The organism is Streptomyces sp. NPDC052023, from assembly GCF_044548465.1.
In the GTDB taxonomy this organism is placed as follows: Bacteria; Actinomycetota; Actinomycetes; order Streptomycetales; family Streptomycetaceae; genus Streptomyces.
Window position 1 is genome coordinate 55783 of the sequence record NZ_JBIUBW010000006.1, and the last position, 227478, is coordinate 283260.

Sequence of the window (227478 nt, forward strand, 5' to 3'; positions counted from 1 at the left end):
GTGCTGCGCCCCGGCGCGCCCGCCCTGCTGGGCTTCCAGGCCCCGGACGGGGAGGACCGCCTGCACCTCACGGAGCGCTTCGGGCACGAGATCGCCCTGGACTATTTCTGGCGTACGCCCGAAAAGGTGGCGCGGCTGCTCGGCAAGGCCGGTCTGGAACCGTACGCCCGGGTCCTGCGTGAGCCGCAGGACGCCGAGAAGTACCCGAAGGCCTTCGTCCTGGTCCGCAGGCCCGTGTCGTAGCCGGTCAGACCGCCTGCACCGCCGACAGCCGGTGCACGTCCCGTGCCGTGCCCGTCACCCCGTCCAGGAAGCCCTGGGCCCGGGGTGAGGCCGTCTGGGTGAGCCAGTCGGGGCTGATGTCGCAGACGGCCACGCGGACGTCGGTGCCTGCCAGCGCGAGCGGCAGGGTGTGGACCACCGTCGAGGGGAAGCTGAGGATGGTGCGGCCCACCGGGCCACGGCGGGCGATGAGCTCCAGCGGGAGGTCGGGACGGACCACCTCCAGGCCCGTCTCCACCGCCAGGCGGTGCAGCTTCTCGACGCTCTCGCGGCGGTGCGCGAAGTAGCGGCGGGCCCCGTGCGCCTTGGCCAGGGACCGTACGGCCTCCAGATAGCGGTCGGCGTCCACGACGCCGGTCTCCACCAGCGACGTACCGACCATGTCGGCGCCCTTGCTGATGCGGGGCGGGCCGAAGCGGGCACGGGTCCAGGCGAAGTCGTTCGCGGTGACCGTGACACCGTCCGGCGTCTCGTCGATCGGCATGGACGAGAACACCTCGACCCGGCGGTCCCCGCCCGGCGTCAGACGACGCCGGGCGGAGGACGACACCGGGGCGAAGAGCAGATCACGCGGGCCGGGGCGGGCGCCCCGGCGGTGCCAGCGGACCAGGCGTTCGCCGCGGGCGAGCTGGGTGACGAACTCCATCGTCGCCGTCCCGTCGTCCACGACCACCAGCTCGCTCGCCCGCGTGATGGTGAGCAGCAGCTGCACGTAGCGAGAGAACGGATCGCCCATCACGATCCGGTCCGCGCGGCGCAGCACCCCCATGAGCCCGCCGATCGTCTGGAAGGGTGCCGACGCGCCGCCGCGCGCCTCCTCCCAGCGGACCTCGTAGCCCTCCTCACGCGCCAGTTCCGCCATCCGCCGCAGCTGGCCGCGGGTCATCGGATCGACGGGCGAGAGGACGACGAGGGTGAGCCCCGCGCCGGGCGTGTGGGCATGCGCCCACTCCAGCACGTTCAGGAGCTGTACCGGACTCTCGACGAAAGCGAGAGTGTGAGGGCCGGCATTCCCGGCGCGGGGGCTCATCGGCGTACGACCGTCCCGTGATAAGGCGTTGTGGGGGTTGTAGCGGCTGACGTGGGTGTCAGACCTGGAGGGGTTCGCCGGCCGCGGCGGCGATCTCCGCCTCGGCGACGACGCCCTGGACGCGGCGCAGCTTCTTCATCGGGCCGAGCTCGGACTCGTAGACCTTCTTGACGCCGTCACCGAGGGAGGCCTCGATGGTGCGGATGTCGCGGACGAGGCGCTGCAGGCCCTGCGGCTCCACGGAGGCGGCCTGGTCCGAGCCCCACATGGCGCGGTCGAGGGTGATGTGACGCTCGACGAAGGTGGCGCCGAGGGCGACGGCGGCGAGCGTGGTCTGCAGACCGGTCTCGTGGCCGGAGTAGCCGATCGGGACGTTCGGGTACTCCTTCTCCAGCGTGTTGATCACGCGGAGGTTGAGCTCCTCGGCCTTCGCCGGGTAGGTCGAGGTGGCGTGGCAGAGCAGGATGTTGTCGCTGCCCAGGACCTCGACGGCGTGGCGGATCTGCTTCGGCGTCGACATGCCGGTGGAGAGGATGATCGAACGGCCGGTGGCGCGCAGCGCCTTCAGCAGGTCGTCGTCGGTGAGGGACGCGGAGGCGACCTTGTGGGCGGGGACGCCGAACTTCTCCAGGAAGGCGACGGCCTCGGTGTCCCACGGGGAGGCGAACCAGTCGATGTTCTTCGACTTGCAGTACTCGTCGATCTGGCGGTACTCGTCCTCGCCGAACTCCACGCGGTGGCGGTAGTCGATGTACGTCATCCGGCCCCAGGGGGTGTCGCGCTCGATGTCCCACTGGTCGCGCGGGGTGCAGATCTCCGGGGTGCGCTTCTGGAACTTGACCGCGTCGCAGCCCGCCTCGGCGGCCACGTCGATGAGCTTGAAGGCGTTCTCCAGCTCACCGTTGTGGTTGATACCGATCTCGCCGCAGATGTAGACGGGCTTGCCGGGGCCGACCTCGCGGGAACCGAAGGTGCGGAGGCGGGAGTTGGTGCTCATGGCAGGAACTTTCCTTACTTGGGGGAGGGGTCGAGAGAGTCGAGAGAGGGTCCGAGGATCCAGCCGGCGATCTCTCGGATCGCGCCGGCACCACCCGGGACGGTGGTGACCGCGCGTGCGGCGCCGCGTACGACGTCGTGGGCGCTCGCGACCGCGACGGGCCAGCCCACGAGGGCGAAGCACGGCAGGTCGTTGACGTCGTTGCCGACGTAGAGCACGCGCTCCGGCGCGATGCCCTGCTCCTCGCACCACTGCTTCAGCGCGAGGTCTTTGCGGTCGACGCCGTGCAGCACCGGAATCTTCAGCTTCCGGGCCCGGGCGGCGACGACCGGGTTCTGCTCCGTGGACAGGATCAGCATCGTCAGGCCGCTGCGCCGCAGGGCCGCGATGCCGAGGCCGTCTCCGCGGTGCACGGAGACGAACTCCCGTCCATCGGCATCGATCAGCACCCTGTCGTCGGTCTGGGTGCCGTCGAAGTCGAGTACGACCGCGTCGATGTCGGCGGCGGTCGGAAGGGCGCCGGGGCGGTCCGCGTCGAAGAGCGGGGCCAGCGCGCGGGCGCGGGCGAGGTCGTGCGGGTCGTCGATCTCCAGCACGCGCGCGGGGTCGGTGCGTACCAGTTCGGTGCGGCCGAAGAAGCGGTGCTTGTGCTCACGGAAGCCGGCCGCGTCCATCGCGTAGGCGGCGCCGGTCTCCAGCAGGTCCTGGGGGCGGTCCTGGCGGCGCGGGCGGAACGACTTGTCGTGGTTGACGCCGTAGCCGCCGCCGTCGCTGCGGGAGTCGGCCGCGGTGACCACGTCGTCGGTGGCCGCCTCGGCGTCGGCGTCGCGCCAGATGAAACCGTGGAAGGGCGCGACGGTGACGGCGGTGTCGGCGCCGTTGTCGACGACCGCGCCGGCCACCCCGTCGATGTCCTCACGGATCACGAAGGGGCTGGTGCACTGCACGAGCAGCACGGCGTCGACCGGGGAGCCGTGCAGCGCCTCGTGGGCGTCCATGGCGTGCAGCACGGCGGCCTCGGAGGTGGCGGTGTCCCCGGCGATGGCGGCGGGGCGCAGCACGACCTCGGCGCCGGCCGAGCGGGCGGCGGCGGCGATGGCCTGGTCGTCGGTGGAGACGACGACGTCGGTCACCAGCCGGGAGGCCAGGCATTCGCGGACCGCGCGGGCCACCAGCGGTACGCCGCCGACCGGGGCGAGGTTCTTCGCGGGCACGCCCTTGGAGCCGCCGCGCGCGGGGATCACCGCGAGCACGCGGCGCACCGTCGCGCCGTGGCCCGCTTCCGGGTGGGACATGGGAAGTACTCCTTGACCAGGGTTGGTGCGGCTCACAGCTCCCCCATCCGACGGATGACGGGCGCGACCCGCTGGACGCCGTGCCGGTAGGCGCCGCGGGCGGCACGGCGCACGATCTGCCGCACGGGTCCGGGCTCCTTGTCGTGCGCGGGGGCGCCGGGCAGCGGGGTGCCGTCGGGGCCGAGGTGGTGCCGGGCGAGGATGCCGGGCAGATAGCCGGGGGCGGTCACCGGCGTGTAGTACGGCGCCAGGGGCGGCAGCCCGCCGGGCTGCCGGAGCAGCTTGGCGATGCGCTCCCGGGCCGCGTCGAAGGCGGTCTCGTACGAGCCGTCGGCGGCGACGCCCTGCCGGGCCACCCAGTCGGCGTCCGGCGTGGGCCGGTGCCCGGCGTCGAGCTGGTCCCAGGAGGCCAGGCAGCCGGAGCCGACGAAGTGGTGGTTGCCGAGGACCTCACGCACGCCGAGGTCGGAGAGGACGACGGTGGGGATCCGGCGGTGGAGCGACTCCAGCGCGGCCGTCGAGCTGACCGTGACGAGCAGGTCCGTGCGGTCCAGGACCTCGCCCATGTTGCCGTAGACGAGCTGGAAGTTGGGGGGCAGTTCGCCGAGCCTCTGCGCCAGCTTCTGGTACGGCAGTTCCTCGATGTGGGTGGTGTGCTCACCGGGCCTGGAGCGCAGCTTCAGCAGCACCTGGCGCTCCGGGTGCAGCCGCGCGTGCTGGACGAGGCGGCTGAGCAGGTAGGTACGGTCCTTGCGGTTCTCGGGGACGGACGGCTGCGCCGCGAACACGACCGTGTACGGATCGTGTTCACCCGTGTACTTGGCGCCACCCAGGAACGGGAGTGCGACCTCGGTGACCGCCGCGGAGTCGGCGCCGACCCCGTCGTACACCGCGCGGAAGCGCTCGGCGTCCTGGCGGGAGTTGGCGAGGACGAGGTCCGCGCCGTGCCGCAGCAGCAGGCCGTCGGCGAGCTTCTCGTAGACGACGCCCACGTAGCCGGTGACGACGACGGGCCGCTTCTCACGGTCGCGCCACACCTGCCGAAGCCCGTGCAGCATCGCCTGCACACCGCCGCCGACCAGGGAGAGGACCACCACGTCGTACGGCTCCCGCGCCATGGTGCGCAGAAACTCGACGGCCGTCACCTCCGTGAGCGAGTCGGCGCGCACGCCCACTTCCGCGAGCTGGCGGGGCGTGGGGGTGGCCCGGCCGCGCAGCAGAAATCCGTCCAGGGCGGGGGCAACTTGCGCCTCGCCTCGCGGTCCGGCTTCCATGGACGGGCCCGGAGCGATACGGCTCGCCGTCAGCGCACCCCATTTCCAGCGGGTGTCCGAGTCGGCGAGTACTGCGATCCGCGTGGGCTTCGTTGTACTTGGTGGCACGTCCCAGACGCTAGGAAGCAATTTCTAGTTGCTGGCCAACCTCGCCTCAACGAAAAGTTAACAGCAACCCACCGAGAGCCGAACTGGCTCGCCGAAGCCCAGGAAGTACACGGGATGCACCGTTCCGACACATTGAGTTCACCCCCCGTACCCTCACCGGAAAGTTCCCCAGCCGGGCCGCCTCCTAGGCTTTTGCCCGTGCCAAAGCTCTCCGTGATCGTGCCGTTCTACAACGTGCAGCAATACGCCCCGGACAACCTGAGAAGCCTTCGCGCGAACGCCCGGCAGGACTTCGAGTTCATCCTGGTCGATGACAAATCGAAGGACGAAACGCCGGCCATTCTCGAACGCGCGGCCGAAGAACTCTCCGCGGTCGCTCAGGTGCGCTATATCCGCAGAGAGGAAAACGGGGGGCTGGCCACCGCTCGGAACTCCGGCCTCGACGTCGCGACCGGTGAGTACATCACCTTCCTGGACGGTGACGACTGGCTCGCTCCCGGCTACTACAGCCAGCTGGTCGCGTCCATCGAGGAACTGGGCTGCGACTTCGTCCGCACCGACCACGTCCAGGCCACCCACCGGGCCCGCACCGTGCACCGCGCCCCCGTCGGGCGCCGTGACGAGGTGATGAACCCCCGCGACGCCATCCTGCCCGCCGACCGCACGACCTCCGTGGACTACGCCTACGCCTGGGCCGGCGCCTTCCACCGCCGGCTGCTGGACAAGGGCGTCCTGCACTTCACCGACGGGCTGCGCACGGCCGAGGACCGGCCGTGGATCTGGAAGCTGCACCGCGAGGCGGAGTCCTTCGCCGTGGTGAGCCTGCTCGGCGTGTTCTACCGGCGCGGTGTCGCCGGCTCCCTCACCCAGATCGGCGACGTCCGCCAGCTCGACTTCATCCGCGCCTTCGACCAGGTGGTCGAGGAGACGGCGGCGGACCCCGACGCCGACCGGCTGCTGCCCAAGGCCGTGCGCACCTACTGCGCGATCATCGCCCACCACCTGTCGGAGATCGACAAGTTCGAACCGTCCGTGGCCAAGCAGCTGCGGATCATGAGCGCGGCGGCCATAAAGCGCATGCCGCAGGACGCCCTCGGCGACGTACTCGACACCATGGACCTGCGGCGCGCCTCCAAGCTGCGGCGGCTGCGGCGCCGGATCACCACAGCGAAGGCGGCTGCCTGATGTCCCGTACCACCCAGATCTTCTGCGTCTCCACGCTGTACGGCGCGGCGACGCTGGCCGCCGCGATCGAGTCCGACTGCTTCGAGGAAGCCGACCGGCGGGTGCTGCTGGTCTTCAACAACTCGGCGACCCCGGAGACCACTCCGGCCGTCGACGAGATGCCGGGCTTCGGCACGCTGCGGGACCACTTCGACGACGTGGTGTCCTTCAACGAGGCGATCCGGCCCTTCCACCCCGGCGCCTGGCAGCCGCGCCCCGACGACATGCCGCTGTTCGAGCGCTATCTGCGGCTGCTGTGGGGCCTGGGTGACGACCGGGTCGAGCTGGTCATGGAGTCCATCCAGGTCAACCCGGCGCTCGCGCTGGCGCAGATCTTCACCGGCGCCCCGGTCCACGTCTACGCCGACGGCCTGATGAGCTACGGCCCGACCCGCAACAAGCTCGACCCGCTGGTCGGCACCCGCGTCCGGCGCCTGTTGCACCTGGACCTCGTACCCGGCCTCACCCCGCTGCTGCTGACCGAGTTCGACGTGCCGGCGCAGCTGGTGCCGACGGACGCCTTCCTCAAGGTCATGAGCGGCCTCACCGGCGTCGCCGGGGACCTGCCCGACCTGCCGGACAACGCCGCCCTGCTGCTCGGCCAGTACCTGTCCGCGCTGAACATCCTCTCCCCCGCCGAGGAGGAGGAGCTCCACGTGCGGATGGTGCGCGGGGCGGTGCAGCGCGGGCACCGGGCGATCGTCTTCAAGCCGCACCCCACCGCGCCGGCCCGCTACAGCCGTGCCCTGGAGACGGAGGCCGGGAAGCTGGGCGTGGACCTCACGGTGCTGGACTCCCCCGTCCTCGCCGAGGTGCTGTTCGCCAAGGCGCGGCCCGCGCTGGTCGTGGGCTGCTTCTCGACCGCGCTGTTCACCGCGTCCGCGTTCTACGACCTGCCGGTCGCCCGCATCGGCACCGAGCCGCTGCTGGACCGGCTGACGCCGTACCAGAACAGCAACCGGCTGCCGGTCACCCTGGCGGACGCGCTGCTGCCCGACCTGGAGAACCGCGGGAGCGAGGAGCCGATCGCGGACGAGCTGCTCACCGGGCTGGTCACCGCGGTCGGCTTCACCATGCAGCCGCAGATCCAGTCGGGCCTGCGGCCCGCCGCGGAGCGGTTCCTCTCCCAGCACCTCGGCCCGCGCACCCAGCGCTACTTCAAGAAGCGCCGGCTCACCTCGCTGGGCCTGCCCGGTGGCATCCCCGAGCGGCTGTCCTTCCTGCCCCGCAACTCCACGGCACGCCGGGTGGTGCGCCGGGCGCGGGCGTTGAAGAAGGCAGTGAAGCGCTAGATGAAGAGAGCGTGAACGGGGCGCGAAAAGCCAGAGGCCAGAAAAGAGAATCTCCGGCGCGGCGGCTTTCCGGATTCCTGATCCGGAACGCCGCCGCAGCCGCTGACCAGCGGTTACGTGGAATTACGCAAGGAATACTTCCCAAACCTTCAACTGGCAATGATCTCAGGCCTACGATCGCGGCCATGCGTATCTCCCAGGTCGAAGCCGCCAACGCCCGGATGCTGGCCCACGCCCCCTCCGTCCGGCCGGTCGCCACGAGCGACATCATCCGCACGCACCGCAAGAAGCACCCGTACCGGGGCCTTGCCGAGATCGACTCGCCGTACTGCCCGCCGTTCGTCATGTTCTGCGTCAACGACGACGCGGTCGCCCTGGACACCTTGTGGAACGGCAGATTCCAGTACGAGCCCGGCAGCCTTTCCACCTGGTCACGGCTGGCCGCGAAGAGCGCGACCATAGCCGACGTCGGCGCGCACGTCGGCTATTTCTCGATGATCGCCGCACTCGCCAACCCCAAGGCCAAGGTGCACGCCTTCGAGCCGGTGGACCAGGTGCACGCCCGTCTGGCGGTGAACATCCGACTGAACAACGTCCAGAACGTACGCCGCTACCAGGCGGGCGTCTCCAACGAGCCGGGCTGGGCCGACATCAGCGTCCGCTTCGCCGGGAACCTGCTGTCGACGGGCTCCACGCTGGAGCACGCGGCCGGCGACGCCGAACTCAAGCGGATCCAGTTGCTCACGCTGGACGAGGTGTTCGCCGACACCAAGCTCGACCTGATCAAGATCGACGTCGAGGGCCATGAGATGCCGGTCCTGGAGGGCGCCCGTCAGGTACTGAAGCGGGACCGGCCGACCGTGATGCTGGAGGCCCTGGTGGGCGCCCCGCTGGACCCGGTGCTCGCCGAGTTCGAACCGCTGGGCTACGAGGCCCACTGGGTGGCCGAGGAGGCCGAGGGACAGGACACGCTCGTCCCCGCGGACCGTCCCCGTCCGGGCGGCACGCGCAACCTGCTGTTCGCACCGCGCCGTTAGACGGTTCGCCGCCGGCGCGGCCGGCGCACCGCACACCCGGACGTCGTCCAAGCACAACGGGGGAGACGACTTCCGGACGCGACCCGTTCGTCGTATGTTCACGCACTTTCCATAGCTTCCCCCAATGGCTCAACCTTTCTCTGGCTTGTCAGCGCCGGCGCACGCGGACGGACCACGATGACCCAGCAGGACATACGTCCGCCCGCCCAGGCCATGGCTCCGGCACCACTCGCACCGGTCGAGCCGCAGCGGCCTGGGGGGCGTCAGCTCATCTCGTACGTGCTGCCGGTCTACAACGAGCAGGACGGCATCGCCGCCTTCCACCGGGCACTCACCGCGGCCCTCGCCGCGCGCCCCGAGCTCGACTTCGAGCTGGTGTACGTCAACGACGGCTCCAAGGACGGCTCGCTCGGCATCCTCAGGGACCTGGCGAAGAACGACGGGCGGGTCCGGGTGATCGATTTCGCCCGCAACTTCGGCCATCAGATCGCCATCACCGCCGGTCTCGACCTCGCCGAGGGCGACGCCGTGATCGTCATGGACACCGACCTCCAGGACCCGCCCGAGGTCAGCCTGCAGCTCGTCGACGCCTGGCGGGAGGGCGCGGAGATCGTGCACGCCAGGCGCCGTACGCGGCAGGACACCGCCTTCAAACGGGCCACCGCGTCGCTGTACTACCGCATGCTGCGCGCCTGCGCCGACGTGGACATCCCGCTCGACACCGGCGACTTCCGCCTGATCGACCGCCGGGTCGCCGAGGAACTGCGCAAGTACCGCGAGCGCAGCCGGTTCGTGCGCGGCATCGTCGCCTCGATGGGATACCGCCAGGCGGAGGTGGCGTTCGACCGCGACGAGCGGTTCGCCGGGGAGACCAAGTACCCGCTGAAGAAGATGGCCAAGCTCGCCATCGACGGCGTGACCAGCTTCTCCACGGTGCCCCTGCGGATGATCACCCGGCTCGGCTTCGTCGTGCTGGTGCTGTCGCTGATCGGCATCCTGTACGCGCTGGGCATGAAGATCTTCCGGCCCGACATCACGGTCTCCGGCTGGACGATGCTGATGGTCGTGGTGCTGTTCCTCGGCGGCACCCAGATGCTGTCCCTGGGTGTGCTCGGCACCTACATAGGGCGTATCTACAGCGAGGCACAGGGGCGCCCCCTGTATCTGGTGCGCGAGGTGATCGGTGGTTCCGCGGCCGATGACTGAGACCACGGCCGCGATCCAGGCGCCCGAGCAGTCCCGGACCGTACGCCAGCTGGTCCGCTACACGCTCATCGGAGGCAGCGGCGTCGCCCTGGACCTGCTCGTCTTCCTGCTGCTGCACAACATGGCCGGGGTGCACGAGCAGGTCGCCAACATCGTCAGCACCACCCTCGGCATCACCAGCAACTTCTTCCTGAACGCCCGGTTCACCTTCGAGCGGCGTGACCGGATGGTGGTGCGCTTTGTGCGCTTCTACGCCGTGGGGCTGACCGGCATCGCCCTGACGTACCTGCTGTTCCTCGCCTTCACCGACGCGCTGGGCGTCGACCCCAACCTCGTCAAGGCCGGCTCACTGCCGCCGGTCCTGGCGCTGCAGTTCGTGCTCAACAGAAAGTGGAGCTTCGCATGAACCTCGGCATCATCGGCGCGGGCGCCACCGGGCTGACGGCCGCGTGGGACGCCGTACGGGCCGGTCACCAGGTGACCGTCCTGGAGGCGGCCGCCGAACTCGGCGGGCTGGCCGCCTCGCTGGAGGTCGGCGGAGTTCCCCTGGAGCGCTACTACCACCACATCTTCCGCAGCGACAAGGCGATGATCGCCCTGATCGAGGAGCTCGGGCTCGGTGACGCGCTGCGCTTCCACAGGCCGACGACCGGCATCTACCGGGGCGGCAGGCTGATCGACTTCACCTCGCCCGTGGACATGCTGCGCTTCCCGGAGTTCTCACCCGCCGACGCCGTGCGGTTCGCCGGATCGTCGGCGCTGCTGAAGGCCGTGCGCGGCGGTGAGCGCTACAACGACCTGACGGCGCTGTCCTGGCTGCGCCGGTGGGCCGGGCGGAAGGCGACCGCCGCGATCTGGGAGCCGCTGCTGCGCGGCAAGTTCGGCGACCGCGCCGAGCAGGTGTCGATGGCGTGGCTGTGGGCCCGTATCCACTGCCGTACGTTCGAACTCGGCTATGTCGATGGCGGGTTCGAGCGGGTGTACGCGGCGCTGCGCGACGGGATCGAGGAGCGCGGCGGCAAGGTGGAGTTCGGCAAGGCGGTGCACACGATCCGGCAGGACGGGGACGCGGCACCCGCCGTGGTGGAGTGCGCGGACGGGTCGCGCCACGAGTTCGACCAACTGATCGTCACCACCCCGCAGCCCGCCTTCGCCAAGGCGGCCGGACTGCCGGCGAACGACTCGGTGTGGAGGAACCAGTACCTGGGTGCCACCTGCTTCGTCCTCGAGCTGGACCGCAGCGTCATACCGTACTACTGGCTCAACATCAACGAGCCGGACTTCCCGTTCCTCGCCGTGGTCGAGCACACCCGGATGATCGATCCGGCCGTCTACGGCGGCCGGCACGTCCTCTACGTCGGCAACTACGTCGAGCGTGAGGACTGGCGCTTCACCACCGAACCGGCCGAGCTGCTGGCGGCGTTCGTGCCGTACCTGAAGCGGATCAACCCGGCCTTCGAGGAGTCCTGGATCCAGGACTGGCACTTCTCCAGGGCCGGGTTCGCCCAGCCGGTGGTGACCCCCGAGTACCGGTCGCTGATCCCCGGCCACGACACGCCGATGAGCCGGGTCAAGCTGGTCACCATGGCGCAGATCTACCCGCAGGACCGGGGCCAGAGCTACTCGGTGGAGCTGGCCCGCAAGGTCACCGCCTCGCTCGGCCTGCGCTGAGTCCGGGGCTGCCCGGACCCGCCAGTGGCGCGGATCGGACGGGCCGATCCGCGCCACCTGTGCGTGAGCCGGTCAGTTCGCCTGGCCGGCGCCGTTCTTGCGGGTGCACAGCACCGTCTTGTCGCCCTGCGCCGGGGCCGGCGGGCAGTCGTACACCGCGGAGATCCGTCGCTGAAGCGCCGGGTCGACGCTGCCGGGCCGGAACCAGCTCCAGTCCAGTACCGCGTAGGGAGCCGGGTCGTGGTCGACGCAGTCGGCGTTCTCCCGGTACGACGGCAGCTCGGCTACGTCCGCGATGAACCGGGTGCGCTGGAGGAACGTGGCGATCGGGTAGCGGCACTGGACGGGGTGGTCCAGGTAGTACGCCGTGTCGCCGAACGCCAGGTAGAGCACCGGCGCGTCCTGGGGCATCGCCGCCCCCAGCCGCGCGGCCACCGCCTGGTTGTCCCGCATCTCGTGCAGGTAGTCGGTGCTGGTCGCCATCACCTTGCCGTCCAGCACCCGGTGCGGCGACCCGGGCCAGATGGCGCCCGTCAGGCACACCACCCCGGCGAGGGAGATCACCGCGGCGGCCCCCACTCCGCGCGGCCCCGTGCGGCGGCCGGAGCGATTCCGCCGTGCCGCCACGAGCGTGTCCGCACCCGCGGCCACCAGGGCGGCGAAGCACAACGCCCAGGCGGTCGCGGGGCGTTGCAGACCCTCCGGCGCGCCGGTGTACAGCACGGGCAGCACGCCGTACGCGAGGGACACGGCGCCGAAGAACCACGGTGGCGAACGGCGTGCGCCGCCCACGGCGAGGCCCCACAGCGCGGCGGCGAGAACGGGCAGCTGCGCTCCGTGGTACGAGAACCAGTTGCCCTGCACGACCACGGATCCGAGTGCGCCCAGGCCGATCACCACCGCGACCAGGAGCAGTTCGGCGAGCCTGCGCCTGCCCCGGACCCGGGACAGCACCAGCAGCAGCGCTCCCGGCAGGAGCAGCAGCACCGGGGTGAGGATCGCCCGGTCGGCCAGCCAGGCCACCGACTGGTGGAAGGTGGCGCCGAGGTCGAGGCCGGTGCGGCCGAAGGAATCCTGGTTGATGCGCGGCATGTCCTCGGTCCACCGCCACTCGCGGGACCCGGCGAGCAGGCTCAGACCGAACAGCCCGATCGAGCCGGCCGCCGTGAGCAGACCCAGCCGCACGGCCCGGCCGCGGTCCACGACGTAGACCAGCAGCAGCCCGACGGCGGCCGTGGCGGCGGTGGAGTACTTCATCATCACCGCGAGGCCCATCGGCAGGGTGCCGAGCAGTGCCGCGGGCCAGGGGCGGTCGAGACCGAGCACGGCGGCGATGCCGAACACCGTCAGCACGACGGCCGCCCACTCGGGCTGGAGGAAGTCGGTGCGCGGAGCCAGGGCCAGCGCGAGGCCGGTGGCGCCCGCGGTGAGGGCCGCCTCCCGGCCGGTGACCCGGCGCAGCAGCGCGGTGTGCAGGGCGTAGGCGGCAGCGGCGGCCAGCAGGACGCCCACGGCCGCCATGATCGCCTCGCGGGTGGTCACCCCGCCGAACGTGAGCACGTCCAGGCCGGCCACGAACCACCGGTAGAAGAACGGACGATGGGTGAAGACCTCGGACGGTGACCAGCCGGCGGCGTCCCCGGTGCGCAGGGCGCCGAGGACGTAGTGCAGGTCGCCGGTGAGACGGCGGGTGAGGACGGTGTAGGCCACGGCCGCGGCGGCGGGCAGCGCGACCACCGCCCACCACAGGGGAGAGCGACGCCCACGCTCCCGGGGCCGCGCGGCCCCGGGAGCGTCGTCGACCGTGAGGGTCGCCATGGATCAGCCGCCGAGGACGGTCCGCAGTTCTGCGGCGTTCGCCTGGGTGACCTTCCACAGCTCCTGCTGCCGGCCGTGCACGTCGGCCACCGTCTTGGCGTGGTCGGCGAGCAGGTCGCGGGAGCGTTCGACGAGCACCTCGGCGAGGTTGCGGTCGTGCACGGAGACACCCCACTCGGGGCGCTCGATGTCGCGCAGGAAGTACGCCATCTTCGGGTGCGAGATCAGGCTGATGATGGGCGTGCCGCAGCCGAACGGGATCATGCCCGCGTGGCCTCGCATGCCGATGACCAGCTTGGTGCGCGCGTACAGGTCGCGGATCTCGTCGTTCTCGAAGTCGTACATCGGGATGACGGGCATCGACACGCCGTGCTCGCGGCGCAGGTCGAAGGCGATCCGCTCGTCGTCGAGCGAGTGCGCCACGCACTGCACCTCGGCGAGGTCGCCGAGTTCCCGCACGGCCTTGGCCATCTGGGCCAGGAAGTAGCCGTAGTCGTGGCCGAAGCGCAGCGCGGCACGGTCGTAGGCGGCGTTGATGAGGATGGTGTCGTCGCGCTGCGCCGGGTCCTGCCAGTCGGCGACGAGCTGGCGGGTGACCGTGGTCGGGCACGGCTGGAAGCGCACCTTGTCGTGCAGGTGTGCCGGGATCATGGCCCGGACCTTCTCGATCGAGCCGTGGTTGCGCAGCCCGAAGAAGGCGGACTTCTCCACCAGCAGCCGCAGCGACTCGCGGAACCGCTGGGCCCGGTAGCTCTGCCCGTCGAAGGCGTTGAAGCCGACGGCGTACACCGCGATGGGGACGTCGATGCGCTTCAGCAGCTCGTCGGGGACGTTCCACTGCCAGGCGCTGTTGCCGTTCGGCATGGTGTCCGGGATGAACAGGCCGCCGCCGCCGATGACCATGCCACGGCGGGCGTTGACGCGCTCCAGCGCCGCCTCGTCGAACAGGCGGTGGGCGTGCACGGAGTGGAAGCGGCGGCTCGTGGTGTCGGCGTCGAAGGCCAGGCGGACGCTCTCCGGGAGCAGCTTGTCACCCGCGTTGCCCTGCCGGTCCATGTAGAACGCGACGTGCGCGAGCTGCTCGGCGGCGCTGCCGGACTGCTGGGCCGGGACGCTGATGGTGCGCTGGTGCCAGATGCGGCTGGCCCGGTGCGTCGGGTCGACGGTCAGGCCCTGCTGGGCGTACTTGTGCGAGGCGGCGTCGTCGCCGTGCACCCAGGAGATCAGCGCGAGGCGGGCGAAGGCGGTGGCGGCGCGGTTGGGCGCGGCCGTCGCCAGCAGCAGCTGCGCCTTGGCCTCCTCGTAGCGGGAGACGGCCAGCAGCGCGTGCCCGTAGACCTCGTGCGGCCAGGCCTCGTCCACGGGGATGTGGACGCGCTCCATGATGTCGACGGCGGCCTGGTAGTCACCTGCGCCGATGTGTGCGAGGGCGACGCGGCGGGCGGTGTCGACATCACCTGTGCGCTCGACGTACGGGGTGCCGAAGTGCACCAGCAGGTCGCGGTGCGTGGTGCCGCCCGCGGCCACGTACGCCGCGTGCAGCTCGGCGTCCGTCATGTCGAACTCGCGCCAGCGTTCCTGCGCCTTGTCGTAACCCGCCTCGCCGCCCTGCCAGGGCTTGTGGCGGCCGGTGAAGTGCAGGATCGCGGTGTCGTCGGGGACCGCGAGGTCGCCGGAGAGCCGCCGCTTGACGAAGTTGTACTTCGGGTCGAGGCGGACGAAGTCGCCGTCCAGGACCGCGTTGAGGATGCCCTGGTCGTGCTTGTCGAGCTCGTAGGCGCCGGTGCGGCCGACGTGGTCGATCTTCGCGTAGAACTCGTCGCTCAGGTACTCCTTCTGAATGACGAGCAGACCGCTGTTGAGCTTGTGCTGGCCGTAGAAGAACTGCGGTACGGCGGCAAGGCCCTCGCGCAGCGAGAGCAGCTCGGAGATCGAACCCAGGACCACCATGTCGGTGTCCAGGGTGATCACGGTGTCGTAGTCGCGGATCTTGAAGACGTCGAGGATGAAGTACGCCTTGCGCACCAGGTAGTTGTCCTGGTCGCCCTTGGCGTAGGAGTCGTAGTGGCCGGCGTCCACGCGGCGGAAGCTGACGCGCGGGTGCAGGGCGCGGATGCGGGCTACGGAGGACGGCTTGAGGTCGTCGTGCAGGACGATGAAGTCCTCGCACACGCCCGGGTTCGACAGCGCGAGCGACCGCAGCAGGGCCAGGAAGCCGGGCAGGTAGTTCTCGTCGACGAAGCTGGCGAAGGCGATGCGGCGCTTGCCGGTGAGCGCGCGGGCATCGGTGGCCGGGGCCGCGGTGTGAGCTTCGGCGGGGGATATGTGGGTCGCGGTCATCGCAGGGAGATCCTCATGCCGGAGACGCTCTGGGCCCGTTCCATGACCCACGCCTTCTCGCTGGTGTATTCGTGAACGGACGTGATGGGCATCTTCATCGCCGCGTCGATGCGGTACGCACCGCTCTCGTAGAAGTCGAAGCCGATCAGGTCGATGGCCGGGCTGACGTCGAGGAAGTCGAGCAGCCAGAGCATGTTGAAGCCGGAGGTGGGGATCGACGGCCACCTGTCCGTTCCCCACTTGCCGATGTTGCGCACGGGCCAGCGCAGCGACTCGTCGCCGAGGTACTTCTGCGCGCCCGGCACCAGGCGGTTGCGCAGCGAGTACTTCCAGTCACCCGAGATCCCGCCGAAGACCAGCCGCGTGTCGACCTGCTGGTCCCAGTTGAAGCCGTGCTTGTGGATGGTGACGTGGATGTCGGTCCGCTTGCCGGTGTTCGCCGCGTCGATCTTGTACGAGTTGAAGCGCACGACCAGGTCGTAGGCGTCGATCTCGGTGCCCTTGCCGCTCTCGCCGACCTTGCCGGAGTTGGCGATCAGGGCGATGGACTTGCCGGCGATCCGGTTGCGGAACTCGCCGAGGCTGATCCACTGCAGGCCGCCGAAGGTCGGGTCCTCCAGCGGGCCGCGCATGCGGTTGCGCCGCTGCTCCGCGAAGAGGCCGATGGCCTCGGTCAGCTCGGGGCTGGGCCGGTGATGGACGCCGGTGCTCAGGTCCAGGTAGTGGCTGAGCGCCTCCTGGAACTCCTGCTCGGGCGCCTCCGTGCGGTCGAGAGCGACCAGCGCGCCCACCAGCTGCGCCTGGGCCCGCTCCCAGTCCCCCGCGGCGTGCGCCGCGAGGCCCTCGGCCCACACGTCGGTCGCGGGGCCGGCGGCGTACGCGGCGGCGTCCGGGACGGTGCGCTTGAGCAGGGCGAGCAGTTCCCCACGCTTCTCCTGCGCGGTGCGCAGGCCGGCCACCTTGGCCCGGACGCCGAAGCCGTCCTCCTGGGTGAGCCCCAGGTAGCGTTCGAAGGCGTCGACGGCGGCGGCGGGGCGGCCCATGGCCTCCAGCAGCCGGCCGCGCAGCCGCCAGCCGGCGCGCGAGTTCTTGCGCTGCGACAGCACCGTGTCGGTGATGAGCAGGGCGAGGTTCAGCTCGTCGTCGTAACCGCAGTCGAGTGCCTTGTTGCCGACGGCGAGGAGCGCGTCCAGCAGTTCGTTGCCCAGGCTGCCGCCGCCGACGGACTTCGCGCCGCGCCGGATGAGGTTGCCCGCGCCCGCTGCCGCCGACTGGGGCTGCTCCTGGGCGGCCCAGAGGGCGAGCAGCTCGCGCAGCTTCTCGGCCAGCGTGATCCGCCGGGGGTCGAGGCTGCCCACGAGCTTGCCGCTGTGCACCGCGCAGGCGCGCAGGCAGTCCTCCAGCTCGACCGGAGTGATCTGAGCGGTCGGCGGACCGGCGTCAGTGGCCGCCGATGCCGTGTCCCCTGTTCGGGAACGTGACCATCTGCTGCGAACCGTCATGGTGCTCCTGCTCTGGATGTGACGAAGCAGGCAAGGATCTGCCTCGGTAAACCTGGTGGGTTGGAGAACACTAAGAAACCAATACGACGAAAAGGTGAACCGATTGGGGCCGGTGGGCAAATCGTCTTTCCGTCGAACGGAATTCCGTCAACCGACGTCCTAGGGTGGCGAGGGCGTCGCAGGGCGTTGACACACACCTCCGGGGTTATGACGGTTGCGGGCGCTTTGGGCAGGATGGCGCCCATGCAGACCCACGGACAGACGAGGTAGCCGAGGTATTCCAGCGTGACCGAGACGGTCGTCAGTACAGCCAAGCCCCACACCGCCACCGCCGCGCCCTCGCAGCCGCGCGAGGTCACCGGCGTCCGGCCGCGGCCCAGAACGACGGGGGGCCGGCTGCGGGCCCTGGACGGGCTGCGACTGCTGGCCGCGCTGATGGTGGCGCTGTACCACTACGGCGGCCGGGGCGGTGAGGTCACCCACGCCTGGGGGTCCTCACCGAAGGTCCAGTTCCCCTCGCTGCACTCATGGTTCGCCTACGGCTGTCTCGGCGTCCAGATCTTCTTCGTGATCAGCGGCTTCGTCATCTGCATGAGCGGCTGGGGCCGGCCCCTGCGCTCCTTCTTCGCCTCCCGCGTCGCCCGCCTGATGCCCTCCTACTGGTTGGCCGTCGTCCTGGTGACGGCCGTGTTCGCACTGCCGGGCGTGGCCTACGAGGCGGTGTCACCAAGTGACGCGCTGGTGAACCTGACCCTGCTCCAGCAGCCGCTCGGCGCCGACCGGGTGCTCGGCGTGTGCTGGACGCTGTGGGTGGAGATCCGCTTCTACGCGCTGTTCGCCGTGTGCATCGTGCTGCCGGGGGCCAACCGGCAGCGGGTGGTCATGCTGTGCGCCGTGTGGACCCTGCTCGCGGCCATCACCCAGGCCGCCGGCCAGCCGTTCCTGGACCTGGTCGTGATGCCGGAGTACGCGCCCTTCTTCATCGGCGGCATGGGCATCTACCTGCTGCACCGCAACCGGCGGGACGTCACCGCCTGGGGCATCGTCGCGGTGAGCTGGCTGACCGGGCAGCACCAGGCGGTGTCCAGCCTCTGGCACAGCCCGCAGCCGGACCAGTTCTCGTACCGCTCCGCCTCGGTGATCATCCTGATCGTCACCTTCGGCTTCGTCGCGGTGCTCGCGGTGGCGCTCGGCTGGCTGAACTGGGCCGACTGGCGCTGGCTGACGGTCGCGGGCGCGCTGACGTACCCCTTCTACCTGGTCCACGAGCACCTGGGGTGGCCGGTCATCGAGGTGCTGCACCAGGACTTCGGGCTCGCCTCATGGCTGACGATCACCGCGACGCTGACGACGATGCTGGTGCTGGCGTGGCTTTTCAACCGGTATGTGGAGAAGTGGGCCACGCCGTTGCTGCGGCGCTCACTGACGCAGATTCAGGCGCCGAAGGTCTGATCCCGGCTCAACGGACGAGACGGCGGCCGTGCGCAGGGTCGCCGCGACCCCCTCGATCACCGCCCGCAGGCCCGTCTCGAAGCCGCGGTCGCGGTCCCGGAACATCTCGTCCCCGGCTGCCGCGGCCAGCGGGAAGCCGGCCAGGCGCTCGGCGCGCGCGTCGAGGTCGTAGCCCCCCTCCCCGGCGGCCGGGCCGGGGCCCATCCCCTGCTCCTCGATGACGTGCCCGATGGTGTAGCTGTACGCCGTGAACCAGGCCCGCGCGGCGGCCGCCGGCGTGAACCCGGCGCCCGTGAGCAGGGCCAGGTGCGCCTCCATGGGCTCGGCGTACGACAGGTCCGTGAAGCGCGTCCCGGCGTAGACCTTGGCGCCGTCGCGGTAGCGCAGCAGTTCCGCGCGCAGACCGCTCATCCGGCCGAAGAACAGCTCCCGCCAGTCCTCGCCGGCGGCCGGCTCCGCCATGGGCTCGGCGTACATACGCCGCATCATCTCCGTGGCCACCTCGTCGAGCAGCGCCTGTTTGTCCTTGAAGTGCCAGTAGAGGGCGGGCGCCTTGACGCCCAGCTCCTTGGCGATCGCGCGCAGGGTCAGACCCTCCAGGCCCACCTCGTTCAGCAGCCGCAGGGCGGTGTCCGCCACGCGCCGCCGGTCCAGCGGTGCTCGTCGTTCCGTGTTGCTCACGTCCGTCAACCTATCCCGCGCTTGACAGCTTAACGATGTTAAGGGTGCGGTTCCGGACAGTGCGGCTTAACGGCGTTAAGGAGAGCTCCACGTGGACACGCAGGACGTATTGATCGTGGGCGCGGGCCCCGCCGGCCTCACCCTCGCCATCGACCTCGCCCGGCGCGGAGTCGGCGCGCTCGTGGTGGAGCGCGCGCGGAGGCTGTTCCCCGGCTCACGCGGCAAGGGCATCCAGCCGCGCACGATGGAGGTCTTCGACGACCTGGGCGTGGTGGACGCGATCCGTGCGGCCGGGGGCAGTTATCCCGTCGGGATGATCTGGCAGGACGGCCAGAGGACGGGCGAGCACCACATGGTCGACCCGGCCGAAGTGACCGAGGACTCGCCGTACGGCGAGCCCTGGATGGTGCCGCGGTGGCGCACGCGGGAGATCCTCTTGACCCGCCTGAGGGAACTGGGCGGACGCGTCGGCTTCGGCCGGGAGGTCGTGGGCCAGGAGCAGGACGGCCGGCGGGTGACCGTGCGTCTCGCCGACGGCGGCACCCTGAGCGCCCGCTAGGCCGTGGCGGCCGACGGCGGCCGCTCCGCTCTGCGCCGCGCTCTCGGCATCGCCATGACCGGCGGGACCGTCGACCCCAGCCCCATGCTGGTGGCCGATGTCCGGATCACCGGGCTCGACCGGGACAACTGGCACCTCTTCCCGCCCGCCGAGGGCGGCGACTTCCTCGCGGTCTGCCCCCTCGCCGGCACCGAGGACTTCCAGATCTCCGCCCGCTTCCCGGAGCGCACCTCACCCGACCTGTCCGCCGACGGGATCCGGCGGCTCGTCGCCGCCCGCTCGCACCTCGCGCCCGACGACGTCACCGAGGTGCGCTGGGCCTCGGACTTCCGGCCGCGGGCGGCGCTGGCGGACCGGTTCCGCAAGGGGCGGGTCTTCCTCACCGGGGACGCGGCGCACATACCTTCACCGGCCGGCGGGCAGGGCCTCAACACCAGCGTGCAGGACGCCTACAACCTGGGCTGGAAACTCGCCGCGGTGCTGCGCGGCCACGCCCCGGACGCACTGCTCGACACCTATGAGGAGGAGCGGCGGCCCAATGCCGCCCGGATGCTCGGCCTGTCCACCGGCGTCCACCGCGGCGAGGTCCGGCGCGGCGCGGCGACCCGCCAGCTCGGGATCGGTTACCGCGACTCCTCACTGAGCGAGGAAACCCGCACCGGCCTCGGCACCGGGCTGCGCGCGGGCGACCGCGCACCGGACGGAGCCCCGGACGGGGTACGGCCGTTCGACGCCTTCCGGGGGCCGCACTGGACGCTGCCGGCCGTGGGCACCGGGGCGGATCTCCCCGCGCTTCCCGTTCCCACGCTGCGGATTCCGGCGTACGGTCCCTACGGCACCGGCGTGTTCCTGATCCGGCCCGACGGTCATGTCGGCTGGGCGGGCGCCTCGGGCGCGGGACTCGCCGAATACGCGGCCCGCACGGGGGTAGCCGAAGCATCCCGGTAATCGTTCACCGGGCGTGGCGCCGTTCGCGTCACGGGCACGGCCAAGAACGCGTACGGTACGTAGGGAATTGACCCGGTATTCACCTTCTCCGTGGTTTGGACTGGTTGTCCACCCGGGAAGGCGCCGGGCAGCTCCTGACCGCACACCGCAACGAGGAAGTGCTCGCCTTTCATGACCACTGCACATGAGGCGCCCCCGCGGCCCCGTCGGCTCGACGACGTCCCAGGCTGGTTCCCCGTACTCGACCAGGTGCTCTTCGACTGGCTTCTGAGCCGGCAGGAGGCCGCGGGTGTCCGCGGTGACCTGCTGGAGGTCGGGGTCTACATGGGCAAGAGCGCGATCTTCCTGGGCCGCCATCTGCGGGAGGGCGAGCGCTACACCGTGTGCGACCTCTTCGAGGGCGACGCCCCGGACGACGCGAACCGGGCCGAGTCGACGAAGTCGTACAGCGCGCTCACCCGCCAGGTCTTCGAGACCAACTACCTCTCCTTCCACGACGAACTGCCGCGCGTCGTGCAGGGCCCCAGCTCGCTCGTGCCCGGCGAGGTCGAGCGGGACTCCTGCCGGTTCGTCCACGTCGACGGCTCGCATCTCTACGAGCACGTGTACGACGACATCGGTGCCGCACGCGATGTCCTGCTGCCGGACGGGATCGTCGTCCTGGACGACTTCCGCTCCGAGCACACTCCCGGTGTCTCGGTCGCCGTCTGGGAGGCCGTGCTCAGCCGGGGGCTGCGCCCGATCTGCCTGACCACACAGAAGCTGTACGGCACCTGGGGCGACCCGGAGCCGGTGCAGGACGAGCTGCTGGCGATGGTCCGCGGGCGGGACGACTGCGGACTCAGCGTGCAGCAGGCCGCCGGGCACCGGCTCGTCAGGCTGAAGTCCAAGGGCATGAAGGCGCCCGACTTCCCGCCCTCCCGTCACGCGCAGGAGGACGCCGCGCCGACCGTGCCCAAGCCCGCCGCCTCCGTCTCGGCGGCGACCCGCCCGGCCCCGCCCCGCAAGCCCCGCAGCCGCGCCCGCCGCCTGGCGGCCGACCTGCTGCCCCCGCTGCTGACCCGCGCGATCCGCAACGCCCGCGCGGCCAAGCGGTCACCGGCCTCGCGCTGACGCCCCGCCACGACGGGCACGTCGTGGCCGCACGCTGACCCGCTTCCCGGGAGCGGGTCAGCGCAAGGCGGCCGGCGACACCAGGAGCTGGGTCAGCGGCAGCTACGAGCTGGTCAGCGACAGCTTCACCGCGAAGCCGAGGAACAGCGCCCCCGCCGCCGAGGTGGCCCCCGCCGTGAGGCGCCTGCGGCGGCGGAAGGCGGCCGCGAGTCTCGTACCGCCGAATATCAGCCCGCTGAGGTACAGGAAGCTCGCCAGCTGCGCGAACGCCCCGAGCACCACGAAGGACAGCGCCGGATAGGCGTACCCCGGGTCGACGAACTGCACGAAGAAGGCGACGAAGAACAGGATCGCCTTGGGGTTGAACAGGCTGATGACCAGGGCCCGCCGGAACGGCCGCTCGTCACCCGCTTCCGGCGCGGCAGGCGCCGCCAGGCTCTCCCGCCGGGTCCGCCACATCCCCCACGCCGCGCGCAGCATGCCTATCGCCAGCCAGGTCAGATAACCGGCACCGGCGTACTTCACCACGCCGAACAGCAGCGCGTTCGCCTGCAGCAGCGAGGCCACCCCGGCCGCCGACAGGGTCATCAGCACGGTGTCGCCGCACCACACGCCCGCCGCCGCCGTATACCCGGGGCGCACCCCGCGCCGGGCGGCTACCGACAGCACGTAGAGCGAGTTGGGACCGGGCAGCAGGACGATCAGGGCGAGCCCTGCGAGATAGGTCGGAAGATCGATGACGCCGAACATGCCCAGGAGTGTCGCACGCGGGTCCGACAACGGACCCGGTCAGAAGGCGTCACTGGGTACATAGCTGCCCCAGACCTCCCGCAACGCGTTGCACACCTCACCCACGGTGGCCCGCGCCCGCAGCGCCTGCTTCATCGGCCACAGCACGTTGTCCTGGCCCTCGGCCGCCTTGCGCAGCGCCGACAGGGCCGCGTCCACCGCCCGCGGGTCACGTCCGGCGCGCAGATCGGCCAGGCGTTCCGCCTGCCGTGCCTCGATGGCGGGGTCGACGCGCAGCGGCTCGTACGGCTCCTCCTCGTCGACGGTGAAGCGGTTCACCCCGACCACGACCCGCTCGCCGGCGTCGGTCTCCCGGGCGATCCGGTAGGCGTTGCGCTCGATCTCGCTCTTCTGGAACCCGCGCTCGATCGCGGCGACGGAGCCGCCCAGCTCCTCGACCTTCGCCATCAGCTCGACCGCGGCCGACTCGACGTCGTCCGTCATCCGCTCGACGGCGTAGGAACCGGCGAAGGGGTCGACGGTCGCGGTGACGTCGGTCTCGTAGGCGAGCACCTGCTGGGTACGCAGGGCCAGCCGGGCGCTCCTGCCGGTCGGGAGGGCGAGCGCCTCGTCGAAGGAGTTGGTGTGCAGGGACTGGGTGCCGCCGAGCACCGCGGCCAGGCCCTGGACGGCGACCCGGACGAGGTTCACCTCGGGCTGCTGGGCGGTCAGCTGCACCCCGGCCGTCTGGGTGTGGAAGCGCAGCATCGTCGACTTGGGGTTCCTCGCGCCGAACTCGTCCCGCATCACCCGTGCCCAGATGCGGCGGGCGGCGCGGAATTTCGCGACCTCCTCCAGGATCGTGGTACGGGCGACGAAGAAGAAGGACAGGCGCGGGGCGAAGTCGTCGACGTCCATGCCCGCGGCGACGGCCGTGCGGACGTACTCGATGCCGTTGGCCAGGGTGAACGCGATCTCCTGGACGGGGGAAGCGCCGGCCTCCGCCATGTGGTAGCCGGAGATGGAGATGGTGTTCCACCTCGGGATCTCGGTCCGGCAGTACCGGAAGATGTCGGCGATCAGCCGCAGGGACGGCTTGGGCGGGAAGATGTACGTCCCGCGCGCGATGTACTCCTTCAGGACGTCGTTCTGGATCGTGCCCGTCAGCTGGTCCGCCCGGATCCCCTGTTCCTCCGCGACCAGCTGGTACAGCAGCAGGAGCAGCGCGGCCGGGGCGTTGATCGTCATCGACGTCGACACCTTGTCCAGGGGGATTCCGCCGAACAGCACCCGCATGTCGTCGATCGAGTCGATCGCGACGCCGACCTTGCCGACCTCGCCGTGCGCGAGGGGCGCGTCGGAGTCGTGGCCCATCTGGGTGGGCAGGTCGAAGGCGACCGACAGGCCGGTGGTGCCGTGCGCGATGAGCTGCCGGTAGCGGGCGTTGGACTCCGTCGCCGTGCCGAAGCCCGCGTACTGGCGCATGGTCCAGGGGCGGCCCGTGTACATCGTGGGGTACACGCCGCGCGTGAAGGGGTAGGCGCCGGGCTCCCCGAGCCGGACGGCCGGGTCCCAGCCGTCCAGGGCCTCCGGCCCGTACACCGGTTCGATGGGCAGTCCGGACTCCGACTCGTGCGCCATGGTCGTGCCTTCCGCCGAGCAGTGACTCACTCCTTGCCACCACGATGCCGCGCCGTTCGCGGCCCGTCATGCGCGGGAAAGCATCTCAGGTGACACGGCTGCACTTCGGTGAGAAGGCGGGGACTGGTATGCGCAGTGCTGGTTCGAGGAGAGCGGCCGCCGCGCTGGCGGCGCTGGTGACGATGTGCGGCTGCACCGCACAGGCCGTGGACGCGAACGGAAACCCGCGTGGGCCGATCCACATCGACATCACCCGCACGGCGCCCGCGCCGCCGCCCGAGGCCCCCTCCAGGACCCCCGGGCGTCCGGCCTCTCCGGCTCCGGCTCCGCCCCGGGTGCTCTGGGCACCCGGCGACCGGGGCCGGGACGTGCGTGAACTCCAGGCCCGGCTGCGCCAGATCGCCTGGCTGTTCGACGGTCCGACGGGGACGTACGACGACCTGACCCAGCAGGCCGTCCGGGGGTTCCAGGGCAAACGAGGGCTGCCGAAGACCGGCACCACGGACACCGTCACCTGGCAGCGGCTGCTGCGGATGACCCGCGAACCCGGCCGCTGGGACCTGTACCTGATGGGCGGTCAGCCCGCCGACGCACCCGACCCGCGGTGCCTGACCGGACGGGTGCTGTGCATCAGCAAGTCGAGCCGCACGCTGCGCTGGATGGTCGGCGGCCGGACGGTGACGACCCTGCCGGTGCGCTTCGGCTCGCAGTACACCCCCACCCGGGAGGGTGAGTTCAAGGTGTTCTGGAAGTCCCGCCGCCACCACTCCACGCTGTACGACGCGCCGATGCCGTACGCCATGTTCTTCAGCGGCGGTCAGGCCGTGCACTACTCGCCGGACTTCGCCGCCCGCGGCTACGCCGGGTCCTCGCATGGCTGCGTCAACGTCCGGGACGAGGCCGCGATCGCGCAGCTGTTCGGCGAGGTGAGGAAGGGCGACAAGGTCGTCGTCCACTGGTGAGGTTCGGGGCGCGGGCGGGACCGGGGGAACGTGTCCCGCCCGCGCTCAGGTGCACGAGCCGTAGGTACGGGGGGGACCCCGGCTCAGTGCGACAGCCGATGACCAGTCGGCTCACTCAGTACTGCGCCGGCACGGCCGAAAATGTCACACCCCTGGAGCAGAAATATCTATGACAATTTCGACGGCCTGCGAAACCGCAGGTCAGAGAGGTGGCTACGAGGGGTTCGCTGTCGGCAGCAGCGACTGCGCCGTGCTGCGCCGCTCGGGGAGCAGGGCCGGCGACCCCGCCGAGTCGCCGGGGGCGAGGGCACCGTCGCGGCCGGGTGCCGTGGCGCCGTCCCCGGCGCTCCGGTCGTCCCCGTCCTCGCCACCGTCGTCGTCGCCGCGACCGCCGTGGCCGTCGCCCTTGCCGTCGTCCTTGCCGTCGCCCGCGTCCTCGTCGCCGCCCTTGCCGCCCCGGTCCCAGCCCTTGTCCCGCCTGCCGTCGAAGTCGCCCAGCACGGCGTCGCAGTACTTGCGCACGCTCGAGTGACCGCCCGCCGCCTCCTTCAGGGCACGCTTGCGGTCGCGGTCCAGGCTCCGGCCCTCGCGCAGATCACGGCAGGCCGAGGTGAGCGCGCTCCACCAGCCGCCGGCGTCGCGCGACTGCTCCTCGCTGTCCCCGCCCGTGGACGGGGTGCTGTCGCCGGACGGGCCGGGGCTGCCGGTGGCGGGGCCACCCGTGGTGCCGTCCGGTGTGGCCGTGCCCGGCTCCTCGGGCTGCGCCGGCGGGGACGAGACCACCGGCTGCCCAGGCGGCTCGGCGGCCGAGACGGATGCGGCGGGGCGCGGCTCGTCGTGGTGGAAGGGCGTGTCCAGCACTCCGGTTCCGGCCGCGACGGCCACACCGCCGACCATGGCGACGGCCAGCGCCGCGGCCAGCCCGAGCCGTACGGGACGGCCCAGACGCAGGCGGTGGACAGCGGGCGTACGGCAGGCCGCGCGGCGCCCGATGCGCACCAGCCCGGCGTCGCGCGCTTCCCCGTCACCGGGCGTGCCGAGGGCCCCGAGCTCGCTGTCGCGGTCCGCCCGCACCTTGCGGAAGGCGGCCAGCGCGGCGGCCTCGCCGGGGAGTTCATCGCTGGTCAGCGGGGGTTTTGCGGAGAGTGCGCCAAGGGTGCGGGCCAGCTGGGCGGCCTGTTCGCGGGTGGCGTCGCCGGCAGCGTCCAGTGGCTCTCCGCTCAGCAAACGCTCCGCCGTATCGCGGTCCAGCCACCTGTGCTGCTCGTCGGCCATCACATGTCCTTCTGCGTCCGCGTGCGCGTAGGCGTCACACTCGCGGACGTCACCGCGCGGTCGCGCGGTTCTCGCTGGGGCGGCAGGGCGTCCAGCACACCGGCCGATTCCGGATCCTCGCCGAGGTCACCGAGCAGCTCGGCGAGCCGTTTCAGCCCCCGGTGCGCCGCGGTGCGCACGGCGCCCGCCCGTTTGCCGAGCGTCTCGGCCGCGGTGTTCGCGTCCAGGCCCACCACCACCCGCAGCACCACGGCCTCCGCCTGGTCCTGCGGCAGCCGGGCGATCAGCGAGAGGGCGTGGTCGGTGGCCAGGGCCTCGATGGCCTCCCCCGCGGTGTCGGACTCCGCGGCCCGCCCGGTCAGCTCGGTCTCGTCACCGCCGATCGCGGGCCGCCGCCCGCGCATCCGTATGTGGTCCAGGGCGCGGTTGCGGGCTATCCGGGCGGCCCACCCCCGGAACCGGTCCGCGTCGCCGCTGAACCGCTCCAGGTCCCGGGCTATCTGCAGCCAGGCCTCGGACGCCACGTCCTCGGCGTCGGGGTCGCCGACCAGTGTCCGTACATATCCGAGCAGCCGCGGATGCACCGCGCGATACACCGTACGGAACGCGGTCTCGTCCCCGCTCTGTGCCGCGAGCACCGCGGCCGTCAGCTCCGCGTCGTCCCCCACCGCGCGCGCCCTTCTTTGCGCCCAAGCCGGTACCGCTCTCACGGACCGGGTTCGCACCTCTTTGCGCCCAAGCCGGCGCCGCTCCTGCGGACCGGGTTCTCGCCGTCGTGTTCCCTCAAACCGATGGTCGCGGTTCGAGGACCGCTGCTGCTGCGGCGGTCGTCCTGCCCCCGCACTGCGGCGCGAAAGGCACGTTACGTCTTGAAACCGCCTCCCGTCCATGCAGGTAGTCGACGATGCAACTAACTCGTGACGCAGTGGGGTGTGACAGAAAACGCGGTCATGACGCTGAAGGAAGTACGGGCCGCCGCGCGGCCCGTGCCGCGCGACGGCCGGGGCCTCTCCTGTGGGGGGTGGCGGCCCCGGCCGTTGCCTTGGCCCCTTCGCGCACCGCGCCCCGCCTCGTCCCGCGCCTCATCGGTCCGCGCCCCGCGACCGCCAGTCGTCCCGGCGGCGGGTACGGGCCCGGAGGGCGCCCGCGTCCCGGACCGCGCGGAAAGCCGCCAGAGCCTGCCGCTCGGCCTCCGGGTCCACCGCACCGTCACCCGTCATCGCCCCCAGCAGCGCCGCGAGGTGGCCGCCGCCCTGTCCGTCCGCGAACCGTCGTTCACCCGAGATCATGACTCCCCCAGCCTGCGGGGACCGTCCTGCGTCACGCCCTCGGCGCCCAGCCGGCGGGCGAGTTGCCGAAGCCCACGGTACGCCGCCGTCCGCACCGCACCGGGCCGCTTGCCCAGCACCCGGGCGGCAGCCGGGCCGTCCAGACCGACGACCACCCGCAGCAGCACGGCCTCGGCCTGGTCCCGCGGCAGTTCGCGGACCAGGGCCAGGGCGCGCTCGGTGGTGATGGACTCCAGGGCCTGGTCGTGCGTGCTCTGCGGGCCGGGCAGGTCCAGCACGTCCGGTTCGAGCGCCGCCGGCCGGGGCCGTACCCGGGTGCGGCGCAGATGGTCCAGTGCCCGGTGCCGCGCGATGGTCGCCGTCCAGCCGCGGAAGCCCGCACCGTCGCCCTTGAACCGGCCCAGGTCCCGGGCTATTTCCAGCCAGGCGTCGGACGCCACGTCCTCGGCGTCGTCGCCGACCAGCCCGCGCAGATAGCCGAGCAGTCCCGGCTGCACCAGCCGGTAGGCGACCGCGAACGCGTCCTCGTCCCCGTCCTGCGCCCGCGCGACCGCGGCACCCAATTCCCCGTCGTACGCCTGGACGCGACGGGGTTCCCCTCCCTGGCCCACAACCGTCCTCGTTCGCACCGCGTTCGTAGGAAGTCTGCGCCGTGCGACACGAACCGGCCGTGCCGACGCCCCCACGGTCATCAGCGTCGGGCCTCACAGAAGTGTCACAGCTCGTCAGACGCCCCCGAGGTCCCCCGAGTAACGAGGCCCCCAGTGCCGGTGCCTTTCAGCTCCCGGCGGTCGCGTCCCGGCACAGCAGCCGCAGCGAGCCGTCGCCCGCGAAACAGCGGCGGGCCTCGTCGATGGGGTCCCACAGGCGGCCGTCCGGCGTGCGCAGCCAGTGGTCGCCGCCGGTCGCCCACCATTCGGCGCCGGCCTGACGGGCGATCACCTCACCCGCGTAGGCCCCGAGCCCGCGCAGGATGTGCTCCACGGCGGCGTACGGCGTGCCCTCCCGGCGCAGTTCGTCGATCATCCGGTCGGCACGCCACAGGGACTGCGCGGAGTAGTCGAGCCGCAGCCGCGCCCCCTCACGCAGGGTCGCCACCGCGTCCGTGGCCCACCGCACCGGCTTCGTCGCGGCCGAGGGCCTGTTCTCGGGGGTCGCCCCCGCCTGGCTCGTCGTCACAGTCTGGGTCGTCACACTCGGAAAAGCGCCCTGCAGCAACGATTCGTCACGCCTATTCGGCCACTGCCCGCAACCGGCGCAGGACCGCCCCACCGCGCTCCAGAGACGGTCACAGGATCCTTGCGGGAGCGCGGGTTTACGATCCCGAATCCGGGGCCCCGTCCTCATGCCCGGCCAAGGTCACGGCACGCACTCACCCTCCCCGGCCAGAACCACCCACCGGCGCCCGGGGGACCCCACCACGACACCTCGCCGAGCCCACCCCACCGCGCCACCGACGCCTCGCCGAACCCACGACTCCCGGGCGACACCCCACCCAGGCAGCCATGCCCGGACTCCCATGCCCGACCCTGACCACGGACGCAAGCCGAAGCCGGCTGAGGCCGCCCGGACCGGGACCCCCGGTCCAGGCCACCACGCGGGCAAGCCGAAGCCGGCCGAGGTCAGGGCGCCGGGGCGGCAATGCCCGGCCCGGGCCCCCGCCGACACCGCGCCGCCGCTCAGGCGTTCCTCGCCCGGCGGGAGACCACCGCGCGCAGGACCCTGCGGCCCTCTGTCGACACCTCCAGGGCGCGGCGCAGGCCGGCCGAGCCGTGTTCGGTGAGGAGTTCCAGGACGGTGATCTGGCGGCGCAGTTCGGCGGAGACGAGCGGGGACATGGCGTCCGGACGGCCCGCGACGGGGGTCGTGCCCGCCCGCGCGGCGTCCAGCGCCTGCGGGAACGTTTCGGCGGAGGCCCCGCCGTCCTCCGCCGGGTCGAGCAGGCGGTGGATCTGGAGCGACGCCACCGAGCAGCCGTCGGCCCACACCCGGGCCTCGGCGGCCGACCGCATGACAGGGGCGGCAGCCAGCATCCGCCGGACCAGCAACGCGGCCTCGTCCTCGACGTCCTCCGCGTCCACGACCTCGGCGACGCCCAGCTGCGCGCGCGCCTTGTCCAGCAGCGCGCCCCACTCGCCGGTGTCCCCGTTGTCCGCCAGGTTCGCCCAGAGCGGCCGCAGCACCTCGTCGTCGCCCCCCAGGAGGGGAACGCACCGATCCAAACAAGCCAGGGCACTCACGGCCAGCCCGCGTTCGTCGGCCTGCGCGATCAGTTCCACCAGGCTCATCCACGCCTCCCGTTCCGGGGCGCCATTGCTTACGGAGCCCGCACTTCCCCTTACTGCGCGCCATACTGCCGTACTGTCACACCGGCACAACAGCGAGTCGGTGAAGGAACGGGAAGAAGAGCTTTTCGGCCAACGGGCAGGATCGGCGGCCGGAACGCCGAGCGGGCTCAGCCGAGCCGGTCGGCCAGTGCGCTGAACTCCGCCCAGGAGAGCTCCGGTTCGCCCGCGTCCCACAACTTCTGGACGGTGGCCCGCAGCGGCATCCGTATCCCCGCCGCCACCTGCGCCTGCGTCTGGGAGTTCGCGAGATCGCACCACACGGCGAACGAACCGCCGAGAATCTGCCCGTCGTAGCCCGCCGCGACCGGCTGCGTCCCGCGCAGCACCCGCGGCGTCCACTGCTCGTATATCCGCTGTCCCGTCGGATAGACGAAGGTCTGCGGCTCGCCGAGGACGTAGTAGAGGAACTCGTCGTTGTAGTTGATGACCTTGCGCCCCGCGCTCAGGTACTCCACCGGCTGCCGCGCACCGATCTCCTTGCCCGTCCAGTACGCGACCTCGATGTCCTCGTCCGGCTGGACGGACGTACCGGTGTAGAAACCGTCGTTCCACGCGCGCGGCGTGCGGTCGAGGGCCCGGACCGCGGCGGCGCGGTCGTTGAGCCAGCCGGTGGCGAGGTCGGCGACGGTCCCGCCGGGGCCGTACGCCTCGCGCGCGGCGGCCGCGAGCTGCGGGTAGGAGGCCTGCGGGTCGGACACCGTGAGCGCCCGGTACTCGTCGCCGCCGAGGTGCCACCGGGTGCCGGGGAAGAGACCGGCGTACTCCCTGAACAACTCGTCGACGAGCTTCCCGGCCTCGGGGTTCGAGATGTCCACGGCCCCGGTCGCCGCCACGCCCTGCGCGTTGCGCAGCTGCAGCTCCGGGTGGGCGGCGATCACCGCGCCCAGGTGCCCCGGAGAGTCGATCTCCGGGACGATGCTGATGTGCCGGCTCTCGGCCAGCTGGACGATCCGCCGGACCTCTGCCTTCGTCAGGTGCTGCTGCGACACGACCTCGGGATGCGAGTCGGACTCGATACGGAATCCCTGGTCGTCGGAGAAGTGCAGCCCCAGTTCGTTGAACTTGAGGTCGCCCAGCTCGCGTATCCGGTCCTCGATCCAGTCGGCCGTGAAGTGCTTGCGGGCGATGTCCACCATCAGCCCGCGCCGCTCCTTGGCCGGCTCGTCCCGCACGACGCCCTCCGGCGCCGTGCCGCCGTCGCTCACGGTCTGCTTCAGCGTGCGGGTCCCGTAGAAGACCCCCGCCTCGCCGGGACCGCTGATACCGACCCGCCCGTCACGGACGGTCATGGTGTACGACTCCGGGTTCGCCCCATCGGCCCCGCTCAGCGCGAGCCGGACGTCCCCGGCCCGGCTGTCGCCCTTCTCGCCCGCGTAGGTCAGCCCCAGCTCTCCGGCCAGGAGCCGCCCCTCGTCCGCCAGCCCGGCGTCGCTCACCACGACCCGCGAGCCCTGCGCGGGACGCCAGCCGGGACCGCGCGCCGGGGAGTGGTCACCGACTGCCGGAATGGTGCGCGGGGCCGTGGACAGGGGGTACGAGCGGGTGGGCGTCGGGGTGGGGGTCGGCGCCGCCGCGGCGGGGGCCGACGGGTTCGCGGACGCGCCGCCCGGCGCCCCTCTGCCGGTCCACAGCCCCCGCCCGAGGCCGACGAGCACCACCGCGGCGGCGACCACCACGATCAGCCACCGCGTCCGTATGTCGCTCCGCGCCGACGCCCGGCGCCTGTGCTGGCTCACCCTGCCAACGTACGGCTTCGAGCGTCCACCGCGCGTCTTCAAACTCTCCCGTCCGGGTGAAAATCAGGTATCGCTCGGACACGCCGTGAACACTCTCGATAACGTGACGGCACATCTCCCATCACATCCCCTGCTGACACACGCGACGCCCACGAGGACCCACGCTGCCCGCGCACCGCCTCCCAGACCTCCCCGGCCGAGTCGCCATACCGGTGGGGCACTTCAACGCCGCCCCCGCCGAGGACATACGGCGCATGCTGCTGAGCTGCCTGCACAGCCTCCGCTGGGCCCGGCGGGTCGCCGACCACCGCCCGTACCCGGACGCGGACGCCCTGCTCGCGGCGGCGGACGAGGCGGCGTACGACCTGACCGCGGCGGACCTCGCGGAGGCCCTGGCAGCGGAGTCCCTGCCCGAGCTGCCCGACGGCGCGTACTCGGCGGCCCACACGGCGCTCAGCGCGGCCCACGCGGCATACGAGGCCCGCTTCGGACATGTATTCGTCATCTGCCTGGACAGCTTCACCCCGGACGAGGTCCTCGACCAGCTCCTGGCGGCGATCCGGTCACGATTGACGAACGATCCGGAAGAAGAACGGGGGGTCACGGCGGAAGAACTCCGCCGCCTGGCAAGAGGCCGGCTGGTGACGTCCCTCAGGGGCGCGGGGAGCCGCGCGACCAGCTCGAACGGCGCCACGCCCGGCGCATGAACCGGACACCCCACCCTGAAAGCCGCAATCCTCACCCATCCGCGTGCCACTTTGATCACACCGCCAGACCCCGGCTCAGCCCAGCGGCAGCGCGTCGCTACGATGCTGGGGGCCGGTGGACCGTACCCGGCCGGGCCCGTCCGACGCCGAAGCCGGCAGGCCCCAGTCCCCGCTCCCGGAGGGTTCTTCCGTGCCGGCTGGAACGCTGTACCGCGGCCGGGAAGGAATGTGGTCCTGGGTGGCTCACCGAGTCACCGGCGTCCTCATCTTCTTCTTCCTGTTCGTACATGTGCTGGACACCGCACTCGTCCGCGTCTCCCCCGAGGCGTACGACGAGGTCGTGGCCACCTACAAGACGCCGCTCGTCGCCGTGCTGGAGTACGGCCTCGTGGCCGCCATCCTCTTCCACGCGCTCAACGGCCTGCGCGTCATCGCCGTCGACTTCTGGTCGAAGGGCCCGCGCTACCAGAAGCAGATGCTCTGGTCCGTCGTGGCCGTTTGGGTCGTGCTGATGCTCGGGGCGATCTACCCCGTCCTCGGCCACGCCGCTCGTGAAGTCTTCGGGAGCTGACGCGCATGTCCACCACTGAGAAGACCGCTTCCGGCATCGGCCCCGTCGAGGGCACCTCCCTCCACACGGTCGACAACCCGGCGCCGCTCATCGAGCCGCCGCGCCAGCGCACGAAGAAGACCCCGCGTACCACGCGCGGCAACTTCGAGATGGCCGCCTGGCTCTTCATGCGGCTGTCCGGCATCGTGCTGGTCGTCCTGGTCATCGGCCACCTGCTGATCCAGCTCGTGCTGGACGGCGGCGTCTCCAAGATCGGCTTCGCCTTCGTGGCGGGCCGCTGGGCGTCCCCGTTCTGGCAGGTCTGGGACCTGCTGATGCTGTGGCTGGCGATGCTGCACGGCGCCAACGGCCTGCGCACGATCATCAACGACTACGCGGAGCGCGCGGGCACGCGCCTGTGGCTGAAGGGCCTGCTGTACACCGCCACGGTGTTCACCATCCTGCTGGGCACGCTGGTGATCTTCACCTTCGACCCGAACATCCGCTAGGCACGGGGCTGAGGTACTACTGATGAAGATCCACAAGTACGACACCGTCATCGTCGGCGCCGGTGGCGCGGGTATGCGCGCCGCCATCGAGGCGACCAAGCGCAGCCGCACCGCCGTGCTGACCAAGCTCTACCCGACCCGCTCCCACACGGGCGCCGCGCAGGGCGGCATGGCCGCCGCGCTGGCCAACGTGGAGGAGGACAACTGGGAGTGGCACACCTTCGACACGGTCAAGGGCGGTGACTACCTGGTCGACCAGGACGCCGCCGAGATCCTGGCGAAGGAGGCCATCGACTCGGTCCTCGACCTGGAGAAGATGGGCCTGCCGTTCAACCGGACCCCGAACGGCACGATCGACCAGCGCCGCTTCGGCGGTCACAGCCGTAACCACGGCGAGGCCCCGGTCCGCCGCTCCTGCTACGCGGCCGACCGCACCGGCCACATGATCCTCCAGACGCTGTACCAGAACTGCGTCAAGGAGGGTGTGGAGTTCTTCAACGAGTTCTACGTCCTCGACCAGCTGATCACCGAGGTCGACGGCATCAAGCACTCGGCCGGTGTCGTGGCGTACGAGCTGGCGACCGGCGAGATCCACATCTTCCAGGCGAAGGCCGTGATCTACGCCTCCGGCGGCACCGGCAAGTTCTTCAAGGTGACGTCGAACGCGCACACGCTGACCGGCGACGGCCAGGCCGCCGTCTACCGCCGCGGCCTGCCGCTGGAGGACATGGAGTTCTTCCAGTTCCACCCGACCGGCATCTGGCGCATGGGCATCCTGCTGACGGAGGGCGCCCGCGGTGAGGGCGGCATCCTGCGCAACAAGGACGGCGAGCGCTTCATGGAGAAGTACGCGCCGGTCATGAAGGACCTCGCGTCCCGTGACGTCGTCTCCCGCTCCATCTACACGGAGATCCGTGAGGGCCGCGGCTGCGGTCCCGAGGGCGACCACGTCTACCTCGACCTGACCCACCTGCCGCCGGAGCAGCTGGACGCGAAGCTCCCGGACATCACCGAGTTCGCGCGCACCTACCTGGGCATCGAGCCGTACACGGACCCGATCCCGATCCAGCCGACCGCGCACTACGCGATGGGCGGCATCCCGACCAACGTCGAGGGTGAGGTCCTGGCGGACAACACCACGGTCGTCCCGGGCCTGTTCGCCGCCGGCGAGGTCGCCTGCGTGTCCGTGCACGGCGCCAACCGCCTCGGCACCAACTCGCTGCTGGACATCAACGTGTTCGGCAAGCGGGCCGGCCTCGCCGCGGCCGCGTACGCGCAGAAGGCCGACTTCATCGAGCTGCCGGAGAGCCCGGAGTCCCTCGTTCTGGAGCAGATCGAGCGGCTGCGGACCTCCACGGGCAACGAGCGGGTGGCGACCCTGCGGCGTGAGCTGCAGGAGACCATGGACGCGAATGTCATGGTGTTCCGCACCGAGCAGACGATCAAGACGGCCGTCGAGAAGATCGCCGAGCTGCGCGAGCGCTACAGGAACGTGGCGATCCAGGACAAGGGCAGGCGGTTCAACACGGACCTGCTGGAGGCCATCGAACTGGGCAACCTGCTCGACCTGGCCGAGGTCATGGCGGTCTCCGCGCTGGCCCGCAAGGAGTCCCGCGGCGGTCACTACCGCGAGGACTACCCCAACCGCGACGACGTCAACTTCATGCGCCACACCATGGCGTACCGCGAGGTCGGCGCCGACGGGTCCGAAACCGTCCGTCTCGACTACAAGCCGGTCGTCCAGACCCGCTACCAGCCGATGGAGCGTAAGTACTGATGGCTACACCCGTTCTGGACAAGGCCGAGACCCCTGGCTCGGAGTCCGCGGCCTCCCCGTACATCACCGTCACCTTCCGGATCCGCCGCTTCAACCCGGAGGTCTCGGCGGACGCGACCTGGGAAGACTTCCAGCTGGAGATCGACCCCAAGGAGCGCGTCCTCGACGGTCTGCACAAGATCAAGTGGGACGTGGACGGCACCCTGACGTTCCGCCGCTCCTGCGCGCACGGCATCTGCGGCTCGGACGCCATGCGGATCAACGGCAAGAACCGCCTTGCCTGCAAGACGCTGATCAAGGACATCAACCCCGAGAAGCCGATCACGGTCGAGCCCATCAAGGGCCTGACGGTCCTGAAGGACCTGGTCGTCGACATGGAGCCGTTCTTCCAGGCGTACCGGGACGTGATGCCCTTCCTGATCACGAAGGACACCAACGAGCCGACGCGTGAGCGGCTGCAGTCCGCCGAGGACCGGGAGCGCTTCGACGACACGACGAAGTGCATCCTGTGCGCGGCCTGCACCTCGTCCTGCCCGGTGTTCTGGAACGACGGCCAGTACTTCGGCCCCGCGGCGATCGTCAACGCCCACCGGTTCATCTTCGACTCGCGTGACGAGGCCGGTGAGCAGCGCCTGGAGATCCTCAACGACCGTGACGGCGTGTGGCGCTGCCGCACGACCTTCAACTGCACGGACGCCTGCCCGCGCGGTATCGAGGTCACCAAGGCGATCCAGGAGGTGAAGCGGGCGCTCATCACGCGCCGCTTCTGATCTCCGCCTCTTTCGCGAGGGCCCCGTTTCCGGTGAGGCACCGGCGGCGGGGCCCTCGCGCGTCTACAGCTGGCTCAGGATGGTCGGATCGGTGATCTTGGAGTCGTCGGCCAGCATCATGGCCTTGCTGAGGATGACCGCCAGCATGCGGTCGCCCTCGTACGGCAGATAACCGGACTGCGGTGTGCCCGCGGCGGACTTGGGGACGATGCACAGGTACTGGTCGTTCGGGCTCCTGAGGATGTTGCCCGAGCCGAGATGGATCCGGTACGTGTGGAGTTCGCCCTTCACCTGGAGGAAGCGGCCCTCCAGTGTGCAGCGGTCGGCTATCGCGAGCCTCGGTATCAGGCGTGCGAGCAGCGCGCGGCGCGTCTCGGCGCTCTGGCCCAGCTCTCCGAAGCCGTACGAGGTCCAGTACTCGCGGAACCGGCCGCCGGGGCCGCCGTCCTGCCAGGCCGGGTCGTTGCCGACGCTGGCGACACCGACGAACAGGTCGACGTCGCGCAGGACTTCGGACAGGACGAGGGGCGGGATGTCGGCGAGGGGTATCGGGCCCACCGGATCGGCGCCGTCGCGCAGCCACATGCGGTACTCGCCGCCGCAGCAGTGCGCCGAGTTCTCCGGGGCGTCGACCGGGTAGAAGCGGACCTGGTCGGTGCGCAGCCGGAGGTAGCTGCCGGACTCGGTGGTGTCGACGCCGAATTCGTCGCCCTCGCCCTCGATCCAGTACTCGGCGCGCAGGCCCCACTGCGGCAGTTCACGGGTGGCGGGCGGCGCCTCGTCGTCGACGCACAGGCGGAGCTTGTTGCGCCAGCCGCGGATCGCGGCCAGGGAGTGGAACTGGTGCTGGCGCAGGATGTGTGCCGCGAACCGGTTCGAGTACGTGCCTGTCGCGCGCTCGGCGTCCGTGAGCAGGTACACCTCGCGGTGTGCCTGCTTGAACGGCTGGGTGACGCCGTGCCGTTCCAGCCAGTCCCGCCAGGCGACGATGTGCGCCGGCTCGTGGTCGACGGGATGCCAGAGTGCGACCTCGGTGCCGTGGGTGACGGGGTCGTCGGTGAGGGTGCGCAGAGCGCCGTCCGCGTACCCGGCGGTGCGTCCGTCGACCGTCCACAGCAGGCGGCGGGCAAGCGTGCCGACGAGGGGGTGGTCGAGGTAGCGCTCGCGCCAGGTGGCGTAGGACCAGGTGCGCCGGGCGAGGAACTGGCGGTCGAGCCGCTCGCTCTGGGCCGTGAGCATCTTGTCGATGTCCTTGACCGCGGCCTTGAGTTCCTTCAGCTCGTCGGCGTGGTCGCGCCGGACGGCGGCCGGGACGGACTTGACCGGCTTACCCACCGCGTTCTTCCAGGTCAGCACCGCGCGGGAGCCCTCGACGCGTAGTTCGGCGGTGGCGTCCGCGAAGGCGTACCGGGCATGGCCGACGTCGGTGAGGCCGTACGCGGGCACGGCCAGCTCCTCGATCTCGTCCCGGCCGAGACCGAGCGCCCGCGCCCGGGTGTCGAGCGCGGCGTCGAGCAGCTTGAGCGTGCCCTTGTAGGTGACACGGGTGGTGAGGCGGGCCAGTTCGGCGAGGGCGGCTTCGCCGTCCATGCGGGCGAGGGCGTTGACGGCGGCGTTGGCGACCTTGGGGTTGCGCGGGCCGAGCCCCTGGACCTTCTTCAGGCAGGTGTCCACCAGAGTGCCGAGGGTGCGCGCGGTCTCGGCGTGGGCGGGCAGGAGGGCGAGCAGCCAGGTCAGGCCGCGCAGCGCGTTGGCGTTGCAGGGGTCGAGGGTGTGGTTGGGGTCCGCACCGTAATAGGTGGGCACCAGCGGGTGGGTGCGCGGCCGGCCGACCAGGGTCAGCCAGGGCAGCACCCGCTGCCGCAGGGTTTCGGGTCCGACGGCGTCGATCAGCGACCGGGCCGTCCGGTCCCACTTCGCGGAGGGGCGGGCGGCCGTGGCGGTGGCCGTGTGGGCGAGCAGCCGCTGCCAGACGTCGCCGAGCTCGCCGGCGTCGGCAAGTGCCTGGTCGGACCAGGCCTCGCCGGGGTTCAGGACCGGGTGGGGCAAGCGCTTCACCAGGGATCCGAGTTCACCCGAGCCGTTCCAGAGCATGAGGTGGGAGCGGCGGACCAGGGCGACGAACTCGCCGGGGAGGTCACGGCCCTCGGCCAGCTCCAGCTCCGCGAGGCGCACCAGCTGCCGGGTGTCGTACTGGACCTCCCGCTCGGCGGCCAGCCGGATCAGCGCGGCGCGGGTGTCGCGCGGCTGGCCCTCGACGAGGTCCGGGCCCTGGAGGCTGTCGAGCAGGTGCACGATGCGGCGGCGTACGGCGGCACTCTGCTCGAACTCGTGGTACCGGGACGCCAGGTGGTGCAGCAGGGCGGTCCGGAAGGGCCGGTCGGCGTCCCGCACGGCGTTGACGACCTTGCGGCCCTCCCCGCTCCAGTGGTCGTCGATCGTCTCGGCGAGGGCGAGGAGCCCAGGCACGGCCCCTTCCGCGTCCCCGGCGGAGACCAGGGCCAGGACGCCGCCGACCTGCTGCGCGTACTCGGAAGTCGATGTGATCATCAGCCACCCACCAGGGGGACGAGCTTGAGGAACGTGACCTCGGTGCCTAGCACCAGGTCGATCTCCTCGTCCACGTCGGTGACCTGACGGTCCCCCACGAGGACCAGGAACCCGTTGCCCGCGAAGGCCTTCAGCGCCAGCTCGGTCTGCGCCTCGGGGTCTATCCGCCGGGGCGTGCGCAGCGCGTATCCGTTCAGCACCCGCTCGGTGTCCGAGGGCTGCACCAGCCCCTGGAACACGCCCGGTGTGCGCGCGTTGTACTCGGCGACCTCCTGGAACACCCGGCGCCTGATCAACTCACCCACGGTGAGCCGCTCCTCGGCGACCTCCAGCTCCAGGCCCGCGCCCCTGTCCCCCGTCGTCGTCTCGTCGACGAACGTCACGATTGCCATGCCGACGACAGTACGGGCCACCACTGACAATGCCGGGGTTCGGCCGTTCGCCCGCCTACGCTGACGGCATGTCAGATGACGAGTCGTACGAGCTGCTCGGTTTCGACAACGTGCTGCTGCCCGTCGGGGACCTGGGCGAGGCCGTGGCCTTCTACGAGCGGGCCGGGTTCACGACGGGATTCCGGATCGACGAGGCCGGGATCGCGCTGCTGAGGGTCGGGGGTGAGACGCCCGGCCTCCTGCTGCGCCAGGAGGAGGAGTTCGGGCACCGGCCGCCACCCTGGCCGTCCCCGCGGGTGTGGCTGGAGGTGCCGGACGCGCGGATGGCGGCCGAGGCGCTGACCGCCGCGGGCATCCCGCTGCTCGACGCCCCCGCCCCCGGGGTCACCGGCTGGACGGTCGAGATCGCCGACCCCTGGGGGAACGTCGTCGGGTTCACGGACTACAGCAAACGGCCGGAGCTGGGCCGGATCTCCTGACCCGGGCACCCGTCGGCGGACGGGCACCCACCCCATCTTGAACGCGTTCAAAAACAGGGTTACAGTCATCCCTGTCAGCGTTTTGAACGCGTTCAAGAAAGGGTGGGGGACATGGACCGCACGGTCGTCGCCTACGTCATCTATCTGGTCGTCAGCATCTCCCTGACCATCTGGGTGGCCCGTACGCTCAGCCGCAACGGGCGGGTCTTCCTGGCCGACGTGCTGCACGGCAACGAGAAGCTCGCCGACGCCGTGAACCACCTCCTGGTGGTCGGCTTCTACCTGGTCAACCTCGGGTTCGTCGCGCTCTACCTCAGTGACGACGAGACCATCACCGACACGCGTGGCGTCTTCGAGGCGTTGTCGACCAAGCTCGGTGTGGTGCTGCTGGTGCTCGGCGTGATGCACCTGGGCAACGTGTACGTCCTCAACCGGATCCGGCGGCGGGGCGCGATGGAGCGGGAGCAGCAGCCGCCGGTCCCGCCGCAGGGCTGGGTGGCTCCGGCGCCGGGGGCCTGAGCACCCATGGCGGCCACGCAGAGGGGCTGGAACGGGAACGGCGCTCCGGCCCGGGCCGGCGCCCGCGGACCGCGGGAAGGTCGCGTCGGGGGGGCTTCCGCCTCGGACGGGGGTCGGGACGAAGGCGGCATGGCAACGGCCGCCTCGGTGGGCCGGGGCGCGGCACGCGTCCCGGTTCGCCGGCTGACCGTGCTCTACGACGCCGAGTGCGCCCTGTGCGCGTTCCTGCGCGACTGGCTCGCACGGCAACGGCAGCTGGTGCCGCTGGACCTGGTACCGGCCGGTTCCGCCGAGGCCCTCCGGCGCTTTCCCGGCCTCGACCACCGGACCACCCTGGACGACATCACCGTCATCGGTGACGGCGGGCAGATCTATCAGGGCGCCGCCGCCTGGATCGTCACCCTGTGGGCGCTGCGCGAGCACCGGTCGCTCGCCCACCGCCTGAGCAGCCCGGCGGGGATGCGGATCGCCAAGGGAGCCGCTCTGGCCGCCGCGAAATGGCGTGGCGGGCCGTGGGGCGGACAGGCGTACCCGCGCGCGGAAGGGTGGACGTACGACCCCTCCCTGGGCTGGACGTACCTCCCCAAGGGGTGCGCCGACGGCGCCTGTCCCACTGACTAGGCTCTCTTCGTGCCCGCGAACAACGACAGCCCGAACGAACGCCCCGGTGAGGGCGGCGGTACGCCGGCGAAGGCCGAGCAGACCAAGTCGGAGCAGACCCGTGCGCTCATCCTGGAGACCGCGATGCGGCTGTTCCGGGAACGCGGGTACGACAAGACCACCATGCGGGCCATCGCGCAGGAGGCCGGGGTCTCCGTCGGCAACGCGTACTACTACTTCGCCGGCAAGGAACACCTCATCCAGGGCTTCTACGACCGGATCGCCGCCGAGCACCAGGCGGCGGTCCGGGGCGTACTGGGCCGGGAGACCGACCTGGAGGCCCGGCTCGCGGGCGTCCTGAAGGCCTGGCTCGACGTGGCGATGCCGTACCACGAGTTCGCGGTGCAGTTCTTCAAGAACGCCGCCGACCCCGACAGCCCGCTCAGCCCGTTCTCCCCGGAGTCGGAGCACGCGCGCGTGGAGGCGATCAGCGTCCATAGGGAGGTGCTCGCGGGCGCCACGAAGACCAAGGTCCCGGAGGAACTGCGGGACGTGCTGCCAGAGCTGATGTGGCTGTCCCAGATGGGCCTCGTGCTGTACTGGATCTTCGACCGGACGGAGGGGCGCGAGCGCAGCTACCGGCTGGCGGAGCGGGGGGCTCGCCTCACCGCTCGGGGCGTGTACCTGTCCCGCTTCCGGGTGCTGCGACCGCTGGTGCACGAGGTGCATGAGCTGTTCACGGACTTCTTGCCGGGGATGACGCGGGTGCTGCCGGATCCGGGGGGCGCGGGTCGGGCCGACTGATCGCTTTCGGGTGAACGACCGGAACGGGACACCTCGGCTCCGGCCTGCCTACGACGATGCTCTCTACACCAGCCCATGGGAGGCACGTGATGTCCGCAGCAGGTCTGGAAAACGGATCTGCAGGCCAAGGTCGCCGCCTACGCAAAGGCCCGGATTCCCGTCTACGTCATCGTCGACCGCAAGCACCAGCGAGTCCGTGTGCTGACTGGGGTGGGTGGCCGTTACGCAACACACGGCATCCACATCCCCGGGGAGCTCGTCACGCTCCCCGAGTCCGTGGGCGGAAAGGTTGTGCTGGACGTCGAGCGCATCCTCAAGGCCGGAATGGCCTGACTCAGTTCACCGCGTCAACCTCCCCCTCGGCCACCTCCGCCACCTCCACGTCGTACACCAGCGGCCCCTCCTCCACGACCACATGCCGTGCCCGCGAGCCAAGACCGCTTGCCGTAGCCGCCAGCAGATACGCCCCCGGCCCCGGCACCGCCACGATGTAGGAGCCGTCGGCGAGGGACATCACCCGGTCGAGCTGTCGGCCGCCACGCGACAGCAGCGTCACCGCCGCCCCCTCCAGCGGCTCGCCGTCCGCCGTGCGGATGAAGCCGTGGATCACCGACGAAGGCCCCTCGGGCACCGTCTCCACCGGCTCCTCCCCCGGCTCCACCGCCAGATGCGGCAGCCGCTTCTCCAGCCCCGCCGGCAGCCACCAGTTCGCCTTGCCCAGCAGGTGCATCGCCGCCGGAACCAGCGCCGTACGCAGGATGAACGCGTCCAGCGCGACCGCCGCCGCCAGCCCGATGCCCGCCATCGCGCCCTCCATGTCGCCGCTCAGGACGAACGCGGAGAAAACGCAGATCATGATCAGCGCCGCGCAGTTGATGACCCGGCTGGTCTCCGCGAGCCCGACCCGGACCGCCCGCGCGTTGTCCTTGGTGTGCACCCACTCCTCGTGCATCCGGCTCACCAGGAACACCTGGTAGTCCATCGACAGGCCGAACAGCAGCGACAACATGATGACCGGCAGGAACGCCGTGATCGGGCCCTCCTTGCCGATGCCGAGCAGTTCCGTGCCCCAGCCCCACTGGAAGATCGCCACCAGGACGCCGAAGGACGCGGCAGCGGCGATCAGGTTCATCAGCGCCGCCGTCAACGGCACCACCAGCGAGCGGAAGGCCACCAGCAGCAGAAGGAAGCCGAGCGCGATGATCGTCGCCACGAAGTACGGCAGCCGATCGCCCGTCACCGACGCGAAGTCCTTGAAGACCGCCGTCACACCGCCCACATGTGCCTCGGCGCCGGACGCCGGGATCACCTCGTCGCGCAGCACGTCGATCAGCCGGTCCGTCTCCTCGGACTGCGGTGCGGTCGCCGGCACCACCTGGATCACCGTGACGTCGTTCGCGGGCGGCAGCGCGGCCACCTGGGCGACGCCCCCGGTCGACTCGATGCGCGACACCAGCGCGTCGGGTGCCGTGCCGTCCACCACGACCTGGAGCGGGCCGTTGAAACCGGGGCCGAAGCCCTCGGCGAGCAGGTCGTAGGCCTGCCGGGTGGTCTGCGTCTCCTGGTGGTTGCCCTGGTCGGTGGCGCCCAGCCGGATGGACAGCACGGGCAGGGACAGCACCGCCATGACCACGAGCGCGAGCGCCGCGATCGCCCGCGGGCGCCGCTGGACGTACGCCGACCAGCGCGCCGCCGGGCCGCTCGCCTCCTCCGGCTCCGGCCCCGCGTGGGCCAGCCGGTGCCGCTGCCGGCGGCTGAGCACCCGCATGCCGAGCAGACCGAGCAGGGCGGGCAGCAGCGTGACGGCCGCGAGGACGCTGAAGACGACGGTGAGGGAGGTCGCGATGACCACACCGTCCAGGAAGCGCAGGTTCATCACCAGCATGCCGGCCAGCGCGATGCAGACCGTGCCGCCGGCGAACAGCACCGCGCGCCCGGAGGTGTTGAGGGCGGTGACGGCGGCCTCCTCCGGCTTCGTACCGCGCAGGATGCCGCGCCGGTGCCGGGTGACGATGAACAGCGCGTAGTCGATCCCGACGCCGAGGCCGATCAGCGAGCCCAGCAGCGGCGCCACGTCGGGCACGTTCGTGGCGTGGCTGAGCAGCATCGTCGAGAGCATGCCGGTACCCACGCCGAAGATCGCCACGACGATCGGCAGCAGCATCGCGAACAGCGAGCCGAAGGCCAGGAACAGCACGATCGCCGCCGCCGCGATCCCGACCAGTTCGGCCGTGCCGGTGGGCGGCTCCTGGGTACGTGCGATCGCCTGCCCGCCCAGCTCGACCTGCAGTCCGTCCCGTTCGGCCCTCTGCGCACTCTGCACGACGTCCTCGATGAGCTCCATCGGGACGGCGTTCGCCTGCTCGGTGAAGGTGATCTGCGCGTACGCGATCCGCCCGTCCCGGCTGATCTGCGCCGCGCCCCGCTCACCGGCGTAAGGGCCGGCGACCTGGCCGACGCCGTCCATGCGGCCGATCCCGGCCAGCGCGGGCTCGATCCGGGACCGTACCTCCGCGTCCCGGACCGTGCCCTCCTCGACCTTCCACACCACCGTGTCGGTGTCACCGGCGCTCTCCGGGAAGGCCTTCTCCATCAGGTCGTACGCGCGCTTCGAGTCGGTGTTCGGCAGGGAGAAGACGTTCGCGTAGTCCGTGCCCGCCGTCGTCGCCGTGAAGCCCAGCCCGAACAGTGCCCCCACCCACAGCACCAGGACCACCAGCCGGTGCCTATAGCACCAGCGTGCCAATGTCGCCACGCCCAACGCTCCTTCGTCGCAGATCGATTGGTCCCCCAGGTCCTGGGCAACAGGATTGGCCGTGCGGCGTGGGTGTGGACACGACCCGCCCATGACTCTCAAGGAACTCCAAAGCGCATCGGGGCCCCGATGTCAGTGGCCGCGCCGATACTGGGGGCATGACGACGGCTCCCGGCACCGTGCTGGTCGTGGAGGACGAGGTGAGCATCGCCGACGTCCTCGCGATCGCCCTGCGCTACCACCGTTTCGAGGTCATGACCGCGGGCACCGTCCGCGAGGCGCTCTCCCTGGCCGAGCGCACCCGGCCCGACGCGGCGCTGCTCGACGTCATGCTCCCGGACGGCGACGGCCGGGCACTGGGCCGTGAACTGCGCGAGCGGCGGCCCGGCCTGGCGCTGGTCTTCCTCACCGCCCGCGACTCACCCGCGGAGATCGTCGGCGCCCTCGGCTTCGGCGACGACTACATCACCAAGCCGTTCAACATCGACGAGGTGGTCGCCCGGGTCACGGCGGTGCTCCGCCGCACCCGCCCCGCCGACGTCCTGCCGCAGCGCCCGCCCCTGCGGTACGGCGATTTGGAACTGGACGAGACGACGTACTGCGTGCACCGCGCGGGCAGGTCGGTCGAGCTGACCCCGACGGAGTACGCGCTGCTGCGCTTCCTCGTGCGCAACGGCGGCCGGATCGTTCCCAAGGAGCAACTCCTGCGGCACGTCTGGCAGTACGAGCACGTGCCGTCCGAGTCGACCGTCGTGGAGACCTACATCAGCTATCTGCGCCGCAAGCTGGACACCCTGGGACCGCCGGTGATCACCACCCGGCGGGGCGTCGGATACGGCCTGGCATGACGTGGCCCAGGTGGCGCCGCGCGCGCGGTCCGCGCTCGCTGCGGGGCAAGCTGACGATGGCGAACGTGCTGCTGCTGGCCCTCGGCGTGGTCGTGGCGACGTGTGTCAGCGTGGTGGGCATGCGGCTCTATCTGCTCGACGCCGTCGACCGGGAGCTGATGGTGTCCCGGGACTCGATCGGTGAGACTCCGCTGACGTTCGAGCAGGTCGACTCGCTCACCACGCTGTTCGCCCTGAGCGAAAAGATGGGACCCGGCGCCTCCGGCGGCCCGGCCGACTCCACCGTGCAGGGCTCGCTCTTCGTGGCCGTGGACCGTGACGGACAGGCCCGGACCATAGGCGGCCTCACCCCGAGCGGCGCCCAGCGCGCCCTGGCCGCCGCCGTGGACGACCCGGCGGCCCTCGCCGCCGACACCGAGCCGCACGACCTGCAGGTGCGCGGCGACCACTACCGCGTCACCGCCGGACAGCTCGCCGACGGCACGACCGTGCTGCTCGCCGCCTCGACCGAGCCCCTGCGGGAGGTCGTCGCCCGTGCCCTCAAGCTGGACATCGCCGCCGGCCTCCTGCTGCTGGCCATGCTGGCCTGGCTGACGATGTTCAGCGTGCGCCGCCGGACGCAGCCGCTGGAGGACATGGTCGAGACGTCGACGGCCATCGCCGAGGGCGACCTGACCCGGCGGGTGCCGTCCAGCCGCGAGCCCACCCTGGAGGTCGAGCAGTTGCGACTCGCCCTCAACTCCATGCTCCACCAGGTGGAGTCGGCGTACCGCACCCGCGAGCACAGCGCGGCCCAGCTGCGCCGCTTCGTCGCCGACGCCTCGCACGAACTGCGCACACCGCTGTCCGCGATACGCGGCTATCTCCAGCTGTACGACAAAGGCATGCTGCGCGACCCGGCCGACCGCAAGCGCGCCTGGGAGCGGGTGCTCGGGGAGGCCGACCGCATGGGCCGGCTCGTCGACGAGCTGCTCACCCTCGCCCGCCTCGATCAGCAGCCGCAACTGCGGTTCCGCAACGTCGACGTGAGCCGCCTGGTGCGTGACGCGGCCCAGGACCTGCGGGTGCAGCAGCCGGGGCGGCCGATATCCGTCCACGCCGACGGCTCGGTGCTGGTGCACGCCGACGAGTCCGGGCTGCGCCAGATACTCGGGAACCTGCTGGCCAACGTACGCATCCATACGCCCGCCGACGTGCCGGTACGGCTCGGGGTGGAGCGGGCGGGCGACGGAGCGGTGCGGCTGTGCGTCGCCGACGAGGGACCCGGGCTGGATGCCGAGGACGCGGCGCGGATCTTCGACCGCTTCTTCCGCGCGGGAGGTGGCGCGGGCAGCGGGCTGGGGATGGCGATCGTGCAGGGCGTGGTCCACGCCCACGGGGGCGAGGTGGGAGTGCGCACGGCGCCGGGTGAGGGGCTCGCGGTGACGGTGACACTGCCGGTGCGGGCGCCGGTTCCGGCGTAGGGGTGGGCGGGGCGCTGGGCTCGGCTCGACTGCGGTGAGGCGCTGTGCCGGCGTGCAGGGCCGAGGAGGCGTGTGTGCTGAGGCGCTGCGTCGGCGTGCAGGGCCGGGGTGACGTGTGTGCTGAGGCCGCTGTGTCGGCGTCCAGGGCCGGGGTGACGTGTGTGCTGAGGCCGCTGTGTCGGCGTCCAGGGCCGGGGTGACGTGTCGTTGCGCGGCCTACCCGTCGGAGTGCACCAGTGCCCACACCGTCTTGCCGTGGCTGCCGCGGCTCCACACGCCCCATGCGGTGGCGAGGTGCTCCACCAGGTGCAGGCCACGGCCCGCCTCCTGCGCGTCGTCGACCGAGCGGAGGCGGGGTACGCGGCTGCCCTCGTCGGAGACCTCTATGAGGCAGGAACCGTCGGCGAGCGCGGTCACCGCGATCTCGAACTCCGCCTCCGTGCGTGGCCCGTGACGTACCACGTTGGTGGCGAGCTCGGACACCAGCAGTACGGCGTCGGCCAACGCCGGGGTGCCGGATCCGTGCCCCCAGTCGATCAGATGGTCCCGTACCCGGCGCCGGGCGAGACCGACGGAGGCCGGATGCCGGGGCAGCCGGAAGGCGTAGCGTCTCACCACGTTTGCTCCTCACCACGCGCACACCTCCGTCACATGGTGCTGTGTCCGAGGGCTGTCCGGCGTCACTTGGGCGGAACCGGCGGTTGTCAAGGCCGTGGGATCACGTCAGTTCGCGTCAGTTCGCGGGCGACGCCCTGCTGGTGCAGTCGGTGTTCATGGTGGAGCCGGTGCCCGCGCGCAGGGCACCGAGGGTGGTACGGGCCGGGGTGGCCGGCGACCCGTCCGACGGCGTGAACGGCACCTCGGGTCCTGGGCACGCCCGGCCGTCGCCGGAGAAGGACGTGGCAATCCGCAAGCGAACCGATCGCATCGGCGCCCTCCCGAAGGCCCCACATGCCAGCTCCCCATGGCGCGGCTCACTCAATCACGGCGCCTCTCGGCGGGGAAGGCGACTTCGTCGAGAGGAGGACGAACTTGCCGGTCGCTTGCTTCCTGGGGGTTTCACACGCTGTTCACGAGGAGACGGCTGCGCGGGAGTTCACGGACACCTACGCCTGGGCCGACGCCAGCTCGATCACCGTGATGTCCGAGGGGGCACCCACGCGCGTGGGCGGCCCCCACGCCCCGGCGCCACGGCTGACGTACAGCTGGGTGTCGCCGTAGCGCTCCAGGCCCGCGAGGGTCGGGTTCGCGGCCGCCGCGACCAGGTTGCCGGGCCAGAGCTGGCCGCCATGGGTGTGACCGGAGAGCTGGAGGTCCACGTGGTGTTTGACGGCCTCGTGGATCTGGACCGGCTGGTGGGCGAGGAGCACGCACGCGCGCGTGGTGTCACGGTCGCCGAGCGCACCGGTGAAGTCGGGGCCCTGACCCTCGCTCTCGCCCGCGACGTCGTTGACGCCCGCCAGGTCGAACCAGGGCAGCTCCGTGCGCGCGTTCTCCAGCGGGCGCATGCCCAGCCGCCGCACCTGCTCGACCCACTGCCCGGCGCCGGAGAAGTACTCGTGGTTGCCGGTGACGAAGTAGGTGCCGTGCCGGGCCCGCAGCTGGGCCAGGGGCGCGGCGGCAGGACCCAGGTCCCGCACGCTGCCGTCGACCAGGTCGCCGACGACCGCGATCAGGTCGGGCTGCGTGCCGTTGATCGTGTCGACCACCTTCTGGGCGAAGCCCCGGCCGAGGACCGGACCCAGGTGGACGTCGCTGACCACCGCGATCCGGAATCCGTGTGCCGCGCGCGGAAGCTTGGCGAGCGGGACGGTCACGCGCTTCACGCCGGGGCCGTTGAGAACGCCGTAGGTGCCGGTGCCGACCGTGCCGACGGCCACCGCGGCGGCGGCACCCGCGACGACCCGGGAGACGAACAGACGGCGGGAAGGTGCGGGGGGTCGCGGTGCGTCGGCCAAGGGCTGCGGTTCGTCGGCGAGGGTGGGCGCCCCCGTCTCCGTGGCGGCGGGCTCCTGGGGCGGCTCGTCGGAGGCGGGCCCTGAGGACGGCTGTTCGGAGACGGCCCCTGTGGACGGCTCGTCGCGGACGCCCCCCTTGAGCGGTGCTCCCGCCGGTATCGGCTCGGGCCAGGGCCTCGGCCGCGTCATGTCGGCGTCGGCCGGCCCCCGCTGCCGCGCGTCCCGGCGCTCCAGGAAACGCAGCAGCAGCGGTCGTACGACCTCACCGGCGACCACGGCGAGCAGCAGGTAGATCGACAGCGCGAGCCACAGGAAGCCCGGCCAGGCGAGGGTGCGCTGGAGCCAGAAGGGAGCGCCGGCGCGTTCGGCCACCGAGGCGCCGATCGCCAGCACCCAGCCTCCCGCGATCAGCACCGCGCCGACACGGCGCAGCGCGCCCGGGCTCCGGGTCGTGTCGCGGAACAGGCGGCGCCACAGATACCAGTTCGCCACGACGAGGACGCTCACCACGACGAGCAGGAAGACGATCACCATGCCGTTGTTCTCTCCTTGGCCGGGGTGCGGATCGCTATGACTTGTGGCGCAGAGCGCGCACTCCGCGCAACCCGATGACCCCGATGACCGTCCCCAATACGAGGGAGACGACGGCGAGCGTGAGATGCACCCAGAAGTACGCCGTCGGTCGGCCGTCCTCGAACGCCAGCCCGCTGCTGTCCTTGATCAGGTTGTTGACGAAAGTGACCCAGATGACCCAGCTCCACACCCCGAAGGCGAGCAGGAACCAGGAGATCGGGCGGCTGAGTTTCATGCGTTCAGTATCACCGCCGACTGTCCGGTTCGTGCGCCGGGGTGGGGAGGGCGACGGGACTTCCGGGGACCGTACATGTACGTTCTCGCTCGTGCCCGCACCGAAGAAGACCGCCCGCGCACCGCAGATGACCGTTCGAGCATCACAGATGACCGCCTGCGCATCACAGAGGACCGCCCGGCGTTCCCTGCTGCTCGCTTCCGCGACCCTGTTGTCCGTTTCGCTGACCGCGCCCGCCGCTTTCGCCGCGCCACGCCCGTCACCGAGTTCCTCGCCAAGCCCGTCGGCCACTCCCCCGGCGAACATGTCGACCGTGGGCGGCACGCGGCTCGGCCGTCCGGGTACGCAGGTGAACTTGGCCGACGGGGTTCCGGTGCTGCCCAAGGACGTCACCGCACGGTCCTGGATCATCGCCGACGCCGAGTCCGGCGAGGTGCTCGCCGCGCACAACTCGCACTGGCGGCTGGCCCCCGCGAGCACCCTGAAGATGCTGTTCGCGGACACGCTGCTGCCGAAGTTCCCCAAGACCATGACCCGCAAGGTGGTCCCCGCCGACCTGGCGGGCATCGGCTCCGGTTCCAGCATGGTCGGGATAAAGGAGAACGAGACGTACACCGTCCACGACCTGTGGCTCGGTGTCTTCCTGCGCTCCGGCAACGACGCCGTGCACGTGCTGTCCGCGATGAACCAGGGCGTCGGCAACACCGTCAAGGAGATGAACCAGCACGCCGAGGAGCTCCAGGCCCTCGACACGCACGTCGTCAGCCCTGACGGCTACGACGCCCCAGGCCAGGTCTCGTCCGCCTACGACCTGACGCTGATCGCCCGCTCCGGGCTGCAGAAGAAGGACTTCCGCGAGTACTGCTCGACGGTGACCGCGAAGTTCCCGGGTCAGACGACGAAGAACAAGAAGGGCAGGCCGGTCCGCGAGACCTTCGAGATCCAGAACACCAACCGCCTGCTGACCGGCGACTCCGACCTCTCGCAGTACAAGGGCATCGCAGGCGTCAAGAACGGCAACACCACCAACGCGGGCGCCACCTTCACCGGCGTCGCCGAACGGGGCGGCAAGGTGCTGCTCGTGACCGTGATGAACCCTGAGAAGGGCGAGCACAACGAGGTCTACAAGGAGACCGCGCGGCTGTTCGACTGGGGCTTCAAGGCTGCCGGGAAGGTGGAGCCGGTGGGTGAGCTGGTGCCGCCCAAGGGCGCTGCGGGAGCCCCGTCCGGCGCCACCGCCTCGGGCGAGGCGAACGTCGGTGAGGCGGGCGGGGGCTCGGGAACCGACGGCGAGTCGGACAAGCCCGTGGCGAGCGCGACGGCAGGCGACGGCTCCAGCGGGGTCGGGATCGCCTTCGCCGTCACGGCCGGACTGCTGGCGCTGCTCGCGGGCGGCGCGTTCCTGGTGAACCGGCGGTGGCCGCTGCGTCGGCGGTGATCCGAGGGGGGCGGGGCTACGGTCCGGACGGTGACCCGAGGCGGACCGGGGCTGCGGTCCGGCCGGTCACCCGGGGTGGTGGCCGCTGCCCAGGCGGTGACCTCGAGCACAGCGAGGACCGCTACCCGGACGATGACCCCGAGCGCGGTGGGATCAGCCGCCCCCGCGATCAGGCGTGCCTGAGTTGTTGCCCCGTCCCATTCCGCTGAGCCCCGGCCCTTACCCTCCCCGGCGGCCCTCTCACCCCCCGCTCGCCGCAGCCGCGCCCGTCATGCCGTTTCCGCCGATCTCGTCGGCCCGTTCGGCCCCCGCCCGTTCGGCCTCCTTGCTCGGCGTCGCGGTCCAGGCAGCGCAGAAGAGGACGAGCTTCGAGGTGAAGTTGATCCACAGCAGCAGGGCGACGGGGACGCCGAACGCGCCGTACATGCTCTTCGCGGCCACGCCCTGGATATAGCTGCTCAGCAGCAGCTTCAGCAGCTCGAAGCCGATCGCGCCGACCAGCGCGCCCACGATCAGCCGCCGCCGGGACGGCTCGACGCCGGGCAGCAGCGTGAGGACGTAGAGCAGGAGCAGGAACGCGGCGAGCACGGCCACGGCGAACGCGGCGGTGCGCAGCAGCAGGCTCCCCCAGCCCTGTTCTTCGAGGCCCAGCCGGCGGGCGCCCCAGCCGACGGTGGCCGAGGCGACGGTGGACGCGGCGAGGGTGACGAGCAGCGCGCCGCCGAGCCCCAGCAGGACGCCCGCGTCCTTGACCTTGCGCAGGACGGGGTTGTCCTCCTCGTCCGGCAGCTCCCACACCGCACGCAGACAGTCGCGCATGGAGCCGACCCACCCGATACCGGTGAACAGCAGCAGCGCTCCGGCGATGATCCCGACGGTGCCGGCGTTGTCCACCAGGGCGCCGATGTTCAGCTGGTCGGAGATGCCGGGGATCTGCTCGGCGATCTTGTCCTGGATCTCCTTCTGCTGTTCCGTGCTGAGCGTGGCGGCGGCGATCGCGGCACCCACGGTGAGCAGCGGGAACAGTGCGACGAAGCTGGTGAACGTCATCGCGGCGGCCAGGCGCGTCCACTTCACACGGTCCAGCCGCTCGTACGACCGCCACGCGTGCGTGGCCATCAGCCGGGTGGCCGCAGGGCCGATGAGGGGGAGCTTTTTCAGCCAGTCCATGATCCGAGCCTGCCCTCCGCCTCACCGCCGATACGGCCGACGCGGCCGCCGGTCTCCCGGTCCATGCCGAACACCACTGTCCTAGTGCCCCGGAACCACGGGAAGGTGACCGACACCGACCCCCTGTTCGCATCAACGTCCCGGAAATACGGCATGACATGACGACATCCCACTAATCACCCATTTCGGGTAGCTGACGGATGTTTCAGAATCAATGCGACACATAGGGCGTTACGGTCACCACCATGCCTGCCGACGCCGCCCCCGACACCCTGCCCCACCCCTCCGTCGCCTCCGTCACGGGGTGGGGCCGTACCGCCCCCACCACCGCCCGCGTGATCCGGCCCCGGACGTATCAGGAGGCCGTGGACGCCGTTCGGGGCTGCGGAGCTCGCGGCGGCATCCCGCGGGGCCTGGGGCGGGCGTACGGGGACGCGGCGCAGAATGCCGGCGGGACGGTGCTCGGCATGACGGGCCTGGCCCGTATCCACGCCATCGACGCCGCCGGCGGGACCGTCCTGTGCGACGCGGGCGTCTCGCTGCACCACCTGGCGCAAGTGCTGCTGCCACTCGGCTGGTTCGTCCCGGTGACGCCCGGCACGGGCCACGTCACCGTCGGCGGGGCGATCGGCGCGGACGTCCACGGCAGGAACCATCCGACGGCGGGCTCCTTCACCCGCCATGTGCCGTCGCTCGAACTCCTCACCGCCGACGGCGAGATCTGCTCCGTCGGCCAGGGCACACCCCTCTTCGACGCGACGGCGGGCGGCATGGGCCTCACCGGCGTCGTCCTGACAGCGACCCTCCGGCTCCAGCCGGTCCAGACGGCCTGGATGACGGTCGACACCGAACGCGCCGGCGATCTCGACGATCTGCTAGCACGCATGACCGCCACGGGCCGGCGCCGTCCTTACTCGGTCGCCTGGATCGACCTCCTGGCCCGCGGCGCGGCCACGGGACGCGGGGTGCTGACCCGAGCCGAGCACGCTCCCCCGGAGGCGCTGCGCGTGGGCACACGCGCGCGTAGGACCCCTCTCGCCCCGCGTCCCACCCTGCCGCCCGCCGCTCCCAGTCTCGCCGCCCTCGATCTCGTCGCCCCCGATCTGGTCCCGGAGGGGCTTATGAGCCACCGCACGGTCGGATTGTTCAACGAACTCTGGTTCCGGGCAGCGCCACGCGCGCGTACCGGCCGGCTCCGGAGGGCCTCCGCCTTCTTCCATCCCCTGGACGGCGTTCCGCAGTGGAACCGGATCTACGGCCGAGGAGGTTTCGTGCACTACCAGTTCGTCGTCGGAGACGGCCAGGAGGACGCCTTGTGCCGGATCGTGCGGCGCACCGCCGCGCGTCGGTTCCCGTCCCTCGTGGCCGTCCTGAAGCGCTTCGGGGACGCCTCTGCGGGCTGGCTCTCCTTCCCCGTGCCCGGCTGGACGCTGGCCCTGGACATCCCGGCCGGGCTGCCGGGCCTCGCCGCCTTTCTCGACGGACTGGACGAGGAGGTGGCGGCCGCGGGCGGCCGTGTCTGCCTCGCCGAGGACTCCCGCCTCCGCCCCGACCTGCTCACCGCGATGTACCCGAAACTCGCCGACTTCCGCGCCCTGCGCGCGGAGCTGGACCCACGAGGCGTCTTCGCTTCGGACCTCTCCCGCCGACTGGGCCTGTAGCCCGCCCGCACCCTCGTGACTCACCTCTATGTGGGTCGGCTTCGCCCCACCCACCCCAAGCCCGTCCCTCCCCAGGAGCTGTCATGAAGGACGCCTTCGGTCTCCCCCAGTCCCTCCTCGTCCTCGGCGGTACGTCCGAGATCGCGCTGGCCACCGCCCGCCGTCTGGTCATGCGGCGTACGCGCACGGTGTGGCTGGCCGGACGCCCCTCGCCCGCCCTCGAGAAGGCCGCCGACGGTCTGCGCGCCCAAGGTGCGCAGGTGCACACCGTCGACTTCGACGCGCTCGACCCCGAGTCCCACGAGACGGTGCTCGGCAAGGTCTTCGCCGAGGGCGACGTCGACATGGTGCTGCTCGCGTTCGGAATCCTCGGCAACCAGGCGCACGACGAGCGCGAGCCGGTGAGCGCGGTGCGCGTCGCGCAGACCAACTACACGGGCGCCGTCTCGGCGGGTCTGGTCAGCGCACGGGCGTTGCAGTCGCAGGGCCATGGCTCCCTGGTCGTCCTCTCCTCGGTCGCCGCCGAGCGCCCCCGCCGCTCCAACTTCATCTACGGCTCCAGCAAGGCGGGCCTCGACGCGTTCGCCCAGGGCCTCGGTGACGCGCTGCACGGGACGGGCGTGCACGTCATGGTCGTACGCCCCGGATTCGTCCGCTCCAAGAAGACCAGCGGCCTGGCGGAAACCCCTCTCGCCACCACCCCGGAAGCGGTCGCGACGGCCGTCGAACTGGGCCTGCGCCGCCGCTCGGAGACGGTGTGGGTACCGGGAGCCCTCCGCCTGGTGACGGCGGCCCTGCGCCACCTCCCGCGTCGGGTGTTCCGGCGTATCCCCCTCTAGCTACCGCACCGACACGCCCCCATTGGAGGCCTCCCGCCGTCGCCACCCGCCGTCGCCGTCGCCGTCTGTCCGCTGTCGTCTGCCGACCATCCGCTGTCGTCCACTGGCCGCCGACTGTCGGCTGCCGCCCGGGAGATCTACCGGCTGGAGATGGTGCCCCGCTCCACATGCCCCATCTGCGGAGGCACCACCGCACCGCCGAACGCGAAGTCCCGCAGCCTGCGCCAGACGCCGTCGGCGCCCTGCTCGTAGAGGGCGAAGCCGGTGCAGGCCCATTCGGCCCGGTAGTCGGCGAGTTCCTCGAAGGCGCGGTCCATGGCCGCCTCGTCGATGCCGTGGGCGACGGTGACGTGCGGGTGGTAGGGGAACTGCAGTTCGCGCGCCACGGGACCTGAGGCGTCCCGGACCTGCTTCTGCAGCCACGTGCAGGCCTCGGCGCCCTCGACGACCCGGACGTATACGACGGGCGACACGGGCCGGAAGGTCCCGGTCCCGGACAGCCGCATCACGAAGGGACGCCCGGCGGTGGCGACCTCGGCGAGGTGCGCCTCGACGGCGGGCAGCTGCGAGTCGTCGACCTCCGTCGGCGGCAGCAGGGTGACGTGCGTGGGGATGCCGTGAGCCGCGGCGTCGCCGAAGCCCGCGCGCCGCTGCTGGAGCAGGCTGCCGTGCGGCTCCGGGACCGCGATCGACACACCGATCGTTACGGTCCCCACGTCGTCTCCTGTCGTCGTGTCGGTACGGATCTCGGGCGGGCACGGGTGGCCGCGATCGCGGCCTTCCGGCTATCGACTGTACGGCTCCGGCCGCGCCCTGGGCAGGCGCAGCCGCAGTGATGTGCAGCGCTGTGCGGGGGTACGGGTGTACGGCCCGGGGTTGGGGGTGTACGACCGGGTTGTACGGGCGTACGGCCCGGCTCAGTGCTTGGCCGGCAGGAAGCCCACCCGGTCGTAGGCCTGTGCCAGGGTCTCCGCGGCGACGGCGCGCGCCTTCTCCGCGCCCTTGGCCAGGATCGAGTCCAGCGTCTCCGGGTCGTCGAGGTACTGGTTGGTCCGCTCCCGGAAGGGCGTCACGAACTCGACCATGACCTCGGCGAGATCCGTCTTGAGCGCACCGTAGCCCTTGCCCGCGTACTTCTCCTCCAGTTCCGCGATTCCCGCCCCGGTGAGGGTCGAGTAGATCGAGAGGAGGTTGCTGACGCCCGGCTTGGCCTCGGGGTCGAAGCGGATCACGGTGTCCGTGTCGGTGACCGCGCTCTTGACCTTCTTCGCCGTGGACTTGGGCTCGTCGAGCAGGTTGATCAGGCCCTTCGGCGTGGACGCCGACTTGCTCATCTTGATCGCCGGGTCCTGGAGGTCGTAGATCTTGGCCGTCTCCCTGAGGATGTACGGCTTCGGGACCGTGAACGTCTGGCCGAAGCGGCCGTTGAAGCGCTCGGCGAGGTCACGTGTGAGCTCGATGTGCTGGCGCTGGTCCTCGCCGACCGGGACCTCGTTGGCCTGGTAGAGGAGGATGTCCGCGACCTGCAGGACCGGGTACGTGAACAGGCCGACGGAGGCCCGGTCCGCGCCCTGCTTGGCGGACTTGTCCTTGAACTGGGTCATGCGGGAGGCCTCACCGAATCCGGTGAGGCAGTTCATGACCCAGGCGAGCTGGGCGTGCTCGGGGACGTGGCTCTGGACGAACAGCGTGCAGCGCTCGGGGTCGAGTCCGGCCGCGAGCAGCTGGGCGGCGGCGAGCCGGGTGTTGGCGCGCAGGTCCGCCGGGTCCTGCGGCACCGTGATCGCGTGCAGGTCGACGACCATGTAGAACGCGTCGTGGGTCTCCTGCAGAGCCACCCACTGGCGGACGGCGCCGAGGTAGTTGCCGAGGTGGAACGAGCCTGCGGTGGGCTGGATTCCGGAGAGCACACGGGGTCGATCAGAGGCCATACTCACCATTCTCTCAGAGCTCGGGGACCGCTCGGGGACCGCTCCGGAACTGATCGGGAACTGATCCCGCACGGGTGGGAACCGAATCGCCCTCCGCGGTGTAACAAGAGCGTGAGGACGCGGGAGGGGGGCCGCATCGTCGATGAGGCCGCGGTGATCGCTCGCGTACGCGCCGGAGAGCCGGAGGCGTACGCGGAGCTGGTGCGGGCCCATACGGGCATCGCCTTGCGAGCGGCCGCGGCACTCGGGGCCGGTGCGGACGCGGAGGACGTGGTGCAGCAGGCCTTCGTGAAGGCGTACTGCGCGCTGGGCCGGTTCAGGGCCGACTCGGCGTTCCGACCGTGGCTGCTGTCGATCGTCGCCAATGAGACGAGGAACACAGTGCGCACGGCGGCCCGCCAGCGCACGCTCGCCGGCCGCGAGGCGGCGTTCGCCGAGGCCGAGCCGCTGATACCGGACGCGGCCGATCCCGCGGTCGCGACGCTCGCGACGGAGCGCCGCGTGGCTCTCATGGCCGCCCTGGAGAAGCTGAGCGAGGAGCACCGCCTGGTCGTCACCTACCGCTATCTGCTGGAGATGGACGAGTCCGAGACCGCCCAGGCCCTGGGCTGGCCCCGGGGCACGGTGAAGTCCCGGCTCAATCGAGCGCTGCGGAAGATGGGCCGGCTGCTGCCGGACCTCCAGCCCCGGGAAGGAGGTGACGAGCGTGAGTGAGAGGTACGACGGTGATCGCGACGCCGGAAGCAGCAGCGGCGGGCGCGACGGCGCCGACCGGCTGCCCGAGGAGCTGCGGGCGCTCGGACGGTCCCTCGGCCCCGTCGGCGGCGGCTCCGAGACGATGGCCGAGCGGGTGCTGGGGCAGATACTGGCCGAGCGGGTGCCGGTCCCGGTCGCGGAGCCGCGCGGCTTCGCAGGACGGCTTCGGGCGGCCAGGCGCTGGCTGCGGGCGCGCCGGCGCTCCCTGACAGCGGCGCTGTGCGGGCTGCTCACGGTGCTCGTCCTCACGCCCCCGGTGCGCGCCGCGGTCTTCGACTGGTTCGGCTTCGGCGGGGTCGAGGTGCGGTACGACCCGTCGGCCGAGCCCTCACCCGGGGCCGAGGTGCCCGGCTGTGGCCGGTCGCTCTCCCTCGGGCAGGCTGCCCGGCGGGCGGGCTTCGAGCCGCTGGTGCCGGACGCCCTGGGCAGGCCCGACGCGGTGACGGTGTCCGGCATGCCGCAGGGCCGTTCCCTGGTGAGCCTGTGCTGGAGCGAGCGGGGGCGCACGATACGGCTCGACCAGTACGCGGCGAGCCTGGACACGGCCTTCGTGAAGACGGTGCGCGAGCAGCCTCAGTGGCTGTCGCTGGGCGCCGATGCCCCGGCCGGATCCCCACCCGGCCCGGCCCTGTGGTTCCCACGCCCCCACCTGCTGACCTTCTGGCTGGTGGACGCGGACGGGACCCGCTACACCCAGGAGGAGCGCACGGCCGGGCCGACCCTGCTGTGGGCTCGGCAGACCCTGGACGGTGCTGTGACCCTCCGGCTGGAAGGGGTGGCGGCGAGGGAGCGGGCGCTGGCAGTGGCGCAGTCCCTGGAGGAGGGCGGGGAGAGCGGGGAGAGCCGTGCGCACGGAGGGCGGGGAGGCACGACGCCCGGAACTCCGTAGGCGCGTTCCCCCTCTGCACGAGCGGCCTCCGAAGAATCTTCTGAATCGGCCGGGCGGGGTGGGAACCGGTCCGGGTCGGGCGGTGTACCAGAAGTGACATGCGGCTCGCGGGCGGGCCGCACAGGGAGCCCGGTTGGGGGTTGGGATGCGCAGGCACATGAGGGAGCCGAAGGCCAGGGGTCGTGATCTGGCGGTGGTGGCGGGGGCGTTGACGGCGACGCTCGCCCTGCTGACGGGGGTCGCCCCGCCGGCGGCGGCGGGCGGGCCGACGAGTGTGCTCGTGGCCTCACCACAGACTGCGGAGGTGGAGGGGCTGTACTACTCGGAGAAGCAGTACGCGGAGCTCCAGCAGCTCCTGGAGGAGCCCGGCACCGGCTCGGCGGTCAAGCCTCCGGAGGCCGACCTGACCAATGCCCGGCTGATCAACGTCACCTGGATGCTGCACGACGTCACACCCTGGCGACACGACCAGCTCCATGCCTCCTCGCGGGAGCAGGACATCTGGATACACACGGCGACCGACGTGCCCGAGTCGATGAAGGGCCACTGGCACCGCGCCGCGCATCCCACCCGGCTGCGTGCCCTGCTCAAGGAGCTGGGCGTCATGGGCCCGGCTTCGGACCCGGGCTACGCCGGCGTCGCTCCGGAGGAGGAGCTGGCGGAGGGACCGGGCGCGGGCCCGGGCAGCAGCACCGGCAAGGGCCTGAGGGACAAGGTGGACGTCGGGTCCAAGGCCACCGCCGTGGAGGCGGGGCGCGGCGGGGTCACCGGCTGGTGGTGGGCGATACCCGGCGCGGCGGCCGGAGCGGTGCTGGCGCTCGTCCTGCGCCCGCTCGCCGCCCGGATCCCGTCGGCCCGGCTGCACCGGGAGCCGGGACCGAGGCAGGAACTGCGCGACCTGTGAGAAGGCGACACGAGCGAGGGGAGGGAGAGCGACCGATGGTTCTTCACGGGGGACGCGCCACGACGGGGCGCCTGCTCGCACCGGCCGCCGCGCTGGCGGTGGCGCTCTGCGGACTGACGGTGCCGGACGCGGCGGCGCGGACACCGGGGTCCCGGGACGTGCCCGACCTGGCGCTGGTCACTGCGGGCGACTCGGGCCGGACGACGGCGCTGCGCTCGGGTGAGCCGCACTTCGCCCGCTTATGGCAGTTGCTGCAACCGCTGTATCCGGGGACGGAGTGGGTCTCGGCGGCATGGGCAGCGGGCCACCATCCGCCGGTGCGGATCACCGTGGTGTGGGGCCTGACGGGCATCGGTGGCCATCCGCAGACGAGCCGCCCGCCGGGCGGCGACGTGGCCATCGAGCGCCAGGACCAGCTGTTCCTCGCCGAGGACGGCACACCGTGGGTGCGCACGGACCCGGCACCCGATGTGAACGACGACGACATCCGCTGGCACCGGGCACCGCGGCCGGTGTTCGAGCGGCTGGACGAGACGGGGCTGCTGGGCGCGGCGGCCATGGACGGAGCCGGGGACGCGCCGGTCGCGAGGGCGGGCACGACGCCGGACGCCTGGTGGGCGATCTCGGGCCTCGCGGCGGGTCTGGCCCTCGGTGCGGGCGGCACGCGCCTGATACGCCGCGCGGCGGCCCGGCCAGGAGCCGGACCGCCGCGAGCGGAACCATGTCAGGAGCTGATCGACCTCTGAGCAGCGGCCGAAATCCGCGGCGCCGGGGCGGGATCGGCCTATGAGACGGCCTGCGGGCCCTGCCGGACGCGCGCTCCCACAGGGACCCGCCCGTGACAGCACCGCTGCTACGGGGATCCCACCACGGGACCGCCCCTGCGACGGCGGTCCCACGACCAGACCGCCCCTCGGACAGTGGCCCCGCCACAAGACCACCCCCGCACGGTGCCACCCCCGCACGGGGCCTCACCGACCAGCGGTGCCCGTCGCCGAGGAGCGCCGTAGGCGTCAGCCGAGGTCGACCTCCGGGTAGAGCGGGAAGCCGGCCACGAGGTCGGTGGCGCGGTGGGAGATCTCGTCCGCCACCTTCGGGTCCAGGACGTGCTGGGCCTTGGAGGGCGCGCCCTTGCTGGTGGTGCCGGGCTCGGTGCTGGTCAGCACCCGGTCGATGAGGCCGGCGACCTCGTCCATCTCGGCGGTGCCCAGGCCCCGGGTGGTCAGGGCGGGGGTGCCGATGCGGATGCCGGAGGTGTACCAGGCGCCGTTCGGGTCGGCCGGGATGGCGTTGCGGTTGGTGACGATGCCGGACTCGAGGAGGGCGGCCTCGGCCTGGCGGCCGGTGAGGCCGTAGGAGGAGGCGACGTCGATCAGGTTGAGGTGGTTGTCGGTGCCGCCGGTGACCAGGATGGCGCCGCGCCGCGTCAGGCCCTCGGCGAGGGCGCGGGAGTTGTCGACGATGCGCTGGGCGTAGTCGCGGAAGGAGGGCTGACGGGCCTCGGCGAGAGCCACGGCCTTGGCGGCCATGACGTGCGGGAGGGGGCCGCCGAGGACCATCGGACAGCCGCGGTCGACCTGGTCCTTGAGGGAGTCGTCGCACAGGACCATGCCGCCGCGCGGGCCGCGCAGCGACTTGTGGGTGGTGGTGGTGACGATCTGGGCGTGCGGGACCGGGTCGAAGTCGCCGGTGAGGACCTTGCCGGCGACGAGACCGGCGAAGTGGGCCATGTCCACCATGAGCGTGGCGCCGACCTCGTCGGCGATCTCGCGCATGATCCGGAAGTTCACGAGCCGGGGGTAGGCGGAGTAGCCGGCGACGATGATCAGCGGCTTGAACTCGCGGGCCTGGGCGCGCAGGGCCTCGTAGTCGATCAGGCCCGTGGCCGGGTCCGTGCCGTAGGAGCGCTGGTCGAACATCTTGCCGGAGATGTTCGGGCGGAAGCCGTGGGTGAGGTGGCCGCCGGCGTCCAGGGACATGCCGAGCATGCGCTGATTGCCGAAAGCCCGGCGCAGTTCGGCCCAGTCGGCCTCGGAGAGGTCGTTGACCTGGCGGACGCCGGTCTTCTCCAGGAAGGGGGCCTCGACACGGTCGGCGAGGACGGCCCAGAAGGCGACGAGGTTGGCGTCGATGCCGGAGTGCGGCTGGACGTAGGCGTGGCGGGCGCCGAAGAGCTCGCGCGCGTGCTCCGCGGCCAGCGATTCGACGGTGTCGACGTTGCGGCAGCCGGCGTAGAAGCGGCGGCCGACGGTGCCCTCGGCGTACTTGTCGCTGAACCAGTTGCCCATCGTCAGCAGGGTGGCCGGGGAGGCGTAGTTCTCCGAGGCGATCAGCTTGAGCATCTCGCGCTGGTCGGCGACCTCCTGGCCGATCGCGTCGGCGATGCGCGGCTCGACGGCGCGGATCACATCGAGAGCGGAACGAAAGGCGGTGGACTCGGTGGAGAGGGGCTGCTCTGACATCTCGGCCTCCGGGCGGCGTGGCTTACGACGGTCACGGTTCACGGTTCGGCCCAGGCGCACGGCACTCGCTCACTGCTCAAGGCCGCTCCCCGATGGTCGGTCCCATCCCAGCGCGCCAGTCACGGCCCGCGATCAGCCTACCGGGCGCGCCGGAGGGTCCGGTTCCCCAGTCCACCATGCGAGCGACGATAAGAAGGGGGTCCAGCCTCATGTTCGGGAGTTGCCGTGACCGCTACGGAAAGCCACATCGCCGGAGCCGAAGCGCACAGCGCGCACACCTATCACCCGCTGCCCGTGGTCGTGGCCACGGCCGACGGGGCGTGGATGACGGATGTGGAGGGGCGGCGCTATCTGGATCTGCTGGCCGGTTACTCGGCCCTCAACTTCGGGCACGGCAACCGGCGGTTGATCGAGGCGGCCAAGGCGCAGCTGGAGCGGGTGACGCTGACGTCGCGCGCCTTCCACCACGACCGGTTCGCGGCGTTCTGCACCGAGCTTGCGTCCCTGTGCGGGATGGAGATGGTGCTGCCGATGAACACCGGCGCGGAGGCGGTGGAGACGGCGGTGAAGACCGCCCGCAAGTGGGGGTACCGGGTCAAGGGCGTGCCCGCGGAGATGGCGAAGATCGTGGTGGCGTCGGGCAACTTCCACGGCCGTACGACGACGATCATCAGCTTCTCCACCGACCCGGAGGCGCGGGCCGACTTCGGGCCGTACACGCCGGGCTTCGAGATCGTGCCGTACGGGGATCTGACCGCGATGCGGGCGGCGATGACGGAGAACACGGTCGCCGTGCTGCTGGAGCCCATCCAGGGCGAGTCGGGGGTGATCGTGCCGCCGGCCGGTTATCTCCCGGCGGTGCGGGAGCTGACCCGGGAGCGGAACGTGCTGTTCGTCGCCGACGAGATCCAGTCGGGGCTGGGCCGGACGGGACGGACGTTCGCGTGCGAGCACGAGGACGTGGTGCCGGACGTCTACGTGCTGGGGAAGGCGCTGGGCGGAGGGATCGTGCCGGTGTCGGCGGTGGTGTCGTCGGCGGAGGTGCTCGGCGTGTTCCGGCCCGGGGAACACGGATCGACGTTCGGCGGGAGCCCGCTGGCCTGCGCGGTCGCGCTGGAGGTGATCGCGATGCTCCGCTCGGGCGAGTATCAGGCACGGGCCGCGGAGCTGGGCGAGCATCTGCACCGGGAGCTGGCGGCGCTGGCCGGCACCGGACGGGTGTCGCACGTGCGGGGACGTGGGTTGTGGGCGGGTGTGGACATCCATCCGAGGTTCGGCACCGGCCGGGAGGTGTCCGAGAAGCTGATGGACCGGGGTGTGCTGGTGAAGGACACGCACGGTGCGACGATCCGGCTCGCGCCGCCGCTGGTGATCAGCAAGGAGGACCTGGACTGGGGGCTGGCCCAACTGCGCGGTGTGCTCGGCGTGGAGGGTTCCGGCGCGGCGGGCTCCGGGCGCGACTCCGGCTAGGGATCCGCAGTCGGGTGATGCGCAAAATGCGCGATCGCCTCTGGTACGAGGGCTCAGGGCAGCGCCTTGCACAGTGCTTCCAGGGTGCCCTTCCAGGCGTGGTCGGGCGGGGCGCCGTAGCCGACGACCAGGGCGTCGGGGTGGTGGCCCTCGGCTGCGGGATGACGGTAGCGGGAGAGGCCGTGGACGGCGACGCCCTGCCAGTGACCCGCGCGGACGACGGATTGCTCGGTGCCGGGTGGCAGCCGGAGGACGGCGTGCAGGCCGGCCGCGATGCCGGTGGCCCGGACGTCGGGAGCGTGCTCGGCGAGGGCGGCGATCAGGTCGTCGCGGCGGCGCCGGTAGCGCAGGCGGGCGGAGCGGACATGGCGGTCGTAGGCGCCGGAGGTCAAGAACTCGGCGAGGGTCAGTTGTTCGAGGGCGCTGGTGGCGGGGCCGCCGGCGTGCCGCACGACCTCCGGTGCCAGCGACGGGGGCAGAACCATCCAGGCCAGCCGCAGGCCGGGGGCGAGGGACTTGCTGGCGGTGCCGAGATGGACGACGTGGTCGGGGTCGAGGTCCTGGAGGGCGCCGACGGGCTGGCGGTCGTAGCGGAACTCGCCGTCGTAGTCGTCCTCCAGGATGAATCCGCCCGTGCGCCGGGCCCACTCCACGACGGCGGCCCGGTGCGAGGGACGCAAGGCGTCGCCCAGGGGGAACTGGTGAGCGGGCGTCAGCAGCACGGCGCGCGTGGCGGCGAGGTCGTCGCCGAGGGTGCGCCCGGTTGCTCGTTCCCGGTGGGAGCCGAGCGCCTCCGGCCGGGTGCCGTGTTCGTCGAAGGGGAGGGGCAGGGTGCGCAGGCCGGCGCGTTCCACGAGGTTCCAGTGCTCGGCGAGGCCGTAGGACTCCACCGCGAGGGTGCGCAGGCCGCGGGCGTGGAGGACCTCGCACAGGAGCCGCAGCGCCTGGGCGAAGCCGGCACAGACGACGACGCGTTCGGGGTCGGCGCGTACGCCGCGGGCGCGGGAGAGGTAACCGACGAGGACGGTGCGCAGTTCGATGCGGCCGCGCGGGTCGCCGTAGCCGAGGGCCTCGTTCGGCGCGGTGGTGAGGGCGCGGCGGGCGGCCTTGAGCCACTCGGCGCGCGGGAAGGAGGCGAGGTCGGGGTGGCCGGGCACCAGGCTGTAGGCGGGGCGGCGGGGTTCGCGGTACGGGGCCGGGCGCTCCGGTGGGGGCAGCACGGCGCGATCGGCGACCCGGGTGCCGGAACCCTGGCGGGCGGTGAGCCAGCCCTCGGCGACGAGGTCGGCGTAGGACTCGGCGACGGTGTTGCGGGCCATGCCGAGGTCGGCGGCGAGCGAGCGGGAGGAGGGCAGACGGACGCCGGGGGCGAGGCGCCCGGTGCGGACGGCCTCGCGCAGGGCGTCGGTGAGGCCGCGGCGCAGGCCGGGCCCGAAGGGTTCCAGATGCAGGTCGATGCCCAGAGTGGCCCGCGGTTTCGCCATGGAAATGGACCATACTCCTGGGCTGCCTCACTTCTAGGGTCGAGGAATGACGACGAACGATCACGGCACCACGGCCGTCGGCCACGCGCCCGAACCCACCTCGCGGCTGGACTGGGCGGCGCTCGCCCCGGACGTCTTCAAGGCGATGGTCCGGCTCGACGCGGCCGCGCAGCAGGGCGTCGACCCCGGGTTGCGCGAGCTGGTGCGGATCCGTGCCTCCCAGCTCAACCACTGCGCCTTCTGCCTGGACATGCACACCAAGGACGCGCTGGCTGCGGGCGAGAGCGTGGAGCGGATCGTCCAGCTCAGCGCGTGGCGGGAGTCGGCGCACTTCTACACGGAGCGCGAGCTGGCGGCGCTGGAGCTGACCGAGGCGGTGACCGTCCTCACGGACGGGTTCGTGCCGGACGAGGTGTACGAGCGGGCCGCGAAGCACTTCGAGGAGGCCGAGCTGGCGCAGCTGATCGCCGTGATCACGGTGATCAACGCGTGGAACAGGTTCGGTGTGACGTGCCGCCGGGTGCCGGGCCACCACCGGCCGGGGCGGCACAAGTGACCGTACGCACCAAGCACCTGGACGCAGGGGTGCGCACCGCGATGCAGGGCGTGAGCGCCGCCGCCAAGCGGGGCCTGGGCGATCCGGCGCTCGCCGAGCTGGTCCAGATCCGCGCCTCCCAGCTCAACCACTGCGCCTTCTGCCTCGACATGCACCTCACGCTCGCCCGCGAGTACGGGGTGAGCGAACAGCGGCTCGGCCTGCTGGCGGCCTGGGCGGAGGCGGAGGAGCTGTTCGACGAACGGGAGCGGGCCGCGCTGGCGCTGACGGAGGCGATGACCGTGCTCACGGACGGGTTCGTGCCGGAGGAGGTGCACGAGCGCGCGGCGAAGCACTTCGGCACCCGCCGGCTCGCCCACCTCGTCGCGCTGATCACCGCGATCAACAGCTGGAACCGGCTGATGGTCAGCCGGCGCATCCCGGCGGGAAGTGCGCAGTGGTGAGCAAGGCGGAGACGTTGCGCGCGCTGCACCGCCGGCCCGTGCCTGCCGACCCCCTGATCCTCCCAGGACCGTGGGACGCGGCCAGTGCGCGGGTCTTCGTGGACGCCGGTTTCCCGGCGCTCGCGACGCCCAGCGCGGGCGTGGCCGCCGCGCTGGGGTACGAGGACGGCAGGACGCCGGCGGGCGAGATGTTCGCGGCGGTCGCCCGGATCGTGCGGGCGGTGGACGTGCCGGTGTCGGCCGACGTCGAGGGCGGGTACGGGCTCGCGCCGAAGGAGCTGGTGGAGCGGCTGCTGGAGACCGGGGCCGTCGGCTGCAATCTGGAGGACTCCGCCGACGGCGCCCTGAAGGACCCGCGGGCGCACGCCGAGTGGCTGGCCGAGGTGCGGTCGGCGGCGGGCGACCGCTTGTTCCTCAACGCGCGTGTCGACACCTTCCTGCGGGGGATCGAGGACCCCGAACGGGTCATCGAGCGGGCCGCGTTGTACGTCGCGGCGGGCGCCGACTGCGTGTATCCGATCGGCGCTCCGCCCCGCGTGCTGCCGCTGCTGCGGGCCGGGATCGAGGGACCGGTCAACGTGTTCGCCCCGCTGGACGGCAGCGGCCCCTCGCCCGCCGAGCTCGGCAGGCAAGGGGCCACGCGGATCACCTTCGGCCCGGGACTCCAGCGCCGCGCCACGGAGGCACTGCGAGGAATCGCGGCCGAGCTCACCGAACGGCGGTGACCGTCACGACAGCCACTGCTTCCAGGTGGACTCGTGGCTGTCCGCCCACTTCTTCGCCGCCTCCTCCGGCGTCAGCTTCTGCTCGGCGATCATCAGGGAGACCTCGTTCTGGTCCTCCGTCGTCCACCGGAACTTCTTCAGGAACGAGGCCGCCGCCCCGCCGTCCTTCGCGAAGTCCGCGTTCAGGTACTTCTGCAGGGGAGTGTGCGGATAGGCGCAGGCGACCTTCGCCGGGTCCGCGTCGCAGCCCTCCTTGTACGCGGGCAGCTTCACCTCGGTCATGGGGACCTTCTTGAAGAGCCACTGCGGCGAGTACCAGTAGGTCAGGAAGGGCTTCTTCTCCTTCGCGAACTGCTTGATCTGCGTGATCTGGGCGGCCTCGGAACCGGCGAACACCACCTGGTAGTCCAGGTCCAGGTTCTTCACCAGGGCCTTGTCGTTGGTCACGTAGGACGGCGAGCCGTCCATCAGCTGGCCCTTGCCGCCGCTCTCCGGGGTGCGGAACTGGCCGGCGTACTTGTTGAGGTTCTTCCAGTCGGTGACGTCCGGGTGCTGCTTCGCGAAGTACGTCGGGACGTACCAGCCGATGTGCCCGGTGACCCCGAGGTCGCCGGCGTTCACGATCGTCTTCTTGTCCTTGACGTACCGCTGCTCCTCCTCCGGGTGACCCCAGTCCTCCAGGAGCGCGTCGACGCGGCCCTGGCTGAGGGCGTCCCAGGCGGGGACCTCGTCGATCTGGACGGTGTCGACGCGATAGCCGAGCTCACGTTCGAGCAGATATTTGGCGACGGCGACGTTCGACTGTGCGCCCACCCAGGACTGCACGGACAGGGTCAGGCTCTTCGTACCTTGCGCGTTGGCGAAGGGGGAGGCCTGCTGGGTCATGTCGGCGGCACCGCAGCCGGTGGTCAGGGCGAGCAGCCCCGCCGCCGCGACGACGCTCGTGCGCGTACGCATCTCAGGCTCCCCTCTTGGCACGGCGTTCCGTGGGCTGTGTCACCCGGTCGAGCATCAGGCCGAGGCACACGATCGCGCCGCCGGCCACGAGTCCGGTCGCCAGATCGCCCTGCGCGAGGCCGAAGACGACGTCGTAGCCGAGGGCGCCGCCGCCGACCAGGCCGCCGATGATGACGACGGCGAGGACCAGCACGACCCCCTGGTTGACCGCCAGCAGCAGCGCCGGGCGGGCGAGCGGGAGCTGGACCTGGCGGAGCTGCTGCCCGCTGGTCGCGCCGAGCGAGCGGGCCGATTCCAGCGCGGCCGGATCGACCTGCCGCAGGCCCTGGGCGGTGATGCGGACGACGGCGGGCAGCGCGTAGACGACGGCCGCGGCCACCGCCGGTGCCCGGCCCACGCCGAACAGGGCGACGACCGGGATCAGGTACACGAACTGCGGCATCGTCTGGAAGACGTCCAGGACGGGCCGCAGGGCACGCTCGAAGCGCGCGCTGCGGGCTGCCGCGATACCGGTCGCGAAGCCCAGCACCAGGGTGACGGCGACCGCGGCGAGGACCTGGGAGAGGGTGTCGAGGGACGGCTCCCAGACGCCGAGTACGCCGATCGCGGCCATGGCGAGGACGGCGGTCAGCGCGGTGCGCCAGGTGCCGATCAGCCAGGCCAGGGCGGCGACGAGGAGCAGCACCGACCACCAGGGCAGCCACTGCAGCCCGTCGCGCAGCGGGTCCAGCACCCAGGTGGTGAAGTGGCCGGCCCAGTCGGCGGTGCCGCCGATCACCGGCACTCCCGAGTACAGGTGGTCGGTCATCCAGTCCACGGCGCGGTTGACCGGCTCGGCGATGTTCAGGGCCCAGGTCCCGGGCCATTCGGTACGGCCGAGCAGGCCCGCGGCGACCGCCGCCGCGACGGCGCCCGCCAGGATGTAGGGCCCTGCGGCGCGCGGACCTTCCCCGGTGCCGCCGCCCGCGGCCGCGGTGACGCGGTCCAGCACGACGGCCAGGAGCACGATCGGGATGCCCGCGGCGAGGGCGGCGCCGACGTCGACCGAGGCCAGCGCCTGGTAGACGCGGTCGCCGAGGCCGCCGGCGCCGATCACGGAGGCGATGACCGCCATGGACAGCGCCATCATGATCGTCTGGTTGAGGCCGAGCAGGAGTTCCTTGCGGGCCAGCGGGATGCGGGCGGTCAGCAGGCGCTGGCGGGCGGTGGCGCCGAGCGACGCGACCGCCTCCAGGACGCCCTTGTCGGCGCCGCGCAGACCGAGGGCGGTGAGGCGGGCCATGGGCGGGGCGGCGTAGACGACGGTGGCGAGGACGGCGGCGGGGACACCGATGCCGAAGACCAGGACGACGGGGAGCAGGTACGCGAACGCCGGGAGCACCTGCATGGTGTCCAGCAGCGGCCGCAGCGCGCGGTCCATACGGTCGGACAGGCCGGCGGCGAGGCCGAGCAGGGCGCCCACGACGACGGACGCCAGCACCGCGACGACCATCAGAGCCAGGGTCTGCATGGTCGGCACCCACATGCCGAGCACGCCGCACGTCAGGAACGCGGCGGCCGTACCGAGCGCGAGCCGCGCTCCCGCGACGCGCCACGCCAGGACGGCGCCGAGCGCGGTGACGCCCACCCAGCCGATGGTGAGCAGGGCGAGGTAGACGGCGCGTACGGACAGGACGACCGCGTTGCTGATGTGGCCGAAGAAGTAGAGGAACAGGGGGTGGCTGTCCCGGTTGTCGATGATCCAGTCGCTGGCGCCGGTCAGCGGCTGGGTCAGGTCGACGGTGAGCGCGTCGGGCCAGCTCCCGCTCGCCCAGCGGGCGTCGGCCAGCGGTACGAGGACCGCGGCGGCCAGCGCCAGCAGGGCGAGCTTGACGACGACCCGGTTCTTCAGCAGGGCGGGCACGGCACGGGGAGCCGCGGCTGTGACGGTGGCCATCACGCCACCTCCTTACGGGGCTCCGGGACCTTACGGGGCTCCGTGCCGGCCACCACCCCCAGCAGCCGCTCGTGGTCGACGACGCCCAGGCACCTGCCCTGCTCCACGACGCGCACCGGGCGGCCGCTGCGCGCGACCGCCTCGATGGCCTCGGAGACCGTCGCCGCCGGGGCCACCGCCGGGCCGGCCCCCGCCTCCTCCGCGGACGCGGGCCGCATGGCGGTGCGGACGGTCATGACCTGTTCGCGGGGCACGTCGCGGACGAACTCGCGGACGTAGTCGTCGGCCGGCGAGCCGACGATCTCCTCGGGGGTGCCGAGCTGGACGATCCGGCCGTCGCGCATCAGGGCGATCCGGTCACCGAGCTTGAGCGCCTCGCTCAGGTCGTGGGTGATGAAGACCATCGTGCGGCCCTCGTCGCGATGCAGCCGGACGACCTCCTCCTGCATCTCCCGCCGGATCAGCGGGTCGAGGGCGCTGAACGGCTCGTCGAAGAGCAGCACCTCCGGGTCGACGGCCAGCGCGCGCGCCAGGCCGACCCGCTGCTGCTGGCCGCCCGACAGCTGGCCGGGCCTGCGCTGCTCCATGCCCGCGAGGCCCACCTTGGCGACTACCTCCGCCGCCTTCTCGCGCCGTTCCGCCTTGCCCACGCCCTGGATCTCCAGGCCGTAGGCCACGTTGTCCAGGACGGTGCGGTGCGGGAGCAGACCGAAGTGCTGGAAGACCATCGCGGCGCGGTGCCGGCGCAGTTCGCGCAGCCGGGCCTTGTCCATGGCGCGGACGTCCTCGCCGTCGATGGCGATGTTCCCGGCCGTCGGCTCGATCAGCCGGGTCAGACAGCGCACCAGGGTGGACTTGCCCGAGCCGGACAGGCCCATGACGACGAAGACCTCGCCCTTGCGCACGTCGAAGGAGACGTCCCGGACGGCGGCGGTGCAGCCGGTGCGGGCGCGCAGTTCGGCGGCGGGCAGGGCGGTCAGCTCCGGATCACCGGGCACGCGGTCGGCCTTCGCGCCGAAGACCTTCCACAGCCCGTCCACCGAGAACACCGGGTCACTGCCGGCGGCATTGCTCACAGTGGCGTTACTCATCACGCACCACCTCCGATCAGTTCAACGGCCCGTTCCCCGACCATCAGCACCCCGATCATCGGATTCACGGCGGTCATCGTCGGGAACACGGACGCGTCCGCGACCCGGATGCCTTCCAGCCCGCGGATCCGCAACTCGGGGTCCACCACCGCCAGTTCGTCGTCGGCGGCGCCCATCCGGCAGGTGCCCGCGGGGTGGTACACGGTGTGCGCGACCTTGCGGGCGTACTCGCTGAGCTCCTCGTCGCTCTCGACCTGCGGGCCGGGGCACACCTCGCGCTTCAGCCAGCCGGCCAGCGGTTCGGTCTTCGCGATCTCACGGGCGACGCGGATGCCGTCGACGAGGGTGCGGCCGTCGTAGTCGTCCTCGTCGGTGAAGTAGCGGAAGTCGAGCGCGGGCTTCTCGGCCGGGTCGGCGCTCTTCAGGTACAGCCGCCCCCGGCTCTTCGGCTTGGGGATGTTGGGGGTCATCGAGACGCCGTGTGCGGGGCGTTCGTAGCCCAGGCGCTCCGGGTTGTCCGTGAAGGGGATCTGGTAGAAGTGGAACATCAGGTCGGGGCCCGCGTGTTCGGGGTCCCGGCGGACGAACAGGCCGGCGTCGGAGTCCATCGCCGAGTTCTCCGGGATGGGTCCGTCGGTCTCCCAGACGATCACCGACTCGGGGTGGTCGAGGAGGTTCTCGCCGACGCCCGGCAGATCGTGCGCCACGGGAATGCCGAGGGCCTCCAGGTCGGCCTTCGGGCCGATGCCGGAGTGGAGCAGCAGCCGGGGCGAGTCGACCGCGCCCGCGCACAGCACCACCTCGTTGCGGGCGCGTACGAGGATCTCCTCCCCGCCCTTGGTGCGCACATGGACGCCTTCGGCACGGGTGCCGTCCAGCTCCAGCTTGTACGCCCAGGTCTCCAGCATGATCGTCAGGTTGGGCCGCTCGTCCATCACCGGGTGGAGGTACGCCACCGAGGCCGAGGAACGCTTGTTGTTCTCCGGGTGGTAGGCGAGGTCGAAGAACCCGGCGCCCTCGGTGAACGGCTTCTTGTTGAAGCCCTCCACGCGGGGTACGCCCAGCGCGGTCCGGGCGGCGTCGACGAAGTCGCGGGCGATGGCGTTCCGGTCCTTCTCGTCGACCGGGACGATGTTGTTCAGGAGCCGGGCGTAGTACGCCTCCATCTGCACCGCGCCCCAGCCCTGGGCGCCGGCCGCCTCCCACTCGTCCCAGTCGGACGGCAACGGCTTGAAGGCGATGAGGGTGTTGTGGGACGAGCAGCCGCCGAGGACGCGGGCGCGGCTGTGCCGGATGTGGGAGTTGCCGCGCGGCTGTTCGGTGGTGGGGTAGTCGTAGTCGAGTTCGCCGCCGAGCAGGCCCATCCAGCGGCGCAGGGTGAGGACGTCGTCGCGGTCCACGTCACTCGGGCCGCCCTCGATGACGGCGACGGTGACGTCGGGGTTCTCGGTCAGACGGGAGGCGATGACGGAGCCGGCGGTCCCGCCGCCTATGACGACGTAGTCGTAGATATGGGTGTTCTCGGGCATGGGGTGGTACTCCGGTGTTCCGGTGGGGGGTGGGGACGGGGGCGGGCTCAGCCCGCGAACCAGCGCACCGGCTTCGGCGCCAGGTTCTGGTAGACGTGCTTGGTCTCGCGGTACTCGGCGAGCCCGGCGGGTCCGAGTTCGCGGCCGACGCCGCTCTTGCCGAAGCCGCCCCACTCCGCCTGCGGGAGGTAGGGGTGGAAGTCGTTGATCCAGACGGTGCCGTGCCGCAGCCGGCCCGCGACCCGGCGGGCCCGCCCCGCGTCGGCGGTCCACACGGCGCCGGCCAGCCCGTACTCGGTGTCGTTGGCGAGCGCGACGGCCTCGTCCTCGGTGCGGAAGGTCTCGACGGTCAGGACGGGTCCGAAGACCTCCTCGCGGACGACCTTCATCTCGCGGTGACACTGGTCGAGCACCGTCGGCTCGTAGAAATAGCCGGTGGCGGGCCGGGACCCGGTGGGTTCCGGACGCTTGCCGCCGCAGCGCAGCACCGCGCCTTCCGTCAGCGCGGAGGCGACGTACGACTCCACCTTGGCGCGCTGCTGCTCGGAGACGAGAGGTCCGCACTCGACGCCGGAGCCGGTGCCACGGCCGAGGCGGATCTTCGTGGCGCGGTGGGCGAGTTCGGCGACGAACCGTTCCCTGACCGACTCCTCGATGATGAGGCGCGCGCCCGCGGAGCAGACCTGGCCGCTGTGGATGAAGGCCGCGTTGAGGGCCTGGTCGACGGCGGTGTCGAAGCCCTCCTCGGTGGCGCAGGCGTCGGCGAAGACGACGTTGGGGTTCTTGCCGCCGAGTTCGAGGGCGACCTTCTTGACGGTGGGCGCGGCGGCCGCGGCGACCTTGGTGCCGCTCACCAGGCCGCCGGTGAAGGAGACCAGGTCGACGTCGGGGTGCTCGGCGAGGCGGGCGCCGACCGTGTGGCCGGGGCCGGTGACGATGTTCGCGACCCCGGCGGGCAGCCCGGCCTCGGCGAGCAGGCCGATCAGCGCGACGGTGGTCATCGGCGTGATCTCGCTCGGCTTGACCACGAAGGTGTTGCCGGCCGCGAGCGCGGGCGCGATCTTCCAGCTGGCCTGGAGCAGCGGGTAGTTCCAGGGCGTGATCAGCGCGCAGACGCCGACCGGCTCGTGCACGACGACGCTGTGGATGTCGGGCGAACCCGCGTCGACGACCCGGCCGGCGCCTTCGGCGGCCACCAGGTCGGCGAAGTAGCGGAAGGCGTCGGCCACGCAGTCGATGTCGACCCGGCCCTCCTCGGCGGTCTTGCCGGCGTCCCGGCTCTCCAGCAGGCCGAGTTCCTCCCGGTCGCGGACCAGCAGATCGGCGACGCGGCGCAGCACCGCGGCGCGCTCGGCGACGGGGGTGCGGGGCCACTCGCCCTGCCCACCGTCGAAGGCGCGCCGCGCGGCCGCGACGGCCAGGTCCGTGTCCTTCTCGTCCCCCTCGGCGACCACGGCGAACGGCAATGCGTCCACGGGGTCGAGGATCTCGCGCGTGGCACCGGAGACGGCGGCCCGCCACTCCCCCGCCACGTGGATCGTGTCGCGCGCCTGAGGCACCTGGTTTTCCGCTCTGTCCGACATGCTCGGTCTTGCCTTCCATTCCTGTTCAGGAGTGTGAGCGCCTGCCCGTACCCCTTTCAGGCATGCGCAATCGAGGGCCGAAAGTGTGCTGCCTCACTGACAATCCGGACAAAGGACGGGAAATCCCTACGTCGACTCCATGGACCTGCCCCGGTTCCTTTGACTAAAGTCAAAGAAATGGAGGCAGTGTCAGAGAACGTCGCGGCCTTCCGCCGCTTCAACCGCTACTTCACCCGCCGTATCGGCGCTCTGGACGACCACTACCTGGGCCAGAACCGCCCCCTCGGCGAGGCCCGCCTGCTCTTCGAGATCGGCGACGGCGCCCCGCTGCGCGAGCTGCGCGCCCGGCTCGGCCTCGACGCCGGTTATCTCAGCCGGATGGCGAAGGCGCTGCACGCACAGGGCATGGTCCGGCTGAGCGTGCATCCCGGCGACAGCCGGCTGCGCATGATCGAACTCACCCCGGCCGGACGTGCGGAGGTCGAGGAGCAGAACCGCCGGGCCGACGCCCTGGTCTGCGGCCTGCTCGACGGACTCACCCCGGCCCAGCGCGCCCGCCTCACCGAGGCCATGGCCACCACGCAGCGTCTGCTGCGCCTGGCCGGCATCACCGTCGAACGCGTCGACGGCGCCTCCCCGGACGCCCGCGCCATGCTCGACGCCTACGCCGCCGAACTGGACGAACGGTTCCCCGAGGGTTTCGACGCCGATGACCTCGTACGCCCGGAAGAGGTGTCCGGCGACCGGGGCGCCTTCTTCGTGGCGTACGAGGACGCCCGCCCCGTCGGCTGCGGCGGGCTGCGCCGGCTCGCGCCCGGCGTGGGCGAGATCAAGCACGTGTGGGTGCACAGGGACGCCCGGCGTCTGGGGCTCGCCCGCAGAATCCTGGCGGAGCTGGAACGCGAGGCGGCCGCGCGCGGCTTCGGCGCGGTACGGCTGGACACCCACTCCGCGCTCACCGAGGCGCGGACGATGTACCGGGCGTCCGGCTACACCGAGATCCCGGCGTACGCCGAGCACGTCTACGCCGGTCACTGGTTCGAGAAGCGGCTCCGGCAGACCGGCTGACCGCAGATGAGGCCTACGCGTCCTTCGCCACCGCCGACCGCGACCGACTCGGCGTACGCGGCGGGAAAGCGACGACCCCCGGTCCGTCGCGGCGGACCGGGGGTCGTACGGCTGGTGGCGCCGTAGGTCATACGGCAGGTGGCGCCGCAGGTCAGATGAGGCCGAGGCCGCGGACCGCCTCGCGCTCCTCCTCCAGCTCCTTGACGGAGGCGTCGATGCGGGCGCGGGAGAAGTCGTTGATCTCCAGGCCCTGCACGATCTCGTACTTGCCGTCCTTGCAGGTGACCGGGAACGAGGAGATCAGGCCCTCGGGGACGCCGTAGGAACCGTCCGACGGGATGCCCATGGAGACCCAGTCGCCCTCGGCCGTGCCGTTGACCCACGTGTGGACGTGGTCGATGGCGGCGTTGGCGGCGGACGCGGCCGAGGAGGCGCCGCGGGCCTCGATGATGGCGGCACCGCGCTTGGCGACGGTCGGGATGAAGTCCTCGGCCAGCCACTTCTCGTCGTTCACGACCTCAGCGGCGTTCTTGCCGGCGACCGTGGCGTGGAAGATGTCGGGGTACTGGGTGGCGGAGTGGTTGCCCCAGATCGTCAGCTTCTTGATCTCGGAGACCGGGGTGCCCGTCTTCTTCGCCAGCTGCGTCAGCGCGCGGTTGTGGTCCAGGCGGGTCATGGCGGTGAAGCGCTCAGCCGGTACGTCCGGGGCTGCCGCCTGCGCGATCAGGGCGTTGGTGTTGGCCGGGTTGCCGACGACCAGGACCCTGATGTCGTCCGCGGCGTGCGCGTTGATGGCCTGGCCCTGCGGCTTGAAGATGCCGCCGTTGGCCTCCAGGAGGTCACCGCGCTCCATGCCCTTGGTGCGCGGACGGGCGCCCACGAGGAGGGCGACGTTGGCGCCGTCGAAGGCCACGTTCGGGTCGTCGCTGATGTCGATGCCCTGAAGGAGCGGGAACGCGCAGTCGTCCAGTTCCATCGCGGTGCCCTCGGCGGCCTTCAGGGCCGGGGTGATCTCCAGGAGGCGGAGCTTGACCGGCACGTCCGCGCCGAGCAGCTGGCCGGAGGCGATGCGGAAGAGCAGGGCGTAACCGATCTGGCCGGCCGCGCCGGTGACGGTGACGTTCACGGGAGTGCGGGTCATGGCGTTCTCCGTATGACAGCTGGCGGTGGGGCGTCCCTGCCCCGGCTTTTTTGATCGATCTCTTGGCGTCAAGAGAGATCCAGCGGTCAGGCTATCGCGCCTCCGGTATCCCCGGCGTCCGGGTCGGTGTGGCCCGGCCCACAGAACAGAACGAACGGCGGCGGCCGCCCGTCCGGGAGAGGAGAGACGGGGCGACCGCCGGGTGGGGGTACCGTTGCCGGACTCCCGTGGGGGTACTGTGCGCGTGCCCGGGAACGCGGACCGCATGCGTGCGGACGGCGACTTTTTTACGGCGCCTTCCACGGCACCCTGGCGGCGCCTTTCACCGCACCCTGGCGGCGCCTTCCACGGCACGTTCTTCGGCGCCGTCGCGGCGCGTCAGCGGGCGTCCTTGCGGCCCCCTCGCGGCGCGTTCGCCTCGTACCTCTTGCGCCTCCCCGCAAGGAGACCACCCGAGGGGCACCGCGGCCCGCACGGCACCGCGGTGGCCCTTACTGCTACTGCGTGCAGCCCCGCTCCCCCGACGCGAGTGTCGCGCACGCCGTGGCCTCGCCCGCGTCCCGCACGGCGATCATCGGGGTGTACGCGATGGTGTCACCCACGGTGGTGACTGAGCCCTTCTCCTTGGCGGTGCCCACGGTCACCTGGACCTCGTCGCCCGGCCCGGCCTGGGTGACACGGCCCCATGCCGCGCCACAGGTCCTGCTGTAGCGGACCTCGACGACGGTGGTGCCGACGGTCGCCGACCGGGCGGTGGTGACCAGGTCGTCGCTGCACCCCGTGGCCTCCGCGTCCTTGCCCGTGCAGCTGTCGTCTTCGCACTTCACGCCGGGTGGCAGAGCGGCGTCGGCGCTGACGGACGGCGACGGCGAGGCGCCTGCGGTGCCGGTGACGTCACCGCGGTCGCCGGTGACGTAGTACGCGGCGCCTGCGGCGGCGACCACGACGGCGGCTCCGGCGAGGAACATCACGAGCCGCCGCCCGGCCGGCGCACCGCCGGAGGGGGCACCCGGCGGGACCGGTGCGGGGGTGCCAGGGCCCGTTGCCCGGCCGGCCGGCGGCGGGGTCACCCCGGTGCCGGCCCGGCCGCCCGCCCGGGACGGTCCGGTGTAGCCCGCGAGCCCCCACGAGTTGACCGCCGGCCGGGCCTGGGCGTCCCGGGCGTCGGCGTCGGGCGCCGTCGGCTGGGGCGGCACCGTCGGGGCCACGCCTGCCGGGCCCGCGATGCCCGGTGCCGCCGTGGCACCGGCGCCCCGGCGTGCCGTTCTGCCCTTCGCGGCACCCGGGGGCGCGCCGAACTCGCCGAGCGCCGCGCGCGCCTGTGAGATCCGGATGGCCTCCATGGTCATGTCGTGGCGCATCTCCGAGCGGCTCCAGGCCCGTTCGGCGAGTTCCCACATCGTGGTCAGATGGATCGGGTTGGTCCCGGTGACCTCTGCCAGCGCGACGATCGCGCCCTTGGGCGCGAGCAGCCGACCGTTGAGATAGCGCTCCCAGGACGTCCTGCTGTATCCGGTGCGGTCGGACAGCGCGGAGACGTTCAGGCCGCTGCGGTCCACGAGCCGCCGCAACTGTCCGACGAACTCCCCGATCTGCGGATCGAGTTCCTCCGGCAAGGCCTTCCAACGAGGCATCGCTTCCCCCTGGTTCCCCCTGTGTGTGCCGCTGCGCGCGGGACGTCCCGGACCATCCCGATTGGGCAGATTAGCCCCGCTGTGCAGTGCCTTGAACCGGCTTCCCCGAAGCTGTCAACACATCGACACAACGGGCACACACCGGTGACCTCCGGCGTCCCAGCTGTACGCGACGCACCCAGACGCAACCGGCCCCCAGCTGTGGCAAGGCGCGGACACCGTAGCGGAACGGTCACTTCCGTGCCACAGCGCACGGACAGCCGTTGAACAGGCCGTTCGTCGTGCGGGAGTTTGGGTGCGACGGCGGCCCGTCCTGGCTCGGGGGAGGGGACGGGCCGCCGTTCCGTGCGGGTGACCGGCTGCCGGTCGTGGCACTCCTAGTTGCTGACGGTGAAGTGCAGGGTGTCCTTCAGGAAGGGGATCTCCAGCCAGGGGTCCGGCTGAGCCATCAGCGCCAGCAGGACGATCGCCAGACCGAGGACGCCGTAGGTGGCGATGTCCGTGAAGCGGGAGCGCACGGCGAGCATGCCGACGCCGGGCAGCATCCAGCGCATCACGGCACCGCCGACCAGCGCCACGCCCACCAGCATGGTGCCGATCCTGAACCCGTCGAACGCCGTCAGCAGCAGGCCGAGACCGACCAGCCCCAGCACGGCGAGCATCGGCCACTGCCGCGCGGGCGCGGGCGCGTCCCCGGGCGCCGCCCGGCCACCGCCCTCGGGTCGCGCGGTGTCCTTGGTGAACAGGGGGAAGCGGCGGGTGGCCCGCCGGGGCGTCCCGTCCTCGTCCACGACACTGATCGCGTCCCGCACCACGAGCCCGGCGTCCTCCACGGCACCGTCGTCGGCCGCACGCTCCGGGCCCGGCGGCGGCACGGACCCGTTCTGCGACACGCCGCGCGCGGCGACACCGTTCTGCGACACGCCGGTCTGCGCCGAAGCGGCGGCCCGCGTGGCGGCGGCGCTCTCCTGCGCCGCGGCGCCGTTGCCCGCCGCGGTTCCGTGGCTCCCGGTGGTCCCGTTCTCCTCGGGCGACTCAGCCGGCACTGCGCTCCGCCGCCTCGACCACGTTGACGAGCAGCTGGGCCCGGGTCATGGGGCCGACGCCGCCGGGGTTCGGGGAGATCCAGCCCGCGACCTCCGCGACGTCCGGGTGGACGTCACCGACGATCTTGCCCTCGGCGCTGCGCGAGACGCCTACGTCGAGGACGGCCGCGCCCGGTTTGACGTCCTCGGGCCGGACCAGGTGGGCGGACCCGGCGGCGGCGACGATGATGTCGGCGCGCTTGAGGTGGGCGGACAGGTCACGCGTACCGGTGTGGCACTGCGTCACCGTCGCGTTCTCGCTGCGCCGGGTGAGCAGCAGCGGCATCGGGCGGCCGATGGTCACGCCGCGGCCGACGACCACGACCTCGGCACCCTTGATCTCCACGCCGTAGCGGCGCAGCAGCGTCAGCACGCCGTTCGGGGTGCAGGGCAGCGGCGCGGGCTCGTTCAGGACCAGGCGGCCCAGGTTCATCGGGTGCAGCCCGTCCGCGTCCTTGTCCGGGTCCATGAGTTCCAGGATGCGGTTCTCGTCGATGCCCTTGGGGAGCGGCAGTTGCACGATGTAACCGGTGCACGCCGGGTCCTCGTTGAGCTCCCGTACGACCGCCTCGATCTCGTCCTGCGTCGCCGTGGCGGGCAGTTCGCGCTGGATGGAGGCGATGCCGACCTGCGCGCAGTCACGGTGCTTGCCGGCGACGTACTTCTGGCTGCCGGGGTCCTCCCCGACCAGGATCGTGCCGAGGCCGGGCGTGACGCCCTTCTCCTTCAGCGCCGCCACGCGGGCGGACAGATCGGACTTGATCGCGGCTGCGGTGGCCTTGCCATCGAGAATCTGGGCGGTCATGACCCCATCCTCCCGGATGACCGCCTCCTGGTTCCAATCCGGGTCCGCCGGGGTCCGGCCCGGCGTATCCCCCATGATCGGCGATGTTGCACTTGCACAACACATAGGGAATGCGGCTGGACAAGCGGACCATGGCTGAAGAACGATTGACGTCACAGTGCCGCGGGCTGTACCGGGGGGACGAACCGCATCTGTAGCAACCTTCCTCCGCATCCGCCGCGCGTCGTCCCCGCACACCAGGCAACGGAGGAAAGACCGCCATGAGTTTCGGCGACCCGAACAACCCCTACGGCGCGCCGCAGGGCCAGCAGCAGGGCTACGGCTACCCCCAGCAGCAGCCGGCCCCCGGTTACGGCTACCCGCAGGCCCCGCCGGCCGGGTACCCCGGCTCCCCGGCGCCGACGTCCATGCCCGGCACCGTGAGCACGGCTCGCGTCCTGCTGTGGATCATCGTGGGCCTGCAGGTCCTCGGTGTGGCGCTGTTCGCCTTCAGCGCCGTCGGCGTCGAGGCCGCGAAGAACGACGAGACGCTGCAGGAGGACGCCTCGTTCCAGCAGCTGGCCGACTACTCCTCCGGCATGCTGTGGGCCATGATGCTGTTCGCCGTCGCCTGGGGCGTGTTCGCGCTCGTTCTGGCGCTGAAGTTCCGCACCGGCGGCAACGGCATACGCATCACGACCCTGGTGTTCGGCATCATCACCGCGGTGCTCGGCGTCTACCCCTTCATCCTGGTCGGCCTGATCCACACCGTGCTCGCCATCCTCGTCGCCGTGTTCGTGGGCAACGCCAACGGCAAGGCCTGGTTCAACCGCCCGCGCTACTGAGCGCCCGCGCGGCCGCCACACGTACGGTTCGCGCCATTCACACCCGAGGGCCGTGTCCCACCCGTACAAGGGGGGACACGGCCCTGGTGCGTCGCCCTGCTCTGAAGCGGTAGCCGCCGGGCACGGGGAGACGGGCCTTGTACAGCGTCATCGTGGCGTGATCGCTGCGGTACGGCGTGCGGGTGACCCTGAGACTTCCGAGGTACCGCTCGGGGACGCGCGCCCGCATCGTGGTGACGGGACGGCCAGGACCGCGGCCCGCACGACCGCGGCCTCCGGCCTCCTCGGGGGAGGGCCGGAGGCCGCGGGCCACCGTCACAAGTAACTCGGCGGATGTCAGTGGAAGAAGTGGCGGGTGCCCGTGAAGTACATGGTCACGCCCGCCTTCCGCGCGGCCTCGACGACCTGCTCGTCGCGGACCGAACCGCCCGGCTGCACCACGGCCTTGACGCCCGCCTCGGTGAGGATCTCCAGCCCGTCGGGGAAGGGGAAGAAGGCGTCGGAGGCCGCGTAGGCGCCCTGCGCCCGCTCGGCGCCGGCCCGCTCGACCGCCAGCTTCGCGGAGTCGACCCGGTTGACCTGTCCCATGCCCACGCCGACCGAGGCGCCGTCCTTCGCGAGCAGGATGGCGTTGGACTTCACCGCCCGGCACGCCCGCCACGCGAACGCCAGCTCCCGCAGCTCCTCCGCGCCCAGTGCCTCGCCGGTCGCCAGCGTCCAGCCGGCGGGGTCGTCGCCCTCGGCCTGGAGGCGGTCGGTGACCTGGAGCAGGGCGCCACCGTCGACGGCCTTGACCTCGACCGGGTTCGCCGGGCCCTCGGGGCAGCGCAGCACGCGGATGTTCTTCTTCTTGGTGAGGGCGTCGAGCGCGCCCTCCTCGTAGCCGGGCGCGACGATGACCTCGGTGAAGATCTCGGCGACCTGCTCGGCCATCTCCCTGCTCACGGGGCGGTTCACGGCGATCACGCCGCCGAACGCCGACAGCGGGTCGCAGGCGTGCGCCTTGCGGTGCGCCTCGGCGACGTCCGCGCCGATCGCGATGCCGCACGGGTTGGCGTGCTTGATGATCGCGACGCAGGGCTCGTCGTGGTCGTACGCGGCACGGCGGGCGGCGTCCGTGTCCGTGTAGTTGTTGTACGACATCTCCTTGCCGTGCAGCTGCTCCGCCTCGGCCAGCCCGCCACCCGTGCCGTCCACGTAGAGGGCGGCGGGCTGGTGCGGGTTCTCGCCGTAGCGGAGAGTGTTCTTGCGCTCCCAGGTGGCGCCGAGGAAGTCCGGGAACCGCGAGTCGTCGACCGGCGCGTACTCGCTCGCGAACCAGGACGCCACCGCCACGTCGTACGCGGCCGTGTGCTGGAAGGCCTCCGCGGCGAGCCGCTTGCGGGTGGCGAGGTCGAAGCCGCCCTCCTCGACCGCGGCCAGCACGTCGCCGTAGCGGGCCGGGCTGGTGACGACGGCGACGGACGGGTGGTTCTTGGCGGCGGCGCGCACCATGGAGGGGCCGCCGATGTCGATCTGCTCGACGCACTCGTCGGGGCTCGCGCCGGAGGCGACGGTCTCGCGGAACGGGTAGAGGTTGACCACGACCAGGTCGAACGGCTCGACGCCGAGTTCCTGGAGCTGCTGCCGGTGGTCCTCCAGGCGCAGGTCGGCGAGGATGCCCGCGTGCACCTTCGGGTGCAGCGTCTTGACCCGGCCGTCCAGGCACTCGGGGAAGCCGGTGAGCTCCTCGACCTTGGTGACGGGGACGCCGGCGGCGGCGATACGGGCGGCGGTGGACCCGGTGGAGACGAGGGCGACACCCGCCTCGTGCAGGCCGCGTGCGAGGTCTTCGAGGCCCGTCTTGTCGTAGACGCTGACGAGCGCCCGGCGAAGGGGCCGCTTGTTGCTCTCGGCGGTCACTGGATAACTACCTTTCGTCCCTCAATGCGATGGCCGTTGCGGGCGAGCCGCCCTACGACCTCGACGAGCAGCCTTCGCTCGACTTCCTTGATGCGCTCGTGGAGCGCGCTCTCGTCGTCCTCGTCCCGGACCTCCACCACGCCCTGAGCGATGATCGGCCCGGTGTCGACACCGTCGTCGACGAAGTGGACGGTGCAGCCGGTGACCTTGGCCCCGTACGCGAGCGCGTCACGGACGCCGTGGGTGCCGGGAAAACTGGGGAGCAGGGCCGGGTGAGTGTTGACGCACCGGCCGCCGTACCGGGTCAGGAAGGCCTTGCCCAGGATCTTCATGAACCCGGCCGAGACGACGAGATCGGGCTCGTACGCGGCGACGGCGTCGGCGAGAGCGGCGTCCCACTCCTCGCGGGTCGCGAAGTCCTTGACCCGGCAGACGAACGTGGGCAGCCCGGCCCGCTCCGCGCGCGCGAGCCCCTCGATGCCGTCACGGTCGGCTCCGACAGCCACGATCTCGGCGCCGTAGGCCTCGGCGCCCTCCGCCGCGATGGCGTCCAGCAACGCCTGGAGATTGGTGCCGGATCCGGAGACCAGCACGACGAGGCGCCTGGTGCTCCTGGCCACGGGCTTGGCGGCCACGGTGGAGCCCTTTCTCGGGGAAGCGTTTGTATGGTCGTACGAATGCTTCGCGCCCCCGGATACGGGGAAGCCTACGAAGCGGTCGACCGTCAGCAACGATACCGGCACACCGGGCGGCCCCCCACGGGACGGGGGCGTGGCCGGGAGGTAGCGTCTGGCGCAGCGGTCTCGGGAACGCGGGAGGTGTGCGACGCGTTCATGAGTCGACGGGCTCCGTCGCGATCCGGTCGGATCCACCGCCGGATCCAGCCGCTCCGGTTCCGCAGATCCGCTCGTTCCAGTTGTTTCCAGTTGTTTTTCACAAGGGGAAGACGCTCACTTGATGTCGGTCCGCAGCCTGCGATTCCTCACGCTCCCCCAGCAGCCGGCGCAGCGAGGGGTGCGCGCCGGCGTGCTGCTGCGGCAGCGCCCCACCTCGTCGCCCGACGCGCTCTCGGGCGACGCCAGCGGCGGCCGGCAGGGCGGTTCGGGCCAGGACGACAACCCGTTCGCACCGCCGCCCGAGGGCACGCCCGACCGGCCGTGGCAGCCGCGGCGGCCGTCGGGTGACAGCGGCGACTCCCCCGGCTCGGACGGCTCACAGGGCAACGGCGGGCGTCCCGCGTGGGGCAGCCAGTGGAGCGACCGGCAGCCCGGCCGCTCCGGCGGAGGCTTCGGCGACCGGCCCGGGGGCAGCCCCGAAGGCTCCGGCGGCCCGGCCCCGGGCATGCGCTGGGACCCCACGGACCCCGCACAGCGCCGGGCTCGCTACGCACTGCTGGCAGGCATGTGGGCCTTCTTCTTCGCGCTGTTCAGCTGGACGTACGTGGCACTGCTGCTGGGTGCGCTGGCGCTGTACTGGGGCGTCAGCGCCCTGCGCACCAAGCCGCGCACGCCGTCGCCGGACACCCCGGACGCCGCGGCACCTGCCCGCCCGCAGACCGCGGCGGCCGTGAGCGGCCTGGTCACGGCGTCGCTGGCGATCGCGCTCGTCGGCGCGTCGTTCGCGGCGCAGCTCGTGTACCGCGACTACTACACGTGCACCAACGACGCCCTCACGAACGAGGCGCGACAGGCATGCAGCACGCTGCTGCCGGAGCAGCTGCGCGATGTTCTGGGGGCCAACGCCTGAGCGGCGGGGACCAACACCTGGGCAGGTTCGGGCCTTCAGGGGCCGTCTTCGGGCTTTGCGTCCGGCTTGGGGGGGTCGGGGGTCCGGGTGGTGTCGGGGGTCTGGGACGGGTCGAGGACGCCTGAGGGGTGGTTGACCCCTGCGGGGTCGAGGGCTTGCTCGCCCGGCGCGGAGGGCTCGGGCCGGGCGGAAGTCTTGGTCAGGTCGGGACGTTCGGGGAGGCCGGGGAGGCCGGGCGACTCCGTCGGCTCCGTCGGCTCCAGTGCCTCCGTCCTCGCGGAGACCTCGCGCAACGCCGCCCAGCGGGCCTCGCGGGCCGCGTCGTCGTGGGGCCAGGGGGACGGGGGATCGAAGAGGAAGGGTTCGTAGAGCTCGTGGGCGTTGTCCGCGTCGCCCGTCCCGTCCGCGAGAGCGCGGGCGTCGGGGTCGCGAGCCTCGGAGTCGCGAGCCTCGGAGTCGCGGGCCTCGGAGTCGCGGGCTTCGGAGTCGCGGGCCTCGGAGTCGCGGGCCTCGGAGTCGCGGGCCTCGGATCCTGGGGCTTCCGGGTCGGGGGCCTCCGCGTCGGATGCTTCCGGGTCGAGGGTCGGCGCCGTGCGGGACACGGGGACCCGCAGCAGGTCGTACTCCTTGTCGTCCGGCCCGTTGCCGGCGTCCGCCCGCGCCTCCGGTTGCGGACCCGGCCGCAGACCCGGCCGCGTTCCCGCCCTGGCCGCCGTCTCTCCCTCCTCGGCCCTCCCCCGGCATTCCCACCACCGCACCAGCAGCGCCACCGGCACCCCCACGACCGCCACCCACACCAGCGCCGCGAGTCCCACGTGCCACCACACCGGCCCGAACCGGGCCAGCGAGTCCACCCCGAGCGGCCCGCCCGCCGGCCCCGCGAGCAACGTGAGCCAGGCCCCGCACAGCACCGCCGCCAACCCGGCGCACCCCGCGGTACGCCCTGGCGTCCATGCCCCGGCGCCCTGCCCGCCCCGCACCGCCCCCTTGGCCGTGAACCACCCCACCGTCACCCCGGCCGCCACCGGCACTGCGGCGACCGCCCAGTCCGGCGGCGTCACGGCACCCCCTCCCGGCACCGCCGCCAGCAGCGGGAACGTCGGCAGGACGGGCGCCGGGCCGGAGGACAGCGGTCCGGCCAGGTGGCCGGCGCCCAGCGCGAAGCCTGGCCCGAGGGCGTACGCCGCGCCCCACACCGCCGCGTTCGGCACCAGCGCCAGGCACAGCAGGAGCACCGCGAACCTCCCCGACCAGCCCTCCGTCAGCTCCGCGAACGCCATCCGTGCGGCCGTGCCGTGCCAGACCAGCGAGACAGCCACCAGCAAGGCTCCGCCCCCGACGAGCACAGCGGCACCGGCCGTCGCCGCCCGTGCCGCGAGGCCGAACCGCTCCCGGGCCCGCGCACCGAGGAAGGCGCTGCGCAGCGGCCCCAGCAGATTCAGTACGGCGTGCACCGGCCGGCGCGGATGCCCGTACGCCGTCCACGCCCCGGCCCCCGCCGCACCCACGGCGACGAGCGGCACGCACACGGCCGTCGTTTCCCAGTCGGGCCGCAGCACGCCCCTCGCCGCGTACGCCGCGACCGCTCCCCCGACGGCGAGGTAGCCGAGCACCACCCCGGCCCAGGCCGTTCGCCCGGCCACCAAGGGGGCCGGCCCGTCCCCCGCGTAGGCCCCGTCCACTGCGTCCCGGGCCGCCCGGAACACCAGCCACATGGGCAGGGCGAGCAGCAGCATGGGGGTGACTCCGACGGGAGCGGGGACGCCGGAGAGGGTCTCGACGCGGACGAGTTCCGCGCCGTGCGCCAGCAGCCACAGCGCCGCGGCCACGCGCAGTGCGCCGCCCGGCCCGCTGTCGGGGTAGGGCGAACTGATCCACAGCACCATCACCAGCACGGCGAACGAACCCAGTCCCAGTCCGGCCGCCACCACGCCACCGAGGACGCTGGCGGCAAGTCCGGGCGACCGGCGGCGCATCCGGCCGTACCGGGGGGAGAGCGGCGTTCTTCGGTCGGTCATCAGGGTCACGACGGCCATGCTCCCAACGACACGCGCTTTCCCGGCGTAACAGGCGAACCACCGATGTGTCGCTCAATATGTGCTTATGTGTTTTTTCGTACGAAGGGGGGATCTGTGACACAGAGCCCTGCAACCCCGCTTCCCCCTCCCGAGGAGCGCCGACGCCTACGGGAGGCAGGTTCCCTGACGCAGGCTCAGGTGGCGGCCCGGGTCGGCGTCTCCAAGGCGACGGTGCGGGCGTGGGAGTCCGGTCGTACGACGCCCGACGGCCAAAAGGCGGAGGCGTACGCGAAACTGCTCGCCTCCCTCGCGGACGAGCCGGTGGAGCAGGTACGCCAGGACGGCACGCCGGCCGTCGCGGCCGGGACCGCCGCCGTACGAACCGCAGACCCCATGGCCGACACCGAGCGCGTACCCCTCCCCGACACCGGCCCCGACCCCCATCCGTCACCCCGACCCGAACCGGCATCCGAACCCCTGACACCCGATCAGGCTTTCGACGCGCTCTACGCGTTCTGCGCGCCCGGCCTCGTCCGGCAGGCGTATGTGCTCACCGGACGGCGCGAACTGGCACGCGAGGCGGTCGAGCGGGCCTTCCAACTCGCCTGGCAGCGCTGGCCCGAGGTGGCCGTCGACCGGGACCCGGCGGGCTGGGTGCGGGCAGCGGCGTACGAGTACGCGCTCTCCCCCTGGCACCGCTTCCGCCCCCGGTACCGCCACCCGGAGCCCCCACCGGCCGAGCTTCGCGACCGCACACTGCTGAACGTCATCCTGAAACTCCCCCCACCACACCGCCGCACCCTCCTCCTCTACGACGGGGTGGGCCTGGGTCTGCCGGAGACCGCGGCGGAGACGGAGGCGACCACCCCGGCGACGGCCAGCCGCCTGCTCTACGCACGCCAGGCCGTCGCGTCCCGGCTGCCCGACCTCGCCGACCCGGAGAAGTTGCAGCGGCGGCTCGGCGAACTGGCCTCCACGGAGCGGTTGCGCGCGGCCAGACCCCTGGCGGTCCGCACCGGCGGCGAACGCCGGGCACAGTTCTGGACCCGGGCCGCCATCGCCTTCACGGTCACCCTGATCGGCGCGACGGCACTGACCCTGCGGACCGCTCCGACACAGTACGAGCCACCGGTGGCGCCTGGTGAGACGGTACGGGGCGTGCCCCCGCGGGCGGCGCCGGGACCGCTGTCGTACGAGCAGCTGGAGCTGCGGGAGAAGCTGCGGCAGGCGGCGGAGAGCGGGCCGGAGCGCCTGGTGCCGGAGCCGGGATGAGGTGATGTGAGGTGAAGCGGGGGGCGCATGCGGAAGGGCCCGCTCCCGTGGCTGGACGGCCATGGGTGCGGGCCCTGCTGCCGCGCCCCGCTGTGCGGCGAGCTGCTGTGGTGCGGTCTCAGCCGGCGAGGATCTCGCGGGCGAGCTTCGCCGTCTCGGTCGGGGTCTTGCCGACCTTGACGCCCGCGGCCTCCAGGGCCTCCTTCTTCGCCTGGGCGGTGCCCGACGAACCGGAGACGATGGCGCCCGCGTGGCCCATGGTCTTGCCCTCGGGGGCGGTGAAGCCCGCGACGTAGCCGACGACCGGCTTGGTCACGTTCTCCTTGATGAAGGCCGCGGCCCGCTCCTCGGCGTCGCCACCGATCTCGCCGATCATCACGATCAGGTCGGTGTCGGGGTCGTCCTGGAAGGCGGCCAGCGCGTCGATGTGCGTGGTGCCGATGATCGGGTCGCCACCGATGCCGACGGCGGTGGAGAAGCCGATGTCACGCAGCTCGTACATCATCTGGTACGTCAGCGTGCCGGACTTCGAGACCAGGCCGATACGGCCCGGCTTGGTGATGTCGCCCGGGATGATGCCGACGTTGGACTGGCCCGGGGTGATGATGCCGGGGCAGTTCGGGCCGATGATGCGGGTCTTGTTGCCCTTCTTGCCGGCGTACGCCCAGAACGACGCCGAGTCGTGCACGGCGATGCCCTCGGTGATCACGACGGCCAGCGGGATCTCGGCGTCGATCGCCTCGACGACCGCGTCCTTCGTGAACTTCTCCGGCACGAAGATCACGGAGACGTTCGCGCCGGTCTTCTCGATGGCCTCCTTGACGGTCCCGAAGACGGGTACCTCGGTGCCGTCGAAGTCCACGGACTGACCCGCCTTGCGCGGGTTCACGCCGCCCACGACGTGCGTGCCGTCGCCGAGCATGAGCTTGGTGTGCTTCATGCCGGTGGCGCCCGTCATGCCCTGGACGATGACCTTGCTGTCCTTGTTGAGCCAGATAGCCATGGTGTGTTGTGTCCTCGTCCTGAGTGCTTACTTGGCGGCGTGGGCCAGTTCGGCGGCCTTGTCGGCCGCGCCGTCCATGGTGTCGACGCGCTGGACCAGCGGGTGGTTGGCGTCGGTGAGGATCTGCCGGCCGAGCTCGGCGTTGTTGCCGTCGAGGCGGACGACGAGCGGCTTGGTGACCTCCTCGCCACGGTCTTCCAGAAGCTTCAGGGCCTGGACGATGCCGTTGGCGACCTCGTCACAGGCGGTGATGCCACCGAAGACGTTGACGAAGACGGACTTGACGTCCGGGTCGCCGAGGATGATCTCCAGACCGTTGGCCATGACCTGGGCGGAGGCGCCACCGCCGATGTCCAGGAAGTTGGCCGGCTTGACGTTGCCGTGCTTCTCACCGGCGTACGCGACGACGTCCAGGGTGCTCATCACGAGACCCGCGCCGTTGCCGATGATGCCGACCTCGCCGTCGAGCTTGACGTAGTTGAGGTTCTTCTCCTTGGCGGCGGCCTCGAGCGGGTTGGCCGCGGCCTTGTCGTGCAGCTCGTCCCAGTCGTGCCGGAACTCGGCGTTGTCGTCCAGCGACACCTTGCCGTCCAGGGCGATGACGTCACCGGAGGCGACCTTCGCGAGCGGGTTGACCTCAACGAGGAGGGCGTCCGACTTGATGAAGGTGTCCCACAGCGTGACGAGGACGTTCACGACCTTGTCGGCGACCTCGGCCGGGAACTTGGCGGCCTCGACGATCTCGCGGGCCTTGGCCTCGTCCACACCGTCGATGGCGTCGATCGCGATCTTGGCGACGGCCTCCGGACGGGTGGCCGCCACCTCCTCGATCTCCACGCCGCCCTCGACGGAGGCGATGGAGAGGAAGGTGCGGTTGGCGCGGTCGAGGAGGAAGGAGACGTAGTACTCCTCGAGGATCTCCGGAGCGGTCTCGGCGATCATGACCTTGTGGACCGTGTGGCCCTTGATGTCCATGCCGAGAATGTCCGTCGCGCGGGCGACGGCCTCGTCCGGGGTGGCGGCCAGCTTCACGCCACCGGCCTTGCCGCGGCCACCGACCTTCACCTGCGCCTTGACGACGGACTTGCCGCCGAGCCGCTCGGTGATCTCGCGCGCCGCCTCAGGCGTGTCGATGACTTCACCGGCCAGCACCGGTACATCGTGCTTGGCGAAGAGGTCCCTCGCCTGGTACTCGAACAGGTCCACGCGCTTCCGTCCCTATCAGTGATCTCGCGGTTCGTTGGATGCGTGGGCGTGCCGCGAAGGGCAACGTGACGACCGCATGTGTCACAAGGGAAGCGCACACGGTGTCCGAGCGCGCGGCATGTCCGTCTCGCAGGTTATCTCTGCTTGCGGGGGGCCTCTAAATCGCGAGTCACATGTGAGCGGTGATACCTGTCACATGATGTCGGGGTTACTGGCACGGAGTGCCGGTGGCGAGCGGCGGGAGGGGGTGGGGCGGGGAACGGGTGGGGCGGGGAACGGGTGGGGCGGGGAACGGGTGGGGCGGCGGTAGCGGAGTTGAGGCGGGTGGGGTGGGAGAACGGATCGGACGGGGTGGGGAACGGATGGGAGATCGGGTGGGGGCCGGGTGGAGAACGGATCGGCTGGGGGCGGGGGACGGACGGGGTGCCGAGGGGAAGGGCTGGAAGCGGGGAACTCCGGCGCCTTCCTCGAGTGCCGGGGGCTGCGGGAAGGGTGTCAGCGGGGCGCAGGGGGCCGGGACGGCGGAAGCGGGGGCCTGCCCGGCCGGAGGCAGGCGAAGGGCCTCACCGGGCTGGGGTTGACCCGGTGAGGCCCCTTGAGCTGCCCCGAGGGGAGACCATCGGGTCCCTGCCGGGGGCGTCGATCCGGCGATCCCCACCCCAATGGGGACCGCCGGACCCTCTCCGCAGGGGTTCCGTCCGGGCGGCCGACGGTTTTCGACCGCCCGTGCCGGGTGCCTGCGGGGTCGATCGGCACGCCGGACGGCGTACCGCGTTCTGGGTGCGCGCCTGCCGCGCCTTGCGAGGGCCGGCCGCGGTGAGGCGCCGCCGGGCGCGCGGCGGGGACGTGCTGCCGGTGCCGGACCTGACCCTGCGCGCCACAAGCGCGCGACGCCCGCACGACGGAGACGGCCTCACCAGCCACGCTGCCCACGAGAGGGTGCCCTAGCCGGGGAACAGGGGGATGTCCCGATACCGGTCCAGCGTCCCGCACTGCTCGACACGCAGAGCCGTCCCCGGCACGAGCCACACCCTCATGCGCTGGCCCAGGGGCACCGCGTAGGCGTCACCGTGGCGCGACGAACCGCCGTCCGCCGAGGACCGACCGCGCAGCGCCGCATCGCCGCCCCCACCGCCCGGCGCCGGAGCCACGGGCACGTACCCCGCACCGGCTCCCGCACCACCGGGGGACGCGCCAAGCCCCGGAGCGTGATCCCCCACCGCCCCCGCCGCACCGCCCCGTCCCTCCGAACCACCGTCAGGGGAAGCCGAACCCCCGCCCACACCGGAAGGCTGCGCCCCCACGCCTGGAAGCGGCAGTTCCCGCCCGGAACCACGAAGACCCCGGGCAGACCGTGCCCGCCGGGGTTTACGGACAGCCCAGGGCCCCCGGACACCACGGGCAGCCCAGGGCCCCCGGGGATTACAGGCGAAAGCCCAAGACCTCCGGGGACTACCGGCTGAAGCCCAGGAACCAGCGGCGCCCCATGTAGTGCCGGGATCGCAGGAAGCGGGAGAACGCCGGGAAGCCCGGGAGCGCCGGGAAGCCCTGCAGCGCCGGGAATCTCCAGCGCGCCAAGGAGCCCACGAACGCCGGAATGCCCGGCAATACCTGAGGGGCCCGCAAGATCGGGCAGTACGGGAGCACCGGCGACCACGGGCCCGTCGGACAGCCCACCAGCCGACCCGGGCCCCTCGGGCAGCCCTCCGGCCCGTGCCGAAAGTCCCGGCAGGCGCGGCAGGGCGGTCCCGGGAAGCAAGTCGTGCAGGCGAGGCACCTCCAGCACGACGGGCCGCCGAGGCCCCTCAGATCGCTCAGAGGTCAGGTCAGGCACGTAAGGCACCTCCAGCACGCGAGGCACCACCGGCGCGACAGGCAGCCGAGGCCCCTCAGATCGCTCAGAGGTCAGGTCAGGCACGTAAGGCACCTCCAGCACGCGAGGCACCACCGGCGCGACAGGCAGCCGAGGCCCGTCGGACCGCTCACGCACCTGAGATACCTCAGGCAGGCCCCCAGCCCCCTCGGAGCCCCGAGGCAACTCAGGCAGGCCTCCCGCCCCGGGCCGCACCAACGCGTCCGGCGGCTCCGGCCGCAAAGGCACCCCGTGCGACGCCGACGCACCACCCGCGCCCCCGGCCGACCGGCCTCTCACCGCGTCCACGGCATCCCCGACCGGCCGCACAAGCCGCTCTCCCACGGACCGCCCGGCACCCTCGACGACGGGAAGGGCAACAGCCCGGCCCGCCGGCCCAACCGCCTCGCCCCGCGTGCCATGGAGCCGGCCCTCGCCTCTCTCCCGCTCCCGCCCCGGCCTCAACTCCCGCACGTGCTCACCCGGGGCCGTGCTCACCGGCGCGACCATCCGCGCCAAAGCCCCAGGACCCGCCGCTCCTTCAGCCGCGTCCGCCCGCTCCCCGCACATCACCTCGAGCACGAACAGCCCACCCACCAGCAGAGCCAGGTGCAGAACACGCCGCCCCGCCGCCACACGCGTCACACGCGTGGCGGCGCCGGACACTGCGGCTGACCAGATCACGAGGGGGAGGATCCTCCGTGCGGTGGAACACGTCACGCGTCGACGACTACGCATCGCCGAGTGCGCATCAACGACCAGGCGGTACCGGCAAGCGGAGCCACCGCACCGCTGGTGAGGCGTCGATCCTTGCACGTGACTCCCGAGGTTGCGCAAGCCCCGCGTTACCGATGGGTAGTCACCTCCCCTTCCCGGAAAGCGTCTGCCGAACCCGCTCACCTCGGGCGCATCACGCGGTGTCCGGTATCGGCAGCGGCCGCTTCTCGATCGCCGCCGCCATCACCTCCGGGAACAGATCCGGCGTGCAGGCGAACGCCGGCGCGCCGAGCGCCCCCAGCGCTGCCGCGTGCTCCCGGTCGTAGGCGGGCGCGCCCTCGTCGGACAGCGCGAGCAGCGTCACGAACTGCACCCCCGCCCCCTTCATCGCCGCCACGCGCTTCAGCATCTCGTTCCGGATCCCTCCTTCGTAGAGATCGCTGATCAGTACGACCACCGTCTCCGCGGGCCGGGTGATCTGCGACTGGCAGTACGCCAGCGCCCGGTTGATGTCGGTGCCGCCGCCGAGTTGCGTGCCGAAGAGCACGTCCACCGGGTCGTCAAGCTGGTCGGTCAGGTCGACGACCGCGGTGTCGAACACCACGAGTCGCGTGTTGATCGTCCGCATGGAGGCGAGCACCGCCCCGAACACCGACGCGTACACCACCGATGCCGCCATGGATCCCGACTGGTCGATACAGAGGATGACCTCCTTCTTCACTGACTGGGACGCCCGCCCGTAACCGATCAGCCGCTCCGGTACGACCGTTCGGTACTCCGGCAGGTAGTGCTTGAGGTTGGCCGCGATGGTGCGGTTCCAGTCGATGTCGTGGTGCCGCGGCCGGTTGACGCGCGCGCTGCGGTCGAGGGCCCCGCTCAGGGTGGCCCGGGTACGAGTGGCGAGCCGCTTCTCCAGGTCCTCGACGACCTTGCGCACGACGGCCCGCGCCGTCTCCTTGGTCGTCTCCGGCATCGCCTTGTTCAGCGACAGCAGCGTGCCGACGAGATGCACGTCCGCCTCCACGGCCTCCAGCATCTCCGGCTCCAGCAACAGCGCGGACAGCCCGAGCCGGTCGATGGCGTCCCGCTGCATGACCTGCACGACGGACGACGGGAAGTACGTCCGGATGTCCCCGAGCCAGCGCGCCACGGACGGCGCCGACGCCCCCAGCCCCGCCGAACGCTCCCTTCCCGTCCGCGGTTTGTCCCCCTTTCCGTAGAGCGCGGTCAGTGCCCCGTCCATCGCGGCGTCCCGCCCACCGAGCGCACACCCGGTGCCGTCCGCCGTGTCACCCCCCAGCACCAGCCGCCAGCGCCGCAGCCGCTCCCGGCCGGCATCGTCCAGCTCAGCCCCCACCAGGGCCTCCGTGGTCACAGGGCCTCCTCCCCACACACCTCTTGGATCCTCCTCATGACGCCACCCCCGCCAACGCGACGGCGTTCTGTTCTGCCGCCCCTGCGTCCAGCCCCAGGAGCAACCGCACCACCGGCAGCACGGCATCGGCCCGCTCGATGTCGAGGCCCACGCCGAAGCCCGCTGTCCCCGCCCCGGCCCTCTCCGTGCTGCCGCGCTGTCCCGGCCCCCGGCGCACCAGCTCACCCAGCGTTCTGCGGACCCCCGGCTCGTACGCGGAGAAGGTGCGCCGCAGGAGCGGCAGTACGTCCGTGAAGGCCTCCGCCGGGACCCCCGTCAGCCAGCCGTCGACCAGCCCCAGCAGCCGCTCGTCGTGCACCAGCAGCATCCCGCCGCCGCCCCCGCCGACGAACCCCTCGATCCACGCGGCCGCGTCCCCCGGCGCCGTCCCCGGCGAGAGCACCAGCCCCATCAGCCGTGCCGCCTCGTCCCGCGCCAGCTCACCGTCGTCCAGCAGCAGCCGCACCGCTCGCCCACGAAGCAGGCCGGGCACGGTGTCCCGCCCGGAGAGAATCCCCAGCACCGCGTGCCACCGGCGCCGCAGATCGTCATGTCCCGCCGCCGGCGCCTCACCGAGCAGCCCCACCGCCGTGTGCACCGCGTCCACATGACGCCGCATCTCCTCGGCCGCGTCCGTGTCGAGGGCGGCACAGGCCGGTGGCAGCCCGACGAAGATCCGCTCGGCGAGACCGGCGGCGACCCCCGCGAGAGCACCCGTGTCCGTGCCGCGTACGTCGCCGTAGCGCAACGAGCGGACCAGAGCCGGCAGCGCCTGGGCGAGATGACCGACGTCCGTGTCGAGCGCCGCACGGTCGGCGAGGATCCGCATCACCACCGGGAGCGCGTCCGGCAGTTCGGCCAGCAGACAGCGCTCGGCGAGGCCCGTGACCTCGGCGAGGCCGTGCGCCACCGTGGCGTCCGTCTCCGCCTTGGCGGTCGCGGCGGCGAGGACGGTCGTCCCCCACACCCCGGCCTCGGCCACCCGCACCGACAGCTCCGGCTCCCAGCGCAGCCGCCAGGTCTCCCGGAACGTCCCCGTACTGCCCCGCGAGGTCACCGGCTCACCCCACGCCACCCCCAGCAACCTCAGCCGATGCAGCAACCTGCTGCGCCCGGCATCGGTCTCCTTGCGCAGATCGAGCTCCAGCTCCCGCTCCAGCGCCTCCGGCTTCAGCCTCAGCCGCCGTTGCAGCCGGGCGAGGTCCCGCTGCAGCGGGACGGCCGGCGCCGCCTCCGGCACCTCCCCGAGGCCGTCCCCCACAACCAGCCGGTCGTGCACCAACGCCAGCGGCACGTCCGATCCCTCGCACATCACCGCCCGCACGGCGTCGGTCGTCTCGCCGAGCCCCGCCAGCGGACGCCCGCGCATCGCGGCGAGCGTCTCGGCGAGTCGCACCGCCTCGATGACATGCGCCGAGGAGACGGCCCGGTCCTCGGCCCGCAGCAACCCCGCCACCTTGGTCATCCACCGCTCGACGGGCCGGTCCGGCGCCGAGAACAGATGCCCGTACCAGCCGGGCGAGTCGATGCCCGCGCCGTAACCGCTCACCCGAGCCAGCCGCTGGTTCGTCCACGGCACCCAGGTCATGTCGACCTTGACCTTGGGCAGCCCCTTCACCAGCGCGCGATCGGCCGCGACGGTCACCTTCTGCCGCAGCGCCGGGACGTGCCACGCCCCGCAGACCACGGCGACACCGCTGACGAACTCCCGCTGTGCGGCCCTCATCTGCAAGCGCATGTACGCCTCCCGCACGAGGTCCCGGTCATGTCCCCCGTCGCCGTACACCTCACGCAGCGCCCCCATCGCCTCCTCGACCACGGCGAACGGAGCGAAGGCGTCGCCCGCGCCGAGTCCCCGATGCTCGACGACGTCTTCCCACCAGCGCTCGGCGTCCTCATAACCGGCGGCCTCCGCAAGCACACCGAGCGGGTCGATCCGCACATCGGCCTGGTCATCGGCGCCACCATCGGTGTCGGCGTCCGCACCGGCGGCGGTGTCTTCGGCCGTGTCGGTGGAGACGCCGGCCTCGGCACCGGCGTCGCCGCCCGCCGCGGTGGGGGTGCCCTCGGCCACAGGCCCGGGGTCCCCCTCCCCGGCCCGCTCCGTCTCCGGCCCCCTCCCCCACACCAGCGTGTGCGTGGCCGGCAGGTCGATGAAGCGCGCCGGTACGTCGTGCTCCAGAGCCCACCGGATCGCCACCCACTCCGGCGAGAACTCGGCCAGCGGCCAGAACGCCGAACGTCCGGGCTCGTCCACGGCGTGAGCGAGCAGCGCGACCGGCGGCCGCATGTCCTCCTCCCCGGCCAGCGGAATCAACGCGTCGGCCTCGGGCGGGCCCTCGATCAGCACCACCCGCGGCCGGGCCGCGTCCAACGCCGCCCGCACGGCCCGGGCCGACCCCGGTCCGTGATGCCGTACGCCGAGCAGCAGCGGCTCAGTGCCGGTCGCTCCGCTGCTCCGGGCGCCCTCAACCCCCGTCACGCCGTCCCCCTCGCCTCCGAGGCCACCCCAAGTCGTCGTCGCCCACGGCGCCGACGTGCTTCCCGAACGGTGCGTCCCACGCCGTGACACTCATGCGCTCACCTCCCGGCAGGCCCGGTAGAAGTCCTTCCAGCCGTCCCGCTCCCGCACGACCGCCTCCAGGTACTCCTGCCAGACGACCCGGTCCGCCGCCGGGTCCCGGACGACCGCGCCGAGAATGCCGGCGGCGACATCACTCGGCCGCAGGACGCCGTCGCCGAAATGGGCGGCCAGTGCGAGCCCGCTGGTGACGACGGAGATCGCTTCGGCGGTGGACAAGGTGCCGCTGGGCGACTTCACCTTCGTACGGCCGTCGGCCGTGATTCCGTCCCGCAACTCGCGGAACACCGTCACCACGCGCCGGATCTCGTCGACGCCGTCCGGCACGGCCGGCAGGTCGAGGGACCGCCCGAGCTGTCCGACACGCCGCGAGACGATGTCGACCTCGGCCTCGACGCTGTCCGGCAGCGGCAGCACCACGGTGTTGAAGCGGCGGCGCAGCGCGCTGGACAGCTCGTTGACCCCGCGGTCACGGTCGTTGGCCGTGGCGATCAGGTTGAAGCCGCGGACGGCCTGCACCTCCTGCCCCAGCTCCGGTATCGGCAGCGTCTTCTCCGACAGGATCGTGATGAGCGTGTCCTGGACGTCGGCCGGGATCCGGGTCAGCTCCTCGACCCGGGCGGTCATCCCTTCGGCCATGGCGCGCATGACGGGGCTGGGCACCAGGGCGTCCCGGCTGGGGCCGTGGGCGAGCAACTGCGCGTAGTTCCAGCCGTACCGGATCGCCTCCTCCGGGGTACCGGCGGTGCCCTGCACCAGCAGGGTCGAGTCGCCGCTGACCGCCGCGGCCAGGTGCTCGGAGACCCAGGTCTTGGCGGTGCCGGGCACGCCGAGCAGGAGCAGGGCACGGTCGGTGGCGAGCGTGGTGACGGCGACCTCGATGATGCGGCGCGGTCCCACGTACTTCGGCGAGATCACCGTGCCGTCGCTCAGGGTGCCGCCCAGCAGGTAGGTGGCGACGGCCCACGGTGACAGCTTCCAGCGGGCCGGACGCGGCCGGTCGTCCTGCGCGGCCAGCGCCGCGAGTTCCCCCGCGAAGGCATCCTCGGCATGCGGCCGCAGCGCCTCCGGTTCTTGATCGGACGTGGTCTCGGTCAGCTCGACGGATGTCGGTTCCACGGACACAGGCATGGCTGAGTCCCCCTCCAGCTCGGCCGGTTCGGATCTGGCATCCACGTTGCACCACACCACTGACAATGCGTTCTGACCTGCACAAACGCGCTCGCCGGACCGATTGTCAGTGGGGGGATCTACCTTCGATGGCATGACTCAGCAGGGGGTGCGCTGGACGGCGGATCAGGTGCTGGCACTGGCGCCTGACGCCGCGTCACGCAAAGCGGGAAGCAAACTCGGAGCGGCCGGGCCGTGGTCCGAGACGGGGAGTTCGGACGAGGGGACGGTATGGGGACTGTGCAAGGGCAGTGGCAGCAAGCCGTACCAGACGGTCATCGACATCGCGGACGCGTCCGGCCCCGCGTACAAGTGCAGTTGTCCGAGCCGCAAGTTCCCGTGCAAGCACGCGCTCGGTCTGCTGCTGCTCTGGTCGGGCGACGACGGCGCGGTGCCGCCGGGCCAGGCACCGGACTGGGCGGAGCAGTGGACGGCGGGCAGACGGCAGCGGGCCGAGGGGAAGCGAACGCCGGGCACGGCGGGTTCGCCGGCTTCCGCCGACCCGGAGGCGGCCCGGCGCAGGGCCGAGCGCCGCGCCGAGCGGATCACGGCGGGCGCGACGGAGCTGGAGCAACGCCTGGCTGACCTGTTGCGCGGCGGCCTGGCCGCGGCCGAACAGACGGGGTACGGACTCTGGGAGGAGACGGCGGCCCGCATGGTCGACGCCCAGGCACCCGGACTGGCCGCGCGGGTACGGGAGTTGGGGGCGATTCCGGCTTCGGGTCCGGGCTGGCCGGTGCGGCTGCTGGAGGAGTGCGCGCTGCTCCACCTCCTCGACCAGGGCTGGCTGCACCGCGACCGGCTGCCGGAGAGCCTGGCGGCGACGGTGCGTTCCCGTATCGGCCTGCCCGCCTCGGCCGACGGACCGCCGCTGCGCGACCGCTGGCTTGTCCTCGCCCAGTACGACACGGCGGACTCGCGGCTCACGACGCGCCGGATCTGGTTGTACGGCGCGGACTCGGGCCGCACCACCCTTCTCCTCTCTTACGGCGCGGCCGGCCGCGCCCCCGAGCTCGCGCTGCCGGTCGGCCTGGCCCTGGAGGCGGAGGTGTCCGCCTACCCGGGCGCGGGCCAGGTGCGCGCGGCCCTGGGAGAGCAGTTCGCCCCACCGGCACCGGCGTCGATGCGGCCGCCGGGCGTCACGACGACCCAGGCCGCCTCCCGCTACGGCGAGGCGCTCCGCTCCGACCCGTGGCTCGACTCGGTCCCGGTGACCCTGGAGCGCGTCATACCCACCCCGGACGGCGACTCCTGGCAACTGGCCGACGCCGACGAGGACACCGCGCTGCCCCTCACCCCGGCCGCCCGCTCCCGTCCCGGCCTCTGGCGTCTCGTCGCCCTCTCGGGCGGCACCCCCGTCAAGGTCTTCGGCGAGTGCGGGCACCAGGGCTTCACGCCACTGACGGCGTGGCCGCAGGAGGCGGGACCGGCGGTGCCACTGTGCTGACCCTTCCCCTCTCCGCCGCAGGCCGGCGCGCCGGCGGCAACACCACGCGTCGGCAGGCACTGCCGTCCTCCGAGAGAACACGCGCGAACTCCAAGGGCATGAAACGGAAAGGACTCTCGTGAACACGATCGCGACAGTGGACCCGCCCGCCCCGGACACCTCCGCCGGGCACGCCCACGAGGCCGCCACTACCCCGCAGACCGCCACCACCCCGCACACCGCCACCACCTCGCAGACCGCCACCACCTCGCACACCGCCACCACCTCGCACACCGCCACCACCTCGCACACCGCCACCCCCTCGCACACCGCCACCACCTCGCAGAAAGCGACCCCTTCGCAGACCGCCACCCCCTCGCAGAGCGGCACCACTTCGGAGGCCGCCGGCAACTCGCAGGCCGGCAGCCCCTCGCAGAACACCACCGTCTGGGAGGACCTGGTCACCACCGCCCTGCTGGGCACCGACCGGCGCACACCGCCCCCATCGGCCCGCGTACCCGGCCGGGAGGCACCGGTGGCCCTGCTGGACGCCGCCGCCGCGGAGACCGTGCGGCGCCGGGCAGGCGTGCGCCCCGCCCGTGCGGCAGCCCGTCCGGAGCCCGCTCCTGCGGACCCGCGCCCACCTCTCCCCGCCGCCGCTGCCCGCAGGCTCGCCCTGCTGCTGGCCGACCGCCCAGGGGCAGCCGGTGGGGGCCGCAGAGGCACGGCACCAGACCTCATGGAGCTGTTGCCCCAATGGCTCGCGCTGGCCAACGCCCGCCAGTACGCGGCGCCCCCGGAGGCGCTGCCCGCTCTGCTGGACGCCGCCCGCGGCCGTACGGACATCCGCCCCGCCGTGCTGGCCTTCGCCGGTCCGCGTGCCCTGTGGCTGGCCCGCCTCAACCAGGACTGGCGCTTCGCCCTGCGCGCCACCCCGGGCGGTGGCACGGCGCTGCCGCACCTGGAGGACATGGAGAAGGTGCGGCAGCTCTGGCAGGAAGGCCTGTTCGCCGAACGGGTCTCCCTCCTGGCCGCCCTCCGCGCCCGGACGCCCGCCACCGCACGAGAACTCCTCGCATCGACCTGGGCGACGGAACGTGCCGAGGACCGCCTGATGTTCCTTGACTCCCTTCGTACGAATCTCACGGCCGAGGACGAGCCGTTCCTCGAGCAGGCCCTGGCCGACCGGAGCCGCAACGTACGGGCCACCGCGGCAGAACTGCTCTCCGCACTGCCGGGCTCGGCGCTGGCCGCGCGGATGGCTGTCCGGGCGGGCGCGTGCGTGGCCGTGGACCGCACAGGGGCGACGCCGACGCTCACCGTCGAGGCACCGCACGAATGCGACGCGAGCATGGAGCGGGACGGTGTGGTCGCCAAGGCCCCGGCCGGACGCGGTGAACGTTCCTGGTGGTTCGGTCAGCTGGTGGAGGCGGCGCCACTCACCACCTGGCAGGCCCGGCTGGGCGGTCGTACACCACAGGAGATCGTCGGGCTCCCGGTGGCCGACGACTGGCAGGCCGAGTTGCACGCCGCTTGGTGCCGGGCCGCGTGCCGGCAGGGCGACGCCGAGTGGTCCCGCGCCCTGCTCGGTACACCCTCGGCACCGGAGGCCGGCGGCCCGGGCGCGGTGTCGCTGGCCGAGCGGGCCAAGCTGCTGGACACCCTGAGAGCCGGGGAGCGAGCCGACTGGGTCGCGGGATTCATCGGTACGCACGGCCTGTCCGAGGCGTTCCAGCTGCTGGGGGCCTGCTCGGTGCCGTGGTCCGCGTCTCTCGGGCGGGCGGTCGTCGACGCCCTGAACATCGCGCGGGACGCGGGAAGTTACCCGTGGAGTTTCAGCGGAGTGATGGGCCTGGCCGAGCGCTGCCTCGACCCGGCCGAGGCGAACCACCTCGACGGCCTCCTGGCGATACCCGAGGAACCGGAGAACGCGTCACCAGGAGCGGGCGGCTACTGGGCCGAGGCCTTCCAGCGCCTCGTCACGACCCTGCGCCTTCGCGCGGCGATGGCGCAGGAGCTGGTGCCCTGACGGGCGCGGACCGGGATGGCGGGGTGACCTGCCCCATCACGCGAACGGAGTACGCGCCACGCCCCGGCAGCGACGCACTCCACGCCCCCCACCACTCGCACCACTGAAAAGGAGCACGCATCGAGGCCCCGGGTCACGTCGAAGAGCACGGACCACGAAGACGGGCCACGAAGCTGCCGAGGAGACAGCCGCCTCACAAGACCCGGCCACGCCTCCAAGCACTCGGGGAGCCCACCGAGCACTCACCGCCCTCAAACCCACCCCATCACCCGAACGGAGCAACCTCCCGGGACGAACCTCACCGCCCCGGTACGCACCCGCCCGGCCGCAGGCGGCGGAAGCACGCCGCCGGATCACCCGCACCCTGCCTCACCAGCGCAGACGTCACGCCCCCGCGGGCTGCCGTACGTTCGCCCGTACCCACTCCACGATCGACGTGGTGGTCGCCCCGGGCGTGAAGATCTCGGCGACACCCTTCTCCTTCAGCGGAGCGATGTCCCCCTCGGGGATGATGCCGCCGCCGAAGACCAGGATGTCCGCCGCGTCACGCTCCTTGAGGAGGTCGATCACGGCAGCGAAGAGCGTGTTGTGCGCCCCGGAGAGGATCGACAGGCCGATGGCGTCGGCGTCCTCCTGGATCGCCGTGCCGACGATCTGCTCGGGGGTCTGGTGAAGCCCGGTGTAGATGACCTCCATACCGGCGTCCCGCAGCGCGCGGGCGATCACCTTCGCCCCGCGATCGTGGCCGTCGAGCCCCGGCTTTGCCACCACCACGCGGATCGGACCGGCTGCCACACCCATCACTGCCTCCATGAAGCGAATACATCCATCCGTACCGACAAGTACCGCACAGTTCCCTCATGCCCGTACGCGTGGCGCGCCACCCGCGCCCACGGCCCCGGCACGTTCGCCGGACCGCACCTCCACCGAGGAAGTGAACGAACGTTATCGCTAGCAGCCCATCACCGGCAGTTTTACGATGTGGACCGAGGGGGAAATCACATAGTGGGACACATTCGTACGCGCGGAGTTCCACGGAACCCGCGCCACGGGAGCCGCAACGAGGCGCCCCACCCCCGCGCCGCGAGCCGCGCGCCACGGGCGGTGAGGCACATCGACGCAGGTACGAAGGGCATCAAGGGCACGTAGCGCAGGCCACAGAATCCATCACCGAAACCGCACCAGCCTCACAGCGCACACGAGGCCTCACTGAACGGCACGACCCCGCACAACAGCAGACAACCGGCCCGGAGCGCACACCCCGCGACCCGCCGTCGGCCCACCAGGACATCCGAACCTGCACACCCCGTACCACCCGTACCCAGCGCACATCCCGAACCACCCAGCGCTTCGCCCCACCCTTCGCGCCCCGTCGATCCCCCACCGCGATTCCCACGGACGCACACGAGGGACAAGGCCGTCCACCGTGTGCCGACGGGAGGTCGGCCATGAAGGTCACGCAGGTCACCAGGGCTCTGCAGCCCTTTGAACCGCTCTACCGGCAGCTGCTCCCGATCCCAAGCAGCCTGGCGGGACTCTCAATGGCCCTCCTGAAAGCAACCGCCCTGGAGATCGCGATTCTGGCCGGGCACCTGATCCTGTACCCCTCCGGCATCATCCAGGAGCGCCGTGCGCCGGTTCCCCGGCTCTCCGTCCCCGAGGGTGCCGCCCAACTCCCGACGGAGGGCAAACCTCCGGTCGTACTGCTGCACGGCTTCATCGACAACCGCTCGGTCTTCCTGCTCCTGCGCCGCTCCTTGGCCCAGCACGGCAGGCAGCAGGTCGTATCGCTGAACTACTCGCCGCTGACCTGCGACATCCGCACGGCCGCCAAGCTGCTGGGCCGGCACATAGAGGAGATCTGCGAGCGCACCGACAGCAGGCAGGTCGACATCGTGGGCCACAGCCTCGGCGGACTGATCGCGCGCTACTACGTGCAGCGACTCGCCGGTGACGCCCGCGTCCGCACCCTCGTCACACTCGGTACGCCGCACTCCGGCACCCGGGTCGCGCCCCTGGCGAACGCGCACCCCATAGTGCGCCAGATGCGCCCCGGCTCCGCCGTCATCGAGGATCTGGCGCTGCCCACGCCGGGCTGCCGTACCCGGTTCGTGAGCTTCTGGAGCGACCTCGACCATCTGATGGACCCGCTGGAGACGGCCTGCCTGGAGCATCCGGACCTGCAGGCGCAGAACATCCGGGTGACCGGTATCGGCCACCTCGCGCTTCCGGTGCACCCCGCCGTCGCGTCCGGGATACGCCAGGCGCTCGACGGCGTCTACCACGGCACCGCGGAAGACGCCCGGCCCACCGCGCACGACGGCGGCCTCACCGTGGCCTGAGCCGCCCGGCCGTTCCCACCCGATCGCCGCTCGCCTGCCGCCGCCCGGTTACCCGTCGGCCACCCGCCGGCCCCGTCCGGTCACTCCCTGGTCATGCGACGGCAACGGGGTCAGTCGGCCAACTCATCGCCCCGACAGGGCCATCCGGGTCGAACAATCTTCGAACACAAAGCCAAAGCCGTGCCCGCAGTCCCCCGAAACACGGCCGAATGCCCGTTTCCTGCGTGCGCGAAACCTGCAGAAGATTGTCGTGCCCGCGTACCGCCGGGTACAGTCGCCGCACTGCTCTGCCAGCCCCTGTTGTCGAGGCGAAAGAGAAGTTGGTGAACGACCGTCACCCGTCGGGGGCCATGACCTCCCCGGCTCCGGCTTCCGAAGCCGCCGCGACGCCTTACGCGTCGTACGGCACCCAGGAAGCCCAGTACGGCGACTTCACCACATATTCCACCTACCCCGCCAACGGATTTGACGTCGGCGGGCACGCGGCCCCGGCCGCCCCGACCGCCACCACGACCTTCGAGGCCGACCCCCTCTTCGGCGATCTCGCGGGAACCGGGCACGGCACCGGCACGTACGACGCCACCCAGTGGTCCACCGGCGCCCATCACACGGTCGCCTACGACCCCTACGCGGCCCAGCACCAGGCCACCTACGGCACCGGTACCTACGACACGTCCTCCTGGACCGGCGACCACCAGCAGCTCCCCCTCATCCCGCCGCAGGCCGGCTCGGTCGACGCCAGCGGTCAGTGGGACGCGAGCGCATGGCTCCAGCCCGAGCAGGGCGGCCCGGCCGACCGGACCCAGCAGTGGGAATGGGGCACCCAGGTCTTCGACACCGGCGCCTACGACGCCACACAGTGGAACTCCGACGGCGGCCAGGGCCCGGCCCACGCCACCGACGAGTACGACCGGCACACCGAGGCCTTCCACCACCAGGCCGAGTCGTTCCCCCAGCAGGCCGGATCCTTCGACCAGCACACCGGCGAATTCGACCCGCACACCGGCGAGTTCGACCCGCACACCGGCGAATTCACCCAGCAGAACAACGACTTCACGCAGCACTCCGTGCCCTTCGACCAGCAGGCGACAGCGACGTTCGAGCAGGTCGGCCCCGGCGAAACCGGCCACGACGACGAGCCGGACAGCACCGGTGAGACATCGGCCGCGCCCGTCCTCCTCGACGACCAGGAGGAGGTCACCCCCGCCCCGGTCGGCCGGGCGGCCGGCCGGAGCGGCACCCGGTCCCGTCGCCGTACGCCCGCCAAGCGCTCGGCGCTGCTCACCGTCGCCGTGCCCTCGGCCTGTGTGATGGGCGTGGCGGGGATCGCCGCCGCCTCCGTCGGCACCTTCACCGGCGACGAGCAGGACGCGACCACGACGACGGCCGCGGACGCGCAGCCGGTGAAACCATCCGCCGCCAACAACCAGCTGGACACCCAGCTCGCCAGCCTCACCGCGGAGGCGGACGACTTCGGCGACCGCGTCAGCCGTACGCAGGAGCGCATCGACCTCAAGGCGCAGCAGGAGGCCGAGAGGAAGCGTGCGGCGGAGGAGGCGGCCCGCAAGGAGCGGCTCCGCCCGAAGTTCGCGCTGCCGGTCGCCCAGCACGGGCTCAGCGCCTACTACGGACAGTCCGGTATCAACTGGATGTCCGTGCACACCGGCATCGACTTCCCCGTGGCGTACGGCACGACGGTGATGGCCGCGACGGACGGCACGGTCCGCACGGAGTACAACAGCGCGTACGGCAACATGATGATCGTGACGGCGATGGACGGCACGGAGACGTGGTACTGCCACCTCTCCAGCTACCAGGTCGCCTCCGGTACGACCGTCAAGGCCGGCGACGCGATCGCGTACTCCGGCAACTCCGGCAACTCGACCGGCCCGCACCTGCACTTCGAGGTGCGCCCGGGCGGCGGCGCGGCGATCGACCCGCTGTCCTGGCTGCGCAGCCACGGGATCGACCCCTCGTAACCCGCGACGCGCGGGCGGGCGGGGGCTCCATGACGGAACCCCCGGACCCGGCCCGTACCGCTACAGCTTCTCCACCGGCGCGTACCGCAGCAGCAGCCGCTTCGGCTTCGTGTCCCCGAAGTCGATCGTCGCTTCCGCGTTCGCCCCCGTACCCTTCACTGCCACGACGGTGCCGAGCCCGAACTGATCGTGCGTCACCCGGTCTCCCACCGACAGCGCGACCACCGGCTGTTCGGCCGTCCGCCGGGTGGCGAAGCCGGAGGCGCCCGACGCCGAGGAGCGCGAGCGGGACGAGGACAGCGAGGCCGCCACGCCCGAGACCGGGCCCGCGGGTGCCGCGGGGGCACCCGTCCGCTTCCAGTCCACGTGCGCCGCGGGGATCTCCTCCAGGAAGCGGGACGGCGGGTTGTACTGCGGCTGGCCCCAGGCGCTGCGCATCACCGACCGCGTCAGATACAGCCGCTCCCGCGCGCGGGTGATACCGACGTACGCGAGCCGCCGCTCCTCCTCCAGTTCCTTGGTCTGGCCAAGGGCGCGCATGTGCGGGAAGACGCCGTCCTCCATGCCGGTGAGGAAGACGACCGGGAACTCCAGGCCCTTGGCGGTGTGCAGGGTCATCAGCGTGATGACGCCGTCGCCGTCCTCCTCGTCCGGGATCTGGTCGGAGTCGGCGACCAGCGCGACCTGCTCCAGGAAGTCCGCCAGCGTCCCCGCCTCGCCCTCCGCGCGCTCCTGCTCGAACTCCAGGGCGACGGCGGCGAGTTCCTGGAGGTTCTCGATCCGGGTCTCGTCCTGGGGGTCGGTGGATGCCTGCAACTCGGCGAGGTAGCCCGTGCGTTCGAGCACCGCCTCCAGGATCGTGGCGGGTCCGGCGCCGGACTCGACGATCGTACGGAGGTCCTCCATCAGCGTGTTGAACCGCTTGACGGCGTTCGTGGAGCGGGCGGCCATGCCGTACGCCTCGTCGACCCGCTTGAGCGCCTGCGGGAAGCTGATCTTCTCGCGCTGGGAGAGCGCGTCGATCATGGCCTCCGCACGGTCGCCGATGCCCCGCTTGGGGACGTTGAGGATGCGGCGCAGCGGGACCGAGTCCTCCGGGTTGGCCAGCACCCGCAGGTAGGCCAGGACGTCCCGGACCTCCTTGCGCTCGTAGAAGCGGACGCCGCCGACGACCTTGTAGGGCAGTCCGACGCGGATGAAGATCTCTTCGAAGACACGGGACTGGGCGTTCGTACGGTAGAAGACGGCGACGTCGCCCGCCTTCGCGTCGCCCGCGTCGGTGAGTCGGTCTATCTCGTCGGCGACGAACTGCGCCTCGTCGTGCTCGGTGTCGGCGACGTAGCCGGTGATGCGCGCGCCCGTCCCCGCGTTGGTCCACAGGTTCTTGGGGCGGCGGGACTCGTTGCGCTCGATGACGGCGTTGGCCGCGGAGAGGATCGTCTGGGTGGAGCGGTAGTTCTGCTCCAGCAGGATCGTGGTCGCGTCCGGGTAGTCCTCCTCGAACTGGAGGATGTTGCGGATGGTCGCGCCGCGGAAGGCGTAGATCGACTGGTCGGCGTCACCCACCACGCACAGCTCGGCGGGCTCGAGGTCGCCCTCGGCGGGCGGCACGTCGACGTTCTCGGCGGCGCGCTCGCCGGTGCCGACGAGTTCGCGCACGAGGGCGTACTGGGCGTGATTGGTGTCCTGGTACTCGTCGACCAGGACGTGCCGGAAGCGGCGGCGGTAGTGCTCGGCGACGTCCGGGAACGCGCGGAGCAGGTTGACCGTCGTCATGATCAGGTCGTCGAAGTCGAGGGCGTTCGCCTCGCGCAGACGGGACTGGTACAGCGCGTAGGCCTGGGCGAGGGTCTTCTCGAAGCCGTCGGTGGCCTGGGCGGCGAAGTCCTCCTCGTCGATCAGCTCGTTCTTGAGGTTGCTGATCTTGGCGCTGAAGGACTTGGGCGGGAAGCGCTTGGGGTCGAGGTCCAGGTCGCGGCAGACCAGCGACATCAGACGCTTGCTGTCGGCGGCGTCGTAGATCGAGAAGGACGAGGTGAAGCCGAGCTTCTTGGACTCCCGGCGCAGGATGCGCACGCATGCGCTGTGGAAGGTCATCACCCACATCGCGTTCGCCCGGGGGCCGACGAGCTGCTCGACGCGCTCCTTCATCTCGCCCGCGGCCTTGTTGGTGAAGGTGATCGCGAGGATCTGGCCCGGATGCACCCCACGCTCGGCGAGGAGGTGGGCGATGCGGTGGGTGAGGACGCGGGTCTTTCCGGAGCCGGCGCCGGCCACGATGAGCAGGGGGGAGCCGGAGTGGACCACGGCGGCACGCTGGTTGTCGTTCAGCCCCTCCAGAAGCGCGGCGGAGTCCAGGGCGGGGCGCGGGGCGCCGTCGCGGTAGTAGGCGTCCCGGTCCGGGGGTGCGTCGAACTTCCCGCCGAACAGATCGTCCGGAAGCGGCTCCGGAGCGTGATCGTCCTCGGGCGGCGGCGGAGGCTCCTCGCGGGCCCGTGGGGCCTGGAGGTCCGCCAGGAAGCTGTCGTCAAAGAGGCTGCTCATCGCTCTCCGAGTCTAGGGCGCCCCACCGACAACCCGTGGCCACCCCGAAAAGATGCCGGGCCCTGAAGCCGGATGATCTCTCCGAGGGGGCCGGATCCGGACACGAGAGAGGCGGGCGCCCCACGGGGACGATCTCGCGCACCCGCACCCGCACCCATCCGCACCCGCACCCACCACACCCTCACCGTCCGAACACGCTCTCACGCGGGCCGTGACGGCTGACTGAAGGTCACGAAAATGTATCGGGCATATCACCCACCAACCTTCACACGGGCCACACAAGTTGGCTACCGTGCCGGGCAGGCCGCCCGACTCTCACCGGCGAACGTCGCCGGGCCGTGCGGCCTCCGCCGAGTCCGGTGCGCCCAAGGCAGCCGGAGCCGGGGACCCAACCGAACTTGGGGTGAATCGGCCCATATCCCTCCTGGGAGCGGGCCGTAGGGCAACCCTTCCGAACCACCCGCCCGAACCCGACAGCTAACCCGGTAGGCGGCAGATGGAAGGAGTCGCCTCCTTTGGCGTCGCACCGCAAGTCGCGCTCCACCGGCGCGCGGGTAGCAGGCATACGCACCCCGGCCCTCGCCACCGCTGCCCTGACCTCCGTGGCCCTGCTCTCCCAGACCGCCAACGCCGAGCCCTCGGCCGACGACAAGCCGAGCCTCGAGGAGGTCGAGAAGAAGGTCGACGATCTCTACCGCCAGGCGGAGTCGGCGACCGAGAAGTACAACGCGGCCAAGGAGAAGACCGCGAAACAGCGCAAGCGCGTCGACACCCTCCTGGACGACGTGGCCCAGCGCACACAGAAACTGAACGAGGCGCGTGAGGAACTGGGGACGTACGCCGCCGCCCAGTACCGCACCGGGGCCTCGGTCCCCGACACCGCCACCTTCCTGCTCGCCGACTCCCCGCAGGACTACTTCGACCAGAGCCAGCTGATGGGCCGCCTGACCAGCCATCAGAAGGACGCGGTCGACGAGTACTTCACCGAGCAGTCCGCGACGATGAAGAAGCGGCAGGAGGCCACCCGGAGCCTGGACACCCTCACCGAGTCGCAGAGCGATCTGCGCACGGCCAAGGCCACCGTCCAGAAGAAGCTGGCCGACGCGCGGACCCTGCTGTCGGAGCTGACCGCCGAGGAGAAGGCCCGCCTCGCGGCCATCGAGAAGAAGAAGCAGGAGGAGGCCGAGCGCAAGGCCGCCGAGCTCGCCCGGCAGCAGGCGGAGGAGCAGCGGCGCCAGGAGGCGGCTCAGCAGGAGCAGGAGTCGGCGGGCGGCGGTGGCTCAGCGGGCGCGGGCACCGAGGCCGGCTCCGGCACCTCCACGCCGGACTCCGCGTACGGCACCAAGGCGGAGAAGGCGCTCGCCTTCGCCCGCGCACAGATCGGCAAGCCGTACGTCTGGGGCGCCACCGGCCCCGAGTCCTACGACTGCTCCGGCCTGACCCAGGCCGCGTGGAAGGCCGCCGGCGTCTCGCTCCCCCGCACCACCTACGACCAGGTCAACGCCGGAACGACGGTGTCCGTCGCCGCCGCCCGGCCGGGCGACCTGGTGTTCTTCTACGACGACGTCACCCACGTCGGCCTCTACATCGGCAACGGCATGATGATCCACGCCCCGAAGCCGGGCACGTACGTCCGCGAGGAGTCGGTCTTCTACGACGGCGAGTCCTCCATCCACAGCGTCGTCCGCCCGGCCTGACACCGGCGCCGAAAGGCGCTCCGGCGTGCGCTCCGGGACGCTCTCCGGGGAGGCCGTCGAAGGGCACGCGCGCGTGCGGCGGATTTCCGCGGCACGCGCGCGTGGGGCGGATCGTCAGGTCCAGAGCACGGCGATGAAGACGTTCGCCGTGGTCAGGAGTCCCACCAGGCCGAACATGCCCTTGTCCACCTTCTCGTCGTCCCGCTTCACATAGACGAGGCCGAGGATCACGATCAGCAGCGCCAGCTTCACGCCGATCTTGATGTTGTCGACGGGCTGGTCGTCGGCCTGGTTGAGGCCCACCAGGATCACGCCGGTGACCAGCATGGTCAGCGCGCCGTGCAGCATCGCGGGGACGAATCGTGCGGTGCCCTGTCCCATCGCCTTCATCTGGGTGAGGAAGCCACCGAGCAGGGAGGCGATGCCGATGATGTGCAGGCCGACGAAGAGGTGGATGAGTACGTCCATGGGGCCGGAGCCTAATGAGGGGGCATCGGGCCCCCGACACCGGGTCACCCACGGCACGCCCACCCGGCGGCTGCATATATGCGCCCCATAGCATCCTCGGGCTTCCACCCGCCCCGGAATCGCCGCATCGGTCATCGCACTGCGTGAAGACGATGGCCCCGAATCGCGATCTCGGTCACATACGGTCACCCGCCGCTCCTCTGCCGTCACTTCCGCACAAGACGTCACCACGCCGACACGCCCGGGTTTAGCGTCCTCCACCAGGTGACCGGCACCCCACCACCGCCCCTGGCCAGAGGCGGCAGCCGGGCACCACCGCCGAGAAGGTCCGGCGGCGCCCCGCATCCCCTGTGCGGGGCGCCGCCGGACGCGTCAGCCGCCCCGGAGCGGTCGTACCTCCAACCGGTGGCCGCACGGAACCGGCGGTCGCCCGAGTCGTACGAAAGGACGTGCAGTCCACGTGGCAGCGCACCGCAAGCCCCGACCACGCTCGGCCCCCGGCACCAGGGCCCGCACGGCGGCGACGATCGCCCTTGCGGGCGCGGCGACCGCGACGGGTCTCGAGGGGACCGGTCACGCCGAGCCTCAGCTGACGCCGGGCCAGGTCAAAGCCAAGGTGGACCAGCTGTACCAGGAGGCGGAGGTCGCCACCGAGAAGTACAACGGCGTGAAGGAGCAGACCCGGGCGGCACAGCAGCGGCTCGGCAGCCTGCAGGACGAGGCGGCCCGCAAGGAGGACCGGCTCAACTCCGCCCGGGACGCGCTCGGTTCGTACGCCGCCGCCCAGTACCGGGACGGCGGCCTCGACCCCGCGCTGCGACTCGTGCTGTCCGACGACCCCGACCGGTATCTCGACGGCGCCGCCTTCGCCGAACGCGCGGGCGACCGGCAGGCGGCAGCCGTCACACGCGTCCGCCGGGAGCTGCGGGAGATCGAGCAACTGCGCGGCGCCGCACGCGTCGAACTGAACTCGCTCCAGTCGCGGCGCGCCGAGCTGAAGCGGCACAAGAAGACCATCACCGGAAAGCTGGACGAGGCACGGCGGCTGCTGTCCCGGCTGACGGCCGAGGAGCGGGCGCGGCTCACCCAGGACGACGGCACGGACCGCGCCTCGCGCGCCTCGGCGGCCGGCCGCGACACGCTCCAGGCTCCCGGCTCCGCCGTAGCATCGGCGCCCAGCTCACGCGCCGCGGCTGCCGTCTCGTACGCCTACCAGAAGCTCGGCAGCCCCTACGTCTGGGGCGCCACCGGCCCCAACGCCTTCGACTGCTCGGGCCTGACCCAGGCCGCGTACCGCTCCGCCGGGGTCGCCCTGCCGCGCACCACCTACGCCCAGATCGACGCCGGCCGCCGCGTCTCGCGCGCCGAACTGGCCCCCGGCGATCTGGTGTTCTTCTACTCCGGCATCAGCCACGTCGGCCTCTACGTCGGCAACGGCCAGATGATCCACGCCCCCAACCCCTCGGCCCCGGTCCGGCTGGCCCCGATCGACCAGATGCCGTTCGCGGGGGCGACGCGGGTGGTGTAGCGCGCCCCCGCCACGGACCTCGCCTCGAAGCTCAGGCGCCGGTTCGGGCGTACGCGACGAAGGCGGCCCAGGCGGCCCCCGCGACGGCCAGTTGGGGACTCCGTGCGCCGAGCTTCGAGTCCCGGAGGTGGATGGTGCGGGGCTCGGTGTCGAGGGCGGCTTCCAGGCAGTTGCTGCCCTCGCTGTCGCTGTAGCTGGACTTGAACCATGTCAGGCGGTCACTCACTGCTTTTCCGCCACCCCTCTGATGAATTCGGCAGACTCCTCAACACTGAGCGCGTGCATGCGGATCATGTCATGTTTGCGACACAGCTCACTGACCTTGCCAGGGTTGACGTACAGAGCACTCGTCCCCTGGCCCTCGGCAAAGGCATAGAGCTCGTGCTCCTCCGTCTCCAGCATGACGATCGGCCCGTTGAGCGCAACACCCCCGCAGCGACCGAACGGCAGGACCTGGATGGCCACGTTGCGAAGCCGGCCGACGTCCAACAGATGCCGCAGTTGCTCGCGCATGACCTCCGCTCCGCCCACACCCGTGTGTAGCGCGGCTTCGTAGACCAGGAAGCCGTACATCACGCCGATCTTCCGCCTCAGCGCATCGGCCCTGCGCAGCCTGGCGGCAACACGTTCGCTCACGGTCTCGTCGTCCAGCGGCGGGCAACTCCCCCCGATCAGCGCCTGCGCGTAAGCCTCCGTCTGCAACAGCCCCGGAATCAGAAGAGGCTCGTAACAGGAGAAACTGATCGCCTCCGCCTCGATGGCCATGAACTCCTGCGACCTGGCGGGAAACGGCTCCGGCTTCAGATACTCCTGTGCCGCGACCAGCTTTCCACCCGCCCCGCACACCTGGTCCGCGACCTGCAACAGCCGCAGCGTGGGCCGACGGCGGCCGTTCTCCATCGACTTGACGTACTCGTAGTCGTAACCGGCCTCTTTGGCCAACGCCTCCCTTCCGACGCCGGCCTCCGTGCGCCACATCTTGATCTGGCTGCCGCAGTACCGCCACGCGATCGGCGGCTGGGAGTTCACCTCGGTCGTCACGCACACCTCCGCCGGGACCATCCCGGGTACGGACACACGCTGTACCCGCTTCGTCACTCGTGAGGCTAACGCGCGAGCCGGGACCGTGATCTCGCCCACCGCGAAACAGTGACGCAAGGGATGAACAGCGCATGCAAACTCCGTGGCCGCTGCCCACGACCGCTCCGAAGGACATCGAGTGGCGGCTGCCCCGTCACGCCCGCAGCGTCGGGCGGGCACGCCGTCTGTTCCGCGAACAGGCGGCTTCCTGGGCGCTGCCGCCGGATCTGACGGACACGGCGGAACTCGTTCTCAGCGAGCTGATGACGAACGCTTACCGCCACGCGAAGGTCCCGGCCGGCCGCGAGATCCGGGCCCGCTGCCTCCTCACGGCGGACCGCCTTCGCATCACCGTGACGGATGCCGACCGCACGCTGCCGACCGTGGCGGAGGCCTCCCCGGAGGACGAGTCGGGCCGGGGCCTGGCGCTGGTGACGGTGCTGGCGCAGGACTGGGACGCTCAGGAACGGGAGTGCGGCATCGGCAAAGAGGTGTGGTGCGAACTCGCTTACGACGCCCCCTACTCGTAGCCACCGGGGACCGCTATCCGACGATCACACCAGGCGCCGCGCCGTCGCCCACCGCGTCAGCTCGTGCCGGTTGGAGAGCTGGAGCTTGCGCAGCACCGCCGAGACATGGGACTCGACCGTCTTCACCGAGATGTACAGCTGCTTGGCGATCTCCTTGTAGGCGTAGCCGCGGGCGATGAGCCGCAGGACCTCCCGCTCGCGCTGGGTGAGCCGGTCCAGGTCCTCGTCGACCGGCGGGGCGTCGGTGGAGGCGAAGGCGTCGAGCACGAAGCCGGCGAGACGCGGTGAGAAGACCGCGTCGCCCTCCTGGACCCGGAAGATCGAGTCGACCAGGTCCGTGCCGGTGATCGTCTTCGTCACGTATCCCCGCGCGCCGCCGCGGATCACGCCGATCACGTCCTCCGCCGCGTCCGAGACGGACAGGGCGAGGAACCGGACCGGCTGTTCGGCGTCCGCCATCAAGGGGGCGCAGCGGCGCAGCACTTCGACTCCGCCGCCGCCCGGCAGATGCACGTCGAGGAGGACGACCTCGGGACGGGTCGCGGTGATGACCGTGACCGCTTGGTCGACGTCCGCGGCCTCGCCGACGACCTCGACGCCGGTCTCGTGGGTCCGGCCGATCTCGGCCTGCACGCCCGTGCGGAACATGCGGTGGTCGTCGACGAGCACCACACGCACGTGCCGTCCTCCCACGCCGCCGCCCGGTGTCTGTGCGGGCTCGGCCGACTCCTCCGCTCCCGCCGTCCCGTTCGCCTCGGTCGGGTCGCTCATGACGTCTTCTCCGCCCTCTCCATCTCCAGCTCGACCTCCGTACCGCCGCCCGGCACCGCCCTGAGCCGGGCCGTACCGCCGTTGCGCTCCATGCGGCCGATGATCGATTCTCTGACGCCCATGCGGTCGGCGGGTATCGAGTCGAGGTCGAAGCCGGGACCGCGGTCCCGGACGGACACGAAGACCGTCTTTCCCTCGACCTCGGCGTAGACCTGCACGGCGCCGCCGTCGCCACCGTACTTGGCGGCGTTCACCATTGCCTCGCGCGCGGCCTGCATCTGTGCGCCGATCCTCTCGTCGAGCGGGCAGTCCCCGACCACGACGACCTCTATGGGGACGCCGTGCTTGTCCTCGATCTCCGCGGCGTTGCGCCGTACCGCTTCGGCGAGGGTGGCCGGCTCGTCCGCCTCGTCCTTACCGGTGCCCTCCGGTTTGTACAGCCAGGTGCGCAGATCGCGCTCCTGGGCGCGGGCGAGGCGCCGCACCTCGCCGGGGTTGTCCGCGTTGCGCTGTATCAGCGTGAGGGTGTGCAGCACCGAGTCGTGCACGTGGGCGGCGACCTCCGCGCGCTCCTGGGCGCGGATACGCATCAGGCGCTCCTCGGAGAGGTCCTGGGTCATGCGGACCAGGTAGGGACCGGCGAGGAGCGTTATACCGACGAGCACCGCGAGGGCCGCCTGGAGCACGGAGCCGAGGTGGGCGGCGGAGCCCTGGAGCACGAAGACACCGGTGACACCGGCCGTGACCAGCAGCACACCGGCGACCGCGCGCAGGAGATTGAGGGTGCGCTTGCGGCGGCCGACCTCGACCCAGCGGGCCCGGCGGGCGTTGTCCGCCTGGCGCCAGACCAGGGCGACGCCGGCGCCGGCCAGCACGGCCGGCAGGAGGTAGGCCTGGGCACCGCCGCCCAGGTTCACATTGCCCACGAAGACCATGGCCACGACGACCATGAGGAGCAGGGCGACGATCTGGCCCTTGTCCGGTCTGCGGGCGACGAGCTTCTTACGCCCGTCGGGAGAGGTCTCGGTGGCGACCAGGGAGGGCGGCTTCTGCGCCTCGACGCCGCCGACGCCCAGCGGCACGAAGAACCAGAAGGCGGCGTACAGCAGCGCGCCGAGACCGTCGGCCGTGAACAGGCCGACGAACACCAGGCGCACCCAGATCACGGGCAGGCCGAGATGACCGGCGAGCCCCCGCGCCACGCCACCGAGCCAGCGTCCGTCACTGCTGCGGTAGAGCTTGCGCGGCGGCCGCGGCTCGTCGAGCGGCGCTGCTGCGGTTGCGGCTTCCGGCATGCCACTGATGGTCACACGGCCGGCGGACCGGAGCATCAGGGTCGACCCCCGAGAGTCCCCTGATCTTCGAACTGCGGGCCGGTCGAACGCCTCCCCCGCATCGACTCAGGGGTGATATCAGGGTCCGGCCAGGGTCGTACCGACTCCCGCGGCGGCGGCTCGCCCGTCACCATGGACCCATGACTGATCACCAGCACGCCGCGGATGCCGTGCCCGACGCGGGCGCCGCGTCAGACGCCGCGGCCGCGAGCGCAGCGGGTGAGGAACCGCGCGCGCACGGGGGCGCGGGCGCGCGCAGGAACAACGACGCGCCCACTGCCAGCGGGACCGGCGTTCCCGGAGGTACCGGCGTTCCCGGAGCACCCGAGGAGCCCGTGCCGCCGGCGCCTCCGCACCGGTTCCGGCGGGACCGGCGGCACAAGACGTTCGCCGGGGTGTGCGCCGGGCTGGGGCGTCAGTGCGACATGGATCCGGTGATCTTCCGCATCACCCTCGCGGTGCTCTCCGCGACCGGCGGTATCGGTCTCATCTTCTACGGCTTCGCCTGGCTCTTCGTCCCGTATGACGACGAGGACGAGAACGAGGTCCGCAAGCTTCTGACCGGCCGCGTGGACGGACAGGCCCTCACCGCCGTGCTGTTCGCGCTGGTCGGCTGCGGAGTCTTCCTGGCGATGCTGAAGAACGGCGGTGTGCTGACCTTCGCCGTCATACTCTCCCTCCTCCTCGCGGGCGCCGGTTACTGGTCGCAGCGCCGGGGAGCCCCCGATCCGGACCCGCTGGCCGCGCAGGCCGTGGCGGACGCCCCGCCGGAGGCGCAGGCACCGCCGGTCGCCGCCGCCTACCCCTCCTGGTGGCGGGACCCGATCGTCAAGGACGGCACCCACGTCGGTGGCACCGGGTATCTGTGGGGCCCGAGCGACTCCGCCGACCGCGACATCGCCGCTGCCGTCAACATCAGCTTCGGCCCGGACACCGGCCCCCCGGCCCCGCTCCCCCCGCGCACCGCGCAGCCCAAGCAGCGCGGCCCGCGCTGGATAGGCGGCTGGGTCTTCCTGTTCGCCCTGCTGGCGGGCGCCATCGGCACGCGCCTGACATGGCAGGAGCAGCCGCTGGGGACCAGCCTGCAGACCGGCCTGGCCTGCGCGCTCGCCGTCATCGGGCTGGGCATCGCCGTCAGTTCGTTCCTGGGCCGTACCGGGGCGGGGTCGATCTTCCTCGCAGTCCTCACGGCGGGGCTGCTCGCCGCGGCGGCGGCATTGCCCAAGAACATCGGCACGGAGTGGATGAGGACGACATGGCGACCGGCCGCGGTGGCCGAGGTGGAGCCGAGATACGACCTCGGCACCGGCGTCGGCACGCTGGACCTGACCCGGCTGAACCCGGCCAAGGGCACCACGGTGTCCACGGACGCCGAGGTGGGTGTGGGCCGGTTGCTGGTGATAGTGCCGCCGGACGTCACGGTGCGGGCGCACATCGGCGTGGGGGTGGGCGACATCCAGTTGCCGGGCGAGCGGAAGCAGGACGTGGACGTGGAGCCCGGTAAGTACCGGGAGGTGACACTGGCTCCGGCGCCCGGCGGGAAGGGCACCGGCACGGTGGATCTCGATCTCAAGGTGGGCGTCGGTCAGGTGGAGGTGAGTCGTGCCGCGTCATGAGTTCCAGCCGGGCCGGCTGGTGGCGGGGGTGGTCTTCACCACGGCAGGTGTCCTGTACGCCGGTGACGCGAGGGGCGCCTGGGAGACGCCGTGGTTCGTGTTGCTCCCCCTCATGGTGGGTGGCCTGTGCCTGGCCGCCGTGGCGGGCATGCTGGGCCGTGGCATACGCCGCCGCGCGGCCGGCCGCGCGAACCGCGCAGAGAGTTGGGCGAACGCGCCACGCTGAGACGCTCCGCCCGGGGCCCGGAGGGCGCGCGAGCGGCCCGCACCCGGCACGCCTCGCTGACGGCCCACCAGGGGGCGCCGGGACCGGGAGGAGCGAGGCTCGACCGGCCTCGCAGCACCCCTCAGCACAAGAGGCTCCCCCCGGCCCGATTTCACGCTGCCGGCCCGAGCCCGCGTCAGCGGTAGTCCGACGGCGCCCGCCGTCGACCCCTGATCACGGCATCCAGTGACCAGTAGGGCGCCCCGGCCAGCACCAGCGGCACCCAGCAAAACATGTACGGGAGATCGTTGCCGTAGTAGTACGGGTCCGAGGCCCAGCTCACGGTGAGCCAGAGGCTGAGGGAGATGAGCGCGCCGCCGAGAGCGGCGAGGCGGGTCAGAAGGCCGAGGAGAACGCCGATGCCGACGGCGAGTTCGCCGAAGGCCATGGCGTAGCCGAAGCCGACGGGGTTCTCCAGGGCCATGTCGACCAGCGCCGGGACGGCCGAGGAGTCCCGGACGGCACGCATCGTGTCGCCGATGGAGCCCGAGCCGGCTTCCTGGAGGAACGCGCTGTCGGTCAGTTTGTCGAGCCCGGCGTAGACGAAGGTGATGCCGAGGAAGACGCGCAGGGGGAGGAGAGCGTAGCGGGTGGCCGTGTCCCGCCAGTCCGCACGGCCGCCGTCGTGGTGGGCGCTTTCGGTATCGGTACGAATACTGTGAGTCATCGATGTGTCGCCGCCTCTCGCACGCCGTGCCGTGGCTTTCAAAAGACCATACGTAGGAAAGGAGGAACCCGCTCGAGCCCGCTCAGGCCCGATTGCATAACGCCCGGCGCTTCGCCCGGCGCTTCACCCGGCACTTCGTTCGAGTCGCGCCCGCCACGAGGACGTACGCGCTACTCCGTGACGTCGATGACGTACGCGTTCGTCTCCACCCCGGCCGCCGTGACCACGCGCACCTCCACCCGTCCGGGCTCCACCTCCGCGGGTACCGGCACGGTCAGGAGGCTGTCGGTGGGGTTGCTGAAGCCGCCGGTGATCGGGACCAGCGGGACATGGACGTGGACCGGGCCGATGCGGACGACCATGCGCGAGAGGCGGTCGGCGGTGCCGGCGCCCGGAGGGACGAAGCCCGCGCCCCGGATCTCGATGTCCTCGCCGGTGCGGATGGGTGCGTCCAGGTCACCCGCCTCGCGGGCACGGACGACGGAGAGGACGACGGGGCGGCCGCCCTCGGCGTACTTGGCCGCGAGATAGGTGGCGGCCGACACCAGGACCACCACCGCCAGCCCCCAGGGCAGGTCGGGCAGCTGCTCGGGGCGGCGGGCCAGCCGTACCGCCGCGAACACCAGGGCGACGGCGCTGACGGCGACGTACTGGATGTCGGCGAAGGTGCCCCGCCCCGAGTCGTCCGTGAGCAGGTCGGCCGCCCTCGGCCGGTCCGCGCGGACCTTCTGCAGCCGTTGCCCGAGGACGCGCAGCCCGACCACCCGCCGCACCAGCACGGCGATCCCGCAGGCCACGGCGAGGACGGTAACCACGCCGGCACCCCGGGCGAGTTCGAGGCCGGCGATCAGCTCGTCGCGGGCGCCGGGCGAGGAGGCGGCGGCAAGTTGCCCCGCCAGCACCAGCACGGCGTAGGCCACGAAGAGCACCCATGTGGCGGCGACCGCTCGGGAGGTCGACAGGCGGTTGTCCTCGCCGACGATCGGGGCCAGGACGCCACCCCGGGCGCGATGGAGGAAGGAGGCCGCCGTCAGGGCCACCGCGACGAGCACCGCCGCGAGCAGTCCCGCCGTGCGTGCCGTCGTCCAGCCCCCGCCGATCGCGGTCAGCGACTGGCCCAGCAGCAACAGCAGGACCAGCCCCCAGACCACGCACGCCGTACGGCGCCACAGGCGGGACAGCCAGGCCTCGCCCTCGGCGCGGGCGCGCTCGGCGACCCCCGCCGCGGACTGGGTCAGTTCGTCGGAGACCCACTGTCGGGAGGCCGAGGCCGAGTGGGCGACGGCCGCGGGCAGGTTCTGCCCGGCCGCGAACTCGTCACGCTTCAGCAGGAACGCGGCCACCGCCCGCCGATGTCCCGCGCGTGCCCCGTGCGGACAGTCCCCGCAGGTGCAGCCACCGTCATGGGCGCTCCCGAACGCGCCTGTGGGCGCCTGTGCGCCCTGCCTCGCCTCCTGCACCGCCACGCCCGACGCCCGCCTTCCGAGAATCCCCGTGCCGCACTCGTCTGCCCCACTCGTCGGTGAGTCGGGGCCCCTGTCAGGCGGCCCGTGCAACTCCCGCGCGATGTCAGCGAATTGTGCCCTACGACACCCGGTACGCGTCCGGCAGGTCGGAGCAGCTGTGTCGGCGTGGGTGAACGGAGGGTCGCCGTGTTGACCCGGCTGCGAGAATTCTCGTATGGCCGAGCTCATCCAGCGTGACGGGACCTGGGCCTTCGACGGCGGTTCGGTCCGCATCACGCCGGGGCTGCACCGCTCCGTGCCGCTGTTCCGGCAGACGTACGGGCAGGTCGTCGTGCCCTTGGAGGCCGTCGCCGGTGTGGTGTACGAGCCCGGCCGCAGGCGGGGGCGGCTCAGGTTACGGTTGCGCGAGGGCGCGGATCCGCTGCTCCAGGCGACCGCAGGGCGGTTGCCCGACGCGGCCGATCCCTATCGGCTGACGGTGGATCCGGACCGTTCGGGGGTCGCCGAGTACGTGGCGGAGGAGATCCGCCAGGCCCTGCTGCTGGACGCGATCCCCGGGGAGCCGGCCCCGGTGTACCTGCTGCCGGGGCCGCCGGTCCCGGTCTCGGTGCGCTCCTCCGACGGGACGGTCTCCTTCGACGGCACACGGGTCAGGATCGACTGGAGCGACGTCTCGGACCGCGTCAAGCGCGCGACCGGACCGCGCATCATCGCCCTGGGCGAGCTGGTGCGGGTCGAATGGCTGCCCAACTCCGGCTCCGAAAACGGATTCCTGCGCTTCGTCACGCACGGCACCGTGAACGCCAGGCTGCCGTCGGAGAAGGATCCGTACGCCCTGGACCTGTGGGGCAGTACCCGCCGCGATCTGCTCACGGCCCTGGTCGCCACCGCGGTCACCGCCCGGCTTCCGCACCCGTCCACCCACACCGCCGCCGGCAGCCCGCCGCGCACGAGGCCGGCCGGGCCCGTGCCGGCCGGCCGTCACGACGTACTGCTGCGACGTCTGCGGGAGTTGGGCGAACTTCACCGGGACGGGGTACTCACGGACGAGGAGTTCGCGACGACGAAGGCGGCGGTGCTCCGGGGGTTCTGAGCGCCTCCTAGGACAGCAGATCGGGCTCCCGGCGCGTGATGTCCTGCCACAGCGGCTGGTAGTTGATCCACGCGACCAGGTCACCGCCGAGCTGTTCCCGGGTCGCGACCGCCTGTTTGTGGTCGATCAGGATCGGGCGGCCCGCCGCCTTGGCGGTCAGCTGTACCTGGCAGGAGCGCTCCATGGACAGAAACCACCAGGCCGCCGCGTCCACCGAGTCGCCGACGGTCAGCAGGCCGTGGTTGCGCAGTACGAGGGCCTTGCGGGAGCCGAGCGCGGCGGCGATCCGGCGCCCCTCCTCGGCGTTGACGGCGACGCCGGTGTAGGCGTCGTACAGCGCGTGGTCCTCGTAGAAGGCGCAGCTCTCCTGGGTGATCGGGTCGAGCAGATCGCCGAGCGCGGCCAGGGCGCGGCCGTGCACGGAGTGGCAGTGGGCCACGGCGACGACGTCGGGGCGGGCGTCGTGCACCTGGGCGTGCACGGTGAAGGCGGCCTGGTTGACGTGGTAGCGGCCCTCCACCACCTGCCCGTCCTGGTTGACCAGCACAAGATCGCTGACGGTGACGTGGCGGAAGGGCATGCCGAACGGATTGACCCAGAAGCAGTCGGTGTACTCGGGGTCGCGGGCGGTGATGTGCCCGGAGACGCCGTCCTCGAAGCCGTACCGGCCGAAGACGCGCAGCGCACCCGCGAGCCGTTCCTTGCGGTGCCGGCGCTCGTCGTCGACCGATTCGTACATCGGCGGCATGGCGAACTGCAGCCGGTCGGTGGGCAGCGGCTGGGGCGGGGTGGGCGCGGGCATCGGTCCTCCGGCGCTGGGTTCCGGTACGGAGCGGAAGTTACCCGCGGTCAGCGCAGGAGAACAGGGCTTCGGTGACACGGGCGACACTCCGGCACCGCGCATACCCGACAGAAGATGTCCGGTTTCGGCGTCAGACTCGTCGTATGGCAGCGAACTGGGCAACCTTCACCACCGCCGAACCCGATCTGGGCAAGACCGTCGAGGCACGCTTCGGCGCCTACACCCACCACGTCCTCGCGACCCTGCGCAAGGACGGCTCGCCGCGCACCACGGGGCTGGAGGTGCGGTTCACCGGCGGTGAGCTGTGGCTCGGCATGATGCCGGACTCGCTCAAGGCTCTCGACCTGCGCCGGGACGCGCGCTTCGCGCTGCAGGCGAACCCCGGGGAGGGTACGTCGATGGGCGGCGGGGACGTGCGGATCGCCGGACGGGCGATCGAGGTCGAGGACCCGGCGACGAAGGCCGGGTACCACGAAGAGGTGGAACCGCCGGAGCCGTTCCACCTCTTCCGCACCGAACTGACGGAGGTCGTACGGACCTACGTCGAGGACGACACGCACCTCGTCGTCCAGGTCTGGAAGCCCGGCACTCCCCTGCGCACGGTCAAACGCACGTAGGGCTCACTCCCACTCGATCGTCCCCGGCGGCTTCGACGTCACGTCGAGCACGACCCGGTTGACGTCCCGCACCTCGTTGGTGATCCGGGTGGAGATCCGGGCGAGGACGTCGTACGGCAGACGCGACCAGTCGGCCGTCATGGCGTCCTCGGACGAGACGGGGCGCAGCACGACCGGGTGGCCGTACGTCCGGCCGTCACCCTGGACGCCGACCGAGCGGACGTCCGCGAGCAGCACGACCGGGCACTGCCAGATGTCGCGGTCGAGGCCGGCGGCCGTCAGCTCCTCGCGGGCGATGGCGTCGGCGTCGCGGAGCAGGTCGAGCCGCTCCTTGGTCACCTCGCCGACGATACGGATGCCCAGTCCCGGTCCCGGGAACGGCTGGCGCTGGACGATCTCCTCCGGCAGGCCCAACTCCTGGCCGACCATCCGGACCTCGTCCTTGAACAGCTTGCGCAGCGGCTCGATCAGCTGGAACTCGAGGTCCTCGGGGAGGCCGCCGACGTTGTGGTGGGACTTGATGTTGGCGGTGCCGGTGCCGCCGCCGGACTCGACCACGTCGGGGTAGAGCGTGCCCTGGACCAGGAACTCCACCGCCGGGCCCTCGTCAGCGATGATCTCGGCCTGGGCCTGCTCGAACACGCGGATGAACTCACGGCCGATGATCTTCCGCTTCTCCTCCGGGTCGGAGACGCCCTTGAGGGCGTTGAGGAAGCGCTCCTCGGCGTCGACGACCTTCAGCTGCACGCCGGTGGCCGCGACGAAGTCCTTCTCGACCTGCTCCGTCTCGCCCTTGCGCATCAGGCCGTGGTCGACGTACACGCACGTCAGCTGCGAGCCGATGGCCTTCTGGACGAGGGCGGCGGCGACGGCGGAGTCCACGCCGCCGGACAGGCCGCAGATGGCGCGCTTGTCGCCGACCTGTGCGCGGATCGCCTCGACCTGCTCCTCGATCACGTTGCCGGTGGTCCAGGACGGGGTGAGGCCGGCGCCGCGGTAGAGGAAGTGCTCCAGGACCTGCTGGCCGTGCGTGGAGTGCATGACCTCGGGGTGGTACTGGACGCCGTACAGCTTCTTCTCGTCGTTCTCGAACGCGGCGACCGGGACCACGTCCGTGGAGGCCGTGACGCTGAAGCCCTCGGGGGCGGCGGAGCAGGCGTCGCCGTGCGACATCCACACGGCCTGCTCGGCCGGGGTGCCCTCGAAGAGGGTGGAGGACGACCGGGAGACGTGCAGATCGGTACGGCCGTACTCACGGGCGCCGGTGTTGTCGACGGTGCCGCCGAGGCTCTGCGCCATCAGCTGGAAGCCGTAGCACATGCCGAAGACGGGGACACCGGCCTCGAAGAGCTCGCGGTCCAGACGGGGCGCGCCCTCCTCGTACACCGACGAAGGACCGCCGGACAGGATGATCGCCGCCGGGTTCCTGGCGAGCATGTCCGTCACCGGCATGGTGCTCGGCACGATCTCGCTGTAGACCCGGGCCTCGCGGACGCGTCGGGCGATGAGCTGGGCGTACTGCGCACCGAAGTCGACGACCAGGACGGTGTCGGGGGCGGCGGGGGTCGCTGATGACACGGGTTGCCTTCCGGCGTCTTGAAAAGGGCTGTACCACCGATTCTAACGGCGCTGCCGCACGTGACCGCCGTCTCAGGATACGAACCGGATTGGCGACCGCCCGGGGCCACGGCATACTGGCCCCATGCTCACGCACCCGACCTTCCGCTTTACCTATGGCAACCGGCCCGCCGGCTGCCATGGTCGTGCTGCTTGAGCAACTGACAAGCGACTTCCCAGGCGCCCCGGGCCGACAAGGTCCGGGGCGCTCGGCGTTCCAGGGGGCCTTGTCCGTGCCGGGGCCGCACCCCACGAGGAGCCCCCGATCATGACCACCACCGCAGCGGCGGCCGGCAGGACCGGCGCCCGAACCGACGAGGCCGCCGAGCTGATCAGCGGCGCGCGCGAACGCATCGACGCGCTCGACGACCGGATCATCGGCCTGATCCAGGAGCGGATGGCCGTCTCCGCCGTGATCCAGGAGGCCCGCATCACCTCCGGCGGCCGGCGCGTGAACCTCTCCCGCGAGATGGAGGTGCTCGGCCGCTACCGGCAGGAGCTCGGCAAGCCGGGCACCGCCCTCGCCATGACGCTTCTCGAACTGTGCAGGGGCCGCGTCTGAGCTTCGAACTGGACGGGCATCGCTTCTGAGTTCGCACCCCCTCTCACCCGTACGGCGCGTGACCGCCGCCCGCGAGGCTTCGTTGGTCCCGGTGTCCGTGCCAGCCAGGGGCGGGCCCGAAAGAACCACGCGTGGCTCGCTGGGGCGATGAGACGTACGGATCGTGCCGTGCGTCGTGGGACCTCGCTCCAGAAAGTGACCGGACGGCAGGGGACAGCAGCCCGGTCACACCAAGAGAACGGCCGGCTCCGGGGACGCCCGGGGCCGGCCGGCGGACCTGTCCGAAGCGACGACGTACCCGCGGTCGAGACCATCCGGAAGCAAGCGGCGCAACCCCCCGGCGCCGCTTCCAGGCACCGGCGCTGCCCTGACGCCGGTGCTGACGAGAGAAGGGCCCCGCGGCTCCGCCCCGCGGGGCCCTTCTTCATGCCCCGTCACCCGCTCATCGGCTGCCCCGGGCCGCCCGGCCCGATCAAGTGGTCCAGCTCACATAAGTTCTGTGTGAAGCGCGGACAACCATTCACCGGCCTTGGTGATCAAACCTGCAATAACACTGGGCCACATCCGTACCCCCATACGCGGAGCCCTTCCGACTCAGCAGGTAGGTCTTCATGAAGCTTCGCCGTGCCCTGGCAGTCGCCGCCGCGACGGCCGCGATAGCCCCGATGGCTCTGCTCGCGGCGCCGGGTGCGTACGCAACCGATTCCCCGAGCCCCAGCACCTCGGAGTCGGCCTCCGAGACGGCGACCGTCTCCCCGCCCCCGTCCGACACCCAGTCGCCCCCCGCGAGCGACCCGGGCACTCCGTCCGGCGGCCCGAGCCAGTCGGTCACCACGGACCCGACCGCGACGGGCAGCGCGCCTGCGACCGCCACCACCGAGCCGGCCGGATCGACCTCACCCTCGGCCTCCACCACCGTGAGCCCCTCCCCGAGCAGCTCCGCGCCGGAGGAGGACCTCTGCGAGAACGCGGACGAAGAGTCGCTCGGCCTCAGCGAAGACCTGACCAGTGGCCTGTCGGGCCTGCCCGAGACGATCGTGGCCGGCAGCGGCTGGACCGAGTTCTCCTTCGACGTCTCCAACAACGGTGACGAGCCGATCAAGAAGATCAAGCCGCTGATCGGCGTCGCCGCGTTCGGCTGGGACGAAGAGGACTACTCCGGCGAGATCGTCGTCCAGGTCTTCGACAAGGCCGCGGGCAGCTGGAACACCTTGGCGGACGCGGCCGGCGAGGGCGCGACCTTCCCCGCCTTCGACCTCGGCGCGGGCCAGTCCACCTCCTACCCGCTGCGTCTGAGCGTCAGCGGCAAGGTGCCCGACGCCATCGGCCTGACCGGCGGCTTCGCGCAGTACTCGGACGCCGAGGGCTGCTGGATGGCCGACGACCCGAACGGCTGGTTCTACGTCTTCGACATCCTCGCCGCGGGCTCGGACGCCGGTGACCCTCAGGACGCCAAGCCGCAGGGCGGGATGGCCGAGCTGGACGAGGTCAACGACGTGGACGCCACGGGCAGCCTCGCCGAGACGGGTTCCAGCTCCGCGCTGCCCATGATCGGTCTGGTCGGCGGGGTCGCCGTCGTCGCCGGTGCGGGCGCGCTGTTCGTCGTCCGGCGCAAGAAGGCCGGTGCGCAGGCGTAAGCACGCCTGAACCAGACAAAGGGAGAGGGAGCTGCGCTCGGAGGGGGGCGCAGGTCCCTCTCTCTTCTTTCCGGACCTGACCAGCCCTACTTCTTGGGCGGGACGGCCGGGATCCCCAGGAACGGCAGCCGCAGCGCGCCGAACGCGTCCGCCGGGACCGCCGGGGACTTCGGCTCGACCGGCTTCAGGCGTTCGTACGCCGTGCCCTGCCGCGGGCGTGGGTCGGCCTCGCCCTTGTTGGGCCAGTACGACATGGCGCGCTCGGCCTGCGCGGTGATGGTGAGGGACGGGTTGACGCCCAGGTTCGCGGTGACGGCCGCACCGTCGACGACGGAGATGCCCGGGTGGCCGTACAGGCGGTGGTAGGGGTCGATCACGCCGGTCTCGCGGGAGTCACCGATCGGGCAGCCGCCGAGGAAGTGCGCGGTGAGCGGGGTGCCCATCAGTTCGCCGATGTTGCTTCCGGCGAAGCCGCCTATCTCGGCGGCGATCGCCGACGCGCCCTCGGAAGCGGCCTTGATCTGCTTGGGGTTCGGCGCGCCGTGCCCCTGCTTGGCGGTCAGCAGGCCCTTGCCGACGCCGTCCGGCTTCAGATACGTCGTCAGCGAGTTGTCCAGCGACTGCATCACCAGGCCGATGATGGTCCGCTCCGACCAGCGGTGGTTGTTGAGGGAGCGGAGCATCTGGAGGGGATGGCGGGCGGCGTTGCGCAGGAACGCCAGGGCGCGGGAGGAACCGTCCGCGTAGGGGATCTGGAGGATCGCCATGCCGCCCATCGCGTTGGAGCCCTTGCCGTAGCGGACCGGCTCGATGTGGGTGTCGGCGTCCGGGTGGATGGACGACGTGATCGCGACGCCGCGGGTGAAGTCGACCTTCCGCTCGCCGGTGACCTTGCGGTAGCGCCGGTTGGTGGTCTGGGCGCCGACCAGGGCCTCGGAGTTGGTGCGGGTGAGTTCGCCCAGGCGCTCCGACAGGTACGGCAGTCGGCCGCCCGCCTTCATCCGGTGCAGCAGGGTCTGGGTGCCGTAGGTGCCGGCGGCCAGGACGACGCGCCGGGCGCGGAAGGTGCGGCCGCCGCCCTTCCCGCGCCTGCCGGTGGGCAGGGTGGTGACGGCGTACCCGCCCTGTGAGTCGTCCGTGACGGAGACGACCGTGGTCATGGGGTGGACGACCGCGCCCGCCTTCTCGGCGAGGTAGAGGTAGTTCTCGTTGAGGGTGTTCTTCGCGCCGTGGCGGCAGCCGGTCATGCACTCGCCGCACTCGGCGCAGGCGCGGCGGGCCGGTCCCGCCCCGCCGAAGTAGGGGTCGGCGGCCTCCTCGCCGGGACGCGCCGTGGCCTTGCCGTCGGCGTCCTTGCCGTCGCCGAAGAAGACGCCGACCGGCGCCATGTGGAAGCTGTCGCCGACGCCCATCCGCTGTGCTGCGGCCTTCAGATGGACGTCGGAGGGGGTCATCGTCGGGTTCAGCCGCACGCCGAGCATGCGCTGGGCCTGGTCGTAGTACGGCGCCAGCTCCTGCTGCCAGTCGGTGATGTGGCCCCACTGGGGGTCCTCGAAGAAGGGTTTCGGCGGTACGTAGAGGGTGTTGGCGTAGTTGAGCGAGCCGCCGCCGACGCCCGCGCCGGCCAGCACCATGACGTTGCCGAGCAGATGGATGCGCTGGAGGCCGTACATGCCGAGCTTGGGGGCCCACAGGTAGTTCTTCAGGTCCCAGGAGTTCTTCGGGAGGGTGTCCCGGGTGAAGCGGCGGCCTGCTTCCAGGACGCCGACCTTGTAGCCCTTCTCCGTGAGGCGCAGGGCGGTGACGGAACCGCCGAAGCCGGAGCCCACGACGATGACGTCGTAGTCATAGGCGTCCTGTGGCACGTGTTCTCCTCGTCGAGTGTGCGTGCGGGGCCTGGGGTGGGGAGGGACTCAGCGGAACCTGAGTGCCTTCATCACCCGCAGGCTGCGGCTCATGAAGGCCGCGTACTTCTCGTCGTCCATGCCCAGCGACGGGGCCATCGGCAGCAGGCGCTGGTGGGCGATCGTCTGGGCCTCGGTGTACTTGAGGATGCCCTCGGAGCCGTGGCGGCGGCCCAGGCCGGAGTCCTTCATGCCGCCCATCGGGGACTGGACGCTGCCGTAGGCCGGCGCGTAGCCCTCGTTGATGTTGACGGTGCCGGTGCGCAGCCGGGCGGCGACCTCGCGGCCGCGGCGGGCGTCCTTCGTCCAGACCGAGGAGTTCAGGCCGTACGGCGTGGAGTTGGCGTGCTCCACGGCCTCGTCGTCGGACGAGAAGCGGTAGAGGGAGACGACCGGGCCGAAGGTCTCCTCGGTGCAGACCGCCATGGGCGGCTCGACGCCGTCGAGGATGGTCGGCTCGTAGAAGTACGGGCCGATGTCCGGGCGGGCGGTGCCCCCCGCGACCAGCTTGGCGCCCTTGGCCACCGCCTCCTCCACGTGCCGCTTGACGGTCTCCAGCTGGCGTTCGCCCACCAGCGAGCCCATGTCGGCGCCGTACGCGAGGGACCTGCCCAGCCGCATGGCCTTCGTGCGGGCGGCGAAGCGCTCCACGAAGGCGTCGGCGACCGACTCGTGGACGTACAACCGCTCGATGGAGATGCACAGTTGACCGGCGGAGGAGAAGCAGGCACGGACGGCGCCCGCGGCCGCCTTCTCCACGTCCGCGTCCTCCAGCACCACCATGGCGTTCTTGCCGCCCAGTTCGAGGGAGACGCCGACCAGACGGGCGGCGGCACCCTGCGCGACCTCGCGGCCGGTGCGGGTGGAGCCGGTGAAGGAGACGTAGTCGGCGTGCTTGACGACCTCGGGGCCGACGACCGGGCCCTCACCGAGCACGACCTGGAAGACGTCGGCGGGCAGCCCGGCCTCGATGAGCAGGTCACGGGCCCAGAGCGCGGTGAGGCAGGTCTCCGTGTCGGGCTTCATCACCACGGCGTTGCCCGCGACGAAGGCCGGCAGGGCGTCGCCGACGGACAGCTCCAGTGGGTAGTTCCACGGGGCGATCTGGCCGACCACGCCACGCGGGTGGCGCAGTTCGGTGACCTTGGTGAGGGTCGGGATGGCGCCGGTGTGCCGCTTGGGCTTCAGGTAGGCGCCGGCCTTGCGGCCGTAGTGCCGGGCCGCGACGGCCACGGCCTGCACCTCCTCGTGGGCGTGCAGCCGGGCCTTGCCGGTCTCCAGCTGGATCAGGTCGAGGACCTCGGCCTGGCGTTCCAGCACCAGGTCGTGGAAGCGGAGCAGGACGGCCGCCCGCCGCCGTACCGGCGTCTGCGCCCAGACCGCCTGTGCGGCGCGGGCCGCGGCGAACGCCTTCTCCACGTCCTGCGGCGTGGACTCGGGCAGGTCGGCCAGCTTCTCCCCGGTCAACGGCGAGTGGTTGGCGGTCCGGCCGGAACCTGCCACGCCCCGGGTGAGCTGGACGACCAGCTCGGGGGTGACCACGTCCTCGGCGGTGCGGGCGCCCTCGGGTGCGGGGGCGAGGGGGTTGGTGCCGGTGGTGTGCGTGGCCTGCTCCAGGGCCTGCGAGTCCGTCATGAGCCGCAGGGTATGCCGCGCCGAAGGCTTTGTGTACCCGTCGGTAATGGGGATTCACCGAGTACACACATGCCGCCAGTGATCACTGGCAACAAACCCGCTGATCAGGGCGTTGGCGAGCCCGGACCGGTCTCGATCAGCAGCCGGCCGCGGGCACCCCTGAACACGGCGGTGCCCTCTTTCTCGCCGGGCGTGCCGTGGGGCATGTCGACGCGCAGCTCGTACATGCGGGTGCCGCCGGAGCGGATCACCAGCTGCATGACGCGGGACGGGTCCTCCGCCCTGTTGTAGGTGGTGTCGGCGAGGACGGCCTCCCGGCCGTCGAACGTCGTGCGGGTGTAGCGCGTACGGGCGTCGCCGTCGTAGCTGTCCCAGGTGACGTGCGCGGCGCGGGCCCGGGTCATCGGCGAGCCGGGTGCCTTGTCCCACCGGGTGAGGCGGACCTGGACGGTGCGGTCGAGGTCGTAGACGACCAGGCGCGGCACATCGCCGGCCCCGCCCTCGCGGGCGGTCTCCTCGTAGCCGCCGGGGAGAAAGAGGACGGCGGCCAGGTCCTTCTCGCGGTGCGCGGTCCACGCGGCGCCGGGCGCGGTGACGCCGGGTGCGGCGCTGGGGGTGGCGGTGCGCTCCGTGGCCGACGCGTCGCCGGCCACGGGCCGGAAGGAGGACGTCGCGAACCAGACGCCGCCGGCGAGGAGGGCGCCGAGCAGGACGGCGGGTGCCGGACCCCGCAAGGGGTGACGGGCCCGCCCTGTGGACGTGTCCGGCTCTTCCGTCCCGACCGCCCCCGGCTCCGGCGAGGAGGACGCCACCCCCGGCAGCCCCACCCGCTCCCCCGGTACGACCGCCCCCGGCTCCGGCGAGGACGAGGGCGCCCCCGGCAACCGAACGTTCCCGGACTCGGACTCCGCCGGGTCCGCGCCTTCCTGACCGGCCGTCACCGTGCCGTCCGGCGCCTCCGGCCGCCCCTCGGCCACCGCCCTCAGCCCCGCGGCGACCTCCTCGGGCGCCGGGCGCCGCTCGGGGTCCCTCGCCAGCAGCCGTACGAGCAGTGGGCCCAGCGGGCCTGCCTGCTTCGGCTCGGGCGGATCCGCGGCGAGGATCGCGGCGAGTGTCGACTCCGGCGTCGTACGGCGGTAAGGGGGACGTCCTTCCACGGCGGTGTACAGGACAGCGCCCAGGGACCACAGGTCCGAGGCGGGGCCCGCGGTGCGGCCGGACATGCGCTCCGGGGCGACGAACTCCGGGGACCCGGCGAACTCGCCCCCGGCGGCGAGGGGTTCCCCACCCGGCACGTGGGCGACGCCGAAGTCGGTGAGGACGACGCGCCCGTGCGGGCCGAGCAGGACGTTGGCGGGTCTGACGTCGCGGTGCACGATGCCGACCGCGTGGGCGGCCCGCAGGGCGCCGAGGACGGCGAGGCCGATGCGGGCGGACTCGGCGGGCGGGACCGGGCCGCGTCGCAGTGCCGCGTGCAGCGACTCGCCCCGCACCAGCTCCATGACGATCCAGGGGATGCCGTCCTCCTCCACGACGTCGTGGATGGTGACGGCGGACCGGTGGCCGACGCGGGCCGCGGCACGGGCCTCGTGGTACAGACGGTGGGCGGCCCGGCGGTGGGAACCGTCCTCCGGGCCGCCCGGCAACCGGGGCTCCTTGACGGCGACTTCGCGCCCGGCGCGTTCGTCACGCGCGCGCCAGACGGTGCCCGTGCGGCCGGATCCGATGCGTTCCCTCAACCGGTAGCGTCCGCCGACCAGACGTCCGTCGCGCTGGAGTTCGCCGCCGTCACTCATGCCCCATGACTACCCCGCGCGACACGTGTTTGTCGACGCGCGTTCAGAGCTTGTCGACGTCCAGGTTGGCGATCGCCACCCGGGCCACCTCGCGGCCGCGTTCGGTGAAGTCGCCCTTGCCCGGGTAGCTGATCGTGAGCTTGTACATGTCCTCGTCGCGGTTCATGTAGTAGAAGATCTGCACCTCGCGGGGGCGCGGATGCTGACTGTCGGTCGTCGTGTACACGATCGTGTTCTGCGCGGCGTCCCTGCCCTGGTACTTGATCCCGTCGTCCGGCTTCGTGACGGGGTTCTCCGGCATGCCGAAGTCGTAGCTGCCGCTCTCCTCGAAGACGCGGTTGTCCTCGTACATCTCGGCGCCCGCGGACGCCTGGATGGAGTTGCCCGTGTCCTCGGACTTCTTGTCGAGGCGCAGCCCGATCCAGATGGCGCCGCTCGGGTCGGTGTACGTCACCCAGTGGCTGTCGTCGGTGCCCTCGGGCACGGTCCTCCCGTAGCCGTCGGGATGCACGAGGGTCGCGGCGACGTCCTTCTCCGCCTTGGTCTTCCAGCCGTCGGGCAGCGGGCCCGCGAACGGGTCGGCGAGCACCAGGTACGCCGCCACCGCGGCCGCCACGACCGCCGCGCCCAGCCCGAGCAGCGCCTTGCGGCCGACCCGGATGCCGCCCCGGCCGCCGTCACCGCCGCCCACCGTCACGACCTGCGTGGCGACCGGCGCCGGCGGGTTGGCGGCCGCCTCCAGCAGGGAGCGGACCTGGACGGCGTTCGGGCGGCGCGCCGGGTCCTTCTGGAGCAGGCCGTTGATGACCTCGGCCAGCGGCCCGGACGCCGAAGCGGGGGGCGCGGGCGTGGCGTTGAGGACGGACTGAAGGGTGGCCGGGGTGTTGCTGCGGCGGAACGGCGACACGCCCTCCGTGGCCGCGTAGAGCACGACGCCCAGCGACCACAGGTCCGACGCGGGGCCGGGGCGCTGGCCGAGCACGCGCTCCGGGGCGATGTACTCGGGCGAGCCGACGAAGCCGCCGGTGTCGGTCAGGTTCGTCTCGCCCTCGATCTGCGCGATGCCGAAGTCGGTGAGGACGACGCGGTCGTGCCGGCCGAGCAGGACGTTGTCCGGCTTGACGTCCCGGTGCAGGATGCCGGCGGCGTGCGCGGCCTGCAGCGCGCCCAGCACCTCCAGGCCGATGGTGGCCGACTCACGGGCGGAGAGGGTGCCCTCCTGGAGCGCGTCACCGAGGGAACGTCCCTGCACCAGCTCCATCACGATCCACGGTCTGCCGTCCACCACCGCGACGTCGTGCACGTTGACCACCGCCGGGTGGTCCAGCCGGGCCGCGGCGCGGGCCTCGCGGCGCATCCGCTCGAACGCGTTGGCGCGTTCACGCTCGGGAAGGTGGTCCGGAACGCGGGGTTCCTTGACCGCGACCTCCCGGTCCACCGTCTCGTCCTTGGCGCGCCACACCGTGCCCATGCCACCGTGCCCGAGCTTGGCGAGCAGCCGGTAGCGGCCGGCGATCAGCCGCCCGGCACCGGGTTCGCCGTGCTGCGGCTCATGCGGCGCCTGGTGCGCGGGCTGCTGGGGCGCGGGGTGTGCGGGCTGTCGCGGCGGCTGCCGAGTGGGGTGCTGCTGCTCCGGCACGAGGGGGGCGGGCGACGCGTACGGGTTGTTCGGGAGCGGTACTGCGGCCGGCCGCGCCGGCGGTTGCAGACCGAAATGCGTTGGCTCGTCAGCCCCGTGGTGGGCTCCCCCGTTGTTGCTCATGCGTCCATGCATATCGCGGTGGGCGCCTTCGCATCCACCGCGCGGGCCCACCGGTCACAGACCCGTGACTCAGGTCGTCGCTTATCTCCTGTTTGGCGCGCTGTGGGAAGCACCGGCGGACGGCGACGCGGACGTGCTCGACGACGTACTGAACGATGTGCTGGGCGCCGGGCTCACCGGCGGACCGTCACCGCCCCCGGAGCCCCCGTTCACGAACAGCGCCGCCGCCGAGACCCCCGCCGCCACCATCGCGACGACCAGCAGCGCGATCACCAGCCGGTCCCGGGGGGTGCGTTGCAGGCGGGACGGCTCCCGGGTGCGGCCCGTTTCCAGGAAGTCCCGCAGCATCCGCTCGGCCTGCGTCGCGTCCAGCCGCCGCTCCGGATCGCGTTCCAGCAGACCGTGTACGACCGGCAGCAGCGGGCCTGCCTGCTCGGGCGGCCGGATCGGCGCGGCGACCACGGCGTGCAGCAGGCCGCCCAGCGAGTCACGGTGGAACGGCGACTCACCGCTGACCGACGTGCACAGCAGCACGCCGAGCGACCACAGGTCGGAGGCCGGCCCCGTCCCCGACCCCGACATCCGCTCGGGCGCCGTGTATTCGGGCGAGCCCACGAACGTCCCCGACTCGGTGAGCGTGGTCGCGCCCTCGACCTGGGCGACGCCGAAGTCGGTGAGGACGACCCGGCCGGTGCCGGACTCGATGAGGACGTTCGCCGGCTTCAGGTCGCGGTGCAGGACACCGGCCTCGTGCGCCGCGCGCAGCGCTCCGAGCAGGGCGACGCCGATCCGGGCGGCCTCGCGCGCGTCGACCGGGCCGTCCGTGGCGAGCCGGTCGGCCAGGGAGCCGCCGTCGATCAACTCCATGACGATGTAGAGGCGTTCGTCGTGCTCGACGACGTCGTGGACGACGCTGATGTGCGGGTGGCGCAACTGGGCCAGCGCACGGGCCTCGCGCAAGGTGCGGTCGCGTGAGGAGCGGGCACGGGCGGCCGACGGGGAGTCGTCCGTGACGAGTTCCTTGACGGCCACCTCACGGCCGAGAAGTTGGTCGGTGGCACGCCAGACGACGCCCATGCCACCCCGTCCGACCGTCGCCTGAAGGCGGTAACGGCCCGCGATGACACGCTCGTCGGACCCCTCGCTCCCCATGAGCACATCATGCCCCAGCCGGAGCGGGACCCTCCGGGCCGAACGGGTGGCGTGGCCGACAAACGCCCATGTCGCGAGGGTGCCGTTGCGCGCTCAACCGTCCGGCCGGGCGGTCACACCCGTCAGGACGGACCTCTCGGCCGCCACCCCTGCAGCACGTTGCCGAACTGTTCCCGCGTCGTCTCCCAGTCCGCCGCGGGCGCCGACATTTAGATCGCGTACTCGACCCCGTCCCGGGTCATGTACATCTCCTCGATCGCCCGGCGCGGCCCCGCGTACGCGCCGGGGTCGCTCTCCAGCGCGGTCCACGTGTACTCCCACCGGGCACTCTCACGGTCCCGGTAGGTGCTCCTCTCCAGGGTCACGCGCTGATACTGCGCGAGCCTCTGCAGCTGCTCCTCCAGGTCCAGCTGGTGCTCGTAGGGGTCGTCGAAGTCCGGCGACTTGTCGACGGCGATACGGATCAGGTGCGTGCCGTCGTCGGGCGTGTAGTCGATCTGTGTGAGGTCACCCTGGACGCCGTACACCTTGCGCTGCCAACTGGCGTCGGGCAGCGAGAGGCTGAAACCCGCCGGGTCGTCCCTGCGCACCCAGGTGGCCGGGACGGACTCCTGGGGTTCCGGTGAGTCCGAGGGGGTGACGGACGAACCGGCCGACGGGGAGGGGCTGTTCCCGGCGTGGCCCTTGTCCCACTGCTGCACCACCACCGCCCCGGCCCCGCCGACGACGGCCGCCATGGCCACGACGAGGGCCAGCGTGCGCAGCCGCAGCCGCCGGCGCGTCGGCACGGCCGCCGGTACGGGTGCGGACGGGGGGCCGACCAGGTCGGGCCGGGAGTGCTCGCGGGTCTCCTGCCGGGCCGGGCCTGCCTCCGGCCGCCGCGCCGGAGGCACGAGCACCTCGGTCACCTGCGGGCTGCCCCCGCCGGCCACCTCGGCGAGCAGCCGCTCCGCCTCGTCGGAGGCGGGCCGCGCGGCCGGTTCCTTGCGCAGCAGGGCGGTGATCACGGGTCCGAGCGGACCGGCGTACCGGGGCTCGGCGGGGTGCTCCTCGACGACGGCCTGCATGGTGGACAGCGGCGAGGTGCGGCGGAACGGCGAGGTGCCCTCCACCGCCGTGTACAGCGTCGCGCCGAGCGCCCACAGGTCGGAGGCCGGTCCCGGGTCGTGTCCGCGGACCCGCTCGGGGGCGAGGTAGTCGACCGACCCGACGACCTCTCCGGTGCGAGTGATCGTCGTGTCGCCGTCGATCTGCGCGATGCCGAAGTCGGTGAGCAGGACACGGCCGTCGTCGGCGAGCAGGACGTTGCCGGGCTTGACGTCCCGGTGCAGGACACCAGCGGTGTGCGCGGCGCGCAGGGCGCGCAGCACCCACATGCCGATCCGGGCGGCCTCGGCCGGTTCGACCCGGCCCTGCGCCTTGACCGCGTCGGCGAGCGAGCGGCCCTCGACCAGTTCCATCACGATCCATGGCCGGCCGTCGTGTTCGAGCACGTCATGGACGGTGACGACGGCCGAGTGGTTGATCCGCGCGGCCGCCCGTGCCTCCGCCCGGGTGCGGGCCAGCAGGACGGCCTGGTCGCTGTCGGAGACATAGAGCGCCGCGGTCAGCTCCTTGATCGCGACCGCCCGGTGCAGCACCTCGTCGTGGGCACGCCACACTCGTCCCATGCCGCCGCTGCCGATGGCGTCGGTGAGCCGGTAGCGGCCTCCGATGAGCCGGCCCTGCATCTGATTCACGTTTCCCCGCAATGTTCTTGACAGGTTCAGCGTAGGGACCGGCCCGCGAACGGGGAACCACGGGGACCCCACGGAAACCGCACTGTGACGGTTGTCGCTTTCGGTGACGACAGGCAACCACCGGGCCGACTGCCCCGATTCGCTCAGCCGGTGGCCTGGTAGGTGGCCGCCGCCTGCTCGTAGAGCCTGGTCACCTCGTCGCGCTCGGCCTCCGGGCCCCGCACCTGGAGCACGTGGTAGCGCCCGTCGAGCAGCATGGCGAGGTTGCGCACGAACAGGTCGCGCCCCGCGTCGTCACTCCAGGTGAACTGTCCCTCGGCCATGGTCCGCCCGCCGACTTCGATGGTCTTCAGCCCGGTGGAGGTGGCCCAGCTCGACTCCCGGTAGGGCCGCAGCTCCGGCTCCCGCTCCCGCTGGTACGCCATCGGGTCGCCGCCGTACTCGTCCGCGCCGTCCCGGCCCGGTACGAGGATCAGTGCGAAGTCGCCCTGGGAGTAGACGACCTGGCCGCTGCCGTTCTTCGGCGCGCGCTGCCAGCCCTCGGCGACGGCCACGCGGAAGCCCTCCGGGTCGTCGTGCAGGGTGAAGCCCTCGGACACGCCGGACCGGGAGCCCGTCGGTTCGTCGTCCGGCGAGTTCTGGTCGGGGCGCGGCTCGCTGCTCGCCTCCGGCGTCGGCCCCGGCTCCTCGCCGACCTGCCCGGCGGCACCGGTCCGGTCGGGACGCGCCCCGCCGGCGCCGCCCTCGCCGGCCTTGGGCATGAACAGCACGGCGTACGCGATCGCGCCGGCCAGCGCGAGCAGTATCAGCAGGAGCAGCGTGCGGCCCAGGCTGCGCGGCGAACGCGTCTTCTCCCGGTCCCGCTTGTGCCGCCCGTGCCGCGCGGGCAGTCCGGCGCGACGCCTGCGCACCAGCTCCCCCTTGCGGCGCACGATCGGCAACCGGCTCGCGTCGGGCGGCGGCGCGGCGACCACATGCACGCCGGCCTCCGGCTCCGGCGCGGACCGCACCAGGGAACGCAGCCAGCCGCGCAGCTCCTCGAAGTCCAGCCGCTCGGTGGGGTCCTGACGCAGCAGCGACTCCACCACGGGCCGCAGCGGGCCGCACTCCTCGGCGAAGGCGGGCGGCTCCGCGCACACCAGCTGCACCAGCTCGGCCGTCGACTCCTCCGGGTAGGGCGCATGCCCCTGCACGGCCCGGAAGAGCAGCGCCCCGAGCGCCCACAGGTCGGTGGAGGGGCCGATGGGCGGCGCCAGCTGCCAGTTCTCGTGCACCGGCCCGGCCTGCTCCGGCGCCCACCGCTCGGTCACCGGTCCCACCACGGCCATCCGCGCCTGCCGCGCCCGCTCCGCGGCCAGCGCCGTGGCGGGACCACGGCGGGGCGCGGGGGTGCCGGCCACGAGATCGTCCCAGCGGGTGCCGTCCTGGGCTGCGGCACGGCCTTGGGGCGCCTGGGGCGCCACCTTTTGGGCGGGGGCGGGTACGCCGGGATGAGCGAGGCCGTTGGCGTACGGCGGCACGCCCTGCTGGGCCGGGCCGTCGGCGTACGGCGGCACCACGGGCCGGGCCAGGCCGTTGGCCTGGGTCTGGCCGGGCTGTCCGGGGCCTGCCCCGGTGTCGCGCGGTGTCGCGCCGTGCCAGGGCGTGGCGCGCACGCCGTACGGGTCCGCGATCTGCCCCGGCGGGTTGCCCTCGGGGCCGCGGGTGTGCGGCGCCTGCTCCGGGCCGTCCTCGGGCGCGGTGCGCGCGCCGGGCAGGGCCGCGCGGCCGCTCTGCCGGGTGTCCTGGACCCGGGCCGCGGCACGTGCTCCCGCCCGGTAGGCCGCGATCGCCCCGGCCCGTGCCGCCCGGATGTCCCCGCCGGTCTCCTGCGCCCTGCGGGCCAGCGCCGCCGAACCGCCCACGCTGCCGGCCGCGTCCACACCGGGGACCGGCAGTCCTCCGGCCGCCCGCGCCTCGATGGCGGCCCGCCGCGCGGCCTCGGGATCACCGCCGCCGAGCACACTCGCTGCGGGGACACCGGCCTCGTTCAGCTCGTGGACCCCGGCGGCCGCGAACGTCCCCCGGGCCGGTCCCAGAGCCCCGGCCGCCCCACCACCGTCACCGCCGTCGTCGTACGGCGGCGCCGGCACCGGGTCGTACCCGCACAGGGCCTCCTCCGCGGCCCCCACCGCGAGGCCGGTCAGCATGACCCGCCCGTCGTCGCAGACGAGCACCGTCCGCGCGGTGATGTTCCGGTGCACCCAGCCGTGCGCGTGCAGCACCCGCAGCGCCGTCAGCACGTCGGAGGCGACCTCGGCCGCCCGGTAGGGCGTCAGCGGCTGCTCGGCGAGCAGCGCGGCCAGCGGTCGCGCGGCCACCAGCTCACTCACCACCCACAGCGACCCGCCCTCGGTGAACACGTCGAAGACCTGGTCCAGCCGCGGGTGGTCGGGGATCGCGGCGGCCGCCTGAGCGGCCTCCACCGCGCGCCGGACCGCGGGGTCCGCAGGTCGGCGGACGGCCCCCGCACGCCCGGCGGCCGGGCGCCGGGCCGCACGGTCACGCGCTGTGAACCCCTCGGGCAGCCCCTCCGTGTCGAGCACCTCCGCCTCGACGACCTCCGGCAACGGCACCTGCCGCACCAGGACTTCCTGTCCGCTGTAGGTGTCGAAGGCCCGTGTCTCGGTGAGTTCGTACTCGTCGGAGGGGGGCAGCGGCAGGCGGTAGCGGTCGGCGAGCACGCGCCCCGCGTAGTCGTCCACGTTGCCTCCCCCGGCCGCCGGGTGGTCAATTCCGTTCGTGCGGCGTCCCGTTCCGGATGCGTTCCCGATGCGTACGGTTCGCAACCACTCACGATACGTGCCGGAGGCAACCCGCACGGAGGGGATGGGAGATCTCACGGGATCTCATGTGCCCGACCCGCTCCCGGGCCCGCTCACGCCTTCGGACGGAAGGTCTCGGTCAGCGTCCGCCAGGTGCTCTCGCGCAGCGCGCCGTTCCATGTCGCGGCCTTCGCCGTGTACATCAGCGCGTAGCCCTGGCGGTCGTTCACGACGAACCCGCGGTCGATCGTCCGGTACTTCGTGCCTCCGTCGACGTAGGTGAACTCCCAGTCGGCGGTGTTCCAGCCGCGGTAGTCCACCTGAGCTATCCGGATCCGGTCGTACTGCGAGCGCGTCATGTAGCGCTCCTGGTTCTCCCAGTCCCGGACGGGGTCGTCCTTGGGCGTGGAGGTCCAGGCGATCAGCAGCTTCTGCCCGCCCGGTCCGGTGAACCGGTCACCCGCGGCGTCCGACGACCCGTACTTCCAGCCCTTGGGCAGCCCTATGGAGTAGCCCTGGCCGCCCTTGTACGTCGACTCCGCGGCGGTGCCGTCGGAGGAGCCCTCGCCGTCCGAGGAGCCCTGCCCGTCCGACGAGTCGTCCGGGTCCTCACCGCCGTCGCCGGCCGGGCCGCCACCGGCGCTCGGCGTGCCGCCCGGCGTGGCCCCCGCCGACCCCGTGGCCGCACCGTCCGTGTGGGCCCCGCTGTCGTCCGACTTGGTGTCACCACTGCTGCTCGCGCCGGGAGCCGTCCTGTCGCCGCCGCCGCTTCCCCGGTCGGCTCCCTCGCCGCCCGCGTTGAACACGACGGCCAGCACGACACCGAGCACGGCGAGCGCCACGGCCACGGCGATGACCACCAGCGTCCGCCGCGGCACCACGTCGGTGAGCGGCGCCCTCGGCACCGGCCGCGGCGGCAGGTCCGGCGGCGTCATCACGGGCCACCCGGAACTCCGGCCGCCCGAATCCGCGTTGCCGCCCCGCGCACCGGAGTCCGACGCCGACCCGGAGTCCGACGCCGACCCGGTGGCCGTGCGCCCGGCGGCCGCGCCGGGATCGCCCGCGTCCCCGGTGCCCTTCGCGGTGGCCGTACGAGCCCCGGCCGCCGCGCCCGTCGCCGCCGCGGCCTTGCGGGCCGATCGCAGCGCCCCGCGCAGCCGGTCGGCTCCGTCCCGGCCCTCGCCGCGCGCCGGACTCCCGCCCTTGGCGGGTCCGTCCGGCTGCGGGGGCAGCGGCACGACCTTGGTGGCGTCCGCCGGCTCGGCGGTCTTGGCGTCGGGCGCGTTGATGACCGACTTGAGCATGGACCGGGCAGCGGCGTCGTCGATGCGCTTGTCGGGATCCTTGGTGAGCAGCCCGTAGATGACGTCCCTGAGCGGGCCCGCGTGCTTGGGCTCCTCCAGTGGCTCGGTCATCACCGCGGTGAGCGTGGCGATCGCGGAGCCCTTGTCGTACGGCGGGACGCCCTCGACCGCCGCGTACAGCAGACCGCCCAGCGACCACAGGTCCGCGGCCGGGCCGGGCTTGTGGCCGCGGGCGCGCTCCGGGGAGATGTAGGAGGGCGCGCCGACGAGCATGCCGGTGGAGGTGATGGAGGGGTCGCCCTCGACCTGTGCGATGCCGAAGTCGGTGAGCACGACCCGGCCGTCGTCGGCGATCAGCACGTTCGACGGCTTCACGTCGCGGTGCAGGATGCCCTCGCGGTGCGCGGAGCGCAGTACGTCGAGGACGGCGAGGCCGACCTCGGCGGCGCGCCGGGGCTGAAGGAGGCCGTCCTCACGGATGACCTCGGCGAGGGACTTGCCCTCGACCAGTTCCATCACGATCCATGGCCGGTCGTCCTCGTCGACCACGTCGAAGACCGTCACCGCGCTGGTGTTGCGGATCCGCGCGATGGCCTTGGCCTCGCGCAGCGTGCGCGTGATGAGCCGGCGCTTCTCGTCCTCGTCGATGTTGGACGGGAACCGCAACTCCTTGACCGCGACCGTCCGGCCGAGGGTCTCGTCCTCGGCGCGCCACACCGTGCCCATGCCGCCGCGACCGAGCACGTCTCCCAGCCGGTACCGCCCGGCGAGAAGACGCTCGTTGTTGTCCTGACGAGTGTCCTGACGGTTTGTCCCCGCCCGCTCCGCCTCCGACATGCGTCCCCTCATGCAACCCGCCCTGACAGAGCCTCCATTGTCCCTCACCCGACAAGCGGGTCTCGCCCCGGGTGCCCACAGCTCCTACAACGGAACGATGTCGGGCGCTCCCAGCCTCGCCGCGTCCGCCGTCAGGTCGTCCGGCTGGCGCTGCGACTCGCGCTCGGCCTCCACCCGCTTCTCGTAGTGCTGGACCTCGCGCTCGATCTGGTCCTTGTCCCAGCCGAGCACCGGCGCCATCAACTCGGCGGCCTCGCGGGCGCAGCGGGTGCCCCGGTCGAAGGTCTCGATGGAGATACGGGTGCGCCGCGTCAGCACGTCGTCCAGGTGCCGTGCGCCCTCGTGCGAGGCGGCGTACGCGATCTCGGCGCGCAGGTAGTCCTCGGCGCCCGTGAGCGGCTCGCCCAGCGAGGAGTTGTCTCCGATGAGGTCGAACAGCTCCTCCGCCATCGACCCGTACCGGTTCAGCAGGTGCTCCACGCGCACCACGTGCAGGCCGGTGCGCGCCGCGATCCTCGCGCGCGCGTTCCACAGTGCCCGGTAGCCCTCCGCGCCGATCAGCGGCACGTCCTCGGTGACGCATTCGGCGACCCGCAGGTCGAGGCCGTGCACCGCCTCGTCGACCGCGTCCTTGGCCATCACCCGGTACGTCGTGTACTTGCCGCCGGCCACCACGACCAGGCCCGGCACCGGGTGCGCGACGGTGTGCTCCCGGGACAGCTTGCTCGTGGCGTCGGACTCCCCGGCGAGCAGCGGCCGCAGACCGGCGTACACGCCCTCGACGTCGTCCCGCGTGAGCGGCACCGCGAGCACCGAGTTCACATGCTCCAGCAGGTAGTCGATGTCGGCGCTGGACGCTGCGGGGTGCGCCTTGTCGAGGTCCCAGTCGGTGTCGGTGGTGCCGATGATCCAGTGCCGGCCCCACGGGATGACGAACAGCACGGACTTCTCGGTGCGCAGGATCAGCCCGGTGCTGGAGTGGATGCGGTCCTTCGGCACGACCAGGTGGATCCCCTTGGACGCCCGGACGTGGAACTGTCCCCGCTCGCCCACCATGGCCTGGGTGTCGTCGGTCCACACGCCGGTGGCGTTGACTATCTGCTTGGCGTGGATCTCGTACTCGCCGCCCCCTTCGACGTCCTGCACGCGGGCGCCGACCACCCGCTCGCCCTCGCGCAGGAAGCCGGTCACCCGCGCGCGGTTGGCCGCCTTCGCCCCGTACGACACGGCGGTGCGCACCAGGGTGGCGACGAATCGGGCGTCGTCCATCTGGGCGTCGTAGTACTGCAACGCGCCGACCAGCGCGTCCTTCTTCAGCGCGGGCGCCACGCGCAGGGCCTGACGGCGGCTCAGGTGCCGGTGCACCGGCAGGCCGCGACCGTGTCCGCGGGCCATCGACATGCCGTCGTAGAGCGCGACGCCCGAGCCGGCGTACAGCCGCTCCCAGCCCTTGTGCTGCAAGGGGTAGAGGAAGGGCACCGGCTTCACCAGATGCGGCGCCAGCCGCTCCAGCAGCAGTCCGCGCTCCTTCAGCGCCTCGCGGACCAGGGAGAAGTCGAGCATCTCCAGATAGCGCAGGCCGCCGTGTATCAGCTTGCTCGACCGGCTCGACGTGCCGGACGCCCAGTCACGTGCCTCGACCAGGCCTGTCGACAGGCCGCGCGTCACGGCGTCCAGCGCGGTGCCCGCGCCGACCACTCCGCCGCCCACGACCAGCAGGTCCAGCTCCCTGTCGGCCATGGCCGCGAGCGACTCGGCGCGCTGCGCCGGCCCCAGTGTCCCTGTCCTCACCGCTGCCTCCCGCACATCGCCTCGCGTCGGCCGCACCCGTCGGGCGAGACCCGGTCCACATCCCCCACGCTCAAAGTCTGACCGCGTCGTCCGGCTTCAGCCACCACACACCTCCAGCCTGTGGACAACCTGCCCCGACAACGGCGGCCGAAGCGGCCGGGAGGCGGACACGAGCAGTGACACGAGCGAGCGCAATACCGCAAAACGGTCATATTTACTCCTAGTCTGACAGTGCGCTCGCTCGTCCTGTCCACAGGGCTTGCGCACCTGTCCCGCTTCGGTTACTGGGAAGGACGGCCCACTCCATGCCCGCAGATCTCGCCGTCATCGGACTCGGCCCGCTCGGCCTGCCGCTGGCCCAGGCCGCTGTCGCCGCCGGCATCCCCACCGTCGGCTACAAGACCGGCCCCGAGCCCGGCTCGCTCAGCCCCGCCGAACTGCGCCGGATGCTCTCGGGGGGCTTCCGGCACGCCGTGGGTCCGAGCGAGCTGGGCCGGGTGCGTACCGCGGTCATCTGCGCGCCGGCCCCCAGGAACGCGGACGGCGGACTGGACCTGAGCCAGGTGGAAGCGGCCGCCCGCACCCTCGCGGCCCGGCTGCGCCCGCACACCACGGTCATCCTGGAGTCGCCCGTGTACCCCGGCACGACCGAGGAGTTCCTCCGTCCGCTCCTCGAGGAGTGCTCACGGCTGCGCGCCGGCCGCGACTTCCACCTCGCCTACTCCCCCAGCCGCGTCGATCCCGGCAACCGCGACTTCACCCCGGCCAACACCCCCAAGGTGATCGGCGGCCTCACCCCCGCGTGCACCGAGTCGGCCGCCGCCTTCTACGGCCGCCTCACCGACAAGGTCGTTCGCGCGCGCGGCCCCCGCGAGGCCGAGACCGTACAGCTCCTGGAGACCAACTACCGGCACGTCAACATCGCCTTGGTCAACGAAATGGCGGTGCTCTGCCACGACTTGGGCGTCGACCTGTGGGACGTCATCCGGTGCGCGGAGACCAAGCCGTTCGGTTTCCAGGCCTTCCGCCCCGGCCCCGGCGTCGGCGGCCACGCGGTCCCGCAGGACCTGACCGGCCGCGCGGGCCGCGGCCTGCGGATGGTGGAACTGGCCCAGCAGGTCAACAGCCGGATGCCCCGCTACGTCGTCCAGCGCGCCGCCACCCTCCTCAACGAGCACGGCAAGTCGGCCCGCGGCGCGCGGGTGCTCCTGCTCGGCGTCACCTACAAGCCCGACCTCGCCGACCAGCAGGCCACTCCCGTCCAGGAGATCGCGATCCGCCTGATGGAGCTCGGCGCCTCCGTCAGCTACCACGACCCGCACATCCCGTCCTGGAACATCCTCGACCGCCCCGTCCCGCGCGCCGACTCGCTCTACGAGGCCGCCGCCGAGGCCGACCTCACGATCCTGCTCCAGAACCACCGCACCTACGACCTGCAGGGCCTGTCCGTGAAGGCGCAGCTCCTGCTCGACACCCGGGGCACGACGCCGACCGGCGCGGCACACCGGCTCTGATCACCCGGGCGGGTGAATTTCGCTGGTGGAACGGGCCGATGCGCCTGTTACTCTTCGGCGTCCCAGTCGCACACCTGTGCGCGGGACTCCGCTCGTTCGCCAGTCCCGTGGGGGGAATCTGTCATGACCCAGTCAGTACCGCCGCAGCCGGCCGGGGGTAACCCGTTCGCCCAGCCGCCGGCCCCCGTCCCGCCGGCCCCGCCCGCTCCCGCGCGGGGGAACGTCGCCCTCGGCGCGCTCACCGCCGTCGTGGTGGCCCTGGTGAGCGCCGGGATCTACGGCGCCGTCGTCGGCGCCACCGAGTACGAGATCGGCTTCGCGGCCATCGGCGTCGGCTTCCTCGTCGGTTTCGCGGCGGGCAAGGTCGGCGGCGCCAACCCGGTGCTGCCCCTGCTGAGCGCCGTGCTGTCCCTGGGTGCCGTCTACCTCGGCCAGCTCATCGGCACCGCGATCCTCGCCGCCGACCTGGTCGGCGTCTCGGCCCCCGAGATGTTCACCGGCCACCTGGACCTGCTGATGGAGGCCTGGCAGGAGTCCGCCGACGCGATGACGTTCCTGTTCCTCGCCATCGGCGCGTTCGCCGCGTACTCCGGCGCCAAGAAGGCCGCGGCATAACGAGACAGCCGAAGGGCCCGTCCACCGAGCGGTGGACGGGCCCTTTCGCGTCGTACGGCCTACCGGCGGTGCTGCGAGTCCGCCACCGTGACCTCGACCCGCTGGAACTCCTTGAGCTCGCTGTAGCCGGTGGTGGCCATGGCGCGGCGCAGGGCGCCGAAGAGGTTCATCGAGCCGTCCGGGGTGTGGGACGGGCCGGTGAGGATCTCCTCGAGCGTGCCGACCGTGCCGAGGTCGACCTTCTTGCCGCGCGGCAGCTCCTCGTTGACCGCCTCCATGCCCCAGTGGTGGCCCTTGCCCGGGCCGTCGGTGGCGCGCGCCAGCGGGGAGCCCATCATCACCGAGTCCGCGCCGCAGGCGATCGCCTTGGGCAGGTCGCCGGACCAGCCGACACCGCCGTCCGCGATCACGTGCACATAGCGGCCGCCGGACTCGTCCATGTAGTCCCGCCGGGCCGCCGCCACATCGGCGACCGCCGTGGCCATGGGCACCTGGATGCCCAGCACGTTGCGCGTGGTGTGCGCGGCGCCGCCGCCGAAGCCGACCAGGACGCCGGCCGCGCCGGAGCGCATCAGATGCAGAGCGGCGGTGTAGGTGGCGCAGCCGCCGACGATCACCGGGACGTCCAGCTCGTAGATGAACTGCTTCAGGTTCAGCGGCTCGTGCGAGGACGAGACGTGCTCCGCCGAGACCGTCGTACCGCGGATGACGAAGATGTCCACGCCCGCGTCCACCACGGCCTTGGAGAACTGCGCCGTGCGCTGCGGGGACAGCGCGGCCGCGGTGACCACGCCCGCGTCGCGCACCTCCTTGATGCGCTGCCCGATCAGCTCTTCCTTGATCGGCGCGGCGTAGATCTCCTGGAGGCGGCGGGTGGCGGACTCGGAGGGCAGCTCGGCGATCTCGTCGAGCAGCGGCTGCGGGTCCTCGTACCGCGTCCACAGGCCTTCCAGGTTCAGCACGCCCAGGCCGCCGAGCTCGCCGATGCGGATGGCCGTGGCCGGCGAGACGACCGAGTCCATGGGGGCGGCCAGGAAGGGCAGCTCGAAGCGGTAGGCGTCGATCTGCCAGGCGATCGAGACCTCCTTCGGGTCCCGCGTACGGCGGCTGGGGACGACGGCGATGTCGTCGAAGGCGTACGCCCGGCGGCCGCGCTTGCCGCGCCCGATCTCGATCTCAGTCACGTGTGTGGCCTTTCCCTGATGCGTTTCAGCGCCTTCCAGTATCCCCGATGGGCACGGCAAGGGCGGCCCCGGAACCCCGGGACCGCCCCTGAGCAGGCTTCACGCGCGCGCGGACGTCACTTACGGCTGTAGTTCGGCGCCTCGACCGTCATCTGGATGTCGTGCGGGTGGCTCTCCTTCAGGCCCGCCGAGGTGATCCGCACGAACTGACCGTTGGCCTGCAGCTCGGGAACCGTCCTGCCGCCGACGTAGAACATCGACTGGCGCAGACCGCCGACCAGCTGGTGGACGACCGAGGACAGCGGACCCCGGTAGGGCACCTGCCCCTCGATGCCCTCGGGCACCAGCTGCTCGTCGGAGGCGACGCCCTCCTGGAAGTAGCGGTCCTTGGAGAAGGACTTGCGGTCGCCGCGGGACTGCATGGCGCCGAGCGACCCCATGCCGCGGTACGACTTGAACTGCTTGCCGTTGATGAACATCAGCTCGCCCGGCGACTCCTCGCAGCCCGCGAGCAGCGAGCCCAGCATCACCGTGTCGGCGCCCGCGACCAGGGCCTTGGCGATGTCGCCGGAGTACTGCAGACCACCGTCGCCGATGACCGGGATGCCGGCCTCCTTGGCGGCGAGGGAGGCCTCGTAGATGGCCGTGACCTGGGGCACGCCGATGCCGGCGACCACCCGGGTGGTGCAGATGGAGCCGGGGCCGACGCCGACCTTGATGCCGTCCACGCCGGAGTCGATCAGCGCCTGCGCGCCGTCCTTCGTGGCGATGTTGCCGCCGATGACGTCGACGCCGGAGGAGTTCGACTTGATCTTGGCGACCATCTCGCCGACCAGCCGGGAGTGACCGTGCGCGGTGTCGACGACGATGAAGTCGACGCCGGCCTCGATCAGCGCCTGGGCGCGCTCGAAGGCGTCGCCGGCGACACCGACGGCCGCGCCGACGAGGAGCCGGCCCTCGGCGTCCTTGGCCGCGTTCGGGTACTTCTCCGCCTTGACGAAGTCCTTGACCGTGATCAGGCCCTTGAGGACGCCGCTGTCGTCGACCAGCGGCAGCTTCTCGATCTTGTGCTTGCGCAGCAGCTCCATGGCGTCGACACCCGAGATCCCGACCTTGCCGGTGACCAGCGGCATCGGCGTCATGACCTCGCGCACCCGGCGGGTCCGGTCGGTCTCGAACGCCATGTCGCGGTTGGTGACGATGCCGAGCAGCTTCTTGTCGCCGTCGGTGACCGGGACGCCACTGATGCGGAACTTGCCGCACAGCGCGTCGGCCTCGGCGAGCGTGGCGTCCGGGTGGATGGTGATCGGGTCGGTCACCATGCCGGACTCGGAGCGCTTGACCAGGTCGACCTGGTTGGCCTGGTCCTCGATGGACAGGTTCCGGTGCAGCACGCCCACGCCGCCCTGGCGGGCCATCGCGATCGCCATGCGCGACTCGGTGACCTTGTCCATGGCGGCGGACAGCAGCGGGATGTTCACCCGCACGTTCCTGGAGACGTACGAGGCGGTGTCGATCTCGTCGGGTGCCATGTCCGACGCGCCCGGCAGCAGCAGCACGTCGTCGTAGGTCAGCCCGAGGGTCGCGAATTTTCCGGGCACTCCGTCGACGTTGGCAGTCATGACACCTTCCCCAAATGGCCTTGCTCGGTGCGGATGTCCATGCTAACGGGAAGCGCGGCCAGCAAATTCCACGGTTTCGGACCGCTGACGGCTTCGTATGTTCGTACGGAACACCGGGCGCGCGCGTTCACCCGCCGGGCCCCGCCTACTGTTCGGCCAGCGCCCGCAGCCTGCTCAGCGCACGGTGCTGGGCCACGCGTACCGCCCCCGGTGACATTCCCAACATCTGACCGGTCTCCTCCGCGGTCAGCCCCACCGCGATCCGCAGCAGCAGCAGCTCGCGCTGGTTCTCGGGCAGGTTGGCCAGCAGTTTCTTGGCCCACTCGGCGTCGCTGCTGAGCAGCGCCCGCTCCTCGGGGCCGAGCGAGTCGTCCGGCCGCTCGGGCATCTCGTCGGACGGGACCGCCGTCGAGCCGGGGTGCCGCATGGCCGCCCGCTGGAGATCGGCGACCTTGTGCGCGGCGATGGCGAAGACGAAGGCCTCGAAGGGGCGCCCGGTGTCCCGGTAGCGCGGCAGCGCGAGCAGGACGGCGACGCAGACCTCCTGGGCCAGGTCCTCCACGAAGTGGCGCGCGTCCCCCGGGAGGCGGGACAGCCGGGTGCGGCAGTAGCGCAGCGCCAGTGGGTGTACATGGGCGAGCAGGTCGTGCGTGGCCTGCTCGTCCCCGTCGACCGCGCGATGGACGAGCGCACCGATCGCCCCTCGGGCTGTGGCCGCCTCGTCGTCACGCATCGGTCCATGGTGCCTTGCGGCCGGATGGTCCGCGGCACTGCCTCCGTTGTTGTGCACCGAAGCGTTATGAGTAGGTGCGCCGGAAGTCATCCCCTGCGCCCTCCCCTTCCGCTCGACCGACTCGTCCCCGAGGAACTCCACACCTCAAGGATGCGGCATCCGCGCCGAAACGAGCAGCGGCCATCCTCCGGCCGGCCCCGCCGCACCCGCCGTCGCTGCCCGTCCCGCCCCGGCCGGGGCTCCCGGCGCGGCGGCTGTGACCACGCACGACGGCGCTCCGGGCGACGCGATCACCCGCACGTCCGCCTGCCGCCCATCGCGTCCGGAAATCCCCCGTCCGCGCGGCACCCGGACCCACACCCGGCGAACCCGGGCACCAGGTGCGCGCAGAGCGAGCCGACGGCTGACGAACGCGGCCGTGACCGGCCCGGCGCAGCACCGGCACGCGGGCGCGCCGGCGTCGCGGACCACCGGTCGCCGTCGGCAGCCGCACGTGCCCGGCGCAGGCGGCGCCGGACAGTGGTCCGGCGCTCCAGGCCAGGCTGGGAGGTACCCCCATCGTGTCGCCTCCTCCGCACCCGAGCGGGGGCTCGGCGCCCCCGCTCGCCGGGACGCGTGTCAGCGCACCAGGCCCCAACGGAAGCCGAGCGCCACCGCGTGCGCCCGGTCCGAGGCGCCGAGCTTCTTGAACAGGCGACGGGCGTGCGTCTTGACGGTGTCCTCGGAGAGGAACAGCTCGCGGCCGATCTCGGCGTTGGAGCGGCCGTGGCTCATGCCCTCCAGCACCTGGATCTCCCGTGCGGTGAGCGTCGGCGCCGCCCCCATCTCGGCGGACCGCAGCCGCCGCGGGGCGAGCCGCCAGGTCGGGTCGGCGAGTGCCTGCGTGACCGTCGCGCGCAGCTCCGCGCGGGAGGCGTCCTTGTGCAGGTACCCCCGGGCACCGGCGGCGACCGCCAGGGCCACGCCGTCGAGGTCCTCGGCGACGGTGAGCATGATGATGCGCGCACCGGGGTCGGCGGACAGCAGCCGCCGCACCGTCTCGACGCCGCCCAGTCCGGGCATGCGTACGTCCATCAGAATCAGGTCCGAGCGGTCGGCACCCCAGCGGCGGAGGACTTCCTCGCCGTTGGCCGCCGTCGTCACACGCTCGACACCGGGCACGGTCGCGACCGCGCGGCGGAGCGCCTCTCGGGCAAGCGGGGAGTCGTCGCAGACGAGGACGGAAGTCATGGCCGCCCTCCGCAGCTGATGCGCGTCACCTTGAGCCTCCAGGCTGGTACGAAATCGTCACCTGTGCGGTCGACCGTCTCGGACGCCTGCCCGAGCGCTTGTGTTTTCAACCGCCTCCGCACTCTCAACGACGGTCACTCGAAAGAGTTACGGGGCTGTGCGCCGTCTTCGGCACTCTACGTGAGGGCACGGACACGGTGCAGACATGCGCGGGAGACCCACAATCTTTCATCACAACCTATGCCCCATTTAGACCTATTTCTTCCCATCTGCTGGTGTCTGAGGCTAGATTCGCAATGAGTCATATTTTCATCTCCTTAGATCGTAGATGTACGGTCGTGGGCACCGTATCCGCTCAGAACGGCTACAAGGGGTCACGCAATGGCAGATTTCTCCCGCCTTCCCGGACCGAACGCGGACCTGTGGGACTGGCAGCTCCTGGCCGCCTGTCGCGGGGTGGACAGTTCGCTCTTCTTCCATCCGGAGGGCGAGCGCGGGGCGGCGCGGAGCGCTCGCGAGAACTCGGCCAAAGAGGTCTGCATGAGGTGCCCGGTCCGCGCGCAGTGCGCGGCACACGCGCTGGCGGTGCGCGAGCCGTACGGCGTGTGGGGCGGGCTGACCGAGGACGAGCGCGAGGAGCTCATGGGGAGGGCACGCCACCGGCTGGTGCCGGCGTCGACAGGCGGCAATGCCGCTTCGAACACCTGAAGGAACGTTTCTCCAGATGGAGCACACCTGCACCTGCTCCACCCCTTGACCACGGGGTGCCCAAGACCCTCCGGGAACTGACGGGCGTGGCTACCGGGCCGCCGCCCTCGCCAGCTGATCCAGCGTCGCCCGCACCGCCGGCACCTGCGCCAGATCGGGCAGCGTCAGCGCGACGATCTCCCGCCGCACCGCCGGTTCCAGCGTCACCGCACGCGCCCCCCGGGGCCGTACGGACTCGATCGCCAGCTGTGGCAGCACCGCCACCCCCAGACCCGCGCCCACCAGGCCGACCACCGCCGGATAGTCGTCGGTGGCGAAGTCGATGCGCGGTGTGAAGCCGGCGCCCGCGCACACCTCGATCAACTGGCCGCGGCAGCGTGGGCAGCCCGCGATCCACGGTTCGCCGTCGAGTTCCCCGATGGCGACGGACTGCGAGCGCGCGAGCCGGTGCCGTTCGGGTACCAGCGCCACCAGGCGGTCGGTCAGCAGCGGCCGTACGACCAGGTCGTCCCACTCCTCGGCGCCCGCCGCCCCCTCGTAACGGAACGCGAGCGCGACATCGCAGTCGCCGGCTCGCAGCTTGTCGACGGACTGCGGCGGCTCGGACTCCTCCAGGGACACCCGGGTTCCCGGGTGCGCGGCGCGCAGGGCGGCGAGGGCGGTCGGCACGAGGGTGGAGCTGCCGCTGGGGAAGGACACCAGCCGGACCCGTCCGGCGCGCAGCCCGGCGATCGCGGCCACCTCCTCCTCGGCCGCGGTGAGCCCGGCGAGGATGCCCGAAGCGTGCCGGACGAGCGCCTCGCCCGCCTGCGTCAGCCGCATCTCCCGTCCGGTGCGCACCAGCAGGGGCGTCCCCACGGACGTCTCCAGCGCCTTCATCTGCTGGCTGACGGCGGGCTGTGTGCACCCCAGCTCGCGACCCGCCGCGGAGAAGGAACCGGTGGCGGCGACGGTGCGCAGGACGCGCAGATGACGGGCCTCGATCACGGTCCAAGCATAAGCGAGCCTTGGGTACGGCGTCGAATAATTCGTCGACACTTTGACTGCGGTCGCCTACCGTTCCCGCATGAGGCTTCTGTCTGTGAACCTGGGCCGAGTGCAGGCCGTCCCCTATACGGACAACCCCGAAGGCGTGACCGGCATCGACAAGCGCCCGGTCGACCGGCCCGTCCGGGTGGCGGCGCCCGGTCCCAAGGGCGTCGGGGGCAGCGGCCTGGCCGGCGACGCGGTGTGCCACACACGCCACCACGGAGGCGACGACCAGGCCGTGTACGCGATGGCACGCGAGGACCTCGACGCGTGGGAACGCGAGCTGGGACGCCCGCTGGCCAACGGCTGCTTCGGCGAGAACCTCACCACGTCGGGGATCGACGTCTCCGGCGCGCTGATCGGCGAGCGCTGGCGGATCGGGCGGCAGGTGCTGCTGGAGATCACCTCGCCCCGGATCCCCTGCCGGACGTTCCAGAGCCATCTGGATGAACGGGGATGGGTGAGGCGGTTCACCCGCCAGGCCGCTCCGGGGGCGTACCTGCGCGTGCTGGAGCCCGGCGAGATCCGTGCGGGTGATCCGGTGGAGATCGTGCACCGGCCCGCCCACGAGGTGACCGTCTCGCTGGCCTTCCGCGCGCGGACGACGCAGACGGCGCTGCTGCCGCGGCTGCTTCAGGCGGGCGACGCCCTGCACCCGGAGTGGCTGGCGAAGGCACGCAAGTACGCGGCGCCGCAGGACGCCTGACCGCAGGTCACGAGGGCATAACCCGCGAAAACTTCACCCTCGGCCGCCGTCGCCCGCCCTTGCGGGTCACTACCCTTGGCCCATGACAACGGCTCTGATTACGGGATCGACCGCGGGAATCGGCGCCGCGTTCGCGCGGCGGCTGGCGGCGGACGGGCACAACCTCGTCCTGGTGGCCCGCGACACCAAACGCCTCCGCGAGCAGGCGACCGAACTGCACGACCGGCACGGCATCGAGGCGGAGGTGCTCACCGCGGACCTGGCGACGGACACCGGCATCGAGGCCGTCGCCGCCCGCCTCGCCGACCGCAAGAACCCCGTCGACCTCCTGATCAACAACGCCGGCTTCGGCAACAAGGGCCGCTATCTCGACGTGTCCATGGCCGACGAGCTGAAGATGCTCAAGGTGCACTGCGAGGCCGTGCTGCGGCTGACGTCGGCGGCGACCGAGGCGATGCGGGAGCGGGGACGCGGGGGTGTCGTGAACGTCGCCTCGGTCGCGGCCTTCCTCCCCCGCGGCACCTACGGCGCGTCCAAGGCCTGGGTCGTCCAGTTCACCCAGGGCGCGGCCCGCGACCTGGCGGGCAGCGGCGTACGGCTGATGGCACTGTGCCCCGGCTTCGTCCGCACCGAGTTCCACGAGCGGGCCGGCATGGGCACGGACAACATCCCGAGCTGGATGTGGCTCGACGCGGACAAGCTGGTCGCAGCGGCCCTCGCCGACCTGGCCCGCGGCAAGACCCTCTCCATCCCGGATCCTCGCTACAAGGCCCTCATGGGAGTGGTGAAGGTGGCCCCCCGCGGACTGCTCGGCGGGGTCAGCTCACGGGCGGGACGCAAGTACGGGCCGCAGTGAGCCCGCCGGGGGACAATGGAGGCGTGCACCGGGCCCAGGGGGGACGGGAGGCGGCGCCATGACATTCGTGCAGGTCATCGACTGCAAGACCAGCCGGTTCCAGGAGCTCGACCGGCTGATGGACGCGTGGGTCGAGCAGACCAAGGGCAAACGGACGGCGACGCACAGTCTGATCGGCAAGGACCGGACCGACGCGTCGCACTTCATCGAGATCGTGGAGTTCCCGTCGTACGAGGAAGCGATGCGGAACTCCACGCTGCCGGAGACCGACCGGATCTTCCGGGAGATGGTCGCGCTCTGCGACGAGGCGCCGAGGTTCACGGACCTGGACGTGGTGCGGGACGAGCAGCTGTCCAGCACCACGGTGCGGCGGTTCTTCGCCCTGGCGTCGGAGGCCGGGGAGCTGCCCCCGCTCGACGAGGTCATGGTCGAGCACCATCAGCACCACGATCCGGCGAACGTGGAGGACGTGGTCGGGATGGATCACGTCCGGCGCGAGCTGCGCGTCTGGCGGGACGGCTTCGACTTCGAGTTCACCGTCGAGGACCTGATCGCGGAGGGTGACCGGGTGTGTGCGCGATGGTTCTGGAAGGGCACGCACAAGGGCGAGTTCCTCGGCATCCCGGCCACGGGCAAGGACGTCACCATGACGGGGACGACCGTCTTCCGCTGCGGCGTTGACGGCAGGCTCGCCGAGGCCTGGTGGGAGTACGACCGGCTGGGGCTGATGGAGCAGCTGGGCGCGTTCGAGGAGATGGAACGGTAGACCCGCGAGGGGAAACGGGGAGGCCCGGCACCGTCCGGTGCCGGGCCTCCTCGGTGCGGTCCTGCGTCAGTGCGCGTGGCCGTGACCGTGGCCGTGGCCCGCGGCCTCCGGCTCCTCTTCCTTCTTCTCGACGACCAGGGTCTCGGTCGTCAGCAGCAGGGAGGCGATGGAGGCGGCGTTCTCCAGGGCGGAGCGGGTGACCTTGACCGGGTCGATGACGCCGGCCTTGACCAGGTCGCCGTACTCGCCGGTGGCGGCGTTGTAACCGCTGCCCTTCTCCAGCTCGGCGACCTTGGAGACGATGACGTAGCCCTCCAGGCCCGCGTTCTCCGCGATCCAGCGCAGCGGCTCGACGGCGGCGCGGCGGACGACGGCGACACCGGTGGCCTCGTCGCCCTCCTTGCCGAGGTTGTCCTCCAGCACCTTCACGGCGTGGACGAGCGCGGAGCCACCACCGGAGACGATGCCCTCCTCGACCGCGGCGCGGGTCGCGGAGATGGCGTCCTCCAGACGGTGCTTCTTCTCCTTCAGCTCCACCTCGGTGGCGGCGCCGACCTTGATCACGCACACGCCGCCGGCCAGCTTCGCGAGGCGCTCCTGAAGCTTCTCGCGGTCCCAGTCGGAGTCCGTGGCCTCGATCTCGGCCTTGATCTGCGCGACGCGGCCCTCCACGTCCTCCTTCTTGCCGGCGCCGTCGACGACCGTGGTGTCGTCCTTGGTGACGGTGACGCGGCGGGCGGAGCCGAGGACGTCCAGACCGACCTGGTCGAGCTTGAGGCCGACCTCCTCGGAGATGACCGTGGCGCCGGTGAGGGTCGCCATGTCCTGGAGCATCGCCTTGCGGCGGTCGCCGAAGCCGGGGGCCTTCACCGCGGTGGCGTTGAAGGTGCCGCGGATCTTGTTCACGACGAGGGTGGAGAGGGCCTCGCCCTCGACGTCCTCGGCGATGATCAGCAGCGGCTTCGAGGCGTTGGACTGGATGATCTTCTCCAGCAGCGGCAGGAGGTCCGCGATCGCGGAGATCTTGCCCTGGTGGATGAGGATGTACGGGTCGTCGAGGACGGCCTCCATACGCTCCTGGTCCGTCACGAAGTACGGCGACAGGTAGCCCTTGTCGAAGGCCATGCCCTCGGTGAAGTCCAGCTCCAGGCCGAAGGTGTTGGACTCCTCGACGGTGATGACACCGTCCTTGCCGACCTTGTCCATCGCCTCGGCGATCAGCTCGCCGACCTGCTGGTCCTGGGCGGACAGCGCGGCGACGGCGGCGATGTCGGACTTCTCGTCGATCGGGCGGGCCGAGGCCAGCAGGTCGTCGGAGACGGCCTTCACCGCGGCGTCGATGCCCTTCTTCAGGGCGGCCGGGGAGGCGCCGGCGGCGACGTTCTTCAGGCCCTCGCGGACCAGCGCCTGGGCCAGGACGGTCGCGGTGGTCGTACCGTCACCCGCGATGTCGTTGGTCTTGGTCGCCACCTCCTTCACCAGCTGGGCGCCGAGGTTCTCGTACGGGTCCTCGACCTCGACCTCGCGGGCGATGGTGACGCCGTCGTTGGTGATGGTGGGGGCGCCGAACTTCTTGTCGATGACGACGTTGCGGCCCTTGGGGCCGATCGTCACCTTCACCGTGTCGGCGAGCTTGTTGACGCCGCGCTCGAGGGCGCGACGGGCGTCCTCGTCGAACTTCAGGATCTTCGCCATGGCAGCGGGAGCCCTCTCGGAAAGTCTGCGGTAAATGAACTGCGCCCCGGACGCCCGGCTTCGTTATCGGTCGCGGGTGCCAGGGGCGCAGCTCAAAGCGGTGTGCTGTGGGTGAACTACTTCTCGATGATCGCGAGGACGTCGCGAGCCGAGAGGACGAGGTACTCCTCGCCGCTGTACTTCACCTCGGTGCCGCCGTACTTGCTGTACAGAACGACATCGCCGACGGCGACGTCGAGCGGAAGGCGGTTGCCGTCCTCGAAGCGGCCCGGGCCCACGGCCAGGACGACGCCCTCCTGGGGCTTCTCCTTGGCGGTGTCCGGAATGACCAGGCCAGAGGCGGTGGTCTGCTCGGCGTCGAGCGGCTGGACCACGATGCGGTCCTCGAGCGGCTTGATGGCAACCTTGGAGCTGGTGGTCGTCACGATCCGACCTCCCCCTTCGGAGATCTCACGGGGTTAACTGTCTGAGGTGGCGACCAGGTCGATCCGTCGTCGCGGGTGCCGGACCTGCCCGTCGCTGTGTTGGCACTCTCCAGTGGGGAGTGCCAGAGCCGAGACTATGACTGCGGTTAGCACTCGGTCAAGCGGAGTGCCAGTTGCCCGTGGCGCGTCGGCCGTACGGCACTCGCGTGCGGCGGTGCGCGCAGCGTGCCAGGCGTCCCGGAGAGCCGCCCCGCACCTCCCGGCGTTCCCCTCAGAGGTAGTCCTCCAGCCGCCCCACGGTCAGGCCCGCCTCCTGGACCCGGCGGAGCAGGCGCGTCGTGCGTTCGCGCAGCATGGGCTCGGGGGTCTCGGTCGAGGGGACCGAGACGATGTCACCGGGGCGCAGGCGGGCGGGGCCCTTGGTGAAGGTGAGGTCGGCCGCGTTCATCGTGGCGCGCCAGAGCACGATCGCCTTGATGCCGCAGTCGGCGGCCGCCTTGCGGGTCGTCGTGTCGTACGTGCCGTAGGGCGGGCGGAACAGATGCGGGCGGACACCGAAGCGGGCGCGGAGTTTCTGCTGCTGGCCGCAGATCTCGGCGCGCTGCCCGGCGTACGGCAGCCCGCGCAGGGCGGCGTGGTCGAGGGTGTGGTTCTGCACGCTCGCGCCGACCGAGCGCAGGCGCGCGAAGTGGCCGTAGCCGGGGCCGACGACGCTGTCGGTGAGGAACATGCTCACGGGCAGGCGCAGTTCGCGGACCATGTCGACGAAGCGCGGGTCCTTCTCGGCGCCGTCGTCGAAGGTGAGGAAGACGACCTTGTGGGTGGTCGCGATGCGGTCCAGGACCGGGGCGAGCCCGTCCGCCGGCCGGGCGGGGTGGCGCAGCTGCGAGGGCGGCGCGGAGAGCGGCGCGGACAGCCCCCAGCGGCGGTACGGCGGGGGCTGCGTGGCGGCCGAGCCGGGTGCCGCCCCCGCCTCCACCGACCGCCCGCGGGGGACGTCGGGAGGTGCGCAGCCGGCGAGCAGGGCCAGCAGCACCGCGGCCCCGGCCGTCCACCCGCGCCGAGTCACAGGTAGTCCTCCAGGCGTCCCACCGCGTACCCCTTCGCCGTGATCTTGTCGAGGAAGACGCGGATCATGTCGGGCATCTCGCCCGCCCAGTCGTCGGTGCCCCGGAAGTGGCTGAGGACGATGTCGCCGGGGTGGATGTCGCGGTCCCACTCGCGGTAGTCCCAGCGGTCGACGAAGACCTCCTCGTTCCACAGCGGCACGTGCGTGATGCCGCAGTCCTTGGCGGCGTGCAGGGTGTCGGAGTTGTAGTTGCCGTAGGGCGGGCGGAACAGGCGCGGGCGTTTGCCGTAGCGCTGCTCGATGACGTCCTGCATGCCGCAGATCTCGTCCCTCTGCTCGGTGTAGGACAGGCCGGGCAGATAGGGGTGGTTGAGGGTGTGGTTGTTCAGGGTCACCCCCCTGGCCTGCATCTTCTTGAAGTAGCCGTAGTCCTCGCTCACCAGGTAGTCGCTGAGGAAGGCGGTGTACGGGATCTTCAGCTCGGTCATCATCCGCAGGAACGCGGGGTCCTTCTCGGCGCCGTCGTCGATGGTGAGGAAGACGACCTTCTCCTTGGTGGGGACGGTGGTGAAGACCGGCGGAAGCTTCTGCTCCACGTGTCCGTCCACCTCGAATCCGTCGCGGGTGGCGATGTGCGGCTTGCGCGCGGGCGGTGCCGGCGCCCTCAGCGGGGTCTCCTTCAGGCCCCAGCGCTTCGCGGCGGCGACCCGCGCGGCGTGCTCGGCGCGGAGTTTGGCGGCGTATCCGTCGAGGGCGCGGGCCGGGGGCGCCTTGAGGGGTGGCGGGGGCGCCTCGTCGCTCCGCGCGCAGCCCGAGGCGAGGGAGGCGGCGGTCAGTACGGCGACTCCCGCCATGGTCGTCGAGGCCCTGAGGCGGCCATTCGGCCCTTTTTTGTCATTTTGTACTACTAGTCCCATGGGGCCGGATCTTCCCAGGCCCCACCCCCCAACCCCCGCTGACACCGCCGCCGGCGGCGGACCATCCACCGACTGGCCGACAATGTCCCGGTGAACGACCTCGCCCCTCTCCTCACCCCCGAAGGCCGGGCCCTCCTCGACGAGGTGCGCGGCACCGACCCCGCCCAGGAACTCGCGGTCGCCACCCGGCTGCGCCGCGACCACCCGGCCGACCTGGTGTCGGCGGCGCTCGGTCAGGCGCGGCTGCGGCAGCGTGCGGTGGCCAAGTTCGGGGCGGCGGACGCCGAGCGGATGTACTTCACGGCGCACGGGGTCGAGCAGTCGACGCGGGCGAGCGTGGCGACGTACCGCGCCCGGCGTTTCGCCGAGCTGGGCGTGACCTCCGTGGCCGACCTGTGCTGCGGCATCGGCGGTGACGCGATCGCCCTCGCCCGCGCCGGGATCCGCGTCCTCGCCGTGGACCGCGACGCGCCGACGGCGGCCGTCGCGCGGGCGAACGCCGAGGCGCTGGGGCTGGACGCGCTGATCGAGGTGCGCGAGGCGGACGTCACCGAGGTGGACTTCTCGGCGTACGACGCGGTGTTCGTGGACCCGGCGCGGCGCGGCGGCCGGGGCCGGATCTTCGATCCGGAGGCGTATTCGCCCCCGCTCTCCTGGGCCGTCCGGGCCGCGGCGACCACCCCGCACGCCGCCCTGAAGGTCGCGCCCGGCATCCCGCACGAGGCGGTTCCCGACGTGGCCGAGGCGGAGTGGATCTCGGACGGCGGGGATGTGAAGGAGGCGGTGCTGTGGTTCGGCACCGAGCCCGGCCTGGTGCGCGCCACTCTCCTCCCCGGCCCCCGCACCCTGCGCTCCCGCGGCCTGCCCGACCCGGCGGTTCGCCCCGTCGGGCGCTACCTGTACGAGCCCGACGGCGCCGTCATCCGCGCCCATCTGGTCGCCGAGGTTGCCGCGGAGCTCGGCGGCGGGCTGATCGACGAGACGATCGCGTACGTCACCGCCGACGAGCGGCGCCCCGCACCGTATGCCTCCGCCTACGAGATCACCGACCAACTGCCCTTCAACGTGAAGAAGTTGAAGGCCCTGCTGCGGGAACGGGAGGTGGGGATCCTGACCGTGAAGAAGCGGGGCTCGGCGGTGGAACCGGAGGAGCTCCGCAAGAAGGTGAAGCCGCAGGGACCCCACTCCGCGACGGTGTTCCTCACCCGGGTGGCGGGGGCCCCGACGATGCTGATCGGCCACCCGGCGAGCTGACGGGCGCCCTCAGGACGCGACGACCGCCTTGCCGATCGCGCAGCCCTTGGCCGGCCCCCTCGGGGATCACGGCGTCGGTGCCGTGGGGAACCCGGTGATCATGCCTCGGCCACATGAAGGGTTCCGCGCGGTTCCGCCGCCCCGGCCGCTCGCCCGGGGCCTACCGCAGCGACTCCCACAGCTCCGCCGCCTCCGGCTCCTTCGCCACCACACGGTTGCGGTCCGAGGCCGCCGGCACCACCGGCATCGTCACCGTCTCCACGGCCTCCGCCGGCAGGCCGCTCAGGCTCTCGCCGAGCCTCGTCAGCTCGGGCAGCGAGTCGAGGCCGGTGTCGGTCGTCAGGCTCCCGGTCACCGCGTCCGCGACCTCGTACAGACGGCTCGGGTCCGACAGCAGGCCGGTCGACGCGGCCTGCTCCAGCAGCGCCTTCACGAGCTGGTGCTGAAGGCCTATGCGCCCCAGATCGCTGCCGTCCCCGATGCCGTGCCGGGTGCGGGCCAGGGCCAGGGCCTGCTCGCCGTCGAGGTGGTGGGTGCCGGCCGCCAGGGTGAGCCGGCTGTCCTCGTCCTCGATGTCCGCCCCGGTGGTGACGGTGACCCCGCCGAGCGCGTCCACCAGCCGGGCGAATCCGGCGAAGTCGATCTCGATGTAGTGGTCCATACGGACGCCGGTCATCGACTCGACGGTCTTCACCGCGCACACCGGACCGCCCAGCTCGTACGCGCTGTTGAACATGACGCCCTGGGCCCCGGCCGCGTCCCCGCCCGGCTCCAGCGGGCAGGACGGACGGGTGACCAGGGTGTCGCGCGGGATGCTGACCACGGTGGCCCCCGTGCGTCCGGCGTCGAGGTGCACGACCATCGCCGTGTCGGACCGGGCTCCGGCGCTGTCGCCGCCCCCGAGGGCCTGGTTCTCGGCGCCGGCCCGCGAGTCCGAGCCCAGCACCAGGATGTTCACCGCCTCGCGGGGCGCCGCGGGGGCGGAGACGGAGGTGGAGGGCGTCGGCTTCGCCGGGCGGTCGTCCCCCAGGGCGCCGTTGATGTCGACGCTCTTGATGTTGCCGTTCAGCTGCCAGTAGAGCCAGCCCGCCCCGGCACCGCCGAGCCCCAGCACCCCGGCGAGGAGGAGACCGGCGGTCTTCAGCGCACCCTTCCGCCGGTTCCCCGTGCCGTCTCCTCGGCCTCCCCGGCCTCTGGGACCCCCGTCGCCGTCCCCGTTCCCGCCATGTTCCGTTATGTGTCCCGTCACGAACAGGAACGTACGTCCGAATTGTTTCGCGTGGGGACGCGAACCCTGTTTTCTTCGGAGAATCTAAGACTTCTCAGACGTCCGGCAGTCCGGACGCCTCACTCCTCGTCCACCGGCTCGAACCGCCACCGGTGCACCGCCCGCGTGACCAGCTCCCCGTCCGGCTCCGGCAGTTCCGGGAGGACGGCGTCGTGGGCCTCGTCCCACCAGGTGATGACGAGGACCCGGTCCTGCGGGGCGCGGAAGGTCTCCCGGCGCAGCGGCCCGGGGACGAGACGCTGTGCGCGCGCCCACGCCAGCAGCTCCTCGCCCCGCCCGGGAACCGCCCGCGCCTCCCACATCAACGCGACCGTCACGAGTACAGGTTCTCCTTGCTGACCTCGTGCACATGGTCGTGCCCGGGCACGTGCGGGTCCGTCACCGGCAGTGACGAGTCCGCCGACAGGTCCCAGCCGGACGCCGGCCGGTTGCGGGCCACCATCTCCGCGCCCAGCGCCGCGACCATCGCGCCGTTGTCGGTGCACAGCTTGGGCCGGGGCACCCGCAGGCGGATGCCGGCGGCCTCGCAGCGCTCCTGTGCGAGGGCGCGCAGCCGGGAGTTGGCGGCGACACCGCCGCCGATCATCAGGTGGTCGACGCCCTCGTCACGGCAGGCCCGCACGGCCTTCCGGGTCAGCACGTCCACGACCGCCTCCTGGAAGGACGCCGCCACGTCCCGCACCGGCACGTCCTCGCCGGCCGCCCGCTTGGCCTCGATCCAGCGCGCCACCGCGGTCTTCAGCCCGGAGAAGGAGAAGTCGTACGCCGGGTCGCGCGGGCCGGTCAGGCCGCGTGGGAACGCGATCGCCTCCGGGTCGCCCTCGCGCGCGTAGCGGTCGATGACCGGGCCGCCGGGGAAACCGAGGTTCAGCACCCGGGCGATCTTGTCGAAGGCCTCGCCGGCCGCGTCGTCGATGGTGGCGCCCATCGGCCGCACGTCGGAGGTGATGTCGGAGGAGAGCAGCAGCGACGAGTGGCCGCCGGACACCAGCAGCGCCATCGTCGGCTCGGGCAGCGGCCCGTGCTCCAGCTGGTCCACGCAGATGTGCGAGGCGAGGTGGTTGACGCCGTACAGGGGCTTGCCGAGTGCGTACGCGTACGCCTTCGCCGCCGACACGCCGACCAGCAGCGCGCCCGCCAGCCCCGGCCCGGCCGTCACCGCGATGCCGTCCAGGTCCTTCGCGCCGACCCCCGCCTCCTTCAGCGCCCGGTCGATGGTCGGGATCATCGCCTCCAGGTGCGCGCGGGACGCGACCTCGGGCACCACGCCGCCGAAGCGGGCGTGCTCGTCGACGCTGGAGGCGACGGCGTCCGCGAGCAGTGTGGTGCCGTGCACGACGCCCACACCGGTCTCGTCGCAGGAGGTCTCGATCCCCAGCACCAGGGGTTCGTCAGCCATGTCGGATCTCGGTTCCTTGTACGGAGGTTGCTGGGTCGGTCAGGCGCATCACCAGGGCGTCCACGTTCCCCGGCTGGTAGTAGCCGCGCCGGAAGCCGATGCCCTCGAAGCCGAAGCGCTCGTAGAGCTTCTGCGCGCGGACGTTGTCCACCCGGCATTCGAGCATCACCTCGGTGCACTCGAACGCGGTCGCCGCCCGCAGCAGTTCGGTCAGCAGCCGTCCGCCGAGGCCGCTGCCCCAGTAGTCGCGGGCGACGGCGATCGTCTGGACGTCGGCGATGTCACCGGCGGCGGCGAGCCCGGCGTACCCGGCGATCCGGTCGCCGTCCTGGGCGACGAAGTACCGCCGGGTCGCGCCGGGGCCGCGGGCGTGGGCGAGTTCGGACCAGAACATGCCGCGCGACCAGGCGTCGTCGGGGAACAGGTTCCGCTCCAGCTCCAGCACGGCGTCGATGTCCCACCAGCGCATCTCCCGCAGCACGGGCGTCACGGGCTCGGTCACCTCGGTCACTTGGGCGTGACCACCTTGTAGTTCTTGGGCACCTGGGCGTCCGGGCGGCGCAGGTAGAGCGGCCGGGCGGGGGGCAGTTCCTCGCCCTTGTCCAGCCGCTCGACGGCGAGCCGGGCGAGCGCGGCGGCCGAGACGTGCTCGGGCTCGTGCGCCACCGGGAAGGTGTCCGGGTAGAGCAGCGCGCCCCCGCCGACGGCGGGCAGGCCCTCGACCTGCCCGGCGATGTCGGCGGGCCGGTCGACGGCCGGGTCGGTGACGCGGGTACGGGAGTCGTCGTACCGCGCCCAGTAGACCTCCTTGCGCCGGGCGTCGGTCGCCACGACGAAGGGCCCCTCCATGTCGGTCGCGTAGGCGAGTCCGTCCAGCGTGCACACGCCGTGCACGGGGACGCCGAGGGCGAGCCCGAAGGTGTCGGCGGTCATCAGCCCGACGCGCAGCCCGGTGTACGGCCCCGGGCCGATGCCTACGACGATCCCGGTGACGGCGTCGAGTTTCGTTCCGGTGTCGGTCAGGACGCGATCGACGGCCGGAAGCAGCAGCTCACCGTGCCGGCGGGCGTCCACCTGGCTCGACGAGGCGATGACGTCCGTGCCGTCGTGCAGGGCGACGGTCACGGCGGGGGTGGCGGTATCCAGAGCGAGCAAGAGCACGCATTCAGCGTACGGCTCCTCGCGCCCGGTGGCCGACGCCATGGCACCGACGGCCCCCGGCGGCCCCGACACGGTGCCCGGTCGCGGCCACGGCCGCCCCGATCCATCCCCTGAGTGCTGCTACCGTCACCTAACGTAACCACACCCCAGGACGGACGACGCGGAGGTGGGCGCCGTGGCCAGCACCAGCGCCGGAATCGTGACCGGGCTGACGGCGGCCGCCCTCACGGCGGTCGGCTTCCTCGCCTACCAGGCGGCGGCGACCGTCCCCGCCGGGCTGTCGCCGGACGGCGCCGGTGGCTCGCCGGCGGCGGTCGCGTCCAAGGCCCCCCGGGACAAGCGTCACGCCACCGCCCTGCCCGGCGGCTCCGGCACCGGCGAACGGGTCGTGTACTCGCTCGACGACGACCGGGTGTGGCTGGTCGGCCCGCGCAACACCGTGCAGCGCACGTTCAGGGTCATGCCCAGCGCGGTCGACCCGGCGCCGGGCACCTACGCGGTGACCTCCCGCTCCGGCGAGACCACCGGATCCGACGGCACCCCCGTCGAGCACGTCGTCCGTTTCACCAGCGTCGACGGGGTGGTCATCGGCTTCAGCGCCGCCGTCGACGGCTCCACGCTGCCCCCCGACCCGGCGGTGCGCACCGGGGGCATCCGGGAGACGCAGGAGGACGGGGACGCGATGTGGATGTTCGCGACGATCGGGCAGAAGGTCGTCGTCATCCGCTAGGCAGGCGCCGGCATCGTGCGCCGCCGGGCGCTTGTCCGCTGCCCGCTATGCGGCCTCGCGGTGTTCCACCCGCTGCTGGGGCGCCGGCGGCTCAGGGGCGCGCGGTGGGGTGGAGATCGCGGCCGCGGCGGCGCAGGACGCCAGCAGATCGCGCATGGACGGCCCGGCGGGCGGGCGCTGCGGTGTGCGGTCCGTGGTCGGCATGACGCCTCCTGAGGGCGGGGGCGGAGCTGGCCGGGCGTAAGTTAGGTACACCTAACCAGCGACTGGATACCATGTGACCACGTCCGGGTCCCCGGACGCAATATCTTGCCGACGTCTTGTCGGAACGTCTTGCCGGAACGTCTCTTGAGGTGACGGCCCGTGACCGTCTCCCCTCGGTCACGCCGACAGCGACGCCAGATCCACCGCCGCCCAGCGCTCACCGAGCCCCGTCAGCGTCACGTGCCGTACTTCGTCCGTCGTGTCGCCCACGGCGCGGTGGATGGTGAGGTGCAGCCGGTCCTCGGTCAGCTCCTCGACCTTGCCCTCGCCCCACTCCACGACGACCACGGACTCGGGCAGCGAGACGTCGAGGTCGAGGTCCTCCATCTCGTCCAGCCCGCCGCCCAGGCGGTACGCGTCCACGTGGACGAGCGGCGGCCCGTCGGCCAGGGACGGGTGCACGCGGGCGATCACGAACGTCGGCGAGGTCACCGCCCCGCGCACTGCGAGACCCTCGCCGAGCCCCCGGGTCAGCGTGGTCTTGCCCGCGCCGAGCTCCCCGCTGAGCATGACCAGGTCTCCGGCGCGCAGCAGTTTGGCGAGCCGGCGGCCGAGGTCGCGCATCTGCTCGGGCGAGTGGACGATCAGCTCGGTCTCAGCCGGGTGGTGCGGTGCCGCTGGTGCTTCCATAGCCACCCACGGTAGCCCCTGCCGGCACGGCACCCGCGCGGGTCAGCAGGTCGGCGAGCCGGTCGGTGACCACTTCCGGGTGCTCCAGCATCACCAGGTGCCCCGCGTCCGGTACGAGGACCAGCTCCGCGTCCGGCAGCAGATCGGCGATGGCCTCGCTGTGCTCGCTCGGCGTGACGAGATCCTTGAGCCCCGCCAGCACCAGAACGGGCAGCTCCGCGAAGTGGGCGAGCGCCTCGGTCTTGTCGTGGTCGGTGAATGCCGGGTAGAACTCGGCGACCACGTCGATGGGCGTGCCCTCGATCATCCGCTCGGCGAACCGCGCCACGGCCGGATCGATGTCCCGGGAGGCGAACGAGTACCGCTTGATGATCCCGGCGAACAGATCGGCGACCGCCCGCCGCCCCTTCTCCACCAGCTCCGCCTGCTGTCCCAGCGCCCGCAGCACGCCGGGCAGCACCCGCCGCACCGCGTTGACGCCGGCGACGGGCAGCCCGAAGTTGACCTCGCCGAGCTTCCCCGACGACGTACCGACGAGCGCGACCGCGACCACCCGGTCACGGATCAGCTCGGGACACTGCGCGGCCAGGGCCATCATGGTCATGCCGCCCATGGAGTGCCCGACCAGCACGATCGGCCCCTCGGGCACGGCCGCGTCGATCACGGCCTCCAGATCCCGCCCGAGCTGGTCGATGGTGACCGGCGCGCCGTCCTGGACCTGCGCCGCCCCGCGCCCGGACCTGCCGTGGCTGCGCTGGTCCCAGTGCACGGTCCGGACGACGCCCCGCAGTGCCGCCCGCTGGAAGTGCCAGGAGTCCTGGCTGAGGCAGTAGCCATGGCTGAAGACGACGGTGACGGGTGCGGGTGCCTTGCGCCCGAACAGCCGGCGCCGCCGCGGCGCGACGCCCGCCTCGGCCTCCACCTCGTCCACCTCGTAGTACAGCTCCGTGCCGTCGTCGCCGTACGCCCGGCCCGGCGTGCCGCGCAGCGCGCCGTACGGTCCCGTCGAGTCGAGGGCGAGCCGGGCCTTTCTGCGCATGCCGCGCCCGACGGTCATCCGTTCTATCGCGACGCCGGCGGCCGCGCCGGCCGCGATCACGCCTATCGCGGCGCCGGCGACACCGGTCACCTTGCGCCAGTTTCCGGCCACCCCCGTGGCGGAAGCGACGGCCGCGGCGGCGTCGGCAACGCCCTCCGCCCTGCTCTCGCTCACGTACCGCTCCTCTTCGCCGGATCGTTGTCGTTCGTCTGTGGGTCTATGGGTCTGTGGGTCTATGGGTCTGGTGGAACTGCTGGGTCCGTTCCGCCTGTTGACGGGTCCGTGGACTTCGCCTCCGGCGGGTTACCCGTCTTGTTCCCCGTTCACCTACCCCTGAGGGGCTGTTCCCGGCCGACCTCGGTATCGACGTAGACGCGCGGGACGCGCGTTCCGATCCGGGTCACGATCTCGTACGCGATCGTCCCCGCCGCCTGCGCCCAGTCCTCGGCGGTGGGCTCCCCCCGGTCACCGGGGCCGAAGAGCACCGCCTCCGCCCCCGCCGGTGGCTCGTCTCCCCCCATGTCGACGACGAACTGGTCCATCGCGATCCGCCCCGCGACGGTTCGCCACTTACCGCCGATCAGCACCGGCCCGGTCCCCGAGGCGTGCCGCGGGATGCCGTCGGCGTAACCGAGCGGGACGAGGCCCAGGGTGGTCTCGCCGGGGGTGGTGTAGCGGTGGCCGTAACTGACCCCGTGCCCGCCCGGCACCTGCTTCACCAGCGCCAACGACGCCGAGAGCGTCATCACCGGCCGCAGCCCGAAGTCGGCCGGCGTGCCGATCTCGGGGCTGGGCGAGATCCCGTAGAGCGCGATTCCCGTGCGGACGAGATCGAAGTGGGCCTCGGGAAGGGTGAGGGTGGCGGGCGAGTTGGCGATGTGCCGCACCTCGGGGCTGACGCCCTCGCCCTCGGCGTACGACACCATCTCCCGGAAGCGGCCGAGCTGGAGGGCGATGGAGGGATGCCCGGGCTCGTCGGCGCACGCGAAGTGCGACCACAGTCCCGTGACCCGGACGAGCCCCTCGGCCTCCGCCTGCACCGCCGCCTCGACGAGTTCGGCCCAGTCGTCGCCGGGCTGGCACCCGTTGCGCCCGAGGCCGGTGTCGGCCTTGAGCTGCACGCGCGCGGGCCGCCGCGCCTGCCGGGCGGCCTCCAGGACCTCGCGCAGGGCCCACATCCCGCTCACGGACACGTCGATGTCGGCCTCGACGGCCGCACGCCAGGGTCCCCCGGGCGTCCACAGCCAGCACATGATCCGGACGTCCGCCGGGATGCCCTCCGCCGCCCGCAGCGCCAGGGCCTCCTCGGGCGTGGCGGTGCCCAGCCAGCCGGCTCCGGCCGCCACGGCCGCCCGCGCGCACGGCAGCGCGCCGTGCCCGTAGGCCTCGGACTTCACCACGGCCATCAGGGCCGCGCCGGGCGCATGGGCGCGCAGGGCCCGCACGTTGGCGCGCAGCGCGCCAAGATCGATCTCAGCCCGACCGCGCAACGGGGCGGTGTCCGGCAACTGTGCAGTGGTACTCATCGCGCCCAGTCTCTCAGAGCGGTCGGACATCCCTTCGACCCCGACCCCACCGGCCCGTCGCCGCTCCGCCCCTGCCCCTGCCGGCCCTCACCCACCAGTGCCGTCCCCTCGACGCGCGCTCCAGATCCCCGGGCCGACCGCCACTCGACCTCAGGCCTCGCGCCTTCGGGCGCCCCTCCGCTGAGCCCCGGCCGCATGCCTCAAGCCGACCCGCCACTCGGCTCCCGCCGCAGCCCCGAGCCGACCTCGCCACTCGCCCCCGCCGTATGCCTCAAGCCGACCGGCCACCGCCTCATGCCGACCCCGCTACTCACCCCCCGCCGCATGCCCCGAGCCGACCCGCCACTCGCCCCCGGCCACCGTGGCCCCGGGCAGACCCGTACATACACACCCCGCCCCGTGCCCCAGGCCGACCCCGGTCACCTGGGCCCATCGACCCGTCCTCACCCCGGCCGCCCGGACCCCTGACCCATCTGCACCCACCCCTGTGCCCAAGACCGACCCGCACCCCTACCGCTTCCGCGCCTCCCCACAGGCCCAGGCCGGTACCTGCTCACTCCCGCCGTACATCCCGCCAGGCCCCCGGGATCGCCCCCGCCACGTCCAGCGCCCCCACCGGCGCCCCGTCAGCGGCGAACCTCCCTGCCAGCCCGTGCAGATAAGCCCCCACACTCCCCGCGTCCCGTGCCGAGAGCCCCGCCGCCAGCAAGGACCCGGCGAGTCCCGAGAGCACGTCCCCGCTCCCTGCCGTGGCCAGCCACCCCGTCCCGGTGGCGTTCACCCGCACGGCCACGCCGCTTTCCGGGTCGGCCACCAGCGTCGTGGACCCCTTCAGCAACACGGTCGCCCCGTACCGCCCCGCCAACTCCCGCGCGGCTGCGAGCCGGGCCCCCTCGACCTCCTCCCGGCTCACCCCCAGCAACGCCGCCGCCTCCCCCGCGTGCGGAGTCATCAGCGTCGGCGCGCTCCGCCCCCGCACCGCCCCGGCCTCCGCCAGCCGCAACCCGTCCGCGTCCACCAGCACCGGCACATCGGCCCTCAGCACCTCGGCCACCGGGCCCGCGTCGTCCCCGGCCCCTGGCCCCACGACCCACGCCTGCACGCGCCCCGCCCGCCGCGGTCCCTGATCCGACACCAGCGTCTCGGGGAACCGCGCGATCACCGCGTCCGCGGCCGGCCCGACGTACCGTACGGCCCCCGCCCCACCCCGCAGCGCCCCGGCGACCGCCAGCACGGCGGCCCCCGGATACCGGGCCGACCCGGCGGCGATCCCGACGACCCCGCGCCGGTACTTGTCGCTCTCCGGCGCCGGCACCGGCAGCAGAGCGGCCACATCCGCGTGCTGCAGGGCCTCCAGCTCGACGCCCGTTCCAGGCAGCTCCAGCCCGATGTCGACGAGCCGCACCGACCCGGCGTACTCCCGCGCGGGATCCACCAGCAGTCCCGGCTTGTGGGTCCCGAACGTCACTGTCAGATCGGCCCGGACAGCCGCACCCCGTACCTCCCCGGTGTCGGCGTCGACCCCACTCGGCAGGTCGACGGCGACCACGGCCGCCCGCGCGCGGGCGGCGGCCGCCGCCAACGGCACGGCTTCGGCCCGCAGCCCGCCCTTCCCCCCGATTCCCACAATCCCGTCGACGACCAGATCGGCCCGCTCGATCAGCCCCTCCGCCCCGCCCGGCCCGGCCGCGGAGCCCCCCGCCCGCCGTAGCGCCGCAAGCCCACCCGCATGGGCCCGCTCAGGGGACAGCAACACAGCCGTCACCCCTGCCCCCCGCCGCGCCAGCCGCGCGCCCGCGTAGAGGGCGTCGCCCCCGTTGTCACCGCTGCCGACCAGCAGCACCACGCGGCTGCCGTACACCCGCCCCAGCAACTCCGCGCAGGTGACGGCGAGCCCGGCCGCGGCCCGCTGCATCAACGCCCCCTCCGGAAGCCGCGCCATCAACTTCCGCTCGGCCGCCCGAACCGACTCCACGCTGTACGCAGTACGCATACGCCGAGTCTCCCGCACACCACCGGCACCGTCGCACCCATCGACGCGTTGCCACCCCATTGCCGTGGACAGCGGAACGCGTCCGACCGGCTGACGCGCGGTCCGAACGCCGGGACCGTTACCTCGACCTGACCGGGGGCCACACACCTCCGCCGGGGCCGGGGGCTCACCCTTCCGCGACGACGACGGCCGAGGCGACACCGGCGTCATGACTGAGCGACACGTGCCAGGACCGCACGCCGAGTTCGGCCGCCCGCGCCGCCACGGTCCCGGCCACCCGCAACCGGGGCTGCCCGCTCTCCTCGACGTAGATCTCGGCATCGGTCCAGTGCAGACCGGCCGGGGCGCCGAGTGCCTTGGCGACCGCCTCCTTGGCGGCGAACCGGGCGGCCAGCGAAGCGATACCCCGCCGCTCCCCGCTCGGCAGCAGCAACTCGCTCCGCAGGAAAAGCCGGTCGGCCAGCGCGGGCGTACGCTCCAGCGACGCCCGGAACCGATCGATCTCGGCCACGTCGATCCCGACCCCGATGATGCTCATGCCGAGCACCCTACGGGCGAGGCCGGGCGCCGGCATGGAGGCGCTGGTTCCCTTGCGCACCGGCGCCCGGTGCGACGCGGGTGCCCGCCGGGCGGGAAGTGATGCCCGATTTCACGTATTCCGCGCACTGTGCGCCCTGGTGGGTCACATCTCCCGGGGCCGGACGCACGAAGGGCCGGGGCCGGACGCACGAACGGCCGGGGCCGGACGCACGAAGGGCCCGGTCGGCGACCGGGCCCTTCATGCCGACGCGCACCCGCGACGAGGCGCTCTACCAGCGATACCAGCGGCCGCGCCGCCCGCCCGCGCCTGTCGGCCGGACCAGGAAGCCCAGCAGCCACAACACGATCACGATGATCGCGATCCACCACAGCGCCTTCAGTGCGAAGCCGGCACCGAAAAGGATCAGGGCCAGCAGAAGAACGAGAAGAAGGGGAACCATATCTATCAACCTCCAGGACGACGAGTTCCCCGCTTCCGAGCGGACAAGCACACGAGAATTCGGGTCGTTTAGCCCGCGCCGAAGCGGTAACCCGGACATCACCAAACGCCGTGACGACGTTGGGATGTGGAAACTCATGACTGGCAACCAGAAGGCGAAGGCCAAGGCGGAGCAGCTGATGGGCATGGCGAAGGAGGCCCTCGGCCGCACGTCCGGCAACCGCCGGATGCACGCCGCGGGGCGCTCGCATCGCGCCCACGGTGATGCGCGCCAGGCCTGGGAGAAGGCGAAGGACGCCTTCCGCCACTGAGCCCGGAAGGGACGCCGGGACAGGGACGGTAATCGGGTGCGGGCCCTCTTTTGGAGGGGTCCCGCACCCATTACCGTCCCTCTTTTACGCCGCGCCGAGCTCACACCACACGAATTTCCCCCGATTTCCCTCCCGCGCCGATGGCTGCCACCCCCACACATCGGCGCACGCCCGCACCAGCGCCATCCCCCGCCCCTCCTCCACCTCCTCGAGTTCACCCCAGGACCGCGGCGGCTCGGGCGGCTCCGGATCGGCGTCCCAGGCCCCGATGCGCAGCACCCCTTCCGCCCACTTCACCCTCATCGCGGCAGGCCCCTTGGTGTGGCGTACGGCATTGGAAACCAGCTCGGCCGCGAGCAACTCGGCGACGTCGACGTAGCGGATCAGCCCGTGCAGGGTGAGGATCAGCCGCAGCGTCCGCCGACTGACGGTGACGGCACGGAGGTCGTTCGGGATGTGGAGGGAGTACTCCCAGGAGTCGGTTTCGGGCATGCGTGAGCTCCAGTTGACGTGGGGGAAGTCGAGAGAGGTCCGGTGTCATTGCCGCAGCCGTCATGGCAGGACGGAGCGGTGCGCTTCCGGCGCCCGGCATTGCGCAGCGTGTGCGCCGCATCACCGACGGTAGGGCTAACTTGTCATCCCAAGCAACCTGATCGCGTAATCTGACGCCAACGAGTCACAGCAGCAGGCGGGTTGAGCTGAGGAGCAATCGATGGTCCTGAGGCGTGAACCAACGGCACGCCAGGTGCGCCTGGGTGTCGAGTTGCGCAAACTCCGCGAGGCGGCAGGCCTCACCGCCCGCGAGGCCGCAGCACTGCTCGGGACGGGACGCGTGCAGATCAGCCACATCGAATCCGGGCTCACGGGCGTGAGCGAGGAGCGGCTCCGCCGCCTCGCGTCCCACTACGCTTGCACGGACGAGAACTTCATCGACACCCTGGTCGCCATGGCCACCGAACGGACACGCGGTTGGTGGGAGGAGTACCGGGGTCTCCTGCCCACGCCGTTCCTGGACCTCGCCGAACTCGAACACAACGCCACATTCCTGCACGAGGTGGCGATCATGTACGTACCGGGCCTGCTACAGACAGAGGACTACGCCCGCGCGGTCTTCTCTTCCAGGATCCCGGAACTCACATACGAGGAACTGGCGTTGCGCGTCCGCCATCGACTGAGACGCCAGCAGATCCTTCACCCGTACGAGTTGGTGATCCACGAGTCGGCCCTACGGATCCGGGTCAGCGACCGTCCCGCCGCCCGAGCTCAACTCACGAAGGTCCTGGAACTCTCCGACGCGGACAACATCACCGTGCGCGTCATCCCCCTCGACCGGGACGGCTTCGCCAGAGCCTCGAGCACGATGACGTATGTGGGTGGCCCGCTACCCAAGCTGGACACAGTGATCCGCGACGCACCCCATGGCTCGGCCTTGCTCGATTCCGAGGCTCAACTCAACGCCTATCGAACGCGCTTCCGTAGGGTAGAAGCTGTATCACTCGAACCCGAACGGTCGCGTGACTTCATCCACGAGCTGACGAAAGAGCTGTGAGGCACTCCATGACCATCCCCGACAACTGGCGGAAGTCCTCCTACTCAGGTGAGGGCGACGGCAACGCCTGCGTGGAAATCGCCAACTCCCCCACCCACATAGCCATACGCGACTCCAAGGCCCCGGCCAGCGCAATCCTCACCTTCCCGACCGGAGCCTTCGCCCCCTTTCTCGACGCCCTGAAGGCGAGGCCCTACTCCACGGTCACCGACTTGGCCAGGTTCCGAGGCTGATCCACCTCGTTCCCCCGCGCCGTCGCCAGCTCGCACGCGAACACCTGCAACGGCACCGCCGCCACCAGCGGCTGAAGCAGCGTCGGTGTCACCGGGATCCACACCAGGTGGTCGGCGTACGGCACCACCGCCTCGTCGCCCTCCTCCGCGATCACGATGGTCCGCGCGCCCCGGGCCCGGATCTCCTGGATGTTGGACACGATCTTGTCGTGGATCAGGGACCTCCCCCGGGGTGAGGGGACGACGACGACCACGGGGAGGTCGTCCTCGATGAGGGCGATCGGCCCGTGCTTGAGCTCGCCCGCCGCGAAGCCCTCGGCGTGCATGTAGGCCAGTTCCTTGAGTTTCAGGGCGCCTTCGAGCGCGACCGGATACCCGACGTGCCGCCCCAGGAAGAGCACCGTGTTCTTCGCGCTGAGCGAGCGCGCCAGCTCCCGAACCGGCTCCATGGTCTCCAGGACCCGCTCCACCGCACCCGAGATGTGCGACAGATCCCGGATCACGTCCTGGATCTCGTCGCCCCACTTGGTGCCCCGGACCTGACCCAGGTACAGCGCGACGAGATAGCAGGCCACCAGCTGGGTGAGGAACGCCTTCGTGGACGCCACCGCGACCTCCGGCCCGGCGTGCGTGTACAGCACCGCGTCCGACTCACGGGGGATCGTCGAGCCGTTGGTGTTGCAGATGGCCAGGACCCGGGAGCCCTGCTCACGGGCGTGCCGCAGCGCCATGAGGGTGTCCATGGTCTCGCCGGACTGGGAGATGGCGATGACGAGCGTCTGCTGGTCGAGGATCGGATCCCGGTACCGGAACTCACTCGCCAGCTCCACCTCGCACGGGATCCGGGTCCAGTGCTCGATGGCGTACTTGGCGATCAGCCCGGCGTGGAAGGCCGTACCGCACGCGACGATGACGACCTTGTCGACCTCCCGCAGCACCCCGGGAGGGATCCGCACCTCGTCCAGCGTCAGCGAGCCGGACGCGTCGATGCGCCCCAGCAGCGTATCGGCGACAGCCTTGGGCTGCTCGGCGATCTCCTTGAGCATGAAGTAGTCATAGCCCCCTTTTTCCGCGGCCGAAGCGTCCCAGCCGATGTGGTACGAACGCACGTCCGCCGGCCGGCCGTCGAAGCCCGTCACCGTGACCCCGTCCCGGCGCAGCTCCACCACTTGGTCCTGCCCCAGCTCGACCGCCGACCGCGTGTGGGCGATGAACGCGGCGACGTCCGAGGCGAGAAAGGACTCGCCTTCTCCCACGCCCACCACCAGCGGCGAGTTCCGCCGCGCCCCCACGACCACGTCCGGTACGTCCGCGTGCACCGCGACCAGCGTGAACGCCCCTTCCAGCCGCCGGCACACCCGCCGCATCGCCTCCGCGAGGTCCGCGCAGGCCGAGAACTCCTCGGCGAGCAGGTGGGCGACGACCTCGGTGTCGGTCTCCGACGCCAGGTCGTGGCCACGCTCCGCCAGCTCGGCCCGCAGGCTCGCGAAGTTCTCGATGATCCCGTTGTGAACCACGGCGACCCGCCCGGCGTTGTCGACGTGCGGATGCGCGTTCGCATCCGTGGGGCCGCCGTGCGTGGCCCACCGCGTGTGCCCGATCCCCGTCGAACCGGTCGGCAACGGCCGCTCCACCAGTTCCTTCTCCAGGTTGAGCAGCTTCCCGGCCTTCTTCGCCGACGCCAGCCCACCGTCCGCGAGCACGGCGACGCCCGCCGAGTCGTACCCCCGGTACTCCAGTCGCTTCAGCCCCGCCGTCACCACGTCCAGCGCCGACTGCGACCCCACGTATCCCACGATTCCGCACATGACGGGCAGCCTACGATCCGACAGCCACCCAAAAAGCCTTCCGCGTGCCCGAAATCGGAAATTCCCACGAGAGTACGAACGCGGCCAGGCCCCCTGACGGGGTGACCTATTTTCAGCCATCCTCAGTGAGACACCACAGGCGACGCCATCACCGTCTCCACACAGGAAGCACACAGAAGTCCCTGGTGCGGGAGACGAGTGACCACACCTCCGGGGTTACCGCCGGGTAGTCGTGTTCACGCCAGCCCCCTCAGCGGCCGGTGTCACCTCTTGCCCCAACCTGTCGTCATATGACTATCGTTGGGCCTCGCGTGACCGGATCATGACCAGTTCCGTCAACGCGCGCGTCATTCGGCGGCCGGGGGAACAGTGCCGTCACGGGGGAAGGATCTCCATGCCGCGACACCGGCACGCTGTGCACGCCTGCTCGGCCGCTGCTGCCGTCCGCGACCCCCGTTCCCACTCCGGGACGGCGAGCTGACCCGCGCGCATCCCGCCGCATCTTCCGGCGGTCACCCCCGCCTGCTCTCGCTCGCTACGAAGGATGCCCCTTTGCGATTCAGATCGAGGTTGTTCAACCCCAGATCACGAACATCCGCGACGTTCACCTCTGCCGTCACGTCCGTCGCCGCTCTGGCCGTCCTCGGAGGGCTGACCGTCCAGTCGGGCCGGCTCGGCCAGGACACCCAGCAGCTCGCGGCCGCGGCGGGCGACTCGTACGACGGCTTCGACACGAAAGCGGCCGAACAGCTGCGCGAGGACCAGTGCGTGGCCGTCGAGGCCCTGCGCAAGGGCGGGCCGAACATGTTCGCCCTCGCGCAGAACGCCATCGTGCTGCCGCCCGACCAGCTCCACCAGAAGCTCAAGCGGGACCTCTTCGACGACACCACGCCCCTGCATCAGGCCTCCAGGGCGGACAGCGCCGACACCGACCAGTGGGTCAAGAAGGTCAACGACCAGGAGCGTGCGTTCTCCAACGGCGTCACCGGCCTCAGCTCCTACCCCGGTGAACCGCGCGGAGAGAACGAGATCTACGACAGGACCGGCCTGCTTCCGTGGCTGTGGCAGTCGTACAGCAAGTCGGTCGACGTGTTCTCCCCGTTCTACGATCCGTCGCCCACCGCCGACGACAAGACCAAGGCCGCCGCCCTCACGATCGGCGATCAGCTGTACACCACCGGCGGGACACCGCAGGAGCAGCAGGCGTGGAAGCTGTGGAAGAAGAACAGCGGGAAGATCGAACCCAATGTGCTGTTCGTGCCCCGCGTCTTCGCCGATGACGCCCGGATCTTCCTGGCGTCGGGCGGCTTCCCCCGCACGGCCCCGGCCCCGGACACCCCGGAGTTCCGCATCGCGGTGGAGGACTTGAAGGCACGCTTCGCGTCGTGCGCGTGGCACGCCCCCATCGACCCGAACCGGGTTCTCGGCAAGGAGGTGGCCCAGGCGTCCGCCGAGTGGCAGCAGGAGATCACCTCGCAGGCCACGCAGCGGCAGCAGATCCTCACCGCCGGCGCCACCGCCACGAAGGCGTTGCGGGACGGCACGTTCACCCTGGGCCAGGTCCTCGGCCAGTCGTGGCTCGCGGACTACGCCACCCGTTGGCAGGACTACTGGTCGGCCGGAGGGCTGGGCTGGATCGGCGACAGTCCTGTGACGATCGAGGTGCCGGGCGCCAGGGGCAGTTGCCTGGACGTCCAGGGCGGTGCCAAGACCAACGGCACGCCGGTCCAGATCTACACCTGCAACGGCAGCGCGGCCCAGCAGTGGACCCTTGAGGGCAGCGAGGACGACCTCCACCTCCGGAACGTCAACTCGCAGAAGTGCTTGGACGTGGCCGGGAACGCGTCGGCGAACGGCACGAAGATCCAGATATCGGACTGCTACAAGTCCGAGGGACAGTCTTGGAAGGGCGACGTCCGTGCCGGCTCGCCCCTGAAGAGTGTGTCCACGGGCAAGTGCCTGGACCTGAGCGCGTTCACCAAGAGCACGGACGCGCGGCTGTGGGACTGCAAGGACGCCGCATCGCAGAAGTTCCTGATCAAGCCGTCCGGTCACCAGGGCACGGACAGCCCCCTGTATCCGGAGAAGGCGGAGTTCGACAAGGCGAAGAAGGTCGTCACCAGCGCCCAGACGGCGGCGAAGACGTATGTGACCGCCCTGAAGACCCAGTTGGAGAACGCCAAGAAGGCCGCCACGGCCTCAGATTCCGCCGAGCAGGCGGCGTACGGCATCGCCGATGCCGCTGGGGTGCCGCGGGGCCGTGGTCTTCTGGTCGGCCAGCAGAAGGCACAGGTCACCCGGGGCACGGTGGCGGCGCTGACGGCGATGGTGAAGGCCGCCGAGACCGCCGAGGCAGCGACCCGCGCATCCGCCGGCGACAGCCAGACCATCTCCCAGCGGGCGCTCGCTCAAGCCGCGCAGGTCAACGCGGAGTTCCGCAAGGAGGCCGCGCACAAGGCCGAATTGCAGGCCAAGGCGGCGTCCGACGCGGCCAAGCTGCACAGGGACAACGCCAAGAAGGACAAGGAGACCGCGGAGGCCAAGCTTGCCGAGGCGCTGAAGGCGGAGGCGGACGCGAAGGCGGCTGCCGCTGACGCACACGCCAAGCGGCTCGCGGCCGAGGCGGAGGAGAAGACGGCCAAGGCGGAGAAGGACACCGCGGCGGCCAAGCAGGCCGAGGCGGCTCAGCACAAGAGGACCGCACAGGCCGAGGCGGCGAACGCCCAGGACGCCAAGGAAAGGGCGGAGGCGGCCGAGCGGATCGCGGTCGCGCGGAAGAACGACGCGGTCAAATCGCGCGACCACGCCCGTGATCTCAACGCCGACGCGTGGGACGCCGCGCAGAAGGCGGACGCGGCCCGTGCCAAGGCGGACGCCAAGGAGGCGTACGCCGAGGCTCATGAGTCGGACAGCAGTGCCAAGGAGTCCAGGGCGGCAGCGGACGCGGCGGACCAGCACGCGGACGACGCCGAGGCTGCCGCCGGCCGTGCCCGGGCCGCGGCGGACGCGGCGACCGGGGCCGCGGCCGAGGCGGACGCGGCGGCCACCCGCGCGGAAGCGGCGGCCAAGCGGTCCCGGGCGAACGCGGACGCCGCACAGGCCGCCAAACTGAGGGCCGACGCCGCGGTCGCGACCGCGACCAGCGCCGTGGCCGACGCCATCGAGGCGTCCCAGCATGCCTCCTCCGAGGCCAAGACGGCCGTCGAGCTGGCGGACGAAGCGGAGAAACTGGCCAAGGCCGCCAAGTCCCAGGCGGACGAGGCGAGCAAGGAGGCCGGCAAGGCCCTGGCCGCCTCGGCCAAGGCCGCGGGCTTCGCCCATGTCACCGCGCAGGCCGCGGTCGACGCGGGCAACGCCGCCGCCCAGGTCGCCAAGCCGGCCAACGACGCGATCGAGCTCGGCTCGCCCTACGTGACCACCGACGCGGCCGCCGATCTGGTCGTACTGACCGGGCAGGCGTCGAAGTCGATCGCCGACCAGCAGAAGGCCGTCGCCGACGCCCACAGCAAGAACGCGCAGGCGGAAGCGGCCGCGGCGAAGAACCTCGCCGACCAGGCGACGGGCGACGTGAAGATCGCCTACCAGCACGCGGCCAACGCCGCCGCACACGCGGCCACCGCCCGCGGGTACTCCAAGGAGGCCCTCGGCCATGCGGCCGACGCCGCCGCAGCCGCTTCGAAGGCGTCGGCGTCACTGGCCCGCACCATCGAGTACGACCGGCAGGCCGCCGAAGACGCCGACGCCGCCGACAAGGCCGCTGGCCGCGCTGAGGGCTACGCCAGGGAAGCCCGCGCCTCCGCCGACCAGGCCGCCCTCGATGCCCAGGCCGCACGCGACGCCGCAGCCGCGGCCGAACAGTCCGCCAAGGACGCACGGGCAGCCGCCGACCGCGCCGACGCCGCCGCCACCGAAGCCGAACAAGCCGCCAAGGACGCTCTGAAGTACGCACAGGAGGCGCAGAAGGCAGCCGAGGAGGCGGCACGCAACGCCGCGAACAAGCAGGTCTCCACCGGGGCGGGCACCGGAGTCGGCGGCACGTGGTACGTCGTCGACGAGGACACCATCGAGATCACCGACGCCAAGCAGCACGACCCCTGTGAGATAACGGTGGGCTTCGAAGGCTGCACCACCACGTTCACGGTCACCTTCAGCGCGGTGGTCGACTTCTTCCTCTGCACCAGCCCCGACACGCCGGCCGACGCCGGCGGCTGCCCGTCGGCGGACACGCTGCTGATCGAGAGCAAGCGCATCCCAGGACTGAAGAAGGACGTCACCCGGTACTTCTCGAAGCTGGAGCTCATCCAGCAGACCCTCACGTACAAGCTCATCAAGGCGGTCCTGGTCCAGGACTTCGTCGACTGCTGGCACGGCAGCGCCAGCGGCTGCGCCTGGGCCCTGAGCAACTTCATTCCGGGCAAGGCGCTGGGCAAGGTGTTCGACGGCATCCGGGCGCTGGATGCCGCGATGAAGACCGGCGTCGGGGTCCGTGACGCGTTCCACGCTCTCAAGGCCCTCGACCTGGACCCCGGGACCCTGGCCAAACTCAACGGGATCATCAACGCCCACGAAGACCTGTACACCGCCTGCAAGGTGAACAGCTTCCCCGGCACCACCAAGGTGCTTATGGCGGACGGCTCACACCGGCCCATCAGCCGGCTGGGCGTGGGAGACCTCGTCAAGGCCACGGATCCGGCTTCCGGCCAGTTGCGGGCCCGGCAGGTCACCGACACGTTCAAGCACGACACCCAGCGGCTGGTGGACATCACCGTTGCCGGTGGGGGGAGGCTGGAGAGCACCGCCGGCCACAAGTTCTACGTGGTGGACCGGGGCTGGACGCTGGTCTCCGACCTGCGCGTCGGCGACCGTCTGCGCACCCCGGACGGCTCCGTCCGCGCGCTGACCGCTCTCCACGACCGCTCGGGCCTGGCTCCGCGCACGGTCTACGACCTCACGGTCGACGACCTGCACACGTTCTTCGTGCTGGCGGGCACCACTCCGGTCCTCGTCCACAACTGCAACGTGGCGTTGGGGTGGCAGCGGAACGGGAAGCTCGACGAATGGGCCGGGCTGCCCGAGAACAAGTTCACCACCTTCTCCAACGTGTCCCCGAGGGACTTCGCGCGCATCGCGGAAATGGCCATCGCCGACCCGAGCGTGACGCTGCACATCAACATGACGGGACTGGCCGACCACGGAACCTTCATGGATGCTGCCCAGCGTGGCCTGAAGGGCGGTGAGGCCGGAGCTGCTGCCACGGACTACGAGATGTCCATGATCGCTAGGGCACTCGTCAACGGCCAGCGTTCGTGGAGTTCGATCAAGTTCTACTCCCCGTCAGGTCCAGGAGGAGCCATGCGACTGGATCCCCCGACACCCATGCCGGACCTGTCGGTGCTGAAGGGAGACCTTCCCCCCGTGAAGGGTTCGGTCATCGGTTACTGCCACTGCTGAGGAATCGACCATGAATACCCACCGGAAAGACCTGTACCCGGACGTGACCGCCGCGGGCGGCCTCGTGTCGGCGATGAGAGATGCCACGAAGCTAAGCGTGGGCGAAATCTGGCTGTCGCCCTCGGCCGCGGACGCCGTCGTCGTCGAGACGACAAGGGGGCTCGTGCTGGTCGATCCGGCGACCGAGGAACGTTTGTTCCGGCTGCGTGTCCTCGTTCCCGGGTTCACCTGGGACGTCCCCGGGTTCTCCTGGGAGATCGGCTCGACCGACGATCTCGGCAGGCTCGTGAACGCGGTCGCCGCATGGCGGGAGGAGGTGCCGCTCGACGAGCTGGCGGCGAGATTCGAGTTCCTGGAGCTCGACGAATTCGGCAGGGCGCTGGAGAAGGGGGAACCCACTTCTGCGCAGTGGGCAGACCTCCTGTCATCCGAGTTCCACCAGAGGCAACAGGGCCTCCTCCGCCGCCTCCACGCGGACCCGGTACTGCGGCACATGTTCCCGGTGATCTCGCACGGTGCCGTCCGCCTCCGGGTGGATCTGTTGCACGCGGCGAGCCGCCAGGTCCTGGTGCATGAACTGGACGGGGAGCGCTACGAGGTGCGCGCAGGGGTGCCCGGGGCCGACTGGGTCGAGGTGCGGGCCGATGATCTGATCACTCACCTTCGAGCTGCCTTGACCGAACAGTGATCTCGACCGACCGATGAAGTCGAAGCCCCGCCGGACAACCTCCGGCGGGGCGTCTTCGTGTTCCTGGTTGCGCGTTCCAACGACATGGAGGAGCTCCTTCCGGAGCAGCTCGACCGCCTCGCCCGAGCAGGTCCGGTCGCGGCCGTGACGCATCCCACGCCCCCTGCCGTCCACACTCCCGTAACAATGGACTGTGATCTCTCCGGTCTCCCCGACACGGAGCGCCCACCGGCCCCGCCCGGAGGCGACTCCCTACGTCGATCTCACCCGCGCCGAGTGGAGCGCGCTGCGCGACAAGACGCCGCTGCCTCTGACGGCGGAGGAAGTCGAGAAGCTGCGCGGCCTCGGTGACGTCATCGACCTCGACGAGGTGCGGGACATCTACCTCCCGCTCTCCCGCCTCCTCAATCTCTACGTCGGCGCCACCGACGCCCTCCGCGGCGCCCTCAACACCTTCCTCGGCGAGCAGGGCTCCCAGTCCGGCACGCCCTTCGTCATAGGCGTCGCCGGCTCGGTCGCCGTCGGCAAGTCCACGGTCGCCCGCCTGCTCCAGGCCCTGCTCTCCCGCTGGCCGGAGCACCCGCGCGTGGAACTGGTCACGACCGACGGCTTCCTGCTCCCCACCAAGGAGCTGGAATCCCGGGGCCTGATGTCCCGCAAGGGCTTCCCCGAGTCCTTCGACCGCCGCGCCCTGACCCGTTTCGTCGCCGACATCAAGGCCGGCAAGGACGAGGTCACCGCCCCCGTCTACTCCCACCTCATCTACGACATCGTCCCGGGCGAACGACTCGTCGTCCGCCGCCCCGACATCCTGATCGTCGAGGGCCTGAACGTGCTCCAGCCCGCCCTCCCCGGCAAGGACGGCCGCACCCGGGTCGGCCTCGCCGACTACTTCGACTTCAGCGTGTACGTCGACGCGAGCGCGGAGGACATCGAGCGCTGGTACCTCAACCGCTTCAAGAAGCTCCGCCAGACGGCCTTCCAGAAGCCGGACTCCTACTTCCGCAAGTACACCCAGGTCTCCGAGGAAGAGGCCGTCGACTACGCCCGCACCCTGTGGCGGACCATCAACAAGCCCAACCTGGTGGAGAACATCGCCCCCACCCGCGGCCGCGCCACCCTGGTCGTCCGCAAGGGCCCCGACCACAAGGTGCAACGCCTCCGGCTGCGCAAGCTCTGACCGTTACTCTGCCGCCATGCTGCATCTGAGGGTCATCACACCGTCCGACAAGACCGACGACGTGGTCCGCACCATCGAGCAAACCGTCGGCACCACCCATCTCTGCGTGCTGACGGGCGCCGCCCGCAATCCTGCCGGAGATGTGGTGACCTGTGACGTCGCCCGCGAGGCCGGCGACGAACTCCTCGGCAGACTCCAGGAACTGGGCATCGAGGACTGCGGTTCGATCGCCGTCGAGGACATCGATCTGTCGCTGTCCAAGCGCGCCGTCAAGGCCGAGAAGGACGCCCCCGGCGAGGCCGCGGACGCGGTGCTGTGGGAGCACCTGACCGAGGCGACGCACGAGGAGTCGACCCTCTCGGTCACCTACCTCGCGTTCATCACGCTGGCCACGATGATCGCGGCCTGCGGTGTCGTCCTGGACAACGCGATCCTGATCGTGGGCGCGATGGCGGTCGGCCCGGAGTTCGGCCCGCTCACCGGCATCAGCACCGCCCTGGTCCAGCGCCGCCCCCGCCTGGCCCTGCGCTCGCTGATCGCCCTGCTCGTGGGCTTCACGGTGGCGATGGCGGTGACCGTCGGCTTCAGCCTGTTCATGGACGCCGTGGGCCTGTTCACCGAGGGCCGGCTGGAGGCCGACCGGCCGCAGACCGGGTTCGTCTGGGCCCCCGACTGGTTCTCCTTCGTCGTGGCGGTCCTGGCCGGCATCGCGGGCACCCTCTCGCTGACGTCCTCGAAGTCGGGCGCCCTGGTGGGTGTCGCGATCTCGGTGACCACGATCCCCGCCGCGGCGAACGCCGCCGTGGCCCTGAGCTACGGCGACACCAAGCAGACTGTCGGCTCCACGGAACAGCTCCTGCTCAACCTGCTCGGCATCGTCCTCGCGGGCACCCTCACCCTGCTGGCCCAGAAGTGGTTCTGGTCGTCCCGCCGACCTCAGATGACCGAGGCCGGATGACCGACGCCGGATGAAAGGGGCGCGGGGAACTGCGCGGCAACCCACGGCCGGCCCGGCCGGGCACGGGCATCGACGCCGATACCGGCACCGGCACCGGCAGCACCCCACCCCCGGCGCTAACCCAACGCCGACTTCACCGCATCGGCCAGCCGACCGGCCACGGACCGCGCCTGGTCGATGTCCGCCGCCTCGACCATGACCCGGACCAGCGGCTCGGTCCCCGACGGCCGCAGCAGCACCCGCCCGGTCGCTCCCAGCTCCCGCTCGGCCTCCCCGACGGCGGCAGCCAGGTCCGCGGACGTGCGCACCCGCGACTTGTCCACGTCCGGCACATTGATCAGCACCTGCGGCAGCCGCTCCATCACACCGGCCAGCTCCCGCAGCGACCGCCCGCTCTGCGCGACCCGCGCCGCCAGCAGCAGCCCCGTGAGCGTGCCGTCCCCGGTCGTCGCGTGGTCGAGGATGATCACGTGCCCGGACTGCTCGCCGCCGAGGGCGTAGCCGTGCTCCTTCATCTCCTCCAGCACGTACCGGTCGCCCACCGCGGTCTGCACCAGCTGAATGCCCTCGCGCTCCATGGCGAGCTTGAAGCCCAGATTCGACATCACGGTCGCGACAACGGTGCCGGAGCGCAGTGCGGAACGCTCCCGCATCGCCAGCGCGAGCACGGCCAGAATCTGGTCGCCGTCCACCTCCTCACCGGTGTGGTCCACGGCGAGGCACCGGTCCGCGTCACCGTCGTGCGCGATACCGAAGTGGGCCCCGTGCTCGACGACCGCGGCCTTCAGCGGTCCCAGGTGCGTCGACCCGCACCCGTCGTTGATGTTCAGCCCGTCCGGCTCGGCCCCGATCGTGACGACCTCGGCCCCGGCCCGTGCGAAGGCCTCCGGCGACACCCGCGCCGCCGCCCCGTGCGCCTCGTCGAGGACGATCTTCAGCCCGTCCAGCCGGTTCGGCAGTACGTCGAGCAGATGGCCGACGTACTGGTCGGCCCCCTGCTCGTAGTCCCGCACCCGTCCGACGCCGGACCCGGTCGGCCGCTCCCAGGGCTCACCGCGCCGGTGCTCCTCGTAGACGGACTCGATCCGGTCCTCGAGGTCGTCCGGCAGCTTGTGCCCACCGCGCGCGAAGAACTTGATGCCGTTGTCCGGCATGGCGTTGTGGCTGGCGGAGAGCATGACACCGAGGTCGGCCCCCAGCGCCCCGGTCAGATGCGCCACCGCCGGCGTCGGCAGCACGCCGACCCGCAGGACGTCCACGCCCGCGCTGGCGAGGCCCGCGACCACCGCGGCCTCCAGGAACTCTCCGGAAGCGCGCGGGTCCCGCCCGACCACCGCCGTCGGCCGGTGGCCGGCGAAGGTGCCCGCCTCGGCCAGTACGTGGGCCGCCGCGACGGACAGACCGAGCGCCATCTCGGCCGTCAGATCCGCGTTGGCGACACCGCGCACGCCGTCCGTGCCGAAGAGTCGTCCCACTTGTCCTCCTGAGGAAACGTCAGTCCCGGTAGCCCCGCGGGTGCGTCCCGTGCTCGTGGCTCCCGGGTCCCAGGCATATGCTGCCTGGCCATCCCATCACACAAGATTTTGAGCGTCTTGTGCCGTTATACGCCTGTGCCAGTTGATAAACGAACGCCCCGGCGGCACAGTGGCGTGCCGTCGGGGCGTTCGGAGTACAGCCCGCGATTAGCGCTTGCTGTACTGCGGAGCCTTGCGGGCCTTCTTCAGACCGGCCTTCTTGCGCTCGACCGCACGGTCGTCGCGGCGCAGGAAGCCCGCCTTCTTCAGCGCACCGCGGTTGTTGTCGACGTCGGCCTCGTTCAGCGCACGGGCGACACCGAGACGGAGCGCACCGGCCTGGCCGGAGACGCCGCCACCGGCGATACGGGCGATGACGTCGTAGCGGCCCTCGAGCTCGAGCACCTTGAAGGGCTCGTTGACCTCCTGCTGGTGCACCTTGTTCGGGAAGTAGTCCTCGAGGGTGCGGCCATTGATCTTCCACTTGCCGGTGCCCGGAACGATCCGGACGCGGGCAATGGCGTTCTTGCGACGGCCCAGGCCGGCGGCCGGCTGCGGCTCGCCGAAGCGGGAGGCCATGGACTCCGAGGTGTACTCGCCCTCGACGGGGACCTCGGACTCGGTGGTGTAGCTGTCGATGTCAAGCTCTTCGAGCGGCTGCTCGGCAGTGGTCTCGGCCACGATTCTCCTCAGATTCTCTTCAGTCTTAGGGGGTGGCCGGACTTACTGCGCGACCTGGGTGATCTCGAACGGAACCGGCTGCTGGGCAGCGTGGGGGTGGTTCTCGCCGCGGTAGACCTTCAGCTTGGAGAGCATCTGACGGCCCAGGGTGTTCTTGGGGAGCATGCCCTTGACGGCCTTCTCGATGGCCTTCTCGGGGTTCTTGTCGAGCAGCTCGTCGTAGCGGACGGAGCGCAGACCACCCGGGTAGCCCGAGTGGCGGTACGCCATCTTCTGGGTCCGCTTGTTGCCGGAGAGGTGCACCTTGTCGGCGTTGATGATGATGACGAAGTCACCAGCGTCGACGTGCGGCGCGTAGATCGGCTTGTGCTTGCCCCGGAGGAGGGTGGCGGCAGTGGTGGCGAGTCGGCCCAGGACGACGTCCTGAGCGTCAATGACGTGCCACTGGCGCGTCACATCGCCGGGCTTGGGGCTGTACGTACGCACGGTTCGTAGCCTTCGCTTCGAGTGAATGGTCCTGAACAGGTCACCGAAACGATCACGACAGCCCTGACCGCACAGCGGTTGACGCAAACCGCGTGCTGGTCGCTGGTCATCGGCCCGGTGGACCGGTGTAAGGGCCCGTCCCGTGAGAATGAGCAAGCCAATACACAACGAAGAAGCAGGATACCCGCGGCGTGTCCACCCGGTCAAAACGGGTGCGCCGCGACTCCGGAATCCCGTCCCGCAGTCTATTCGAAGGCGCGGCACCCTCTCTTTTTCAAGATCTCACGCGCTCGCACCGCACGGTCACGGCCGCCACACAGAACGTGAACACCCGTCGCCCGCGCCGGCGCGCCCGCGTCGAGCAGCAACGCGGCACGACCAGCAGCAGAAGGTCGTACGACGGTCCCTGCACCCGTGTCCCCGAGAGCACGAGACCGACCGCGATCTCGCCGAGCACCCCCCACAGGCCGCCCGCGACCCTTCGTACCAACCACCCGGAGATGCCGTATTTGCCCGTGCTCATGAAGCGAACGCTAGGGCTTCCAGGGCTCGTTGGGACGGACCAGCACACCCCTCGGCCCGTCTAAACTGCGCCCCATGAGCTATGGGCAGGGGGGACCCCAGTCCCAGTGGGATCCCTGGAAACCGCATTCGCAGCAGCAGCCCTGGAGCGGCGGCAGCGACCAGACGCCTGACTGGGCGGCGCTCGCCGAGGCGTCCGAGGCACGCCACAAGCGGCGCAGGCTGCTGTTCATCGGCGGCGGCGCGCTCGCGACCGTCGCGGTGGGCGCGGCCGTCGCGGTGGCCGTCGTCTCCGCGAACGGCAGCGGCCAGGCGTCGAACAACCCGACCTCCCAGCTGCCCGCGACCGCCGACATCCCGGGCGCGTCCACCCCACCGGCGCCGTCCTTCGCGCCGACCAGCGCGCCGCCGCCGCTGGACCCGAAGGACTTCGTCTCCAGCAAGGCCAAGGACACCGCCCCGCTCAGCGCGGCCGGTCTCTTCCCGGGCACCCAGCTGACCATGGGCGAGACCGTCTACAAGAAGGGCCCGACGGCCGACACCAAGAACTGCGCCTCGGCCGCCGCGGGAAGCCTCCCGAAGGTCCTCACCGCCAACGACTGCACCCGGCTGCTGCGCGTCACCTACACCAAGGACGGCATGGCCGTGACGGTCGGCGTGGCCGTCTTCGACACCGAGGCCAAGGCCGCCAGGGCCAAGAAGCAGGCCGACAGCAAGAGCATTGTGGAGTCCCTGTCCGGCGGCGGCGTCAAGGCGTTCTGCAACGCCGCGGTCTGCCGCTCCACCACCAACTCCTACGGCCGCTACGCCTACTTCACCCTCTCCGGATTCACCAACGGCAACGACGTGACGCCCAAGGACACGGCCGTCTTCTCCACCGGCGACGACCTGGCCGAGTTCACCTTCCGCCAGATCCGCAGGCGGGGCGAGGCCCAGGCCTCGGCGGCGGCGAACGAGTGACCCGTCCCACCGGCACGCGCGCCCACTTCGGTACGTGACGCGATGCGGATGCGCGGACGCCTCGGGTGGATCGGCGCCGGGGCCGGCGCCGCGCTGCTCGCGCCGCTCGGGATATGGGCGGCCTGGCCGGACGGGAAAGCGGGCGGCGACGAGGGCATGTCGGTACCCACCGACCTGCGGAAACGGGACCCGCAAGCCACCCCGGCCGCGTGCCGGGTGTACGCCCTGCTGGCGACCCTGGAGAACGACGCGCGGCGGGGTCGGCCGAGCCGCACGGTGATCGGCCAGCACGTGGAGCTGCACAACGAGCGGTACAACCCGGGGTACGGCGACTACCGGGGCACCAAGCAGCCGGGCTACTACTACCGCAAGGCCCGGGACATCACCGGCCGGCTGCCGGGCTTCGTCGAACTGGACCTCGGCCCGGGCTACGGCCAGCGCGGCTGGGCGGTGGGCCGGACCCGCTCGTACTCCAGCGCATGGCCGGGCTGCCGCCGGTACTGGGGATACGTCGACGACGCCGTCGACCTGGCGGTCGGCGTGTGGGCGGGCCTGCCCCGGACGGCCGACGGCTCCTACCGCCCCTCCGGCACCCACACGGACTGCGCCTCCGGCGACGAAGTGTCCCTGCCGCACAACGGCGGCGGTCCTTCGGGCCTGGTCGGCTTCTCCTTCCACCAGCCGTACCCGGGCAGCCCGGTCAAGGGCTTCGAACAGACCAAGCACCGCAACTCCCCCGGCGCGCGGGATCCCGGCTGGTTCACCCGGGTCATCACCCCGGGCACCCCCGAGCACGGGGCGCTGCTCCACGACCTCGGCTTCCTCGCCGACCACCTGGGCTACCTCGCCGGCCGCGGGGTGCCGGTGCTGCTGCGGCCGTACCACGAGATGAACACGGCGCCAGGCCGGGGCTTCTGGTGGGCGGGCCAGGACCCGGACGCGTTCCGGAGGCTGTGGCGTCTGACGTACGACTTCCTCGTGGGCCGCCGCGGACTGCACAACCTGATCTTCGTGTGGGCGCCGAACTCCTGGGACGGCCGCTACGGCAAGAACCCCGGGCCCTACTACCCGGGTGGCCGCTACGTCGACGTCGTGGGCGTCGACGACTACAGCGACACCCCCGCCCGGCCGTTCCGCGGCGAGGACTGGACCGGGGTCTGGTATCGGGGTCTGGAGCCGTACGGCAAACCCCGTGCCGTCACCGAGTCCTTCCACGTCCCGCTCAACGCGGCTCAGCCAAGCACCCTGGACAGGACCCCGTGGGTGCTGTGGACGGTATGGGGGCAGGCCCTCACCTACGACAACGTCTCCGAGCCTCAGGGCAGGAACACCGGCGCCGATGTGAAGCGCACGTACGGCTCAAGCCGGGTGATCAAGGGTGAGTCGCCCCGGACCGGCGGCTTCGACCTCGGATCGCCACGCAAGAAGCACCTTGGTTAAATCTTCAACACATCTCCCTTACAGGTGTTCACATGTCCGCCTGCATATGCCAGGCTCATACATCTATTCGGCACGTGGTTCTGGCGCCTGGGGGGGCATCTGAGCGGCGCGTGCCAGTACGCCAAGGGTGGCGTCGGGGGGCAGAGACCCGGAGCAAGTCTGTCGCGGTGCGCTGCGCCGTGCCATGACCGAGATCTGTTGCCTCGACGCACTACCGATCTCACGGGAGTTCCGCAGTCGTCATGGCATCGACACTGGTCGACGGGGGTATGCCGCATTCGCGGCACAACGCCAAACTGGCAAAACGTACCGCCGCCTGGAAGCCGGGCATTCTGCCGTTTTTCATTCCACTGGTGGTCCTGCTCTTCTTCAGCCTCTGGTCGTACACACCCACGGACTCTCCGCTGGCCTGGCTGATCACCATCACCTGGGCCCTGCCTGTCCCGGGTGTACTCGTCTCCATCCAGGGCTTCGTACTGATCCGCCGCCGGGCCCGCAAAGCCCATCTGATGACCCCACCCGCCCCGGTGGAACAGGACTTCCTGATCACGCTCGTGCCCACCATCGGCCGGCACGACACCTACCCGGCCCTGGAGCGGTCCGTCCTCTCCTACGTGGAACACCTCCCCGAGTGGTTCCCGTACATGCGCGTGGATGTCCTCACCGAAGAGGGCTGCGAGGCCGCCGACCGGATCGACACACTTGCGGCGAGCCATCCGCTGATCCGCGTGGTCACCGTCCCGAAGGCCTACGAGACCGAGAACGGCACCCGCTTCAAGGCCCGCGCCAACAACTACGCCCACGAGCTGCGCATCGCGGAGGGCGAGGCCCTGGAGGACGTCTGGGTCCTGCACATGGACGACGACACCGGCGTCGGCCCCGACACCGCCGCGTCCCTCGCCCAGTTCATCAACCGCCAGCGCCGTGCGCCCCACGACGAGGTCAAGCACATGGCGCAGGGCATCCTGACGTATCCGCGGGAGAACGCGGTCAACATGTTCACGTGGTTCGCCGACGCCATCCGCCCGGCGGACGACATCGCGCGATTCCGTGCCTTCACGGGACTCGGCACGCCGGCCGCCGGTGTGCACGGCGAGCTCCTCGTCATCCGTGCGTCCATCGAGGCCGAGATCGGCTGGGACTTCGGTCCCAAGGAGATCGTCGAGGACGCCCGGCTGGCCCTGACCTTCTGCCGCCTCTACCCGGGCCGCAGCGACTGGTTCAACGGCCGCTGCTACGGCGCCTCGCCGGCCAACATGAAGGACTTCGTCAAGCAGCGTGAGCGCTGGGCATGGGGCCTGGTCGCCCTGTGCTTCAACCGCAAAGTGCCGTTCCGTTACCGCTGGTTCATGACCATGTGTGTGACCAGCTGGATCCTGGGCCCGCTGCAGCACGTCGGCACGGTGCTCCTCATGGGCTGGCTCATCAACGACATGAACACCTCGCCCGTGACGCAGTCGGTCGTGGTGCTGTGGTCGATCAGCTTCGCGTATGTGATCTGGGCGTACTGGGAAGGACTGCGGCTCAATGCGATCGCCTCGGTGAATGGCAAGCGTAAGTGGTGGGAGCCCATCGCGGTCCTCCTCCTGCTGCCCCTGTTCTCCCTCCTTGAAGGGCTCGGCGGCTTCAAGGGCCTGATGAAGTTCATCCGCCGCGAGGAGAACAAGTTCGTCGTCATCGCCAAGCCCGCCTGACCCGGAAGAGACCGAGACCTCATGAAGCGCGCCCGCTTGCCCATGCTTGCCGTGCTGCCCACAACCGTCATCGCATCGGTGATCGCGGTCCCTTTCGTCCTGGGTGACCACCCCCTGCGGTGGGACGCCGGCTCCCTGGTTCCGCACCTCGTCATCAAGGGCGAGGACACCAGGCAGTCGGAGGCCTCCTCGACCGGCGATGACACCGCCGCCCCGGGCGCCTCGGCTCCGGCCACGGTGGACATCGCCAAGGTGGACAAGGAGTGGAAGGAGGGCATGCCTCAGTGGGGCGTCCAGCTGTACTGGGAGGACAACCCCGAGCACTCCCTCAAGTACGTCGAGAAGCAGGCCAGGCTGCACTCCGACTATCTGGTCGGTCTGCACGCCAACTCCGTCAGCGTGAGCTTCCCCTTCTTCACCGGCCACCTCGAATCCACGAAGATCAGCCAGGGCGACAGGACTCCCACCCCCGAGCGGCTCACCCGCGTCCTTGAGATCTTCCACGAGGCCGGGCTGCGCACGACCGTACGGCCGATCATGGACGAGGCATCCCTCGACACGGACAACGGCGGCTGGCGCGGAAAGATCGAACCCAGCGACCGCGACGCCTGGTTCGCCTCGTACGAGAAGTTCCTGGCGCCCTACCTGAAGGCGGCGGACAGCGAGAAGGCGGCAACCTTCGTCATCGGTACCGAGCTGAACTCCCTGGAGGGCGACACCCGCTGGGACACGCTCGTGGCCGATGCCGAGAAATTGTTCGCCGGCCAGGTCGCGTACGACGCGAACTGGGACAACTACGTCCGCGGCCCGATCACCATGCCCGTCAGCCACCTCGGCGTCGACGCCTACTTCCCCGTCAAGGTCGAGGACGACGCGTCCGTGGACATGCTCGTCGACGGCTGGAACGAGTGGCTGGACAAGAAAGCCACCGGCCCACTGCCGAAGATCACCCTCGCCGAGGCCGGCATCGGAGCCATGAACGGCGCCTACCGAGCTCCCGGCGACTTCTACACCAAGCGCACCGTCAACCCCGAGGTGCAGGCGAACTGGTACACGGCCGTCTGCCAGGTCGTCCAGGAACGGCAGATGAGCGGCGTCTACTGGTGGTCCGTCTACTTCGACGACAACCCGAACGACAAGCCCGACGACAAGAAGCAGTCCCGACTGGACTTCGCCGGACGCCCCCTCACCGAGAAGGCCATCAAGTCCTGCTTCACCTCCGACTACGCAGGCCCTGGCACCGACACCGCGAGCTGACCGAGCGAGGCAATCATGCACGAAGCCATCATTTTGGTGGGCGGCAAGGGAACTCGCCTGCGCCCCCTGACGAACCACACCCCGAAGCCGCTGCTCAACGTGGCGGGTTCCTCCTTCATCCGGCACCAGATGGCCAAGCTGGTGGACGCGGGCGTCGAGCACGTGGTGTTCGCCACCTCGTACCTCGCCGGCCTCTTCGAGGAGGAGTTCAAGGACTTCTCCCAGGACCTGGAGATCTCCTACGCCGTCGAGGATGTGCCGCTCGGCACCGGCGGAGCGATCCGCAACGCCGCGCGTCTGCTGCGCGGTCCGGCAGACGCGCCGGTCCTCATCCTCAACGGCGACATCCTGTCCGGCCTCGACCTGCGGGACGTCCTTCAGCGGCACCAGGCGCGGGATGCGGACGTGACGCTGCATCTCACCCGCGTCTCCGACCCCCGCGCCTTCGGCCTGGTGCCGACCGACGAGACCGGAAGGGTGCTGTCCTTCCTGGAGAAGCCGAAGACGGCCGAGGAATGCGTCACCGACCAGATCAACGCCGGCTGCTACGTGTTCCGCCGCTCGGTGCTCGACTCCATCCCGGCCGGCCGCGAGGTCTCCGTCGAGCAGGAGACCTTCCCGCAGCTCGTCGCCCGGGACCACCGCGTGTTCGGCCACACCACGGACGACTACTGGCGCGACCTCGGCACACCGCTGGCCTTCGTCCACGGATCCGCCGACCTGGTCACCGGCAAGGTCCTCTCTCCCCTGGTGGAGCGGCCGGCCGACATCCTGGTCGACCCCACAGCCACCATCGACCCGACCGCCCGTGTCACGGGCGGCTCGACGATCGGCCCCCGCGCCGTCATCGGTCCCCACGTGGTCGTCGACCGCTCCATCATCGGCGCGGGTGTCACCGTCGCCGAGGGCGCGCAGATCCACGACTCCGTGGTGGATCACGACTCCTCCATCGGCAGCGCCTCGGTCCTTCGCGAGGCGGTGGTGGGCTGCCATGCGCACGTCGGCGCGGAGAACGAACTGCCCGCCCAGCTGCGGCTGTCGTGCGGCGTCCGCATCCCTGCCCAAGGCGTGCGCGTCAGCGGTACGGCTGCCGCGTGCCCGACGGTCCACTGAAGTCGCCCACCCGTCACACAGCCTGACTGGACAGTCAGTTACTGGAGAAACATGTCCCGCCATCGCACATCGGCCGTGGAGACGGAGCGTCTTCGCAAGTACCGGCCGGATATTCAGGGCCTGCGTGCCGTAGCCATCATGATGGTGGTCAGCATGCACTGCGGCATACTCGACATCCACGGTGGCGTGGACGTGAGCTTCGTGCTGAGCGGCTTCCTCATCGGCAGCCAGCTCTTCGCCGAGATCGACAAGACCGGCAAGGTGTCCCTGACCAAGTTCTGGGCGCGGCGCTTCCGGCGCATCGCCCCAGCCATGGCCATCACCATCATCAGCACGGCGGTCCTGTCATGGATCTTCGTCAGCCCGTTCCGCTTTCGTGAGTACATGTCCGACGGCCTGGCCGCCTCGCTGAGCGTCATCAACTGGCGCCTCGCCGAGAACGGCACCGACTATTTCGCCAACGACGGCAGCCAGTCCCCGTATCAGCACTTCTGGTCGCTGGGCATCGAGGAACAGTTCTACGTCGTCGCCCCGGTCGCACTCGTCGTTCTGGTCTGGCTCAGTCGCACCCTCTTCCGCAACCGCGTCCTGGTGGCGCTCTTCCTCATGGCCGTGGTGGCCGGATCGTTCTACCTGGGCTACACGACGACCCCCACGAACCAGCCCCTCGCCTACTTCAGCACCCACACCCGTATCTGGGAACTCGCGTTCGGCGTCCTGCTCGCTCTCAACGCGCCCTTGCTTTCCCGTATGAACACCGCGGTGGCGGGTTTCCTCACCTGGGTGGGACTCGCGACCGCCCTCGTCACCGCGATGCTCATCACGGAGCACACCCCGTTGCCCGGCTACGCCGTGGCCGGCCCCCTGCTGGGCGCCTCGCTGATCATTGCCGGTGGTTGTGCCGCTCCTCGCCTCGGCGCGGAGCGGCTGCTCGACAACCCCGTTTTCGACTTCATCGGAAACATCAGCTACGGCTGGTACCTCTGGCACTGGCCGGTCCTGATCCTCTGGCCCAGCATCATCGGGCGGGAGTTCACCTTCCAGGACCGTCTGCGGGTGGCGGTGCTCTCCTTCCTGCTCGCCATCGCCATGCACTACGTCGTCGAGAAGCGCTTCAGGGAGAGCGTGAAGCTCACCCTCAGCCCATGGCGGGGCATCTTCACCGGCGGTGCGCTGACCAGCTCCGCCGCTGCCTGTACGGCCCTCGCCCTCTACGTGGTGCCGCTCAACCTGCCGCTCGCGACCTCGGGAGGCAGTGCCGCCGCCCTGGGCTTCGAAGGCACCGAGTCGGTGAAGCAGGCGGTCAGCAAGAAGAACAGCCCCGAGATCAGCGAGAGCGCGCTGCTGGAAGCACCCGGCGACCGAGGCGATCACGGCTGCATCGACGACCTGCTCATCACCAGCTTCACCCTGCGGGACGAGTGCGTCATCGGCGACACCGAGGCCGACAGAACCATGGTCCTCCTGGGCGACTCGCACGCCTATCAGTGGGGCAACGCCTTCAACGAGCTCGGCCGTGAACTGAACGTCAAGGTCATCACGGTGATCAAGAGCGGCTGCACCCCCGAGGTCTACAAGATCACCCGTGAGGACCTCGGGCGCGAGTACACCGAGTGCGTCAGCTGGCGGAAGACCGCCCTGGAGCAGATAGCCAAGATCGATCCGGATGTGATCGCTGTTACCAACCGCGTCCAGGCGACCACCACACGCGACGGCGCCACGGAGACGTTCGAGAAGCTTGAGGCCACCGGCGCGGACCTCGTCTACCTCACGGACACGCCGTACCCGAACTTCAGCGTCCCGGACTGCCTGGCAAAGGGCGAGGACAACCTCCCTGCCTGCAGTCCGAAGTCCGAGAACGTCATCGACCGCGCCGAGTTCCGCGCGATGGAACGCGAAGTGGCCGAGGAGCACGGAGCTGAGGTCATCGACACGATCCCCGCGTTCTGTGCGGACGGATACTGCCCCGCCGTGATCGGTGGCCACGTCGTCTACTGGGACTACAGCCACATGTCGGGCAGCTACTCGAAGTCCTTGGCGCCCTATCTGCGGCCGACGTTCGAAGAAGTCCTGGGCAAGGGCAAGGCGTAGTCTCCGCCTCCTGTTCCTCCGTGTCCGGCGACAGACACGGAGGAAAAGGCCCCCCTGCCCCGCTTCCGCTCAGCCCCGCTTCCGCCGCGCCTGCCGCTGACGCTCCGCGAGCTGGTCGTCCGGCGGGTAGCCGACCTCCTCCAGGGTCAGCCCGTGCGGCCGGACGACATGCACGGCACTGTCGCGGACCCGCGCGTCGAGGACTTTCCGCGGCCACTCCACGCCACGGTGCCCGTCGCCCACGAACAGCAACGCACCAACCATGGAACGTACTTGGTTGTGGCAGAAGGCGTCGGCGCGTACTTCGATCTCGACGATGCCGTCCGCGTTCCGACACACACGGAAGTCGAGGATCTCGCGGATCGTCGTCGCCCCCTCGCGCTTCTTCGCGTATGCCGCGAAGTCGTGCTCGCCGACCAGGGACTTGGCCGCCGCCTCCATCGCGTCGACGTCCAACGCCCAGTCGTGCCAGAGCACATGGCCCCGCAGCAACGGGTCCACGCCACCGGGATTGTCGGTGACCCGGTAGACATAGCGCCGCCAGATCGCCGCGAAACGAGCGTTGAAGCCGCTGGGTGCCTCCCGCAGGGCCCACACCCGCACATCCCTGGGCAGCCGCCCGGCGAGCCTCTTCAGCAGCTTCGCGCTCTGCTCCGCCCACACCTCCCGGGGCAGATCGACATGCGCCACCTGGCCGCGCGCGTGCACCCCGGCGTCCGTCCGCCCGGCGACCGTCAGCTCATACGTCTCCCGGGACCGGGTCACCGTCCGCAGCGCGTCCTCGATCTCCCCCTGCACGGTCCGCTTCCCGCCGGCCTGCTTGGCCCATCCGTGGAACGCGCCGCCGTCGTACGACAGGTCGAGCCGGATACGCACGTCACCGGGTGCTGCTTCATCACTCACGTACAGATCCTCTCAGCAACACAAGAGCGGGCCCGCTCCTGAAAAGGAACGGGCCCGCAACGCCCTCGAAGGGCAGAACGCCTAGGCGTCCTTCGACTCCTCGGCCGGAGCCTCGACGGCCTCGTCGGACTTGGCCTCGGTGGCCTCCTCCTTCTTGAGGGCGTCTTCCTTGACCGCACGCTTGGTGGCGGCCTCGGCCTCACCCGTCGCCTGCTGCGCGACCGTCAGCGCCTCGACCAGCTCGATGACAGCCATGGGCGCGTTGTCGCCACGGCGGTTACCGATCTTGGTGATGCGGGTGTAGCCACCCGGACGGTTCTCGTAGCGCGGGCCGATCTCGGTGAAGAGCGTGTGGACGATGCTCTTGTCCGTGATGACCTGCAGCACCTGGCGGCGGTTGTGAAGGTCGCCCTTCTTCGCCTTGGTGACCAGACGCTCGGCGTACGGGCGCAGGCGGCGGGCCTTCGCCTCGGTGGTGGTGATCTTGCCGTGCTCGAAGAGCGACTTCGCGAGGTTCGCGAGAAGCAGCTTCTCGTGCGCGGCGCTGCCGCCCATGCGGGCACCCTTGGTGGGCTTCGGCATTTTCCATCTCCTGTGTCTCTGCCCCGGCCGTATCAGGTACCGAGGTCAGTATCCGAGCGGGCGGTTGCCCGTCGGAGATCCGGGAGCCGCCCCGAAGGGCGGCCCCGGAAGGGGCGCGGGGAACTGCGCGACCGGCCTCAAACGGTCCGCAGACGCAGTACGGCCTCCCCGCGGAGCGCTCAGTACTGCTCGGTCTCCACGAAACCGGCGTCCGCGTCGTCGTCGGCGCCGAAGGCGTCGGCGGCGGCCGTCGGGTCGAATCCGGGCGGGCTGTCCTTCAGGGCCAGGCCCATGCCGGCCAGCTTCGCCTTGACCTCGTCGATCGACTTCGCACCGAAGTTGCGGATGTCGAGCAGGTCGGCCTCGGAACGCGCCACGAGCTCACCCACGGAGTGGATGCCCTCACGCTTGAGACAGTTGTACGACCGAACGGTGAGCTCCAGCTCCTCGATCGGCAGCGCCAGATCGGCGGCGAGCGCGGCGTCCGTCGGGGACGGACCCATGTCGATGCCCTCGGCGTCGATGTTCAGCTCACGCGCGAGACCGAACAGCTCGACCAGCGTCTTGCCGGCGGACGCCATGGCGTCACGCGGCCGCATGGCCTGCTTGGTCTCGACGTCGACGATCAGCTTGTCGAAGTCGGTGCGCTGCTCGACACGGGTGGCCTCGACCTTGTACGTGACCTTGAGCACCGGCGAGTAGATGGAGTCGACCGGGATACGGCCGATCTCCTGGCCCACCTGCTTGTTCTGCACGGCGGAGACGTAACCACGGCCACGCTCGACCGTGAGCTCCATCTCCAGCTTGCCCTTGCCGTTGAGCGTGGCGAGGACCAGGTCGGGGTTGTGCACCTCGACACCGGCCGGCGGCGCGATGTCAGCGGCGGTGACCAGACCCGGGCCCTGCTTGCGCAGGTACATCACGACCGGCTCGTCGTGCTCCGAGGAGACGACCAGCTGCTTGATGTTGAGGATCAGGTCGGTGACGTCCTCCTTGACGCCCGGCACGGTGGTGAACTCGTGCAGCACGCCGTCGATGCGGATGGACGTGACCGCCGCACCCGGGATCGAGGACAGGAGGGTACGGCGGAGGGAGTTGCCGAGGGTGTAGCCGAAGCCCGGCTCCAGCGGCTCGATCACGAACCGGGACCGGAACTCGTCGACGACCTCTTCGGTCAACGAGGGACGCTGAGCGATCAGCATGTTGCGTTCCTTCTGTCAGGGGCGCCCGCTATTTGACGCCCTGAGCCACCGGGCGGCTGCCCGATGTCGATTTCTTACAAGGGTACGGGCGATACGACCCGAAGGGGCCGTACCGCCCGAATACCTCAGCGAAGCGAGGTCAGACGCGACGACGCTTCGGCGGGCGGCAGCCGTTGTGCGGGGTCGGCGTGACGTCCTGGATGGAGCCGACCTCGAGACCGGTCGCCTGGAGCGAACGGATCGCGGTCTCACGACCGGAACCCGGGCCCTTCACGAACACGTCGACCTTGCGCATGCCGTGCTCCTGGGCGCGGCGGGCGGCCGACTCGGCGGCCATCTGCGCGGCGAACGGCGTGGACTTCCGGGAGCCCTTGAAGCCGACGTGGCCGGCGGAGGCCCAGGAGATCACGTTGCCGGACGGGTCCGTGATGGAGACGATCGTGTTGTTGAACGTGCTCTTGATGTGCGCGTGGCCGTGAGCGACGTTCTTCTTTTCCTTGCGGCGCACCTTCTTGGCAGCGCCCTGACGACCCTTGGGGGGCATCTATAACTCCTACGGGAGGTGGTCGGTCCTACAGCGAAGACCGCTGGACGGCGAGTCCGCTGCGGACTACTTCTTGCCCGGCTTCTTCTTGCCGGCGATGGCGCGACGCGGGCCCTTGCGGGTACGGGCGTTGGTGCTGGTGCGCTGACCGCGGACGGGCAGACCGCGACGGTGACGCAGACCCTGGTAGCAGCCGATCTCGACCTTGCGGCGGATGTCGGCCTGGATCTCGCGACGGAGGTCACCCTCGGTCTTGATGTTGTTGTCGACGTACTCGCGGATCGCGACGAGCTGCTCTTCGCTCAGGTCGCGGACGCGGGTGTTCGGGTCGATGCCCGTGGCGGCCAGCGTCGCCTGCGAGAGGGTCCGGCCGATGCCGAACACGTAGGTGAGGGCGACCTCCACGCGCTTTTCGCGCGGGATGTCGACACCGGAAACGCGTGCCATTCAATGGCTCCTGGTGATCTTCGGAGGTCTTCCGCAGGACCGGCTCCCAGCCGCCGTATCAGGTACGGACTGGGTCCCCGGCCTCCGACCGGGGGTGTCGAGCCGTGGCGCGGCTCGGGCCCTGCGTATGAACAAATTCAGCTCGCGTCGCGCGAATCTCTGCGAAAGCGGTGCAGAGGGAGAGGTCCTGCGTCAGCCCTGGCGCTGCTTGTGGCGCGGGTTGTCGCAGATGACCATGACCCGGCCGTGACGGCGGATCACCCTGCACTTGTCGCAGATCTTCTTGACGCTCGGCTTGACCTTCATGGGGTGAGGTTCTCCGGGTCAGTTGCCGACAGCCCCGCGCAGGACGCGGGGCGTGGGCAAGATCTACTTGTACCGGTAGACGATCCGGCCACGGGTCAGGTCGTACGGAGAAAGCTCCACCACGACCCGGTCGTCAGGGAGGATGCGGATGTAGTGCATGCGCATCTTGCCGCTGATGTGTGCCAGGACCTGGTGGCCGTTCTGGAGCTCGACCTTGAACATGGCGTTCGGCAGAGACTCGACGACAGTGCCCTCGATCTCGATGGCACCTTGCTTCTTGGCCACGCTTCGCCCTTCGGAATCGACTACCTTGATCGACCCCTGGACTTTTCCCTTACGGGCGCATGCAGACATGCGGGTACACAAGAGCCGACGAGTCAGTCTACGTCAGCGCATCCGGAAAGACGAATCGAGGCAGTCTGCCCCAACCCCAAGATCATCATGCGACCGGATCCGGAGCCGTGGTGATCCCGTACTCCGCCAGCTTCGCCTTGCCGCCGTCAGGAGCCGTCAGGACCAGCGGGCCCTGCTCGGTCAGGGCGATCGAGTGCTCCCAGTGGGAGGACCAGGTGCCGTCGGTCGTGATGACCGTCCAGTCGTCCTTCAGGACCTCGGTCCTCGGGGTGCCCAGCGAGACCATCGGCTCGATCGCCAGGCAGAAACCGGGCACCAGCTTCGGGCCCTTGCCCCGGCGCCGGTCGACGTAGTTCAGCAGGTGCGGATCCATGTGCATCTCGCTGCCGATGCCGTGGCCGCCGTAGTCCTCGATGATCCCGTACCGCCCGCCGCCGGGCTTCGGCTGCCGGCGGATGTACGTCTCGATGGCCCGGGAGATGTCGACCAGCCGGTTGCCCTGCTTCATGGCCGCGATGCCGGCCCACATCGACTCCTCGGTGACCCGCGAGAGCTCGATCAGCTCCGGGGCGTGACCGGAGCCCACGAAGGCCGTGTACGCCGCGTCGCCGTGCCAGCCGTCGATGATCGCGCCGCAGTCCACGGAGATGATGTCGCCGTCCTTGAGGACGACGTCCTCGGACGGGATGCCGTGGACGACGACCTCGTTGACCGAGGTGCAGATGGTCGCGGGAAAGCCGCCGTATCCCAGGAAGTTCGACTTGGCCCCGTGCTCCGCGAGCACCTTGCGCGCGACCTCGTCCAGATCCTTCGTACTGGCACCGGGCACCGCCGCCGCCCTCGTGGCCGCGTGAATGGCGGCGACGACCAGCCCGGCCTCACGCATCTTGGCGATCTGCTCGGGACCCTTGATCTGCACCATGGAGACGACGGCCTTTCTTGGACCGGGAAGGAACGGACTGCTTCCACGATACGGGGCTGCCGCGGCTGCCCACCCCACGCAGCGGCCGCGGCACCCTGCGAGGGAAACCGCGGCCGTGACGACGTACCAACGACTACTGAGCGTCGTCCCCGCGCTTGAGCGCCTCCAGGGCGCGCCCCGTGACCTCGTCGACCGCACCCATCGCGGAGATGGTCACGACCAGGCCCTGCGCCTTGTAGTAGTCGATGATCGGCTCGGTCTGCGTGTGGTAGACCTCGAGCCGCTTGCGCACGGTCTCCTCGGAGTCGTCGTCGCGCTGGTACAGCTCGCCGCCGCAGACGTCGCAGACGCCCTCCTTCTTCGGCGCGCTGTACGTCACGTGGAACACGTGCGCGGAGTCCTTGCGGCAGATCCGCCGCCCGGCGATCCGCTTGACGACCTCTTCCTCGGGGGCCTCGAGGTCGAGCACGGCGTCCAGGGTGATGCCCTCGCTCTGGAGCAGCTCGTCCAGCGCCTCGGCCTGCGAGACGTTGCGCGGGAAGCCGTCCAGCAGGAAGCCGTTCTGCGCGTCCGGCTGCTCCATGCGGTCCTTCGCCATGGCGATGGTGACCTCGTCCGGCACCAGGTTGCCGGCGTCCATGTACGACTTCGCCAGCTTGCCGAGCTCCGTCTGCCGACTGATGTTGGCCCGGAACAGGTCGCCCGTGGAGATGTGCGGGATCGACAGGTTCTTGGCCAGGAACGCGGCCTGCGTTCCCTTCCCGGCACCCGGCGGCCCGACGAGGACGATTCGCATCAGCGGAGGAACCCTTCGTAATTGCGCTGCTGGAGCTGGCTCTCGATCTGCTTCACCGTCTCAAGACCCACACCCACGATGATCAGGATGCTGGTCCCGCCGAACGGGAAGTTCTGGTTTGCCCCGAAACCAGCCAACGCCGTCGTCGGCACGAGAGCGATCAGACCCAAGTACAGCGAGCCCGGCCAAGTGATCCGGTTGAGCACGTAGGAAAGGTACTCAGCGGTCGGTCGGCCAGCCCGGATGCCCGGGATGAAGCCACCATACTTCTTCATGTTGTCCGCGACTTCCTCGGGGTTGAACGAGATGGCCACGTAGAAGAACGCGAAGAAAATGATCAAGAAGAAGTAGAGAACGATGTGCAGCGGGGCGTCCGGCAGCGCGAGGTTCTGCTCGATCCACGTCTTCCAGCCGGAGGAACCACCGGAGAACTGCGCGATCAGTGCCGGGATGTACAGCAGCGACGAGGCGAAGATCACAGGGATGATGCCCGCCTGGTTGACCTTCAGCGGGATGTACGTCGACGTACCGCCGTAGGCACGGCGGCCGATCATGCGCTTGGCGTACTGCACCGGGATGCGGCGCTGGGCCTGCTCGACGAAGACCACCAGGCCGACCATGAACAGGCCGACGAGGATGACCGTGCCGAACTCGATCCAGCCGTCGGCCAGGGAGCCCTGCTGCTTGATGGCCCACAGCGCGGAGGGGAAGGTGGCGGCGATCGAGATGAACATCAGGATCGACATGCCGTTGCCGATGCCGCGGTCGGTGATCAGCTCACCGAGCCACATCACGACGGCCGTACCGGCGGTCATCACGATGACCATGGTGACGGTGACGAAGATCGACTGGTCGGGGACGATCTGGCCGGCCACCGGGCAGCCGGAGAAGAGGGCGCCACTGCGGGCGGTGGCGACGAGGCCGGTGCCCTGGAGGATGGCGAGCGCCACGGTCAGATAACGGGTGTACTGCGTGATCTTCGCCGTACCGGCCTGGCCCTCCTTCTTGAGGGCTTCGAGGCGCGGGATCACCACCGTCAGGAGTTGCAGGATGATGCTCGCGGTGATGTACGGCATGATGCCCAGCGCGAAGATCGTGATCTGCAGCAGGGCGCCACCGCTGAACATGTTGACCAGACCGAACAGACCCTGGTTGCCCTTGGCTACGTCGATACAGGTCTGGACGTTCTGATAGTCGACGCCCGGAATCGGAATGTGCGTGCCGACCCGGTACACCACGATGATGCCGAGCGTGAAGAGCAGCTTCTTGCGCAGGTCGGGCGTCTTGAACGCCCGGGCGAACGCGGTGAGCACGGTGCCTCCTGCGACCCCCGCGCATCTGCGTCAAGGGTGACGGTCTTGAGGTTCCAATAGAACAACGACATGGATAACGGTCAACTGCCGCTCAAAGTGCCCGAGGTGCGGCAGCTGTGAAAGTTGGCAGTGCAGGCCACCTTACCCGCGGGACTGCCACCCTTGGAACGACCAACCGGGGATACCCCATTTGTGGGGTATCCCCGGTCGGGATCGCTCAAGTCATCGAGACGCCTGTTGTGTTCAGACGAGCTCGGTGACGGTACCGCCGGCGGCGGTGATCTTCTCCTTGGCGGAGCCGGAGACGGCGTCGACCGTCACCTGCAGCGCCACGGAGATCTCGCCCTGGCCGAGGACCTTGACGAGGCTGTTCTTGCGAACGGCACCCTTGGCCACCAGACCCTCGACGGTGACCTCGCCACCCTCGGGGTAGAGCGCGGCCAGCTTGTCGAGGTTCACGACCTGGAACTCGGTCTTGAACGGGTTCTTGAAGCCCTTCAGCTTCGGAAGACGCATGTGGAGCGGCATCTGGCCACCCTCGAAGCGCTCCGGAACCTGGTAACGGGCCTTCGTACCCTTGGTACCACGACCGGCCGTCTTACCCTTCGACGCCTCACCACGACCCACACGGGTCTTGGCGGTCTTGGCGCCCGGGGCGGGACGGAGGTTGTGGATCTTGAGCGGGTTCTGCTCCGCCATGATCAGTCGACCTCCTCGACCGTCACGAGGTGGCGGACGGTGTGCACCATGCCGCGGAACTCGGGGCGGTCCTCCTTGACGACCTGCGTGTTGATGCCCTTGAGGCCAAGGGAGCGCAGGGTGTCGCGGTGGTTCTGCTTGCTGCCGATGTAGGACTTGACCTGCGTAATCTTGAGCTGCGCCATGATTACGCACCCGCCCCGGCACGCGCACGGAGAAGAGCCGCGGGGGCGACGTCCTCGAGCGGCAGACCACGGCGGGCCGCGATCTCCTCGGGACGCTGCAGGCCCTTCAGGGCCTCCACGGTCGCGTGCACGATGTTGATGGCGTTGTCGGAGCCGAGCGACTTCGACAGCACGTCGTGGATACCGGCGCACTCGAGCACGGCACGCACGGGACCACCGGCGATAACACCGGTACCCGGCGACGCCGGCTTCAGGAGCACGACACCGGCAGCCTTCTCACCCTGGATCGGGTGCGGGATGGTGCCCTGGATCCGGGGGACCTTGAAGAAGTGCTTCTTGGCCTCCTCAACGCCCTTGGCGATGGCGGCCGGCACCTCCTTGGCCTTGCCGTAACCGACACCCACGGTGCCGTCACCGTCGCCCACCACGACCAGCGCGGTGAAGCTGAAGCGACGACCACCCTTCACAACCTTGGCGACGCGGTTGATCGCGACGACGCGCTCAACGTACGCGGTCTTCTCGGCGGCAGCTGCGCCGCCGTCACGGCCCTTCCGGTCCCGCCGCTCGCCGCCACCGGCACCGCCACCGCGGCGCTGGGGTCCAGCCATTGGAATTACCTCTCTCTGTTTCCGCTAGGACGGAACCGGCTCAGAACTTGAGCCCGGCCTCGCGGGCGGCGTCCGCCAGAGCGGCGATGCGCCCGGCGTACTGGTTACCACCACGGTCGAACACGACAGCCTCGACGCCGGCGGCCTTGGCGCGCTCGGCGACCAGGGCACCGACCTGCTTGGCCTGCGCGGACTTGTCGCCCTCGGCACCACGGATCGAGGTGTCCAGGGTGGAGGCCGACGCGAGGGTGTGGCCCTTCAGGTCGTCGATCACCTGCGCCACGATGTGGCGGTTGGAGCGGGTCACGACCAGACGGGGACGCTCGGCCGTACCCGAGATCCGCTTGCGGATCCGGATGTGACGGCGCTTGATCGAGGCGCGCTTGTAGGCGTCGCCCTTGAGGATCTTCTGCCCGTATGCCATGGCTTACTTACCCGCCTTTCCGACCTTGCGGCGGATGACTTCGCCCTCGTACTTGACGCCCTTGGCCTTGTACGGGTCGGGCTTGCGCAGCTTGCGGATGTTGGCCGCAACCTCGCCGACCTTCTGCTTGTCGATGCCCTCGACCGAGAAACGGGTCGGGTTCTCCACCTTGAAGGTGATGCCCTCGGGGGCCTCGACCAGGATCGGGTGGCTGTAGCCGAGCGCGAACTCGAGGTTCGAGCCCTTGGCCTGGACGCGGTAACCGACACCGCTGATCTCGAGCTTCTTCACGTAACCCTGGGTCACGCCGGTGATCATGTTCGCCACCAGCGTGCGGGACAGGCCGTGGAGGGCCTTGTTCTGACGCTCGTCGTTCGGGCGGGTGACGTTCAGAACGCCGTCCTCACCCTTGACGATCTCGATCGGTGCCACGACGGTGTGGGTCAGCTCGCCCTTGGGGCCCTTGACCTTGACCGTACGGCCGTCGATGGTGACGTCCACGCCGGCGGGAACCGCGATGGGGAGCTTGCCGATGCGCGACATAGCTGTTTCCTCCGTTCCCTTCCGTTACCAGACGTAGGCGAGAACTTCTCCGCCTACGCCCTTCTTGCCGGCCTGCTTGTCGGTGAGAAGCCCGTGCGACGTGGAGATGATCGCCACGCCGAGGCCGCCGAGCACCTTCGGCAGGTTGGTGGACTTCGCGTACACCCGGAGACCGGGCTTGGAGATCCGCTTGATGCCCGCGATGGAGCGCTCACGGTTGGGGCCGAACTTCAGCTCCAGGACGAGGTTCTTGCCGACCTCGGCGTCCTCGACCTTCCAGCCCGTGATGAAGCCCTCCTGCTGGAGGATCTCCGCGATGTGCGACTTGATCTTCGAGTGCGGCATCGCCACGGTGTCGTGGTACGCCGAGTTCGCGTTCCGCAGACGCGTAAGCATGTCTGCGATCGGATCAGTCATGGTCATGAATTGGCCTTCGGCCTCTCTCGCCGGGGTTTCCTGGTGCGCCATCCCTCTCCCCGATCCGAGACGGGACGGGTGCGGCGCGGTGGACCTACGGCGTAGTAAGTCGTACGGGCGGCAGACGCCCAACCCCACAAGCCTAAGGCATGCGGAGAAGGGCCTCTGCCGACCCAGATGCTTACCGAGAGCTTCAGGAATCCCCTCTTACAGGGATTACCAGGAGCTCTTGGTCACGCCCGGCAGCTCGCCACGGTGAGCCATCTCACGAAGGCACACGCGGCACAGGCCGAACTTGCGGTACACGGAGTGCGGACGGCCGCAGCGCTGGCAGCGGGTGTAGCCACGCACACCGAACTTGGGCTTGCGAGCAGCCTTAGCGATCAGAGCCTTCTTCGCCATCTCGCTCACGCCTCCTTGAACGGGAAGCCGAGGTGACGAAGGAGCGCGCGGCCCTCAGCGTCGTTGGTCGCCGTGGTGACCACGGTGATGTCCATACCCCGGACGCGGTCGATCTTGTCCTGGTCGATCTCGTGGAACATGACCTGCTCCGTGAGACCGAAGGTGTAGTTGCCACGGCCGTCGAACTGCTTGGGGGACAGGCCGCGGAAGTCGCGGATGCGCGGCAGCGCGAGCGACAGGGTGCGGTCCAGGAACTCCCACATGCGGTCGCCACGGAGCGTGACGTGGGCACCGATCGGCTGACCCTCACGCAGCTTGAACTGCGCGATGGACTTGCGGGCCTTGGTGACGGCCGGCTTCTGACCGGTGATCGTGGTGAGGTCGCGGATGGCGCCCTCGATCAGCTTGGAGTCGCGGGCGGCGTCGCCCACACCCATGTTGACCACGATCTTGACGAGGCCGGGGATCTGCATGACGTTCTCGTAGGAGAACTCCTCACGCAGCTTGCCCGCGATCTCCTCGCGGTACTTCGTCTTCAGACGCGGAGTGGTGGTGGTAGCCATCAGATGTCCTCACCCGTCCGCTTGGCAACGCGGATCTTGTTGCCTTCGTCGTCGAAGCGGTAACCGACGCGGGTCACGACCTTGTTGCCGTCCTTCTCCACGACGAGCTGAACATTGCTCACGTGAATGGGGGCCTCGGTGGTGACGATGCCGCCGGCCTGCGAACCACGAGCCGTGGGACCGGCCTTGGTGTGCTTCTTGACCCGGTTGACACCCTCGACCAGGACGCGGTCCTCGCGGGGGTAGGCCGCGATGACCTTGCCCTGCTTGCCCTTGTCCTTACCGGTGATGACCTGGACCAGGTCGCCCTTCTTGATCTTCATGCTTACAGCACCTCCGGCGCGAGCGAGATGATCTTCATGAACTTCTTCTCGCGCAGCTCACGGCCGACGGGGCCGAAGATACGGGTGCCGCGAGGGTCGCCGTCGTTCTTCAGAATGACGGCGGCGTTCTCGTCGAAGCGGATGTACGAGCCGTCCGGACGGCGGCGCTCCTTGACGGTGCGAACGATGACCGCCTTGACGACGTCACCCTTCTTCACGTTGCCACCGGGGATCGCGTCCTTGACGGTGGCGACGATGACGTCACCGATACCCGCGTAGCGGCGACCGGAGCCACCGAGCACACGGATGCAAAGGATCTCCTTCGCACCAGTGTTGTCGGCGACACGCAGTCGCGACTCCTGCTGGATCACGTCTATCTCCTGGTTGTCTGCCGGTTCCCGGGGCGGGTGTCAGAGTTGCACACCCGCCCCGAGCCTGGCGGAACGATGCCTAGGGGGTCCCCCTAGGAGGGATTACTTGGCCTTCTCGAGGATCTCGACGACGCGCCAGCGCTTCGTCGCGGACAGCGGCCGGGTCTCCATGAGGAGGACACGGTCGCCGACGCCCGCGGCGTTCTGCTCGTCGTGCGCCTTGAGCTTGTTCGTACGGCGGATGACCTTGCCGTACAGCGCGTGCTTGACGCGGTCCTCGACAGCGACGACGACGGTCTTGTCCATCTTGTCGCTGACGACAAGACCCTCACGGGTCTTGCGGAAGCCGCGTGCCTCGGTGTTCTCAGTCACGTTGTTCTCGCTCATCAGGCGTTCTCCACCGTCTCGATGCCGAGCTCACGCTCACGCATGAGGGTGTAGATCCGGGCGATGTCCTTGCGGACCGCCTTGAGACGGCCATGGTTCTCGAGCTGGCCGGTCGCCGCCTGGAAGCGGAGATTGAACAGCTCTTCCTTGGCCTCGCGGAGCTTCGCCAGAAGCTCCTCGTTGCCCAGCTCGCGCAGCTCGGACGCCTTGGTACCGGCCGACATCACGCTTCACCTGCCTCGCGCTTGACGATCCGGCACTTCATCGGCAGCTTGTGGGCCGCACGAGTCAGCGCCTCACGGGCGATCTTCTCGTTGGGGTACGAAAGCTCGAACATCACGCGTCCGGGCTTGACGTTGGCGACCCACCACTCCGGGGAACCCTTACCGGAACCCATGCGGGTCTCGGCAGGCTTCTTGGTGAGGGGGCGGTCCGGGTAGATGTTGATCCAGACCTTGCCGCCACGCTTGATGTGACGGGTCATGGCGATACGAGCCGCTTCGATCTGGCGGTTCGTCACGTACGCCGGGGTCAGCGCCTGGATGCCGTACTCGCCGAACGCAACCTGCGTTCCACCCTTGGACATACCGTTGCGCTTCGGGTGGTGCTGCTTGCGGTGCTTGACCCTACGGGGGATCAGCATGTCGGTCAGGCCTCCGTTCCGGTGCTCTCAGCCGGAGCGGCAGCCGCGGGGGCCTCGGCCTTGGGGGCCTCGGAACCGGCAGCCTGCTGCGGCTTGCGACCGCGCCCGCCACGCTCGCCGCCACGGCCACCACGGGCCGGGCGGTCGGCGCCGCCACCGCGAGCCGGGCGGTTACCCGCACGGGCGGCAGCGTTCTCGGCGCGGACCTCGGCGATGTTCTTGACGTCGCCCTTGTAGATCCAGACCTTCACACCGATGCGGCCGAAGGTCGTCTTGGCCTCGAAGAAGCCGTAGTCCACGTTCGCGCGGAGCGTGTGCAGGGGCACACGGCCCTCGCGGTAGAACTCCGAGCGGGACATCTCGGCGCCGCCGAGGCGGCCACCGCACTGGATCTTGATGCCCTTGGCGCCGGCCTTCATGGCGGACTGCATGCTCTTGCGCATGGCCCGACGGAAGGAGACGCGGGAGGAGAGCTGCTCGGCGACGGCCTGGGCGACCAGCTGAGCATCGGTCTCGGGGTTCTTGACCTCGAGGATGTTCAGCTGGACCTGCTTGCCGGTCAGCTTCTCCAGGTCGCCGCGGATGCGGTCGGCCTCGGCGCCGCGGCGGCCGATGACGATGCCCGGGCGAGCGGTGTGGATGTCGACGCGGACGCGGTCACGGGTGCGCTCGATCTCCACCTTGGAGATACCGGCGCGCTCCATGCCGGACGTCATCATCCGGCGGATGGCGACGTCTTCCTTGACGTAGTCCTTGTACAGCTTGTCGGCGTACCACCGGGACTTGAAGTCCGTGGTGACACCGAGCCGGAACCCATGCGGGTTAACCTTCTGGCCCATTACCGGGTTCCTTCCTTGCTGCTGACGACCACGGTGATGTGGCTGGTCCGCTTGCGGATCCGGTAGGCACGGCCCTGGGCACGCGGCCGGAACCGCTTCAGGGTCGGGCCCTCGTCGACGTACGCCTCGGAAATGAAGAGGCTGTCGGCGTCGGTGTGGTCGTAGTTGTGCGCGGCGTTGGCAATGGCGCTGTCGAGCACCTTGCCGACCGGTACGGAGGCGGCCTGCGGAGCGAATCGCAGGACCGCCTGGGCCTCCGTGGCATCCATGCCACGGATGAGGTCCACCACACGGCGGGCCTTCATGGGCGTGACGCGGATGTACCGCGCCTGGGCCCTGGCTTCCATGGTTGTCCCTTTCAGGTTTCTTTGTCTGAATGCGATCCGCGTTAGCGGCGCTTCGACTTCCGGTCGTCCTTGACGTGGCCCCGGAAGGTGCGCGTCGGCGAGAACTCGCCGAGCTTGTGGCCGACCATCGACTCGGTGACGAACACCGGGATGTGGGTCTTGCCGTTGTGCACCGCGAGCGTGTGGCCGAGCATGGCCGGCACGATCATCGAGCGACGGGACCAGGTCTTGATGACGTTCTTGGTGCCGGCTTCGTTCTGGGCGTCCACCTTCTTGAGCAGGTGGTCGTCGACGAAGGGCCCCTTCTTCAAGCTACGAGGCATCTCAACCCGTCCTTAGCGCTTCTTGTTCGTCTTGCGGCGGCGGACGATGTACTTGTTCGACGCCTTCTTGGGCGAACGAGTACGGCCTTCCTTCTTGCCCCACGGGGACACGGGGTGACGACCACCGGAGGTCCGGCCCTCACCACCACCGTGCGGGTGGTCCACCGGGTTCATGACCACACCACGCACGGTCGGGCGAACGCCCAGCCAGCGCTTGCGGCCCGCCTTGCCCCAGTTGATGTTCGACTGCTCGGCGTTGCCGACCTCGCCGACGGTGGCGCGGCAGCGCACGTCGACCAGGCGGATCTCTCCGGACGGCATGCGCAGGTGGGCCATCGAGCCCTCCTTCGCGAGCAGCTGCACGGAGGCACCGGCGGAGCGGGCGAACTTGGCGCCGCCACCGGGACGGAGCTCGATCGCGTGGATCGTGGTACCGACCGGGATGTTGCGCAGCGCCAGGTTGTTGCCCGGCTTGATGTCGGCCCCGGGACCGTTCTCGACGCGGTCACCCTGCTGCAGGTTGCGCGGGGCGAGGATGTAGCGCTTCTCGCCGTCGGCGTAGTGCAGCAGCGCGATGCGCGCGGTGCGGTTGGGGTCGTACTCGATGTGCGCGACCTTCGCCGGCACGCCGTCCTTGTCGTGACGACGGAAGTCGATCACGCGGTAGGCGCGCTTGTGTCCGCCACCCTGGTGGCGAACGGTCACACGACCGGCGTTGTTACGGCCGCCCTTGCTGTGCAGCGGGCGGACCAGCGACTTCTCCGGCGTGGACCGCGTGACCTCGACGAAGTCGGCGACGCTGGAGCCACGACGGCCCGGAGTCGTCGGCTTGTACTTGCGGATTCCCATTTCTCAGTCCTCGTCCGATATCGGACGATCCGGACCTCCGTCAGGAGGCCGGACCGCCGAAGATGTCGATACGGTCGCCCTCGGCGAGGGTCACGATCGCGCGCTTCGTCGCGGCACGCTGGCCGAAGCCGGTGCGGGTCCGCTTGCGCTTGCCCTGGCGGTTGATCGTGTTCACGCCGGTGACCTTGACCGAGAAGACCGCCTGGACGGCCTGCTTGATCTGGGTCTTGTTGGCGTTCGGGGCCACGATGAACGTGTACTTGCCCTCGTCGAGAAGCGCGTAGCTCTTCTCGGACACGACCGGCTTCAGCAGGACGTCACGGGGGTCCGTGAAGGCCTTGCTCGCCGGGGTGACGACGGTGTTCTTGCCCTCGGCCTCGTGGCGGCGCGCCTTGGCGACGCGCGCGGCCTTGGCGGCCTTGGCGGCCTTCGAGGCAATGGCGGGGTGACGGATAGCCATCAGGCCTCGCTCCCTTCGGTGTCATCGGCCTTCGGGCCCGACACGAAGGACTCGAAAGCGGCCTTGGTGAAGACCACGTCGTCCGAGACGAGAACGTCGTACGTGTTCAGCTGGCCCGGCTCCAGGATGTGGACCTGGGGCAGGTTACGGGCGGACAGCCACGCGGCCTCGTCGGCGCGGTCGACGACCAGGAGCAGGTTCTTGCGCTCCGAGATCTTGCCGAACAGCGTCCGGGCGGCCTTCGTCGACGGGTTCTCACCCTCGACGACGCCGGAGACGACGTGGATGCGGTTGTGGCGGGCCCGGTCGGTGAGGGCGTGACGCAGCGCGGCAGCCTTCATCTTCTTCGGGGTCCGCTGCGAGTAGTCACGCGGCTGCGGGCCGTGGACGACGCCACCGCCGGCGAACTGCGGCGCGCGGGTCGAGCCCTGACGGGCGCGACCGGTGCCCTTCTGGCGGTACGGCTTCTTGCCACCGCCGCGGACCTCGCCACGGGTCTTGGTCTTGTGCGTGCCCTGACGGGCCGCGGCCAGCTGCGCGACGACGACCTGGTGGATCAGCGGAATGCTGACCTTCTCAACGCCGAAGATCTCCGCGGGGAGCTCGACGGAACCGGCCTTGTCGCCCGCCGGCGAAAGGATGTCAACAGTGCTCATCGGTTACCTCAGGCCCCCTTGGCCGCGGTGCGGACCAGGACGAGGCCGCCGTTCGGACCGGGAACCGCGCCCTTGATGAGCAGCAGACCCTTCTCCGCGTCAACGGCGTGGACGGTCAGGTTCTGGGTGGTGACCCGCTCGTTGCCCATGCGACCCGCCATGCGGAGGCCCTTGAACACGCGGCCCGGGGTGGCGCAGCCACCGATGGAACCGGGCGAGCGGTGCTTGCGCTGGGTGCCGTGTCCGGCGCCGAGGCCACGGAAGTTGTGGCGCTTCATGACACCGGCGAAGCCCTTGCCCTTGCTCTTGCCGGTCACGTCGACCTTCACGCCGGCCTCGAACACCTCGGCGGTGATCTCCTGGCCGAGCGTGTACTCGGAGGCGTCCGCGGTGCGGATCTCGACGAGGTGACGACGGGGGGTGACGTCGGCCTTGGCGAAGTGGCCCTTGAGGGGCTTGTTCACCTTGCGCGGGTCGATCTCGCCGAAGGCGATCTGGACGGACTCGTAGCCGTCGACGTCGTTCGTACGGACCTGGGTGACGACGTTGGGCCCGGCCTTGACGACGGTGACGGGAACAACACGGTTGTTCTCGTCCCACACCTGCGTCATACCGAGCTTCTCGCCCAGGATGCCCTTGATCTGCTTGGTCATCTCTCAGATCACCGGCCTCAGAGCTTGATCTCGATGTCGACACCGGCCGGGAGGTCGAGTCGCATCAGAGAGTCAACGGTCTTGGGGGTCGGGTCGAGGATGTCGATCAGGCGCTTGTGCGTGCGCATCTCGAAGTGCTCGCGCGAGTCCTTGTACTTGTGCGGCGACTTGATGACGCAGTACACGTTCTTCTCAGTGGGCAGCGGCACCGGGCCCGCGACCGACGCACCAGTGCGGGTCACCGTCTCGACGATCTTCTTCGCCGAGGAGTCGATGACCTCGTGGTCGTAGGCCTTGAGCCGGATGCGGATCTTCTGTCCCGCCATGGCTACTTCGTAGTCCTGTCTCTCTACAGCTCTGGAACCCGGTGTTCCTGTCCTCTTCTCCGACCCACGCGGTCGGGCGTGTCGCACTCTCGCTGACACAGATGTCCCTTGTTCGAACATCCCTGCGGGATTGCACACAGCCCTGCCGGAACCGTGAACCGGGGGCGAGAGGCCCACCGGGTGCCTGGCCGGTGCCGCGCCCACGCTTCCCGGAAGATTCCCGTACGTCCGCCCCACATGGGGACGACGAGTACTGTGGGACTCGCTTCCGGTCCTCCCGGCGGGAGGCGCGCAGCATCAACACTCGACCGAGCAACTCGGACAGTCTGCCATATGGGGCAGCACCGACGCCAATCGAGCCGGGAAGAATACCCCGGGCGTGACGCAGGTCAAACCCCGGTCCGCGGCACCGGCGCCGCTCAGTCCGGCTCCCACGCCCGCCGTCGCGGCAGCGCCCAGAACAACACGCCCAGGACCAGGGCCACCGCGGCGGGCACCAGCAGGAGCACCGCCGGGCGCACCGCCTCGCGGAGCAGCCAGGCGCCCACCAGGCCTCCGGCGAACATCGCGCCGACCGACACGAGGCGACGGCCCTCGGCGCGCGGGCCGGAGCCGATGCGGCGGTCGGCTGCCGGGACGAGCCCGCCGAGGAACGCCGTGAGCGCCCGCGTGGAGACCGTGGTGGGCACGTCCGGGACCTGTACCCGCATGGTGGTGACGTTGCGTACGCCCATGGCCGCGGCCACCAGGGCGATCACGACCAGGTGGCGGCCGGTGCCACGGCCGGCGTCCGGGTCGTCGGCGCCGATGTGCCACGCGAGAAGGCCACCGCAGGCGAGGAGCAGCGCCTCGGTGATCAGGCCGGGCACGAGCCAGCGGCGGTCATGGACGTCCACATAGGCCTCGAACAGGGAGCCGGCCACCGCACCTGCCATGAAGCCGGCGACGGAGACCCCCGCCGCGGCCGGGGAGAGTGCGGCGGCGCCCATGAGCGCGAAGGCGAGGAAGAGGAGGTTGCCGGTCTGCACGGCGGTGAAGGCCGGGCCCAGCACGAGGAAGCTGACGGCCTCGATCATGCCGGTCACCACAGTGAGCAGCACCATGGCCGAGGTCAGCCCGACGCCCGCCCTGGGCTTCATGCGGGGGTCCGCTTCATACGGGGACCGTACGTCGTGACCGGCGCGTCGGGCCTGCGCTGCCGCGAGCCGCTACGCCGATCAGGTGCGGCCCCCGCGAGGGGCCCTCGGAGCCGCCCCGCCGAAACCCGTCGGGCGGACGGATTTCTTCCGCGACCGACCTGACGTGATCATGGTCGGCATGTCGATCACTTCCCGGCGCGGCCTGCTCGCCGCCCTCGCGGCCTCGGCCGCGTCCGTCCCGTTCAGCGGCCTGGCCGCCGCCCCGGCGCGAGCCGCCGGGCCGCCGCACGCCGTCGAGCCGCTCGCCGGATCCGCCGGCCTGGGCTCGGTCCGCTCCTCGGTGACCCTGCCGCCACTGGACGCCTCCTACTTCACGCAGGCCACCCTGAGCACACCGCTCACCGCGACCGTGCTGCCGGGGTACCCGGCCCGTACCGAGGTCACCTCGGGCGGCCACCGCGTCGCCCTGCTCACCCACGGAGCCCGGACCGTCGTACTGCCGGGCCCGGTGCGGACGTTCACGGAGAACAAGAAGCCCTTCGCCGACGACTTCCGGCGCACGCTGACGGACACCTGGGGCAGCTCCCCCGGCGGCGGAAGCTGGTCCACCCTCGGACCCGCCGACACGGACTACTCGGTCGCACCCGGCACCGGCGTCATCGCCCTCACCACCGACTACGCCAGCCGCCACGCCACCGTCCGGGACGGCGAGATCACGGACGTGGACGTCCGCTCCGTGGCCCGGTTCGACAAGGTGCCCACCGGCCAGGCCTGCTCCTACGCGCTGTCCTTCGGCTACCAGGACACCCACAACAACTACCGGGCACGGCTCTCCTTCCTCACCACCGGCGCGGTCGAACTGCGCGTCGAGAAGGAGGTCGCCGACACGGTCACCCAGCTGACCTCCGCCGTCACCCTCGCCACCGGCGTCGCCGCGGGCACCGACTGGACGATCCGGGTCCGCCGCGAGGGCAGCCGCATCCGCGTCAAGGCCTGGCGCACGGCCGCAGCGGAACCCTCCGGATGGGCCGCCGACGTCACCGACGCCACCTTCGGCAAGGGGCGGGTCGGCCTGCGCGCGCTCGCCAACGACGGCTGCACCAATCTGCCCCTCAGGCTGCTCGCCAGCCGGTTCGAGGTGAGCGCCGCGACCTGGGCGGCACCGCCGACGGTCACCCACGGCGACTGGGTGCGGGTGCTGCCGGAGCCCTTCGACGGCACCTGGACGCCGGAGCTCGAAAGGACCGTGCGCGGCTGGGCAGGCTCCACCGCGCCGGACGTCCTGGCCCACGCGGCGATGTTCCTGACCGGCGCCCCCGCGGTCGTCGCGGGCTCCGGACCGGCCGAGGGCAGGCAGGTCCTCGGCGAGTCCGGCTACGGCTACCTCGACCCGCAGGGCAACCGCTACGAGGGCGCCGACTTCCACGAGTACATGAACATCGGCTGGACCTTCCCCGACGGCACCCACACCGGCCCGTCCAGCAAGCAGGCCGGCAACCTGGACTGCTCCGGCTACACGCGGATGGTGTACGGCTACCACCTGGGCGTACCGCTGGCCGGGGGCCAGGACACGTCGGGCATGCGGATACCGCGCAAGTCGCGCGACATGGCCGAGCACGCGCCCGGCGTACGCGTCGCCCGCACCGACGGCACGAACCCGCCCGCGGCGCCCCTGCTCCAGCCCGGCGACCTGGTCCTGTTCAACGCCGACTCCGGCGACGACACCGCGACGGTCACGGTCGATCACGTCGGCATCTACCTGGGCCAGGACTCCGCGGGCGGGCGCCGCTTCCTCTCCAGCCGCAAGACGGTCGACGGCCCCACCATGTCGGACCTCGGTGGCGCGTCGCTGCTGGACGGCACGGGCACGTACGCGACCAAGCTGCACACGGTCCACCGCATCTGAGCCCGCCGGATCCCGGGCACGGGGACCCGCTCGCCCGCGTCGCCTCAGACGACTCCCTGCGCCACCATCGCCTCCGCCACCCGCTCGAAGCCGGCGATGTTCGCGCCCGTGACGTAGTCGCCGGGGCTGCCGTAGCGGGCGGCGGTCTCGCGGCAGGTGGTGTGGATGCCGGTCATGACGCGGGCGAGCTCCTCCTCGACGCGCCCCGCCGGCCAGGACGTACGGGACGCGTTCTGGGCCATCTCCAGGGCGCTGACCGCCACGCCGCCGGCGTTCGCCGCCTTGGCCGGGCCGAACGCGACCCCGGCCTGCTGGAAAAGCTGGACGGCCCCCGGCGTCGCCGGCATGTTCGCGCCCTCCGAGACCGCCCTCACGCCGTTGCGGATCAGGGTCGCGGCGTCGTTCTCGTCGAGTTCGTTCTGGGTCGCGGACGGCAGGGCGACATCGGCCGGGACCTCCCAGACCCGGCCGTCCGGCACGAACCGCGCGGAGGCACCCCGCCGTTGCGCGTACGTGCCGACGCGGCCGCGCTCCACCTCCTTGACCTGCCGCAGCAACTCCAGGTCGACGCCCTTCTCGTCGACCACGTAGCCGGAGGAGTCCGAGCACGTGAGGGGGTTCGCGCCGAGGGCCGTCAGCTTCTCGATGGTGTGGATCGCGACGTTCCCGGAGCCCGACACGACCGCCGTCCGGCCCTCCAGGTCCTCGCCGCGTTCCCGCAGCATCGCCGCCGTGAACAGGACGTTGCCGTAGCCCGTCGCCTCCGGGCGGATCAGCGAGCCGCCCCAGCCCGGACCCTTGCCGGTGAGCACTCCGGCCTCCCAGCGGTTGGTGATCCGGCGGTACTGGCCGAAGAGGTAGCCGATCTCCCGGCCCCCGACGCCGATGTCACCCGCCGGTACGTCCGTCTGCTCGCCGATGTGGCGGTGCAGTTCCGTCATGAAGGACTGGCAGAAGCGCATGACCTCCGCGTCGCTGCGCCCCCTCGGGTCGAAGTCGCTGCCGCCTTTGCCGCCGCCGATGCCGAGACCGGTCAGCGCGTTCTTGAAGACCTGCTCGAAGCCGAGGAACTTGACGATGCCGAGGTTCACCGAGGGGTGGAAGCGCAGGCCGCCCTTGTACGGACCCAGGGCGCTGTTGAACTCGACGCGGAAGCCCCGGTTGACGTGCACCCGGCCCCGGTCGTCCTGCCACGGCACCCGGAAGATGATCTGCCGCTCCGGCTCGCACAGCCGCTCGACGAGTCCCGGCTCCGCGTACTCCGGCCGGGCCGCGAGCACCGGTGCCAGCGTGTCCAGCACTTCGGCGACGGCCTGGAGGAACTCCGGCTGCGCGGGGTTGCGGTCCTCGATCTCCGTGCGGAGGCGGTGCAGCACGTCCGCCGTCCTGGTCTCGTCGCGTCGCTTCGCCACGGGCTCCCTCTCCTGTCCGGCACGATCACTGATTCCGGAACGATCGCTGATCGAGCGCGCCCGCCGGCACGGCACGCGGGTCGATCCGGCACGATCGCTGGTACGGCCTACCCGCCGCGTGCGTTCAGGAAAGACGGCCGGAGCCGGCCGCGGCCACCCGATCCGGCATCAGGGGACCACCCAACTGGTCTGTACCAACCCCTTGCCCCCACCCCCTCCCCGCCGCAAGCTCGGCTCATGGAGCTGGAGCTGCGGCATCTGAAGACGGTTCGTGCCATTGCCGACGCCGGAAGCCTCACCAGGGCGGCGACGGCGCTCGGGCTCGCACAACCCGCGCTGAGCGCACAGCTCAAGCGCATCGAGCGGGCCCTGGGAGGTGCGTTGTTCGAGCGAGGCCGGCACGGGGTGCGGGCAACGCCGCTCGGGGAGCTGGTGCTCGAACGCACCCGTGTCGTGCTGCCGGCGGTGACCGAACTCCAGCAGGAGGCGGCGCGGTTCGCCCGCTCCGCGCGCGAGTCGGCCGCTTTCCGGCTGGGCGGCACCCACGGGCCGCTGCTCGGCGCCCTGGTGGACCGGCTGGCCGACGTCATGCCCGAGGCCCGCGTGACGACCTGCGCCTCGTGGTCCGAGCGGCAGCTGGCCGATCTGCTCGCCGAGGGGCGGCTCGACTTCGCGCTCGCCGGGACCTGCGGGTCGGCGGCGCCGCCCGGCGCCGAGGGGCTGGTCTGGTGCGAGGTCGCCGTCGATCCGGTGTTCGTCATGGTGCCCGAGGCGCACGCCCTCGCCGCCGCGCACGAGGTCGGGCTGAGCGAACTCTCCGACGAGCAGTGGGCGTGCGTGCCCGGCGACGGGTGTTTCGGGGACTGCTTCACCGCCTCCTGCGCACGAGCGGGGTTCACACCACGCCGGATGTACGAGACGGACACCTCGTCGGTGGTGCATCTGGTGCAGGTGGGGCGGGCGGTGGGGTTGTGCCGGGCCACGTTCCCGAGCACGCCGGGGATCGTCACCCGTCCCCTGCGCGGTACGCCGCTGGCCTGGCGGCATCTGCTGGGCTGGCATGCGGTGACGCAGGACGCGGACGCCGCCGCCACCGTGCTCGCGCAGGCGCGCATGGCGCACGCGAGCGTGGCGGCACGCAGCGACAGCTACACCGAGTGGCTGGCCGCGCGTCGCGTGCCCTGAGGCTGTTCCATAACGCCGGGGAGAGGGTCAACCGACGTCTTATGGGCGCCCGTTGTCCCTCCCTACGGTTTCGGCACCTCCCCACCGAGCGAGACCGAGACCGAGGAGATCCCCCATGCTCCAGCGACACACCCGGGCCAGGGCCGCGGGTGCCGCCGTGGCGGCGACGGCCGCCCTGCTCGTGGCCGGGCTCAGCGGCTCCGCGAGCGCGGGCGCCGCCGCCGTACCGCCCGCCCCCTCAGCCCCTCCGGCCGCCCCGGCCCCCTCGGCCGCCGAGACACTGCGCACCGACGCCGCACCCCCTGCCCTGCTCCGCGCCATGGCGCGCGACCTCGGCCTGGACAGGCGGCAGGCGGAGCGGCGTCTGGCCAACGAGGCGGAGGCCGGGGCCGCCGCGGGCCGCCTGCGGGCAGCACTCGGCGGCGACTTCGCGGGCGCCTGGGTGCGCGGCGCGGACTCCGGCACGCTCACCGTGGCGACCACGGACGCCGCCGACGTACGCCTGATCGAGGCGCTGGGCGCGAAGGCCGCGGTCGTCCGCCATTCCCTCACCGACCTGGACGCCGCGAAGGCCCGGCTGGACCGGGCGGCCGAGCGGCAGGGCACGGCCGACGCGCCCGTGTGGTACGTCGACGTCCGCGCCAACAACGTCGTCGTCCAGGCCGTACGCCCCGCCGCCGGCCGGGCCTTCCTGCGCGCGGCAGGCGTGGACGGCTCCCTCGCCCGGGTCGAGAGGATCGCCGAGAAGCCCCGGGCACTGTACGACCTGCGCGGCGGCGAGGCGTACTCCATCAACAACAGCGGGCGCTGCTCGATCGGCTTCTCCGTCACCAGGGGCAGCCAGCAGGGCTTCGCCACCGCCGGCCACTGCGGCCGGACCGGCGCGAGCACCACCGGCCACAACCGGGTGGCGCAGGGCACCTTCCAGGGCTCGATCTTCCCCGGCCGGGACATGGCATGGGTCGCCACCGACTCGCAGTGGACGGCGACGCCCTACGTGAGGGGCGCGGGCGGCCAGAACGTCCAGGTCACCGGATCGACGCAGGCGCCCGTCGGCGCGTCCGTGTGCCGCTCCGGCTCCACCACCGGATGGCACTGCGGCACGATCCAGCAGCACAACACCAGCGTCACCTACCCGGAGGGCACCATCACCGGCGTCACCCGCACCTCGGTCTGCGCCGAACCCGGCGACTCCGGCGGCTCGTACCTCTCCGGCAGCCAGGCCCAGGGCGTCACATCGGGCGGCTCGGGCAACTGCGCCAGCGGCGGTACGACGTTCTTCCAGCCGATCAACCCGCTGCTCCAGAACTACGGCCTCACCCTCACCACCACGACGGACCCGGGAGACCCCGGCGACCCCGGCGACCCGGGCGGCACCTGGACGGCCGGCACGGTCTACCAGCCGGGCGACACGGTGACGCACAGCGGAGCGACCTACCGCTGCCTCCAGGGCCACCAGGCCCAGCCGGGCTGGGAGCCGCCCAACGTACCGGCGCTCTGGCAGCGGGTGTGACCCGCTGACCGGCTGGCGGGTCCGGGCGCCGACCCCGGACCCGCCCGTACAGCGCCGGCTAGCTCCGGGTGACCACCGCGCACCCCTCTCCGCCGGCCGTCTCCCCCAGGGGGGTGAGACCCGGGCGGACGATGGTGCGGGAGACGCGGTCGGCCGCCGTCACCGGGCAGGAGGTCCGCCACCAGCGAGGGCCGCAGCGCGACGACGGCGAGCCCCACGGCGAGCACTACCCCGGCCGCCGCGCCCAGCGTGCGTCTTCGGCGGGCCCGCCCGTCGGCCTCGTGCCGGGCGGGACCCGTACGCCATCCCGGAGGGGTCGCCGGCTGGTCCTGCTCGCGCCTGGGAGAGATCGGACGCGGCACGGCACGCGTCAGTACGCCCCGTCAGGCCCCCGGCACCGCCCGGCCTACCTCGCCTCCGCCTCCGGCACCCCCACGACCGCGCAGTGGCTCACGCCGCCCGCTGAAAACTCCGCAACCGCACGAACGACGACTCCAGCCCCTTCTTCAGCGCACGCGCCGCCGGCCGTTCCACGAAGCGGTGCACGAGCCAGCTCAGCACCAGGAATCCGGCGACCAGGGCGGCGACCAGCAGACGGGGGTCCATCGTGCCGCGGAGGTGGTGGATGACGACGATGCCGGCGAGGTAGTGCGTGAGGTAGAGCGGATACGTCAGACAGCCCGCCGTCACCAGCCACTTCCAGCGGATGCGGTCGGTCCAGCCGAGCGCGATGCCCACCATCAGCAGCATGAAGAGGGTGAAGATGACGACCGCGCCGCGCCAGCTGCTGACCTGCTCGTACTCGACCCGCTCCCCCAGCTCCAGCTGCCCCATCAGCCAGGACATCGCGAGAATGCCCCACAGCAGCAGGTCCTGGCCGAAGCGGTGCATCAGGTAGAGGGCGAGACCCGCGATGAAGTACCAGGCGGCGCTGGGGTCCGCCACCAGTGTCAGCAGCGGGAACTTGGAGATCGGGGCCAGCATCGCCGCCGCGCCCCAGACGCAGCAGAAGACGACGACCCGGCGGTACGTCAGGCCCATGGCGACGACGACGAGGAACAGCAGGTAGAAGCGGAGCTCCGACCAGAGCGTCCAGTACACGGGGTCGACGTTCGGGACCTTGGAGCCGGACTGCAGCATCGTCAGGTTGAACAGGACCTCCCGCAGCCGCAGCCGCTCCTGCACGCCCGGCAGCAGCACCAGCACGGCCGTCGTGAAAAAGACGGCGAACCAGTAGGCGGGGTAGAGACGGATCACCCGCGAGACGAAGAAGTCCTTCGGTGTGCGGCCCCAGCACGACATGCAGATCACGAAGCCGCTGATCACGAAGAAGATCTCGACGCCGATCCAGCCGAAGGAGGCGACGCGGAACACGGTCGGCATGAGCTCCGAGACCGGGCGGTCCCAGATGATGTTGCCCGCCTCGTCGGCCCTGCGGGTGCCGGCGAAGTGGTGCAGGACCACCATCAGGGCGGCGACGAGCCGGATGCCGTCGACGACGTACAGCCGGGGACGGGGCCGGGGGGCGCGCGCCGAGGTGTCCACCTTCGGTGCGCCCACCGGCGGTGTGGGGCGGTCGGCCACCGCCACCGGCATGGGTATCGACAATCCGCTGCGCGCACCCTGCATAGGGAAGTCCTAGCCATCCTCGGGAGAGACTCGGGGCCCGACGGCCACTGAACGACGGTTCACGCTACGTCGGCACTTTCCGCCCCACGGGGACAGAAAAGAACAATCCCCCCGTGCACACAGGGAAGTTGAGGTAACTCTCGCCAATTCGCCGCACAGTGTTCGACCAGGTTTCACTCAGGCTCAGGACACCCTTCCGAATCGTTCGAGCGCGGCCGGGCACGGCAAAGGGGCCCGTACGACCGAAGTCGTACGGGCCCCTTCAGGCCTTGTCAGGTCAGGCGGCCTTCAAGCAAGCGGTACTTACTTGACGATCTTGGTGACCTGGCCGGCGCCCACGGTCCGGCCACCCTCACGGATGGCGAACTTCAGGCCCTCCTCCATGGCGACGGGCTGGATCAGCTCGACGCGCATCTCGGTGTTGTCGCCCGGCATGACCATCTCGGTGCCCTCGGGGAGGTGCACGACACCGGTCACGTCAGTCGTACGGAAGTAGAACTGCGGGCGGTAGTTGTTGAAGAAGGGGGTGTGACGGCCACCCTCGTCCTTCGACAGGATGTAGGCCTGGGCCTCGAACTCGGTGTGCGGGGTGACAGAGCCCGGCTTGATGATGCACTGGCCGCGCTCGACGTCCTCGCGCTTGATGCCGCGGAGCAGCAGACCGACGTTCTCACCGGCCTGGCCCTCGTCGAGCAGCTTGCGGAACATCTCGATACCGGTGACCGTGGTGGTGGTCTTCTCGGTCTTGATGCCGATGATGTCGACGGTCTCGTTGACCTTGAGGACACCACGCTCGATACGGCCGGTGACGACCGTACCGCGACCGGTGATCGTGAAGACGTCCTCGATCGGCATCAGGAACGGCTTGTCGACGTCACGCTCGGGCTGCGGGACGGACTCGTCGACAGCCTTCATCAGGTTGAGGACGGAGTCGACCCACTCCTGCTCGCCCTCGAGGGCCTTGAGCGCGGAGACCTTGACGACCGGCAGGTCGTCGCCCGGGAACTCGTACTCGGAGAGCAGCTCACGGACCTCGAGCTCGACGAGCTCCAGGATCTCCTCGTCGTCCACCATGTCGGCCTTGTTGAGGGCGACCACGATGTACGGCACGCCGACCTGGCGGGCCAGGAGCACGTGCTCCTTGGTCTGCGGCATCGGGCCGTCGGTGGCGGCGACCACCAGGATCGCGCCGTCCATCTGCGCGGCACCGGTGATCATGTTCTTGATGTAGTCCGCGTGACCCGGGCAGTCGACGTGGGCGTAGTGACGCGCCTCGGTCTGGTACTCGACGTGCGCGATGGAGATGGTGATACCGCGCTGACGCTCTTCCGGCGCCTTGTCGATGTTGTCGAACGGGGTGGCCTCGTTCAGGTCCGGGTACGCGTCGTGCAGCACCTTGGTAATGGCGGCCGTGAGGGTCGTCTTACCGTGGTCGATGTGACCGATGGTGCCGATGTTGACGTGCGGCTTAGTCCGCTCGAACTTCGCCTTCGCCACTGGGGTCCTCCTGTGGAGTGGTTCTGTACGCCTTACTTCATCGGCGCCAGGTGATCTTTGCTGTTAAGTCCCGGGCCCCGGGGCATTCATCCAGGATTGCGGGTGAATGCCCCGAGAGGCTCCGGAGTCAAGCCTACGGCGTATGAACGCGGTGCGTTACTCGCCCTTGGCCTTCGCGATGATCTCCTCGGCGACGTTCCGCGGAACCTCGGCGTAGGAGTCGAACTGCATCGAGTAGCTTGCGCGACCCGACGTCTTGCTGCGGAGGTCCCCGACGTAGCCGAACATCTCCGAAAGGGGCACGAGGCCCTTGACGACGCGGGCACCGGCCCGCTCCTCCATGGCCTGGATCTGGCCACGGCGGGAGTTGATGTCACCGATGACCTCGCCCATGTAGTCCTCGGGCGTGGTGACCTCGACGGCCATCATCGGCTCGAGGAGCACGGGGCTGGCCTTGCGCGCGGCCTCCTTGAAGGCCTGCGAACCGGCGATCTTGAACGCGAGTTCGGAGGAGTCGACCTCGTGGTAGGCACCGTCGAGAAGCGTGACGCGGACGCCCGTCATCTCGTAGCCGGCGAGGATGCCGAACTGCATGGCCTCCTGCGCACCGGCGTCGACCGAAGGGATGTACTCCTTCGGGATGCGACCACCGGTCACCTTGTTCACGAACTCGTACGAGGCGTCGCCGCCCTCGATGGGCTCGATCGCGATCTGCACCTTGGCGAACTGACCGGTACCACCGGTCTGCTTCTTGTGGGTGTAGTCCACGCGCTCGACGGCCTTGCGGATCGTCTCGCGGTAGGCGACCTGCGGCTTGCCGACGTTGGCCTCGACCTTGAACTCACGGCGCATACGGTCGACGAGCACCTCGAGGTGCAGCTCGCCCATACCGCCGATGATGGTCTGGCCGGTCTCCTCGTCCGAGTGAACCTGGAAGGAGGGGTCCTCCTCCGCGAGACGCTGGATGGCGACACCCAGCTTCTCCTGGTCACCCTTGGACTTGGGCTCGATGGCGACCTGGATGACCGGCGCCGGGAAGTCCATGGACTCCAGGATGACCGGGTTCTTGTCGTCGCTCAGCGTCTCACCGGTGGTGGTCTGCTTGAGGCCCATGACGGCGACGATGTCGCCGGCGCCCACCGAGTCGATCTCCTCACGCTTGTTCGCGTGCATGCGGTAGATCTTGCCGATGCGCTCCTTCTTGCCCTTGACCGAGTTCAGCACAGCGGTGCCGGACTCCAGGCGACCGGAGTAGATCCGGACGAAGGTGAGCTTGCCGAGGTGCGGGTCGCTCATGATCTTGAACGCGAGCGCGGACAGCGGCTCGTCGTCCGAGGGCTTGCGCTTGACGACGACCTCGGGGTCCTTGACGTCCTGGCCCTCAATGGCCTCGACGTCGAGCGGGGTCGGCAGGTAGCGCACGACCGCGTCGAGCAGGGGCTGGACGCCCTTGTTCTTGAACGCGGTGCCACAGAACACCGGGGTGACCGTGGTGCCGTCGGACTTGCCGGACGCGATGGTGATACGACGGATCGCGGCGTACAGCTGCTCCTCGGTGGGCTCCTCACCCTCCAGGTACAGCTCCATGACCTCTTCGTCGTTCTCCGCGACGGCCTCGACCAGCTTGCCGCGCCACTCCTCGGCGGCCTCGGTGTGCGTGGCCGGGATGTCGACGACGTCGTACATCTCGCCCTTCGCCGCCTCGGCGGACCACACGAGCGCCTTCATGCGGACCAGGTCCACGACGCCCTTGAAGTCGGCCTCGGCACCGATCGGAAGCTGCATGACGAGCGGCTGGGCGCCCAGGCGGTCCGAGATCATGTCCACGCAGCGGTGGAACTCGGCGCCGGTACGGTCCAGCTTGTTGACGAAGCAGATCCGCGGCACGCCGTAACGGTCGGCCTGACGCCACACCGTCTCGGACTGCGGCTCGACACCGGCGACACCGTCGAACACCGTCACGGCACCGTCGAGGACACGCAGCGAACGCTCCACCTCGACGGTGAAGTCGACGTGCCCCGGGGTGTCGATGATGTTGATCGTGTAGTCGTTGTCCTCGAGCGGCCAGTGGCAGGTGGTGGCAGCAGAGGTGATCGTGATGCCACGCTCCTGCTCCTGCTCCATCCAGTCCATGGTGGCAGCGCCGTCGTGGACCTCACCGATCTTGTAGCTGACGCCGGTGTAGAAGAGGATCCGCTCGGTGGTGGTCGTCTTGCCCGCGTCGATATGGGCCATGATCCCGATGTTGCGGACCTTGGCCAGGTCAAGTGAAGTGGTAGCCATAAGGCTTCAGTCTTCTCTCGGTCTCGATGGGGTCTGCGACTACCAGCGGTAGTGCGCGAAGGCCTTGTTGGACTCGGCCATCTTGTGGGTGTCCTCGCGCTTCTTCACGGCCGCACCGAGGCCGTTCGAGGCATCGAGAAGCTCGTTGAGCAGACGCTCGGTCATGGTCTTCTCGCGACGGGCGCGGGAGTAACCGACCAGCCAGCGCAGCGCCAGGGTGTTGGCACGGCCGGGCTTGACCTCGACCGGGACCTGGTAGGTGGCGCCACCGACACGGCGGGACTTGACCTCGAGGGTCGGCTTGATGTTCTCAAGAGCGCGCTTGAGCGTGATGACCGGGTCGTTACCGGTCTTGTCGCGCAGGCCCTCCATGGCGCCGTACACGATGCGCTCGGCGGTGGAGCGCTTGCCGTTCAGCAGCACCTTGTTGATCAGGGAGGTCACCAGAGGGGAGCCGTAAACCGGGTCGATGATGACCGGGCGCTTCGGGGCGGGGCCCTTACGAGGCATTCTTACTTCTCCTTCTTGGCGCCGTAGCGGCTGCGGGCCTGCTTGCGGTTCTTGACACCCTGGGTGTCGAGCGAGCCACGGATGATCTTGTAGCGAACACCCGGCAGGTCCTTCACACGGCCGCCGCGCACGAGCACGATGGAGTGCTCCTGCAGGTTGTGTCCCTCACCCGGAATGTAAGCGGTGACCTCGATCCCGCTGGTCAGGCGCACACGCGCGACCTTACGCAGGGCCGAGTTCGGCTTCTTCGGGGTGGTCGTGAACACACGCGTGCAGACGCCCCGGCGCTGAGGGGAACCCTCGAGTGCGGGCGTCTTGTTCTTCTCGACCTTGTCCTGCCGGCCCTTACGGACCAGCTGCTGGATCGTAGGCACTACTTCTCCGGTTTCTGTGTGCCGATGGGTACAGCTAACCTGGAACGTCGCCGACCCACGCGGTCGGGTGTGTCGAATCCGGCGGACTCCCACCGCCGAGGCAGAAAGAAGCGCGGATCACGGTGGCCGCTCTCGGACTCCCCGTGCGGTTGAAGGCACGCACCAGAGCCAGGGCACACCCCAGGCACAAGGTCTGAGCGTACCTACCGCATACGCTGCGGTCAAAACAAATGCCCGGCACCCGCCGGGCGGCAATGACCACGCCAAATCTCCTGTTCGGCCGAGCCCGGCCGAACCCGTCCCCGGCGGGCTTGTACACCTGTGCGAGGCTGTGGGGGATCTTATGGCAGATGTTTCGCGATCACCCGGACTGTGACGCCCCGCCCGGGGCCCGGTGATCGGGCCGGAGGGGGACCACAGTCATGAGCACGGCTGCCAGTTCCGAGGCGGCGGATTCCGCCGTGACCGGCGACGAGGACGCCGAGCGGCCCAGGACGTCCCGGATGCCCCGGATGCCCCGGCGGATCGCGGTCCCGGACGGACTCCGCCCCTACGGCGCCCCGCTGCTCCTCTACGGCGCCACCAAGCTCGTCGGCACCGTCGTCTTCGCGATCCTGCTGATGGCCTCCGGCGAGTACCGCGGGAAGAACCCCCGCTTCGGCGGCGGCGCGCACTGGTGGGACGTACTCGCCACCTGGGACGGCTGGTGGTACCTCCAGGTCGCCGAGAAGGGGTACGACCCCGGACCGCTGCGACGGCTCGATCCCGGCGGGATGTTCACGGTCGAGCAGAACTCCGTCGCCTTCTTCCCCCTCTACCCCGGCCTGATCCGGGGCACCTCCGAGGTCACCGGGCTCGGTCTGTACGGATCCGGGATCCTGGTCTCGGTCATCGCCTCCTTCGTCGCGGCCGCCGGCATCTACGCGGTGATCTCGCTGCTCGCGGGTGCCCGCGCGGGCACGATCGCCGCCGGGCTGTGGGCCGTGGCGCCCGGCTCGGGCGTCGAGTGGGCGGTGTACTCGGAGTCCGTCTTCGTGGCGATCGCCGCCTGGTGCTGCTACAGCGTGATGAAGGGCCGCTGGGTGGCCGCCGGGCTGCTCGCCTTCGTGGCCGGCCTCAACCGGCCCACGTCCGCCGCGCTGATCGGCGCCGTCGGTCTCGCGGCACTGGTGACGCTGGCCCGCCGGGAGGGCCGCCGGAGGCACGGGGTGGCGGGGCCGGTGTACGCCATGATCGCCGCGCCGCTCGGACTGCTCACCTACATCGTCTGGGTCGGCCTCAGCATGGGCGAGCTGACGGCGTACTTCACGCTCCAGCGCGAGGGGTGGCTGCACTTCTTCGACTACGGCGCGTACACCCTCGACGTGCTGGGCAACACGCTGATCGGGAAGCACGACTACGTCTTCGCCTTCTCCGTGCCCGACCTCCTGGCCGTCCAGCTGGTGCTGGCGCTGCCGTTCCTGATCGTGCTGATGCTGCGCAAGCGGCCGCCGCTGGTGCTGGTCGCGTACACGCTCGCCAGCATCATCAGCGTCCTCGGCACCCAGCAGATCTTCGGCAACACCCCGCGCTATCTGCTCCCCTGCTTCCCCCTCCTGCTCGCCCCGGCCGCCGCGATGAGCAGGCTCGGGTGGCCGGCGCTGACGGTGTTCTTCGCCACCGCGGCCCCGGCGTCGGGGTGGTACGCGCACTACGTGCTGTTCGAGCTCGGGATTCCGTAGCCGCCCTCCGGCGACGCCCGTCGCGTCGTACGCCGGGCCCGGCCCTCCTCTGTCGCGCCGCGTGCCGCGCGTTCCGCCGCGAAGACGTCCTCCAGGCGGAACAGCTGAGCACGCCCGGCCTTGCCCGCCGGGCTGAGGTGCCCGAGCTGGACCCACTTGCGGATGGTCGCGGGGGCGACGCCCACCTCCTGGGCGGCGAGCGGGCCGGGGATCAGGGTGGGCCGTTGCGGCGCGCTCAACGGGCCGCCCCCTCGTGCGCGCCCGACCACTCCTGCTCGTCCCAGGTGTGCCGGTAGGCGGGGTCGTCGCGGCAGCCGCAGTCGGGGTCGGCGCAGCGGCAGGCCGGGTTGACGCACAGCACGGCACGGCGGTCGGGGAAGGCGCGCAGCGAGACGGAGTCGCACCAGGGGCAGCGGCCGGCGATCCGCACGACCGTCTCGGTGTCGCCCAGCGCGCGGGCGCAGCGGCGTGCCATACGGCGGGTCTCGTCACGGACGTGCGCGGCGAGGACGGCGTCGCCGGCGACGTCGTCGAGCAGGGCGGCGATGCGCCGCAGCCGTTCGAGCACCGGGGCGCGCCGTGCCCGCGGCAGGCCGAGCCGGTCGCGTACCGCCTCCTCCAGTTCGAGCACGCCGTCCGTGATGTCGCGGATGGCGTCGGAGACGTACAGGCGCAGGGGGGCGGCGCTGTGGCCGGGGGCGGTGAGGCCGTGGCGTTGCTCCAGCAGCAGCGCCTCCTCGCGCTCGGCCCGCAGTCGGGCGGCGAGGCCGGCGGGTGGTGGCGCCGGGGCGGGTGCCGCCGAGGCCCGGCCGGGAGCGAGCTCCTCGGACAGTTCGGGGAACTGCTGGGCCAGCATGCCGATCCACAGGGCCGCTTGTGCGGTCGGCCGGTCGGGCAAGGGAGCCTCCAAGGTCGTTTCACGAACGGGGCTCACACTCTGACAGATTGCGTGCGCGCCCGCAATCAAGTTCGATCAACGAACCGCCTCCACCCGCTCCCTCACCAAACCCCCTCATTGCTTGCACGAAAGCACGTAATTCCGCGTGCGCAAGCACGCTAAACTCTCCGGCACCCCGGAGAGAGCGAGAGCAGACATGACCACCCCCGAACTGGATGCGTTCGCAGCATGGGTCGAGGACCTGATGCGCAGCCGCGGTTACGACATCGACAGCCCGCGTGGTGGCGGCAAGTCGCGCATCGCGGACGAGGCGGGCGTGCACCGCGCCGCCGTGACCCGGCTGCTGCAACGGCAGAGCATGCCCGACCTGGAGACCACCCGCCGCCTCGCCCGCGTGCTCGGCGTGCCCGTCCGCGACATGCTCATCCGCTCCGGCCGGCTCACCGCGGAGGAGCTGGCGGACCCGCACGCCCACCTGGACTCCGAGCCGCTCACCCCCGGATCCGCACGCCGCCCCACCCTGGAGGAGGTCGCCGAACTGCTGGGGGTGCCCGCGGACCGGCGGGAGATGTTCGTGCGGGTCGTGGAGCAGTTCCTGCCGGCCGAGGGGGACGACCGGACGCCGGACGCGGCCGGTCGGTCGGGCACCGGACGCGGTGGCGAGCCGGGGGCCGGACGCGGTGGTGAGCGGCGGCGCCGGACCCCGTCCGCGGAGAACGCCGCCGTCGAGGAGCCGACGCTCATCTCCGGCTGACCGGACGACTCTCCGACCGACACCAGGGCGCCGACGCGATCGCGGGGCGCCTCTTCTGCATGGGTGCCCGGCGTTGCCACGTCCCCTGAGGGCATCTCCCCCATGGGAAACTTCGCCTTCCCACAGGAAACTTCAGCCCTCCCCACCTCATTAGTTGCGTGCGCGCACGATATCTGTCACAGTTGGTGCAGCGGCGGAGCTGTGCCCGCAGGGCGGGTGGCGGTTCCGCCGACGTATGCACCCGACGTCCGCATCCCGGCGCCCCGCGCGCCCCGCCGCCCCGAGGTGAACCGGCATGACCACACCCGTACCTCCCCCGAACGCCTTTCTCGAAGTCGAGAGGCTCGTCGTCGACATCCTGGAGGCCGACCCCGCCCTGTCCACCGCGCTCGTCGCGGTCGAACCCCCCGCCGGCTTCGACGGCACGGCAGCCGCCGTACTCGTCAACCGGCGCGGCGGCGCCTGGGTCGGTGATCTGCACGTCGACGAGCCGCTGATCGAGCTGGAGGTGTACGGCCCCGACAAGGCGGGCGCGCACACGCTGGCCAACGCCGGCCGGCGCGCGCTGCTCGCCGCGGCCGGCCGGACGTACGGCACGAACCTCATCACCGACGTCGTCGAGCAGGACGGACCGCGCTGGCTCCCCGA

General features: G+C 71.0%; 208 protein-coding genes, 5 pseudogenes and 2 riboswitches (2 of these 215 cut by a window edge). Of the genes and pseudogenes, 78 read left to right on the plus strand and 135 right to left on the minus strand.

Annotated elements, in window-relative coordinates; all coding sequences use genetic code 11:
• Window positions 1-243 carry the 3' portion of a class I SAM-dependent methyltransferase gene (locus ACIHCM_RS15090; protein WP_399894814.1) on the plus strand. 420 nt of this gene lie to the left of the window's left edge, so only the last 243 of its 663 coding nucleotides appear in the window; its start codon lies off the left edge, out of view; the stop codon is at window positions 241-243.
• 4 nt (window positions 244-247) lie between these two features.
• Here the strand turns inward: ACIHCM_RS15090 and ACIHCM_RS15095 are convergent, their stop codons facing one another.
• Genes ACIHCM_RS15095 through ACIHCM_RS15110 form a run of 4 tightly spaced genes read right to left on the minus strand, consistent with a single transcriptional unit; the run spans window position 248 to window position 4986 of the window.
• Window positions 248-1312, minus strand: a complete 1065-nt coding sequence (locus tag ACIHCM_RS15095; RefSeq protein WP_399894817.1) for a hypothetical protein — start codon at window positions 1310-1312, stop codon at window positions 248-250.
• A 58-nt stretch (window positions 1313-1370) separates the two neighbouring features.
• Window positions 1371-2309 carry an N-acetylneuraminate synthase family protein gene (locus ACIHCM_RS15100; protein ID WP_399894820.1) on the minus strand — a complete coding sequence of 313 codons (939 nt, stop codon included), beginning with the start codon at window positions 2307-2309 and terminating at the stop codon, window positions 1371-1373.
• Between the two features lie 14 nt (window positions 2310-2323).
• Window positions 2324-3604 (minus strand): cytidylyltransferase domain-containing protein, encoded by a 1281-nt coding sequence (locus tag ACIHCM_RS15105; RefSeq protein ID WP_399894823.1) that lies wholly within the window; start codon window positions 3602-3604, stop codon window positions 2324-2326.
• 32 nt (window positions 3605-3636) lie between these two features.
• Complete coding sequence (locus ACIHCM_RS15110; protein ID WP_399894826.1) at window positions 3637-4986, minus strand: DUF6716 putative glycosyltransferase; 1350 nt, start codon at window positions 4984-4986, stop codon at window positions 3637-3639.
• 198 nt (window positions 4987-5184) lie between these two features.
• On the opposite strand from ACIHCM_RS15110, the gene ACIHCM_RS15115 reads away from it, so the two are divergent.
• From ACIHCM_RS15115 to ACIHCM_RS15140, 6 genes are all read left to right on the plus strand, one after another.
• Window positions 5185-6171 (plus strand): glycosyltransferase family 2 protein, encoded by a 987-nt coding sequence (locus ACIHCM_RS15115; RefSeq protein WP_399894828.1) that lies wholly within the window; start codon window positions 5185-5187, stop codon window positions 6169-6171.
• Window positions 6171-7502, plus strand: coding sequence for an alpha-2,8-polysialyltransferase family protein (locus tag ACIHCM_RS15120; RefSeq protein WP_399894831.1), 1332 nt, complete (start codon window positions 6171-6173; stop codon window positions 7500-7502). Before ACIHCM_RS15115 ends, ACIHCM_RS15120 begins: the two co-directional genes overlap by 1 nt.
• A 185-nt stretch (window positions 7503-7687) precedes the next feature.
• Entirely contained in the window at window positions 7688-8539 is an 852-nt protein-coding gene (locus ACIHCM_RS15125; RefSeq protein ID WP_399894834.1) for an FkbM family methyltransferase, read from the plus strand.
• Between the two features lie 177 nt (window positions 8540-8716).
• On the plus strand, window positions 8717-9745 hold the full coding sequence (locus ACIHCM_RS15130) for a glycosyltransferase family 2 protein (RefSeq protein WP_399894837.1): 1029 nt from the start codon (window positions 8717-8719) through the stop codon (window positions 9743-9745).
• Window positions 9738-10151, plus strand: coding sequence for a GtrA family protein (locus ACIHCM_RS15135; RefSeq protein WP_399894839.1), 414 nt, complete (start codon window positions 9738-9740; stop codon window positions 10149-10151). The genes ACIHCM_RS15130 and ACIHCM_RS15135 overlap by 8 nt, the downstream gene beginning before the upstream one ends.
• The gene (locus ACIHCM_RS15140) at window positions 10148-11416 is read left to right on the plus strand and encodes an NAD(P)/FAD-dependent oxidoreductase (RefSeq protein ID WP_399894842.1); all 1269 of its coding nucleotides are present in this window, start codon (window positions 10148-10150) and stop codon (window positions 11414-11416) included. The genes ACIHCM_RS15135 and ACIHCM_RS15140 overlap by 4 nt, the downstream gene beginning before the upstream one ends.
• A 72-nt stretch (window positions 11417-11488) precedes the next feature.
• On the opposite strand, the gene ACIHCM_RS15145 is transcribed toward ACIHCM_RS15140, so the two are convergent.
• The 3 genes from ACIHCM_RS15145 to ACIHCM_RS15155 are packed head-to-tail and all read right to left on the minus strand — an operon-like array spanning window position 11489 to window position 17076.
• The gene (locus ACIHCM_RS15145) at window positions 11489-13234 is read right to left on the minus strand and encodes a hypothetical protein (protein ID WP_399894846.1); all 1746 of its coding nucleotides are present in this window, start codon (window positions 13232-13234) and stop codon (window positions 11489-11491) included.
• 3 nt (window positions 13235-13237) lie between these two features.
• On the minus strand, window positions 13238-15574 hold the full coding sequence (locus tag ACIHCM_RS15150) for a glycosyltransferase (protein ID WP_399894849.1): 2337 nt from the start codon (window positions 15572-15574) through the stop codon (window positions 13238-13240).
• Complete coding sequence (locus tag ACIHCM_RS15155; protein ID WP_399894852.1) at window positions 15571-17076, minus strand: glycosyltransferase family 29 protein; 1506 nt, start codon at window positions 17074-17076, stop codon at window positions 15571-15573. The genes ACIHCM_RS15150 and ACIHCM_RS15155 overlap by 4 nt, the downstream gene beginning before the upstream one ends.
• Window positions 17077-17361: 285 nt before the next feature.
• On the opposite strand from ACIHCM_RS15155, the gene ACIHCM_RS15160 reads away from it, so the two are divergent.
• A complete protein-coding gene (locus ACIHCM_RS15160; RefSeq protein ID WP_399894854.1) occupies window positions 17362-18528 on the plus strand; it encodes an acyltransferase family protein in 1167 nt (388 codons plus the stop codon).
• On the opposite strand, the gene ACIHCM_RS15165 is transcribed toward ACIHCM_RS15160, so the two are convergent.
• The gene (locus ACIHCM_RS15165; RefSeq protein ID WP_399894857.1) at window positions 18496-19209 is read right to left on the minus strand and encodes a TetR/AcrR family transcriptional regulator C-terminal domain-containing protein; all 714 of its coding nucleotides are present in this window, start codon (window positions 19207-19209) and stop codon (window positions 18496-18498) included. The genes ACIHCM_RS15160 and ACIHCM_RS15165 overlap by 33 nt on opposite strands.
• Window positions 19210-19300: 91 nt before the next feature.
• Here ACIHCM_RS15165 and ACIHCM_RS15170 point away from each other — a divergent pair.
• Window positions 19301-20716, plus strand: a pseudogene (locus ACIHCM_RS15170) (FAD-dependent monooxygenase).
• A 171-nt stretch (window positions 20717-20887) separates the two neighbouring features.
• On the plus strand, window positions 20888-21829 hold the full coding sequence (locus ACIHCM_RS15175) for a class I SAM-dependent methyltransferase (protein WP_399894860.1): 942 nt from the start codon (window positions 20888-20890) through the stop codon (window positions 21827-21829).
• 102 nt (window positions 21830-21931) lie between these two features.
• On the opposite strand, the gene leuE is transcribed toward ACIHCM_RS15175, so the two are convergent.
• Window positions 21932-22579 (minus strand): leucine efflux protein LeuE, encoded by a 648-nt coding sequence (gene leuE / locus ACIHCM_RS15180; RefSeq protein ID WP_399894863.1) that lies wholly within the window; start codon window positions 22577-22579, stop codon window positions 21932-21934.
• A 39-nt stretch (window positions 22580-22618) separates the two neighbouring features.
• A complete protein-coding gene (locus ACIHCM_RS15185) occupies window positions 22619-24199 on the minus strand; it encodes a methylmalonyl-CoA mutase (RefSeq protein ID WP_399894866.1) in 1581 nt (526 codons plus the stop codon).
• Between the two features lie 128 nt (window positions 24200-24327).
• On the opposite strand from ACIHCM_RS15185, the gene ACIHCM_RS15190 reads away from it, so the two are divergent.
• On the plus strand, window positions 24328-25161 hold the full coding sequence (locus tag ACIHCM_RS15190) for a L,D-transpeptidase family protein (RefSeq protein WP_399894869.1): 834 nt from the start codon (window positions 24328-24330) through the stop codon (window positions 25159-25161).
• A gap of 213 nt (window positions 25162-25374) precedes the next feature.
• On the opposite strand, the gene ACIHCM_RS15195 is transcribed toward ACIHCM_RS15190, so the two are convergent.
• From ACIHCM_RS15195 to ACIHCM_RS15225, 7 genes are all read right to left on the minus strand, one after another.
• Window positions 25375-26436, minus strand: a complete 1062-nt coding sequence (locus ACIHCM_RS15195) for a hypothetical protein (RefSeq protein ID WP_399894872.1) — start codon at window positions 26434-26436, stop codon at window positions 25375-25377.
• Window positions 26436-27104 (minus strand): RNA polymerase sigma factor, encoded by a 669-nt coding sequence (locus ACIHCM_RS15200; RefSeq protein ID WP_399894875.1) that lies wholly within the window; start codon window positions 27102-27104, stop codon window positions 26436-26438. The genes ACIHCM_RS15195 and ACIHCM_RS15200 overlap by 1 nt, the downstream gene beginning before the upstream one ends.
• Window positions 27105-27518: 414 nt before the next feature.
• Window positions 27519-27725: a hypothetical protein gene (locus tag ACIHCM_RS15205; RefSeq protein ID WP_399894878.1), complete on the minus strand. Its 207-nt coding sequence runs from the start codon at window positions 27723-27725 to the stop codon at window positions 27519-27521.
• The gene (locus ACIHCM_RS15210) at window positions 27722-28336 is read right to left on the minus strand and encodes an RNA polymerase sigma factor (RefSeq protein WP_399894881.1); all 615 of its coding nucleotides are present in this window, start codon (window positions 28334-28336) and stop codon (window positions 27722-27724) included. Before ACIHCM_RS15210 ends, ACIHCM_RS15205 begins: the two co-directional genes overlap by 4 nt.
• Before the next feature lie 166 nt (window positions 28337-28502).
• Entirely contained in the window at window positions 28503-28919 is a 417-nt protein-coding gene (locus ACIHCM_RS15215; protein ID WP_399894884.1) for a hypothetical protein, read from the minus strand.
• A 485-nt stretch (window positions 28920-29404) separates the two neighbouring features.
• Entirely contained in the window at window positions 29405-30013 is a 609-nt protein-coding gene (locus tag ACIHCM_RS15220; protein ID WP_399894887.1) for a hypothetical protein, read from the minus strand.
• Between the two features lie 167 nt (window positions 30014-30180).
• Window positions 30181-31809, minus strand: coding sequence for a glycoside hydrolase family 20 protein (locus ACIHCM_RS15225; RefSeq protein WP_399894890.1), 1629 nt, complete (start codon window positions 31807-31809; stop codon window positions 30181-30183).
• Between the two features lie 212 nt (window positions 31810-32021).
• On the opposite strand from ACIHCM_RS15225, the gene ACIHCM_RS15230 reads away from it, so the two are divergent.
• The 5 genes from ACIHCM_RS15230 to ACIHCM_RS15250 all read left to right on the plus strand — a co-directional run bounded on the left by ACIHCM_RS15230 (window position 32022) and on the right by ACIHCM_RS15250 (window position 36122).
• Window positions 32022-32516 (plus strand): 2-oxo-4-hydroxy-4-carboxy-5-ureidoimidazoline decarboxylase, encoded by a 495-nt coding sequence (locus ACIHCM_RS15230; RefSeq protein ID WP_399894893.1) that lies wholly within the window; start codon window positions 32022-32024, stop codon window positions 32514-32516.
• Between the two features lie 190 nt (window positions 32517-32706).
• Entirely contained in the window at window positions 32707-33087 is a 381-nt protein-coding gene (gene sdhC, locus ACIHCM_RS15235) for a succinate dehydrogenase, cytochrome b556 subunit (protein ID WP_393106583.1), read from the plus strand.
• Between the two features lie 5 nt (window positions 33088-33092).
• Window positions 33093-33575, plus strand: a complete 483-nt coding sequence (locus ACIHCM_RS15240; RefSeq protein WP_399894896.1) for a succinate dehydrogenase hydrophobic membrane anchor subunit — start codon at window positions 33093-33095, stop codon at window positions 33573-33575.
• A 22-nt stretch (window positions 33576-33597) separates the two neighbouring features.
• Window positions 33598-35352 (plus strand): succinate dehydrogenase flavoprotein subunit, encoded by a 1755-nt coding sequence (sdhA, locus tag ACIHCM_RS15245; RefSeq protein ID WP_399894899.1) that lies wholly within the window; start codon window positions 33598-33600, stop codon window positions 35350-35352.
• Window positions 35352-36122 (plus strand): succinate dehydrogenase iron-sulfur subunit, encoded by a 771-nt coding sequence (locus ACIHCM_RS15250; protein WP_393106576.1) that lies wholly within the window; start codon window positions 35352-35354, stop codon window positions 36120-36122. Before sdhA ends, ACIHCM_RS15250 begins: the two co-directional genes overlap by 1 nt.
• Before the next feature lie 63 nt (window positions 36123-36185).
• Here ACIHCM_RS15250 and ACIHCM_RS15255 read toward each other — a convergent pair whose 3' ends face one another.
• Both ACIHCM_RS15255 and ACIHCM_RS15260 read right to left on the minus strand, forming a co-directional pair.
• Window positions 36186-38672 carry a DUF4132 domain-containing protein gene (locus ACIHCM_RS15255; protein ID WP_399894902.1) on the minus strand — a complete coding sequence of 829 codons (2487 nt, stop codon included), beginning with the start codon at window positions 38670-38672 and terminating at the stop codon, window positions 36186-36188.
• A complete protein-coding gene (locus ACIHCM_RS15260) occupies window positions 38672-39064 on the minus strand; it encodes a hypothetical protein (RefSeq protein ID WP_399894905.1) in 393 nt (130 codons plus the stop codon). Before ACIHCM_RS15260 ends, ACIHCM_RS15255 begins: the two co-directional genes overlap by 1 nt.
• Before the next feature lie 68 nt (window positions 39065-39132).
• Between ACIHCM_RS15260 and ACIHCM_RS15265 the strand changes: the two genes are divergently transcribed.
• From ACIHCM_RS15265 to ACIHCM_RS15285, 5 genes and pseudogenes are all read left to right on the plus strand, one after another.
• On the plus strand, window positions 39133-39543 hold the full coding sequence (locus ACIHCM_RS15265) for a VOC family protein (protein ID WP_399894908.1): 411 nt from the start codon (window positions 39133-39135) through the stop codon (window positions 39541-39543).
• A gap of 111 nt (window positions 39544-39654) precedes the next feature.
• The gene (locus ACIHCM_RS15270; RefSeq protein WP_399894911.1) at window positions 39655-40062 is read left to right on the plus strand and encodes a hypothetical protein; all 408 of its coding nucleotides are present in this window, start codon (window positions 39655-39657) and stop codon (window positions 40060-40062) included.
• Between the two features lie 129 nt (window positions 40063-40191).
• Window positions 40192-40683 carry a thiol-disulfide oxidoreductase DCC family protein gene (locus ACIHCM_RS15275; protein WP_399894914.1) on the plus strand — a complete coding sequence of 164 codons (492 nt, stop codon included), beginning with the start codon at window positions 40192-40194 and terminating at the stop codon, window positions 40681-40683.
• Between the two features lie 9 nt (window positions 40684-40692).
• Window positions 40693-41466, plus strand: a complete 774-nt coding sequence (locus ACIHCM_RS15280) for a TetR/AcrR family transcriptional regulator (protein ID WP_399894918.1) — start codon at window positions 40693-40695, stop codon at window positions 41464-41466.
• Between the two features lie 105 nt (window positions 41467-41571).
• Window positions 41572-41799: pseudogene (locus tag ACIHCM_RS15285) on the plus strand (Uma2 family endonuclease); the annotation flags it as partial.
• A 1-nt stretch (window position 41800) separates the two neighbouring features.
• Here the strand turns inward: ACIHCM_RS15285 and ACIHCM_RS15290 are convergent.
• Window positions 41801-44212, minus strand: coding sequence for an MMPL family transporter (locus ACIHCM_RS15290; protein ID WP_399895556.1), 2412 nt, complete (start codon window positions 44210-44212; stop codon window positions 41801-41803).
• 167 nt (window positions 44213-44379) lie between these two features.
• Between ACIHCM_RS15290 and ACIHCM_RS15295 the strand changes: the two genes are divergently transcribed.
• Both ACIHCM_RS15295 and ACIHCM_RS15300 read left to right on the plus strand, forming a co-directional pair.
• Window positions 44380-45069, plus strand: coding sequence for a response regulator transcription factor (locus tag ACIHCM_RS15295; RefSeq protein ID WP_399894921.1), 690 nt, complete (start codon window positions 44380-44382; stop codon window positions 45067-45069).
• Entirely contained in the window at window positions 45066-46532 is a 1467-nt protein-coding gene (locus ACIHCM_RS15300; RefSeq protein ID WP_399894924.1) for a sensor histidine kinase, read from the plus strand. Before ACIHCM_RS15295 ends, ACIHCM_RS15300 begins: the two co-directional genes overlap by 4 nt.
• A 216-nt stretch (window positions 46533-46748) precedes the next feature.
• On the opposite strand, the gene ACIHCM_RS15305 is transcribed toward ACIHCM_RS15300, so the two are convergent.
• From ACIHCM_RS15305 to ACIHCM_RS15320, 4 genes are all read right to left on the minus strand, one after another.
• Window positions 46749-47150, minus strand: a complete 402-nt coding sequence (locus ACIHCM_RS15305; RefSeq protein WP_399894927.1) for an ATP-binding protein — start codon at window positions 47148-47150, stop codon at window positions 46749-46751.
• 115 nt (window positions 47151-47265) lie between these two features.
• Window positions 47266-47460 carry a hypothetical protein gene (locus ACIHCM_RS15310; protein WP_399894930.1) on the minus strand — a complete coding sequence of 65 codons (195 nt, stop codon included), beginning with the start codon at window positions 47458-47460 and terminating at the stop codon, window positions 47266-47268.
• 178 nt (window positions 47461-47638) lie between these two features.
• The gene (locus ACIHCM_RS15315; protein ID WP_399894933.1) at window positions 47639-49024 is read right to left on the minus strand and encodes a metallophosphoesterase; all 1386 of its coding nucleotides are present in this window, start codon (window positions 49022-49024) and stop codon (window positions 47639-47641) included.
• 34 nt (window positions 49025-49058) lie between these two features.
• Window positions 49059-49298 carry an SCO4848 family membrane protein gene (locus ACIHCM_RS15320; RefSeq protein WP_399894937.1) on the minus strand — a complete coding sequence of 80 codons (240 nt, stop codon included), beginning with the start codon at window positions 49296-49298 and terminating at the stop codon, window positions 49059-49061.
• Window positions 49299-49425: 127 nt separating this feature from the next.
• On the opposite strand from ACIHCM_RS15320, the gene ACIHCM_RS15325 reads away from it, so the two are divergent.
• The gene (locus ACIHCM_RS15325) at window positions 49426-50736 is read left to right on the plus strand and encodes a D-alanyl-D-alanine carboxypeptidase family protein (RefSeq protein WP_399895559.1); all 1311 of its coding nucleotides are present in this window, start codon (window positions 49426-49428) and stop codon (window positions 50734-50736) included.
• 240 nt (window positions 50737-50976) lie between these two features.
• Here the strand turns inward: ACIHCM_RS15325 and ACIHCM_RS15330 are convergent, their stop codons facing one another.
• On the minus strand, window positions 50977-51906 hold the full coding sequence (locus ACIHCM_RS15330) for a YihY/virulence factor BrkB family protein (RefSeq protein WP_399894940.1): 930 nt from the start codon (window positions 51904-51906) through the stop codon (window positions 50977-50979).
• 245 nt (window positions 51907-52151) lie between these two features.
• Here ACIHCM_RS15330 and ACIHCM_RS15335 point away from each other — a divergent pair, with 245 nt between their 5' ends.
• Window positions 52152-53567, plus strand: a complete 1416-nt coding sequence (locus tag ACIHCM_RS15335) for an FAD-binding oxidoreductase (protein ID WP_399894943.1) — start codon at window positions 52152-52154, stop codon at window positions 53565-53567.
• An 83-nt stretch (window positions 53568-53650) separates the two neighbouring features.
• Window positions 53651-54406, plus strand: coding sequence for a decaprenylphospho-beta-D-erythro-pentofuranosid-2-ulose 2-reductase (locus ACIHCM_RS15340; protein WP_399894946.1), 756 nt, complete (start codon window positions 53651-53653; stop codon window positions 54404-54406).
• Window positions 54407-54543: 137 nt separating this feature from the next.
• Here ACIHCM_RS15340 and ACIHCM_RS15345 read toward each other — a convergent pair whose 3' ends face one another.
• Window positions 54544-55122, minus strand: a complete 579-nt coding sequence (locus ACIHCM_RS15345) for a 2'-5' RNA ligase family protein (protein WP_399894948.1) — start codon at window positions 55120-55122, stop codon at window positions 54544-54546.
• 201 nt (window positions 55123-55323) lie between these two features.
• On the minus strand, window positions 55324-56337 hold the full coding sequence (trpS, locus tag ACIHCM_RS15350; protein ID WP_399894951.1) for a tryptophan--tRNA ligase: 1014 nt from the start codon (window positions 56335-56337) through the stop codon (window positions 55324-55326).
• A gap of 111 nt (window positions 56338-56448) precedes the next feature.
• Here trpS and ACIHCM_RS15355 point away from each other — a divergent pair, with 111 nt between their 5' ends.
• From ACIHCM_RS15355 to ACIHCM_RS15370, 4 genes are all read left to right on the plus strand, one after another.
• Window positions 56449-57051: an RNA polymerase sigma factor gene (locus ACIHCM_RS15355; RefSeq protein WP_399894954.1), complete on the plus strand. Its 603-nt coding sequence runs from the start codon at window positions 56449-56451 to the stop codon at window positions 57049-57051.
• Window positions 57044-57982: a hypothetical protein gene (locus ACIHCM_RS15360; protein ID WP_399894957.1), complete on the plus strand. Its 939-nt coding sequence runs from the start codon at window positions 57044-57046 to the stop codon at window positions 57980-57982. Before ACIHCM_RS15355 ends, ACIHCM_RS15360 begins: the two co-directional genes overlap by 8 nt.
• 157 nt (window positions 57983-58139) lie before the next feature.
• Window positions 58140-58886 carry a hypothetical protein gene (locus ACIHCM_RS15365; protein WP_399894960.1) on the plus strand — a complete coding sequence of 249 codons (747 nt, stop codon included), beginning with the start codon at window positions 58140-58142 and terminating at the stop codon, window positions 58884-58886.
• A 35-nt stretch (window positions 58887-58921) separates the two neighbouring features.
• Window positions 58922-59632, plus strand: coding sequence for a hypothetical protein (locus tag ACIHCM_RS15370; RefSeq protein WP_399894962.1), 711 nt, complete (start codon window positions 58922-58924; stop codon window positions 59630-59632).
• Window positions 59633-59899: 267 nt separating this feature from the next.
• On the opposite strand, the gene ACIHCM_RS15375 is transcribed toward ACIHCM_RS15370, so the two are convergent.
• Window positions 59900-61348, minus strand: a complete 1449-nt coding sequence (locus ACIHCM_RS15375) for a glycine hydroxymethyltransferase (protein ID WP_399894965.1) — start codon at window positions 61346-61348, stop codon at window positions 59900-59902.
• Between the two features lie 41 nt (window positions 61349-61389).
• Window positions 61390-61481, minus strand: a riboswitch (ZMP/ZTP riboswitch).
• A gap of 92 nt (window positions 61482-61573) precedes the next feature.
• Here ACIHCM_RS15375 and rocD point away from each other — a divergent pair.
• The gene (gene rocD, locus ACIHCM_RS15380; RefSeq protein ID WP_399894968.1) at window positions 61574-62818 is read left to right on the plus strand and encodes an ornithine--oxo-acid transaminase; all 1245 of its coding nucleotides are present in this window, start codon (window positions 61574-61576) and stop codon (window positions 62816-62818) included.
• A gap of 53 nt (window positions 62819-62871) precedes the next feature.
• Here rocD and ACIHCM_RS15385 read toward each other — a convergent pair whose 3' ends face one another.
• Entirely contained in the window at window positions 62872-64302 is a 1431-nt protein-coding gene (locus ACIHCM_RS15385; protein WP_399894971.1) for a PLP-dependent aminotransferase family protein, read from the minus strand.
• Between the two features lie 46 nt (window positions 64303-64348).
• Between ACIHCM_RS15385 and ACIHCM_RS15390 the strand changes: the two genes are divergently transcribed.
• Genes ACIHCM_RS15390 through ACIHCM_RS15400 form a run of 3 tightly spaced genes read left to right on the plus strand, consistent with a single transcriptional unit; the run spans window position 64349 to window position 66026 of the window.
• A complete protein-coding gene (locus tag ACIHCM_RS15390; protein ID WP_399894974.1) occupies window positions 64349-64858 on the plus strand; it encodes a carboxymuconolactone decarboxylase family protein in 510 nt (169 codons plus the stop codon).
• Window positions 64855-65301 (plus strand): carboxymuconolactone decarboxylase family protein, encoded by a 447-nt coding sequence (locus ACIHCM_RS15395; RefSeq protein WP_399894977.1) that lies wholly within the window; start codon window positions 64855-64857, stop codon window positions 65299-65301. Before ACIHCM_RS15390 ends, ACIHCM_RS15395 begins: the two co-directional genes overlap by 4 nt.
• Window positions 65298-66026: an isocitrate lyase/phosphoenolpyruvate mutase family protein gene (locus tag ACIHCM_RS15400; RefSeq protein ID WP_399894979.1), complete on the plus strand. Its 729-nt coding sequence runs from the start codon at window positions 65298-65300 to the stop codon at window positions 66024-66026. The genes ACIHCM_RS15395 and ACIHCM_RS15400 overlap by 4 nt, the downstream gene beginning before the upstream one ends.
• A gap of 3 nt (window positions 66027-66029) precedes the next feature.
• On the opposite strand, the gene ACIHCM_RS15405 is transcribed toward ACIHCM_RS15400, so the two are convergent.
• The 5 genes from ACIHCM_RS15405 to ACIHCM_RS15425 are packed head-to-tail and all read right to left on the minus strand — an operon-like array spanning window position 66030 to window position 73122.
• Window positions 66030-66983 carry an ABC transporter substrate-binding protein gene (locus ACIHCM_RS15405; protein ID WP_399894982.1) on the minus strand — a complete coding sequence of 318 codons (954 nt, stop codon included), beginning with the start codon at window positions 66981-66983 and terminating at the stop codon, window positions 66030-66032.
• 1 nt (window position 66984) lies between these two features.
• Window positions 66985-68919, minus strand: a complete 1935-nt coding sequence (locus tag ACIHCM_RS15410; RefSeq protein ID WP_399894985.1) for an ABC transporter permease — start codon at window positions 68917-68919, stop codon at window positions 66985-66987.
• Window positions 68919-70010: a glycine betaine/L-proline ABC transporter ATP-binding protein gene (locus tag ACIHCM_RS15415; RefSeq protein ID WP_399894988.1), complete on the minus strand. Its 1092-nt coding sequence runs from the start codon at window positions 70008-70010 to the stop codon at window positions 68919-68921. Before ACIHCM_RS15415 ends, ACIHCM_RS15410 begins: the two co-directional genes overlap by 1 nt.
• Window positions 70010-71539, minus strand: coding sequence for a GMC family oxidoreductase (locus ACIHCM_RS15420; protein WP_399894991.1), 1530 nt, complete (start codon window positions 71537-71539; stop codon window positions 70010-70012). Before ACIHCM_RS15420 ends, ACIHCM_RS15415 begins: the two co-directional genes overlap by 1 nt.
• Window positions 71540-71586: 47 nt before the next feature.
• On the minus strand, window positions 71587-73122 hold the full coding sequence (locus ACIHCM_RS15425) for an aldehyde dehydrogenase family protein (protein WP_399894994.1): 1536 nt from the start codon (window positions 73120-73122) through the stop codon (window positions 71587-71589).
• A gap of 177 nt (window positions 73123-73299) precedes the next feature.
• On the opposite strand from ACIHCM_RS15425, the gene ACIHCM_RS15430 reads away from it, so the two are divergent.
• Window positions 73300-74190: a GNAT family N-acetyltransferase gene (locus ACIHCM_RS15430; protein WP_399894997.1), complete on the plus strand. Its 891-nt coding sequence runs from the start codon at window positions 73300-73302 to the stop codon at window positions 74188-74190.
• 151 nt (window positions 74191-74341) lie between these two features.
• Here the strand turns inward: ACIHCM_RS15430 and ACIHCM_RS15435 are convergent, their stop codons facing one another.
• From ACIHCM_RS15435 to ACIHCM_RS15450, 4 genes are all read right to left on the minus strand, one after another.
• Window positions 74342-75331 (minus strand): malate dehydrogenase, encoded by a 990-nt coding sequence (locus ACIHCM_RS15435; protein ID WP_399895000.1) that lies wholly within the window; start codon window positions 75329-75331, stop codon window positions 74342-74344.
• A 497-nt stretch (window positions 75332-75828) separates the two neighbouring features.
• On the minus strand, window positions 75829-76965 hold the full coding sequence (locus ACIHCM_RS15440; RefSeq protein ID WP_399895003.1) for a DUF2690 domain-containing protein: 1137 nt from the start codon (window positions 76963-76965) through the stop codon (window positions 75829-75831).
• Window positions 76966-77342: 377 nt separating this feature from the next.
• The gene (locus ACIHCM_RS15445) at window positions 77343-77798 is read right to left on the minus strand and encodes a DUF3017 domain-containing protein (RefSeq protein WP_399895563.1); all 456 of its coding nucleotides are present in this window, start codon (window positions 77796-77798) and stop codon (window positions 77343-77345) included.
• 202 nt (window positions 77799-78000) lie between these two features.
• On the minus strand, window positions 78001-78855 hold the full coding sequence (locus ACIHCM_RS15450; protein ID WP_399895006.1) for a bifunctional methylenetetrahydrofolate dehydrogenase/methenyltetrahydrofolate cyclohydrolase: 855 nt from the start codon (window positions 78853-78855) through the stop codon (window positions 78001-78003).
• Between the two features lie 260 nt (window positions 78856-79115).
• On the opposite strand from ACIHCM_RS15450, the gene ACIHCM_RS15455 reads away from it, so the two are divergent.
• Entirely contained in the window at window positions 79116-79679 is a 564-nt protein-coding gene (locus ACIHCM_RS15455) for a hypothetical protein (RefSeq protein ID WP_399895009.1), read from the plus strand.
• A 336-nt stretch (window positions 79680-80015) separates the two neighbouring features.
• Here the strand turns inward: ACIHCM_RS15455 and purH are convergent, their stop codons facing one another.
• On the minus strand, window positions 80016-81581 hold the full coding sequence (gene purH / locus ACIHCM_RS15460; RefSeq protein ID WP_399895012.1) for a bifunctional phosphoribosylaminoimidazolecarboxamide formyltransferase/IMP cyclohydrolase: 1566 nt from the start codon (window positions 81579-81581) through the stop codon (window positions 80016-80018).
• Window positions 81578-82216, minus strand: a complete 639-nt coding sequence (gene purN, locus ACIHCM_RS15465) for a phosphoribosylglycinamide formyltransferase (RefSeq protein WP_399895015.1) — start codon at window positions 82214-82216, stop codon at window positions 81578-81580. The genes purH and purN overlap by 4 nt, the downstream gene beginning before the upstream one ends.
• A gap of 322 nt (window positions 82217-82538) precedes the next feature.
• Between purN and ACIHCM_RS15470 the strand changes: the two genes are divergently transcribed.
• Window positions 82539-83327, plus strand: coding sequence for a hypothetical protein (locus ACIHCM_RS15470; RefSeq protein ID WP_399895018.1), 789 nt, complete (start codon window positions 82539-82541; stop codon window positions 83325-83327).
• 35 nt (window positions 83328-83362) lie between these two features.
• Here ACIHCM_RS15470 and ACIHCM_RS15475 read toward each other — a convergent pair whose 3' ends face one another.
• On the minus strand, window positions 83363-85363 hold the full coding sequence (locus ACIHCM_RS15475; RefSeq protein ID WP_399895021.1) for a DUF6350 family protein: 2001 nt from the start codon (window positions 85361-85363) through the stop codon (window positions 83363-83365).
• A gap of 96 nt (window positions 85364-85459) precedes the next feature.
• Between ACIHCM_RS15475 and ACIHCM_RS15480 the strand changes: the two genes are divergently transcribed.
• On the plus strand, window positions 85460-86617 hold the full coding sequence (locus ACIHCM_RS15480; protein WP_399895024.1) for a helix-turn-helix domain-containing protein: 1158 nt from the start codon (window positions 85460-85462) through the stop codon (window positions 86615-86617).
• Between the two features lie 118 nt (window positions 86618-86735).
• On the opposite strand, the gene sucD is transcribed toward ACIHCM_RS15480, so the two are convergent.
• The 7 genes from sucD to ACIHCM_RS15515 all read right to left on the minus strand — a co-directional run bounded on the left by sucD (window position 86736) and on the right by ACIHCM_RS15515 (window position 96521).
• Window positions 86736-87620, minus strand: a complete 885-nt coding sequence (gene sucD, locus ACIHCM_RS15485; RefSeq protein WP_365445882.1) for a succinate--CoA ligase subunit alpha — start codon at window positions 87618-87620, stop codon at window positions 86736-86738.
• Window positions 87621-87647: 27 nt separating this feature from the next.
• Window positions 87648-88826: an ADP-forming succinate--CoA ligase subunit beta gene (sucC, locus tag ACIHCM_RS15490; RefSeq protein WP_399895028.1), complete on the minus strand. Its 1179-nt coding sequence runs from the start codon at window positions 88824-88826 to the stop codon at window positions 87648-87650.
• A 944-nt stretch (window positions 88827-89770) separates the two neighbouring features.
• Entirely contained in the window at window positions 89771-89977 is a 207-nt protein-coding gene (locus tag ACIHCM_RS15495) for a hypothetical protein (protein WP_399895031.1), read from the minus strand.
• A 301-nt stretch (window positions 89978-90278) separates the two neighbouring features.
• The gene (locus ACIHCM_RS15500; RefSeq protein WP_399895034.1) at window positions 90279-90404 is read right to left on the minus strand and encodes a hypothetical protein; all 126 of its coding nucleotides are present in this window, start codon (window positions 90402-90404) and stop codon (window positions 90279-90281) included.
• A 1184-nt stretch (window positions 90405-91588) separates the two neighbouring features.
• Complete coding sequence (locus tag ACIHCM_RS15505; RefSeq protein ID WP_399895037.1) at window positions 91589-92770, minus strand: VWA domain-containing protein; 1182 nt, start codon at window positions 92768-92770, stop codon at window positions 91589-91591.
• Between the two features lie 34 nt (window positions 92771-92804).
• The gene (locus ACIHCM_RS15510; protein WP_399895040.1) at window positions 92805-95291 is read right to left on the minus strand and encodes a DUF5682 family protein; all 2487 of its coding nucleotides are present in this window, start codon (window positions 95289-95291) and stop codon (window positions 92805-92807) included.
• A gap of 90 nt (window positions 95292-95381) precedes the next feature.
• Entirely contained in the window at window positions 95382-96521 is a 1140-nt protein-coding gene (locus ACIHCM_RS15515) for an AAA family ATPase (RefSeq protein ID WP_399895043.1), read from the minus strand.
• A 133-nt stretch (window positions 96522-96654) separates the two neighbouring features.
• Between ACIHCM_RS15515 and ACIHCM_RS15520 the strand changes: the two genes are divergently transcribed.
• Both ACIHCM_RS15520 and ACIHCM_RS15525 read left to right on the plus strand, forming a co-directional pair.
• The gene (locus ACIHCM_RS15520; protein ID WP_399895046.1) at window positions 96655-98007 is read left to right on the plus strand and encodes an SWIM zinc finger family protein; all 1353 of its coding nucleotides are present in this window, start codon (window positions 96655-96657) and stop codon (window positions 98005-98007) included.
• A gap of 436 nt (window positions 98008-98443) precedes the next feature.
• Window positions 98444-100015 (plus strand): DUF5691 domain-containing protein, encoded by a 1572-nt coding sequence (locus tag ACIHCM_RS15525; RefSeq protein WP_399895566.1) that lies wholly within the window; start codon window positions 98444-98446, stop codon window positions 100013-100015.
• A 384-nt stretch (window positions 100016-100399) separates the two neighbouring features.
• Here the strand turns inward: ACIHCM_RS15525 and ACIHCM_RS15530 are convergent, their stop codons facing one another.
• On the minus strand, window positions 100400-100816 hold the full coding sequence (locus tag ACIHCM_RS15530) for a cobalamin B12-binding domain-containing protein (protein WP_399895049.1): 417 nt from the start codon (window positions 100814-100816) through the stop codon (window positions 100400-100402).
• Between the two features lie 647 nt (window positions 100817-101463).
• On the opposite strand from ACIHCM_RS15530, the gene ACIHCM_RS15535 reads away from it, so the two are divergent.
• Together ACIHCM_RS15535 and ACIHCM_RS15540 are read left to right on the plus strand one after the other, a co-directional pair.
• A complete protein-coding gene (locus tag ACIHCM_RS15535; RefSeq protein WP_399895053.1) occupies window positions 101464-102357 on the plus strand; it encodes an esterase/lipase family protein in 894 nt (297 codons plus the stop codon).
• Window positions 102358-102680: 323 nt separating this feature from the next.
• Window positions 102681-104336 carry a M23 family metallopeptidase gene (locus tag ACIHCM_RS15540; protein ID WP_399895056.1) on the plus strand — a complete coding sequence of 552 codons (1656 nt, stop codon included), beginning with the start codon at window positions 102681-102683 and terminating at the stop codon, window positions 104334-104336.
• Between the two features lie 60 nt (window positions 104337-104396).
• Here ACIHCM_RS15540 and pcrA read toward each other — a convergent pair whose 3' ends face one another.
• Window positions 104397-106880, minus strand: coding sequence for a DNA helicase PcrA (gene pcrA / locus ACIHCM_RS15545; protein WP_399895059.1), 2484 nt, complete (start codon window positions 106878-106880; stop codon window positions 104397-104399).
• Window positions 106881-107218: 338 nt separating this feature from the next.
• Window positions 107219-107388: riboswitch (cyclic di-AMP (ydaO/yuaA leader) on the plus strand.
• Between the two features lie 7 nt (window positions 107389-107395).
• On the opposite strand from pcrA, the gene ACIHCM_RS15550 reads away from it, so the two are divergent.
• On the plus strand, window positions 107396-108577 hold the full coding sequence (locus tag ACIHCM_RS15550) for an NlpC/P60 family protein (RefSeq protein WP_399895062.1): 1182 nt from the start codon (window positions 107396-107398) through the stop codon (window positions 108575-108577).
• Window positions 108578-108691: 114 nt separating this feature from the next.
• Here the strand turns inward: ACIHCM_RS15550 and ACIHCM_RS15555 are convergent, their stop codons facing one another.
• Complete coding sequence (locus ACIHCM_RS15555; RefSeq protein WP_399895065.1) at window positions 108692-109045, minus strand: hypothetical protein; 354 nt, start codon at window positions 109043-109045, stop codon at window positions 108692-108694.
• A 460-nt stretch (window positions 109046-109505) separates the two neighbouring features.
• Here ACIHCM_RS15555 and ACIHCM_RS15560 point away from each other — a divergent pair, with 460 nt between their 5' ends.
• Window positions 109506-110573 (plus strand): NlpC/P60 family protein, encoded by a 1068-nt coding sequence (locus ACIHCM_RS15560; protein WP_399895069.1) that lies wholly within the window; start codon window positions 109506-109508, stop codon window positions 110571-110573.
• A 31-nt stretch (window positions 110574-110604) separates the two neighbouring features.
• On the opposite strand, the gene ACIHCM_RS15565 is transcribed toward ACIHCM_RS15560, so the two are convergent.
• On the minus strand, window positions 110605-110799 hold the full coding sequence (locus tag ACIHCM_RS15565; protein WP_399895072.1) for a DUF397 domain-containing protein: 195 nt from the start codon (window positions 110797-110799) through the stop codon (window positions 110605-110607).
• Window positions 110796-111614, minus strand: a complete 819-nt coding sequence (locus tag ACIHCM_RS15570; RefSeq protein WP_399895075.1) for a helix-turn-helix domain-containing protein — start codon at window positions 111612-111614, stop codon at window positions 110796-110798. Before ACIHCM_RS15570 ends, ACIHCM_RS15565 begins: the two co-directional genes overlap by 4 nt.
• 131 nt (window positions 111615-111745) lie before the next feature.
• Here ACIHCM_RS15570 and ACIHCM_RS15575 point away from each other — a divergent pair, with 131 nt between their 5' ends.
• Window positions 111746-112183, plus strand: coding sequence for an ATP-binding protein (locus tag ACIHCM_RS15575; protein WP_399895078.1), 438 nt, complete (start codon window positions 111746-111748; stop codon window positions 112181-112183).
• A gap of 24 nt (window positions 112184-112207) precedes the next feature.
• On the opposite strand, the gene ACIHCM_RS15580 is transcribed toward ACIHCM_RS15575, so the two are convergent.
• On the minus strand, window positions 112208-112954 hold the full coding sequence (locus tag ACIHCM_RS15580) for a LuxR C-terminal-related transcriptional regulator (protein WP_399895081.1): 747 nt from the start codon (window positions 112952-112954) through the stop codon (window positions 112208-112210).
• Window positions 112951-114249, minus strand: coding sequence for a PspC domain-containing protein (locus tag ACIHCM_RS15585; RefSeq protein ID WP_399895084.1), 1299 nt, complete (start codon window positions 114247-114249; stop codon window positions 112951-112953). The genes ACIHCM_RS15580 and ACIHCM_RS15585 overlap by 4 nt, the downstream gene beginning before the upstream one ends.
• Window positions 114250-114428: 179 nt before the next feature.
• Here ACIHCM_RS15585 and ACIHCM_RS15590 point away from each other — a divergent pair, with 179 nt between their 5' ends.
• Together ACIHCM_RS15590 and ACIHCM_RS15595 are read left to right on the plus strand one after the other, a co-directional pair.
• Entirely contained in the window at window positions 114429-115904 is a 1476-nt protein-coding gene (locus tag ACIHCM_RS15590; protein WP_399895087.1) for a PspC domain-containing protein, read from the plus strand.
• Window positions 115891-116130: a hypothetical protein gene (locus ACIHCM_RS15595; RefSeq protein WP_399895090.1), complete on the plus strand. Its 240-nt coding sequence runs from the start codon at window positions 115891-115893 to the stop codon at window positions 116128-116130. The genes ACIHCM_RS15590 and ACIHCM_RS15595 overlap by 14 nt, the downstream gene beginning before the upstream one ends.
• Before the next feature lie 175 nt (window positions 116131-116305).
• Here the strand turns inward: ACIHCM_RS15595 and ACIHCM_RS15600 are convergent, their stop codons facing one another.
• Together ACIHCM_RS15600 and ACIHCM_RS15605 are read right to left on the minus strand one after the other, a co-directional pair.
• On the minus strand, window positions 116306-116836 hold the full coding sequence (locus ACIHCM_RS15600; protein ID WP_399895093.1) for a DoxX family protein: 531 nt from the start codon (window positions 116834-116836) through the stop codon (window positions 116306-116308).
• A 170-nt stretch (window positions 116837-117006) separates the two neighbouring features.
• Complete coding sequence (locus ACIHCM_RS15605; protein ID WP_399895097.1) at window positions 117007-118302, minus strand: hypothetical protein; 1296 nt, start codon at window positions 118300-118302, stop codon at window positions 117007-117009.
• A gap of 214 nt (window positions 118303-118516) precedes the next feature.
• Here ACIHCM_RS15605 and ACIHCM_RS15610 point away from each other — a divergent pair, with 214 nt between their 5' ends.
• On the plus strand, window positions 118517-119395 hold the full coding sequence (locus tag ACIHCM_RS15610) for a DUF4429 domain-containing protein (RefSeq protein ID WP_399895100.1): 879 nt from the start codon (window positions 118517-118519) through the stop codon (window positions 119393-119395).
• A gap of 7 nt (window positions 119396-119402) precedes the next feature.
• On the opposite strand, the gene ACIHCM_RS15615 is transcribed toward ACIHCM_RS15610, so the two are convergent.
• Entirely contained in the window at window positions 119403-120197 is a 795-nt protein-coding gene (locus ACIHCM_RS15615; protein ID WP_399895103.1) for a class II aldolase/adducin family protein, read from the minus strand.
• A 143-nt stretch (window positions 120198-120340) separates the two neighbouring features.
• On the opposite strand from ACIHCM_RS15615, the gene ACIHCM_RS15620 reads away from it, so the two are divergent.
• Entirely contained in the window at window positions 120341-120814 is a 474-nt protein-coding gene (locus tag ACIHCM_RS15620; protein WP_399895106.1) for a pyridoxamine 5'-phosphate oxidase family protein, read from the plus strand.
• 3 nt (window positions 120815-120817) lie between these two features.
• Here ACIHCM_RS15620 and guaA read toward each other — a convergent pair whose 3' ends face one another.
• The gene (guaA, locus tag ACIHCM_RS15625; protein WP_399895109.1) at window positions 120818-122392 is read right to left on the minus strand and encodes a glutamine-hydrolyzing GMP synthase; all 1575 of its coding nucleotides are present in this window, start codon (window positions 122390-122392) and stop codon (window positions 120818-120820) included.
• A 307-nt stretch (window positions 122393-122699) separates the two neighbouring features.
• On the opposite strand from guaA, the gene ACIHCM_RS15630 reads away from it, so the two are divergent.
• Together ACIHCM_RS15630 and ACIHCM_RS15635 are read left to right on the plus strand one after the other, a co-directional pair.
• Window positions 122700-122993: a chorismate mutase gene (locus tag ACIHCM_RS15630; protein ID WP_399895112.1), complete on the plus strand. Its 294-nt coding sequence runs from the start codon at window positions 122700-122702 to the stop codon at window positions 122991-122993.
• Between the two features lie 611 nt (window positions 122994-123604).
• Complete coding sequence (locus ACIHCM_RS15635) at window positions 123605-124630, plus strand: LAETG motif-containing sortase-dependent surface protein (protein WP_399895115.1); 1026 nt, start codon at window positions 123605-123607, stop codon at window positions 124628-124630.
• Window positions 124631-124716: 86 nt separating this feature from the next.
• Here ACIHCM_RS15635 and ACIHCM_RS15640 read toward each other — a convergent pair whose 3' ends face one another.
• The 9 genes and pseudogenes from ACIHCM_RS15640 to ACIHCM_RS15680 form a co-directional block, all read right to left on the minus strand.
• On the minus strand, window positions 124717-126495 hold the full coding sequence (locus ACIHCM_RS15640; RefSeq protein WP_399895119.1) for a GMC oxidoreductase: 1779 nt from the start codon (window positions 126493-126495) through the stop codon (window positions 124717-124719).
• A gap of 48 nt (window positions 126496-126543) precedes the next feature.
• The gene (locus tag ACIHCM_RS15645) at window positions 126544-128169 is read right to left on the minus strand and encodes a succinic semialdehyde dehydrogenase (RefSeq protein ID WP_399895122.1); all 1626 of its coding nucleotides are present in this window, start codon (window positions 128167-128169) and stop codon (window positions 126544-126546) included.
• Between the two features lie 104 nt (window positions 128170-128273).
• Window positions 128274-129965, minus strand: coding sequence for a protein kinase (locus tag ACIHCM_RS15650; RefSeq protein WP_399895125.1), 1692 nt, complete (start codon window positions 129963-129965; stop codon window positions 128274-128276).
• Window positions 129966-130008: 43 nt separating this feature from the next.
• Window positions 130009-131727 (minus strand): protein kinase, encoded by a 1719-nt coding sequence (locus tag ACIHCM_RS15655; RefSeq protein WP_399895128.1) that lies wholly within the window; start codon window positions 131725-131727, stop codon window positions 130009-130011.
• A gap of 81 nt (window positions 131728-131808) precedes the next feature.
• Window positions 131809-132879: a serine/threonine-protein kinase gene (locus tag ACIHCM_RS15660; protein ID WP_399895131.1), complete on the minus strand. Its 1071-nt coding sequence runs from the start codon at window positions 132877-132879 to the stop codon at window positions 131809-131811.
• Between the two features lie 122 nt (window positions 132880-133001).
• Window positions 133002-134609 (minus strand): annotated as a pseudogene (locus ACIHCM_RS15665) (serine/threonine-protein kinase).
• A gap of 152 nt (window positions 134610-134761) precedes the next feature.
• Window positions 134762-137362 carry a protein kinase gene (locus tag ACIHCM_RS15670; protein WP_399895135.1) on the minus strand — a complete coding sequence of 867 codons (2601 nt, stop codon included), beginning with the start codon at window positions 137360-137362 and terminating at the stop codon, window positions 134762-134764.
• A gap of 173 nt (window positions 137363-137535) precedes the next feature.
• Window positions 137536-139563, minus strand: a complete 2028-nt coding sequence (locus ACIHCM_RS15675) for a serine/threonine-protein kinase (RefSeq protein WP_399895570.1) — start codon at window positions 139561-139563, stop codon at window positions 137536-137538.
• 84 nt (window positions 139564-139647) lie between these two features.
• A complete protein-coding gene (locus tag ACIHCM_RS15680) occupies window positions 139648-141354 on the minus strand; it encodes a glycerol-3-phosphate dehydrogenase/oxidase (RefSeq protein WP_399895138.1) in 1707 nt (568 codons plus the stop codon).
• 305 nt (window positions 141355-141659) lie between these two features.
• Here ACIHCM_RS15680 and ACIHCM_RS15685 point away from each other — a divergent pair, with 305 nt between their 5' ends.
• Window positions 141660-142868 carry a nucleotide sugar dehydrogenase gene (locus ACIHCM_RS15685; protein WP_399895140.1) on the plus strand — a complete coding sequence of 403 codons (1209 nt, stop codon included), beginning with the start codon at window positions 141660-141662 and terminating at the stop codon, window positions 142866-142868.
• Between the two features lie 123 nt (window positions 142869-142991).
• The gene (locus tag ACIHCM_RS15690) at window positions 142992-143483 is read left to right on the plus strand and encodes a hypothetical protein (protein WP_399895143.1); all 492 of its coding nucleotides are present in this window, start codon (window positions 142992-142994) and stop codon (window positions 143481-143483) included.
• A gap of 59 nt (window positions 143484-143542) precedes the next feature.
• Here the strand turns inward: ACIHCM_RS15690 and ACIHCM_RS15695 are convergent, their stop codons facing one another.
• The 4 genes from ACIHCM_RS15695 to ACIHCM_RS15710 all read right to left on the minus strand — a co-directional run bounded on the left by ACIHCM_RS15695 (window position 143543) and on the right by ACIHCM_RS15710 (window position 148252).
• Entirely contained in the window at window positions 143543-144667 is a 1125-nt protein-coding gene (locus ACIHCM_RS15695) for a GuaB3 family IMP dehydrogenase-related protein (RefSeq protein ID WP_399895146.1), read from the minus strand.
• 116 nt (window positions 144668-144783) lie between these two features.
• A complete protein-coding gene (gene guaB / locus ACIHCM_RS15700) occupies window positions 144784-146289 on the minus strand; it encodes an IMP dehydrogenase (RefSeq protein ID WP_399895149.1) in 1506 nt (501 codons plus the stop codon).
• Window positions 146290-146434: 145 nt separating this feature from the next.
• A complete protein-coding gene (locus ACIHCM_RS15705; protein WP_393106437.1) occupies window positions 146435-147022 on the minus strand; it encodes a sigma-70 family RNA polymerase sigma factor in 588 nt (195 codons plus the stop codon).
• Window positions 147023-147640: 618 nt separating this feature from the next.
• The gene (locus ACIHCM_RS15710) at window positions 147641-148252 is read right to left on the minus strand and encodes a response regulator transcription factor (protein WP_003948568.1); all 612 of its coding nucleotides are present in this window, start codon (window positions 148250-148252) and stop codon (window positions 147641-147643) included.
• Between the two features lie 381 nt (window positions 148253-148633).
• Between ACIHCM_RS15710 and ACIHCM_RS15715 the strand changes: the two genes are divergently transcribed.
• Window positions 148634-148960, plus strand: a complete 327-nt coding sequence (locus ACIHCM_RS15715) for a WhiB family transcriptional regulator (protein ID WP_393106435.1) — start codon at window positions 148634-148636, stop codon at window positions 148958-148960.
• Between the two features lie 90 nt (window positions 148961-149050).
• Here ACIHCM_RS15715 and ACIHCM_RS15720 read toward each other — a convergent pair whose 3' ends face one another.
• On the minus strand, window positions 149051-149947 hold the full coding sequence (locus tag ACIHCM_RS15720) for a LysR family transcriptional regulator (protein ID WP_399895155.1): 897 nt from the start codon (window positions 149945-149947) through the stop codon (window positions 149051-149053).
• A 79-nt stretch (window positions 149948-150026) separates the two neighbouring features.
• Between ACIHCM_RS15720 and ACIHCM_RS15725 the strand changes: the two genes are divergently transcribed.
• From ACIHCM_RS15725 to ACIHCM_RS15735, 3 genes are all read left to right on the plus strand, one after another.
• Window positions 150027-150695, plus strand: a complete 669-nt coding sequence (locus ACIHCM_RS15725) for an MOSC domain-containing protein (protein ID WP_399895159.1) — start codon at window positions 150027-150029, stop codon at window positions 150693-150695.
• Between the two features lie 82 nt (window positions 150696-150777).
• Window positions 150778-151551, plus strand: coding sequence for an SDR family NAD(P)-dependent oxidoreductase (locus ACIHCM_RS15730; RefSeq protein WP_399895162.1), 774 nt, complete (start codon window positions 150778-150780; stop codon window positions 151549-151551).
• A 58-nt stretch (window positions 151552-151609) separates the two neighbouring features.
• Complete coding sequence (locus ACIHCM_RS15735) at window positions 151610-152317, plus strand: ester cyclase (RefSeq protein ID WP_399895165.1); 708 nt, start codon at window positions 151610-151612, stop codon at window positions 152315-152317.
• A gap of 66 nt (window positions 152318-152383) precedes the next feature.
• Here ACIHCM_RS15735 and groL read toward each other — a convergent pair whose 3' ends face one another.
• The 4 genes from groL to ACIHCM_RS15755 all read right to left on the minus strand — a co-directional run bounded on the left by groL (window position 152384) and on the right by ACIHCM_RS15755 (window position 156423).
• Entirely contained in the window at window positions 152384-154012 is a 1629-nt protein-coding gene (groL, locus tag ACIHCM_RS15740; protein ID WP_399895169.1) for a chaperonin GroEL, read from the minus strand.
• A gap of 116 nt (window positions 154013-154128) precedes the next feature.
• Complete coding sequence (gene groES, locus ACIHCM_RS15745) at window positions 154129-154437, minus strand: co-chaperone GroES (protein WP_201876789.1); 309 nt, start codon at window positions 154435-154437, stop codon at window positions 154129-154131.
• A 271-nt stretch (window positions 154438-154708) separates the two neighbouring features.
• A complete protein-coding gene (locus ACIHCM_RS15750) occupies window positions 154709-155506 on the minus strand; it encodes a polysaccharide deacetylase family protein (protein ID WP_399895172.1) in 798 nt (265 codons plus the stop codon).
• Window positions 155503-156423, minus strand: coding sequence for a polysaccharide deacetylase family protein (locus ACIHCM_RS15755; RefSeq protein ID WP_399895176.1), 921 nt, complete (start codon window positions 156421-156423; stop codon window positions 155503-155505). The genes ACIHCM_RS15750 and ACIHCM_RS15755 overlap by 4 nt, the downstream gene beginning before the upstream one ends.
• Before the next feature lie 90 nt (window positions 156424-156513).
• Between ACIHCM_RS15755 and ACIHCM_RS15760 the strand changes: the two genes are divergently transcribed.
• Window positions 156514-157677: a methyltransferase domain-containing protein gene (locus ACIHCM_RS15760; RefSeq protein WP_399895178.1), complete on the plus strand. Its 1164-nt coding sequence runs from the start codon at window positions 156514-156516 to the stop codon at window positions 157675-157677.
• A gap of 160 nt (window positions 157678-157837) precedes the next feature.
• On the opposite strand, the gene ACIHCM_RS15765 is transcribed toward ACIHCM_RS15760, so the two are convergent.
• From ACIHCM_RS15765 to tsaB, 5 genes are all read right to left on the minus strand, one after another.
• The gene (locus ACIHCM_RS15765) at window positions 157838-158926 is read right to left on the minus strand and encodes an LCP family protein (protein WP_399895181.1); all 1089 of its coding nucleotides are present in this window, start codon (window positions 158924-158926) and stop codon (window positions 157838-157840) included.
• Window positions 158927-159024: 98 nt separating this feature from the next.
• Window positions 159025-159282, minus strand: a complete 258-nt coding sequence (locus ACIHCM_RS15770) for a hypothetical protein (protein ID WP_399895184.1) — start codon at window positions 159280-159282, stop codon at window positions 159025-159027.
• On the minus strand, window positions 159279-160364 hold the full coding sequence (tsaD, locus tag ACIHCM_RS15775; protein ID WP_399895187.1) for a tRNA (adenosine(37)-N6)-threonylcarbamoyltransferase complex transferase subunit TsaD: 1086 nt from the start codon (window positions 160362-160364) through the stop codon (window positions 159279-159281). The genes ACIHCM_RS15770 and tsaD overlap by 4 nt, the downstream gene beginning before the upstream one ends.
• The gene (gene rimI / locus ACIHCM_RS15780; protein ID WP_399895574.1) at window positions 160357-160866 is read right to left on the minus strand and encodes a ribosomal protein S18-alanine N-acetyltransferase; all 510 of its coding nucleotides are present in this window, start codon (window positions 160864-160866) and stop codon (window positions 160357-160359) included. The genes tsaD and rimI overlap by 8 nt, the downstream gene beginning before the upstream one ends.
• A 5-nt stretch (window positions 160867-160871) precedes the next feature.
• The gene (gene tsaB / locus ACIHCM_RS15785; protein ID WP_399895190.1) at window positions 160872-161525 is read right to left on the minus strand and encodes a tRNA (adenosine(37)-N6)-threonylcarbamoyltransferase complex dimerization subunit type 1 TsaB; all 654 of its coding nucleotides are present in this window, start codon (window positions 161523-161525) and stop codon (window positions 160872-160874) included.
• Between the two features lie 175 nt (window positions 161526-161700).
• Here tsaB and ACIHCM_RS15790 point away from each other — a divergent pair, with 175 nt between their 5' ends.
• A complete protein-coding gene (locus tag ACIHCM_RS15790) occupies window positions 161701-162255 on the plus strand; it encodes a hypothetical protein (protein ID WP_399895194.1) in 555 nt (184 codons plus the stop codon).
• A gap of 45 nt (window positions 162256-162300) precedes the next feature.
• On the opposite strand, the gene ACIHCM_RS15795 is transcribed toward ACIHCM_RS15790, so the two are convergent.
• From ACIHCM_RS15795 to ACIHCM_RS15825, 7 genes are all read right to left on the minus strand, one after another.
• Window positions 162301-162459 carry a hypothetical protein gene (locus ACIHCM_RS15795; protein ID WP_399895196.1) on the minus strand — a complete coding sequence of 53 codons (159 nt, stop codon included), beginning with the start codon at window positions 162457-162459 and terminating at the stop codon, window positions 162301-162303.
• Window positions 162460-162636: 177 nt separating this feature from the next.
• Window positions 162637-163149, minus strand: a complete 513-nt coding sequence (gene tsaE / locus ACIHCM_RS15800) for a tRNA (adenosine(37)-N6)-threonylcarbamoyltransferase complex ATPase subunit type 1 TsaE (RefSeq protein ID WP_399895199.1) — start codon at window positions 163147-163149, stop codon at window positions 162637-162639.
• Window positions 163115-164362, minus strand: a complete 1248-nt coding sequence (locus ACIHCM_RS15805) for an alpha/beta fold hydrolase (protein WP_399895202.1) — start codon at window positions 164360-164362, stop codon at window positions 163115-163117. Before ACIHCM_RS15805 ends, tsaE begins: the two co-directional genes overlap by 35 nt.
• Window positions 164363-164511: 149 nt before the next feature.
• Window positions 164512-165714: an alanine racemase gene (gene alr, locus ACIHCM_RS15810; protein WP_399895205.1), complete on the minus strand. Its 1203-nt coding sequence runs from the start codon at window positions 165712-165714 to the stop codon at window positions 164512-164514.
• A gap of 553 nt (window positions 165715-166267) precedes the next feature.
• The gene (locus tag ACIHCM_RS15815; protein WP_399895209.1) at window positions 166268-167707 is read right to left on the minus strand and encodes an NAD(P)H-hydrate dehydratase; all 1440 of its coding nucleotides are present in this window, start codon (window positions 167705-167707) and stop codon (window positions 166268-166270) included.
• A 166-nt stretch (window positions 167708-167873) separates the two neighbouring features.
• Window positions 167874-168245, minus strand: a complete 372-nt coding sequence (locus ACIHCM_RS15820) for a holo-ACP synthase (RefSeq protein ID WP_399895212.1) — start codon at window positions 168243-168245, stop codon at window positions 167874-167876.
• 271 nt (window positions 168246-168516) lie between these two features.
• Window positions 168517-168687 carry a hydrophobic protein gene (locus tag ACIHCM_RS15825; protein ID WP_399895214.1) on the minus strand — a complete coding sequence of 57 codons (171 nt, stop codon included), beginning with the start codon at window positions 168685-168687 and terminating at the stop codon, window positions 168517-168519.
• Window positions 168688-168823: 136 nt separating this feature from the next.
• On the opposite strand from ACIHCM_RS15825, the gene ACIHCM_RS15830 reads away from it, so the two are divergent.
• Window positions 168824-168997, plus strand: a complete 174-nt coding sequence (locus ACIHCM_RS15830) for a CsbD family protein (RefSeq protein WP_399895217.1) — start codon at window positions 168824-168826, stop codon at window positions 168995-168997.
• 84 nt (window positions 168998-169081) lie between these two features.
• Here ACIHCM_RS15830 and ACIHCM_RS15835 read toward each other — a convergent pair whose 3' ends face one another.
• Window positions 169082-169489 carry an ATP-binding protein gene (locus tag ACIHCM_RS15835; RefSeq protein WP_399895220.1) on the minus strand — a complete coding sequence of 136 codons (408 nt, stop codon included), beginning with the start codon at window positions 169487-169489 and terminating at the stop codon, window positions 169082-169084.
• A 220-nt stretch (window positions 169490-169709) separates the two neighbouring features.
• Between ACIHCM_RS15835 and ACIHCM_RS15840 the strand changes: the two genes are divergently transcribed.
• Window positions 169710-170546, plus strand: coding sequence for a helix-turn-helix domain-containing protein (locus tag ACIHCM_RS15840; protein WP_399895224.1), 837 nt, complete (start codon window positions 169710-169712; stop codon window positions 170544-170546).
• An 8-nt stretch (window positions 170547-170554) separates the two neighbouring features.
• Window positions 170555-170779 carry a DUF397 domain-containing protein gene (locus ACIHCM_RS15845; RefSeq protein ID WP_399895226.1) on the plus strand — a complete coding sequence of 75 codons (225 nt, stop codon included), beginning with the start codon at window positions 170555-170557 and terminating at the stop codon, window positions 170777-170779.
• Here ACIHCM_RS15845 and glmS read toward each other — a convergent pair.
• The gene (gene glmS / locus ACIHCM_RS15850; protein ID WP_399895229.1) at window positions 170740-172587 is read right to left on the minus strand and encodes a glutamine--fructose-6-phosphate transaminase (isomerizing); all 1848 of its coding nucleotides are present in this window, start codon (window positions 172585-172587) and stop codon (window positions 170740-170742) included. The genes ACIHCM_RS15845 and glmS overlap by 40 nt on opposite strands.
• A 552-nt stretch (window positions 172588-173139) precedes the next feature.
• Between glmS and ACIHCM_RS15855 the strand changes: the two genes are divergently transcribed.
• The 4 genes from ACIHCM_RS15855 to ACIHCM_RS15870 all read left to right on the plus strand — a co-directional run bounded on the left by ACIHCM_RS15855 (window position 173140) and on the right by ACIHCM_RS15870 (window position 180864).
• Entirely contained in the window at window positions 173140-178038 is a 4899-nt protein-coding gene (locus tag ACIHCM_RS15855) for a ricin-type beta-trefoil lectin domain protein (RefSeq protein ID WP_399895232.1), read from the plus strand.
• Window positions 178039-178081: 43 nt separating this feature from the next.
• A complete protein-coding gene (locus ACIHCM_RS15860; RefSeq protein WP_399895235.1) occupies window positions 178082-178726 on the plus strand; it encodes a DUF6193 family natural product biosynthesis protein in 645 nt (214 codons plus the stop codon).
• Window positions 178727-178919: 193 nt separating this feature from the next.
• Window positions 178920-179906, plus strand: coding sequence for a type I pantothenate kinase (gene coaA, locus ACIHCM_RS15865; protein WP_399895238.1), 987 nt, complete (start codon window positions 178920-178922; stop codon window positions 179904-179906).
• A gap of 16 nt (window positions 179907-179922) precedes the next feature.
• Window positions 179923-180864 (plus strand): DUF389 domain-containing protein, encoded by a 942-nt coding sequence (locus ACIHCM_RS15870; RefSeq protein WP_399895241.1) that lies wholly within the window; start codon window positions 179923-179925, stop codon window positions 180862-180864.
• A gap of 116 nt (window positions 180865-180980) precedes the next feature.
• Here the strand turns inward: ACIHCM_RS15870 and glmM are convergent, their stop codons facing one another.
• The 4 genes from glmM to ACIHCM_RS15890 all read right to left on the minus strand — a co-directional run bounded on the left by glmM (window position 180981) and on the right by ACIHCM_RS15890 (window position 184068).
• Window positions 180981-182339 carry a phosphoglucosamine mutase gene (gene glmM / locus ACIHCM_RS15875; RefSeq protein ID WP_399895244.1) on the minus strand — a complete coding sequence of 453 codons (1359 nt, stop codon included), beginning with the start codon at window positions 182337-182339 and terminating at the stop codon, window positions 180981-180983.
• A 207-nt stretch (window positions 182340-182546) separates the two neighbouring features.
• Entirely contained in the window at window positions 182547-183059 is a 513-nt protein-coding gene (rpsI, locus tag ACIHCM_RS15880; protein ID WP_010036632.1) for a 30S ribosomal protein S9, read from the minus strand.
• A 42-nt stretch (window positions 183060-183101) separates the two neighbouring features.
• Window positions 183102-183545: a 50S ribosomal protein L13 gene (gene rplM, locus ACIHCM_RS15885; protein ID WP_076087999.1), complete on the minus strand. Its 444-nt coding sequence runs from the start codon at window positions 183543-183545 to the stop codon at window positions 183102-183104.
• 274 nt (window positions 183546-183819) lie between these two features.
• Entirely contained in the window at window positions 183820-184068 is a 249-nt protein-coding gene (locus ACIHCM_RS15890; protein ID WP_399895249.1) for a hypothetical protein, read from the minus strand.
• Window positions 184069-184142: 74 nt separating this feature from the next.
• On the opposite strand from ACIHCM_RS15890, the gene ACIHCM_RS15895 reads away from it, so the two are divergent.
• The 6 genes from ACIHCM_RS15895 to ACIHCM_RS15920 all read left to right on the plus strand — a co-directional run bounded on the left by ACIHCM_RS15895 (window position 184143) and on the right by ACIHCM_RS15920 (window position 192622).
• A complete protein-coding gene (locus ACIHCM_RS15895) occupies window positions 184143-185027 on the plus strand; it encodes a hypothetical protein (RefSeq protein ID WP_399895252.1) in 885 nt (294 codons plus the stop codon).
• Window positions 185028-185075: 48 nt separating this feature from the next.
• On the plus strand, window positions 185076-186467 hold the full coding sequence (locus ACIHCM_RS15900) for a glycoside hydrolase family 26 protein (protein ID WP_399895255.1): 1392 nt from the start codon (window positions 185076-185078) through the stop codon (window positions 186465-186467).
• A gap of 353 nt (window positions 186468-186820) precedes the next feature.
• Window positions 186821-188161, plus strand: coding sequence for a glycosyltransferase family 2 protein (locus ACIHCM_RS15905; RefSeq protein ID WP_399895258.1), 1341 nt, complete (start codon window positions 186821-186823; stop codon window positions 188159-188161).
• A 21-nt stretch (window positions 188162-188182) separates the two neighbouring features.
• Window positions 188183-189418: a glycoside hydrolase family 113 gene (locus ACIHCM_RS15910; RefSeq protein WP_399895261.1), complete on the plus strand. Its 1236-nt coding sequence runs from the start codon at window positions 188183-188185 to the stop codon at window positions 189416-189418.
• A 15-nt stretch (window positions 189419-189433) separates the two neighbouring features.
• A complete protein-coding gene (locus ACIHCM_RS15915) occupies window positions 189434-190531 on the plus strand; it encodes a sugar phosphate nucleotidyltransferase (protein ID WP_399895264.1) in 1098 nt (365 codons plus the stop codon).
• 51 nt (window positions 190532-190582) lie between these two features.
• The gene (locus tag ACIHCM_RS15920) at window positions 190583-192622 is read left to right on the plus strand and encodes an acyltransferase family protein (RefSeq protein ID WP_399895267.1); all 2040 of its coding nucleotides are present in this window, start codon (window positions 190583-190585) and stop codon (window positions 192620-192622) included.
• A 69-nt stretch (window positions 192623-192691) separates the two neighbouring features.
• Here the strand turns inward: ACIHCM_RS15920 and truA are convergent, their stop codons facing one another.
• From truA to ACIHCM_RS16080, 32 genes are all read right to left on the minus strand, one after another.
• Window positions 192692-193525: a tRNA pseudouridine(38-40) synthase TruA gene (gene truA / locus ACIHCM_RS15925; RefSeq protein ID WP_399895271.1), complete on the minus strand. Its 834-nt coding sequence runs from the start codon at window positions 193523-193525 to the stop codon at window positions 192692-192694.
• Between the two features lie 81 nt (window positions 193526-193606).
• Window positions 193607-194107, minus strand: coding sequence for a 50S ribosomal protein L17 (gene rplQ / locus ACIHCM_RS15930; protein WP_399895274.1), 501 nt, complete (start codon window positions 194105-194107; stop codon window positions 193607-193609).
• A gap of 179 nt (window positions 194108-194286) precedes the next feature.
• On the minus strand, window positions 194287-195309 hold the full coding sequence (locus tag ACIHCM_RS15935; RefSeq protein ID WP_003966937.1) for a DNA-directed RNA polymerase subunit alpha: 1023 nt from the start codon (window positions 195307-195309) through the stop codon (window positions 194287-194289).
• 139 nt (window positions 195310-195448) lie between these two features.
• A complete protein-coding gene (gene rpsK, locus ACIHCM_RS15940) occupies window positions 195449-195853 on the minus strand; it encodes a 30S ribosomal protein S11 (protein WP_003956432.1) in 405 nt (134 codons plus the stop codon).
• A gap of 66 nt (window positions 195854-195919) precedes the next feature.
• Window positions 195920-196300, minus strand: coding sequence for a 30S ribosomal protein S13 (gene rpsM, locus ACIHCM_RS15945; RefSeq protein WP_365451851.1), 381 nt, complete (start codon window positions 196298-196300; stop codon window positions 195920-195922).
• 192 nt (window positions 196301-196492) lie between these two features.
• Complete coding sequence (rpmJ, locus tag ACIHCM_RS15950) at window positions 196493-196606, minus strand: 50S ribosomal protein L36 (protein ID WP_003974245.1); 114 nt, start codon at window positions 196604-196606, stop codon at window positions 196493-196495.
• A gap of 63 nt (window positions 196607-196669) precedes the next feature.
• Window positions 196670-196891, minus strand: a complete 222-nt coding sequence (gene infA / locus ACIHCM_RS15955) for a translation initiation factor IF-1 (RefSeq protein WP_003948620.1) — start codon at window positions 196889-196891, stop codon at window positions 196670-196672.
• Between the two features lie 154 nt (window positions 196892-197045).
• On the minus strand, window positions 197046-197882 hold the full coding sequence (gene map, locus ACIHCM_RS15960) for a type I methionyl aminopeptidase (RefSeq protein WP_399895277.1): 837 nt from the start codon (window positions 197880-197882) through the stop codon (window positions 197046-197048).
• Window positions 197883-198015: 133 nt separating this feature from the next.
• Entirely contained in the window at window positions 198016-198678 is a 663-nt protein-coding gene (locus ACIHCM_RS15965) for an adenylate kinase (protein WP_399895281.1), read from the minus strand.
• Window positions 198678-199991 (minus strand): preprotein translocase subunit SecY, encoded by a 1314-nt coding sequence (gene secY / locus ACIHCM_RS15970; RefSeq protein WP_399895284.1) that lies wholly within the window; start codon window positions 199989-199991, stop codon window positions 198678-198680. The genes ACIHCM_RS15965 and secY overlap by 1 nt, the downstream gene beginning before the upstream one ends.
• 243 nt (window positions 199992-200234) lie before the next feature.
• Window positions 200235-200690 (minus strand): 50S ribosomal protein L15, encoded by a 456-nt coding sequence (gene rplO / locus ACIHCM_RS15975; RefSeq protein WP_023547373.1) that lies wholly within the window; start codon window positions 200688-200690, stop codon window positions 200235-200237.
• A gap of 2 nt (window positions 200691-200692) precedes the next feature.
• Window positions 200693-200875: a 50S ribosomal protein L30 gene (rpmD, locus tag ACIHCM_RS15980; protein WP_003974250.1), complete on the minus strand. Its 183-nt coding sequence runs from the start codon at window positions 200873-200875 to the stop codon at window positions 200693-200695.
• A gap of 2 nt (window positions 200876-200877) precedes the next feature.
• A complete protein-coding gene (gene rpsE / locus ACIHCM_RS15985; RefSeq protein ID WP_009190144.1) occupies window positions 200878-201483 on the minus strand; it encodes a 30S ribosomal protein S5 in 606 nt (201 codons plus the stop codon).
• A 40-nt stretch (window positions 201484-201523) separates the two neighbouring features.
• Window positions 201524-201907: a 50S ribosomal protein L18 gene (gene rplR / locus ACIHCM_RS15990; protein ID WP_393106361.1), complete on the minus strand. Its 384-nt coding sequence runs from the start codon at window positions 201905-201907 to the stop codon at window positions 201524-201526.
• Between the two features lie 3 nt (window positions 201908-201910).
• Entirely contained in the window at window positions 201911-202450 is a 540-nt protein-coding gene (gene rplF / locus ACIHCM_RS15995) for a 50S ribosomal protein L6 (protein WP_393106359.1), read from the minus strand.
• A 24-nt stretch (window positions 202451-202474) separates the two neighbouring features.
• A complete protein-coding gene (rpsH, locus tag ACIHCM_RS16000) occupies window positions 202475-202873 on the minus strand; it encodes a 30S ribosomal protein S8 (RefSeq protein ID WP_015658459.1) in 399 nt (132 codons plus the stop codon).
• 210 nt (window positions 202874-203083) lie between these two features.
• A complete protein-coding gene (locus ACIHCM_RS16005; protein WP_003948630.1) occupies window positions 203084-203269 on the minus strand; it encodes a type Z 30S ribosomal protein S14 in 186 nt (61 codons plus the stop codon).
• Between the two features lie 5 nt (window positions 203270-203274).
• The gene (rplE, locus tag ACIHCM_RS16010) at window positions 203275-203832 is read right to left on the minus strand and encodes a 50S ribosomal protein L5 (protein WP_030788262.1); all 558 of its coding nucleotides are present in this window, start codon (window positions 203830-203832) and stop codon (window positions 203275-203277) included.
• Entirely contained in the window at window positions 203832-204155 is a 324-nt protein-coding gene (gene rplX, locus ACIHCM_RS16015) for a 50S ribosomal protein L24 (protein ID WP_030671805.1), read from the minus strand. The genes rplE and rplX overlap by 1 nt, the downstream gene beginning before the upstream one ends.
• 2 nt (window positions 204156-204157) lie before the next feature.
• The gene (rplN, locus tag ACIHCM_RS16020) at window positions 204158-204526 is read right to left on the minus strand and encodes a 50S ribosomal protein L14 (RefSeq protein ID WP_003998823.1); all 369 of its coding nucleotides are present in this window, start codon (window positions 204524-204526) and stop codon (window positions 204158-204160) included.
• A 102-nt stretch (window positions 204527-204628) separates the two neighbouring features.
• Entirely contained in the window at window positions 204629-204913 is a 285-nt protein-coding gene (rpsQ, locus tag ACIHCM_RS16025) for a 30S ribosomal protein S17 (protein ID WP_004984524.1), read from the minus strand.
• A complete protein-coding gene (gene rpmC / locus ACIHCM_RS16030) occupies window positions 204913-205137 on the minus strand; it encodes a 50S ribosomal protein L29 (RefSeq protein WP_007494763.1) in 225 nt (74 codons plus the stop codon). Before rpmC ends, rpsQ begins: the two co-directional genes overlap by 1 nt.
• Entirely contained in the window at window positions 205137-205556 is a 420-nt protein-coding gene (gene rplP / locus ACIHCM_RS16035; protein ID WP_029380975.1) for a 50S ribosomal protein L16, read from the minus strand. Before rplP ends, rpmC begins: the two co-directional genes overlap by 1 nt.
• Before the next feature lie 5 nt (window positions 205557-205561).
• Window positions 205562-206395 carry a 30S ribosomal protein S3 gene (gene rpsC / locus ACIHCM_RS16040; protein ID WP_393106356.1) on the minus strand — a complete coding sequence of 278 codons (834 nt, stop codon included), beginning with the start codon at window positions 206393-206395 and terminating at the stop codon, window positions 205562-205564.
• Complete coding sequence (gene rplV, locus ACIHCM_RS16045) at window positions 206395-206742, minus strand: 50S ribosomal protein L22 (protein ID WP_003974262.1); 348 nt, start codon at window positions 206740-206742, stop codon at window positions 206395-206397. The genes rpsC and rplV overlap by 1 nt, the downstream gene beginning before the upstream one ends.
• A 41-nt stretch (window positions 206743-206783) precedes the next feature.
• Window positions 206784-207065: a 30S ribosomal protein S19 gene (rpsS, locus tag ACIHCM_RS16050; protein WP_356692142.1), complete on the minus strand. Its 282-nt coding sequence runs from the start codon at window positions 207063-207065 to the stop codon at window positions 206784-206786.
• A 12-nt stretch (window positions 207066-207077) separates the two neighbouring features.
• The gene (rplB, locus tag ACIHCM_RS16055) at window positions 207078-207914 is read right to left on the minus strand and encodes a 50S ribosomal protein L2 (RefSeq protein WP_217143312.1); all 837 of its coding nucleotides are present in this window, start codon (window positions 207912-207914) and stop codon (window positions 207078-207080) included.
• A 40-nt stretch (window positions 207915-207954) separates the two neighbouring features.
• Complete coding sequence (gene rplW, locus ACIHCM_RS16060) at window positions 207955-208374, minus strand: 50S ribosomal protein L23 (RefSeq protein WP_393106353.1); 420 nt, start codon at window positions 208372-208374, stop codon at window positions 207955-207957.
• On the minus strand, window positions 208374-209030 hold the full coding sequence (rplD, locus tag ACIHCM_RS16065; RefSeq protein ID WP_399895294.1) for a 50S ribosomal protein L4: 657 nt from the start codon (window positions 209028-209030) through the stop codon (window positions 208374-208376). The genes rplW and rplD overlap by 1 nt, the downstream gene beginning before the upstream one ends.
• An 8-nt stretch (window positions 209031-209038) precedes the next feature.
• Window positions 209039-209683: a 50S ribosomal protein L3 gene (gene rplC / locus ACIHCM_RS16070; protein WP_142193690.1), complete on the minus strand. Its 645-nt coding sequence runs from the start codon at window positions 209681-209683 to the stop codon at window positions 209039-209041.
• A gap of 17 nt (window positions 209684-209700) precedes the next feature.
• On the minus strand, window positions 209701-210009 hold the full coding sequence (gene rpsJ, locus ACIHCM_RS16075) for a 30S ribosomal protein S10 (RefSeq protein ID WP_003948644.1): 309 nt from the start codon (window positions 210007-210009) through the stop codon (window positions 209701-209703).
• A 419-nt stretch (window positions 210010-210428) separates the two neighbouring features.
• Window positions 210429-211148: a YoaK family protein gene (locus ACIHCM_RS16080; protein ID WP_399895297.1), complete on the minus strand. Its 720-nt coding sequence runs from the start codon at window positions 211146-211148 to the stop codon at window positions 210429-210431.
• A 178-nt stretch (window positions 211149-211326) separates the two neighbouring features.
• On the opposite strand from ACIHCM_RS16080, the gene ACIHCM_RS16085 reads away from it, so the two are divergent.
• Window positions 211327-213054 (plus strand): NlpC/P60 family protein, encoded by a 1728-nt coding sequence (locus tag ACIHCM_RS16085; RefSeq protein WP_399895300.1) that lies wholly within the window; start codon window positions 211327-211329, stop codon window positions 213052-213054.
• A 44-nt stretch (window positions 213055-213098) separates the two neighbouring features.
• Here the strand turns inward: ACIHCM_RS16085 and gdhA are convergent, their stop codons facing one another.
• Complete coding sequence (gene gdhA, locus ACIHCM_RS16090; RefSeq protein WP_399895302.1) at window positions 213099-214466, minus strand: NADP-specific glutamate dehydrogenase; 1368 nt, start codon at window positions 214464-214466, stop codon at window positions 213099-213101.
• Between the two features lie 237 nt (window positions 214467-214703).
• Between gdhA and ACIHCM_RS16095 the strand changes: the two genes are divergently transcribed.
• The gene (locus ACIHCM_RS16095) at window positions 214704-215651 is read left to right on the plus strand and encodes a LysR substrate-binding domain-containing protein (protein WP_399895305.1); all 948 of its coding nucleotides are present in this window, start codon (window positions 214704-214706) and stop codon (window positions 215649-215651) included.
• A gap of 115 nt (window positions 215652-215766) precedes the next feature.
• Window positions 215767-217164: an alpha-lytic protease prodomain-containing protein gene (locus ACIHCM_RS16100; RefSeq protein WP_399895308.1), complete on the plus strand. Its 1398-nt coding sequence runs from the start codon at window positions 215767-215769 to the stop codon at window positions 217162-217164.
• Window positions 217165-217614: 450 nt separating this feature from the next.
• On the opposite strand, the gene ACIHCM_RS16105 is transcribed toward ACIHCM_RS16100, so the two are convergent.
• From ACIHCM_RS16105 to rpsL, 5 genes are all read right to left on the minus strand, one after another.
• On the minus strand, window positions 217615-218793 hold the full coding sequence (locus ACIHCM_RS16105) for an acyltransferase family protein (protein WP_399895311.1): 1179 nt from the start codon (window positions 218791-218793) through the stop codon (window positions 217615-217617).
• A 303-nt stretch (window positions 218794-219096) separates the two neighbouring features.
• Window positions 219097-220290 (minus strand): elongation factor Tu, encoded by a 1194-nt coding sequence (gene tuf, locus ACIHCM_RS16110; protein ID WP_385387554.1) that lies wholly within the window; start codon window positions 220288-220290, stop codon window positions 219097-219099.
• A gap of 156 nt (window positions 220291-220446) precedes the next feature.
• Complete coding sequence (gene fusA, locus ACIHCM_RS16115) at window positions 220447-222573, minus strand: elongation factor G (RefSeq protein ID WP_399895314.1); 2127 nt, start codon at window positions 222571-222573, stop codon at window positions 220447-220449.
• A gap of 39 nt (window positions 222574-222612) precedes the next feature.
• Complete coding sequence (gene rpsG / locus ACIHCM_RS16120; RefSeq protein ID WP_009330725.1) at window positions 222613-223083, minus strand: 30S ribosomal protein S7; 471 nt, start codon at window positions 223081-223083, stop codon at window positions 222613-222615.
• A 2-nt stretch (window positions 223084-223085) separates the two neighbouring features.
• On the minus strand, window positions 223086-223457 hold the full coding sequence (rpsL, locus tag ACIHCM_RS16125; protein WP_003948652.1) for a 30S ribosomal protein S12: 372 nt from the start codon (window positions 223455-223457) through the stop codon (window positions 223086-223088).
• 422 nt (window positions 223458-223879) lie between these two features.
• Between rpsL and ACIHCM_RS16130 the strand changes: the two genes are divergently transcribed.
• The gene (locus ACIHCM_RS16130; RefSeq protein WP_399895317.1) at window positions 223880-225178 is read left to right on the plus strand and encodes a hypothetical protein; all 1299 of its coding nucleotides are present in this window, start codon (window positions 223880-223882) and stop codon (window positions 225176-225178) included.
• Between the two features lie 59 nt (window positions 225179-225237).
• Here ACIHCM_RS16130 and ACIHCM_RS16135 read toward each other — a convergent pair.
• Together ACIHCM_RS16135 and ACIHCM_RS16140 are read right to left on the minus strand one after the other, a co-directional pair.
• Window positions 225238-225417, minus strand: a pseudogene (locus tag ACIHCM_RS16135) (hypothetical protein); the annotation flags it as partial.
• Window positions 225414-226034, minus strand: a complete 621-nt coding sequence (locus ACIHCM_RS16140; RefSeq protein WP_399895577.1) for a hypothetical protein — start codon at window positions 226032-226034, stop codon at window positions 225414-225416. The pseudogene ACIHCM_RS16135 and the gene ACIHCM_RS16140, both read right to left, overlap by 4 nt.
• 238 nt (window positions 226035-226272) lie before the next feature.
• On the opposite strand from ACIHCM_RS16140, the pseudogene ACIHCM_RS16145 reads away from it, so the two are divergent.
• Window positions 226273-226683, plus strand: a pseudogene (locus ACIHCM_RS16145) (helix-turn-helix domain-containing protein); the annotation flags it as partial.
• A 442-nt stretch (window positions 226684-227125) separates the two neighbouring features.
• Window positions 227126-227478, plus strand: the 5' portion of a protein-coding gene (locus ACIHCM_RS16150) for a hypothetical protein (protein WP_399895320.1). 64 nt of this gene lie beyond the right edge of the window; the window shows 353 of its 417 coding nt (coding positions 1-353); it begins with the start codon at window positions 227126-227128; the stop codon falls past the right edge of the window.

What these genes read in the sequence shown, in the direction of transcription:
- ACIHCM_RS15095 (WP_399894817.1), bottom strand. Translation starts at nt 1,312, where the DNA reads ATGAGCCCCCGCGCCGGGAATGCCGGCCCTCACACTCTCGCTTTCGTC.
- ACIHCM_RS15100 (WP_399894820.1), bottom strand. Translation starts at nt 2,309, where the DNA reads ATGAGCACCAACTCCCGCCTCCGCACCTTCGGTTCCCGCGAGGTCGGC.
- ACIHCM_RS15105 (WP_399894823.1), bottom strand. Translation starts at nt 3,604, where the DNA reads ATGTCCCACCCGGAAGCGGGCCACGGCGCGACGGTGCGCCGCGTGCTC.
- ACIHCM_RS15120 (WP_399894831.1), top strand. Translation starts at nt 6,171, where the DNA reads ATGTCCCGTACCACCCAGATCTTCTGCGTCTCCACGCTGTACGGCGCG.
- ACIHCM_RS15125 (WP_399894834.1), top strand. Translation starts at nt 7,688, where the DNA reads ATGCGTATCTCCCAGGTCGAAGCCGCCAACGCCCGGATGCTGGCCCAC.
- ACIHCM_RS15130 (WP_399894837.1), top strand. Translation starts at nt 8,717, where the DNA reads ATGACCCAGCAGGACATACGTCCGCCCGCCCAGGCCATGGCTCCGGCA.
- ACIHCM_RS15135 (WP_399894839.1), top strand. Translation starts at nt 9,738, where the DNA reads ATGACTGAGACCACGGCCGCGATCCAGGCGCCCGAGCAGTCCCGGACC.
- ACIHCM_RS15140 (WP_399894842.1), top strand. Translation starts at nt 10,148, where the DNA reads ATGAACCTCGGCATCATCGGCGCGGGCGCCACCGGGCTGACGGCCGCG.
- ACIHCM_RS15145 (WP_399894846.1), bottom strand. Translation starts at nt 13,234, where the DNA reads ATGGCGACCCTCACGGTCGACGACGCTCCCGGGGCCGCGCGGCCCCGG.
- ACIHCM_RS15150 (WP_399894849.1), bottom strand. Translation starts at nt 15,574, where the DNA reads ATGACCGCGACCCACATATCCCCCGCCGAAGCTCACACCGCGGCCCCG.
- ACIHCM_RS15155 (WP_399894852.1), bottom strand. Translation starts at nt 17,076, where the DNA reads ATGACGGTTCGCAGCAGATGGTCACGTTCCCGAACAGGGGACACGGCA.
- ACIHCM_RS15175 (WP_399894860.1), top strand. Translation starts at nt 20,888, where the DNA reads ATGACCACTGCACATGAGGCGCCCCCGCGGCCCCGTCGGCTCGACGAC.
- leuE (WP_399894863.1), bottom strand. Translation starts at nt 22,579, where the DNA reads ATGTTCGGCGTCATCGATCTTCCGACCTATCTCGCAGGGCTCGCCCTG.
- ACIHCM_RS15185 (WP_399894866.1), bottom strand. Translation starts at nt 24,199, where the DNA reads ATGGCGCACGAGTCGGAGTCCGGACTGCCCATCGAACCGGTGTACGGG.
- ACIHCM_RS15190 (WP_399894869.1), top strand. Translation starts at nt 24,328, where the DNA reads ATGCGCAGTGCTGGTTCGAGGAGAGCGGCCGCCGCGCTGGCGGCGCTG.
- ACIHCM_RS15195 (WP_399894872.1), bottom strand. Translation starts at nt 26,436, where the DNA reads ATGGCCGACGAGCAGCACAGGTGGCTGGACCGCGATACGGCGGAGCGT.
- ACIHCM_RS15205 (WP_399894878.1), bottom strand. Translation starts at nt 27,725, where the DNA reads ATGATCTCGGGTGAACGACGGTTCGCGGACGGACAGGGCGGCGGCCAC.
- ACIHCM_RS15220 (WP_399894887.1), bottom strand. Translation starts at nt 30,013, where the DNA reads ATGAGCCTGGTGGAACTGATCGCGCAGGCCGACGAACGCGGGCTGGCC.
- ACIHCM_RS15240 (WP_399894896.1), top strand. Translation starts at nt 33,093, where the DNA reads ATGTCCACCACTGAGAAGACCGCTTCCGGCATCGGCCCCGTCGAGGGC.
- sdhA (WP_399894899.1), top strand. Translation starts at nt 33,598, where the DNA reads ATGAAGATCCACAAGTACGACACCGTCATCGTCGGCGCCGGTGGCGCG.
- ACIHCM_RS15250 (WP_393106576.1), top strand. Translation starts at nt 35,352, where the DNA reads ATGGCTACACCCGTTCTGGACAAGGCCGAGACCCCTGGCTCGGAGTCC.
- ACIHCM_RS15255 (WP_399894902.1), bottom strand. Translation starts at nt 38,672, where the DNA reads ATGATCACATCGACTTCCGAGTACGCGCAGCAGGTCGGCGGCGTCCTG.
- ACIHCM_RS15260 (WP_399894905.1), bottom strand. Translation starts at nt 39,064, where the DNA reads ATGGCAATCGTGACGTTCGTCGACGAGACGACGACGGGGGACAGGGGC.
- ACIHCM_RS15265 (WP_399894908.1), top strand. Translation starts at nt 39,133, where the DNA reads ATGTCAGATGACGAGTCGTACGAGCTGCTCGGTTTCGACAACGTGCTG.
- ACIHCM_RS15270 (WP_399894911.1), top strand. Translation starts at nt 39,655, where the DNA reads ATGGACCGCACGGTCGTCGCCTACGTCATCTATCTGGTCGTCAGCATC.
- ACIHCM_RS15275 (WP_399894914.1), top strand. Translation starts at nt 40,192, where the DNA reads ATGGCAACGGCCGCCTCGGTGGGCCGGGGCGCGGCACGCGTCCCGGTT.
- ACIHCM_RS15295 (WP_399894921.1), top strand. Translation starts at nt 44,380, where the DNA reads ATGACGACGGCTCCCGGCACCGTGCTGGTCGTGGAGGACGAGGTGAGC.
- ACIHCM_RS15300 (WP_399894924.1), top strand. Translation starts at nt 45,066, where the DNA reads ATGACGTGGCCCAGGTGGCGCCGCGCGCGCGGTCCGCGCTCGCTGCGG.
- ACIHCM_RS15310 (WP_399894930.1), bottom strand. Translation starts at nt 47,460, where the DNA reads ATGCGATCGGTTCGCTTGCGGATTGCCACGTCCTTCTCCGGCGACGGC.
- ACIHCM_RS15315 (WP_399894933.1), bottom strand. Translation starts at nt 49,024, where the DNA reads ATGGTGATCGTCTTCCTGCTCGTCGTGGTGAGCGTCCTCGTCGTGGCG.
- ACIHCM_RS15320 (WP_399894937.1), bottom strand. Translation starts at nt 49,298, where the DNA reads ATGAAACTCAGCCGCCCGATCTCCTGGTTCCTGCTCGCCTTCGGGGTG.
- ACIHCM_RS15325 (WP_399895559.1), top strand. Translation starts at nt 49,426, where the DNA reads ATGACCGTTCGAGCATCACAGATGACCGCCTGCGCATCACAGAGGACC.
- ACIHCM_RS15330 (WP_399894940.1), bottom strand. Translation starts at nt 51,906, where the DNA reads ATGGACTGGCTGAAAAAGCTCCCCCTCATCGGCCCTGCGGCCACCCGG.
- ACIHCM_RS15335 (WP_399894943.1), top strand. Translation starts at nt 52,152, where the DNA reads ATGCCTGCCGACGCCGCCCCCGACACCCTGCCCCACCCCTCCGTCGCC.
- ACIHCM_RS15340 (WP_399894946.1), top strand. Translation starts at nt 53,651, where the DNA reads ATGAAGGACGCCTTCGGTCTCCCCCAGTCCCTCCTCGTCCTCGGCGGT.
- trpS (WP_399894951.1), bottom strand. Translation starts at nt 56,337, where the DNA reads ATGGCCTCTGATCGACCCCGTGTGCTCTCCGGAATCCAGCCCACCGCA.
- ACIHCM_RS15365 (WP_399894960.1), top strand. Translation starts at nt 58,140, where the DNA reads ATGAGGGAGCCGAAGGCCAGGGGTCGTGATCTGGCGGTGGTGGCGGGG.
- ACIHCM_RS15370 (WP_399894962.1), top strand. Translation starts at nt 58,922, where the DNA reads ATGGTTCTTCACGGGGGACGCGCCACGACGGGGCGCCTGCTCGCACCG.
- ACIHCM_RS15375 (WP_399894965.1), bottom strand. Translation starts at nt 61,348, where the DNA reads ATGTCAGAGCAGCCCCTCTCCACCGAGTCCACCGCCTTTCGTTCCGCT.
- ACIHCM_RS15385 (WP_399894971.1), bottom strand. Translation starts at nt 64,302, where the DNA reads ATGGCGAAACCGCGGGCCACTCTGGGCATCGACCTGCATCTGGAACCC.
- ACIHCM_RS15390 (WP_399894974.1), top strand. Translation starts at nt 64,349, where the DNA reads ATGACGACGAACGATCACGGCACCACGGCCGTCGGCCACGCGCCCGAA.
- ACIHCM_RS15405 (WP_399894982.1), bottom strand. Translation starts at nt 66,983, where the DNA reads ATGCGTACGCGCACGAGCGTCGTCGCGGCGGCGGGGCTGCTCGCCCTG.
- ACIHCM_RS15410 (WP_399894985.1), bottom strand. Translation starts at nt 68,919, where the DNA reads ATGGCCACCGTCACAGCCGCGGCTCCCCGTGCCGTGCCCGCCCTGCTG.
- ACIHCM_RS15415 (WP_399894988.1), bottom strand. Translation starts at nt 70,010, where the DNA reads ATGAGTAACGCCACTGTGAGCAATGCCGCCGGCAGTGACCCGGTGTTC.
- ACIHCM_RS15420 (WP_399894991.1), bottom strand. Translation starts at nt 71,539, where the DNA reads ATGCCCGAGAACACCCATATCTACGACTACGTCGTCATAGGCGGCGGG.
- ACIHCM_RS15425 (WP_399894994.1), bottom strand. Translation starts at nt 73,122, where the DNA reads ATGTCGGACAGAGCGGAAAACCAGGTGCCTCAGGCGCGCGACACGATC.
- ACIHCM_RS15430 (WP_399894997.1), top strand. Translation starts at nt 73,300, where the DNA reads ATGGAGGCAGTGTCAGAGAACGTCGCGGCCTTCCGCCGCTTCAACCGC.
- ACIHCM_RS15435 (WP_399895000.1), bottom strand. Translation starts at nt 75,331, where the DNA reads ATGACCCGCACTCCCGTGAACGTCACCGTCACCGGCGCGGCCGGCCAG.
- ACIHCM_RS15440 (WP_399895003.1), bottom strand. Translation starts at nt 76,965, where the DNA reads ATGCCTCGTTGGAAGGCCTTGCCGGAGGAACTCGATCCGCAGATCGGG.
- ACIHCM_RS15450 (WP_399895006.1), bottom strand. Translation starts at nt 78,855, where the DNA reads ATGACCGCCCAGATTCTCGATGGCAAGGCCACCGCAGCCGCGATCAAG.
- ACIHCM_RS15455 (WP_399895009.1), top strand. Translation starts at nt 79,116, where the DNA reads ATGAGTTTCGGCGACCCGAACAACCCCTACGGCGCGCCGCAGGGCCAG.
- ACIHCM_RS15470 (WP_399895018.1), top strand. Translation starts at nt 82,539, where the DNA reads ATGTCGGTCCGCAGCCTGCGATTCCTCACGCTCCCCCAGCAGCCGGCG.
- ACIHCM_RS15475 (WP_399895021.1), bottom strand. Translation starts at nt 85,363, where the DNA reads ATGGCCGTCGTGACCCTGATGACCGACCGAAGAACGCCGCTCTCCCCC.
- sucD (WP_365445882.1), bottom strand. Translation starts at nt 87,620, where the DNA reads ATGGCTATCTGGCTCAACAAGGACAGCAAGGTCATCGTCCAGGGCATG.
- ACIHCM_RS15515 (WP_399895043.1), bottom strand. Translation starts at nt 96,521, where the DNA reads ATGCCTGTGTCCGTGGAACCGACATCCGTCGAGCTGACCGAGACCACG.
- ACIHCM_RS15520 (WP_399895046.1), top strand. Translation starts at nt 96,655, where the DNA reads ATGACTCAGCAGGGGGTGCGCTGGACGGCGGATCAGGTGCTGGCACTG.
- ACIHCM_RS15530 (WP_399895049.1), bottom strand. Translation starts at nt 100,816, where the DNA reads ATGGGTGTGGCAGCCGGTCCGATCCGCGTGGTGGTGGCAAAGCCGGGG.
- ACIHCM_RS15535 (WP_399895053.1), top strand. Translation starts at nt 101,464, where the DNA reads ATGAAGGTCACGCAGGTCACCAGGGCTCTGCAGCCCTTTGAACCGCTC.
- pcrA (WP_399895059.1), bottom strand. Translation starts at nt 106,880, where the DNA reads ATGAGCAGCCTCTTTGACGACAGCTTCCTGGCGGACCTCCAGGCCCCA.
- ACIHCM_RS15555 (WP_399895065.1), bottom strand. Translation starts at nt 109,045, where the DNA reads ATGGACGTACTCATCCACCTCTTCGTCGGCCTGCACATCATCGGCATC.
- ACIHCM_RS15575 (WP_399895078.1), top strand. Translation starts at nt 111,746, where the DNA reads ATGCAAACTCCGTGGCCGCTGCCCACGACCGCTCCGAAGGACATCGAG.
- ACIHCM_RS15580 (WP_399895081.1), bottom strand. Translation starts at nt 112,954, where the DNA reads ATGAGCGACCCGACCGAGGCGAACGGGACGGCGGGAGCGGAGGAGTCG.
- ACIHCM_RS15585 (WP_399895084.1), bottom strand. Translation starts at nt 114,249, where the DNA reads ATGCCGGAAGCCGCAACCGCAGCAGCGCCGCTCGACGAGCCGCGGCCG.
- ACIHCM_RS15590 (WP_399895087.1), top strand. Translation starts at nt 114,429, where the DNA reads ATGACTGATCACCAGCACGCCGCGGATGCCGTGCCCGACGCGGGCGCC.
- ACIHCM_RS15600 (WP_399895093.1), bottom strand. Translation starts at nt 116,836, where the DNA reads ATGACTCACAGTATTCGTACCGATACCGAAAGCGCCCACCACGACGGC.
- ACIHCM_RS15610 (WP_399895100.1), top strand. Translation starts at nt 118,517, where the DNA reads ATGGCCGAGCTCATCCAGCGTGACGGGACCTGGGCCTTCGACGGCGGT.
- ACIHCM_RS15615 (WP_399895103.1), bottom strand. Translation starts at nt 120,197, where the DNA reads ATGCCCGCGCCCACCCCGCCCCAGCCGCTGCCCACCGACCGGCTGCAG.
- ACIHCM_RS15620 (WP_399895106.1), top strand. Translation starts at nt 120,341, where the DNA reads ATGGCAGCGAACTGGGCAACCTTCACCACCGCCGAACCCGATCTGGGC.
- ACIHCM_RS15630 (WP_399895112.1), top strand. Translation starts at nt 122,700, where the DNA reads ATGACCACCACCGCAGCGGCGGCCGGCAGGACCGGCGCCCGAACCGAC.
- ACIHCM_RS15635 (WP_399895115.1), top strand. Translation starts at nt 123,605, where the DNA reads ATGAAGCTTCGCCGTGCCCTGGCAGTCGCCGCCGCGACGGCCGCGATA.
- ACIHCM_RS15645 (WP_399895122.1), bottom strand. Translation starts at nt 128,169, where the DNA reads ATGACGGACTCGCAGGCCCTGGAGCAGGCCACGCACACCACCGGCACC.
- ACIHCM_RS15650 (WP_399895125.1), bottom strand. Translation starts at nt 129,965, where the DNA reads ATGAGTGACGGCGGCGAACTCCAGCGCGACGGACGTCTGGTCGGCGGA.
- ACIHCM_RS15655 (WP_399895128.1), bottom strand. Translation starts at nt 131,727, where the DNA reads ATGAGCAACAACGGGGGAGCCCACCACGGGGCTGACGAGCCAACGCAT.
- ACIHCM_RS15660 (WP_399895131.1), bottom strand. Translation starts at nt 132,879, where the DNA reads ATGGGGAGCGAGGGGTCCGACGAGCGTGTCATCGCGGGCCGTTACCGC.
- ACIHCM_RS15675 (WP_399895570.1), bottom strand. Translation starts at nt 139,563, where the DNA reads ATGTCGGAGGCGGAGCGGGCGGGGACAAACCGTCAGGACACTCGTCAG.
- ACIHCM_RS15685 (WP_399895140.1), top strand. Translation starts at nt 141,660, where the DNA reads ATGCCCGCAGATCTCGCCGTCATCGGACTCGGCCCGCTCGGCCTGCCG.
- ACIHCM_RS15690 (WP_399895143.1), top strand. Translation starts at nt 142,992, where the DNA reads ATGACCCAGTCAGTACCGCCGCAGCCGGCCGGGGGTAACCCGTTCGCC.
- guaB (WP_399895149.1), bottom strand. Translation starts at nt 146,289, where the DNA reads ATGACTGCCAACGTCGACGGAGTGCCCGGAAAATTCGCGACCCTCGGG.
- ACIHCM_RS15705 (WP_393106437.1), bottom strand. Translation starts at nt 147,022, where the DNA reads ATGCGTGACGACGAGGCGGCCACAGCCCGAGGGGCGATCGGTGCGCTC.
- ACIHCM_RS15710 (WP_003948568.1), bottom strand. Translation starts at nt 148,252, where the DNA reads ATGACTTCCGTCCTCGTCTGCGACGACTCCCCGCTTGCCCGAGAGGCG.
- ACIHCM_RS15715 (WP_393106435.1), top strand. Translation starts at nt 148,634, where the DNA reads ATGGCAGATTTCTCCCGCCTTCCCGGACCGAACGCGGACCTGTGGGAC.
- ACIHCM_RS15725 (WP_399895159.1), top strand. Translation starts at nt 150,027, where the DNA reads ATGAGGCTTCTGTCTGTGAACCTGGGCCGAGTGCAGGCCGTCCCCTAT.
- ACIHCM_RS15730 (WP_399895162.1), top strand. Translation starts at nt 150,778, where the DNA reads ATGACAACGGCTCTGATTACGGGATCGACCGCGGGAATCGGCGCCGCG.
- ACIHCM_RS15735 (WP_399895165.1), top strand. Translation starts at nt 151,610, where the DNA reads ATGACATTCGTGCAGGTCATCGACTGCAAGACCAGCCGGTTCCAGGAG.
- groL (WP_399895169.1), bottom strand. Translation starts at nt 154,012, where the DNA reads ATGGCGAAGATCCTGAAGTTCGACGAGGACGCCCGTCGCGCCCTCGAG.
- ACIHCM_RS15755 (WP_399895176.1), bottom strand. Translation starts at nt 156,423, where the DNA reads ATGGGACTAGTAGTACAAAATGACAAAAAAGGGCCGAATGGCCGCCTC.
- tsaD (WP_399895187.1), bottom strand. Translation starts at nt 160,364, where the DNA reads ATGGCTGACGAACCCCTGGTGCTGGGGATCGAGACCTCCTGCGACGAG.
- ACIHCM_RS15795 (WP_399895196.1), bottom strand. Translation starts at nt 162,459, where the DNA reads ATGCCGACCACGGACCGCACACCGCAGCGCCCGCCCGCCGGGCCGTCC.
- tsaE (WP_399895199.1), bottom strand. Translation starts at nt 163,149, where the DNA reads ATGGAAGCACCAGCGGCACCGCACCACCCGGCTGAGACCGAGCTGATC.
- alr (WP_399895205.1), bottom strand. Translation starts at nt 165,714, where the DNA reads ATGAGTACCACTGCACAGTTGCCGGACACCGCCCCGTTGCGCGGTCGG.
- ACIHCM_RS15815 (WP_399895209.1), bottom strand. Translation starts at nt 167,707, where the DNA reads ATGCGTACTGCGTACAGCGTGGAGTCGGTTCGGGCGGCCGAGCGGAAG.
- ACIHCM_RS15820 (WP_399895212.1), bottom strand. Translation starts at nt 168,245, where the DNA reads ATGAGCATCATCGGGGTCGGGATCGACGTGGCCGAGATCGATCGGTTC.
- ACIHCM_RS15825 (WP_399895214.1), bottom strand. Translation starts at nt 168,687, where the DNA reads ATGGTTCCCCTTCTTCTCGTTCTTCTGCTGGCCCTGATCCTTTTCGGT.
- ACIHCM_RS15830 (WP_399895217.1), top strand. Translation starts at nt 168,824, where the DNA reads ATGACTGGCAACCAGAAGGCGAAGGCCAAGGCGGAGCAGCTGATGGGC.
- ACIHCM_RS15835 (WP_399895220.1), bottom strand. Translation starts at nt 169,489, where the DNA reads ATGCCCGAAACCGACTCCTGGGAGTACTCCCTCCACATCCCGAACGAC.
- ACIHCM_RS15840 (WP_399895224.1), top strand. Translation starts at nt 169,710, where the DNA reads ATGGTCCTGAGGCGTGAACCAACGGCACGCCAGGTGCGCCTGGGTGTC.
- ACIHCM_RS15845 (WP_399895226.1), top strand. Translation starts at nt 170,555, where the DNA reads ATGACCATCCCCGACAACTGGCGGAAGTCCTCCTACTCAGGTGAGGGC.
- glmS (WP_399895229.1), bottom strand. Translation starts at nt 172,587, where the DNA reads ATGTGCGGAATCGTGGGATACGTGGGGTCGCAGTCGGCGCTGGACGTG.
- ACIHCM_RS15870 (WP_399895241.1), top strand. Translation starts at nt 179,923, where the DNA reads ATGCTGCATCTGAGGGTCATCACACCGTCCGACAAGACCGACGACGTG.
- ACIHCM_RS15890 (WP_399895249.1), bottom strand. Translation starts at nt 184,068, where the DNA reads ATGAGCACGGGCAAATACGGCATCTCCGGGTGGTTGGTACGAAGGGTC.
- ACIHCM_RS15895 (WP_399895252.1), top strand. Translation starts at nt 184,143, where the DNA reads ATGAGCTATGGGCAGGGGGGACCCCAGTCCCAGTGGGATCCCTGGAAA.
- ACIHCM_RS15900 (WP_399895255.1), top strand. Translation starts at nt 185,076, where the DNA reads ATGCGCGGACGCCTCGGGTGGATCGGCGCCGGGGCCGGCGCCGCGCTG.
- ACIHCM_RS15910 (WP_399895261.1), top strand. Translation starts at nt 188,183, where the DNA reads ATGAAGCGCGCCCGCTTGCCCATGCTTGCCGTGCTGCCCACAACCGTC.
- ACIHCM_RS15915 (WP_399895264.1), top strand. Translation starts at nt 189,434, where the DNA reads ATGCACGAAGCCATCATTTTGGTGGGCGGCAAGGGAACTCGCCTGCGC.
- ACIHCM_RS15920 (WP_399895267.1), top strand. Translation starts at nt 190,583, where the DNA reads ATGTCCCGCCATCGCACATCGGCCGTGGAGACGGAGCGTCTTCGCAAG.
- rplQ (WP_399895274.1), bottom strand. Translation starts at nt 194,107, where the DNA reads ATGCCGAAGCCCACCAAGGGTGCCCGCATGGGCGGCAGCGCCGCGCAC.
- ACIHCM_RS15935 (WP_003966937.1), bottom strand. Translation starts at nt 195,309, where the DNA reads ATGCTGATCGCTCAGCGTCCCTCGTTGACCGAAGAGGTCGTCGACGAG.
- rpsK (WP_003956432.1), bottom strand. Translation starts at nt 195,853, where the DNA reads ATGCCCCCCAAGGGTCGTCAGGGCGCTGCCAAGAAGGTGCGCCGCAAG.
- rpsM (WP_365451851.1), bottom strand. Translation starts at nt 196,300, where the DNA reads ATGGCACGCGTTTCCGGTGTCGACATCCCGCGCGAAAAGCGCGTGGAG.
- rpmJ (WP_003974245.1), bottom strand. Translation starts at nt 196,606, where the DNA reads ATGAAGGTCAAGCCGAGCGTCAAGAAGATCTGCGACAAGTGCAGGGTG.
- map (WP_399895277.1), bottom strand. Translation starts at nt 197,882, where the DNA reads ATGGTGCAGATCAAGGGTCCCGAGCAGATCGCCAAGATGCGTGAGGCC.
- ACIHCM_RS15965 (WP_399895281.1), bottom strand. Translation starts at nt 198,678, where the DNA reads ATGCGAATCGTCCTCGTCGGGCCGCCGGGTGCCGGGAAGGGAACGCAG.
- rplO (WP_023547373.1), bottom strand. Translation starts at nt 200,690, where the DNA reads ATGGCGGAGCAGAACCCGCTCAAGATCCACAACCTCCGTCCCGCCCCG.
- rpmD (WP_003974250.1), bottom strand. Translation starts at nt 200,875, where the DNA reads ATGGCGCAGCTCAAGATTACGCAGGTCAAGTCCTACATCGGCAGCAAG.
- rpsE (WP_009190144.1), bottom strand. Translation starts at nt 201,483, where the DNA reads ATGGCTGGACCCCAGCGCCGCGGTGGCGGTGCCGGTGGCGGCGAGCGG.
- rplR (WP_393106361.1), bottom strand. Translation starts at nt 201,907, where the DNA reads ATGGCATACGGGCAGAAGATCCTCAAGGGCGACGCCTACAAGCGCGCC.
- rplF (WP_393106359.1), bottom strand. Translation starts at nt 202,450, where the DNA reads ATGTCGCGCATCGGCAAGCTCCCCATCGCGGTTCCCGCCGGCGTGGAC.
- rpsH (WP_015658459.1), bottom strand. Translation starts at nt 202,873, where the DNA reads ATGACCATGACTGATCCGATCGCAGACATGCTTACGCGTCTGCGGAAC.
- ACIHCM_RS16005 (WP_003948630.1), bottom strand. Translation starts at nt 203,269, where the DNA reads ATGGCGAAGAAGGCTCTGATCGCTAAGGCTGCTCGCAAGCCCAAGTTC.
- rplE (WP_030788262.1), bottom strand. Translation starts at nt 203,832, where the DNA reads ATGGCTACCACCACCACTCCGCGTCTGAAGACGAAGTACCGCGAGGAG.
- rplX (WP_030671805.1), bottom strand. Translation starts at nt 204,155, where the DNA reads ATGAAGATCAAGAAGGGCGACCTGGTCCAGGTCATCACCGGTAAGGAC.
- rpsQ (WP_004984524.1), bottom strand. Translation starts at nt 204,913, where the DNA reads ATGAGCGAGAACAACGTGACTGAGAACACCGAGGCACGCGGCTTCCGC.
- rpmC (WP_007494763.1), bottom strand. Translation starts at nt 205,137, where the DNA reads ATGTCGGCCGGTACCAAGGCGTCCGAGCTGCGCGAGCTGGGCAACGAG.
- rplP (WP_029380975.1), bottom strand. Translation starts at nt 205,556, where the DNA reads ATGCTGATCCCCCGTAGGGTCAAGCACCGCAAGCAGCACCACCCGAAG.
- rpsC (WP_393106356.1), bottom strand. Translation starts at nt 206,395, where the DNA reads ATGGGCCAGAAGGTTAACCCGCATGGGTTCCGGCTCGGTGTCACCACG.
- rplV (WP_003974262.1), bottom strand. Translation starts at nt 206,742, where the DNA reads ATGGAAGCCAGGGCCCAGGCGCGGTACATCCGCGTCACGCCCATGAAG.
- rpsS (WP_356692142.1), bottom strand. Translation starts at nt 207,065, where the DNA reads ATGCCTCGTAGCTTGAAGAAGGGGCCCTTCGTCGACGACCACCTGCTC.
- rplB (WP_217143312.1), bottom strand. Translation starts at nt 207,914, where the DNA reads ATGGGAATCCGCAAGTACAAGCCGACGACTCCGGGCCGTCGTGGCTCC.
- rplW (WP_393106353.1), bottom strand. Translation starts at nt 208,374, where the DNA reads ATGGCTATCCGTCACCCCGCCATTGCCTCGAAGGCCGCCAAGGCCGCC.
- rplD (WP_399895294.1), bottom strand. Translation starts at nt 209,030, where the DNA reads ATGAGCACTGTTGACATCCTTTCGCCGGCGGGCGACAAGGCCGGTTCC.
- rplC (WP_142193690.1), bottom strand. Translation starts at nt 209,683, where the DNA reads ATGACCAAGCAGATCAAGGGCATCCTGGGCGAGAAGCTCGGTATGACG.
- rpsJ (WP_003948644.1), bottom strand. Translation starts at nt 210,009, where the DNA reads ATGGCGGGACAGAAGATCCGCATCCGGCTCAAGGCCTACGACCACGAG.
- ACIHCM_RS16080 (WP_399895297.1), bottom strand. Translation starts at nt 211,148, where the DNA reads ATGAAGCCCAGGGCGGGCGTCGGGCTGACCTCGGCCATGGTGCTGCTC.
- ACIHCM_RS16085 (WP_399895300.1), top strand. Translation starts at nt 211,327, where the DNA reads ATGTCGATCACTTCCCGGCGCGGCCTGCTCGCCGCCCTCGCGGCCTCG.
- ACIHCM_RS16095 (WP_399895305.1), top strand. Translation starts at nt 214,704, where the DNA reads ATGGAGCTGGAGCTGCGGCATCTGAAGACGGTTCGTGCCATTGCCGAC.
- ACIHCM_RS16100 (WP_399895308.1), top strand. Translation starts at nt 215,767, where the DNA reads ATGCTCCAGCGACACACCCGGGCCAGGGCCGCGGGTGCCGCCGTGGCG.
- ACIHCM_RS16105 (WP_399895311.1), bottom strand. Translation starts at nt 218,793, where the DNA reads ATGCAGGGTGCGCGCAGCGGATTGTCGATACCCATGCCGGTGGCGGTG.
- fusA (WP_399895314.1), bottom strand. Translation starts at nt 222,573, where the DNA reads ATGGCTACCACTTCACTTGACCTGGCCAAGGTCCGCAACATCGGGATC.
- rpsG (WP_009330725.1), bottom strand. Translation starts at nt 223,083, where the DNA reads ATGCCTCGTAAGGGCCCCGCCCCGAAGCGCCCGGTCATCATCGACCCG.
- ACIHCM_RS16130 (WP_399895317.1), top strand. Translation starts at nt 223,880, where the DNA reads ATGAGCACGGCTGCCAGTTCCGAGGCGGCGGATTCCGCCGTGACCGGC.
- ACIHCM_RS16140 (WP_399895577.1), bottom strand. Translation starts at nt 226,034, where the DNA reads ATGCTGGCCCAGCAGTTCCCCGAACTGTCCGAGGAGCTCGCTCCCGGC.